The sequence below is a fragment of the Mycolicibacterium cosmeticum genome, assembly GCF_000613185.1.
GTDB lineage: Bacteria > Actinomycetota > Actinomycetes > Mycobacteriales > Mycobacteriaceae > Mycobacterium > Mycobacterium cosmeticum.
This window is the reverse complement of the sequence record NZ_CCBB010000001.1, coordinates 1,083,329-1,314,014: the sequence shown is the minus strand read 5'-3', so window position 1 is coordinate 1,314,014 and position 230,686 is coordinate 1,083,329. Positions and strand designations below refer to the sequence as shown.

The 230,686-nt window shown below is 68.5% G+C and carries 206 protein-coding genes, 2 tRNA genes and 3 rRNA genes (2 of these 211 cut by a window edge); 131 read left to right on the top strand and 80 right to left on the bottom strand.

Annotated elements, in window-relative coordinates; all coding sequences use genetic code 11:
* Nucleotides 1-62: the 5' end (the start) of a DUF3043 domain-containing protein gene (locus BN977_RS06260; RefSeq protein WP_036398541.1), read on the bottom strand. It extends 613 nt beyond the left edge of the window; the window shows 62 of its 675 coding nt (coding positions 1-62); its start codon is at nucleotides 60-62; its stop codon lies beyond the left edge, outside the window.
* Between the two features lie 70 nt (nucleotides 63-132).
* Here BN977_RS06260 and BN977_RS06255 point away from each other — a divergent pair, with 70 nt between their 5' ends.
* Both BN977_RS06255 and BN977_RS06250 read left to right on the top strand, forming a co-directional pair.
* Nucleotides 133-1,185 (top strand): glycerate kinase family protein, encoded by a 1,053-nt coding sequence (locus BN977_RS06255; protein ID WP_036396737.1) that lies wholly within the window; start codon nucleotides 133-135, stop codon nucleotides 1,183-1,185.
* Between the two features lie 73 nt (nucleotides 1,186-1,258).
* Nucleotides 1,259-1,615, top strand: coding sequence for a HesB/IscA family protein (locus BN977_RS06250; protein ID WP_036396735.1), 357 nt, complete (start codon nucleotides 1,259-1,261; stop codon nucleotides 1,613-1,615).
* Here BN977_RS06250 and BN977_RS06245 read toward each other — a convergent pair.
* Complete coding sequence (locus BN977_RS06245; protein WP_036396734.1) at nucleotides 1,608-2,201, bottom strand: Rv0361 family membrane protein; 594 nt, start codon at nucleotides 2,199-2,201, stop codon at nucleotides 1,608-1,610. The two genes, BN977_RS06250 and BN977_RS06245, sit on opposite strands and share 8 nt — an antisense overlap.
* 131 nt (nucleotides 2,202-2,332) lie before the next feature.
* Between BN977_RS06245 and BN977_RS06240 the strand changes: the two genes are divergently transcribed.
* Entirely contained in the window at nucleotides 2,333-3,316 is a 984-nt protein-coding gene (locus BN977_RS06240; RefSeq protein ID WP_036396733.1) for a carbohydrate kinase family protein, read from the top strand.
* Here the strand turns inward: BN977_RS06240 and asnB are convergent.
* Nucleotides 3,313-5,244, bottom strand: a complete 1,932-nt coding sequence (asnB, locus tag BN977_RS06235; protein WP_024454296.1) for an asparagine synthase (glutamine-hydrolyzing) — start codon at nucleotides 5,242-5,244, stop codon at nucleotides 3,313-3,315. The two genes, BN977_RS06240 and asnB, sit on opposite strands and share 4 nt — an antisense overlap.
* Before the next feature lie 78 nt (nucleotides 5,245-5,322).
* Between asnB and ctaC the strand changes: the two genes are divergently transcribed.
* The 4 genes from ctaC to BN977_RS06215 all read left to right on the top strand — a co-directional run bounded on the left by ctaC (nucleotide 5,323) and on the right by BN977_RS06215 (nucleotide 8,435).
* Nucleotides 5,323-6,426, top strand: coding sequence for an aa3-type cytochrome oxidase subunit II (gene ctaC, locus BN977_RS06230; protein ID WP_407661190.1), 1,104 nt, complete (start codon nucleotides 5,323-5,325; stop codon nucleotides 6,424-6,426).
* 9 nt (nucleotides 6,427-6,435) lie between these two features.
* Nucleotides 6,436-6,855 (top strand): cytochrome c oxidase subunit 4, encoded by a 420-nt coding sequence (locus BN977_RS06225; RefSeq protein ID WP_024454298.1) that lies wholly within the window; start codon nucleotides 6,436-6,438, stop codon nucleotides 6,853-6,855.
* 126 nt (nucleotides 6,856-6,981) lie between these two features.
* Nucleotides 6,982-7,809 carry an MmpS family transport accessory protein gene (locus BN977_RS06220; protein ID WP_036396732.1) on the top strand — a complete coding sequence of 276 codons (828 nt, stop codon included), beginning with the start codon at nucleotides 6,982-6,984 and terminating at the stop codon, nucleotides 7,807-7,809.
* On the top strand, nucleotides 7,809-8,435 hold the full coding sequence (locus BN977_RS06215; protein ID WP_051561103.1) for a DUF2561 family protein: 627 nt from the start codon (nucleotides 7,809-7,811) through the stop codon (nucleotides 8,433-8,435). The genes BN977_RS06220 and BN977_RS06215 overlap by 1 nt, the downstream gene beginning before the upstream one ends.
* 304 nt (nucleotides 8,436-8,739) lie before the next feature.
* On the opposite strand, the gene qcrB is transcribed toward BN977_RS06215, so the two are convergent.
* Genes qcrB through ctaE form a run of 4 tightly spaced genes read right to left on the bottom strand, consistent with a single transcriptional unit; the run spans nucleotide 8,740 to nucleotide 13,041 of the window.
* Nucleotides 8,740-10,368, bottom strand: coding sequence for a cytochrome bc1 complex cytochrome b subunit (gene qcrB / locus BN977_RS06210; RefSeq protein WP_024454301.1), 1,629 nt, complete (start codon nucleotides 10,366-10,368; stop codon nucleotides 8,740-8,742).
* Nucleotides 10,365-11,564 (bottom strand): cytochrome bc1 complex Rieske iron-sulfur subunit, encoded by a 1,200-nt coding sequence (gene qcrA / locus BN977_RS06205; RefSeq protein WP_036396730.1) that lies wholly within the window; start codon nucleotides 11,562-11,564, stop codon nucleotides 10,365-10,367. The genes qcrB and qcrA overlap by 4 nt, the downstream gene beginning before the upstream one ends.
* Nucleotides 11,561-12,373 carry a cytochrome bc1 complex diheme cytochrome c subunit gene (gene qcrC, locus BN977_RS06200; RefSeq protein WP_024454303.1) on the bottom strand — a complete coding sequence of 271 codons (813 nt, stop codon included), beginning with the start codon at nucleotides 12,371-12,373 and terminating at the stop codon, nucleotides 11,561-11,563. Before qcrC ends, qcrA begins: the two co-directional genes overlap by 4 nt.
* A gap of 56 nt (nucleotides 12,374-12,429) precedes the next feature.
* Complete coding sequence (gene ctaE / locus BN977_RS06195; RefSeq protein WP_081664496.1) at nucleotides 12,430-13,041, bottom strand: aa3-type cytochrome oxidase subunit III; 612 nt, start codon at nucleotides 13,039-13,041, stop codon at nucleotides 12,430-12,432.
* A gap of 136 nt (nucleotides 13,042-13,177) precedes the next feature.
* Between ctaE and trpD the strand changes: the two genes are divergently transcribed.
* Complete coding sequence (trpD, locus tag BN977_RS32275) at nucleotides 13,178-14,248, top strand: anthranilate phosphoribosyltransferase (protein ID WP_024454305.1); 1,071 nt, start codon at nucleotides 13,178-13,180, stop codon at nucleotides 14,246-14,248.
* Here the strand turns inward: trpD and BN977_RS32270 are convergent.
* Nucleotides 14,232-16,016 (bottom strand): DEDD exonuclease domain-containing protein, encoded by a 1,785-nt coding sequence (locus BN977_RS32270; RefSeq protein ID WP_109790083.1) that lies wholly within the window; start codon nucleotides 16,014-16,016, stop codon nucleotides 14,232-14,234. The two genes, trpD and BN977_RS32270, sit on opposite strands and share 17 nt — an antisense overlap.
* Nucleotides 16,017-16,109: 93 nt before the next feature.
* Here BN977_RS32270 and BN977_RS06185 point away from each other — a divergent pair, with 93 nt between their 5' ends.
* From BN977_RS06185 to BN977_RS06170, 4 genes are all read left to right on the top strand, one after another.
* The gene (locus BN977_RS06185) at nucleotides 16,110-16,385 is read left to right on the top strand and encodes a hypothetical protein (RefSeq protein WP_024454307.1); all 276 of its coding nucleotides are present in this window, start codon (nucleotides 16,110-16,112) and stop codon (nucleotides 16,383-16,385) included.
* A 150-nt stretch (nucleotides 16,386-16,535) separates the two neighbouring features.
* Nucleotides 16,536-17,693, top strand: coding sequence for a peptidoglycan hydrolase RipC (gene ripC, locus BN977_RS06180; RefSeq protein WP_036396728.1), 1,158 nt, complete (start codon nucleotides 16,536-16,538; stop codon nucleotides 17,691-17,693).
* Nucleotides 17,694-17,743: 50 nt separating this feature from the next.
* Nucleotides 17,744-18,520: a YajG family lipoprotein gene (locus BN977_RS06175; protein ID WP_036396727.1), complete on the top strand. Its 777-nt coding sequence runs from the start codon at nucleotides 17,744-17,746 to the stop codon at nucleotides 18,518-18,520.
* A gap of 10 nt (nucleotides 18,521-18,530) precedes the next feature.
* Nucleotides 18,531-19,676: a glycosyltransferase family 4 protein gene (locus tag BN977_RS06170; RefSeq protein WP_036396726.1), complete on the top strand. Its 1,146-nt coding sequence runs from the start codon at nucleotides 18,531-18,533 to the stop codon at nucleotides 19,674-19,676.
* Here the strand turns inward: BN977_RS06170 and BN977_RS06165 are convergent.
* Nucleotides 19,673-21,469 (bottom strand): AMP-dependent synthetase/ligase, encoded by a 1,797-nt coding sequence (locus BN977_RS06165; RefSeq protein WP_036396725.1) that lies wholly within the window; start codon nucleotides 21,467-21,469, stop codon nucleotides 19,673-19,675. The genes BN977_RS06170 and BN977_RS06165 overlap by 4 nt on opposite strands.
* A gap of 107 nt (nucleotides 21,470-21,576) precedes the next feature.
* Between BN977_RS06165 and BN977_RS06160 the strand changes: the two genes are divergently transcribed.
* The 5 genes from BN977_RS06160 to BN977_RS06140 all read left to right on the top strand — a co-directional run bounded on the left by BN977_RS06160 (nucleotide 21,577) and on the right by BN977_RS06140 (nucleotide 24,943).
* Nucleotides 21,577-21,966, top strand: coding sequence for a hypothetical protein (locus tag BN977_RS06160; protein WP_024455807.1), 390 nt, complete (start codon nucleotides 21,577-21,579; stop codon nucleotides 21,964-21,966).
* 41 nt (nucleotides 21,967-22,007) lie between these two features.
* Nucleotides 22,008-22,451 (top strand): SRPBCC family protein, encoded by a 444-nt coding sequence (locus BN977_RS06155; protein WP_024455808.1) that lies wholly within the window; start codon nucleotides 22,008-22,010, stop codon nucleotides 22,449-22,451.
* An 11-nt stretch (nucleotides 22,452-22,462) separates the two neighbouring features.
* Nucleotides 22,463-23,701 (top strand): ArsA family ATPase, encoded by a 1,239-nt coding sequence (locus BN977_RS06150; protein ID WP_036396724.1) that lies wholly within the window; start codon nucleotides 22,463-22,465, stop codon nucleotides 23,699-23,701.
* On the top strand, nucleotides 23,689-24,102 hold the full coding sequence (locus tag BN977_RS06145; RefSeq protein WP_051561100.1) for a hypothetical protein: 414 nt from the start codon (nucleotides 23,689-23,691) through the stop codon (nucleotides 24,100-24,102). The genes BN977_RS06150 and BN977_RS06145 overlap by 13 nt, the downstream gene beginning before the upstream one ends.
* A 169-nt stretch (nucleotides 24,103-24,271) precedes the next feature.
* On the top strand, nucleotides 24,272-24,943 hold the full coding sequence (locus BN977_RS06140) for a lysophospholipid acyltransferase family protein (protein ID WP_407661189.1): 672 nt from the start codon (nucleotides 24,272-24,274) through the stop codon (nucleotides 24,941-24,943).
* Here the strand turns inward: BN977_RS06140 and BN977_RS06135 are convergent.
* Nucleotides 24,940-26,214, bottom strand: a complete 1,275-nt coding sequence (locus BN977_RS06135) for a glycosyltransferase 87 family protein (RefSeq protein ID WP_036396722.1) — start codon at nucleotides 26,212-26,214, stop codon at nucleotides 24,940-24,942. The genes BN977_RS06140 and BN977_RS06135 overlap by 4 nt on opposite strands.
* A 95-nt stretch (nucleotides 26,215-26,309) precedes the next feature.
* On the opposite strand from BN977_RS06135, the gene BN977_RS06130 reads away from it, so the two are divergent.
* Genes BN977_RS06130 through BN977_RS06120 form a run of 3 tightly spaced genes read left to right on the top strand, consistent with a single transcriptional unit; the run spans nucleotide 26,310 to nucleotide 29,131 of the window.
* The gene (locus BN977_RS06130) at nucleotides 26,310-27,182 is read left to right on the top strand and encodes a hypothetical protein (RefSeq protein WP_024455813.1); all 873 of its coding nucleotides are present in this window, start codon (nucleotides 26,310-26,312) and stop codon (nucleotides 27,180-27,182) included.
* A 1-nt stretch (nucleotide 27,183) separates the two neighbouring features.
* Nucleotides 27,184-27,693, top strand: coding sequence for a polyadenylate-specific 3'-exoribonuclease AS (locus BN977_RS06125; protein ID WP_024455814.1), 510 nt, complete (start codon nucleotides 27,184-27,186; stop codon nucleotides 27,691-27,693).
* 52 nt (nucleotides 27,694-27,745) lie between these two features.
* Nucleotides 27,746-29,131 carry a class II 3-deoxy-7-phosphoheptulonate synthase gene (locus BN977_RS06120; protein ID WP_024455815.1) on the top strand — a complete coding sequence of 462 codons (1,386 nt, stop codon included), beginning with the start codon at nucleotides 27,746-27,748 and terminating at the stop codon, nucleotides 29,129-29,131.
* 9 nt (nucleotides 29,132-29,140) lie between these two features.
* Here the strand turns inward: BN977_RS06120 and BN977_RS06115 are convergent, their stop codons facing one another.
* Nucleotides 29,141-30,352: a protein kinase domain-containing protein gene (locus BN977_RS06115; protein ID WP_036396720.1), complete on the bottom strand. Its 1,212-nt coding sequence runs from the start codon at nucleotides 30,350-30,352 to the stop codon at nucleotides 29,141-29,143.
* A gap of 36 nt (nucleotides 30,353-30,388) precedes the next feature.
* Here BN977_RS06115 and BN977_RS06110 point away from each other — a divergent pair, with 36 nt between their 5' ends.
* A complete protein-coding gene (locus BN977_RS06110) occupies nucleotides 30,389-30,793 on the top strand; it encodes an Rv2175c family DNA-binding protein (RefSeq protein WP_024455817.1) in 405 nt (134 codons plus the stop codon).
* Nucleotides 30,794-30,811: 18 nt separating this feature from the next.
* Here BN977_RS06110 and BN977_RS06105 read toward each other — a convergent pair whose 3' ends face one another.
* The 4 genes from BN977_RS06105 to BN977_RS06090 form a co-directional block, all read right to left on the bottom strand.
* Nucleotides 30,812-32,359, bottom strand: coding sequence for an alpha-(1->6)-mannopyranosyltransferase A (locus BN977_RS06105; protein ID WP_051561098.1), 1,548 nt, complete (start codon nucleotides 32,357-32,359; stop codon nucleotides 30,812-30,814).
* A 4-nt stretch (nucleotides 32,360-32,363) separates the two neighbouring features.
* Complete coding sequence (gene idsA2 / locus BN977_RS06100) at nucleotides 32,364-33,458, bottom strand: bifunctional (2E,6E)-farnesyl/geranyl diphosphate synthase (RefSeq protein ID WP_036396719.1); 1,095 nt, start codon at nucleotides 33,456-33,458, stop codon at nucleotides 32,364-32,366.
* A 73-nt stretch (nucleotides 33,459-33,531) separates the two neighbouring features.
* Nucleotides 33,532-34,191, bottom strand: coding sequence for an LppM family (lipo)protein (locus BN977_RS06095; protein ID WP_165576294.1), 660 nt, complete (start codon nucleotides 34,189-34,191; stop codon nucleotides 33,532-33,534).
* 4 nt (nucleotides 34,192-34,195) lie between these two features.
* On the bottom strand, nucleotides 34,196-34,861 hold the full coding sequence (locus BN977_RS06090) for a GNAT family N-acetyltransferase (protein WP_036396718.1): 666 nt from the start codon (nucleotides 34,859-34,861) through the stop codon (nucleotides 34,196-34,198).
* 246 nt (nucleotides 34,862-35,107) lie between these two features.
* Between BN977_RS06090 and BN977_RS06085 the strand changes: the two genes are divergently transcribed.
* The 19 genes from BN977_RS06085 to BN977_RS05995 all read left to right on the top strand — a co-directional run bounded on the left by BN977_RS06085 (nucleotide 35,108) and on the right by BN977_RS05995 (nucleotide 55,084).
* The gene (locus BN977_RS06085) at nucleotides 35,108-35,509 is read left to right on the top strand and encodes an SCO2097 family morphological protein (protein WP_024455822.1); all 402 of its coding nucleotides are present in this window, start codon (nucleotides 35,108-35,110) and stop codon (nucleotides 35,507-35,509) included.
* 320 nt (nucleotides 35,510-35,829) lie between these two features.
* Nucleotides 35,830-36,264 carry a division/cell wall cluster transcriptional repressor MraZ gene (locus tag BN977_RS06080; RefSeq protein ID WP_024455823.1) on the top strand — a complete coding sequence of 145 codons (435 nt, stop codon included), beginning with the start codon at nucleotides 35,830-35,832 and terminating at the stop codon, nucleotides 36,262-36,264.
* Entirely contained in the window at nucleotides 36,239-37,369 is a 1,131-nt protein-coding gene (gene rsmH / locus BN977_RS06075) for a 16S rRNA (cytosine(1402)-N(4))-methyltransferase RsmH (RefSeq protein ID WP_084172422.1), read from the top strand. The genes BN977_RS06080 and rsmH overlap by 26 nt, the downstream gene beginning before the upstream one ends.
* The gene (locus BN977_RS06070; protein WP_036396715.1) at nucleotides 37,366-38,418 is read left to right on the top strand and encodes a cell division protein FtsL; all 1,053 of its coding nucleotides are present in this window, start codon (nucleotides 37,366-37,368) and stop codon (nucleotides 38,416-38,418) included. The genes rsmH and BN977_RS06070 overlap by 4 nt, the downstream gene beginning before the upstream one ends.
* Nucleotides 38,415-40,343 carry a peptidoglycan D,D-transpeptidase FtsI family protein gene (locus tag BN977_RS06065; protein ID WP_036396713.1) on the top strand — a complete coding sequence of 643 codons (1,929 nt, stop codon included), beginning with the start codon at nucleotides 38,415-38,417 and terminating at the stop codon, nucleotides 40,341-40,343. Before BN977_RS06070 ends, BN977_RS06065 begins: the two co-directional genes overlap by 4 nt.
* A gap of 54 nt (nucleotides 40,344-40,397) precedes the next feature.
* Entirely contained in the window at nucleotides 40,398-41,912 is a 1,515-nt protein-coding gene (locus BN977_RS06060) for a UDP-N-acetylmuramoyl-L-alanyl-D-glutamate--2,6-diaminopimelate ligase (protein WP_036396711.1), read from the top strand.
* Nucleotides 41,909-43,426, top strand: coding sequence for a UDP-N-acetylmuramoyl-tripeptide--D-alanyl-D-alanine ligase (locus BN977_RS06055; protein ID WP_024451977.1), 1,518 nt, complete (start codon nucleotides 41,909-41,911; stop codon nucleotides 43,424-43,426). The genes BN977_RS06060 and BN977_RS06055 overlap by 4 nt, the downstream gene beginning before the upstream one ends.
* Nucleotides 43,423-44,502 (top strand): phospho-N-acetylmuramoyl-pentapeptide-transferase, encoded by a 1,080-nt coding sequence (gene mraY, locus BN977_RS06050; protein ID WP_024451976.1) that lies wholly within the window; start codon nucleotides 43,423-43,425, stop codon nucleotides 44,500-44,502. Before BN977_RS06055 ends, mraY begins: the two co-directional genes overlap by 4 nt.
* Before the next feature lie 254 nt (nucleotides 44,503-44,756).
* The gene (gene ftsW / locus BN977_RS06045) at nucleotides 44,757-46,280 is read left to right on the top strand and encodes a putative lipid II flippase FtsW (protein ID WP_234709504.1); all 1,524 of its coding nucleotides are present in this window, start codon (nucleotides 44,757-44,759) and stop codon (nucleotides 46,278-46,280) included.
* Nucleotides 46,277-47,410, top strand: a complete 1,134-nt coding sequence (gene murG, locus BN977_RS06040; RefSeq protein WP_036396710.1) for an undecaprenyldiphospho-muramoylpentapeptide beta-N-acetylglucosaminyltransferase — start codon at nucleotides 46,277-46,279, stop codon at nucleotides 47,408-47,410. Before ftsW ends, murG begins: the two co-directional genes overlap by 4 nt.
* Before the next feature lie 32 nt (nucleotides 47,411-47,442).
* Nucleotides 47,443-48,840: a UDP-N-acetylmuramate--L-alanine ligase gene (murC, locus tag BN977_RS06035; protein ID WP_234709588.1), complete on the top strand. Its 1,398-nt coding sequence runs from the start codon at nucleotides 47,443-47,445 to the stop codon at nucleotides 48,838-48,840.
* Entirely contained in the window at nucleotides 48,840-49,784 is a 945-nt protein-coding gene (locus BN977_RS06030; protein WP_024451972.1) for a cell division protein FtsQ/DivIB, read from the top strand. The genes murC and BN977_RS06030 overlap by 1 nt, the downstream gene beginning before the upstream one ends.
* Nucleotides 49,785-49,940: 156 nt before the next feature.
* Nucleotides 49,941-51,092 carry a cell division protein FtsZ gene (gene ftsZ / locus BN977_RS06025; protein WP_024451971.1) on the top strand — a complete coding sequence of 384 codons (1,152 nt, stop codon included), beginning with the start codon at nucleotides 49,941-49,943 and terminating at the stop codon, nucleotides 51,090-51,092.
* A 5-nt stretch (nucleotides 51,093-51,097) separates the two neighbouring features.
* A complete protein-coding gene (gene pgeF, locus BN977_RS06020) occupies nucleotides 51,098-51,799 on the top strand; it encodes a peptidoglycan editing factor PgeF (RefSeq protein WP_036396707.1) in 702 nt (233 codons plus the stop codon).
* A complete protein-coding gene (locus tag BN977_RS06015) occupies nucleotides 51,796-52,542 on the top strand; it encodes a YggS family pyridoxal phosphate-dependent enzyme (protein ID WP_024451969.1) in 747 nt (248 codons plus the stop codon). The genes pgeF and BN977_RS06015 overlap by 4 nt, the downstream gene beginning before the upstream one ends.
* A 64-nt stretch (nucleotides 52,543-52,606) precedes the next feature.
* Nucleotides 52,607-53,266: a cell division protein SepF gene (locus tag BN977_RS06010; RefSeq protein ID WP_024451968.1), complete on the top strand. Its 660-nt coding sequence runs from the start codon at nucleotides 52,607-52,609 to the stop codon at nucleotides 53,264-53,266.
* A 123-nt stretch (nucleotides 53,267-53,389) separates the two neighbouring features.
* Nucleotides 53,390-53,692 carry a YggT family protein gene (locus BN977_RS06005; RefSeq protein WP_036396706.1) on the top strand — a complete coding sequence of 101 codons (303 nt, stop codon included), beginning with the start codon at nucleotides 53,390-53,392 and terminating at the stop codon, nucleotides 53,690-53,692.
* A 178-nt stretch (nucleotides 53,693-53,870) separates the two neighbouring features.
* The gene (wag31, locus tag BN977_RS06000) at nucleotides 53,871-54,689 is read left to right on the top strand and encodes a DivIVA-like cell division protein Wag31 (protein ID WP_036396705.1); all 819 of its coding nucleotides are present in this window, start codon (nucleotides 53,871-53,873) and stop codon (nucleotides 54,687-54,689) included.
* Between the two features lie 29 nt (nucleotides 54,690-54,718).
* Nucleotides 54,719-55,084 (top strand): hypothetical protein, encoded by a 366-nt coding sequence (locus BN977_RS05995; RefSeq protein ID WP_036396704.1) that lies wholly within the window; start codon nucleotides 54,719-54,721, stop codon nucleotides 55,082-55,084.
* Here the strand turns inward: BN977_RS05995 and BN977_RS05990 are convergent.
* The gene (locus tag BN977_RS05990; protein WP_036396702.1) at nucleotides 55,081-55,746 is read right to left on the bottom strand and encodes a phosphoribosyltransferase; all 666 of its coding nucleotides are present in this window, start codon (nucleotides 55,744-55,746) and stop codon (nucleotides 55,081-55,083) included. The two genes, BN977_RS05995 and BN977_RS05990, sit on opposite strands and share 4 nt — an antisense overlap.
* A gap of 69 nt (nucleotides 55,747-55,815) precedes the next feature.
* On the opposite strand from BN977_RS05990, the gene BN977_RS05985 reads away from it, so the two are divergent.
* Nucleotides 55,816-57,162, top strand: coding sequence for a TIGR01777 family oxidoreductase (locus BN977_RS05985; RefSeq protein ID WP_036396701.1), 1,347 nt, complete (start codon nucleotides 55,816-55,818; stop codon nucleotides 57,160-57,162).
* Here the strand turns inward: BN977_RS05985 and BN977_RS05980 are convergent.
* The 4 genes from BN977_RS05980 to BN977_RS05965 are packed head-to-tail and all read right to left on the bottom strand — an operon-like array spanning nucleotide 57,141 to nucleotide 61,384.
* The gene (locus BN977_RS05980) at nucleotides 57,141-57,866 is read right to left on the bottom strand and encodes a type 1 glutamine amidotransferase (RefSeq protein WP_036396700.1); all 726 of its coding nucleotides are present in this window, start codon (nucleotides 57,864-57,866) and stop codon (nucleotides 57,141-57,143) included. The genes BN977_RS05985 and BN977_RS05980 overlap by 22 nt on opposite strands.
* Before the next feature lie 7 nt (nucleotides 57,867-57,873).
* Complete coding sequence (locus BN977_RS05975; RefSeq protein WP_036396699.1) at nucleotides 57,874-59,088, bottom strand: serine hydrolase domain-containing protein; 1,215 nt, start codon at nucleotides 59,086-59,088, stop codon at nucleotides 57,874-57,876.
* A gap of 24 nt (nucleotides 59,089-59,112) precedes the next feature.
* Nucleotides 59,113-59,796, bottom strand: a complete 684-nt coding sequence (locus BN977_RS05970) for a response regulator (RefSeq protein WP_036398536.1) — start codon at nucleotides 59,794-59,796, stop codon at nucleotides 59,113-59,115.
* Complete coding sequence (locus BN977_RS05965; RefSeq protein WP_036398535.1) at nucleotides 59,789-61,384, bottom strand: sensor histidine kinase; 1,596 nt, start codon at nucleotides 61,382-61,384, stop codon at nucleotides 59,789-59,791. Before BN977_RS05965 ends, BN977_RS05970 begins: the two co-directional genes overlap by 8 nt.
* Before the next feature lie 79 nt (nucleotides 61,385-61,463).
* Between BN977_RS05965 and BN977_RS05960 the strand changes: the two genes are divergently transcribed.
* The 10 genes from BN977_RS05960 (at nucleotide 61,464) to BN977_RS05915 (ending at nucleotide 74,266) form a co-directional block, all read left to right on the top strand.
* The gene (locus BN977_RS05960) at nucleotides 61,464-62,444 is read left to right on the top strand and encodes a Bug family tripartite tricarboxylate transporter substrate binding protein (protein WP_036396698.1); all 981 of its coding nucleotides are present in this window, start codon (nucleotides 61,464-61,466) and stop codon (nucleotides 62,442-62,444) included.
* A gap of 38 nt (nucleotides 62,445-62,482) precedes the next feature.
* On the top strand, nucleotides 62,483-62,929 hold the full coding sequence (locus tag BN977_RS05955) for a tripartite tricarboxylate transporter TctB family protein (protein WP_081664348.1): 447 nt from the start codon (nucleotides 62,483-62,485) through the stop codon (nucleotides 62,927-62,929).
* Complete coding sequence (locus BN977_RS05950) at nucleotides 62,930-64,456, top strand: tripartite tricarboxylate transporter permease (RefSeq protein ID WP_051561094.1); 1,527 nt, start codon at nucleotides 62,930-62,932, stop codon at nucleotides 64,454-64,456.
* Nucleotides 64,453-64,845, top strand: a complete 393-nt coding sequence (locus BN977_RS05945) for a universal stress protein (protein ID WP_024451956.1) — start codon at nucleotides 64,453-64,455, stop codon at nucleotides 64,843-64,845. Before BN977_RS05950 ends, BN977_RS05945 begins: the two co-directional genes overlap by 4 nt.
* A 64-nt stretch (nucleotides 64,846-64,909) precedes the next feature.
* Nucleotides 64,910-65,341: an NINE protein gene (locus BN977_RS05940; RefSeq protein WP_036396695.1), complete on the top strand. Its 432-nt coding sequence runs from the start codon at nucleotides 64,910-64,912 to the stop codon at nucleotides 65,339-65,341.
* The gene (locus BN977_RS05935; protein WP_036396694.1) at nucleotides 65,331-65,735 is read left to right on the top strand and encodes a DUF2752 domain-containing protein; all 405 of its coding nucleotides are present in this window, start codon (nucleotides 65,331-65,333) and stop codon (nucleotides 65,733-65,735) included. The genes BN977_RS05940 and BN977_RS05935 overlap by 11 nt, the downstream gene beginning before the upstream one ends.
* 82 nt (nucleotides 65,736-65,817) lie before the next feature.
* Nucleotides 65,818-70,365 (top strand): glutamate synthase large subunit, encoded by a 4,548-nt coding sequence (gene gltB, locus BN977_RS05930; protein WP_036396693.1) that lies wholly within the window; start codon nucleotides 65,818-65,820, stop codon nucleotides 70,363-70,365.
* Nucleotides 70,358-71,860, top strand: coding sequence for a glutamate synthase subunit beta (locus tag BN977_RS05925; RefSeq protein WP_024451952.1), 1,503 nt, complete (start codon nucleotides 70,358-70,360; stop codon nucleotides 71,858-71,860). Before gltB ends, BN977_RS05925 begins: the two co-directional genes overlap by 8 nt.
* 88 nt (nucleotides 71,861-71,948) lie before the next feature.
* Nucleotides 71,949-73,370 carry a pyruvate kinase gene (gene pyk, locus BN977_RS05920; RefSeq protein ID WP_024451951.1) on the top strand — a complete coding sequence of 474 codons (1,422 nt, stop codon included), beginning with the start codon at nucleotides 71,949-71,951 and terminating at the stop codon, nucleotides 73,368-73,370.
* A 26-nt stretch (nucleotides 73,371-73,396) separates the two neighbouring features.
* The gene (locus BN977_RS05915) at nucleotides 73,397-74,266 is read left to right on the top strand and encodes an acyl-CoA thioesterase II (RefSeq protein WP_024451950.1); all 870 of its coding nucleotides are present in this window, start codon (nucleotides 73,397-73,399) and stop codon (nucleotides 74,264-74,266) included.
* Here the strand turns inward: BN977_RS05915 and BN977_RS05910 are convergent, their stop codons facing one another.
* From BN977_RS05910 to BN977_RS05870, 9 genes are all read right to left on the bottom strand, one after another.
* Nucleotides 74,267-74,755, bottom strand: coding sequence for a DUF4190 domain-containing protein (locus BN977_RS05910; RefSeq protein WP_024451949.1), 489 nt, complete (start codon nucleotides 74,753-74,755; stop codon nucleotides 74,267-74,269).
* On the bottom strand, nucleotides 74,752-76,269 hold the full coding sequence (locus tag BN977_RS05905) for an ATP-binding cassette domain-containing protein (protein WP_036398532.1): 1,518 nt from the start codon (nucleotides 76,267-76,269) through the stop codon (nucleotides 74,752-74,754). Before BN977_RS05905 ends, BN977_RS05910 begins: the two co-directional genes overlap by 4 nt.
* Nucleotides 76,256-77,854 (bottom strand): thiol reductant ABC exporter subunit CydD, encoded by a 1,599-nt coding sequence (gene cydD / locus BN977_RS05900; RefSeq protein WP_036396692.1) that lies wholly within the window; start codon nucleotides 77,852-77,854, stop codon nucleotides 76,256-76,258. Before cydD ends, BN977_RS05905 begins: the two co-directional genes overlap by 14 nt.
* 20 nt (nucleotides 77,855-77,874) lie before the next feature.
* Nucleotides 77,875-78,915, bottom strand: coding sequence for a cytochrome d ubiquinol oxidase subunit II (gene cydB / locus BN977_RS05895; protein WP_036396690.1), 1,041 nt, complete (start codon nucleotides 78,913-78,915; stop codon nucleotides 77,875-77,877).
* 10 nt (nucleotides 78,916-78,925) lie between these two features.
* Entirely contained in the window at nucleotides 78,926-80,374 is a 1,449-nt protein-coding gene (locus tag BN977_RS05890; RefSeq protein WP_036396689.1) for a cytochrome ubiquinol oxidase subunit I, read from the bottom strand.
* Nucleotides 80,375-80,477: 103 nt separating this feature from the next.
* Entirely contained in the window at nucleotides 80,478-81,089 is a 612-nt protein-coding gene (locus tag BN977_RS05885; RefSeq protein ID WP_407661188.1) for an HdeD family acid-resistance protein, read from the bottom strand.
* A gap of 379 nt (nucleotides 81,090-81,468) precedes the next feature.
* Nucleotides 81,469-81,870, bottom strand: a complete 402-nt coding sequence (locus tag BN977_RS31745; protein WP_036396685.1) for a DUF4145 domain-containing protein — start codon at nucleotides 81,868-81,870, stop codon at nucleotides 81,469-81,471.
* A 483-nt stretch (nucleotides 81,871-82,353) separates the two neighbouring features.
* Nucleotides 82,354-83,406, bottom strand: a complete 1,053-nt coding sequence (locus BN977_RS32610) for a hypothetical protein (protein ID WP_131590023.1) — start codon at nucleotides 83,404-83,406, stop codon at nucleotides 82,354-82,356.
* A 503-nt stretch (nucleotides 83,407-83,909) separates the two neighbouring features.
* A complete protein-coding gene (locus BN977_RS05870; RefSeq protein ID WP_036396683.1) occupies nucleotides 83,910-84,185 on the bottom strand; it encodes a hypothetical protein in 276 nt (91 codons plus the stop codon).
* Nucleotides 84,186-84,371: 186 nt separating this feature from the next.
* Here BN977_RS05870 and BN977_RS05865 point away from each other — a divergent pair, with 186 nt between their 5' ends.
* Genes BN977_RS05865 through BN977_RS05835 form a run of 7 tightly spaced genes read left to right on the top strand, consistent with a single transcriptional unit; the run spans nucleotide 84,372 to nucleotide 91,143 of the window.
* Complete coding sequence (locus BN977_RS05865) at nucleotides 84,372-85,328, top strand: ABC transporter substrate-binding protein (RefSeq protein ID WP_046872990.1); 957 nt, start codon at nucleotides 84,372-84,374, stop codon at nucleotides 85,326-85,328.
* Nucleotides 85,325-86,245, top strand: coding sequence for an amino acid ABC transporter permease (locus BN977_RS05860; RefSeq protein WP_024451942.1), 921 nt, complete (start codon nucleotides 85,325-85,327; stop codon nucleotides 86,243-86,245). Before BN977_RS05865 ends, BN977_RS05860 begins: the two co-directional genes overlap by 4 nt.
* 29 nt (nucleotides 86,246-86,274) lie before the next feature.
* Nucleotides 86,275-87,027: an amino acid ABC transporter ATP-binding protein gene (locus BN977_RS05855; protein ID WP_024451941.1), complete on the top strand. Its 753-nt coding sequence runs from the start codon at nucleotides 86,275-86,277 to the stop codon at nucleotides 87,025-87,027.
* Between the two features lie 5 nt (nucleotides 87,028-87,032).
* Nucleotides 87,033-88,178, top strand: a complete 1,146-nt coding sequence (macS, locus tag BN977_RS05850) for a MacS family sensor histidine kinase (RefSeq protein ID WP_024451940.1) — start codon at nucleotides 87,033-87,035, stop codon at nucleotides 88,176-88,178.
* Nucleotides 88,175-88,831, top strand: coding sequence for a response regulator (locus tag BN977_RS05845; protein ID WP_036398530.1), 657 nt, complete (start codon nucleotides 88,175-88,177; stop codon nucleotides 88,829-88,831). Before macS ends, BN977_RS05845 begins: the two co-directional genes overlap by 4 nt.
* A 45-nt stretch (nucleotides 88,832-88,876) precedes the next feature.
* Entirely contained in the window at nucleotides 88,877-90,610 is a 1,734-nt protein-coding gene (locus BN977_RS05840; protein ID WP_036398525.1) for a DUF2339 domain-containing protein, read from the top strand.
* A 41-nt stretch (nucleotides 90,611-90,651) separates the two neighbouring features.
* Nucleotides 90,652-91,143 (top strand): Dps family protein, encoded by a 492-nt coding sequence (locus tag BN977_RS05835; RefSeq protein WP_024451937.1) that lies wholly within the window; start codon nucleotides 90,652-90,654, stop codon nucleotides 91,141-91,143.
* Here BN977_RS05835 and BN977_RS05830 read toward each other — a convergent pair.
* Nucleotides 91,118-92,392 carry an adenylate/guanylate cyclase domain-containing protein gene (locus BN977_RS05830; RefSeq protein ID WP_024451936.1) on the bottom strand — a complete coding sequence of 425 codons (1,275 nt, stop codon included), beginning with the start codon at nucleotides 92,390-92,392 and terminating at the stop codon, nucleotides 91,118-91,120. The two genes, BN977_RS05835 and BN977_RS05830, sit on opposite strands and share 26 nt — an antisense overlap.
* A gap of 537 nt (nucleotides 92,393-92,929) precedes the next feature.
* Between BN977_RS05830 and BN977_RS31345 the strand changes: the two genes are divergently transcribed.
* Complete coding sequence (locus tag BN977_RS31345; protein ID WP_051561092.1) at nucleotides 92,930-95,017, top strand: cellulase family glycosylhydrolase; 2,088 nt, start codon at nucleotides 92,930-92,932, stop codon at nucleotides 95,015-95,017.
* 62 nt (nucleotides 95,018-95,079) lie between these two features.
* On the opposite strand, the gene BN977_RS05820 is transcribed toward BN977_RS31345, so the two are convergent.
* Nucleotides 95,080-95,153 (bottom strand) — tRNA-Leu (locus tag BN977_RS05820).
* A 129-nt stretch (nucleotides 95,154-95,282) separates the two neighbouring features.
* Between BN977_RS05820 and BN977_RS05815 the strand changes: the two genes are divergently transcribed.
* The 6 genes from BN977_RS05815 (at nucleotide 95,283) to BN977_RS05790 (ending at nucleotide 101,226) form a co-directional block, all read left to right on the top strand.
* A complete protein-coding gene (locus BN977_RS05815) occupies nucleotides 95,283-95,894 on the top strand; it encodes a two-component system response regulator PdtaR (RefSeq protein WP_191262636.1) in 612 nt (203 codons plus the stop codon).
* 198 nt (nucleotides 95,895-96,092) lie between these two features.
* Complete coding sequence (locus tag BN977_RS05810) at nucleotides 96,093-97,304, top strand: branched-chain amino acid ABC transporter substrate-binding protein (RefSeq protein WP_024451933.1); 1,212 nt, start codon at nucleotides 96,093-96,095, stop codon at nucleotides 97,302-97,304.
* A gap of 90 nt (nucleotides 97,305-97,394) precedes the next feature.
* Nucleotides 97,395-98,432: a branched-chain amino acid ABC transporter permease gene (locus tag BN977_RS05805; protein WP_024451932.1), complete on the top strand. Its 1,038-nt coding sequence runs from the start codon at nucleotides 97,395-97,397 to the stop codon at nucleotides 98,430-98,432.
* Nucleotides 98,429-99,619: a branched-chain amino acid ABC transporter permease gene (locus BN977_RS05800; protein ID WP_024451931.1), complete on the top strand. Its 1,191-nt coding sequence runs from the start codon at nucleotides 98,429-98,431 to the stop codon at nucleotides 99,617-99,619. The genes BN977_RS05805 and BN977_RS05800 overlap by 4 nt, the downstream gene beginning before the upstream one ends.
* A 91-nt stretch (nucleotides 99,620-99,710) precedes the next feature.
* The gene (locus tag BN977_RS05795) at nucleotides 99,711-100,499 is read left to right on the top strand and encodes an ABC transporter ATP-binding protein (protein ID WP_346413013.1); all 789 of its coding nucleotides are present in this window, start codon (nucleotides 99,711-99,713) and stop codon (nucleotides 100,497-100,499) included.
* Nucleotides 100,486-101,226, top strand: a complete 741-nt coding sequence (locus BN977_RS05790; protein WP_036396680.1) for an ABC transporter ATP-binding protein — start codon at nucleotides 100,486-100,488, stop codon at nucleotides 101,224-101,226. The genes BN977_RS05795 and BN977_RS05790 overlap by 14 nt, the downstream gene beginning before the upstream one ends.
* Nucleotides 101,227-101,714: 488 nt before the next feature.
* On the opposite strand, the gene BN977_RS05785 is transcribed toward BN977_RS05790, so the two are convergent.
* From BN977_RS05785 to BN977_RS32260, 4 genes are all read right to left on the bottom strand, one after another.
* Complete coding sequence (locus BN977_RS05785; protein ID WP_036396678.1) at nucleotides 101,715-101,936, bottom strand: DUF167 domain-containing protein; 222 nt, start codon at nucleotides 101,934-101,936, stop codon at nucleotides 101,715-101,717.
* Between the two features lie 862 nt (nucleotides 101,937-102,798).
* Nucleotides 102,799-103,995 (bottom strand): lipid-transfer protein, encoded by a 1,197-nt coding sequence (locus BN977_RS05775; protein ID WP_036396676.1) that lies wholly within the window; start codon nucleotides 103,993-103,995, stop codon nucleotides 102,799-102,801.
* Nucleotides 103,992-104,432, bottom strand: coding sequence for a Zn-ribbon domain-containing OB-fold protein (locus BN977_RS05770; protein WP_036396675.1), 441 nt, complete (start codon nucleotides 104,430-104,432; stop codon nucleotides 103,992-103,994). The genes BN977_RS05775 and BN977_RS05770 overlap by 4 nt, the downstream gene beginning before the upstream one ends.
* A 55-nt stretch (nucleotides 104,433-104,487) precedes the next feature.
* Nucleotides 104,488-106,077, bottom strand: coding sequence for a hypothetical protein (locus BN977_RS32260; RefSeq protein WP_036396673.1), 1,590 nt, complete (start codon nucleotides 106,075-106,077; stop codon nucleotides 104,488-104,490).
* A gap of 295 nt (nucleotides 106,078-106,372) precedes the next feature.
* Between BN977_RS32260 and BN977_RS05760 the strand changes: the two genes are divergently transcribed.
* Nucleotides 106,373-106,723, top strand: a complete 351-nt coding sequence (locus tag BN977_RS05760; protein ID WP_036396672.1) for a hypothetical protein — start codon at nucleotides 106,373-106,375, stop codon at nucleotides 106,721-106,723.
* Here the strand turns inward: BN977_RS05760 and BN977_RS05755 are convergent.
* Entirely contained in the window at nucleotides 106,717-107,388 is a 672-nt protein-coding gene (locus BN977_RS05755; protein WP_036396671.1) for an alpha/beta fold hydrolase, read from the bottom strand. The two genes, BN977_RS05760 and BN977_RS05755, sit on opposite strands and share 7 nt — an antisense overlap.
* On the bottom strand, nucleotides 107,385-108,506 hold the full coding sequence (locus BN977_RS05750; RefSeq protein ID WP_036396669.1) for an FAD-dependent monooxygenase: 1,122 nt from the start codon (nucleotides 108,504-108,506) through the stop codon (nucleotides 107,385-107,387). Before BN977_RS05750 ends, BN977_RS05755 begins: the two co-directional genes overlap by 4 nt.
* 71 nt (nucleotides 108,507-108,577) lie before the next feature.
* Between BN977_RS05750 and BN977_RS05745 the strand changes: the two genes are divergently transcribed.
* From BN977_RS05745 to BN977_RS05725, 5 genes are all read left to right on the top strand, one after another.
* Complete coding sequence (locus BN977_RS05745; RefSeq protein ID WP_036396668.1) at nucleotides 108,578-109,468, top strand: LysR family transcriptional regulator; 891 nt, start codon at nucleotides 108,578-108,580, stop codon at nucleotides 109,466-109,468.
* Nucleotides 109,461-112,184: a DNA polymerase I gene (gene polA, locus BN977_RS05740; protein WP_036396667.1), complete on the top strand. Its 2,724-nt coding sequence runs from the start codon at nucleotides 109,461-109,463 to the stop codon at nucleotides 112,182-112,184. The genes BN977_RS05745 and polA overlap by 8 nt, the downstream gene beginning before the upstream one ends.
* 133 nt (nucleotides 112,185-112,317) lie before the next feature.
* A complete protein-coding gene (locus BN977_RS05735) occupies nucleotides 112,318-112,788 on the top strand; it encodes a nuclear transport factor 2 family protein (RefSeq protein WP_036396666.1) in 471 nt (156 codons plus the stop codon).
* Nucleotides 112,785-113,642, top strand: coding sequence for an NAD(P)H-binding protein (locus BN977_RS05730; protein ID WP_036396665.1), 858 nt, complete (start codon nucleotides 112,785-112,787; stop codon nucleotides 113,640-113,642). The genes BN977_RS05735 and BN977_RS05730 overlap by 4 nt, the downstream gene beginning before the upstream one ends.
* The gene (locus BN977_RS05725; RefSeq protein ID WP_234709503.1) at nucleotides 113,630-114,226 is read left to right on the top strand and encodes a TetR/AcrR family transcriptional regulator; all 597 of its coding nucleotides are present in this window, start codon (nucleotides 113,630-113,632) and stop codon (nucleotides 114,224-114,226) included. Before BN977_RS05730 ends, BN977_RS05725 begins: the two co-directional genes overlap by 13 nt.
* Here BN977_RS05725 and BN977_RS05720 read toward each other — a convergent pair.
* Nucleotides 114,205-115,362, bottom strand: coding sequence for a PrsW family intramembrane metalloprotease (locus tag BN977_RS05720; RefSeq protein WP_046873007.1), 1,158 nt, complete (start codon nucleotides 115,360-115,362; stop codon nucleotides 114,205-114,207). The genes BN977_RS05725 and BN977_RS05720 overlap by 22 nt on opposite strands.
* Nucleotides 115,363-115,510: 148 nt before the next feature.
* On the opposite strand from BN977_RS05720, the gene rpsA reads away from it, so the two are divergent.
* The 3 genes from rpsA to coaE all read left to right on the top strand — a co-directional run bounded on the left by rpsA (nucleotide 115,511) and on the right by coaE (nucleotide 119,494).
* A complete protein-coding gene (gene rpsA, locus BN977_RS05715) occupies nucleotides 115,511-116,953 on the top strand; it encodes a 30S ribosomal protein S1 (RefSeq protein ID WP_024451918.1) in 1,443 nt (480 codons plus the stop codon).
* Between the two features lie 112 nt (nucleotides 116,954-117,065).
* Nucleotides 117,066-118,301 carry a zinc metallochaperone AztD gene (aztD, locus tag BN977_RS05710; RefSeq protein ID WP_036396663.1) on the top strand — a complete coding sequence of 412 codons (1,236 nt, stop codon included), beginning with the start codon at nucleotides 117,066-117,068 and terminating at the stop codon, nucleotides 118,299-118,301.
* Between the two features lie 29 nt (nucleotides 118,302-118,330).
* The gene (coaE, locus tag BN977_RS05705) at nucleotides 118,331-119,494 is read left to right on the top strand and encodes a dephospho-CoA kinase (protein WP_024451916.1); all 1,164 of its coding nucleotides are present in this window, start codon (nucleotides 118,331-118,333) and stop codon (nucleotides 119,492-119,494) included.
* Between the two features lie 4 nt (nucleotides 119,495-119,498).
* Here the strand turns inward: coaE and BN977_RS05700 are convergent, their stop codons facing one another.
* From BN977_RS05700 to BN977_RS05690, 3 genes are read right to left on the bottom strand one after another with little or no spacing between them, the layout of a single operon-like run.
* Nucleotides 119,499-120,020, bottom strand: coding sequence for a hypothetical protein (locus tag BN977_RS05700; protein WP_024451915.1), 522 nt, complete (start codon nucleotides 120,018-120,020; stop codon nucleotides 119,499-119,501).
* A gap of 11 nt (nucleotides 120,021-120,031) precedes the next feature.
* On the bottom strand, nucleotides 120,032-120,505 hold the full coding sequence (locus BN977_RS05695) for a ribonuclease FAU-1 family protein (protein WP_036398506.1): 474 nt from the start codon (nucleotides 120,503-120,505) through the stop codon (nucleotides 120,032-120,034).
* 32 nt (nucleotides 120,506-120,537) lie between these two features.
* The gene (locus tag BN977_RS05690; protein WP_036396662.1) at nucleotides 120,538-120,831 is read right to left on the bottom strand and encodes a hypothetical protein; all 294 of its coding nucleotides are present in this window, start codon (nucleotides 120,829-120,831) and stop codon (nucleotides 120,538-120,540) included.
* A 59-nt stretch (nucleotides 120,832-120,890) separates the two neighbouring features.
* Here BN977_RS05690 and uvrB point away from each other — a divergent pair, with 59 nt between their 5' ends.
* The gene (uvrB, locus tag BN977_RS05685; protein WP_024451913.1) at nucleotides 120,891-123,062 is read left to right on the top strand and encodes an excinuclease ABC subunit UvrB; all 2,172 of its coding nucleotides are present in this window, start codon (nucleotides 120,891-120,893) and stop codon (nucleotides 123,060-123,062) included.
* A gap of 44 nt (nucleotides 123,063-123,106) precedes the next feature.
* Nucleotides 123,107-124,540, top strand: coding sequence for an MFS transporter (locus BN977_RS05680; RefSeq protein WP_036396661.1), 1,434 nt, complete (start codon nucleotides 123,107-123,109; stop codon nucleotides 124,538-124,540).
* Here BN977_RS05680 and BN977_RS05675 read toward each other — a convergent pair.
* On the bottom strand, nucleotides 124,516-125,250 hold the full coding sequence (locus BN977_RS05675; protein WP_024451911.1) for an MgtC/SapB family protein: 735 nt from the start codon (nucleotides 125,248-125,250) through the stop codon (nucleotides 124,516-124,518). The genes BN977_RS05680 and BN977_RS05675 overlap by 25 nt on opposite strands.
* A 91-nt stretch (nucleotides 125,251-125,341) precedes the next feature.
* Between BN977_RS05675 and BN977_RS05670 the strand changes: the two genes are divergently transcribed.
* Together BN977_RS05670 and BN977_RS05665 are read left to right on the top strand one after the other, a co-directional pair.
* On the top strand, nucleotides 125,342-126,094 hold the full coding sequence (locus BN977_RS05670; protein ID WP_036396660.1) for a DUF899 domain-containing protein: 753 nt from the start codon (nucleotides 125,342-125,344) through the stop codon (nucleotides 126,092-126,094).
* Between the two features lie 60 nt (nucleotides 126,095-126,154).
* Nucleotides 126,155-126,228: transfer RNA gene (locus BN977_RS05665), tRNA-Cys, on the top strand.
* A 13-nt stretch (nucleotides 126,229-126,241) separates the two neighbouring features.
* Here BN977_RS05665 and BN977_RS05660 read toward each other — a convergent pair.
* Entirely contained in the window at nucleotides 126,242-127,510 is a 1,269-nt protein-coding gene (locus BN977_RS05660) for an MFS transporter (protein ID WP_051561088.1), read from the bottom strand.
* Between the two features lie 711 nt (nucleotides 127,511-128,221).
* On the opposite strand from BN977_RS05660, the gene BN977_RS05655 reads away from it, so the two are divergent.
* The 3 genes from BN977_RS05655 (at nucleotide 128,222) to BN977_RS05645 (ending at nucleotide 130,256) form a co-directional block, all read left to right on the top strand.
* Nucleotides 128,222-128,815, top strand: a complete 594-nt coding sequence (locus BN977_RS05655) for a TetR/AcrR family transcriptional regulator (protein WP_036396659.1) — start codon at nucleotides 128,222-128,224, stop codon at nucleotides 128,813-128,815.
* 139 nt (nucleotides 128,816-128,954) lie between these two features.
* Entirely contained in the window at nucleotides 128,955-129,539 is a 585-nt protein-coding gene (locus tag BN977_RS05650; protein ID WP_109790168.1) for a DUF308 domain-containing protein, read from the top strand.
* An 81-nt stretch (nucleotides 129,540-129,620) separates the two neighbouring features.
* Complete coding sequence (locus BN977_RS05645; RefSeq protein WP_036396656.1) at nucleotides 129,621-130,256, top strand: LysE family translocator; 636 nt, start codon at nucleotides 129,621-129,623, stop codon at nucleotides 130,254-130,256.
* A gap of 20 nt (nucleotides 130,257-130,276) precedes the next feature.
* Here BN977_RS05645 and BN977_RS05640 read toward each other — a convergent pair whose 3' ends face one another.
* Nucleotides 130,277-131,857 (bottom strand): Na+/H+ antiporter, encoded by a 1,581-nt coding sequence (locus BN977_RS05640; RefSeq protein WP_036396655.1) that lies wholly within the window; start codon nucleotides 131,855-131,857, stop codon nucleotides 130,277-130,279.
* Nucleotides 131,858-131,923: 66 nt separating this feature from the next.
* On the bottom strand, nucleotides 131,924-132,532 hold the full coding sequence (locus BN977_RS05635) for a hypothetical protein (RefSeq protein WP_131590021.1): 609 nt from the start codon (nucleotides 132,530-132,532) through the stop codon (nucleotides 131,924-131,926).
* 126 nt (nucleotides 132,533-132,658) lie between these two features.
* On the opposite strand from BN977_RS05635, the gene BN977_RS32810 reads away from it, so the two are divergent.
* Nucleotides 132,659-132,808 (top strand): hypothetical protein, encoded by a 150-nt coding sequence (locus BN977_RS32810; protein ID WP_165576293.1) that lies wholly within the window; start codon nucleotides 132,659-132,661, stop codon nucleotides 132,806-132,808.
* A gap of 138 nt (nucleotides 132,809-132,946) precedes the next feature.
* Here BN977_RS32810 and BN977_RS05630 read toward each other — a convergent pair whose 3' ends face one another.
* Genes BN977_RS05630 through BN977_RS05605 form a run of 6 tightly spaced genes read right to left on the bottom strand, consistent with a single transcriptional unit; the run spans nucleotide 132,947 to nucleotide 139,558 of the window.
* Nucleotides 132,947-134,035: an NADH:flavin oxidoreductase/NADH oxidase gene (locus BN977_RS05630; protein ID WP_036396651.1), complete on the bottom strand. Its 1,089-nt coding sequence runs from the start codon at nucleotides 134,033-134,035 to the stop codon at nucleotides 132,947-132,949.
* Complete coding sequence (locus tag BN977_RS05625) at nucleotides 134,032-135,012, bottom strand: amidohydrolase family protein (RefSeq protein ID WP_036396650.1); 981 nt, start codon at nucleotides 135,010-135,012, stop codon at nucleotides 134,032-134,034. The genes BN977_RS05630 and BN977_RS05625 overlap by 4 nt, the downstream gene beginning before the upstream one ends.
* Complete coding sequence (locus BN977_RS05620) at nucleotides 135,009-135,446, bottom strand: cupin domain-containing protein (RefSeq protein WP_036396649.1); 438 nt, start codon at nucleotides 135,444-135,446, stop codon at nucleotides 135,009-135,011. Before BN977_RS05620 ends, BN977_RS05625 begins: the two co-directional genes overlap by 4 nt.
* A gap of 27 nt (nucleotides 135,447-135,473) precedes the next feature.
* Nucleotides 135,474-136,673, bottom strand: coding sequence for an FAD binding domain-containing protein (locus tag BN977_RS05615; protein WP_036396648.1), 1,200 nt, complete (start codon nucleotides 136,671-136,673; stop codon nucleotides 135,474-135,476).
* Nucleotides 136,670-138,037: an MFS transporter gene (locus tag BN977_RS05610; RefSeq protein WP_024451898.1), complete on the bottom strand. Its 1,368-nt coding sequence runs from the start codon at nucleotides 138,035-138,037 to the stop codon at nucleotides 136,670-136,672. The genes BN977_RS05615 and BN977_RS05610 overlap by 4 nt, the downstream gene beginning before the upstream one ends.
* A gap of 30 nt (nucleotides 138,038-138,067) precedes the next feature.
* Nucleotides 138,068-139,558, bottom strand: a complete 1,491-nt coding sequence (locus BN977_RS05605; RefSeq protein ID WP_036396647.1) for an aldehyde dehydrogenase — start codon at nucleotides 139,556-139,558, stop codon at nucleotides 138,068-138,070.
* Nucleotides 139,559-139,664: 106 nt separating this feature from the next.
* Between BN977_RS05605 and BN977_RS05600 the strand changes: the two genes are divergently transcribed.
* The 3 genes from BN977_RS05600 (at nucleotide 139,665) to BN977_RS05590 (ending at nucleotide 142,585) form a co-directional block, all read left to right on the top strand.
* Entirely contained in the window at nucleotides 139,665-141,449 is a 1,785-nt protein-coding gene (locus BN977_RS05600; protein ID WP_109790080.1) for a helix-turn-helix domain-containing protein, read from the top strand.
* A gap of 51 nt (nucleotides 141,450-141,500) precedes the next feature.
* Complete coding sequence (locus BN977_RS05595; RefSeq protein WP_024451895.1) at nucleotides 141,501-142,124, top strand: flavin reductase family protein; 624 nt, start codon at nucleotides 141,501-141,503, stop codon at nucleotides 142,122-142,124.
* A 152-nt stretch (nucleotides 142,125-142,276) separates the two neighbouring features.
* Nucleotides 142,277-142,585, top strand: a complete 309-nt coding sequence (locus BN977_RS05590) for a hypothetical protein (protein WP_036396646.1) — start codon at nucleotides 142,277-142,279, stop codon at nucleotides 142,583-142,585.
* On the opposite strand, the gene speB is transcribed toward BN977_RS05590, so the two are convergent.
* Both speB and BN977_RS05580 read right to left on the bottom strand, forming a co-directional pair.
* Entirely contained in the window at nucleotides 142,546-143,499 is a 954-nt protein-coding gene (gene speB, locus BN977_RS05585) for an agmatinase (RefSeq protein WP_036396645.1), read from the bottom strand. The two genes, BN977_RS05590 and speB, sit on opposite strands and share 40 nt — an antisense overlap.
* Nucleotides 143,496-144,959 (bottom strand): purine-cytosine permease family protein, encoded by a 1,464-nt coding sequence (locus BN977_RS05580; protein ID WP_024451892.1) that lies wholly within the window; start codon nucleotides 144,957-144,959, stop codon nucleotides 143,496-143,498. Before BN977_RS05580 ends, speB begins: the two co-directional genes overlap by 4 nt.
* 119 nt (nucleotides 144,960-145,078) lie before the next feature.
* Between BN977_RS05580 and BN977_RS05575 the strand changes: the two genes are divergently transcribed.
* Complete coding sequence (locus BN977_RS05575; RefSeq protein WP_036396644.1) at nucleotides 145,079-146,542, top strand: PucR family transcriptional regulator; 1,464 nt, start codon at nucleotides 145,079-145,081, stop codon at nucleotides 146,540-146,542.
* Nucleotides 146,543-146,555: 13 nt separating this feature from the next.
* Nucleotides 146,556-147,353, top strand: coding sequence for a nitrilase-related carbon-nitrogen hydrolase (locus tag BN977_RS05570; RefSeq protein ID WP_036396642.1), 798 nt, complete (start codon nucleotides 146,556-146,558; stop codon nucleotides 147,351-147,353).
* A 4-nt stretch (nucleotides 147,354-147,357) separates the two neighbouring features.
* On the opposite strand, the gene BN977_RS05565 is transcribed toward BN977_RS05570, so the two are convergent.
* Nucleotides 147,358-148,881: a glycosyltransferase family 39 protein gene (locus BN977_RS05565; RefSeq protein ID WP_191262638.1), complete on the bottom strand. Its 1,524-nt coding sequence runs from the start codon at nucleotides 148,879-148,881 to the stop codon at nucleotides 147,358-147,360.
* Between the two features lie 433 nt (nucleotides 148,882-149,314).
* Here BN977_RS05565 and BN977_RS05560 point away from each other — a divergent pair, with 433 nt between their 5' ends.
* Together BN977_RS05560 and BN977_RS05555 are read left to right on the top strand one after the other, a co-directional pair.
* Nucleotides 149,315-149,758, top strand: a complete 444-nt coding sequence (locus BN977_RS05560) for a universal stress protein (RefSeq protein WP_024451889.1) — start codon at nucleotides 149,315-149,317, stop codon at nucleotides 149,756-149,758.
* A 243-nt stretch (nucleotides 149,759-150,001) separates the two neighbouring features.
* A complete protein-coding gene (locus BN977_RS05555) occupies nucleotides 150,002-151,300 on the top strand; it encodes a cytochrome P450 (protein WP_036396641.1) in 1,299 nt (432 codons plus the stop codon).
* Nucleotides 151,301-151,316: 16 nt separating this feature from the next.
* Here BN977_RS05555 and BN977_RS05550 read toward each other — a convergent pair whose 3' ends face one another.
* Nucleotides 151,317-152,003, bottom strand: coding sequence for an MBL fold metallo-hydrolase (locus BN977_RS05550; protein WP_036396640.1), 687 nt, complete (start codon nucleotides 152,001-152,003; stop codon nucleotides 151,317-151,319).
* Nucleotides 152,004-152,109: 106 nt separating this feature from the next.
* Here BN977_RS05550 and uvrA point away from each other — a divergent pair, with 106 nt between their 5' ends.
* Entirely contained in the window at nucleotides 152,110-155,022 is a 2,913-nt protein-coding gene (gene uvrA, locus BN977_RS05545) for an excinuclease ABC subunit UvrA (RefSeq protein WP_036396639.1), read from the top strand.
* 61 nt (nucleotides 155,023-155,083) lie between these two features.
* Here the strand turns inward: uvrA and BN977_RS05540 are convergent, their stop codons facing one another.
* On the bottom strand, nucleotides 155,084-156,253 hold the full coding sequence (locus BN977_RS05540; protein WP_036396638.1) for a winged helix DNA-binding domain-containing protein: 1,170 nt from the start codon (nucleotides 156,251-156,253) through the stop codon (nucleotides 155,084-155,086).
* A complete protein-coding gene (locus BN977_RS05535) occupies nucleotides 156,243-156,506 on the bottom strand; it encodes a hypothetical protein (RefSeq protein ID WP_024451884.1) in 264 nt (87 codons plus the stop codon). The genes BN977_RS05540 and BN977_RS05535 overlap by 11 nt, the downstream gene beginning before the upstream one ends.
* 111 nt (nucleotides 156,507-156,617) lie before the next feature.
* On the opposite strand from BN977_RS05535, the gene BN977_RS05530 reads away from it, so the two are divergent.
* From BN977_RS05530 to BN977_RS05520, 3 genes are all read left to right on the top strand, one after another.
* A complete protein-coding gene (locus BN977_RS05530; RefSeq protein WP_036396637.1) occupies nucleotides 156,618-157,109 on the top strand; it encodes a lipoprotein LpqH in 492 nt (163 codons plus the stop codon).
* Nucleotides 157,110-157,189: 80 nt separating this feature from the next.
* Nucleotides 157,190-158,809: a hypothetical protein gene (locus tag BN977_RS05525; RefSeq protein WP_036396636.1), complete on the top strand. Its 1,620-nt coding sequence runs from the start codon at nucleotides 157,190-157,192 to the stop codon at nucleotides 158,807-158,809.
* Nucleotides 158,791-160,158 carry a CHAT domain-containing protein gene (locus tag BN977_RS05520; protein ID WP_051561086.1) on the top strand — a complete coding sequence of 456 codons (1,368 nt, stop codon included), beginning with the start codon at nucleotides 158,791-158,793 and terminating at the stop codon, nucleotides 160,156-160,158. Before BN977_RS05525 ends, BN977_RS05520 begins: the two co-directional genes overlap by 19 nt.
* Here BN977_RS05520 and BN977_RS05515 read toward each other — a convergent pair.
* Nucleotides 160,107-160,577, bottom strand: coding sequence for a hypothetical protein (locus tag BN977_RS05515; protein WP_036398496.1), 471 nt, complete (start codon nucleotides 160,575-160,577; stop codon nucleotides 160,107-160,109). The two genes, BN977_RS05520 and BN977_RS05515, sit on opposite strands and share 52 nt — an antisense overlap.
* 69 nt (nucleotides 160,578-160,646) lie before the next feature.
* Here BN977_RS05515 and BN977_RS05510 point away from each other — a divergent pair, with 69 nt between their 5' ends.
* A complete protein-coding gene (locus tag BN977_RS05510; protein WP_051561081.1) occupies nucleotides 160,647-162,047 on the top strand; it encodes a hypothetical protein in 1,401 nt (466 codons plus the stop codon).
* Nucleotides 162,044-163,084, top strand: coding sequence for a hypothetical protein (locus tag BN977_RS05505; RefSeq protein ID WP_036396633.1), 1,041 nt, complete (start codon nucleotides 162,044-162,046; stop codon nucleotides 163,082-163,084). Before BN977_RS05510 ends, BN977_RS05505 begins: the two co-directional genes overlap by 4 nt.
* A gap of 4 nt (nucleotides 163,085-163,088) precedes the next feature.
* Here BN977_RS05505 and BN977_RS05500 read toward each other — a convergent pair whose 3' ends face one another.
* The 3 genes from BN977_RS05500 to BN977_RS05490 form a co-directional block, all read right to left on the bottom strand.
* Nucleotides 163,089-164,471 carry an alpha/beta hydrolase gene (locus tag BN977_RS05500; protein ID WP_051561080.1) on the bottom strand — a complete coding sequence of 461 codons (1,383 nt, stop codon included), beginning with the start codon at nucleotides 164,469-164,471 and terminating at the stop codon, nucleotides 163,089-163,091.
* A gap of 94 nt (nucleotides 164,472-164,565) precedes the next feature.
* Nucleotides 164,566-167,889, bottom strand: a complete 3,324-nt coding sequence (lysX, locus tag BN977_RS05495) for a bifunctional lysylphosphatidylglycerol synthetase/lysine--tRNA ligase LysX (protein WP_036396632.1) — start codon at nucleotides 167,887-167,889, stop codon at nucleotides 164,566-164,568.
* Nucleotides 167,890-167,934: 45 nt separating this feature from the next.
* Nucleotides 167,935-168,294, bottom strand: coding sequence for a DUF1844 domain-containing protein (locus tag BN977_RS05490; protein WP_024451875.1), 360 nt, complete (start codon nucleotides 168,292-168,294; stop codon nucleotides 167,935-167,937).
* A gap of 214 nt (nucleotides 168,295-168,508) precedes the next feature.
* On the opposite strand from BN977_RS05490, the gene infC reads away from it, so the two are divergent.
* From infC to BN977_RS05470, 4 genes are read left to right on the top strand one after another with little or no spacing between them, the layout of a single operon-like run.
* Nucleotides 168,509-169,186 carry a translation initiation factor IF-3 gene (infC, locus tag BN977_RS05485; protein WP_081664344.1) on the top strand — a complete coding sequence of 226 codons (678 nt, stop codon included), beginning with the start codon at nucleotides 168,509-168,511 and terminating at the stop codon, nucleotides 169,184-169,186.
* Between the two features lie 12 nt (nucleotides 169,187-169,198).
* Nucleotides 169,199-169,393: a 50S ribosomal protein L35 gene (gene rpmI / locus BN977_RS05480; RefSeq protein ID WP_024451873.1), complete on the top strand. Its 195-nt coding sequence runs from the start codon at nucleotides 169,199-169,201 to the stop codon at nucleotides 169,391-169,393.
* A 48-nt stretch (nucleotides 169,394-169,441) separates the two neighbouring features.
* Nucleotides 169,442-169,831, top strand: a complete 390-nt coding sequence (gene rplT / locus BN977_RS05475) for a 50S ribosomal protein L20 (protein ID WP_024451872.1) — start codon at nucleotides 169,442-169,444, stop codon at nucleotides 169,829-169,831.
* Nucleotides 169,832-169,842: 11 nt separating this feature from the next.
* A complete protein-coding gene (locus BN977_RS05470) occupies nucleotides 169,843-170,598 on the top strand; it encodes a TrmH family RNA methyltransferase (protein WP_036398489.1) in 756 nt (251 codons plus the stop codon).
* A gap of 189 nt (nucleotides 170,599-170,787) precedes the next feature.
* Here the strand turns inward: BN977_RS05470 and BN977_RS05465 are convergent, their stop codons facing one another.
* Both BN977_RS05465 and BN977_RS05460 read right to left on the bottom strand, forming a co-directional pair.
* Entirely contained in the window at nucleotides 170,788-172,032 is a 1,245-nt protein-coding gene (locus BN977_RS05465; RefSeq protein ID WP_036396631.1) for an acyl-CoA dehydrogenase family protein, read from the bottom strand.
* A 4-nt stretch (nucleotides 172,033-172,036) separates the two neighbouring features.
* Nucleotides 172,037-173,092 (bottom strand): oxygenase MpaB family protein, encoded by a 1,056-nt coding sequence (locus BN977_RS05460; protein ID WP_036396630.1) that lies wholly within the window; start codon nucleotides 173,090-173,092, stop codon nucleotides 172,037-172,039.
* A gap of 195 nt (nucleotides 173,093-173,287) precedes the next feature.
* Between BN977_RS05460 and BN977_RS05455 the strand changes: the two genes are divergently transcribed.
* The 15 genes from BN977_RS05455 to BN977_RS05385 all read left to right on the top strand — a co-directional run bounded on the left by BN977_RS05455 (nucleotide 173,288) and on the right by BN977_RS05385 (nucleotide 188,695).
* Nucleotides 173,288-174,193: an adenylate/guanylate cyclase domain-containing protein gene (locus BN977_RS05455; RefSeq protein WP_051561078.1), complete on the top strand. Its 906-nt coding sequence runs from the start codon at nucleotides 173,288-173,290 to the stop codon at nucleotides 174,191-174,193.
* Nucleotides 174,194-174,196: 3 nt separating this feature from the next.
* Nucleotides 174,197-174,991 carry a rhomboid-like protein gene (locus BN977_RS05450; protein ID WP_051561075.1) on the top strand — a complete coding sequence of 265 codons (795 nt, stop codon included), beginning with the start codon at nucleotides 174,197-174,199 and terminating at the stop codon, nucleotides 174,989-174,991.
* A complete protein-coding gene (gene pheS / locus BN977_RS05445) occupies nucleotides 174,934-176,025 on the top strand; it encodes a phenylalanine--tRNA ligase subunit alpha (protein WP_036396629.1) in 1,092 nt (363 codons plus the stop codon). The genes BN977_RS05450 and pheS overlap by 58 nt, the downstream gene beginning before the upstream one ends.
* Nucleotides 176,025-178,511 (top strand): phenylalanine--tRNA ligase subunit beta, encoded by a 2,487-nt coding sequence (gene pheT / locus BN977_RS05440; protein ID WP_036396628.1) that lies wholly within the window; start codon nucleotides 176,025-176,027, stop codon nucleotides 178,509-178,511. The genes pheS and pheT overlap by 1 nt, the downstream gene beginning before the upstream one ends.
* 125 nt (nucleotides 178,512-178,636) lie before the next feature.
* Complete coding sequence (gene argC / locus BN977_RS05435; RefSeq protein WP_024451863.1) at nucleotides 178,637-179,668, top strand: N-acetyl-gamma-glutamyl-phosphate reductase; 1,032 nt, start codon at nucleotides 178,637-178,639, stop codon at nucleotides 179,666-179,668.
* Nucleotides 179,665-180,879, top strand: coding sequence for a bifunctional glutamate N-acetyltransferase/amino-acid acetyltransferase ArgJ (argJ, locus tag BN977_RS05430; protein WP_024451862.1), 1,215 nt, complete (start codon nucleotides 179,665-179,667; stop codon nucleotides 180,877-180,879). The genes argC and argJ overlap by 4 nt, the downstream gene beginning before the upstream one ends.
* On the top strand, nucleotides 180,876-181,754 hold the full coding sequence (gene argB, locus BN977_RS05425) for an acetylglutamate kinase (protein ID WP_024451861.1): 879 nt from the start codon (nucleotides 180,876-180,878) through the stop codon (nucleotides 181,752-181,754). Before argJ ends, argB begins: the two co-directional genes overlap by 4 nt.
* The gene (locus BN977_RS05420) at nucleotides 181,751-182,911 is read left to right on the top strand and encodes an acetylornithine transaminase (protein ID WP_024451860.1); all 1,161 of its coding nucleotides are present in this window, start codon (nucleotides 181,751-181,753) and stop codon (nucleotides 182,909-182,911) included. The genes argB and BN977_RS05420 overlap by 4 nt, the downstream gene beginning before the upstream one ends.
* Nucleotides 182,908-183,831 carry an ornithine carbamoyltransferase gene (gene argF, locus BN977_RS05415; RefSeq protein WP_024451859.1) on the top strand — a complete coding sequence of 308 codons (924 nt, stop codon included), beginning with the start codon at nucleotides 182,908-182,910 and terminating at the stop codon, nucleotides 183,829-183,831. Before BN977_RS05420 ends, argF begins: the two co-directional genes overlap by 4 nt.
* A 3-nt stretch (nucleotides 183,832-183,834) precedes the next feature.
* Nucleotides 183,835-184,311: an arginine repressor gene (locus BN977_RS05410; RefSeq protein ID WP_024451858.1), complete on the top strand. Its 477-nt coding sequence runs from the start codon at nucleotides 183,835-183,837 to the stop codon at nucleotides 184,309-184,311.
* A 29-nt stretch (nucleotides 184,312-184,340) separates the two neighbouring features.
* Nucleotides 184,341-185,540: an argininosuccinate synthase gene (locus BN977_RS05405; RefSeq protein WP_024451857.1), complete on the top strand. Its 1,200-nt coding sequence runs from the start codon at nucleotides 184,341-184,343 to the stop codon at nucleotides 185,538-185,540.
* Nucleotides 185,541-185,628: 88 nt separating this feature from the next.
* Nucleotides 185,629-187,038 carry an argininosuccinate lyase gene (gene argH / locus BN977_RS05400; RefSeq protein WP_036396627.1) on the top strand — a complete coding sequence of 470 codons (1,410 nt, stop codon included), beginning with the start codon at nucleotides 185,629-185,631 and terminating at the stop codon, nucleotides 187,036-187,038.
* Nucleotides 187,039-187,053: 15 nt separating this feature from the next.
* Nucleotides 187,054-187,671 (top strand): hypothetical protein, encoded by a 618-nt coding sequence (locus BN977_RS05395; protein WP_036396626.1) that lies wholly within the window; start codon nucleotides 187,054-187,056, stop codon nucleotides 187,669-187,671.
* Nucleotides 187,668-188,234 (top strand): hypothetical protein, encoded by a 567-nt coding sequence (locus BN977_RS05390; RefSeq protein ID WP_036396625.1) that lies wholly within the window; start codon nucleotides 187,668-187,670, stop codon nucleotides 188,232-188,234. Before BN977_RS05395 ends, BN977_RS05390 begins: the two co-directional genes overlap by 4 nt.
* Nucleotides 188,231-188,695: a hypothetical protein gene (locus BN977_RS05385; protein WP_036396624.1), complete on the top strand. Its 465-nt coding sequence runs from the start codon at nucleotides 188,231-188,233 to the stop codon at nucleotides 188,693-188,695. Before BN977_RS05390 ends, BN977_RS05385 begins: the two co-directional genes overlap by 4 nt.
* Here BN977_RS05385 and BN977_RS05380 read toward each other — a convergent pair.
* Nucleotides 188,652-189,962: a hypothetical protein gene (locus BN977_RS05380; RefSeq protein ID WP_024451852.1), complete on the bottom strand. Its 1,311-nt coding sequence runs from the start codon at nucleotides 189,960-189,962 to the stop codon at nucleotides 188,652-188,654. The genes BN977_RS05385 and BN977_RS05380 overlap by 44 nt on opposite strands.
* A gap of 18 nt (nucleotides 189,963-189,980) precedes the next feature.
* Nucleotides 189,981-191,768 (bottom strand): ABC-F family ATP-binding cassette domain-containing protein, encoded by a 1,788-nt coding sequence (locus tag BN977_RS05375; protein ID WP_036396623.1) that lies wholly within the window; start codon nucleotides 191,766-191,768, stop codon nucleotides 189,981-189,983.
* Nucleotides 191,769-191,899: 131 nt separating this feature from the next.
* Here BN977_RS05375 and BN977_RS05370 point away from each other — a divergent pair, with 131 nt between their 5' ends.
* The 3 genes from BN977_RS05370 (at nucleotide 191,900) to BN977_RS05360 (ending at nucleotide 195,594) form a co-directional block, all read left to right on the top strand.
* Nucleotides 191,900-194,869 carry an acyl-CoA synthetase gene (locus BN977_RS05370; protein ID WP_024451850.1) on the top strand — a complete coding sequence of 990 codons (2,970 nt, stop codon included), beginning with the start codon at nucleotides 191,900-191,902 and terminating at the stop codon, nucleotides 194,867-194,869.
* A 62-nt stretch (nucleotides 194,870-194,931) separates the two neighbouring features.
* Nucleotides 194,932-195,369 carry a hypothetical protein gene (locus BN977_RS05365; protein WP_024451849.1) on the top strand — a complete coding sequence of 146 codons (438 nt, stop codon included), beginning with the start codon at nucleotides 194,932-194,934 and terminating at the stop codon, nucleotides 195,367-195,369.
* A 9-nt stretch (nucleotides 195,370-195,378) separates the two neighbouring features.
* Nucleotides 195,379-195,594 (top strand): Trm112 family protein, encoded by a 216-nt coding sequence (locus BN977_RS05360; RefSeq protein WP_024451848.1) that lies wholly within the window; start codon nucleotides 195,379-195,381, stop codon nucleotides 195,592-195,594.
* Here BN977_RS05360 and BN977_RS05355 read toward each other — a convergent pair.
* From BN977_RS05355 to BN977_RS05345, 3 genes are read right to left on the bottom strand one after another with little or no spacing between them, the layout of a single operon-like run.
* A complete protein-coding gene (locus tag BN977_RS05355; RefSeq protein ID WP_024451847.1) occupies nucleotides 195,566-196,183 on the bottom strand; it encodes a TetR/AcrR family transcriptional regulator in 618 nt (205 codons plus the stop codon). The two genes, BN977_RS05360 and BN977_RS05355, sit on opposite strands and share 29 nt — an antisense overlap.
* 7 nt (nucleotides 196,184-196,190) lie before the next feature.
* Nucleotides 196,191-197,027 (bottom strand): ABC transporter permease, encoded by an 837-nt coding sequence (locus BN977_RS05350; protein WP_084172413.1) that lies wholly within the window; start codon nucleotides 197,025-197,027, stop codon nucleotides 196,191-196,193.
* Complete coding sequence (locus tag BN977_RS05345; RefSeq protein ID WP_036396620.1) at nucleotides 196,970-197,725, bottom strand: ABC transporter ATP-binding protein; 756 nt, start codon at nucleotides 197,723-197,725, stop codon at nucleotides 196,970-196,972. Before BN977_RS05345 ends, BN977_RS05350 begins: the two co-directional genes overlap by 58 nt.
* A gap of 113 nt (nucleotides 197,726-197,838) precedes the next feature.
* Here BN977_RS05345 and BN977_RS05340 point away from each other — a divergent pair, with 113 nt between their 5' ends.
* From BN977_RS05340 to rrf, 5 genes are all read left to right on the top strand, one after another.
* Complete coding sequence (locus BN977_RS05340) at nucleotides 197,839-198,492, top strand: DNA-3-methyladenine glycosylase (protein WP_051561074.1); 654 nt, start codon at nucleotides 197,839-197,841, stop codon at nucleotides 198,490-198,492.
* Nucleotides 198,492-199,811, top strand: a complete 1,320-nt coding sequence (tyrS, locus tag BN977_RS05335) for a tyrosine--tRNA ligase (RefSeq protein ID WP_036396617.1) — start codon at nucleotides 198,492-198,494, stop codon at nucleotides 199,809-199,811. Before BN977_RS05340 ends, tyrS begins: the two co-directional genes overlap by 1 nt.
* A 378-nt stretch (nucleotides 199,812-200,189) precedes the next feature.
* A 16S ribosomal RNA gene (locus BN977_RS05330) occupies nucleotides 200,190-201,709 on the top strand.
* Nucleotides 201,710-202,104: 395 nt separating this feature from the next.
* A 23S ribosomal RNA gene (locus tag BN977_RS05325) occupies nucleotides 202,105-205,221 on the top strand.
* A 182-nt stretch (nucleotides 205,222-205,403) separates the two neighbouring features.
* Nucleotides 205,404-205,516: ribosomal RNA gene (rrf, locus tag BN977_RS05320) — 5S ribosomal RNA — on the top strand.
* Together the 16S, 23S and 5S rRNA genes form the textbook arrangement of a ribosomal RNA operon.
* A gap of 85 nt (nucleotides 205,517-205,601) precedes the next feature.
* On the opposite strand, the gene BN977_RS05315 is transcribed toward rrf, so the two are convergent.
* From BN977_RS05315 to BN977_RS05300, 4 genes are all read right to left on the bottom strand, one after another.
* Nucleotides 205,602-206,096, bottom strand: coding sequence for a methylated-DNA--[protein]-cysteine S-methyltransferase (locus tag BN977_RS05315; RefSeq protein ID WP_024452062.1), 495 nt, complete (start codon nucleotides 206,094-206,096; stop codon nucleotides 205,602-205,604).
* On the bottom strand, nucleotides 206,096-207,595 hold the full coding sequence (locus BN977_RS05310) for a DNA-3-methyladenine glycosylase 2 family protein (RefSeq protein ID WP_036396616.1): 1,500 nt from the start codon (nucleotides 207,593-207,595) through the stop codon (nucleotides 206,096-206,098). The genes BN977_RS05315 and BN977_RS05310 overlap by 1 nt, the downstream gene beginning before the upstream one ends.
* Nucleotides 207,596-207,870: 275 nt before the next feature.
* Complete coding sequence (locus BN977_RS05305) at nucleotides 207,871-208,641, bottom strand: alpha/beta hydrolase (RefSeq protein ID WP_051561073.1); 771 nt, start codon at nucleotides 208,639-208,641, stop codon at nucleotides 207,871-207,873.
* Nucleotides 208,642-208,731: 90 nt separating this feature from the next.
* Complete coding sequence (locus BN977_RS05300; RefSeq protein ID WP_024452066.1) at nucleotides 208,732-209,037, bottom strand: DoxX-related protein; 306 nt, start codon at nucleotides 209,035-209,037, stop codon at nucleotides 208,732-208,734.
* 302 nt (nucleotides 209,038-209,339) lie between these two features.
* Here BN977_RS05300 and BN977_RS05295 point away from each other — a divergent pair, with 302 nt between their 5' ends.
* Complete coding sequence (locus BN977_RS05295; protein WP_024452067.1) at nucleotides 209,340-210,725, top strand: ABC1 kinase family protein; 1,386 nt, start codon at nucleotides 209,340-209,342, stop codon at nucleotides 210,723-210,725.
* Here BN977_RS05295 and BN977_RS05290 read toward each other — a convergent pair.
* Together BN977_RS05290 and BN977_RS05285 are read right to left on the bottom strand one after the other, a co-directional pair.
* Entirely contained in the window at nucleotides 210,708-211,334 is a 627-nt protein-coding gene (locus BN977_RS05290; protein ID WP_024452068.1) for a TetR/AcrR family transcriptional regulator, read from the bottom strand. The two genes, BN977_RS05295 and BN977_RS05290, sit on opposite strands and share 18 nt — an antisense overlap.
* Nucleotides 211,331-212,008, bottom strand: a complete 678-nt coding sequence (locus tag BN977_RS05285; protein ID WP_024452069.1) for a TetR/AcrR family transcriptional regulator — start codon at nucleotides 212,006-212,008, stop codon at nucleotides 211,331-211,333. The genes BN977_RS05290 and BN977_RS05285 overlap by 4 nt, the downstream gene beginning before the upstream one ends.
* A gap of 337 nt (nucleotides 212,009-212,345) precedes the next feature.
* Between BN977_RS05285 and BN977_RS05280 the strand changes: the two genes are divergently transcribed.
* Nucleotides 212,346-214,205 (top strand): DUF1214 domain-containing protein, encoded by a 1,860-nt coding sequence (locus BN977_RS05280; RefSeq protein WP_036396615.1) that lies wholly within the window; start codon nucleotides 212,346-212,348, stop codon nucleotides 214,203-214,205.
* 3 nt (nucleotides 214,206-214,208) lie between these two features.
* Here the strand turns inward: BN977_RS05280 and BN977_RS05275 are convergent, their stop codons facing one another.
* Nucleotides 214,209-215,813 carry an adenylate/guanylate cyclase domain-containing protein gene (locus BN977_RS05275; protein WP_024452071.1) on the bottom strand — a complete coding sequence of 535 codons (1,605 nt, stop codon included), beginning with the start codon at nucleotides 215,811-215,813 and terminating at the stop codon, nucleotides 214,209-214,211.
* 47 nt (nucleotides 215,814-215,860) lie between these two features.
* Between BN977_RS05275 and nucS the strand changes: the two genes are divergently transcribed.
* Together nucS and BN977_RS05265 are read left to right on the top strand one after the other, a co-directional pair.
* The gene (gene nucS / locus BN977_RS05270) at nucleotides 215,861-216,547 is read left to right on the top strand and encodes an endonuclease NucS (RefSeq protein ID WP_036396614.1); all 687 of its coding nucleotides are present in this window, start codon (nucleotides 215,861-215,863) and stop codon (nucleotides 216,545-216,547) included.
* A 10-nt stretch (nucleotides 216,548-216,557) separates the two neighbouring features.
* Nucleotides 216,558-216,848: an Rv1322 family protein gene (locus BN977_RS05265; protein ID WP_036396613.1), complete on the top strand. Its 291-nt coding sequence runs from the start codon at nucleotides 216,558-216,560 to the stop codon at nucleotides 216,846-216,848.
* Here the strand turns inward: BN977_RS05265 and mce are convergent.
* A complete protein-coding gene (mce, locus tag BN977_RS05260; protein ID WP_024452074.1) occupies nucleotides 216,845-217,321 on the bottom strand; it encodes a methylmalonyl-CoA epimerase in 477 nt (158 codons plus the stop codon). The genes BN977_RS05265 and mce overlap by 4 nt on opposite strands.
* A 106-nt stretch (nucleotides 217,322-217,427) precedes the next feature.
* Here mce and BN977_RS05255 point away from each other — a divergent pair, with 106 nt between their 5' ends.
* From BN977_RS05255 to BN977_RS05245, 3 genes are read left to right on the top strand one after another with little or no spacing between them, the layout of a single operon-like run.
* Complete coding sequence (locus BN977_RS05255) at nucleotides 217,428-218,609, top strand: acetyl-CoA C-acetyltransferase (RefSeq protein WP_024452075.1); 1,182 nt, start codon at nucleotides 217,428-217,430, stop codon at nucleotides 218,607-218,609.
* A gap of 56 nt (nucleotides 218,610-218,665) precedes the next feature.
* Entirely contained in the window at nucleotides 218,666-219,031 is a 366-nt protein-coding gene (locus BN977_RS05250) for a DUF3817 domain-containing protein (RefSeq protein WP_109790078.1), read from the top strand.
* 13 nt (nucleotides 219,032-219,044) lie between these two features.
* Nucleotides 219,045-219,932 (top strand): tetratricopeptide repeat protein, encoded by an 888-nt coding sequence (locus tag BN977_RS05245; protein ID WP_036396611.1) that lies wholly within the window; start codon nucleotides 219,045-219,047, stop codon nucleotides 219,930-219,932.
* On the opposite strand, the gene glgB is transcribed toward BN977_RS05245, so the two are convergent.
* Together glgB and BN977_RS05235 are read right to left on the bottom strand one after the other, a co-directional pair.
* Entirely contained in the window at nucleotides 219,929-222,133 is a 2,205-nt protein-coding gene (glgB, locus tag BN977_RS05240; RefSeq protein WP_036396610.1) for a 1,4-alpha-glucan branching protein GlgB, read from the bottom strand. The genes BN977_RS05245 and glgB overlap by 4 nt on opposite strands.
* Nucleotides 222,134-222,137: 4 nt before the next feature.
* Nucleotides 222,138-224,207 (bottom strand): alpha-1,4-glucan--maltose-1-phosphate maltosyltransferase, encoded by a 2,070-nt coding sequence (locus tag BN977_RS05235; protein WP_036398469.1) that lies wholly within the window; start codon nucleotides 224,205-224,207, stop codon nucleotides 222,138-222,140.
* 167 nt (nucleotides 224,208-224,374) lie between these two features.
* Here BN977_RS05235 and glgP point away from each other — a divergent pair, with 167 nt between their 5' ends.
* A complete protein-coding gene (glgP, locus tag BN977_RS05230) occupies nucleotides 224,375-226,993 on the top strand; it encodes an alpha-glucan family phosphorylase (RefSeq protein WP_024452080.1) in 2,619 nt (872 codons plus the stop codon).
* Nucleotides 226,990-227,841: a Vgb family protein gene (locus BN977_RS05225; RefSeq protein WP_036396609.1), complete on the top strand. Its 852-nt coding sequence runs from the start codon at nucleotides 226,990-226,992 to the stop codon at nucleotides 227,839-227,841. The genes glgP and BN977_RS05225 overlap by 4 nt, the downstream gene beginning before the upstream one ends.
* 10 nt (nucleotides 227,842-227,851) lie before the next feature.
* Here the strand turns inward: BN977_RS05225 and BN977_RS05220 are convergent, their stop codons facing one another.
* Both BN977_RS05220 and BN977_RS05215 read right to left on the bottom strand, forming a co-directional pair.
* The gene (locus BN977_RS05220) at nucleotides 227,852-229,297 is read right to left on the bottom strand and encodes a neutral zinc metallopeptidase (RefSeq protein WP_024452082.1); all 1,446 of its coding nucleotides are present in this window, start codon (nucleotides 229,295-229,297) and stop codon (nucleotides 227,852-227,854) included.
* Between the two features lie 43 nt (nucleotides 229,298-229,340).
* Nucleotides 229,341-230,686, bottom strand: partial view of an ATP-dependent DNA helicase gene (locus BN977_RS05215; RefSeq protein ID WP_036396607.1) — the 3' portion only. It continues 637 nt past the right edge of the window; only the last 1,346 of its 1,983 coding nucleotides appear in the window; its start codon lies beyond the right edge, outside the window; it ends in the stop codon at nucleotides 229,341-229,343.

Sequence of the window (230,686 nt, the reverse complement as noted above, 5' to 3'; positions counted from 1 at the left end):
GGCGCCGAGGCGTCGGCGTCCTCGGGTTGCGGATTGTCCTTCTTACGGCCCAGCAGATTCACGCCCACAGGGTACTTCCGCTGCGGAATTCCTTGGAATGCGGCTCCGGATCGCACGCCCTACGCTGGCCGGATGCATGTGCTGGTGGCCCCGGACTGTTTCGGTGACAGCCTGACCGCGGTGCAGGCCGCCGAGGCCATCGCGACGGGCTGGGGCCGTGCGCGCGCCGGCGACACCGTCACCCTGGCGCCCCAGTCCGACGGCGGTCCGGGCTTCGTGGAGGTGCTGGCCAGCAGGCTGGGTGCCTTGCAGACCACCCGGGTCAGTGGGCCGCTGGACGAGGCGGTGACGGCGCACTGGGTGCTCGACGGCGAGACCGCCTATCTGGAATGCGCGCAGGCCTGTGGGCTGACCCTGCTGGGCGGACCACCGACCGTGCAGACGGCGCTGGCGGCGCACAGCGGGGGAGTCGGCGAGCTGATCGCCGCGGCGCTGGACGCCGGGGCCCGGCGGATCGCCGTCGGGCTGGGCGGCAGCAGCTGTACCGACGGCGGGCGGGGGCTCGTCGAGGCGCTCGCGAGCGGTGACCATCGGTCGAGCTTGGCGTCCGCACGCGAGCGGCTGGCCGGGGTCGACCTGATCGCCGCCAGTGATGTCGAGCACCCGCTGTTGGGGCCGATGGGTGCGGCGGCGGTGTTCGGCCCGCAGAAGGGCGCCGACCCGGAGACGGTGCAGGTGCTGGAACGCCGGCTCACCGACTGGGCGGCCGAACTCGGCCCCGGGATCGCCGATCGACCGGGAGCCGGCGCGGCCGGCGGCATCGGCGCGGCCCTGCTGGCGCTGGGCGGCCGCCGCGAGTCCGGGGCCGCCGTCATCGCCGAGCACACCCACCTGGCCGACGATATCGCCGCCGCCGACCTCGTCATCACCGGCGAGGGCAGGTTCGACGACCAGTCGCTGCACGGCAAGGTGGTCAGCGCCCTGGCCGCGGGTGCCCGGCACCGCGGCACACCGGTACTGGTGCTGGCGGGTCAGGTGACGCTTGGGCCCCACGCGCTGGCCGCGGCGGGTATCACCGCGGCCCATTCGATCACCGAGTACGCCGGGTCCGTGCAACGCGCCATCGACGATGCCGCCAACCAGCTGACCGGATTGGCCGAGCGCACCGCCCGGGGTTGGCCGTGAGAGTCGGGAATAGCGCCCGGACAAGGTACCGTTGATTACATCGCGATTGCGTGCCCAGTACTCAGGAGAAGCAATGACTGTTCAGGACGACACCACCACCGAAACCCACGGTGTGGTGCTGACCGAATCGGCCGCCGCCAAGGCCAAGGCGCTGCTCGACCAGGAGGGTCGCGATGACCTGGCGTTGCGCATCGCCGTCCAGCCGGGGGGTTGCGCCGGCCTGCGTTACAACCTGTTCTTCGACGACCGCACCCTCGACGGTGATCTGACCGCCGATTTCGGTGGCGTGGCGCTGACCGTCGACCGGATGAGCGCTCCCTACGTGCAGGGCGCCACCATCGACTTCGTCGACACCATCGAGAAGCAGGGTTTCACCATCGACAACCCGAACGCCACCGGCTCCTGCGCCTGCGGCGACTCGTTCAACTGATCTGATCGGTGCGCTGCACGTAGCTGCAGACCAGCACCTGGTTGTCCTGCGCGAGCACCTGAGCCACGGCCTGGCGCTCGCCATCCCCGGACGAGGAAGAGGGCATCCGCCCGGACGTGGCGGGTGTCCCCTTCATGCTGAACAGCACCTGCGCCTGGTTGGGTGACAGGTAGACGATCTTGTCGATCGACGTCACCTCGACGCGCTTGTACTGCTTGCGGAACGCGTCGCCGCTCATATCGGCCAGCGCCAGGTCGGCATCACGGTTTTTCACCGCGTCGTAGAGCCCGCACAGGGTGTGCCGGGCGATGGTCTGTTCGTCGCCGTCGGCCAGCGCATCGAGAAACTGCTGGATGGCCGGCTTCGCGGTCGCCGCGGTGATCGACTGCCGGACCTCGTCGCGGTCGGCGACCAGCACGATCCCCGCCACCGCGGCGATCACCAAGACGACGGCTGCGATCGCCGCGACCAGCGGCCAGCGCCTGCGCTTGGGATACTGCACCGGTGGCGGAAGCATCCCCGGGTACGCGGCAGAGACCTGGTGCGGGGGAAATTGTTGCGGTGGGCCCGGAGGCGGATAGGACATCGGCTACGTTTCGGTGTCTAGGCTTGGACTGGCCGGTGGACTTTCAGGCAGGCTAGCGCACCGGGACGGATATGCCCCTGGCGCACACCCGTACGCTACTTAGATTCATTAATGAAAATGAAGGGCGACTCGTGACCATTGCGGTGACCGGTTCCATTGCGACCGACCATCTGATGAAGTTTCCGGGCAAGTTCTCCGAGCAGCTGCTGCCCGAGCACCTGCAGAAGGTGTCGCTGAGCTTCCTGGTCGACGATCTGGTGATCCACCGCGGTGGGGTGGCCGGCAACATGGCTTTCGCTATCGGGGTGCTCGGCGGTAAGGCGGCCCTGGTCGGCGCGGCCGGCTCGGACTTCACCGACTACCGGCGGTGGCTCACCGACCACGGCGTCAACTGTGACAACGTGCTGATTTCCGAGCAGGCCTACACCGCCCGGTTCGTCTGCACCACCGATGAGGACATGGCCCAGATCGCCTCGTTCTACCCCGGTGCCATGTCCGAGGCGCGCAACATCAAGCTGGCCGACGTCGTAACCCGAACGGGCACACCGGAACTCGTGATCGTCGGCGCCAACGACCCGGACGCCATGTTCGCCCACACGCAGGAGTGCCGCAGCCTGGGCTTGGCGTTCGCCGCCGACCCGAGTCAACAGCTGGCCCGGCTGAACGGGGAGGAGATCCGCCGCCTCATCGACGGCGCCACCTACCTGTTCACCAACGACTACGAGTGGGACCTGCTGCTGCAGAAGTCCGGCCTGAGCGAAGCCCAGGTGATGGGCCAGATCGGCCTGCGGGTCACCACGCTGGGCGCCAAGGGGGTGGACCTGGTGTCCTCCGACGGCACCTTCGTGCACGTCGACGTCGTTCCCGAGACCCACCAGGCCGACCCGACCGGCATCGGCGACGCGTTCCGCGCCGGATTCCTCACCGGCCGCTCCGCCGGGCTGAGCCTGGAGCGGTCCGCTCAGCTGGCCTCGCTGGTGGCGGTGCTGGTGCTGGAGGCCACGGGTCCGCAGGAGTGGACGTGGGACCGCGAGACCGCGCTGGTGCGCCTCGGCGATGCCTACGGTGCCGACGCGGCCGCCGAGATCGGCGCGGCGATCAGCGCCTCCGGCTAGAGCTGGACCGGGTAGGTCGGCTCGGCGATCTGCGGTGTCACGCTGCCCTCCACGAAGATGGCGTGCCAGAGCATGAAGATCAGCACCGTCCACAACCGGCGGCTGTGATCGGCCTCGCCGGCCCGGTGCTGGTCGAGCATGGTGCGCACCGCGGCCAGGTCGATCAGCTCGCCGGTCTGCGAGGCGGCCACCGTCGCGTACGCCCAGTCCAGCAGTTCACCGGCCCGCAGCCAGTGCCGGATCGGCACCGGGAAGCCCAGCTTCGCGCGGTGCAGCACGTGCGCGGGCACGATCGGTTCCAGCGCGCGACGCAACGCGTACTTGGTGGTGGTGCGGGTGATCTTCTGCTCGTACGGCAGCCGGGACGCCACCGCGAACACCTCGGGGTCCAGGAACGGCACCCGCAGCTCCAGTGAATTGGCCATGGTCATCTTGTCGGCCTTGACCAGGATGTCGCCGCGCAACCAGGTGAACAGGTCGATGTGCTGCATGCGTGCCACCGGATCGGCGCCCTGCGAGGCGGCATAAAACGGCGCGGTGACGTCGGTGTGCGTCCAGCCGGGGTTGAACTTGGGCAGCACCGCACGCAACTGGTCGTCGGAGAAGCTGCGGGCGTTGCCGTAGTACCGCTCTTCCAGCGTGAGTGACCCGCGGTGCAGCAGGCTCTTGCCGCGCATGCCTTCCGGCAGCGGTTTGGCGGCCTTGCCCAGCGAGCGCCGCACCGGCCGGGGCAGATAGTCGAAAGGCTTGAGCGACAACGGCTCCCGGTAGATCGTGTAGCCGCCGAACAGTTCGTCGGCACCCTCGCCGGACAGCACCACCTTGACGTGTTTGCGGGCCTCGCGGGCGATGAAGAACAGCGGCACCAGCGCCGGGTCGGCCACCGGTTCGTCGAGATACCAGACGATCTCGGGCAGCGCGGCGACGAACTCCTCCTGGCTGACCACCTTGGTCACGTGCCGCGCACCGATGGCTTCGGCGGATGCGACGGCCACATCGACCTCGGAGAAGCCCTCCCGTTCGAACCCGGTGGTGAAGGTGATCAGCCGCGGGTTGTGCCGCATGGCCAGCGCGGCAATCGCCGTCGAATCGATACCGCCGGACAGGAACGCCCCGACGGTGACGTCGGCGCGCATGTGCTTGGCGACCGAATCCTCCAGCACGGCGGTGATCTCGTCGTAGCGGGCCTGCTCCTCGTTCGGGACGAACGGCACCGCGGCGAACCGGGGGACGAAATACCGGGTGATCTCCGGCGCCGAACCCGGGCGGATCCGGGCGTAGCTGCCCGATTCCAGCCGGCGCACGCCGCGCTGCAACGTCTCGGGCTCGGGCACGTACTGCAGCACCGTGTAGTGCTGCACGGCGCGCTCGTCGATGTCCAGGTCCAGACCCGCCGTCGGCGCCAGCTCCACCAGGCACTTCTTCTCGCTGCCCAGCACGGTGCCACCCGGGCCGCTGGCCAGGTACAGCGGTTTGATGCCGAACGGGTCGCGCGCGCAGATCAACTCGCGGGTCTGGGTATCCCACAGCGCGAAGGCGAACATGCCGCGCAGCCGGGACAGCACCTCGGTGCCCCAGTAGTGGAATCCGGCGACGATCGCCTCACCGTCGCCCTCGGTGTGGAACACCGCACCGAACTCGTCGCGCAATGCCGCGCGCAACTCCAGGTAGTTGTAGATCTCGCCGTTGAACACCAGCGCGTAGCGCTGGGGGGCGTCCTCGGGTCCCCAGCGCAGCGGTTGGTGACTGTGGGCGATGTCGATGATCGACAACCGGTTGAAGCCGAGCACCACGTCGTCGTCGGACCAGGTGCCCGGTTCGTCGGGACCTCGATGGCGCATCAGATGCGAGGCTCCGGACACCGCGTCGACCAGTGCCGGGGAGATCTCGACGGACGGGTCAGTCAGGTAGGCCAGCAGTCCGCACACCGGGCCAGTATGCCGAACAACCTGGGTCAAGCCCGAGTTGGCAGGTCGCTTCGCGGGTTCGCACACCGGTGGTCTACGCTGCGTAGTACATACAGAGCCGACCGACCGCACGGCGGTCCACCGACTTCTATAGGAGGCGCCAACGTGACCGCTCGCGGGTACAAGTTGGTGGCGTTGTCACTGGTCTTGGGCGGGCTGACGGTCCTGCTCAGTGGGTGCAGTTGGCAGGAGGTGTTCGGCCTCGGCTGGCCCACCGGAATCACGCCAGAGGGCAAGCTCAACCGCGATCTGTGGGTGTGGTCGGTGATCGCCTCGTTCGTCGTCGGCGCCATCGTGTGGGCCCTCATCTTCTGGGCCAGCGCCTTCCACCGGAAGAAGGCCACCGACACCGAGCTGCCGCGTCAGTTCGGCTACAACATGCCGCTGGAACTCGTGCTGACCGTGGTGCCGTTCCTGATCATCTCGGTGCTGTTCTACTTCACCGTCGTGGTCCAGGAGCGCATGCTGCACAAGGACCCCAACCCCGAGGTCGTCATCGACGTCACCGCCTTCCAGTGGAACTGGAAGTTCGGTTACCAGAAGATCGCCTTCGGCGACGGCACGTTCAGCTACGACGGCGCGGACCCCGAGAAGAAGGCCGCCATGACGTCCAAGCCCGAGGGCGTGGACGAGCACGGTGAGGAGCGCGTCGGCGCCATCCGCGGTCTCAACCCCGAGGACCGGACCTACCTGAACTTCGACAAGGTGGAGACCCTCGGCACGTCCACCGAGATCCCGGTCCTGGTGCTGCCCAAGGGCAAGCGCATCGAATTCCAGATCGCCTCGGCCGACGTGATCCACGGGTTCTGGGTGCCGGAGTTCCTGTTCAAGCGCGACGTGATGCCGGACCCGAAGGCCAACAATTCCGACAACGTCTTCCAGGTCAGTGAGATCCAGGAGACCGGCGCGTTCGTCGGCCGGTGCACCGAGATGTGCGGCACGTACCACTCGATGATGAACTTCGAGGTGCGCGTCGTGGAGCCCAACGACTTCAAGGCTTACCTCCAGCAGCGCATCGCCGGCAAGACCAATGCCGAAGCGCTGCAGGCGATCAACCAGGATCCGGTGGCGGTCACCACTCATCCGTTCGACACCCGGCGCGGCGAGCAGGTCGGCGTGCCGCCCGTCCAGGCGAGCAAGTAAGGACCACTCATGCATATCGAAGCGCGGTTGTTCGAGTTCCTGACGGCCTTCTTCGCCCTGGCCGCGGTGGTGTACGGCGTGCTCACCGCGTTGTTCGCCACCGGCGGCATCGAGTGGGCGGGCACGGTGGCGCTGGTGCTGACCACCGGGCTGACCCTGATCACCGGTACCTTCTTCCGGTTCGTCGCCCGGCGCCTGGACACCCGGCCCGAGGACTACGAGGACGCCGAGATCAGTGACGGCGCCGGCGAACTGGGCTTCTTCAGCCCGCACAGCTGGTGGCCCGTGCTGATCGCGCTGTCCTTCTCGACGGCGGCCGTCGGTGCCGCGCTGTGGTTGCCGTGGCTGATCGTCGCCGGTATCTGCTTCGTGCTGTTCACCGCCGGCGGCCTGGTGTTCGAGTACTACATCGGCCCCGAGAAGCACTGATCCCGCCCAGGTCACAACCATGCGTCAGTTCTCTGACGTGCCGCGTCGCCTGATCCACTCGCGCACCTGGTTGGGTAGTGTTGCCGAGGCAGCATTCGAGACGGATAGGCCGAGGGTTAGTTGGAGATGAGCGGGCCTTCAGGACCGGACAAACCCGGTGCGGGCGACGAGCCGGCACCGAGCACCGGTGAGACGGAGATCCATTCGCGGGCATATTCCGCACCGGAGTCCGAACAGTTCGTCAGCGCACCGTATGTTCCGCCGGATCCGGCGCTCTACGACTACGACAGCTACGATCCCGCGGTCGACGACACCGCCGACGCCCCGCCGCGCTGGCCCTGGGTGGTCGGCGTCGTCGCCATCATCGCGGCCGTCGCGCTGGTCGCCTCCGTCGCGGTTCTGGTGACCCGCACCGACAACACCAATCTGGCCACCCCGGCGACGAGCACCACCACGTCGGCGCCACCGGTGCAGGACGAGATCACCACCACCACACCGCCGCCCCCGCCACCGAGCCCTGAGCCGCCGCCCCCGACCACCGAGGCGCCGCCACCACCGCCGCCGGAGACGGTCACGGTGACGCAGGAGCCTCCGCCGCCACCACCGCCGGCGACCACCGAGGCGCCGCCACCCGCCACCACGACGGCACCACCGCCGCCCCCGACGAGCACCGCGCCCGCCGGTCCGCGTCAGGTGACCTACTCGGTGACCGGCACCAAGGCGCCCGGTGACATCATCACCGTCACCTATATCGACGCGTCCGGCCGCAGCCGCACCCAGCGCAACGTGTACATCCCGTGGTCGCTGACCGTCACGCCGATCTCGCAGTCCGAGGTCGGGTCGGTGCAAGCCTCCAGCCTGTTCCTGGTGAGCCGGCTGAACTGTTCCATCACGACCAGTGACGGCACGGTGTTGTCCTCCAACACCGGCAACGCCGCCCAGACGAGCTGCTGATGCGCGACGAGAGACGATTGTCCGGCCCGGAGAACCTGGACCGCGTCCTGCTGGGCGTCTGCGCCGGGGTCTGGCTGCTCGCGCTCGGCGCCGGGGTGGCGGCCACCGTCGCGCTGGTCGACTTGAGCAACGGGCGCGGTTCGGTGCGCGCCGAGCTGTCCGGCTCTGACACGCCGTGGGTGCTCTACACCGTGATCGGGGTGTCGGCCGCCGTCATCGCCGCCGCCATCCCGTTGCTCATCCGGGCCCGCCGGGACAGCAACCAACGGCCCCTGCGCGGGGTGGCCGGCAGCAGCGGCTCGGCCGCCGACGACATCGCCGCCATCGCCGCCCGGCCGGCTGGCCGGCGTCGTGCCGGCACGGTGTCGGCCACCACCGAGGGACGGCGTCCGGCGCTGCCCGCGATCGTCGACGACGTGTACGTGCGATGCACCACCGGCATCGGCTGTGCGGTGGGTGCCGGGGTGCTGGCCGTCGGTATCGGCACCTATCTGATGGCCACCGGCAGCGACACCGCAGCGTGGGCGGCGTACATCGTCGCGGGCCTGATCACGGTCGGGATGGCCGCGATCCCGTGGTTCTACCTGCGTGAGCTGCACGCCGTCACCGGGCCTGCGAGCGTCTAGCAGCGCGCCCCTTCTGGTCACCGCTCGCGCTACGGCCTACGGTCGCTTGGTGAGTGTGGGCCCTGTGCACGCTTTCTCGTGTCTCGACGTGCATAGCACCCACATTCGTCTGGTCCGGCGGAGCCGGGCAAGTGGCCACGCCCGCACCCGAGCGTGGGCCCTGTGCACGCCTTTTCGAGTCTTGGCGGGCACAGGGCCCACACTCGTCTGAACCTCGGTGCCGGGGCGCGCGGGGGAGGGGAGGGGACCGGCCAAAACGAAAGGGCCCGCACAGCTTTCGCTGTGCGGGCCCTTCCGATTCGAACTAGTGGTGCCCGTTGGAACCGTTGGTGTCCTGACGCTCCCGCAGGGCCGTCAGGGCCCTGTGCTCGGCGGCGTGGGCCGCCTCGGTCAGCGCCTCGTGCTGCTCGATCGGATCGGGCTTCAGGAAGCTACCGGTACCGGGTGCACCGCCGGAGCCCAGCTTGTTCATCCGCTTGGGCAGGGCCGCGCCCTGGTATTCCAGCGGAATCGGGTGGCCGTGCTCGTCCACCGGGCCGAGCGGCTGGTGCAGCTCGATGTAGGCACCCTGCGGCAGCCGCTTGATGATGCCCGTCTCGATACCGTGCTCCAGCACCGCCCGGTCGCTGCGCTGCAGGCTGATCGCCCAGCGGTACGCGATGTAGTAGACGATCGCGGGCAGCACCACCATGCCGATGCGGCCGATCCACGTCGTCGCGTTCAGCGAGATGTGGAACTTCAGCGCGATGATGTCGTTCATGGCCGCCAGCGTGAGCAGCATGTAGAACGAGACCGCCATCGCTCCGATGGCCGTGCGGACCGGTGCGTCACGCGGACGCTGCAGCAGGTTGTGGTGGGCGTCGTCCCCGGTGAACTTCTTCTCCAGGAACGGCCACGCGATGAGCAACCCGAAGACCAGACCCATGATCACCGCGACGCCGAATGCGGCGGGGATGGTGTGGCCGAACGGGTAGAACTCCCATGGCGGCCAGATGCGCGCCAGGCCTTCGGTCCACATCATGTAGAAGTCGGGCTGGCTACCGGCGGACACCTGTGAGGGCTTGTAGGGACCCAGCTGCCAGATCGGGTTGATCTGCAGCAGACCACCCATCAGGCCCAGGATGCCGGTGATGATGGCGAAGAACGCGCCGGACTTCACCGCGAACACCGGCATGACGCGCACGCCCACGACGTTGTTCTCGGTGCGGCCGGGGCCGGGGAACTGGGTGTGCTTCTGGAACCACAGGATCATCATGTGCGCCGCGATCAGCGCCAGGATGATCGCCGGGATCAACAGGATGTGCAGCGCGTACATGCGCGGGATGATGATGTGTCCCGGGAAGTCGCCGCCGAACAGGGCCCAGTGCATCCAGGTGCCGATGACGGGGATGCCCAGGGTGATCGAGCTCAGCGCGGCGCGCAGGCCGATGCCGGACAGCAGGTCGTCGGGCAGCGAGTAGCCGAAGTAGCCCTCGAACATCGCCAGGATCAGCAGCAGCGAGCCGATGACCCAGTTGGCTTCGCGCGGGCGGCGGAACGCACCGGTGAAGAAGATGCGCGCCAGGTGCACCATGATCGACGCCGCGAACAGCAGCGCCGCCCAGTGGTGGATCTGGCGGACGAACAGGCCGCCGCGCACCTCGAAGCTGATCTCCAGCGCCGATTCGTAGGCCCGCGACATCTGCACACCGCGCAGCGGCTGGTACACGCCGTTGTAGGTAACCTCGGCCATCGACGGGTCGAAGAACAGCGTCAGGTACACGCCGGTGATCAGCAGCACGATGAAGCTGTACAGCGCGATCTCACCCAGCAGGAACGACCAGTGGGTGGGGAACACCTTGTTCAGCTGGCGGCGGGCCGCCGCCGACGGGTGGAACCGAGAGTCAATCGCGTCGCCTTGGTGGGCGGCGAGCTTGGCAAGGTCAGGGCTCATGATTTGCGCTCCCAGAATGCCGGTCCGACAGGTTCGATGAAGTCGCCGTTGGCGACCAGGTAGCCGTCTTTGTCGATGGTGATCGGCAGCTGCGCCAGCGCACGTGCGGCCGGGCCGAAGATCGGGCGCGCGAAGTGCAGCGCGTCGAACTGCGACTGGTGGCACGGGCACAGGATGCGGTAGGTCTGCTGCTCGTACAGCGACGAGGGGCAACCCAGGTGCGAGCACACCTTGGTGAACGCGAACAGCTCACCGAAGTTGAAGCTCTCCTGGCCCTGACGCTTGACCACCCGGTGCATGTCGTTGGGCTTGATGCGGATGAGCATCACCGGGTTGCGCACGCCCAGGGCGATCTCGCCGAGCTTCTCGTGCGATTCCACCGTGGTGCCGTCGCCGTCGGACTCGCGCCACGGGAACACCGTCTCCATACCGCCGGCGTCGATGTCCTCCGGGCGCATCTTGACGAACGGCGACTCGCCCGGCAGGCCGGTCGCGCGGGCCAGGTAGATGGTCTCGCCCTGGAACCGGGGCGTCCAGCCCGAGGTCCACAGCACGGCCTTCTTGCCTTCGGCGGTCTGCACCACCGGCTTCCACGGGTTCTTGATCAGACCACCGAGGAAGGCGACCAGCGTGCCGAGCCCGAAGGCGCCGAGGCCGATACCCAGCGACAGCCCGATCAGCTTGCGCCGCTTGATCGTCGAGGAGTCCAGCGCGTCACCCAGCTGGGCCGCGATGGTCTTGCGGTGCAACTCCGGGGACCGGCCGTCGTGGCGGTCCTGGATGGAGATCTCCTCGGGGATGAACTTCTTCTGGTACAGCACCGCGCCGACGCCGATGGCCAGGATCGACAGGCCGAACGTCAGACCGTACAGCGGGGTGGCCAGCGAGTAGATCCACTCACCCTCGGCCCCGTAGGGCTTGTACTCCCAGGGCCAGAACAGGAAGATCAGCAGCAGCGCCAGACCGGCGAACCCGCCGAGCAGCAGCCAGTACGAGACGGTGCGCGAGGCCCGCTTCTCGGCCTTGGTGCCCTCGATGGGCCAGCGCGGCTCCTTGTAGACGATCTCGACACCGTCGAGCTTGCCGCCGAGTTCGAGCAGTTCCTCGCGCGACATGGTCGCCAGTTCGGCGTCGGTGGGCTGGCCGGGGACGCCGGTCTGCCCGGGGGTATCGGTGCCCTTGATGTCACCGCTCATGCACGTGCTCCGATCCACATCGCGATACCGATCGCGGCCACCATCCCGATGATCCAGGCAGCCATACCCTCAGGCGCCGGGCCGAACCCGCCCAGGCCGTAGCCGCCGGGGCTGGGGGTGGCCGCCGCTTCCCGCACGTAGCTGACGATGTCGACCTTCTCCTGCGGGGAGAGCTGACGGTCGGAGAACTTCGGCATGTTCTGCGGGCCGGTGAGCATGGCGGTGTACACCTGCGCGGGCACCTTGGACGCCTCACCGAGATCGGGCGCGTACTTACCGGAGGACAGCGCGCCGCCCTTGCCGGTGAAGTTGTGGCAGGACGCGCAGTTCAGCCGGAACAGGTCGCCACCGCGGGCCACGTCGCCGGACAGCAGTGACTCATCGGCGATGTGGCCGTTGGCATCTCGCGGGACGACGGGGCCGCCGCCGTTGGCCTGCACGTAGGCGCCGAGCGCGTCGATCTGGTGCTCGTCGAACACCGGATCCTTGCGCGGGGCTTGGGCCTCGCCGCGCATCGCCGGCATGCGTCCGGTGGACACCTGGAAGTAGACGGCCGCCTCGCCCGCGCCGATGAGGCTCGGGCCGCGGTCCGGCACACCCTGCAGGTTGGCGCCGTGGCAGCTGACACACGAGGTGTCGAACAGCTGCTTGCCGGTGCGCAGCAGCGCCGAGGACGACTCGTCGGCGACCGCCACCTGGGGGGTGGGCGTCAGCGTGGCCGCGACGGCGCCCGCGGCACCGAGCCCGATCAGCAGCAGCACCGCCGCTGACAGGCGCCGGTGCAACCGACGGCGAGACTTGGTGGTCATCGAACCCCTTCTCATCGACTGGATCACCGGACTGAACGGACGCATCGGCGAGCCGATCATCGGACAAAGTAGATGACGGCGAACAGGGCGATCCACACGATGTCGACGAAGTGCCAGTAATAGGAGACGACGATCGCTGCGGTGGCCTGGGCCGGCGTGAACTTGCTCATGCGGGTACGCGCGAGCAGGAAGACGAAGGCGACGAGACCGCCGATGACGTGCAACCCGTGGAAGCCGGTCGCCAGGTAGAAGACCGAACCATAGGCGCTGCCGGGGATGGTGGTGCCGTGCTCGACGAGGTGGATGTACTCGTAGCCCTGGCCGCCGACGAAGAACGCGCCCATCAAGAAGGTGATGACGTACCACCGGCGCAGGCCGAAGACGTCACCGCGCTCCGCGGCGAACACGCCCATCTGGCAGGTGAACGACGAGGCGATCAGCACGGCGGTCACCGGCACGGCCAGCCACAGGTTGAGCTCCGTGGGGGGCGGCGGCCAGACGCCGTGTGCTTGGGCTCGCGCGGTGAAGTACATCGCGAACAGCCCAGCGAAGAACATCAGTTCACTGGAAAGCCACACGATGGTGCCGACACTGACCATATTCGGCCTGTTCAGCGAATGTACGCGAGACGTGATCGCGGTTCCGGAAGTCCCTACAGCGCTCGTCACAGGTGCAAGTATGACGCTTTGTAGTTGATTAACTCCACCCGGGTTCCGATTTGATCGAGGTTGTGTCGCGATCGCGTGCCGATCCGGCCGTGATCGGCCCGTCGGGACGTCCCCGGCCAGGCGATAGCATCGGCTGGTGCCTCTTGCCGAACCCCACCCCGACGCATCCACCTGGCCGCACATCCTGGGCCTGCTGACCACACACCAGGATCTGCTGCGGGGGCAGGCCGGCTGGGCGATGGACCAGATCATGACCGGTGCGGCGACGCCCGCCCAGATCTCCGGTTTCGCCGTCGCGATGAAGATGAAGCGGCCCAACTCCGCCGAGGTGCGCGAGCTGGCCGACGCGATGCTCAAGCACGCCCGCCGGCTGCCCGCCGAGGCGGTCGGCAACGCCGCCGTCGACATCGTGGGCACCGGCGGTGACGGCTCCAACACGGTGAACCTGTCCACCATGGCCTCGATCGTGGTGGCCGCCGCGGGCGTGCCGGTGATCAAGCACGGCAACCGGGCGGCGTCCTCGCTGTCGGGTGGGGCCGACACCCTGGAAGCCCTCGGCGTGCGCATCGACCTGGGCCCCGAGGAGGTGGCCCGCAGCCTCGGCGAGGTCGGCATCGGCTTCGCGTTCGCCCCGCAGTTCCATCCGTCCTACCGGCACGCGTCGGTGGTGCGCCGCGAGATCGGCGTGCCGACCGTCTTCAATCTGCTTGGGCCGCTGACCAATCCGGCCGCACCGCGGGCCGGCTTGATCGGGTGCGCCTGGGGTGACCTGGCCGAGGTGATGGCCGGTGTGTTCGCCGCGCGGGGATCCAGCGTGCTGGTGGTGCACGGCGACGACGGCCTCGACGAACTGACCACGACGACCACCAGCACCATCTGGCGGGTGCAGGCCGGCACCGTGGAGCGGCTCACCCTGGACCCGGCCGCGTTCGGGTTCAAGCGCGCCGACCTGAGCGAGCTGATCGGTGGCGACGCCGAGGCCAACGCCGCATCGGTGCGCGCGGTGCTGGGCGGGGCCAAGGGCCCGGTGCGCGACGCGGTCGTGCTCAACGCGGCCGGTGCGATGGTGGCCCACGCCGGACTGTCCGGCGACGCCCAGTGGGTGCCGGCGTGGGAGTCCGGGCTGCGCCGCGCCACCGAGGCGATCGACTCCGGTGCCGCCGAGCAGCTGCTGGCCAAGTGGGTTCAGTTCACCCAGAAAGCCTAGGCGAGAAGGGCTTTCGGGCCGGCGGGTCGATGCCGAAACGGTCATCGGTGAAATCGGCGCCGTCGTGCTGTTGGGCGGCCAGCCGGGCCGAGCGGGCGTGCGCTGCCCAGCCGGCCCAGCGCGCGGCCGACCCGATCGGACTCGAGTAGCCGGGCTGGGCACGCACGATGCGCACACCGGGGCCGCCCAGCCACCGCACGATCAACCCGGTCTCCTCGACCAGCGCCCCGCCCAGCGGTGCGGATTCGGGCAGGATCGTCTGCGCCGCAGCGCAAATGGCGTCCACCACGGGCATGGGCGGCACCCCGCGGCGCGCACAGCCGGCCGAGGCCAACTGCCCGTGCCGGATGACCGCCAGCTCCCAGCCGCCGCGCCCGTCGGGGCGGGCCGCGACCAGTTCGTCGACGGCGGCCAGCGCCTGCAACCGTTGGCCGCGGCACACCACCTCCACCGTGTCGGCGGTGTGGTCGCGCAGCCGGGCGGCGCTCTCGTAGCGGTGCGTGGCGGCCAGCGCCTCGATCTGGTCCAGCACGGTGCCGAACGCCGAACTGTCCGCGCCGGCGATCAGCGCGGCGGCGGCCCGCGGGGCCGCGGCGTACCCGGCGGCGTCGGCCCCGCGCTCGGCCGGACAGGGCGCCAGTTCGTGGTGGTCGCAGGCGTGCCGCGCGGTGCGGGACAACCGGGCCGTGCAGGTGCGCACACCCGTTCCGCGGGCCAGGATCTCGGCGGCGGCGACGGCGTCGGCCCGCGCGCCGAACGGGCCCAGTGCCCTCGCGCTGCGCGGGGCCCGCACCACCGAGAACCGCGGGAACGCCTCGTCGGTCAGCACGATCCACCAATAGCGGCGCGGGAATCGGGAGCGCCGGTTGTACGGCGGGGCGTGCGCGGCCAGCAGGCGCAGCTCGCGCACCCCGGCCTCCAGCTCGTGCGCGCACTCGACGTGGTCGACCCGGGTGGCCAGGGCCACCATCTCCTTCATCCGGGTGCGTGGATCGGCGCCGGTGAAGTACTGGCTGACCCGGCGGTGCAGATCCACCGCGGTGCCGATGTAGAGCACCTCGTCGCCCGGCCCGCGGAACAGGTACACCCCGGGCCGGCCGGGGATGCCGGCGGCGAGGTGCCGCTTGCGGCGCTGCGGCGCGGTCTTGTCGGGGAGATAGGACCGCAGCTCGGGATAGGTGCGCACGCCCTGGTTGCCGACCCGTTCGATGAGGCCGTGCAGCACATCGACGGTGGCGCGGGCATCGTCGAGCGCGCGGTGGGTGGGTGTGGTGGCGGCACCGAACAGCTGCGCCAGCGCGGAGAGCCGGACGCTGGGCGCCTCGTCGCGGGTGAGCACCCGGCGGGCCAGCCGCACCGTGCACAGCACCGGCGGCCGCGGCCAGGTCAGCCCGAGCCGCTCGGCGGCGGCGCGCAGGAACCCGATATCGAACCCGGCGTTGTGGGCGACCAGCACCGCGCCGCGGGCGAACTCCAGGAAGGCCGGCAGCACGCTGTCGATCCGCGGCGCGTCGTGCACCATCGCCGAGGTGATGCCGGTGAGCGCGACGATCTGCGGCGGGATGGCCCGGCCCGGGTCCACCAGGGTGGCCAGCTCGCCGAGCACGACGCCGCCGCGCACCTTGACCGCGCCGATCTCGGTGATGGCGTCATGGCCGTCCCCGGCCGCCCGGCCACCGGTGGTCTCCAGGTCGACGACGACGAAGGTGGTGTCGGCCAGCGCGATGTCGGCGAGCGGCTCGACATCGGCGAAGCTCAGCTGCGACACGTCGGTGACGGTAACCCGCGCTACCGACAGCGCCGGGATCTGTCGGTGGCCCTCGTTACGGTGCGGGCACTGACAGATCAGAGAGGACCTGACGTGAAATCTGGACAACGGCGACAACGACCGGCCGATGACTCTCGGCACCCGGAGGCGGATACCGGCACGGTGGTGATCGACTGCGACGACTGCGCGGTGCGCGGACCCGGATGCCAGGACTGCGTGGTCAGCGTGCTCCTCGGCGTTCCGGAAACTTTGCTGGACGACGAGCGCCGGGCTTTGGAGGTGTTGGCCGACGCCGGACTGGCCCCGCGGCTGCGGTTGGTCCCGATCCGGCGAGCGGAGAACCGAGGTGGTACAACAGGTGTGGCGTGATGACACGCACACTTGCACGGAGGCAAAAATTAATCCGGTTCGGCTGTTAAATTTGCGTCTCCTGTTGGACAAGCCCGATGCCGTTTCGTAACCTATCTGAGACCTAATTGAGTTCGAGCCGGCTCGTATGCAGTTTAAGGACGCGAAACCTTGAGGCCTGATCGCAAAGACCGACCGAAGCGTGGCGTCAAGCGACCCCTGGTCGGTGCGATAGCAAGCATGGTGGTCCTCGGGAGCGCGTTGGCCGGCAGCGTGCACGCCGATCCGGCCGATGACGCTCTGGCAAAGCTCAACGAGCTGTCGCGGCAGGCCGAAGCGACCACCGAAGCCATGCATGCGGCCGAGTTGGATCTGGACAACAAGCTGGCAGCCCAGCGTGCCGCCGAAGCCAAGCACGCCGCCGACCTCGCCGACGCCGAGGCCGCCAAGGCGCAACTGGCAACCTTCCAGAGCTCGGTCAACAAGGTCGCCGCCGCCCAATATATGGGCGGCCGTACCGACGGTCTCGACGCCATGCTCACCGCCGCCTCGCCGCAGGGGCTGATCGATCAGCTCGCCGTGCAGCGGGTGATGGCCACCGAGATGTCGACACAGATGCAGAACTTCCGGACCACCAGCCTGCGCGCCGCGCAGGCCGAGACGGCCTCGGCCCAGTCCGCCGCCGACGCCAAGACCGCCGCCGAGCAGGCCGCCGCGGTGCGCGCCGATCTGCAGTCCAAGCAAAGCAAGCTGCAGGTGCAGATCGCCGTCGTCAAGTCGCAGTACCAGGTGCTGACCCCGGCCCAGCGCGAGGCGCTGGCCGCCATCCCGCCGGCGCCCGCCGCGCCCGCGCCGGCCGACGTGCCGCCGCCGGCGGCGTTGCCCGGACAGGATCCGGCGGTGCTCGCCGCGCCGCCGGAGGCCATCCCGCCCGGTGACGTCGCGCCGCCGCCCGACGGTGCCGTTCCGGCGCCCGGGGGGACCGGTGAAGGCATGGCCGCCGTGCAGGCCGCGCTCACCCGGATCGGCTCGCCGTACTCGTGGGGTGCCGAAGGGCCCGGCGCCTTCGACTGCTCCGGTCTGGTCAAGTGGGCGTTCCAGCAGGCCGGCATCTCACTGCCGCACTCCAGCTACGCGCAGGCCGCCGGCGGCCAACCGGTGTCCACCGATCAGATGCAGCCCGGCGACGTCATCTCGTACTACTCCGACGCCTCGCACGTCGGCATCTACATCGGTGACGGCATGATGGTGCACGCATCCACCTTCGGTGTGCCGGTGCGGATCGCGCCCGTCAACAACGCGCCGATCTACAATGTCCGCCGTTACTGAAGTGTCCGCCGTTACTGAAGTCCGCCGTTACTGATCTCACGCGGGTCGCGCTGACCCTGGTCGCGACGGCACTGCTGGCCGGCTGCCAGCAACCCAGCGTCGCGCCCACCCCCGCCACCGCGTCGACACCGGCCCCGGCCGAATCGGCGCAGACCCGCTCGCTGCCCCTGCCGGACGGCCGCACCGCACACCTGCGCGGCCTCGGCGGGGCGCGCACCCAGCCGCTGCTGGACCGGATCGCCGCCGAGCTCGGCGACGCCGCGGCGGCCGTCAGCGCGTTCTGGGGACCGGACTGGCCCCGGGACATCGTCGTGATCGCCACCGAGACCGACCAACAGTTCCGCGTGCTGGGTTTCGACGGTCCCGACATCGCGGCCGCCACCACCGCCGACGGCATCGTCTTCGCGCCGGGGGCGGCTGCCATGACCCCGGCTTCGCTGCGAATCGTGGTGCGCCACGAACTGTTCCACTACGCGGCGCGGGCGCACACCGCCGCCGATGCCCCGCGCTGGCTGGCCGAGGGGGTGGCCGACTTCGTGGGCCGGCCGCCGGCCCCGCTGCCCGGCCCCGCCGCCGCGGCGGGACTGGCGCGGCTGCCCACCGACGCCGACCTGGACAGTGTGGGCGAGCAGCGCTCGGCCGCCTACGACCGGGCCTGGTGGTTCAGCCGCTATGTCGCCGCCCGCTACGGGGCTGCCACGCTCAAGCGGCTGTATCTGCGGGCCAGCGAGCCCGGACACCCCGATGTGACGGACGCGGTCCGGGCCACCCTGGGTGCCGACCTGGACCGGGTACTGGCCGGCTGGCGGGACTGGATGAGCGGATAGCCTTGGCGTGATGACCCGGGTGCTGCTGGTAACCAACGACTTTCCGCCGCGCCGCGGCGGTATCCAGTCCTACCTGGAGGCCTTCGTCGGCCAGCTGCTGGCGACCGGCGGGCATGAGCTGACGGTCTACGCGCCGAAATGGAAGGGCGCCCCCGATTACGACCGCAGCGCCGGCTACCGGGTGGTGCGCCATCCGACCACCCTGATGCTGCCCGAACCCACCGTGGCCAACCGGATGCGCGCGCTGATCGCCGGTCACGGCATCGAGACCGTCTGGTTCGGTGCCGCGGCCCCGCTGGCGCTGCTGGCCCCGCTGGCCAGGGCCGCGGGCGCGTCGCGGGTGATGGCCAGCACGCACGGCCACGAGGTGGGCTGGTCCATGCTGCCGTTGGCCCGAAACGCCTTGCGGCGCATCGGGAACGAGACCGACGTCGTCACCTATGTCAGCAGCTACACCCGCGGCCGGTTCGCCTCGGCGTTCGGGCCGCGGGCCCGCCTGGAGCGGCTGTCACCCGGGGTCGACGTGGACCGGTTCACCCCGGACCCGGCCGCGCGCGCCGCACTGCGAACCCGGCACGGGCTGGGGGAGCGGCCGGTGGTGGTGTGCCTGTCGCGGCTGGTGCCGCGCAAGGGCCAGGACATGCTGATCCGCGCGCTGCCCGCCATCCGCGACGCGGTGCCGGGCACCGCCCTCGTCGTGGTCGGCGGCGGACCCTACCGCGACACGTTGCACAAGCTGGCCCACCAGGCCGGGGTGGCCGAGCACGTGGTGTTCACCGGCGGTGTTCCGGGTGACGAGCTGCCCGCCTATCACGCGATGGGCGACGTGTTCGCCATGCCGTGCCGCACCCGGGGTGCCGGCCTGGACGTGGAGGGTCTGGGCATCGTGTTCCTGGAGGCGTCGGCGTGCGGCGTGCCGGTGGTGGCCGGGCGCTCCGGAGGCGCACCGGAAACGGTGCGCGACGGGGAGACCGGCATCGTCGTCGACGGCACCGACGTCGGCGCGATCGCGGCCGCGGTCAGCGGTGTGTTGGCCGACCCGGACGCGGCCGCGGCGATGGGCGCGGCCGGCCGGCAGTGGACCGTGCAGAACTGGCAGTGGAGCGCCCAGGGGGCGCGGCTGCACCGGCTGCTCGGCGGCGCCGAACAGAGCTAGGCGTACAGCGCGTCGATATCGGCGGCGAACTTCTGCGCCACCACCTTGCGCTTCACCTTCAGCGTCGGGGTCAGCTCGCCGGTGTCCTCGGTGAAATCGACCGGCAGGATCCGGAACTTGCGGATCGCCTCGGCCTTGGACACCACCTGATTGGCGTCCTTGACCGCCAGTTCCACCTCGGCGAGCAGGTCCGGGTCGGTGGCCAGGTCGGCCACCGTGGCGGCGGCGTCCTTGCTGTTGCGCTGTTTCCAGCCGGGGAACGCCTCGGGGTCGATGGTGATCAGGGCGGCGATATAGGGCTGCTGGTCGCCGACGCACATGGCCTGGCTGATCAGCGGGTGCGCCCGCAGCCGGTCCTCCAGCACGGCCGGGGCGACGTTCTTGCCGCCGGCGGTGACGATGATTTCCTTCTTGCGCCCGACGATGGTCAGGAACCCGTCGTCGTCGATCGCGCCGAGATCACCGGTGTGGAACCAGCCGTCGGTGAAGGCTTCCTTGGTCGCCTCCTCGTTGTGCCAGTAGCCGCCGAACACCACGCCGCCCTTGACCAGCAGTTCGTCGTCGGGCCCGAGCCGCATGCTGTTGCCCGGCAACAACTTTCCGACCGAGCCGACCTTGAGGGCGCCGATCTGGTTGGCGGTGATGGCCGCGCTGGTCTCGGTGAGGCCGTAGCCCTCGTAGATGGTCAGGCCGACACCGCGATAGAAGTGGCCCAGCCGGGCACCCAGGGGAGCGCCGCCGGAGATGGCGGCGCGGCAGGCACCGCCGAGCGCGGCGCGCAGCTTGCCGTAGACCAGCCGGTCGAACACCGCGTGCTTGACCTTGAGCACCAGGCCGGGGCCCCCCTTGTCGAGTGCCTGGCTGTATTCGATCGCGGTGCCGGCGGCCAGGTCGAAGATCTTGCCCTTGCCGCCGTCGCGGGCATTCTGCTCGGCGGTGTTGTACACCTTCTCGAACACCCGCGGCACCGACACCACCAACGTCGGCTTGAACACCCCGAACGTCGGGACCAGGTTCTTGATGTCGCTGGTGAAGCCGAGGGTCACCTTGTTGGTGAAGGCGGCGACGGTCAGCGCCCGGGCCAGCACGTGGGCCAGGGGCAGGAACACCAGCAGCCGCTCACCTTTGACCAACAGATCGGGGAAGCTGGCCTTGGCGCCGTGGATCTCGGAGAGCAGGTTGGCGTGCGTCAGCTGGCAGCCCTTGGGCAATCCGGTGGTGCCCGACGTGTAGATGAGGGTGGCCGGGTCGGCCGACCGGATGCCGGAGCGTCGGGTTTCCAACTCGGCGGCGTCCACACCCTTGCCGGCCTCGGCCAGCGCATCCAGGGCCGCGGGACCGCTTCCCTCGATGCGCAGCACCTTGCGCACGTGCGGCACCTGTTCGCGCAGTTGTTCCACCCGGTCGGCGTGCGCATCGGTTTCGGCGATCACCAGCACGGCCGACGAATCGGCCAGCACGTGGCGGATCTGCTCGGCGGAGCTGGTCTCGTAGATCGGCACGGTCACCGCGCCGGTGGACAGGATGGCGAAGTCGATGATCGGCCACTCGTAGCGGGTCGCCGACAGGATGGCCACCCGGTCGCCGGGCTGGACGCCCTCGGCGATCAAACCCAGAGCCGTGGAACGGATCTGCTCGGCGGCCTGGGCACAGGTGACATCGGTCCAGCGGCCGTCGACCTGGCGCTGGAAGATGACGTGGTCGGGATCCTGGCGCTCGTGCGCGTATACGGCGTCGACGGCGGTGTCGGACTCACCGATCTGGAACGTTGCGGCAACGCTGTACTCACGCACGATTCTGGCCCCTCGTCAATGCTGGTGACGGATGTCTTGCGGCATCCGCCGGTCAGCCTAGTCGCCCGCCTCGGACCGGCGGTACCGCGTGTGTGATGCTGGCAGCCATGAACAGCGTGCAGATCTCCGACGAGACGTTCGTATGCGCGGATCCTGCCGATGTCGGGCGCGCGGTGAGCGACCCGGCGAGCTGGCGGCGGTGGTGGCCCGATCTGCGCCTGACCGTCGTCGAGGACCGCGGCCCGGCCGGGGTGCGCTGGACCGTCGCCGGCGCGCTGACCGGAACCATGGAGGTCTGGCTGGAGACCATGATGGACGGGGTCATCCTGCACTATTTCCTGCACGCCGAGCCGGCCGGTGCCAGCGCGCACGACCTGGCGCGGTTGGACCTGGCCAAGCTGAACCACACCCGTCGGGTGGCGGGCAAGCGGATGGCCTTCGAGGTCAAGACCCGTCTCGAGCAGCACCGGCCGGTCGGTGTGTCGCGGCTGTCCTGATAGCGCGCAGGGCGTTCGGCGGTGCGGGTACATTTCTGAGCGTGGCGGAGAAGACGGCGCAGACGATCTACATCGATGCCGATCCCTCGACGGTGATGGACGTGATCGCCGACATCGGCTCGTATCCGGAATGGGTGGCCGAGTACAAGGAAGCCGAGGTGCTCGACGCCGATGCCGCGGGCAACCCCAAGACGGCGCGCCTGGTGCTGGACGCGGCCGTGCTCAAGGACACCATGGTGTTGTCCTACCAGTGGCCGGCCGACCGTAAATCGGTGACCTGGACCCTGGTGTCGAGTTCGCTGCTGCGCGGCTTGGAGGGCGCATATCGGCTGTCGCCCAAGGGTTCTGGAACGGACGTCACCTACGAGTTGTCCGTCGACCTGCTCATCCCGATGATCGGCCTGCTCAAGCGCAAGGCCGAACGCCGGCTCACCGACACCGCGCTCAAAGACCTCAAGAAGCGAGTCGAGGTGGGTGTGAGCTGAATGGCGAGCAAGTGTCCGCACCCGCCCGCATCAGCCTGTTCGTCGGTAAGGGCGGGGTAGGCAAGTCGACGTTGGCGACCGCCACCGCGGTGCGTGCAGCACGCAGCGGCCAGCGGGTGCTGATCGTGTCGACCGACCAGGCGCACTCCACCGGCGACGTGCTCGGGGTGCCGGTCGCGCCGACCGGTACCAGGGCGCCGACCCGGGTGCTGGCCGATGTCGACACCGGCCACCTGGATGCGCTGGCGCTGGACACGCTGGCCGTGCTGGAGAACCGGTGGCGCGACGTGGCCGGGCCGCTGGCCGAGCGTTTCCCCGAGTCGGATCTGGGTGACGTTGCCCCGGAAGAACTTTCGGCCATGCCCGGCATCCAGGAGGTGCTCGGCCTGCACGAGGTGGGGGAGCTGGCCGACTCCGGCGACTGGGATCACGTGGTGGTCGACTGCGCGTCCACCGCCGACGCGTTGCGCATGCTCACCCTGCCCGCGACGTTCGGGCTGTACCTGGAGCGGATCTGGCCCCGGCACCGTCGGTTGTCCAGGCGCGGTGGCGATGCCGCATCGGAGGCGCTGGTCGCGCTGCTGGAACGGATCGCCGACGGTACCGACGCGCTTTCGGCGCTGCTCGCCGACGCCGAGCGGGTCAGCGCGCACCTGGTGCTCACCCCGGAGCGGGTGGTGGCGGCCGAGGCGATCCGCACCATCGGCTCGCTGACGCTGATGGGGGTGCGGGTGGCCGAGTTGCTGGTGAACCAGGTGCTGATCCAAGACGATTCGTACGAGTACACCAATCTGCCGGACCACCCCGCGTTCGACTGGTACACCGAGCGGATCGCCGAACAGCGCACCGTGCTCGACCAACTGGACGCCGCGATCGGCGATGTGCAGCTGGTGCTCGTGCCGCACCTGGCCGGCGAACCCATCGGGCCCAAGGCGCTGGCCGAGCTGCTCGCCCAGGCCCGGCGGCGCGACGGATCGCCCCCGCCCGGTCCGCTCAAGCCGGTGGTGGACCGCGAATCGGGAACTGGGCTCGAAGCGGTCTATCGGTTGCGGATACAGTTGCCGCAGGTGGACCCCGGCTCGTTGACACTGGGCCGGGTCGACGACGATCTGATCATCGGCTCCGGCGGAATGCGCCGCCGAGTCCGGTTGGCGTCGGTTTTGCGGCGCTGCATCGTGATGGACGCGCAATTGCGGGGTACCGAACTCACGGTGCGATTCCGCCCCGATCGAAAGGTATGGCCGCAGTGACAGGGGAAGGCCCAGATCCCGACGCCGCTCGGCGGCGGCATGCGGACGTGAGCCCCGAACTGCGGCAGTTGGCACAGGCCATCCTGGACCGGCTCGACCCCGCGGTGCGGTTGGCCGCCGCCCGGGCCGCCGCCGCCGGCGCCGGTGAGGGCAGGTGTCAGCAGGTCTGGTGCCCGGTGTGCGCGCTGGCGGCCCTGGTGGCCGGTGAACAGCATCCGCTGCTGTCGGTCATCGCCGAGCACAGCGTCGCGCTGCTGGCCATCGTGCGCGCCATGGTCGGCGAACCGGCGTCTGCCGGCCCACCGCCGCCGGATGGCACCCCGCCGCCACCGGCCGATGGTGAGCAGCCCCCCAAGGCGCCCGGCCGCTACGAATCGATCCGGGTCGACGTCGAGGACTGATCGGCCCCCGGGTCCATTCCCCGTCGCTGCGCTCGCCCCCGGGGGCCATTCCCCGTCAGACCTGCCATGTGGTCGTCGCAACAATGCGTGGGTAAAGTTGTCGCGGAACGCTGTCAAGGCGTGCGGCGCGGGAGGCAACGTGTTTTTCTGGTTCTACAAATACATCTTGATGGGCCCGCTGCTGCGTTTGCTCGGCAGGCCCAAAGTTCAAGGGCTGGAATACGTTCCGGACTCCGGCCCAGTCATCCTGGCCAGCAATCACCTGGCCGTCGCGGACAGCTTCTACCTGCCGCTGGTGGTGCGGCGCCGGATCACCTTCCTGGCCAAGGCCGAGTACTTCACCGGTACCGGGATCAAGGGCAAGCTCACCAAGTTCTTCTACTCGTCCACCGGCCAGGTCCCCATCGACCGCACCGATGCCGACTCGGCCCAGGCCGCCCTGCAGACCGCGCAGCGCATCCTTGCCCAGGGAAAGTTGCTCGGGATGTACCCGGAGGGCACCCGCTCGCCCGACGGCAGGCTTTACAAGGGCAAGACCGGGCTGGCGCGGATCGCGCTGGAAAGCGGCATCCCGGTGATTCCCGTCGCGATGATCGGAACCAACGTCGTCAACCCGCCGGGCGGCAAGATGTGGCATTTCGGCCGGGTCGAGGTGCGCTTCGGCAAGCCGATGGACTTCAGTCGGTTCGAGGGGCTGGCGGGTAACCGGTTCATCGAACGCGCCGTGATCGACGAGGTGATGTACGAACTGATGCGGCTGTCCGGTCAGGAGTACGTCGACCTGTACGCGGCCGACGTCAAAGAGGGCAAGACCCCGGCGCCGGTGGCCAAAGCGGGTTAACTCGCCGCGGCCGCGGGGGTATCCGAGGACTTGGGTGCCTTGGGCGCGTTACCGCCGACCGCGCCGCGCGCCGGTGCGGTGGCGCCGGCCACCGCGATGACGATCAGCGCCCACCACAGATAGGAACCGCCGGCCAGCTTGCGCCACAGCGAGGCCGCGGTCTCGTGGTGTTCGGGCAGCAGCGTGATCGGTGTCCACACCATCAGCGCCAGACCCGCCGCGCTGACGAGCAACAGTGCCAGTCGGCGCCGGCGGTACCCGACCACGGCGGTGACGATCACCGTCGGCAGCATCCACACCCAGTGGTGCGACCACGACACCGGCGAGACGACCAACCCGAACATGGCCACGCAGATCAGCGCCAGCACCGGCTCGCCACCGTCGGCCGCGTCGCCGCCGCGCTGCAGCAGCCGGTGCACCGCCCAGCCGGTCAGCGCCAGCACCACGCAGCAGGCCACCGCCCAGGGCAGGAAGCGCTGCTCCTCACCCAGGCCCAAGCGGGCCAGCGTGCCGGAGATGTTCTGGTTGGTGTTGAGCGTGGCCGTGCCGATGCGGTTGGTGTCGCGCAGCGTCTCGGTCCAGTACTCGCACGAATCCCGCCACGCCAGCGCGAAGCCCACCAGCGTCGCGGTGACCGCCGACAGCGCCGTCACCACCACCGCGCGCACATCGCGGCGGAGCACGAAGTACAGCAGGAACACCGCGGGGGTCAGTTTGACGGCGATGGCCAGGCCGAGCAGCAGGCCGCGCGGCCACGGTGTCCGCCTCGGCACGCAGTCGGCGATCACCAGCGTCATCAACACCACGTTGATCTGGCCGAACGCGAAGTTGGACCGGATCGGCTCCAGGTACACGACGGCGGGTGCCACCAGCGCCGCGGCCAGCCAGGCGCGCTGCTGCCAGGTGGCCGCGACCTGCAGCCGGGTCAACACGATGGCCACCGACGCGATCAGCAGCACCAGCGTGGTCGCGGTGATCGCCGCGCTGGCGGCGGGCAGGGTGAGCCAGGCGAACGGGGCGAACGCGATCGCCGCCAGCGGCGGGTAGGTGAACGGCAGGTCGAGGCCGGCCTGGGTCTGGAATTTGGTGCTGTCGGCGTACAGCGGGGTGCCGTCCAACCAGGCCCGCCCGCCCATCCGGTAGACGTCGATGTCGATGCGGTACGGCGCGTGGCCGAGCAACCGCCAGCCCGCCCAGGCCAGGCCCGCCAGGGTCAGCAGCTGGAACAACCGCCATGCCACGGTCGTCCGTAAACCCGCCTGAGTGCCCATTTCGCCGACCAGCCTATCGGTGTGGCCCGGCACGCCGACCGGCGCGGGACGCCTGGTGACGCGTTCGGGTTGCTGGTCGGCGTATGTTCTCGACCGTGCACCTGCGCGTCCAGTTCGACTTCGTCACCGGCGATCGCCTGCCGCTGCTGTGCTGCCTGATCGCATTCATCCTCACGTTCTTCCTGACCCGCCTCATCGTCCGGTACATCCGCAGCCATCCCGCCGGCGACGCGCCGCGCAAGTGGTGGCAACCGCGCAATCTCTCGGTCGGCGGTGGCGTCCACCTGCACCACGCGGTCATCGGAGTGATCCTGGTGATGGTTTCCGGAGTGTCCATGGTGACCCTTGCGGTAAACGGTGGTGTGCCGGAATTCACGGTGGCCGCGGTGTTCTTCGGGATCGGCGCGGCACTGGTGCTCGACGAGTTCGCGCTGATCCTGCACCTGCAGGACGTGTACTGGGCCGAGGACGGCCGCACCTCGGTGGACGCGGTGTTCGTCGCGATCGCGGTGGCCGGACTGCTGGTGCTGGGGTTCAACCCGCTGTCCTTCTTCGACATCGGCATCTGGCGGGCCGACGACACCTGGCAGGCGCGGTCCGTGGTGATCGCCGTGGCTGTGCTGACGCTGGCCCTTGCGGTGGTGGTGCTGCTCAAGGGCAAGGTGTGGACCGGTCTGGTCGGCATGTTCATCACGCCGCTGCTGTTCCTCGGCGCGATCCGGTTGTCCCGCCCGCACGCGCCGTGGGCGCGCTGGCGCTACACCAGCCGGCCGCGCAAGATGCACAAGGCGCTGGAGCGGGAGCGGCGGCTGCGCCGACCGGTGGTCCAGGCCAAGCTGTGGGTGCAGCACGTGGTCGCCGGTGAACCGCATTTCCCGGACGACGTGTTGGTCAACGAGGAACTGGATCGCGAGATCCATGCCGCGCCGGCGCCCGCCGCGCCGGGGGCAAGCAAGGGGGGCCGCTGAGTTGCGCTATTTCTACGACACCGAATTCATCGACAACGGCCGCACCATCGAGCTCATCTCGATCGGGGTGGTGGCCGAGGACGGTCGCGAGTATTACGCGATCTCAACGGAATTCGACCCGGACCGGGCCGGCAGCTGGGTACGCAAGAACGTGCTGCCCAAGCTGCCGTCGCCGTCGTCGAAGCTGTGGCGCTCGCGCCGGCAGATCCGGTCGGACCTGGAGGACTTCTTCGATATCGACGGTGACGAGCCCATCGAGCTGTGGGCCTGGGTGGGCGCCTACGACCACGTCGTGCTCTGTCAGCTGTGGGGCCCGATGACCGACCTGCCGCCGGCCATGCCGCGCTTCACCAGGGAGCTGCGCCAGCTCTGGGAGGACCGCGGCAACCCGCGGATGCCACCGCGGCCCACCGATTCGCACGACGCCCTGGTCGACGCGCGGCACAACCTGCGCCGCTACCGGTTGATGGCCGCCGACGATCGGGAGGGGGACTGGGCGGTACGGGCCTGAGCTGCGGGTATGGCCGGTCAAATCGGCCCGGTGGCGCGGTTACCATAGAGCGGTGAACTGGACCGTCGACGTACCCATCGACCAACTACCGGATCTGCCGCCGCTCCCCGAGGACCTGCGCCACCGGCTCGACGCCGCCCTGGCCAAGCCGGCGCTGCAGCAGCCCAGCTGGGACGCCGGCCAGGCCAAGGCGATGCGGACGGTGCTGGAGAGCGTGCCGCCGATCACCGTCCCGAGCGAGATCGAGAAGTTGAAGGTGCAGCTGGCGGCCGTCGCGCGCGGTGAGGCCTTCCTGCTGCAGGGCGGCGACTGCGCCGAGACGTTCGTCGACAACACCGAACCGCACATCCGCGCCAACATCCGCACCCTGCTGCAGATGGCGGTGGTGCTGACCTACGGGGCCAGCCTGCCGGTGGTGAAGGTCGCCCGGATCGCCGGCCAGTACGCCAAGCCGCGGTCCTCCGATATCGATGCGCTGGGGTTGAAGTCCTACCGCGGCGACATGATCAACGGTTTCGCCCCGGACGCCGCGGTGCGCGATCACGACCCGTCCCGACTGGTACGGGCGTACGCCAATGCCAGCGCCGCGATGAACCTGGTGCGGGCGCTGACCTCGTCGGGCATGGCGTCGCTGCAGAAGGTGCACGACTGGAACCGCGAGTTCGTCCGCACCTCGCCCGCCGGCGCGCGGTACGAGGCGCTGGCCGGCGAGATCGACCGCGGGCTGCGCTTCATGAGCGCCTGCGGCGTCGACGACCGCAACCTGCAGACCGCCGAGATCTTCGCCAGCCACGAGGCCCTGGTCCTCGACTACGAGCGCGCCCTGCTGCGGTTGTCCACCGAGTTCGACGAGCCGCGGCTGTACGACCTGTCCGCGCACTACGTCTGGATCGGGGAGCGGACCCGGCAACTGGACGGCGCGCACATCGCGTTCGTGGAGACCATCGCCAACCCGATCGGCATCAAGATCGGCCCCACCACGTCGCCCGAGCTGGCCGTCGAGTACGTCGAGCGCCTCGACCCGCACAACGAGGCGGGCCGGCTCACCCTGGTCAGCCGGATGGGCAACCAGAAGGTGCGCGACGCGCTGCCGCCGATCATCGAGAAGGTGCAGGCCTCCGGGCATCAGGTGATCTGGCAGTGCGATCCGATGCACGGCAACACCCACGAGTCCTCCACCGGGTACAAGACCCGGCACTTCGACCGCATCGTCGACGAGGTGCAGGGCTTCTTCGAGGTGCACCACGCGCTGGGCACCCACCCGGGCGGCATCCACGTGGAGATCACCGGTGAGAACGTCACCGAATGCCTCGGCGGCGCGCAGGACATCTCCGACGACGATCTGGCCGGCCGGTACGAGACGGCCTGCGACCCGCGGCTGAACACCCAGCAGTCACTGGAGTTGGCGTTCCTGGTCGCCGAAATGCTCCGCGGCTGACCCGCAGCGTCAGTGCAACAACCCCGGCAGGTTGTTGCCCAGCGTCCACGCACCGGCCGCGATCAACCCGGTCAGGGTGAGCAGCACCAGCACCCAGACCGCCAGCGTGCGCCTGGCCCGCTGCCGCGCCCAGTCGAACTCGTCGAAGTCGATTCCGGCGAATTGCTCTGGCACCGGCTGATATTCGGGCTCGGTCTCCGGCTCGGCCAATGCACCGTCGAGATCCTCGACGAAGTCGGCCCCGTACTCGCGAGTGGGATTGGGCACCCGCTCGGTGCGTACCCGGCTGTTGAACAGGGTGGCCGCCCGGTGCTGCGCCGACTGCCGGGGTGCGGGCACCCGGAACGGCGGCAGCCCGAGCTCGTCGATGGCGTCGGCCAGCGCGTCGGCCAGTTCACCGGCGTCGGCATACCGCCCGGCCGGGTCGCGGTCGGTGGCGCGGGCCACCAGGTCGTCGAATTGCCGCGGCACCCCGGCGATCCCGGCGCTCGGCGGCGGCACATCCTGATCCATCCGCTGATAGGCCACCGACAGCGCGGTGTCGCCGGTGAACGGCGTGCGCCCGGTCAGCAGTTCGTAGGCCAGCACCCCGACGGCGTACACGTCGCTGCGCGGGGTGGCCTCCCCGGTGCCGACCTGTTCGGGGGACAGGTACGCCGCGGTGCCCAGAATGACGCTGGTCGAGGTGATCCCGGCTTCGGCGACGGCACGCACCAGACCGAAATCGGCGATCTTGACCTCGCCGTCGTCGGAGATCAGGACGTTCTCCGGCTTGATGTCGCGGTGCACCAGCCCGGCGGCGTGCGCCACCGCCAGTCCGCTGCACAGCGGGGCGAGCACCGCGGCCACCGCGTGCGGCGGCATGGGACCGCGCTCGTTGAGCAGCTCACGCAGCGTGCCGCCCTCGATCAGTTCCATCACCAGAAACGGCGCCGGCTCCCCGAACCCGCCGCCGCCCTGGTCGTACACGGCGACCAGGGCCGGATGCTTCAGCCGTGCGACTGCCTTGGCCTCGCGCTCGAACCGGGTCAGGAACTGTTGGTCCCCGGCGTAGCGGGAATCCATCACCTTCAGCGCGACCGGCCGGTCCAGCCGGATGTCGAGGCCGCGGTACACCGTGGACATGCCACCGGAGGCGATCGGCGCGTCCACCCGGTAGCGGCGGTCCAGCAGAGTGCCGACGAGCGGGTCCGCGCGCTGGTAGGTGTCCACCGAACACATGGTACGAGAGGTGCTCGCAGCCTTAGACTCTGTGCGGTGAGCAGTATTCCGGCGGCCGACGACGTCTTGGACCCCGAAGAATCCGTTTATGACCTGGCCGCGGTGTCGGCCCTTCTCCGCATCCCGGTGACCAAGGTGCAGCAGCAGCTGCGCGACGGGCACCTGGTGGGTGTCCGGCGGAACGGGGCGGTGGTGGTGCCCAAGATCTTCTTCGACGACACCGGGCACGTCGTCAAACCGCTGCCCGGGCTGTTGGTGGTGCTGCAGGACGGCGGCTACCACGAGACCGAGATCGTGCGGTGGTTGTTCACACCGGATCCGTCGCTGACGATCAGCCGGGACGGCAGCACCGAACGGCAGACCAACGCCCGGCCGGTGGACGCCCTGCACTCACATCAGGCCCGCGAGGTCATCCGGCGGGCTCAGGCGATGGCTTACTGACGGCTCGGCCGTCGTGGCCTATTGACGGCTCGGCCGTCGTGGCCTACTGACGGCTCGGCCGTCGGGTGCCTTCGCCAGCAGATACCAGGCGCCCACCGCGCACGCGGTGGCCAGGCCCACGTGGATCCACGAGTACATGCCGTGTGAGCCATCGGGTTTGAAGATCACCATGATCCAGGTCGAGAAACCGGCGATCAGGGCGATCGCCGACCGCGACTGGGCCAGCGCCGACACCACCGCCAGCGGCCAGGTGTAGTACCAGGGCAGCGCCGCGGGCACGAACAGCACCACGACGAGCATCGCCAGCGCGATACCGGTGAGCGCCTCCCGGTCGTCGTGCCGGAAGCGCCACCACAGCAGCGGCAGGCTGATGGCGATCACCGCGACGCCGATGATCCGGGTGATGTCCAGCACGGCGTAGAAGTTCACCGTGCCGAACAGCCCACCGACGGTGTTGATGACGTTGGCGATCGCCGTCGGGACGGTCAGCCAGTTGATGATCTTCACCGACCCGGCCAGCGCGGTCAGCCAGCCCAGCCCCACCCCGGCCAGCCAGGACAGCACCGCGAACACCGCCACGAAGATCGCCGCCGAGGCGGCCGTCGCCATGGCGAACGCCTTCACCGGACCGTGGTGGTGCCGCTCGCGCAGCTGCCGGGTCCAGACCCACACCATGAACGGCAACGCGATTCCCGCGGTGGCCTTCACCGCCACCGCGATCGCGATCAGGCTCACACCCCACACCGGGCGGCCGCCGAAGGTCAGCGCGATGGCGGCCATCATCAGGCCGACCATCAGCATCTCGTTGTGCACCCCACCCATCAAATGGATGATCACCAGCGGGTTGAGCACGCAGATCCACAGGGCCACCGCGCCGTTGGCGCCGACATGGCGCGCCACCCGGGGAGCCGCCCAGATCAGCAGGGCCAGGCCCGGCAGCATGCACAACCGCAGTAGCATGGTGCCCTCGACGACGTGGTTGCCGACGATCATCGTGACGAATTTGGCGACCAGGATGAAGGCCGGCCCGTACGGCGCGGTGGTGGTGGTCCAGATGGGGGAGACGTTGTCCAGCAACGAGTTCGGGTTGTCGACGGGGCCGACGACGTACGGGTCGAAACCGTCGCGCAGCAGGGCGCCCTGGGCCAGATACGAATAGGTGTCGCGGCTGAACACCGGCACGCTCAGCAGCAGCGGGGTCAGCCAGAACGCCGTCGTGGCCAGCATCGTGTACTCCGACACGCCACCGGTCCGGTCTATCACCCGCCGGCCCAGGCCCAGCCAGGCGATGAGCATCAGCGCGACGCCACCCCACAGCAGCACCGACGACAGCACCAGGCCGTGACCGAACCGCAGCCAGGACAGGTGCAGCGATTCCAGCAGCGGGTCGTGCAGCCGGGTACTGCCGGCGCCGAGGCCCCCCGCGGTGATCATCACGGCGCCCAGAAAGCCCAGCCGGGCCGGGCCGCCCTCGGGCGAGGCCGCGAACGCCACCAGTCGGGCCAGCTGGCGGCGCAGCGCGTCGGCCGGGCCGCCGTGCGCCGGGATCGCCGTCGGGGTGGTCATGCTCCTAAGCGGACCGGTTGGAGGCCAGGCCCGCCAGTTCGGCCAGGCCGATCTTGGCGTGCGGGTCGATCGGTGCGGCGCCCAGCGCGTCGAGCGCCCGGCGGTTGAGGGTGTCGATGCGGTCCTCGACCGCGGCGAGCGCGCCGACCGCCTCGATGACCAGGCACAGTTCGCGCACCTGCGCGTCGGACAGTTCCGTCCCGATCGAGGTGCGCAGCAGTTTGGCGGCCACCGGATCGGATTTCTCGGCCAGCTCGACGGCCTCGGCCAGCAGCACGGTCCGTTTGCCGGACCGGAGGTCGTCGCCGGACGGCTTGCCGGTGACCGCGGGATCGCCGAACACCCCGAGCACGTCGTCGCGCAGCTGGAAGGCCACCCCCAGATCGGTGCCCACCTGGTGGAAGATGGCCTGCACGTCCGGGCGGTCGGCGGCGGCGGCCGCGCCCAGCTGCAGCGGCCGCGACACCGTGTACGAGGCGGTCTTGTAGGTGTTGACGGTCATCGCCGAGGCCACCGAGTCCGCCCCGCTGGATTCGGCCACGATGTCCAGGAACTGGCCGCCGAGCACTTCGGTGCGGATGTCCGACCACACCTTCTGCACCCGGGCGTGCGCCGGCACGGACAGGTCGGCGGTGGCGACGATGTCGTCGGCCCACACCAGCGACAGGTCGCCGAGCAGGATGGCGGCGGACAGCCCGAACTGTTCGCTGGAGCCGTGCCAGTCGTGGCTGCGGTGCAGCTCGGTGAAATGCCGGTGCACGGTCGGCAGGCCGCGCCTGGTCGCCGAGGCGTCGATGACGTCGTCGTGCACCAGCGCGCAGGCGTGCAGCAGTTCCAGCGCCGAGAACAGCCGCAGCGCCTTGGGATCGTCGACGTCGGGATCGCGGTCCTCGCCCGCCACCGCGCGCCAGCCCCAGTAGGCGAACAACGGTCTGATCCGTTTGCCGCCGCGCAGGACGAACTCCTCGAGTGCCGCGGTCAGCTCGGCGTATTCCGGGCCGATGTACGCGCAGGCCTGCCGCCGCTCGGACAGGTAGGTACGCAACTGGCCGAGAACGGCGTCGACCAGTTGAACTGCTGATGGTGCCGCTGTATCCACGGTCAGCGGGCGCCCCTTTCTCCTGCCCCGAATTCGGCCCCGACGGGCCCCAGCCTAAAGCGTAGGTAGCCGATCAGCTCGCATCGCCCACCTTGGGTGACTGGTCGCGGGCCATCCAGGCGACCGCGCCGATGATCCCGGCCACGATGAACGATCCGACGGTGAGCCAGATGGCCGCGCCGGTGAACGACCGGGCGCTCGGGTCGGTATAGCGGGCCTGGGCGTTCATGGTGGTCACCACGCCCGGCTTGAGCTTCCATTCGACGACATCGCTGGAGACCTGGTCGCCGTTGGTCGAGGTGACCTCGCCGGGGAACGACACGCTCATCGACACGTCGGCGTCGGGGTCGTTGAGCGTGGTCAGGTCGACCCGGCCCTCCAGGATCACCAGTTCCCCGGCGCGCCGCAGGGAGATGTCCACCCCGGCGGCGTCCCGGTTCATGTTGGCCAGCTGCGGCAGCTCGGCGAAGGTGAGATCGGAAAACACCGCCTGCGAGCCGACATAATCGCCGCGGTCGTACTCGGAGATGGCCACCTTGTTGCTGAACGGCAGCGTGTTGAGCAGCTGCGGACCCTTGTCGTCGGCGTTGCGGGCCTTGGCCGCGGCCACGATCTGTCCGGACACCCGGTCGTCGGGGGAGACCGTGATCGAGGTGCGCACCCGCACGCAGCCGACGGCCAGCGGCGTGAGGATCAGCAGCAGCAGGACCAGGGCTCGGAGGCGGCGCGGCACCCGGTCATCGTGCCAGATCGGGGCCGTCGAGCGGCAGTGACCGGCCCAGGATCGCGAACGCGCGGGGATCCCCCGCGAAGTGGTAGTCGCGGATGACATCGGTGAACCCGAGCCGACGGTAGAGCCGCCAGGCCCGGTTGGCCTCGCCGTTGATCTCGGGCGTGGACAGCAGCACGTGGGTCTCGGCCCGGCCCGACAGCAGCCGGCGCACCAGGGCTTCGCCCAGCCCGCGGCCCTGCGCGCGGGGGTGGATGTGCAGCTCGGTGAGCTCGAAATAGCTCGACATCAGGGCGGCGACGTGGGCCTGGTCGGTGCCGATCCGGCGCAGTCCCTGCACCACCTGCTGCTGCCACCACTGGTCGGGCGCACCGCAGTAGCCGTAGGCGACGCCGACGAGGTCGCCGGCGTCGAGGTCGGCGGTGCCGACGGTTTTACTGAGGTCCGCGGTGCGGACGGTTTTACCGGGGTCGGGGGTTTTGCCGAGGTCGGCGGTGGTGTCGATCACCGCGACACCCTTCCAGCCGGGGCGCCGGCTGTGCTCCAGCCACATCGAGGCGCGCTGGCCCTCGGTGCCGCGCGGATAGCGCATGGCGTCGACGTACACCGAGAGCGCCTCGTTCAGCCGCCGCTCCATCGCGGCAGGCGACAGATCCACCAGATACGTCGCCAACGGGTGCCCTTCGGGTATGCGTGCGTTCGGACCCTTTCATTATCGGATGTGGCCCCGCTTCGCCGGCCGGGAGGGCTTTCGTGGCAGACGTCATACAGTGGACGTCGGACAATCGTGGGCCAAGTAGGTGGTACGGGTCAGATCGACCTCGTATCATGGTTATTAAGCGTCCGTACTTGCGGACGTAAGACTTTGACGACACGGCCGCGGCTGCAACGACGCTGCATCGATCCTGAGGAGGGACGGATGCCACTCTCCGATCATGAGCAGCGCATGCTCGACCAGATCGAGAGTGCGCTGTATGCCGAAGACCCCAAGTTCGCTTCCAGCGTCCGGGGTGGCACGTTGCGCGCTCCGTCGACCCGTCGTCGCCTGCAGGGCGCGGCGCTGTTCGTGATCGGCCTGGCCCTGCTGGTGTCGGGTGTGGCGTTCAAGGCCACCATGATCGGCAGCTTCCCGGTCCTGTCGGTGATCGGCTTCATCGTGATGTTCGGCGGCGTGGTGTTCGCGGTCACCGGACCGCGGGTGGCCGGCCCCGTCGACAAGTCCGCTCCGTCCGGCGGCCCGGCCCGCGGCAAGCGCGGCCGCAGCGGCGGCTCGTTCACCACTCGGATGGAGGACCGCTTCCGGCGTCGCTTCGACGAGTGACACCCGTCCACCTGAGGGGCAGTTCCGCAAGGGACTGCCCCTTTTTTGTGCGCGTGTCGGCCGGGGTAGGGCCTGCCGTGTTCTGGTGCCCCACTTTGCCCCACCCGGCCACCATCTGCGCCGATCCGGGCTGACCTGCGTTTTTCAGGCGCTTTGTGCTGCCTCGGTGGTCCCATCGTGCCCATCTGGCGGCCGTTCGGCGGGGCACGGTGGGGCGCGCCACCAATTTTGTGGTAGCAAATGGCGCTTGGTGGGGGATTGTGGGGTAAAGTGGCTGACAACGGAGCGGCCGGGGCTCCGGAGTAGCGGGAGGTGGCGAGATGTTTCTCGGCACCTACACGCCCAAACTCGACGACAAGGGGCGACTGACGTTGCCCGCCAAATTCCGCGACGCACTGGCAGGAGGGTTGATGGTCACCAAGAGCCAAGACCGCAGCCTGGCTGTCTATCCACGCGCCGCATTCGAATCGATGATCATCGAGCTGGACGAAAAGGCCCGGCGCGGCAGCCCGCAGGAACGCGCCTACGTCCGCAACCTGGCAGCCGGCACCGATGAACAGCACCCCGACGCGCAGGGCCGGATCACCCTGTCCGCCGAACACCGGCGCTACGCCAACCTCTCCCGGGAGTGCGTGGTGACCGGTTCGATTCGCTTCCTGGAAATCTGGGACGCGCAAGCGTGGCAGGAATACCAGGACGCCCACGAAGAGACTTTCTCCGCGGCCAGCGATGACACTCTTCGCGACATTCTCTGATCAGGATGCCCGTGCAGCGTGGCCTCTGCCCGAACCGGCCCTGGCGTACTTCCCCGACGCCAGGTCCACTTCGGTCAGAGACCTCGCTGCAGGGGCCCGGCATCATCACCACAGGGGAGTCGCCTTGTCCGAGTACGGCCACGTCCCGGTCCTGATCGACCGCTGCGTCGAACTTCTGGCCCCGGCCCTGACCCGCAGGCACGCCGACGGCACCGGCGCCGTCTTGGTGGACGCCACCCTGGGCGCGGGCGGGCACTCCGAACGTTTCCTCACCGACTTCCCCGGCCTGCGCGTGATCGGGCTGGACCGCGATCCGAACGCGCTGGCGATCGCCACCGCGCGGCTCGCGCCGTTCGGTGACCGGATGACGTTCGTGCGCACCCGCTACGACGGGTACTGGGCCGACCGCGCCGAACCCACGGTGGACGCGGTGCTTTTCGACCTGGGCGTGTCGTCCATGCAGCTCGACCGCGCCGACCGCGGCTTCTCCTACGCCCAGGACGCCCCGTTGGACATGCGGATGGATCCCGATGCGGCGCTGACCGCGGCCGAGATCCTCAACACCTACGACGAGAAGGCGCTGGCCCGGATACTGCGGGAGTACGGCGAGGAGAAGTTCGCCGGCCGCATCGCCGGCCGGATCGTGCGGCGTCGGGAGCGGTCCCCGCTGCGCACCACCTCAGAACTCGTCGAGCTGTTGTACGAGGCCATCCCGGCGGCCACCCGGCGCACCGGCGGCCACCCGGCCAAGCGCACGTTCCAGGCGTTGCGGGTCGCCGTCAACGCCGAACTCGACTCGCTGAGCGCCGCGATACCGGCCGCGTTGGACGCGCTGGCCGGTGGCGGCCGGATCGCGGTGATGGCCTACCAGTCGCTGGAGGACCGCATCGTCAAACGCCTGTTCGCCGCGGCCACGGCGTCCCGGACACCGCCGGGACTGCCCGTCGAACTGCCCGGCTACGAGGCCGAATTCGTCGCGCTGACCCGCGGGGCGGAGCAGGCCGACGCCGCGGAGATCGAACGAAACCCACGCAGCGCGTCGGTGCGGTTGCGTGCCTTGGAGAAAAAGTCCGAGAAAAAGGTTGCCGGAAAGGATGACTCATGAAGGTCAAGCGATCCGCACCGGCGCCCGGCGCCGATGGGCGCCGGCGCGGCAACCCCGAGAAGAAGGTCAAGGGCGGTAAACGGCAGCCGGAGCCCGCTGCCCGTCGCCGCAGCCCCCGCCGACCGGCGGCCGAACCGCGCACCCACCGGCCGCAGCGGTCGGCACCCCAGACCAGCCCGATCCCGCGCAGCACGCCCGCGCCGACCATGGCCAAGAGCGCCAAGCAGGCCAAGGCCCGGGCCAAGGCGCGGAAGGCGAAGGCGCCCAAGATCGTTCGGCCCCCACTGCGCGAGCGGCTGATCACCCGGCTGGCCGCGATCGAGCTGAGCCCGCGCGCCATGGTGGCGCGGGTGCCGTTCGTGGTGCTGGTGATCGGGGCGCTGGGCATCGGTCTGGGCATGACGCTGTGGCTGTCGACCGACGCCGCCGAGCGGTCGTATCAGCTGGGGCATGCCCGTGAGCTGAATCAGGCGCTGCTGCAGCAGAAGGAAGCGCTCGAGCGCGACGTGCTGGAGGCCCAGGCCGCCCCGGCGCTGGCGGAGGCCGCGCGGAATCTGGGCATGATCCCGTCCCGGGACACCGCGCACCTGGTCCAGGACCCGACCGGCAACTGGATGGTGGTCGGCACGCCCAAACCGGCCGAGGGCGTACCCCCGCCGCCGCTGAACACCCCACTGCCCGACGACAATCCGGCGCCGGCGGCGGCAAACCCGGCGGCCGCGCCGGCGGCGCAGAATCCGCCCGCCGCGCCGGCCCCGCCCGGGCCGCGGGTGGTGGACCCGCGCGAGGTGGTGGTCCGGGTGCCCGCGCCGAGCACCACCGTGGCGCCTGCCGTCCCGCTCGCCGTCCCGCCGGCCGCCGTGCCGGTGCCCGGTGCGCCCGAAGCGGTGGCTCCCGTCCCCGTCGTCGCACCCATCGCCCCGGAGGCCGTGCCGCCGGCGGCGGTTGACGGCGCGCCGCACCTGCCGGCACCGCTTCCCGCGCAGCCGGGCCCGGTCGGCGGCGTCGAACAAGCCGCCCCCGTGGTCCCGTTGGGCGCCCCGGCATGATCGGCAAGAAGAAGAAGCCCGCCGCCCAACCGGTCAAGCGGCGCACGGCCGCCACCGGCGAACACTCGGCCACCGAGCGCCGGATCCGTCAGCCGCTCACCGGCGGTAACGACGCCGGTTCGCGCAGTTCGTCCTTCGTCTTCCGGCACCGGGTCGGCAACGTCGTCATCTTCCTGGTGCTGGTGGTGGCCGCGGCCCAGCTGTTCAACCTGCAGATCTCCAACGCCGCCGGCCTGCGCGCCGAGGCGCTCGGTCAGCTGAAGGTCACCGACGTGCAGAAAGCGGTGCGCGGCAGCATCATCGACCGCAACTTCGACAAGCTGGCCTTCACCATCGAGGCCCGAGCCCTGACCTTCCAGCCGGTCAAGGTGCGCAAGCAGCTGGAAGAGGCCAAGGCCGCCGACTCCGAGGCGCCGGACCCGGACCAGCGGCTGCGCGCCATCGCCACCGAGGTGGCCACTCGGCTCAACAACAAGCCCGACGCGGCCACGCTGCTGAGGAAGCTGTCCGGCAAGGACTCGTTCGTCTATCTGGCCCGCGCCGTGGACCCGGCCGTCGCCGACGCCATCACCACCAAGTTCCGCGAGGTGGGCACCGAACGGCAGGACATCCGGCAGTATCCGGGCGGATCGCTGGCGGCCAACATCGTCGGCGGCATCGACTGGGACGGGCACGGGTTGCTCGGCCTGGAGGATTCCTACGACGCCAAGCTCGCCGGCACCGACGGGTCGGTCACCTACGACCGCGGGTCCGACGGGGTGATGATCCCGGGCAGCATGCGCAACAAGCACGACGCCGTCAACGGCTCGACCGTGCAGCTCACGCTCGACGACGACATCCAGTTCTACGTCCAGCAGCAGGTCCAGCAGGCCAAGGAGGCCTCGGGCGCGGGCAACGTGTCGGCCGTCGTGCTGGACGCGAAAACCGGTGAGGTGCTGGCGATGTCGAACGACAACACGTTCGACCCGAGCCAGGACCTGGGCCGGCAGGGCAGCCGCCAGATGGGCAACCCGTCGGTGTCCTCGCCGTTCGAGCCCGGGTCGGTCAACAAGATCGTCACCGCCTCCACCGCGATCGAGCTCGGGCTGACCAATCCCGATGAGGTGCTGCAGGTTCCGGGGTCGATCGACATGGGCGGTGTCACCGTGCGCGACGCCTGGCCGCACGGCGTGATGCCGTACACCACCACCGGCGTGTTCGGGAAGTCCTCCAACGTCGGCACCCTGATGCTGGCCCAGCGGGTCGGGCCCGAGCGCTTCTACGACATGCTCGGCAAGTTCGGCCTGGGCCAGCGCACCAATGTGGGCCTGCCGGGGGAGAGTTCGGGTCTGGTCCCGCCCATCGACCAGTGGTCGGGCAGCTCGTTCGCGAACCTGCCCATCGGCCAGGGCCTTTCGATGACCCTGCTGCAGATGGCCGGCATGTATCAGGCGATCGCCAACGACGGCGTGCGCATCCCGCCGCGGATCATCAAGTCCGTCATCGCCGCCGACGGCAGCCGCGCCGACGAGCCGCGACCGGAAGGCATCCGGGTGGTCTCGGCGCAGACCGCGCAGACCGTGCGCAACATGTTGCGCGCCGTGGTGCAGAAGGACCCGCGCGGCATCCAACAGGGCACCGGCTCGGGCGCCGCGGTGGACGGTTATCAGATCGCCGGTAAGACCGGCACCGCCCAGCAGATCAACCCGGCCTGCGGCTGCTACTACGACGACCACTACTGGATCACCTTCGCCGGCATGGCACCGTCGGACGATCCGCGCTACGTCGTCGGGATCATGGCCGACAACCCGCACCGCACCGCCGACGGCCAGCCCGGAACCACGATGGCGCCGCTGTTCCATCACATCGCCGCGTGGCTGCTGCAGCGGGAGAACGTGCCGCTGTCACCGGATCCGGGACCGCCGCTGATCCTGCAGGCCGATTGAGCCCGGCTCACGCCTACCGCCGGCCATGACCCCGACCGGTACTGTGGCAAGGCCATGAAACTGCGTCCCTCGCATCCCACCGGCGAACTGCTCGCAACGCTGGCCGCGCACATCGGCGCCGGCGGCGCGCATTCCCCACAGACCCGGGTCACCGGTGTCACGCTGCGCAGCCAGGACGTCGCGCCGGGTGACCTGTTCGCCGCGCTGCCCGGCTCCCGGGTGCACGGCGCCCGGCATGCCGCCGACGCGATCGCCGCCGGCGCGGTGGCCGTCCTCACCGACCCGGCCGGGCTGGCGCTGCTGCCGGCCGGTCACACCGCCGACGTGCTGGTGCATCCGCACCCGCGGGGCGTGCTCGGGGAGGTGGCCGCCGCCGTGTACGGCGATCCCACCCGCAAGCTGCGCGTCATCGGGATCACCGGCACCTCCGGCAAGACCACCACCACGTTCCTGGTGGAGGCTGGGTTGCGCGCCGCAGGCCGGGTGGCCGGGCTCATCGGCACCGTCGGCATCCGGATCGACGGGCGGGATCAGCCCAGCAGCCTGACCACCCCGGAGGCGCCCGACCTGCAGGCGCTGTTCGCCGTCATGGTCGAGCAGGGGGTGGACACCGTCGTGATGGAGGTGTCCAGTCACGCGCTGGCCCAGGGCCGGGTGGACGGTGTGGCGTTCGAGGTGGGTGGTTTCACCAACCTGTCCCGCGATCACCTGGACTTCCACCCGACGATGGCCGACTACCTGAACGCCAAGGCCCGGTTGTTCGAGCCGAATTCACCCACCCACGCCGCCCGCGCCGTGGTGTGCGTCGACGACGAGTGGGGCCGGGAGATCGCGGCCCGTTCGGTGAACCCCGTCCGGGTCGCCACCTCCGGCGTCGACGCCGATTGGCGCATCGAGGAGGCGCAGTCGGTCGGCCAGGGTGCGCAGGAATTCGTCGTCGTCGACCCGGCCGGGGTGCACCACCGGCTGCGCATCGGGCTGCCCGGCCGCTACAACGTGGCCAACGCGCTGTTGGCGCTGGCGCTGCTGGACGCCGTCGGGGTGTCCCCGGAACAGGGCGCCCCCGGCCTGCGCGCCGCCGCGGTGCCGGGCCGGATGCAGGCCATCGACCGCGGCCAGGATTTCCTGGCGCTGGTGGACTACGCCCACAAGCCGGGCGCGCTGGAAGCGGTGCTGCAGACGCTGCGGCCGCAGACGGCGGGCCGGCTGGCGGTGGTGTTCGGCGCCGGCGGCAACCGTGACCCCGGCAAGCGCGAACCGATGGGGCGGGTGGCCGCCGAGCTGGCCGACCTGGTGGTGGTCACCGACGACAACCCGCGCGACGAGGATCCGGCCGCCATCCGGTCTGCCGTGCTGGTCGGGACGGTCGGGCTGCCCGCCGAGGTGGTGGAGATCGGTGACCGGCGGGCCGCCATCGAGCACGCGGTGGCCTGGGCCCGGCCCGGTGACATCGTCCTGATCGCGGGTAAGGGGCACGAGTCGGGACAGACGAGCGGCGGGCGCACCCGTCCGTTCGACGACCGCGAGGAGTTGGCGGCCGCGTTGGAGAAGTTGAGGCAGGACGCATGATTCCGCTGACCGTGGCGCAGATCGCCGACATCGTCGGCGGTGAGCTGTCCGGCATCAGCCGCGCCGATGCCGAGCACACCCGGGTCACCGGGACCGTCGAGTTCGATTCCCGGGCGGTGGCCGGCGGCGGGCTGTTCCTGGCGCTGCCCGGCGCGCGGAGCGACGGTCACGATTTCGCGGCGGCCGCCGTGGCCGCCGGGGCGGTGGCGGTGCTGGCCGCCCGCCCGGTCGGGGTGCCGGCCATCGTGGTGCCGCCCGCCGAGCACCCGGACAGCTCCTCCGGAGCCCTGGAACACGACACCGACGGGTCGGGCGCGGCGGTGCTGGCCGCGCTGGGCCGGCTGGCCGCCGCGGTGGCCGCCGAGCTGACCGCCGGCAAGCTGCGGATCATCGGGGTGACCGGGTCGTCGGGCAAGACCTCGACCAAGGACCTGCTCGCCGCGGTGCTGGCACCGCTTGGACGGGTGATCGCCCCGCCGGGTTCGTTCAACAACGAGTTGGGGCACCCCTGGACGGTGCTGCGCGCCACCGCCGACACCGACTTCCTCATCCTGGAGATGTCGGCGCGTCATCCCGGCAATATCGCCGCGCTGGCCGCCATCGCGACGCCGTCGATCGGCGTGGTGCTCAACGTGGGTACCGCGCATCTGGGCGAGTTCGGCTCGCGCGAGGTCATCGCGGCGACGAAATCGGAACTGCCGCAATCGGTTCCGGCCTCGGGGGTGGTGGTCCTGAACGCCGACGACCCCGCCGTGGCGGCGATGGCCGACGTGACCGCCGCGCGGGTGGTCCGGGTGTCGCGGGCCGCCGGCGCCGACGTCTGGGCCGGCCCGGTGACCCTGGACGAGGTGGCCCGGCCGCGGTTCACGCTGCACGCCGGCGGCCAAGAAGTCGATATCGCGCTCGCCGTACACGGCGAGCACCAGGTGTCCAACGCGCTGGCCGCGGCGGCGGTGGCGATCGAATGCGGCGCCACCCTGACCCAGGTGGCCGACGCGCTGGCCGGGGCCGCCCCGGTCTCGGCGCGGCGGATGCAGGTGAGCACCCGGGCCGACGGGGTCACGGTGATCAACGACGCCTACAACGCCAACCCCGACTCGATGGCCGCCGGGCTGAAGGCGCTGGCCTGGATGGCGCGTTCCGGCGGGCCGGAGCGCAGGCGTAGCTGGGCGGTGCTCGGCGAGATGGCAGAGCTCGGCGAGGACGCGATAACCGAACACGATCGCATCGGCCGGTTGGCGGTGCGCTTAGATGTCTCTCGACTGATAGTCGTCGGAACCGGGAGATCGATGAGCGCCATGCATCAGGGGGCGGTGATGGAGGGGTCATGGGGCAGCGAGTCCGTCCTGGTCCCCGACGCCGACGCCGCGCTGGCGTTGTTGCGCGCCGAGCTGGCCCCGGGTGACGTGGTGCTGGTGAAGGCCTCCAACTCGGCCGGGCTGGGCGCGCTCGCCGATGCCGTGGCCGCCGGTGAGCAGGAGCGTGCCGACACGGGTATCAGGCCCGAAGCATGAAACAGATCCTGATCGCGGTCGCCATCGCCCTCGCGGTGTCGATCATGCTGACCCCCGCGCTGATCCGGTTGTTCACCCGGCAGGGGTTCGGCCACGAGATCCGTGAAGACGGTCCGCCGAGCCATCACAAGAAGCGCGGCACCCCGTCGATGGGCGGTGTCGCCATCGTCGCGGGCATCTGGGCCGGGTATCTGGGCACCCACCTGGTGGGGCTGGCCTTCGGGGGCGAGGGGCCGTCGGCGTCCGGGCTGCTGGTGCTCGGGCTGGCCACCGCGCTGGGCGTGGTGGGTTTCATCGACGATCTGATCAAGATCCGCCGCTCCCGCAACCTGGGCCTGAACAAGACCGCCAAGACGGTGGGCCAGCTCGGGGCGGCCATCCTGTTCGGCGCGCTGGTGCTGCAGTTCCGCAACGGCGACGGGCTGACACCCGGCAGCGCCGGACTGTCCTATGTCCGTGAGATCGCCACGGTCACCCTGGCGCCGCTGGTGTTCGTGGTGTTCGTGGTGGTGATCGTCAGCGCCTGGTCGAACGCGGTCAACTTCACCGACGGGCTCGACGGGCTGGCGGCGGGCGCCATGGCGATGGTCAGCGCGGCCTACGTGCTGATCACCTTCTGGCAGTACCGCAACGCCTGCGCGACCAGTCCCGGGCTGGGCTGCTACAACGTGCGCGATCCGCTGGATCTGGCGCTGGTGGCGGCCGCCACCGCCGGTGCGTGTGTCGGATTCCTGTGGTGGAACGCCGCGCCGGCGAAGATCTTCATGGGTGACACCGGTTCGCTGGCGCTGGGCGGCATCATCGCGGGGCTGTCGGTGACCAGCCGCACCGAGATGCTGGCGGTGGTGCTGGGCGCCTTGTTCGTGGCCGAGGTCACCTCGGTGGTCGTGCAGATCCTGGCATTCCGCACGACGGGCCGCCGGGTGTTCCGGATGGCGCCGTTCCACCACCATTTCGAGCTGGTGGGGTGGGCGGAAACCACGGTGATCATCCGGTTCTGGCTGCTCACCGCGATCTCCTGCGGGTTGGGTGTGGCGCTGTTCTACGGCGAATGGCTCAGTGCCGTCGGCGCTTAGGCGCCGCGCAGGGTGTTCCGTCGGTGCTTAGGCGCCGCGCAGGGGGTTCCGTCGGGTTGGGCGTTTGCTGCCCGATCGTTACCGCGACACGCCACCGATGTCCCCGCCCGGCGGGGTGGGCCGGGGGAAGATCCTGGGGTGCAGGGGACTAGTGGGGCGGGTGTGACACCTGTGACTGTTGTGAATTGCCGGAGGGCGGCTTGCTGACCGCGGTGCGGTCACGGCTGCGGCGTTCCAGCAAAGCCGGCGAGAGCGTGAGCCCGGAGCCGGCCGACACCGCCAAAGCCACGCCCGTCAAGGGCGAGCCGCGGACCAGATTCGGGATGTGGCTGGGCCGGCCGATGACGTCGTTCCACCTGATCATCGCCGTCACGGGGCTGCTCATCACCCTCGGCCTGACGATGGTGCTGTCCGCCTCCGGCGTGCACTCCTACGACGAGGGCGGTTCGCCGTGGACCATCTTCGGCAAGCAGGTGCTGTGGACCTGCGTCGGCCTGGTCGCCTTCTATATCGCCTTGCGGATGCGGGTGGCCCTGATGCGCCGGCTGGCCCTGCCGGCCTTCGCCTTCACCGTCGTGCTCATCGCGCTGGTGCTGGTGCCGGGCATCGGCACCTACTCCAACGGTTCGCGCGGCTGGTTCGTCGTCGCCGGCTTCTCCATGCAGCCGTCGGAGCTGTGCAAGATCGCCTTCGCCATCTGGGGTGCGCATCTGCTGGCCGCGCGGCGCATGGAGCAGGCCTCACTGCGCGAGATGCTCGTCCCGCTGGTGCCTGCCGCGCTGCTGGCCGCCACCCTGATCGTGCTGCAGCCCGACCTCGGGCAGACGGTGTCGCTGGCCATCATCCTGCTCGGTCTGCTCTGGTACGCCGGCCTGCCGCTGCGCGTCTTCGTCAGTTCACTGGCCGCGGCCGTGGTCGCCGCCGCCGTGCTGGCCATGTCCCGCGGTTACCGGTCCGACCGGGTGCAGTCCTGGCTGAACCCGGGTGCCGACGCCATGGGCTCGGGTTACCAGTCCCGGCAGGCCCGCTATGCGCTGGCCAACGGCGGTGTGTTCGGTGACGGCCTCGGGCAGGGCACGGCCAAGTGGAACTATCTGCCGAACGCGCACAACGACTTCATCTTCGCCATCATCGGTGAGGAACTCGGCTATATCGGCGCCGCCGGGCTGCTGTGCCTGTTCGGGCTGTTCGCCTACACCGGCATGCGCATCGCCCGCCGGTCGGCCGACCCCTTCCTGCGGCTGCTGACCGCGACCGTGACGCTGTGGGTGCTGGGGCAGGCGTTCATCAACGTCGGCTACGTGATCGGCCTGCTGCCGGTCACCGGCCTGCAGTTGCCGCTCATCTCAGCCGGTGGGACATCAACGGCGACAACACTTTTCATTCTCGGCGTGATCACCAACGCGGCGCGGCACGAACCCGAGGCGGTGGCCGCGCTGCGGGCCGGCCGCGACGACCGGGTCAACCGGCTGCTGCGCCTGCCGCTGCCCGAGCCCTACGTGCCGCCCCGCATCGACATCGCCAGGGACCGGATGCGCGCCAAGACCGACAAGCCGGCCCGCAAAGCGCAGAAGGCCGCGCCCAAGGCCCCCGCCAAGGCGGCCATCGGCTCCGGGCGCAAAACCGACCATCCGGCCGATCGGTCGGGACGGCGCGCAGGGCATCATGGAGGCGGCCAGCGCTCCGGCCAGTCGGCCAAGTCCGGCCGTGCCGGCGCCGGTGCACAACGTCAGCAGGGCCGACGGGCCCGCGCATTGGAAGGTCAGCGTTACGGGTGAGCAGTTCGGGGATATCGGTCGTTCTCGCCGGTGGCGGGACGGCGGGGCACGTGGAACCCGCGATGGCCGTCGCCGATGCCCTGACCGAACTGGAGCCCGACGTCCGGATCACCGCGCTGGGCACGGCCCGCGGACTGGAGACGCGACTGGTTCCCGAGCGCGGCTATGACCTGCGGTTGATCACCCCGGTGCCGTTGCCGCGTAAACCGTCGGGGGACCTGGCCCGGTTGCCGTGGCGGGTGCGCACCGCCATCCGGCAGACTCGGGCGGTCTTCGACGAGACGGCCGCCGATGTCGTCATCGGGTTCGGCGGGTATGTCGCGTTGCCGGCGTACCTGGCCGCCCGGCCCGGATTGCGCCGGCACCGGGTGCCGGTGGTGATCCACGAGGCCAACGCCAGCGCTGGTCTGGCCAACCGGGTCGGCGCCCGCTCGGCCCGCCGGGTGCTCTCGGCGGTGCCCGACCCCGGCCTGCGCCATGTCGAGGTGGTCGGGGTGCCGGTGCGGGCCAGCATCACCGCGCTGGACCGCGCCGCCCTGCGCGCACAGGCCCGCGCCGCCTTCGGCTTCGGCGACGATGCCGTGGTGCTGCTGGTGTTCGGTGGATCCCAGGGTGCCCAGTCGATCAACCGCGCCGTCGTCGCGGCGGCCAAAGATCTTGTCGGCAAGGGTGTTTCGGTGCTGCACGCGCACGGGCCGAAGAACACCGTCGAGTTGCCCGAGCTGAGCGGGACGGGCCGGTACGTCGCCGTGCCGTACCTGGACCGGATGGACCTGGCCTACGCCGCCGCCGATCTGGCGATCTGCCGGTCCGGCGCGATGACGGTGGCCGAGGTCACCGCGGTCGGGTTGCCCGCCGTCTACGTCCCCCTGCCGATCGGCAACGGCGAGCAGCGCCTCAACGCGCTGCCGGTGGTGTCGGCCGGTGGCGGCCTGCTGGTCGACGACGCCGACCTGTCCGGCGGGTTCATCGCCGACCAGGTGCTCCCACTGCTCACCGACGCCGAGCGGCTGGGCCGGATGACGGCCGCCGCGGCGCTGGCCGGGCATCGCGACGCCGCCCGAAGCGTGGCCGAGGTGGCGCTGGAGGTGGCCCGGCAGGGCCGCGCCGGGCGGAAGGCCGTGCGGTGAAAGGCCTTCCACCCGAATTGGCCCGGGTGCACATGGTCGGCATCGGCGGCGCCGGCATGTCCGGGATCGCCAGGATCCTGCTGGACCGCGGGGGCCAGGTGTCGGGCTCGGACGCCAAAGAATCGAGGGGTGTCGCGGCCCTGCGTGCCCGCGGCGCCGAGATCCGGATCGGTCACGACGCGGCGGCGCTGGACATGCTCGAGGGCGGGCCCACCGCGGTGGTGACCACGCACGCGGCCATCCCGAAGACCAATCCCGAACTGGTCGAGGCCCGCCGCCGGGGTATCCCGATCATCCTGCGCCCGGTGGTGCTGGCCAAGCTGATGACCGGCGACAAGACGCTGATGGTCACCGGGACGGCCGGCAAGACCACCACCACGTCGATGCTCATCGTCGCGTTGCAGCACAGCGGCTTCGACCCGTCGTTCGCGGTCGGGGGTGAGCTGGGCGCCGCCGGCACCAACGCTCACCACGGCAGCGGCCCCTACTTCGTCGCCGAGGCCGACGAGAGCGACGGCTCGCTGGTCGAGTACCGGCCGGATATCGCGGTGGTGACCAACATCGAGGCCGACCACCTGGATTTCTTCGGCAGCGAGCAGGCCTACGTCGACGTGTTCGACGCGTTCATGGAGCGGCTGCAGCCGGGCGGCGCCGTGGTGGTCTGTGTCGACGATCCGGGTGCGGCGGCCTTCGCCGAACGCACTGCGGCGCTGGGCATCCGGGTGTTGCGTTACGGCAGCCGGGACGACGCGGCGCAGCGGCCGGAGCTGGCCGGTGAACTGCTGGACTGGGAACAGCACGGCACCACCGCGGTGGCCACCGTGCAGTTGGCGGGGGAGACCAACCCGCGCACCATGCGGCTTGCCGTGCCGGGACGGCATATGGCGCTCAACGCGCTGGCGGCACTGCTGGCGGCGATCGAGGCCGGCGCGCAACCGGATGTCGTGCTGGAAGCGTTGGCGGCGTTCGAGGGGGTGCGGCGGCGCTTCGAACTCGTCGGGACGGCGGCCGGGGTCCGGGTTTTCGACGATTACGCGCACCACCCGACGAAGGTGGCGGCCGCGCTGTCGGCGGTACGCACCCTGGCCCGGGAGTCGAAAGGCCGCGCCATCGTGGTGTTCCAGCCCCACCTGTATTCGCGGACACAGACTTTCGCGCGTGAGTTCGGTGTCGCGCTGAGCGCCGCTGACGAGGTGATCGTGCTGGACGTGTACGCCGCGCGCGAGCAGCCGATCGCGGGCGTGAGCGGGCGCAGCATCGTCGAGCACGTCACCTCGCCGGTGCACTACGTGCCGGACTTCTCGGCGGTCGCCGACCGGGTGGCGCAGGTGGCCGCACCCGGTGATGTGGTGGTGACCATGGGCGCGGGTGACGTCACACTGCTGGGGCGCGAGATCCTCGACGCATTGCAGCGCAGGCCGGTGTGGTGATGACCGGGCCGGAACACGAGACCGAAACCGCCGAGCCCGCGGCCGGTCAGCCGGACGCCGCGCCGGAGCCGCCGACCGCCGAAAGCGCCGACGCCGCACCGGACCCGGCGCAGGATTCGCCGCAGGACTTCGAGGGCCCGCGGCGGCGGGCCCGCCGGGAGCGCGAGGAGCGCCGCGCCGCGCAGGCCCGCGCCATGGCGATCGAACAAGCGCGCCGGGAGGCCAAACGCAAGGTCACCGGCCGGGCCGAGCCGCAACGGCCGGCGCCGGCCCGCCGGGTCATCCGGGGCCTGAAGTTGCTGATGTGGACCGCCTTGCTGGCGGTGGTCGTGGTGGGTCTCGGCCTGGTGCTGTACTTCACGCCGGTCATGTCGGTGCGGGAGACGGTCATCACCGGTCTGAGCGTGCTGACCGAGGACGAGGTCGGCGCTGCGGCAGCCGTTCCGGCGGGCACCCCGCTGCTCCAGGTCGACACCGACGCGGTGGCCGAACGGGTGGCCACGCTGCGCCGGGTGGCCAGCGCGCGGGTGCAGCGCGAGTACCCGTCCACGCTGCGCATCACCGTGGTGGAGCGGGTTCCGCTGGTGGTCAAGGACTTTCCGGACGGGCCGCACCTCTATGACAAGGACGGCGTCGATTTCGTCACCGGCCCGCCGCCGCCCGGACTGGCCTACCTGGACACCGACACCCCCGGCCCGAAGGATCCCGCCACCAAGGCGGCGCTGCAGGTGCTCACCTCGCTGCCGCCGGAGGTGGCCGGGCAGGTCAGCCGGATCGCCGCACCGTCGGTCGCGGCGATCACCCTGACCCTGACCGACGGCCGGACTGTGGTGTGGGGCACCAACGATCGCACCGAGGAGAAGGCGCTCAAGCTCGCCGCGCTGCTCACCCAGCCGGGCCGCACGTACGACGTGTCCAGCCCGGACCTGCCGACCGTGAAATAAAACCCGAGCGACACCCCGGCGCGCCTGACGCGCGATACGGCGTCGTCGCCCTACCGTTCTGTTTGCGCGGAACTACTTGACATAACTTTAAACCTATGGTTGAGGTTGAGGGTTTTTCGCACAGGACCCACGGACATTCTGGGAGGAAGGCAACCGATGACCCCCCCGCATAACTACCTCGCCGTCATCAAGGTGGTCGGCATCGGCGGCGGCGGCGTCAATGCCGTCAACCGGATGATCGAGCACGGCCTCAAGGGCGTGGAGTTCATCGCCATCAACACCGACGCGCAGGCGCTGTTGATGAGCGATGCGGACGTCAAGCTGGACGTCGGCCGGGACTCCACCCGTGGCCTGGGCGCCGGCGCGGACCCGGAGGTGGGCCGCAAGGCCGCCGAGGACGCCAAGGACGACATCGAGGAACTGCTGCGCGGCGCCGACATGGTGTTCGTCACCGCCGGTGAGGGCGGCGGCACCGGCACCGGCGGCGCGCCGGTGGTCGCGTCCATCGCCCGCAAGCTCGGCGCGCTCACCGTCGGCGTCGTCACCCGGCCGTTCTCCTTCGAGGGCAAGCGCCGCTCCAACCAGGCCGAATCCGGGATCCAGGCGCTGCGCGAGAGCTGCGACACCCTGATCGTCATCCCCAACGACCGCCTGCTGCAGATGGGCGACGCCGCCGTCTCGCTGATGGACGCCTTCCGCAGCGCCGACGAGGTGCTGCTCAACGGCGTGCAGGGCATCACCGACCTGATCACCACCCCGGGCCTGATCAACGTCGACTTCGCCGACGTCAAGGGCGTGATGAGTGGTGCGGGCACCGCGCTGATGGGTATCGGGTCGGCGCGCGGTGACGGTCGCGCGCTCAAGGCCGCCGAGATCGCCATCAACTCGCCGCTGCTGGAAGCCTCGATGGAAGGCGCCCAGGGCGTGCTGCTGTCGGTGGCCGGCGGCAGCGACCTGGGCCTGTTCGAGATCAACGAGGCCGCCTCGCTGGTGCAGGAGGCCGCCCACGCCGATGCCAACATCATCTTCGGCACCGTCATCGACGACTCGCTGGGCGACGAGGTGCGCGTCACCGTCATCGCCGCCGGGTTCGACAGCGTCACCCCGAGCCGCAAGCCGGTCACCGGTGGGGCGCAGAGCATCGCGCCCGGGGCGGCCGGCAATGTCCGGTCCTCGGTGTTCGAGCCGGCCGACGCGGTCAGTGTTCCCGCCGGGCACACCAACGGCGCCACGGTCCGAATCGGCGGTCCGGACGACGGCGGCATCTCTGATGACGACGTCGACGTGCCGCCCTTCATGCGCCACTAGACGCCGTGCCCGTACGGGTTCGGCGGGTCACCACCACCCGCGCGGGCGGTGTCTCGCGGCCGCCGTATGACTCCTTCAATCTCGGCGATCACGTCGGCGACGATCCGGCGGCGGTGGCGGCCAACCGCAAGCGGCTGGCCGAGGCCATCGGTGCCGACGCCGTCGTCTGGATGAACCAGGTCCATTCCGACCACGTCGTGGTGGTCGACGGCGATCCGGGCGCCACGGTCGACGACACCGACGCGCTGGTGACCACCGCGCCGCGGTTGGCGCTGGCGGTGCTGTCCGCCGACTGCGTCCCGGTGCTGCTGGCCGACGCGCGCGCCGGGGTCATCGGCGCCGCGCACGCCGGCCGGGTCGGCGCCCAACTGGGTATCGTCGCGCGCACCGTGGAGACCATGGTCGGCCTGGGTGCCACCGTCGCCGACATCTCGGTGCTGCTCGGCCCGGCGGTCAGCGGCCGCAACTACGAGGTGCCCGCCGCGATGGCCGACGAGGTCGAGGTCGCCCTGCCCGGCAGCCGCACCACCACCGCCAAGGGCACCCCCGGTCTGGACATCCGGGCCGGAATCGCCAGGCAACTCAGCACATTGGGGATCACCGCCATCGATATCGACCCGCGTTGCACCGTCGAGGACCGTCAGTTGTTCAGCCATCGGCGCGGGGCGCCCACCGGCCGGCTGGCGTCGTTGGTGTGGATGGAATGACCGGCCAGACGCACCGCGACGCGGAGTTGGCCGGATCGCTGGCCGCGGTCCGGGCCCGGCTGTCCGCCGCCGCCGAGGCGGCCGGCCGCGATGTCCGCGACATCGAGCTGCTGCCGATCACCAAGTTCTTCCCGGCCTCCGACGTGGTCATCCTGCATCGGCTGGGGTGCGCCGACTTCGGCGAATCGCGTGAGCAGGAGGCGGCCAAGAAGGTCGACGCCGTGGCCGCGCAGTTCCCCGGCGACCGGATCCGCTGGCACATGGTCGGCAGCATCCAGCGCAACAAGGCGCGCGCGGTGGCCCGGTGGGCTCATGCGGCCCATTCGGTGGACAGTGCCCGGCTGATCGCCGCGCTCGGCGGTGCCGCCGAACAGGAGATCGCCGCGGGCCGGCGCACTGAGCCGCTGCGGATCTACCTCCAGGTCAGCCTGGACGGTGATCCCGCCCGAGGCGGGGTGCCGGTCAGCGCGCCGGACCAGATCCTGGAACTGTGCGCCGCCGCCCATGCCATCGACGCCCTGGAATTCGCTGGGCTGATGGGGATTCCGCCGTTGGGCTGGGACGCCGACGACGCGTTTGCCCAACTGGCCGCCGAGCGCGACCGCGTGCAGCGGTCGTTCGCTCATCGGCTGGGCCTGTCGGCGGGCATGTCCGGCGATATGGAGATAGCTGTGCGACACGGATCCACGTGTGTGCGTGTCGGTACCGCGTTGATGGGGCAACGCCCGCTAACGTCACCCTGAGTAGTCACTCCAGTCACATCTTCATCACAGACAACACAGACATCAGCAGCAGAAGGGGCAGGCGATGAGCACACTGCACAAGGTCAAGGCCTACTTCGGTATGGCGCCGATGGACGACTACGAGGATGACTACTACGACGACGAGCGTCCGTCGCGCAGCTACGCCCGCCGTGGCGGCGAGGACCGCTTCGAGGACGAGGGTTACGGGCGGGAGCCGCGCGACAGTCGCGCGTTCGACGATCGCGGCCCGCGCGAGTACGAGCGCGACATGGACATGGCGCCGGGTGGCTACCGCGGCGGATACGACTCACCGCGATTCGAAGGCCGGCTGCGCGCGCCGCGCGAGTTCGACCGTCCCGCGCCACGGTTCGCCGCCGCCGCGACCCGGGGTGCGCTGGCGATGGAGCCGCGCCGGATGGCCGAACTGTTCGAGGCCGGCAGCCCGCTGGCCAAGATCACCACGCTGCGCCCCAAGGACTACAGCGAGGCCCGCACCATCGGTGAGCGGTTCCGCGACGGCACGCCGGTGATCATGGACCTGGTGTCGATGGACAACGCCGACGCCAAGCGCCTCGTCGATTTCGCCGCCGGGCTGGCCTTCGCCCTGCGTGGCTCGTTCGACAAGGTGGCCACCAAGGTCTTCCTGCTCTCGCCTGCCGATGTCGACGTGACGGCCGAGGAGCGGCGTCGCATCGCCGAGGCCGGCTTCTACTCCTACCAGTAGCGACGGGCGCCCGGGGTCCGCCGGGTAGGCTGACCACCGAGGGGCTTTCCAAAGGTTTTCTGAGGGTCCCGCTGGTCCCATCGGTTCGCAATCGTGTTCCCGCCGTAGTGAGGTCGGCTTCAGTTGGCGCTGTTCTTCGAGATCCTGGGTTTCGCGCTGTTCGTGTTCTGGCTCCTGCTGATCGCGCGCGTGGTCGTGGAGTTCATCCGGTCGTTCAGCCGGGACTGGCACCCCAAGGGGCTGACGGTGGTGATCCTCGAGGTGATCCTGTCCGTCACGGACCCGCCGGTGAAGCTGCTGCGCCGACTGATCCCGCAACTGACGATCGGTGCGGTGCGCTTCGACCTGTCCATCATGGTGCTGTTGCTGGTCGCGTTCATCGGCATGCAGCTGGCCTTCGGGGCCGCGGCCGGATCGGCCGGCTGACGCCCGTCCGCACGCCTGGGCCAGGCCCGCTACCAGCGGAGAAGATTGAAATTAGCTCTTAATTATCAACCTCCTCTGCAACCGCCGGGTCTGCTGTGACAGGATGGACGCCAGTTACTCGTACCGACGCTCTACACTTTGAAACCGGTTGACGGTCCAGACTTCAAGGGGGCAGACGATGCCGCTCACACCAGCCGACGTTCACAACGTCGCATTCAGTAAGCCGCCCATCGGTAAACGCGGCTACAACGAGGACGAGGTCGACGCGTTCCTCGACCTGGTGGAGAACGAGCTCACCAGGCTCATCGAGGAGAACGCCGACCTGCGTCAGCGGGTGTCCGAGCTGGACCAGGAGCTGGCCGGTGCCCGCGCCGGCGGTGCCCAGCCCACCCAGTCCATCCCCGCCTACCAGCCCGAGTCCGAGCCGGAGCCGGTGGTGCAGCCGGTCTACGAGGCGCCGCAGCCCGTCGTCCAGGCGCCGGCCGCTCCCGTCTCCGAAGACCACCACGTCCGGGCCGCCAAGGTGCTCAGCCTGGCCCAGGACACCGCCGACCGGCTCACCAGCTCGGCCAAGGCGGAGTCCGAGAAGCTGCTGTCCGACGCCCGCGCCCAGGCCGACGCCCTGGTCAGCGAGGCGCGCCACACCGCGGAGACCACCGTCGCCGACGCCCGTCAGCGCGCCGATGCGCTGTTGTCGGATGCCCAGACCCGGTCCGAGGCGCAGCTACGCCAGGCCCAGGAGAAGGCCGACGCCCTGCAGGCCGATGCCGAGCGCAAGCACTCCGAGATCATGGGCACCATCAACCAGCAGCGCACGGTCCTGGAAGGTCGCCTCGAGCAACTGCGCACCTTCGAGCGCGAGTACCGCACCCGTCTGAAGACGTACCTGGAATCGCAGCTCGAGGAGCTCGGCCAGCGCGGTTCGGCCGCACCGGTGGACACCGGCGCGACCAACGACTCCGGCGGCTTCAACCAGTTCAACCGCGGAAACAACTGACCGGTCCCCGAACCGGCTAAGTTCGATCAATGCTGATCATTGCGCTCGTCCTCGCCGTCATCGGCCTGGCTTCGCTGGTGGCCGCCGTCGTCACCAGCAACGAGCTGATCGCCTGGGTCTGTATCGGTGCCAGCGTGATCGGTGTGCTGTTGCTCATCGTCGATGCGCTGCGCGACCGGTCGCGGCGTAACGCCGACGAGGCCTCAGGGGAAGCCCCAGACTCCGAGACCGCGGTGGATTACCCCGACGAGGAGATCGCCGAGGCGCCCGACGTGCCGGAGGCTGCCGAAGCCGCTGACGTACCGGCCGCGGATGCCGAGCCGACCACCGAGCTGCCAGAAACCGCCGAGTCCGGTCCGGACGCCGAGAACAAGGACGCCGAGCCCAAGCGCTAGGTCGGGGTCGCCAGCAACCGGCGCACCTCGTCGTCGCCGGTCTGCCGGAAGTCGTCGTACATCTGGCCGACGGCGCTGAAATCCGCCGGCGTGCTCGCGCACAGCACCTCGTCCGCCTCGGTCCGCAACGCCCGGCAGGTCGATTCCGAGCCCACCGGCACCGCCACGACGACGGACCCGCATCCGGCCGCCCGCACGGCGCGCACGGCGGCGAACATGCTGGCTCCGGTCGCGATCCCGTCGTCCACCAGGATCACCGTGCGGCCCGCCGGGTCCGGCGGCGGCCGGTCGCCGCGGTAGGCGCGCTCCCGACGGTGCAGCTCGGCGGTCTCGGCCCGGATCGTCGCCTGCAGTTGCTCCTCGCTGACGTCGAGGCGGCGCATCACGTCCCTGTTGAGCACCAACCCACCGCCGGTGGCCAGCGCGCCCATCGCGAGCTCGGGCCAGTTCGGCACGCCCAGCTTGCGCACCAGGAACGCGTCGAACGGGGCGTGCAGGGCGGCGGCCACTTGCCAGCCCACCGGGACCCCGCCGCGGGCCAGGCCCAGCACCAGCAGATCGGTGCGTTCCCGGTAGGACGCGAGAAGTCCGGCCAGGATCCGGCCCGCATCGCTGCGATCGGCGAACCTGCCCGATCCGGTTCGGCGGAGAACTCTCTTCATCGCGGTAGCTTCGATAGGGACATCACCAGCGTAGGACCAGATACCCGGACATCGAAGGGTGCAATCACGATGGGCATCGAATACCACAGCGTGGTCGATCATCCGCTCGATGTCGTCTTCGACTGGCATACCCGCCCGGGTGCCATGCGGCGGCTGGTGCCGCCGTGGCAGCCCATGACGGTGGTGTCCGAGACATCGTCGCTTGCCGACGGGCGGGCGGTGCTGGGCCTGCCGGGCGGACTGCGCTGGGTGGCACGGCACGATCCGGCCGAGTACGACCCGCCGCACCGCTTCGTCGACGTACTGGACTCCGCCGGGCCGCGGTCCTGGCCGGCCCGGGCAATCGGGCAGTGGCGGCATACGCACGAATTCGCTTCTGCCGGACCGGGTTCGACGCGGATGTCGGACCGGGTGGACACCGTGGTGCCCGCCGCGGCGCTGCGGCCGATGTTCGTCTACCGGCACACCCAACTCGCCGACGACCTGGCGGCCCACCGTGATGCCGCCGCGGCGGGTCTGGGTTCGCTGACCGTCGCCGTCACCGGCGCCGGCGGCCTGGTCGGGTCGGCGCTGACGGCGTTCCTGTCCACCGGTGGTCACCGGGTGATCCGGCTGGTGCGGCACCGAGCGACCGGACCCCAAGAGCGGCAATGGAATCCGTCGGACCCGGATCCCGGCCTGCTGACGGGCGTGGACGCGGTGGTGCACCTGGCGGGCGCCTCCATCGCGGGTCGGTTCACCGCCGAGCACCGAAAGGCCATCCGGGACAGCCGGATCGAGCCGACGCGGGCATTGGCCGAATCGGCCGGCAATCAGGGTGTCGAGGTGTTCGTCAGCGCCTCGGCGGTCGGCTTCTACGGCTATGACCGTGGCGACGAGCCGCTCGACGAGACCAGCGGCCGGGGTGACGGTTTCCTGGCCGACGTGGTGGCCGACTGGGAGGCCGCGACCGCGCCGGCGGCCGCGGCCGGCCTGCGCGTGGTCAATGTCCGCACCGGCGTGGTGCAATCGGCCGCCGGCGGCACCCTGCGCCTGCTGCGGCCGTTGTTCGCCGCGGGGCTCGGCGGCCGGCTGGGCAGCGGCGCGCAGTGGTTGTCGTGGATCGGCCTGGACGACCTGCTCGACGTCTACCACCGCGCGCTCTACGACGAGCGGCTGACCGGACCGGTGAACGCCGTGGCGCCCGAACCGGTGACCAACGCCGAGTACACCGCGGCGCTGGGCCGGGTGCTGCACCGCCCGACGCTGCTGCCGGTGCCGTCGTTCGGCCCTCGGTTACTGCTGGGCGAACAGGGCGTGCGCGAACTCGCCGAGGCCGACCAGCGGGTGCGTCCCGCCGCGTTGCTCGGGCTGGGGCACCGGTTCCGCCGCCCGGCGCTCGAGGCGGCGCTGGCTCACGAACTGGGGCATGGCTGACGGGCCACCTGTGTGAGGAACCCGTCGACCAGGCCGCGTACCCGCCGCACCGTGTCGTCCTTCAAATCTGCTGTGCGGGACAGTATTTCGTCGTGGTCGAGGCCGTGTCCGATCACCTCGCCGTCGCGGTCGCCGGCCAGCCACAAGGCCAGCAGCCGGTGGTCGATCTCGGGGTGGAACTGCAGCGCCAGGGCGCGACCCAGCACGAATGCCTGTGATGCGCGGGCGGTCCTGGCGACCTCGACCGCGCCAGGGGGCAGGGTCCACCGGTCGAAATGCCATTCGAACCACGGCCCAGCCGGCACCAGATCGGGCCGGTCGGTGCTGATATCGGTCCAGCCGATCTCGGCCACCGGCGCCCGCGACACCGAGCCGCCGAAGGCCTGCGCGATCAACTGACCGCCGAAGCACACCCCGAGCACACCCACCCCGGCATCGGCGGCGTCGTGCAGCAACTGGGTCTCCGCGCCCACCCAGGTCCGGCGCAGCGCCTCGTCGTACACCGGCCACCGCGCCCCCAACGGCACGATGACGTCGTAGTCGGTCGCGGCGGGGAAACTCACCTCACCGGCTGGGTCGTCGATCCGCTCCGCCGGCACCACCTCGAAGGTGTGCACGTCGAAACCCTGCTCGGTGAACGCCTCACCGAGCAGGGCCTCCGAAGCCAGGTGTTCGTTGTAGAGGAAGAGAACCTTGGGCGCCACCGCGCCATTATTTCGCCGGTGGCACCGGCGGCGCATCCTCGGGTGCCAGTTCGGCACCGATCCTGCGGAACAGTGCCTCGGCTTCGTTGCGGTAGTCGCCCTGATCGTCGAACGCGTCGGGGGCGAAGGTGACCGCGACGGCGATGGCGATCTTGCGTGCCGGCAAGTACGCCTCGGTGGCCGCGTAGCCGGCGAACATCGGGTTCTGCATCAGCCAGTTCCCCGAGATCACCAGGCCCAGTCCGTAGGTGTAGCCGTCGTTCATCGCCGCGCACGTGGTGCAGCCCGGTTGGGCGTGGGTGGTGCCGCGCAGCGCGGTGGACACCATCGCCCGGTAGGAGTCGGCGGACAGCAGTCGACCCGAGCCGATCCCGACGGCGGTGGCCTCCAGGTCGTAGATGTTCGAGGTCTGGATGGCGCCGTGGGTGATGGTCCAGGACGGATCCCAGAAGGTGGTGTCCTCGTAGAACGGGGTGCCCGCGGGAATCTTGAGGGCCGCTCGGCGCTCGGAACTGAACGCGTGCAGCACCGGGGCCGGGATGGCCGGGGTGTCGGCGTCGGCGGTGCCGGTCAAACCCAGTGGGCGAAGCACTTTCTCGGACAACAGTGTCGGCATGTCCATCCCGGTGGCCTTCTCCAGTGCCAGCCCCAGCAACACGTAATTGGTGTGCGCGTAATTCCAGTTGGTGCCGGGCTCATAGAGCAGCGGCTGGTGAACCGAGAAATCCAGCAGTTCCCGGGTTGTCCAATGCCGGAACGGATTTGCGTACAGAGCTTCGTTCATGGCGGTGTTGCCGATGACGTAGTCGACGTAACCGGAGGTCATCTGGGCAAGCTGGCGCAGGGTGACGCGGTCGGCATGCGGGACATCCGGTAGCCAGGTGGACAGCTTGTCGTCGAGGCCGACTTTCTTCTCCTCGACAAGGATGAGCAGCAGTGTCGCCACATACGAGATCGCCACGGCGCCATTGCGGAAATGCATGGCAGGAGTGGCCGGGACACCGGTCATCGACTCGCCGACCGCCTGCGTGAGCACTTCCTTGCCGCCGACGGTCACCCGCACGATCACCGCTTTGAGGTGCGCCTCGGTCATCGTGTCGCGCACGATCCGCATGATGGCGTCGGCCTGCGCACCGCCGGCCCCGGGTGCGGCCGGTTGCATCGTGGGCGCGCAGCCGGCGACCACCAGCGCGAGGGCCAGCGCCAGACATCGCCGCACCATGCGGGGATCCTATCGGCGGCCGGGCTATCCGGGGTTCGATCGCTGATCGGCGATGCGGTAGCGGCGTTCGGGGCGGCCCGCGCCGTACTGCAGGCGCAGTTCCAGCAGGCCGGTGCTCAGATAATGCTCCAGATACCGGCGGGCGCTGACGCGGGAGATGCCCACCAGGTCGGCGCACTCGGCGGCGGACACCTCGTCGGCGGTGCGCACGGCGTCGAGCACCAGCTGTCCGGTTTCGGCGCCGAGGCCTTTCGGCAGCACGGCCGCCGGGGCCGGCGCGGCGCCACTGAACAACGCGTCGATCATCGATTGATCGGCCCCGCCGTCGGCGGCCAGCGCGTCGGCGCGGGCCGCGAACGCCCCGAGTTTGGCGCGCAGCTGCTCGAATTCGAACGGTTTGATCAGGTAGTCGGCCGCGCCGCCGTCCAACGCGCCGCGCACCGTGTCCAGCTCACGGGCGGCGGTGATCATGATGACGCCGACCCGGTTGCCCTCGGCGCGCAACCGGTGCAGCACCGCCAGCCCCGACATGTCGGGCAGGTACACGTCCAGCAGCATCAGATCCGGTTGCAGCTGCGCGGCGGAGCCCAGCGCCTCGGCTCCGGTGCGGGCCACCCCGACCGGCCGGAAACCGTCGATCCGTTCGACGAAACGGCGGTGGATCTCGGCGACCATGAAATCGTCGTCGACGATCAGTACGTCACGCACGGGCCAGCCGCACCACGAACGACGCGCCACCGCCGGGGGCATCGTCGATCTCGACGTGCCCGCCGTGCTGGGTGGTGACCAACCGGACCAGAGCCAGCCCGATACCCCGACCGCCGGGCACGTCGGGTTTGGACGTCACCCCGCGCGCGAACAGCGATTCGCGCAGATGCGGCGGCACACCGGGACCGGAATCGGTGACCGCGATGGTCAGCCCGTCGCCGTCGCGCACGGTGACGTGCACCTCGGCGCGCGGCGCGCCCACCGAGGCGTCCACGGCGTTGTCGATCAGGTTGCCCAGCAAGGTGATCACGTCGGTGGCCATGGCCGGTGACAGCGCCCGCAGCCGGCTGTCCGGGTCAAGGACCAGGGTGACGCCGTTCTCGGCGGCCAGTGAGGTCTTGGCGATCAGCAGCGCCGCGACCGCGGGATCGGAAACCCGTTGGGTGACGGCATCGTTGATCTCGGCGCGGCGGCGGGTCAAGGTGCCGACGAGTTCGTGCACGGCGTCGTACTCGCCGAGCTGCACCAGTCCGGAGATGGTGTGCAGCTGGTTGGCGAACTCGTGGGTCTGCGCGCGGAGGGTGTCGGTGACGCTGCGGTGCGACGACAACTGGGCCTGCAGCGCCGCCAATTCGGTGCTGTCGCGCATGGTGGTGACGGTACCGATGCGCCTGCCCTGGCTGCTGGCGGCCCGCCGGTTCAGCGCCAGCACATGGCTGCCGGTGGCGATGATGACGTCGTGGCCCTCCTCGCCGGACATCAGGAAGTCGACGACGGCGCGTTCCAGGCCCAGTTCGTCGACGCGCCGGCCCACCGCGCCGGCGTCCAGCCCGAGCAGTTCCTGGGCGCTGTCGTTGAGCACGGTGACCACGCCGTCGGGATTGACCGCCACCACGCCCTCACGGATGCTGTGCAGCAACGCTTCTCGATGATCGGCCAACCCCGCGATCTCGGTCACCTCCAGCCCCCGGGTGTGCCGTTTGATCCGGCGGGACAGCAACCACGACGCGGCCAGCCCCAGCACCGCGCCGAGCCCCAGATACAGCAGCAGGCGTTCCCCGGCGCCGCCGAGCAGCTCCCATACGGTGGGGTAGCGCTCGCTGACCGACACGATGCCCAGCACCGCGCCGCTGGCGGCCAGGATCGGCACCTGGCCGATCAGGTTACGCACACCGGCGATATCGCCGTCGCCGAACCAGGCCCGGCCCTCGTCGGCGCGGCTGGTGCTCAGGTCCACCCGGGCGCCGATCCGGTCGGGGTCCGAGGACACCCGCACCACACCGGCCGGGTCGAGGATCTCGGCCAGGCCCGCCCCGGACAGTGCCACGGCGCGGTCCACGTCGGGGGCCAGGATGCGCGCCGCGAACGGGTCGGCCTGCCGGTCCCGAACGATCGGGGTGGACGCCACGTTCTCGGCCACCGCGATCATCCGCTGGCCGCGGACATCGCGGAACTCCCGGATGGACTGCGCCACCGACACCGCGGCCACCGCGATCAGCACCACCGCCACCACCAGCAGCTGGAACAGCAGGAATTGGCCGGCCAGGCTTCTGCCCTTGAACGGTGGCTTCGTGAACTTAACGACCACAACTTCCTTTGCGTACTCATGCGTGACCCACGTCACCCGGTGGGTCCAGTATTGCCGAACATCACATCGACGATGGGGGATGACCGTGCGTTCCAGAGCGGGACTGGCCGTGCTGCTGGTGGCGGCGCTGCTGTTGACGGCGTGCGGGGTGACCCGCGGTGACCAGGCCACCGGGCTGCACCGGCTGCGGATGATGGTGCCCAACAGCCCCGGCGGTGGTTACGACCTGACCGCGCGCACCGCGGTGAAGATCATGGAGGACACCGACATCACCGGCCGGGTGGAGGTTTTCAACGTCATCGGCGCGGGCGGCACGGTGGCCATGGCCCGCCTGATGAACGAAAAGGGCAACGACGACCTCATGATGATGATGGGGCTCGGCGTGGTCGGCGCGACCTACACCAACGGCTCGACCGCGCGGGCCTCGGATGCCACCGCGCTGGCGAAGATGGTGGAGGAGCAGGAAGGCATTCTGGTCCCGGCCAATTCGCCGTATCGGACGATGGCCGACTTCGTGGCCGCCTGGAAGGCCGACCCGGCCCGGGTGACCGTGGGTGGCGGCTCCTCGCCGGGTGGACCCGATCACCTGTTCCCGATGGAGACCGCCCGTGCGGTCGGCGTCGACCCGAAACGGGTCAACTACATCACCTACGACGGCGGCGGCGACCTGTTGACGGCGCTGCTGGGCGGCAAGATCGCGGTTGGCACTTCGGGTTTGGGGGAGTACGTCGACCAGATCGAGGCCGGCCAGGTGCGGGTGCTCGCGGTGTCGGGCACCGAACGCGTCGAGGGCGTCGACGCCCCGACCCTCACCGAGGCCGGGATCGACCTGACCTTCACCAACTGGCGCGGCGTGCTGGCCCCGCCCGGAATTTCCGACGATGCCCGTGACGCCATGGTGCGGGCGCTGACCGATCTGCATGGCACCGACCAATGGAAGGAGGCGCTGGTGCGTAACGGCTGGAGTGACGCGTTCCTCACCGGCCCGGCATTCGACCAGTTCCTCGCCGACCAGGACCACCGGGTGTCGACGACGCTGACCGAGCTGGGTCTGCTGTGAAGACCGTCGACCGCTCGCAGTATCTGATCTGCGTCGTGATGGTGGCCGTCGGCGGGTTCCTGATCGTCGACGCGCTCCGACTGACCGCCGGTTTCGCCAAGGTGGATCCGGTGGGGCCGAAGTTCTTTCCGATCGTCATCGGCATCGGACTGATCCTGCTGGCCGTCGCGCTGGCGGTCGCGATCGAACGCGGATCGGTCGGGCAGATGGAGGGCGGCGAGGATGTCGACCCGGACAGCCCCGCCGACTGGCGCACCGTCGGCTTGTTGGTGGCGCTGTTCGTTGGCGTCATCGTCGCGGTCCAGCCGCTGGGCTGGGCGATCACCGGTGCCCTGCTGTTCGCCGGTGCGGCAACGATTCTGGGCAGCCGGCATTGGGTGCGCAACCTGGTGATCGGCACGGTGCTGTCGGTCGGCAGCTTCTACGCGTTCTACTCCGGGCTCGGAATCCCGCTGCCCGCAGGCATTCTGGACGGGATTCTGTAGATGGACAATTTCAGCTGGCTGCTGCAGGGGTTCGGCGAGGCGGCCACCCCGATGAATCTGCTGTACGCGGTGATCGGCGTGCTGCTGGGTACCGCCGTCGGGGTGCTGCCCGGCATCGGCCCGGCCATGACGGTGGCGCTGCTGCTGCCCATCACCTACAACGTGAGCCCCAGCGCGGCGTTCATCATGTTCGCCGGCATCTTCTACGGCGGCATGTACGGCGGGTCGACGACTTCCATCCTGCTCAACACCCCCGGTGAGTCGTCGTCGGTGATCACCGCGATCGAGGGCAACAAGATGGCCAAGGCCGGGCGGGCGGCGCAGGCGCTGGCCACCGCCGCCATCGGGTCGTTCGTCGCGGGCACCATCGGCACCGTCCTGCTGGCCGCGTTCGCCCCGGCGGTGTCCCGGTTCGCGGTGACCCTCGGTGCCCCGTCGTACCTGGCGATCATGCTGTTCGCCCTGGTCGCGGTGACCGCGGTGCTGGGTGAATCGAAGCTGCGCGGAGCCATCTCGCTGCTGCTCGGGCTGGCCATCGGGGTGATCGGTATCGACTTCCTGACGGGGCAACCGCGCGCCACCTTCGGGTTGCCGCTGCTGTCCGACGGGATCGACATCGTGGTCGTCGCGGTGGCCATCTTCGCGCTCGGCGAGGCGTTGTGGGTGTCCGCGCACCTGCGCCGCCGGCCCGCCGACGTGATCCCGGTGGGCCGGCCGTGGATGAGCCGGTCGGACTGGAAGCGGTCCTGGAAGCCGTGGCTGCGCGGCACCGCCTACGGGTTCCCGTTCGGCGCGCTGCCCGCCGGCGGTGCGGAACTGCCGACGTTCCTGTCCTACATCACCGAGAAGAAGCTGACCAAGCACCCCGAGGAGTTCGGCAAGGGCGCCATCGAAGGCGTCGCCGGACCGGAGGCGGCCAACAATGCTTCCGCCGCAGGCACTCTGGTGCCCATGCTGTCGCTCGGACTGCCCACCAACGCCACCGCCGCGGTGATGCTGACGGCCTTCGTGTCCTACGGCATCCAGCCGGGCCCCACGCTGTTCGAGAAGGAACCGCTGCTGATCTGGACGCTGATCGCCAGCCTGTTCATCGGCAACTTCCTGTTGCTGGTGCTCAACCTGCCGTTGGCCCCGCTGTGGGCGAAGCTGCTGCGCACGCCGCGGCCCTACCTGTACGCCGGCATCCTGTTCTTCGCCACACTCGGCGCGTTGGCGGTCAACGTGCAGCCGCTGGATCTGGCCCTGCTGCTGGTGTTCGGCCTGCTCGGGTTGATGATGCGCCGGTTCGGGCTGCCGGTGCTGCCGTTGATCATCGGGGTCATCCTGGGCCCGCGTATCGAGCGGCAGCTGCGCCAGAGCCTGCAGCTCGGTGGCGGTGACTGGGCCAACCTGTTCACCGAACCGGTGGCCATCGTGGTGTACGTGTGCATGGTGCTGTTGATCGCGCTGCCGGTGATCCTGCGCCTGGTCCGCCGCAAGCCGGCCGGTACCGCCGACCACGACCTGGAAGAGAAGGCCAACGCATGATCGTCATCGGTTACACCGCGGACCAATTCGGCCATGCCGCGCTGCAGCACGGCATCCGCGAGGCACGGTTGCGCGACACGGACGTGCTGGTGATCAACGCGACCAAGGGGGAGGCGCTGGCCGATCCCGCCTTCGCCCAATCCGGGGCACTGCACAACCTGGAGGAGCACCTCGATGCCGCGGGCGTGCGGTACCAGGTGTCGCAACCGGTCGGGGTGGACCCGGTCGACGAGCTGCTCGACGCCATGGACCGCCCGGAGGCCGAGCTGTTGGTGATCGGCATCCGGCATCGCAATCCGGTGGGAAAGCTGTTGCTCGGCAGCGTTTCTCAACAACTGCTGCTGGAGTGTCGCAAGCCGGTGCTGGCGGTGAAGCCCGCCGACTCCTGAGCCTGGCCATCACCCACCCGCACACTTCGACCCTTTCGCGGCCGAGTTCTGGCATCCTGAACCCATGACCGAGCAGCCGCCCTACGGTGTCGACCCGGGCAGCATCCCGCCGCCCCCACCCGGGGGAGCGCAGTACCCGCCGGGAGGGCAGTATCCGCCGGGGGGAGCGCCGTACACCCCGCCCTACCCGCCCCCGGCGTACCCGGGCGGGTCTTACGACCCGACGGCGCCCTACGGCCGGCACCCGCTGACCGGCGAGCCCTACTCGGACAAGTCCAAGGTGGTCGCCGGCCTGCTGCAGTTGCTCGGCCTGTTCGGATTGGTCGGCATCGGCCGCATCTACCTCGGTTACACCGGCCTGGGTATCGCCCAATTGCTGGTCGGCCTGGTCACCTGCGGGTTGGGTGCGGTCATCTGGGGCATCATCGACGCTGTCCTGCTGCTCACCGACAAGGTCCGCGACCCGCAGGGCCGCCCCCTTCGCGATGGAACTTAAGGTTCCGTCGGCATCGAAACCGGTCCTCATCGGCACCGGCGTGGCCGTGGCCGGCAGTCTGGCCTATATCGGTCTCGCCGACCCGCACAAGCCGGGCTTCCTGTTCCCGGGCTGCCCGTTCAAGCTGATGACCGGCCTGAACTGCCCGGCCTGCGGTGGCCTGCGGATGACCCATGACCTGCTCACCGGCAATATCGGTGCCGCGGTCGTCGACAACGTGTTCCTGCTGGTCGGCCTGCCCCTGTTACTGGCGTGGCTGCTGGTGCGGTGGCGACGGGGTCAGAAGTTGATGCCGGTCGCGGCCACCGTCACGGTCGTCGTGGCGGCCGCCGTCTGGACGGTGGTGCGTAACTGGCCGGGGTTCCCCCTGGTCCCCACCCTTTCGGCTGGGTAGCCGGGTGTCTGCGCTGATACACTGACTTTTCGGGCCGACGCAGTCCCTCGTCACCATCTCCAAGACTGCGGAGGTACTTCAGTTGCTGTTCTCGGCACTCCCCGACGCGCAGGGTCTGTACGACCCGGACAACGAATCCGATTCATGCGGCGTCGCCATGATCGCCGACATCCAGGGGCGGCGTTCGCACGCCCTGGTGACGGATGCGCTGGACGCGTTGGAGAACCTGGAGCACCGCGGTGCCGTCGGCGCCGAACCCAACACGGGTGACGGCACCGGTATCCTGCTCCAGCTGCCCGTCGAATTGCTCAGGGCCGTGGTCGATTTCGAACTTCCTGAGCCGAACGAGAGCGGTGAGAACACCTTCGCCGCCGGCATCTGCTTTCTGCCGCAGGACCCCGTCGAACGCTCGGCCGCCCGGGAACGTATCGAGGCGATCGCCGTCGAGGAGAACCTGGAAGTCCTTGGTTGGCGCGAGGTTCCGGTCGACCCGGCCGGTGCCGACGTCGGCGCGACCGCGGTCAGCTGCATGCCGTACATGGCGCAGCTGTTCGTCGCCGCGCCGGGTGCCCGCATCGGTGGCCTGGACCTGGACCGGCGGGTGTACCCGCTGCGCAAGCGGGCCGAAACCGGGCCGGTGTACTTCCCGACGCTGTCCAGCCGCACCATGGCCTACAAGGGCATGCTCACCGAAAAGCAGTTGCCGCTGTTCTTTCCCGATCTGCGCGACGAGCGCTGTAACAGCGCCATTGCCATCGTGCACAGCCGCTTTTCCACCAACACCTTCCCGTCGTGGCCCCTGGCGCACCCGTTCCGGTTCGTCGCGCACAACGGTGAGATCAACACCGTCCGCGGTAACCGCAACCGGATGCACGCCCGCGAGGCCAAGCTGGCCAGCTCGTTCATCCCCGGTGACCTGAGCCGGCTTTCACCCATCTGTGCCAGCGAGGGCTCGGACTCGGCCTCCTTCGACCAGGTGCTCGAGCTGCTGCACCTCGGCGGGCGCAGCCTGCCGCACGCCGTGCTGATGATGATCCCCGAGGCCTGGGAGAACAACACCACGATGAGCCCGCAGCGGCGGGCCTTCTGGCAGTTCCACGCCTCGCTGATGGAGCCGTGGGACGGGCCGGCCTGTGTCACCTTCACCGACGGCACCGTCGTCGGTGCGGTGCTGGACCGCAACGGTTTACGGCCCGGGCGCTGGTGGCGCACCATCGACGACCGCATCATCCTGGCCAGCGAGAGCGGCGTGCTCGACGTGCCCAGCGGCGAGGTGGTGGCCAAGGGCCGGCTGGAGCCAGGCAAGATGTTCCTGATCGACACGGCCGCCGGCCGCATCGTCTCCGACGACGAGATCAAGGATCAGCTCGCCGCCGCCGAGGCGTACGACGAATGGCTGCACGCCGGTCTGCTGGATCTCAAGACCCTGCCGGATCGGGTTCGGGTGCAACCGAATCACGAATCCGTGGTGCGCCGCCAGGTGTCCTTCGGCTACACCGAGGAAGAGCTGCGCCTGCTGCTCACCCCGATGGCCGCCGCCGGGGCCGAGCCGCTCGGTTCGATGGGCACCGACACCCCGACGGCCGTGCTGTCGCAGCGGTCCCGGTCGCTCTACGACTACTTCGTGGAACTGTTCGCTCAGGTCACCAACCCACCGCTGGACGCCATCCGGGAGTCGGTGGTGACCTCGATGGGTCGCGTCATGGGACCCGAGCAGAACCTGCTGGAGCCCAGCGCGGCGTCGGCGCGCCAGATCATGTTGAGCTGGCCGGTGCTCGACAACGACGAGCTGAACAAGATCGTGCACATCAACGACGACGGTGAGCAGCCCGGGTTGCGCACCGCGGTGCTGCGGGCGCTGTACGACGTGGAGCGCGGCGGGGAGGGCCTGGCCGAGGCGCTGGAGGACCTGCGCGCCCGGGCGTGTGACGCCATCGCGAAAGGTGCTCGCACCCTGGTGATCTCGGACCGCGACTCCGACCACCGCAAGGCGCCCATCCCGTCGCTGCTGGCGGTGTCGGCGGTGCACCATCACCTGGTCCGCACCAAGGAGCGCACCAGTGTGGCCCTGGTGGTGGAAAGCGGTGATGCCCGCGAGGTGCACCACATCGCCATGCTGATCGGTTTCGGTGCGGCGGCGGTCAACCCGTACCTGGCCTTCGAATCGATCGAGGACCTCATCCGCGAGGGTGAGCTCACCGGCATCGAACCGGCCGCGGCGGTGCGCAACTACCTCAAGGCGCTCGGTAAGGGCGTCATGAAGGTGATGAGCAAGATGGGCATCTCGACCGTCGCCTCGTACACCGGTGCCCAGGCCTTCGAGGCCATCGGCATCGATCGCGAGGTCATCGACGAATACTTCACCGGCACACCGATGCAGCTGGGCGGGGTCGGGCTGGATGTGCTGGCCGAAGAGGTGCGGTTCCGGCATCGCCGGGCCTACCCGGAGAACCCCACCGAGCGGGCGCACCGGCGGCTGTCGGTGGGCGGCGAGTACCAGTTCCGCCGCGACGGCGAATTGCACCTGTTCACCCCGGAAGTCGTCTTCCTGCTGCAGCATTCGACCCGGACCGGACGGCGGGACGTCTTCGCCAAGTACTCCGAGGAGGTGAACCGGCTCAACCGGGAGGGCGGCGCCCTGCGCGGGCTCTTCGAGTTCAAGAAGGGGGTCCGGCCGCCGGTCGCCCTGGAGGATGTCGAACCCGTCGACTCCATCCTGGCCCGGTTCAACACCGGCGCGATGAGCTACGGATCCATCTCGGCCGAGGCGCACGAGACCATGGCCATCGCCATGAACAACATCGGCGGGCGTTCGAACAGTGGCGAGGGCGGGGAAGATGTGGACCGGCTCTACGACCCGAAACGCCGCAGCGCCGTCAAGCAGGTGGCCTCTGGCCGGTTCGGCGTCACCAGCGACTATCTGGTGAACGCCACCGACATTCAGATCAAGATGGCCCAGGGCGCCAAACCGGGTGAGGGCGGCCAGCTTCCGGGTTACAAGGTGTACCCGAACATCGCCAAGACCCGGCACTCGACGCCGGGTGTCGGGCTCATCTCACCGCCACCGCACCACGACATCTACTCGATCGAGGACCTGGCGCAGCTGATCCACGACCTGAAGAACGCCAACGACCAGGCCCGCATCCATGTGAAGCTGGTCAGCTCGGTCGGTGTCGGCACCGTCGCCGCCGGGGTGTCCAAGGCGCACGCCGACGTGGTGCTGATCTCCGGCTACGACGGCGGAACCGGGGCGGCACCGCTGACCAGCCTCAAGCATGCGGGCGCACCGTGGGAGATCGGCCTGGCCGACACCCAGCAGACGTTGGTGCTCAACGGGTTACGCGACCGCATCACCGTGCAGTGCGACGGCGGCATGCGCACCGCCCGCGACGTGATGGTCGCCGCGCTGCTGGGCGCCGAGGAGTACGGGTTCGCCACCGCACCGCTGGTGGTGGCCGGCTGCATCATGATGCGGGTCTGTCACCTGGACACCTGCCCGGTGGGCGTGGCCACCCAGAACCCGGAACTTCGGGCCAGGTTCAACGGCAAGCCGGAATTCGTGGAGAACTTCTTCCGGTTCATCGCCGAGGACATCCGGACCTATCTGGCCGAGCTCGGCTTCCGCAGCCTCGACGAGGCGATCGGCCGCGTCGAGGTGCTCGACACCGCGGACGGTGTCGCGCACTGGAAGAGCCGCGGCCTGGACCTCAGCCCGATCTTCGCGCAGCCGACCGACGCGCACGGCGCCAAGCTGACGCAGCGGCGCCGGCTGCGCGATCAGGAGCACGGCCTGGAGCGGGCGCTGGACCAGACGCTGATCCAGCTGGCCGAGGGTGCGCTCGAAGACGCCCACCCGGTCCGGCTGGAACTGCCGGTGCGCAACGTCAACCGCACCGTCGGCACCCTGCTGGGCGCGGAGGTGACCCGTCGCTACGGCGCCGCCGGGCTGCCCGACGACACCATCCACGTCACCCTCACCGGGTCGGCGGGACAGTCCATCGGTGCCTTCCTGCCCCCTGGCATCACCCTGGAACTCATCGGCGACGCCAACGACTATGTGGGCAAGGGCCTTTCGGGTGGTCGGGTGATCGTCCGGCCCCCGGACGACGTGCTGTTCCTGCCGGAGGACAACGTCATCGCCGGCAATACGCTGGTGTTCGGGGCCACCTCCGGCGAGGTGTTCCTGCGCGGCCGGGCCGGCGAACGGTTCTGCGCCCGCAACTCCGGTGCGCTGGCGGTGGTGGAGGGCGTGGGTGACCACGCCTGCGAGTACATGACCGGCGGGCGCGTGGTGGTGCTGGGGGACACCGGCCGCAACATCGGGGCGGGCATGTCCGGCGGTATCGCCTTCGTGCTGGGGCTGGACCCGGCGAAGGTGAACACCGAGATGGTGGAGTTGCAGCGCCTCGAACCCGAGGACCTGACCTGGCTGCATGACGTCGTCGCGCGGCACGCGCAGTACACCGACAGCACCGTGGCCCGGTCCCTGCTCTCGGACTGGCCGCGGCGCAGCGCCCAGTTCACCAAGGTCATGCCGACCGATTACCAGCGTGTCCTGCAGGCCACCCGGATGGCGAAAGCCGAAGGGCGCGACGTGGACACCGCGATCATGGAGGCCAGCCGTGGCTGATCCCACCGGATTCCTGAAGGTTGTCAAGCGGGAGGCGGCCAAACGCCCCGTCGACGAGCGTGTCGGTGACTGGCGCGAGGTCTACGAGTCCCAGGAGCCGCGCAAACGGGCCGCTGAGGTGTCTCAGCAGGCGCGCCGCTGCATGGACTGCGGTATCCCGTTCTGCCACTCCGGCACCGCGGGCTGCCCGCTGGGCAACCTCATCCCGGAATGGAACGATCTGGTGCGCCGCGGCCGTTGGGACGCGGCCATCGACCGGCTGCACGCCACCAACAACTTCCCGGAGTTCACCGGCCGGTTGTGCCCGGCGCCCTGCGAGGCGGCCTGCGTGCTGTCCATCGCCGACGAGCAGACCGGCGGCAGCGTCACCATCAAACGGATCGAACAGACCATCGCCGACCAGGCCTGGCTGGACGGCAGCATCGAACCGCAACCCGCGGCCATCTCGACGGGCAAGAGCGTGGCCGTCGTCGGCTCGGGTCCCGCGGGACTCGCGGCGGCCCAACAGCTCACCCGGGCCGGCCATCACGTCACCGTCTACGAACGTGATGACCGGATCGGCGGGCTGATGCGGTACGGCATCCCGGAGTACAAGCTGGAGAAGTCGACGCTCAACCAGCGGCTCACCCAGATGCGGGCCGAGGGAACACGTTTCGTCACCGACTGCGAAGTGGGTGTGGACCTGTCGGTCGAGCGGCTGCGCGAGCAGTACGACGCGGTGGTGCTGGCCGTGGGTGCGCTGCGCGCCCGCGACAACGACGTCGAGGGCCGCCACCTCAACGGGGTGCACCTGGCGATGGAGCACCTGGTGCCGGCCAACAAGGAATGCGAGGGCGACGGCGCCTCCCAACTGTCCGCGGCCGGCAAGCACGTGGTGATCATCGGCGGCGGCGACACCGGCGCGGACTGCCTGGGCACCGCGCACCGGCAGGGGGCGCTGTCGGTGACCCAGCTGGACTACAACCCGGCACCGCCGGAACTGCGCGACGAGTCCCTGAGCCCGTGGCCCACCTGGCCGCTCGTGCTGCGCACCTCGCCCGCCCACGCCGAGGGCGGCGCCCGCCGCTTCGAGGTCGCCGTGCAGCGCTTCGTCGATGATGGGCGCGGCAACGTGCGTGCCATGGAGATCGCCGAGGTCAAGGTCGAACGCGACGCCACCGGGCGGCGGATCATCACCCCGGTCGGCGAGCCGATGGAGATCCCGTGCGATCTGGCCCTGCTGGCCATCGGCTTCGAGGGCGTCGAGCACATGGCGCTGCTGGGCGGCCTGGACCTGACGCTGACCAAACGCGGCACGCTGTCCTGCGGGTCGGACTGGCAGACCGATGCGCCAGGGGTGTTCGTGTGCGGGGATGCCCACCGCGGGGCGTCGCTGATCGTGTGGGCGATCGCCGAGGGGCGCAGTGCCGCGCATGCGGTCGACGCCTTTCTGATGGGGGAGTCGGACCTGCCGGCACCGGTCCGGCCGGGTACCCTCCCGCTCGCCGTCGTATAGCGCCGTCGGCGTCTCGAGTCACCCGGCCTGACCCCGGCGGATGCCGTCTGAATGGTCTTCTGAATCGATCATGACTATGCTCCGTGACGTGAATAGACGCGGAAAGATCGTCTGTACCCTCGGTCCCGCCACCGGCACCGACGAGATGGTGAAGGCCCTCGTCGAAGCCGGCATGGACGTCGCCCGGCTGAACTTCAGCCACGGCGAGCATTCCGACCACGAAGGCAACTACCGGCGCGTCCGGGCGGCATCGGATGCCGCCGGGCGCGCCGTCGGCATCCTCGCCGACCTGCAAGGACCCAAGATCCGGCTGGGCCGGTTCGCCACCGGCGCCACCCTGTGGCAGGCCGGTGAAACGATCCGGATCACCGTCGAGGACTTCATGGGCACCCACGACCGGGTGTCCACCACCTACAAGCAGCTGGCCAACGACGCCGCCCCGGGTGACCGCCTGCTGGTCGACGACGGCAACGTCGGACTCGTCGTCGAACACGTCGACGGCAACGACGTGGTGTGCACCGTCACCGAGGGCGGCCGGGTCAGCAACAACAAGGGCCTGTCGCTGCCGGGCATGAACGTCTCGGTGCCCGCTTTGAGCGAGAAGGACATCGCCGACCTGGAGTTCGCGCTGCACCTGGGCGTCGACCTGGTCGCGCTGTCCTTCGTGCGCTCCCCGGCCGACATCGAGCTGGTGCACGAGGTGATGGACCGGGTCGGCCGCCGGGTGCCGGTGATCGCCAAGCTGGAGAAGCCCGAGGCCGTCGATAATCTCGAGGCCATCGTGCTGGCCTTCGACGCCATCATGGTGGCCCGTGGTGACCTCGGCGTCGAGCTGCCGCTGGAAGAGGTTCCGCTGGTGCAGAAGCGGGCCATCCAGATGGCAAGGGAGAACGCCAAACCGGTCATCGTCGCCACCCAGATGCTGGAGTCGATGATCGAGCACTCCCGCCCCACGCGCGCCGAGGCGTCCGACGTCGCCAACGCCGTCCTCGACGGTGCCGACGCGGTGATGCTCTCGGGCGAGACCTCGGTGGGCAAGTACCCGTTGGAGACGGTGCGCACCATGGCGCGCATCGTCGCGGCCGTGGAGGACAACTCGACCGCGGTTCCGCAGCTGACCCACACCCCGCGCACCAAGCGCGGCGTCATCTCCTACGCCGCCCGCGATATCGGTGAACGACTGGACGCCAAGGCGCTGGTGGCGTTCACCCAGTCCGGTGACACCGTGCGCCGGCTGGCCCGGTTGCACACCCCGCTGCCGCTGCTGGCCTTCACCCCGCTGCCCGAGGTGCGCAGCCAGCTCGCGCTGACCTGGGGCACCGAGACGTTCATCGTCCCGCACATGCAGACCACCGACGGCATGATCCGGCAGGTCGACGAATCGCTGTTGTCGCTGGGCCGCTACAAGCGCGGTGACCTGGTGGTCATCGTCGCGGGTGCCCCACCCGGCACAGTAGGCTCGACCAACCTGATCCACGTGCACCGGATCGGGGAGGACGACCACGCGTAACACACGCGCAGACCAATGGGGGACTTTTGTCGGCAGAGCACCTGCAGGAACTGCTGACGGTCCTTGACCTCACCCCGGACGGGGCGGACCCGGACAGGTTCACCGGAACGCATCCGAGCATCAACCCGGTCCGCACCTTCGGCGGCCAGATGATGGCACAGGCGTTCGTCGCGGCGAGCCGCACCGTGCCCGCCGGGTTGCCGCCGACCACGCTGTCGATGCATTTCATCGCCGGCGGCGATCCGGCCAAAGACCTGGAATTCCGGGTGGTTCGGCTGCGTGATGAGCGCCGGTTCGCCAACCGCCGGGTGGATGTCACCCAGGACGGCGCCCTGCTGGGCACCGCGCTGGTGTCGCATCTGGCCGGCGGTCGCGGCCTGGAGCACAACGCCGAGTTCCCCGATGTCCCGCACCCGGACACCTTGCCCACCATCGACGACCTGCTGATCGGGTACGAGGAGACGGTGCCGCTGTTCGTCGCCGCGCTCAAACCCATCCAGTGGCGCTACACGAACGACCCGGCGTGGGTGATGCGCGACAAGGGCGGTCAGTTGGACCACAACCGGGTGTGGCTGACCGCCGACGGCCCGATGCCTGAGGACCCGGTGTTGCACGCCGCGGCGCTGGTGTATTCGTCGGACACCACGGTGCTGGACCCGATCATCACCAGGCACGGGCTGTCGTGGGGGTTCGACCGGATCTTCGCGGTGACGATGAACCACACCGTGTGGTTCCACCAGCCGGTGCGGTTCGACGAGTGGATGCTCTACTCGACGTCGTCACCGGTGGCGTCCGACTCCCGGGGCCTGAGCAACGGGCACTTCTTCCGCGGTGACGGTCAGATCGTGGCCACGGTGATGCAGGAAGGCATCATCAAATATTTCCCGCCCCGCTAGCTAGCGCGGCGTCGGTGCGATGGTCACGCCGTAGTCGTTCTCGACCTTGTCGCGGAAGCTGTTCTCGCACTGCAGCTGCGCGGCCCGGTCGTTGCCGGCCTGCTCCATGCAGCTCACGTAGTCACCGATGCCCAGCTGGGAGAAGAACCCGATCCAGATCGGGATGAACACCAGCCCCAGCACGATCGCCAACGCGCCCAACACGATTCCCGAGACGGCCAGGCCGCCGTTGGTGGCCTCGCCCCGCTTGACGCGGCCCCGCGCCAGGAAACCGATGATCAGCGCGACCAGGCCCAGGATGATCCCGCCGGCGATGGTCCAGGAGAACAACAGCCCCAGCACGGCGAGGATGAGCGCGGCGATACCGAGTCCGTTACGCGGCGTCAGTGGCGGCGGCGGATAACCGGCGTAGGGCTGCGGCGGTGGCGGCGGATACGGCCCCGGGTACTGCCCTGGGTATTGCTCGCCGTACGGCCCGTAGGAGCTCATGACTGGTCAGGGTACCCGCCGGCGGCTAACTGCACCGCCGGACAAGCGATGTCGTCGGGCAGATGGTGGGTTGCGACGACGACGGTGCGCTCGGGGCCGAACAGGTCGCCGGGGGTGAGCAGCCCGCGCAGCAGCCGGTCGCTGTCGGCTTCGTCGAGGTGCTCGGTCGGCTCGTCGAGCAGCACGACGGGGAACTCCGAGATCAGCGCGCGGGCCAGCAGCAGGCGCCGGCGCTGCCCGGCCGACACCGCCGCCGCGCCGCCGGTCAGGATGGTGCTCAGCCCGTCGGGCAGCCCGGTGAGCCAGTCGTGCAAGCCCACCCGGTCCAGCGCGGTGAGCAGTTCGTGATCGGTCGCATCACCGCGCGCCACCAGCAGGTTGTCCCGCACCGTGGTGTCGAAGAGGTGCGCATCCTCGGCGAAAAACGCTGCAGTCAGCGGATTTTCAGGATACTCATGGGCGATCTTCATCAACAAGGTGGTCTTGCCGCTGCCGCTGGGCCCCAGCACGGCCAGCCGTTCGCCAGAGCCGAGCACCACCTCGGGGGTGTGCGGCCGCCGCCGGTCATCCGGAACTGGTTCGGTGATGTCACCGATCCGCCGGGCGGCCATCCGGGCTCGCACCAGCGCCACCGCGGCGCCGGGCAGCGCCGTGGTCGCCTCGAATGCGGACAGCGGCACCAGCATCAGGATGGCCAGCGTGGTAGGCGCGGTGACCGGTGCCAGGCTGATCCCGATCACCGCCGCCGACAGCACGGCGGCCCCGACGGCGGCGGTGGACGCCGCGGCGGCCAACGCGCCGGGCGCCGCGGCCCGGTCCAACTGATGTCCCCAATCCCGTTGTTGGCATTCGGCTTCGGCGATCACCTCGGCAAGTCGCCCGCCCACCCGCAACTCGGCGGCATGCTCCAGCGCCAGCATCGCCGCGGTGTCCCTGGCGCTGTGATGCTGCGCGGCCAGTAACTCGGCCGACGTGCAGGCCCGGCCCGCCAACCACGGTGCCAGTACCCCGGCCACCAGCAGGCAACCGGCCAGCACCACCGCCGCCGCGGGAGCGATGAGCGCGATGATCGTCACGGCGGCGCCCGACAGCAGGATGGCCACGCAGGCGGGCAGCACCGCCCGCACCAGCACGTCGGCCAGTTCGTCCACCGAGCTGCCGACCCGCTCCACCAATTCACCGCTGTGCCAGCGCAGCGCGGTGTCCGGTGGTAGCTCGGTCAGCCGCCGGTACAGGCCGACGCGGGCCGCGCCGGCCGACCGCAGGGCGGTGTCGTGGATGGCCAGCCGTTCGCAGTAGCTGAACACCCCGCGCGAGATGCCCAGCGCGCGTACCGCGACCACCGCGACGGTGAGATCCAGCACCGGCGGCATCTGCCAGGCGCGGGTGATCAGCCAGGCCGACACCGTCGCCAGGGCCAGGGCACTGCCCAACGCCAGGGTGCCGAACAGCACCGCCAGCAGCAGTCGCGGCACACGCGGGCGCAGCAGGTGCGCCACGTCACGAGAGGACATGGGCGGCACCTCCCACGGTGATCACCCGGTCCGCGGCGGCCAGCACCGGCGCCCGGTGCCCGATCATCAGCACGGTCGCCCCCGCGTGCGCCCGCGCGCCGATCGCCGCCAGTACCCGGCGTTCGGTGCCGGCGTCCAGGTGTGCGGTCGGCTCGTCGAGCAGCAGCACGGGAGCGGCCGAGCCCAGCGCGCGGGCCAACCCCAGCCGCTGCCGCTGGCCCAGCGACAGGCCCACTCCGCCGCGTCCCAGCCGGGTGTCCAATCCGTCCGGCAGGGCGGCCAGCACCTCGTCGAAACCCGCGTCGCGGCAAGCTTTTTCCAGATCGGTCAGCGGCCCGAACAGTTCCAGGTTGGCGCGCACCGTGCCGGGCAGCAGCACGGGCCGCTGCGGCAGCCAGGAAACCTGTGCCCACCACGTGCTCGGGTCGACATCGGCGATGTCGGTGTCCCCGATGAGCACCCGGCCGGCGGTGGCCGGGGTCAGTCCGAGGATGACGTCGAAGGCGGTGGACTTGCCCGCGCCGTTGGGCCCGGTGAGCACCGTGACCTCGCCAGGGACCGCACGGGCGGTGAGCCGGTCCGGGGCCGGGCCGTCGCGGCCGACGACGGTGACCTCGTCCAAGGCGATGGTGCGGCCCTGCGGTGTCCTCGTCCCGGGATTGCGCACCGGTACCGTCTCCTGCAGCCGCCGCGCCGCGTCGGCCGCCGTCTTACCGTCCTGTGCGGCGTGGAACTGGACGCCCACCCGGCGCAACGGCCAGAACACCTCGGGCGCCAGCAGCAGCGCCGTCAGCCCGGCGGCCAGGGTCATCTCACCGAACACCAGGCGCAGCCCGACGCTCACCGCCACCAGGGCGACACCGAGGGTGGCCAGCAACTCCAGCACGGCGGCCGACAGGAAGGCGATCCGCAGGGTGGCCATCGCCGAACGGCGATGCGCTGCCGCCAGTTCGGCGATGCGGTGCGCGGGCCCGCCGGCCCGGCCCAGGGCACGCAGGGTCGGAATCCCGGCGACCAGGTCGAGCAGCCGGGATTGCAGCGTGGTCATGGCCGCCAGTGCCGCGGCCGACCGGTCGGCGGTGAGCCGCCCGATCAGGATCATGAACAGCGGAATGAGCGGCAACGCGACCGAAACGATCAGTGCCGCTTGCAGATCGGTCGCGGCGATCACCACCACGGTGAGTGGCGTCAGGATGCCTGCCAGCGCCACCGCCGGCAGGTAACCGGTGAAGTACGGCCGCAAACCGTCCAGGCCGCGAGTGAGGATCACCGCGGACTCGGCGCGCACCGTGACGAGGTCGTGCGGGCTCCGTTCGGTGACCGAGTGCAGCACACCGGCGCTGAGTTCACCGATCACCGCGGTGGCGGCGCGCTGGCTCAGGCGGGCCTGCAGCCACGACCCGGCGGCGCGAACGGTCCACAGCACCAACAGAATCCACAGTTGCCCCGACCAGTGCGCGACGTTCCGCGACGCGGGGTCGGTGATCACCCCGGCGACGATGTGGGCCAGCACCCACGCCGAGGCCACCGTCGCCGCGCTGATCAGCGCGCCGCAGGCCACCGATGCGGCGAGGTGACGCCGCATGGCGGGGGAGAGCCCGGGTATCACGGCAGCCGCGGTGAGAGCCCCGCGGGATCGGGAATCCGCTCGGCCGAGATGCGCTGCCGGAACACCCAATACGTCCAGGCTTGATAGGCGATCACCAGCGGCGTCACCAGGACCGCCGCCCAGCTCATGATGGTCAGGGTGTAGCCGGTGGACGACGCGTTGTGGATGGTCAGGCTCCAGGACGGATCCAGGGTGGAGGGAATCAGGTTCGGGTACAGGCAGCCGAACAGCAGCACCACCACCGCCGCGATCACCGTCGCGGTGGCCGCAAACGCCCAGCCGTCGCCGCCGCGGCTCCACACCAGCATCACCGCGCCCAGCTGCGCCACCACGGCGACCCCGAGCACCAGCCAGGTCCAGTCCTTACCGTGCGCCAGCTGGGTCCACACGCCGAACGCGGCGACCAGGACGGTCACCGGCATGGCCAGCCGGACACTGAACCTGACCGCGTCATCACGCACGGCGCCTGCGGTTTTCAGCGCCACGAACACCGCGCCGTGGAACAGGAACAGGCCACAGGTGGCCAGCCCGCCCAGCAGGGTGTAGGGATTCAGTACGTCACCGATCGACAACCGGATCTGGTGGTCGGCGTCGACCGGTAGTCCGCGTAGCAGCATCGCGAAGGCGACGCCCCACAGCACGGCGGGCACCCAGGAGCCCACGGCGATACCGATATCGGCCCAGCGCCGCCAGTTCGGATCGTCGATCTTGCCGCGCCATTCGATGGCGCAGATGCGCATGATCATCGACACCAGGATCGCCAGCAGCGGCAGGTAGAGGCCGGAGAACATGGTGGCGTACATGCCGGGGAAGGCCGCGAACATCGCACCGCCGGCGGTGATCAGCCACACCTCGTTGCCGTCCCACACGGGCCCGATGGTGTTGAGCACGGCGCGGCGGTGCTTCTCGCTCGCCCCGGATGAAGCACGCCCGAACACCGCCATCAGCATCCCCACGCCGAAGTCGAACCCCTCCAGCACCAGGAAGCCGAGGAACAGCGCGGCCAGGATGATGAACCAGAACGTCTGCAAGTCCATGGCACGCCTCCTAGTAGGCGAACGACAGCGGCGCGACTTCGTCCTCGCCGGGTGGGGTCGGGGGAACCGGTTCGGTGTCGTGCTCCAGCGGTCCTTCGACGACGTAGCGCCGGATCAGCCAGAACCAGATCACCGCCAGCACCGCGTAGAGGGCGGTGAACACGATCAGCGAAAGCCACACCGTGGCCGCCGAGTTGTGCGACACACCCTGTTGCACGGTGAGCCGCACCATCTGATCACCGGTCGGATTCGGGGCGACCACCCATGGCTGGCGCCCCATCTCGGTGAACACCCAGCCGGCACTGTTGGCCAGGAACGGGGTGGGCAGCGTGATGAGCGCGAACCATCCGAACCAGCGTTGCCGCGGTATCCGTCCACGCCTGGTCAGCCATAGCGCGGTGAGCGCGAAAAGCATTGGCACCGCCATGAACCCGATCATCGCCCGGAAGGACCAGTAGGTGACGAACAGGTTCGGCCGGTAGTCGCCGGGGCCGAACTTCTCCTGATACGAGGCCTGCAGATCCTTGACGCCCTGCAATTCGACGCCGGTGAACTTGCCCTCGGCCAGGAACGGCAGCACATAGGGCACTTCGATCAGGTGGATGACGCTGTCACAGTTGTTGTGCGTGCCCACCGTCAGCACCGAGAACATCGGGTCGGTTTCGGTGTGACACAACGATTCCGCGGACGCCATCTTCATCGGCTGCTGCTGGAACATCAGCTTGCCCTGGGCGTCACCGGTGAAGAACAGTCCCGCCGCGGCGACGAACGCGACCGCACAGCCCAGGATGGTCGCCGGACGGTGCATGGTCCGGGCATCGTCGCTGTCGGGGCGGCGCACCATCCACCAGGCGCACACCCCGGCCACGAAGGTGCCGGCCACCAGGAAGGAGCCGGTCACCGCGTGCGGGAACGCCGCCCACGCCGTGTTGTTGGTGAACAGTGCGCCGATGCTGGTCAATTCGGCGCGACCGGTCTCCGGGTTGTAGCGGGCGCCCACGGGGTGCTGCATGAACGAATTGGCGGCGATGATGAAGAACGCCGAGGCGTTCACCGCCAATGCCACGATCCAGATGCAGGCCAGGTGCACCAGTCGCGGCAGCCGGGTCCAGCCGAAGATCCACAGCCCCAGGAAGGTCGACTCGAAGAAGAAGGCGACCAATCCCTCCATGGCCAGTGGGGCGCCGAAGACGTCGCCGACGAACCGAGAGTATTCACTCCAGTTCATCCCGAACTGGAATTCCTGGACGATGCCGGTCGCCACGCCGATGGCGAAGTTGATCAGGAACAGCTTGCCGAAGAACCGGGTGAGTCGGTACCAGGCGGTATTGCCGGTGATCACCCAGACGGTCTGCATCACCGCGATGAGCGGGGCGAGCCCGATCGTGAGCGGTACGAAGATGAAGTGGTAGACGGTGGTGATTCCGAACTGCCACCGCGACACGTCCAGCGCGTCCATGTGCACCAACTCCCGGGCTGCGGGTCTTTCTACGGCTCTGTAGAACTACGACAAACTGTAGTAGACAAGTGGCCCGCATGCCCAGAAACGTGGCGCAGACAACTCATGACGTCGGTTGCGGCTCTGGACTCACGCCGCCGTCGGTCAGCTTCTTGGAGGCCGACCGGATGCCGAACGCGGTGGCGATCTCCATCAGGCCGATGACCACCAGCCAGATGCCGGCCACCAGGGCCAGCGTCGCGATCGACGCGAACGGCGAGGCGAGCACCACGATCCCGGCGATCAAGCTGATCACGCCGACGAAGATGTTCCAGCCGCGGCCCGGCAGGGTCGGGTCGCTGATCGCCGACACCGCGGTGGCCACCCCTCGGAAGATGAACCCCACGCCGATCCAGATGGCCAGCAGCAGCACGGCGTCATAGAGATGGCGGAACGAGAGCACCGCCAGGATGACCGACGCGGCACCGCTGATGAACAACAGCACCCGGCCGCCGGCCGACACGTGCAGGCTGAACGCGAACACGACCTGGGCGATACCGGTGATCAGCAGGTACGCCCCGAAGAAACTGGCCGCCACCACGATGGAGATCTTCGGCCAGGCCAGCACCGCGGCGCCGAGCGCGACCGCGAGAACACCTGACACCAGGGTGGATTTCCACAGGTGAGGCAGCAGACTGGGAGGAGCGACAGTTGTCATAGGCGCAGTCTCCCACAGCGTCAATAACCGGTGGACGATTACCGCACACCGTGATCCCAAGGTCGTTAATCTTCCGAGCCCGTCGATCCGGTGCGTATCGCCGCCGCCGTCCCCGGGTGCCATTTCCGACCGCTCAAGACCACCGAGAAGATGGACCTCGGCGACGTCGTGTCAGATCTGTGGAAAGCCACCTGTCCGCCCGTGCCGGCGGTCCTGGCCGCAAAAGCCAAGGATGAGGTTTGTCGTGGACGGCGTCACCTATCAGTTGGACGGGGCGGTGCAGGTCTTTGGTGACCTGGCAGGCGTGCCGTTCAAATGCACGGCCATCGCCAAGCGGGTCGGTGCGTGATCCGGTCTCGGCGTGGTCCGTCGAATTAGTTTGACGCTCGCCTTTTGGCTAGCCGTCTCGCCGCTCCACCTGCTGGCGCTTTGACTCTGGGAGGTCCGCATAGAGTTGCGCGATCCGCTGGGGTTCAACGATGAGCCGGTCAACGATGATATTCAAAAGATCGAACATGGCCGATGCTTCCTTCGCGCTGTCATCCAATTGCACCTCACGGGGATGGACGTAGTCATTGCCAGTGATCCTGAGTACGTCCATCGCCTGCTGAAGTTTGACGCTGAGCTGACGGTCTTTGACGAGGTTCCCGATTGCGTCGTTGAGGCTTACGCCGGATTGGCCAAGGTGGTTGCGCGTCAAAACCTCCAAGGCGGTGCGTAGGAGGGCGGCGGCACTGCGAGGAGACACGTCCGCGACGGAGCTGGCCTCTCGATACAGTTCTAGAACGTCATCGGGCATCCCATCTACCGGCTGCCTAGCACTCTTCGAGGTGAATGGGTAGACGAGATGGCCGTCTACCCACCATGACTCTTGAAGGCAAGCCATGCACCTGTTCCAATTCACGGCTTCGTGGCGTGAGGGTCCGCCTTCGTCATCGTCGTAGTCGATAAGGACGCCCCGCGAGTCCTGGGTACACAGGGTCTCGCAGTAGGGGCATGTGTAAAAGTTGAGTCCCGCTGTAGGCTCCACAAATTTTGCCAATCCACACCCCTTCCAGATGGTCGGTCTAACGGCATCGTCGCATCGCACACCGACAACCCGGAGATGCGGCGCGCCTGGTGAGGTGAGATATCATTGCCCATGACCCGGGGCGCTCGGTCGTAAAGGTTTTGCGCCAGCCGGCAACAGCTATAGGTTGCCCGACCCGTTTAGCGCTTCCGGTTGGCCGTCTGGACCACGGCACCAAAAAGCGCCAAAACTTAGTTCTAAAGCGCGGTGGTTCTACCTGCCGCTGCCTTGGTTCTTAGCCACCAAATCGAGAGCCTTCGTAAGTAAACCTGTGACGTCTTCTGGCAGGGCGCCGACTTTGCCTTTGTCTGCGCGCGCCAATCCGGGATCTGCAAATGCGCGATTTCCGAGGTTGACAATGAGGTGGCGGCGTTCTTCGTCATCTAATACAGCTGCGTAGGCTTGGACAGAGTCTATTTGCGTCACGAGTATCCGTAGATAGCGTTCCGTCTCGCGATGCTGCGATGAGATTCGCGCGAAGTATGCGGCCAGGGCAAGGAAAGGCAGCCCGATTATCGCCTTAATTGCAGTTCCCGCAATTGGATCGACCACAGATGAAAACACTATTTTTTCGGTCGTGAGTGCAGCCACTGGCAACGCTATTCCGAGAATTACCGTCAGGACAACGGCGGCGGTCCAGGCATAGGCACGCTTTGACTCAATATCCAGTTGGTCCGAAAAACCCTTCGCCAGGGTCTTAGCGCCCACCTTACCCGCCGCTGTGTCAATGTTGTCCAACGTTGATTCGGCAGAGCGTTCTATGCGCTTAAGGTTCTGCAGAGACTCATCCGCCAATTTTTCTCGAAGAAGATCGCTAATGACGAGTCGATATATGTCCGGTTCGTCAACGATAAAGTTCTGCAGTTCTTTGTAGGCGGTCACGAGAGTTTCGTCGGACCAATTTCGAATCGACATCGCCGCATGTCTTATCAAGTCCCACTTTTCGTCAGGTGGCGCATCCTGAAGGCCGCGAATGAGGGCTTCTATTTGCCGCCTCAGCTTGTTTAGGGCATCTTCCCGTATGCACTGGCCGAACCGAAAAGCAAACTTTTCGCCATGGGGTCTGTTGCTGACTTCGAGAACATCGACAAGAATTCGCGTAAGATCGTTGACTTCAAGTCGCATATCTTCGAGCACGGAGTAGTCGCGGCCATTCTCCGAAGCAGATCGATCGCCGAACCACCAGCCTTGTCCGGCGGTTGCAAGGTTCGCGAGATCGGTCAACACGGTATTGAGCGGCTGCTCATTGACGCCGTTCTCGCCCATCCAAACGATTCGAAGTAGAGGGACCTCGGTAACGTCCCCCGGCGGATGGTAAGCGTCTGTCGTGTCGGACATAACGGCTGATGGTAGTCGCCCTGATTTGCTCGTCTTTGATTCGACGCGCAACAAAGAACCACCCCCGGCCGTAGGGCTGCCGGGGGTGGTTGCCTGTTTGACCTTACGGGCTGTGCCAGTCGTCGTATAAATCCAACTCCAGGCCGTACGCGTAGACCCGACACTCTGGTGAGCCGTCATCAAGAGCGGCCCGTGCTATGTCGAGCCACACGGCCTTGGGCGCAATCCACGGGCCGTTGATTGGCTGGCATGGTCCGTCACCGACACCGGCGCACATATCCGCCATGTGGACGAGCGGTTCGTCTGCTGCGCTCCACGGTAGTTCGTCACTCACGCTGTGCACCCTATCGACAGGGGCAGACAGGTCAGCGGGACGAAGTAATGCAACACAGCGAAGATGGCCGCAGCCAGCAGGGCGGCGAACGTGGTCCTCATTGGTGGGCCAGGTTGGTCAGTGCAGCGATCACATCGCGTAGGCCGGCCAGAGGGATGGTCTCGTCACCGATGCGCACCCACTTGTGGATCTCGCCATCGAGGTACTCGATGCCGCCCAGGCCGATGGTCAGGCGACCCGTGGTCCATTCCTCCCCGCCATCGTTGGGGATGTCGATGACGTGCTGGTGCGTCGTGAACGTCCGCCACGTCCGCCCGACCGGATCATTGTCGACCCACTCGCGCGTGTCGAGGATTGCGGGGATACTACTCATGCGGATGCCTCTCCTGGCAGTGAAAGGGCGTTAGCAGAGTGTCGGATAACACACGGAATAGCGCTGAGATGCGAGCCGCAGCGATTCAGGCAACCATAACGTTCAGCCTGGCCTAATCTTCCGTTACCGGCACTGCGCGCTGGGGCCACTGTGGTTAACGTCTTCGGGTTGAAGCAGTAGTAGAAGATGTCGGTGGCACATGAGCCCGACGAGGAAAGAGGAACTGTGGCAGTTGGATGTAAGAGCCGCCGGATCGCGGTCTGGCGCGTTGCGGCGGTGTTCGCGGCAACCGGTGCGCTGGCCCTGTCGGGCTGTGCCAAGAACGAGGACAGCGCCGCGCCGTCCACCACGACGACGGCCGCCTCGGCCGAGAAGGTCGAGGCCATCGCCAACACCGTTCCCGAGGCCATCAAGTCCTCCGGCAAGCTCATCGTGGGCGTGAACATTCCCTACGCCCCCAACGAGTTCAAGGACGAGAGCGGCAAGATCGTCGGTTTCGACGTCGACCTGGTCAACGCGGTGGCCGCCACGCTGGGCCTCAAGGCCGAGTTCCGGGAGTCCGACTTCGCCAAGATCATCCCGTCGGTCCAAGGCGACACCTTCAACATCGGAATGTCCTCGTTCACCGACACCAAAGAGCGCGAGCAGTCCGTCGATTTCGTGACGTACTTCTCCGCCGGTATCCAGTGGGCCCAGCCCAAGGGCGGTTCGATCGACCCGAACAACGCCTGCGGTAAGAAGGTCGCCGTCCAGGCCACCACCACCGAGGAGACCGAGGAACTGCCCGCCAAGAGCAAGGCGTGCACCGATGCCGGTAAGCCGGCCATCGAGATCCTGAAGTTCGACAGCCAGGACGCGGCCACCAACGCGGTGGTGCTCGGTCAGGCCGACGCCATGTCGGCGGACTCCCCGGTGACCCTGTACGCCATCAAGCAGAGCAACGGCAAGCTGGAAACCGCAGGGGAGACCTTCGAATCCGCGCCGTACGGCTGGCCGGTGAAGAAGGGGTCGCCGTTGGCGCAGTCGCTGGTGCAGGCGCTGCAGCACCTGATCGACAACGGCACCTACAAGCAGATCGCCACCAACTGGGGTGTCGAGTCGGGGATGATCGACAAGCCGGTGATCAACGGAGCAATCAACTGAGCGAAACCGAAGTCTCTCAAGCTCCACCACCGATCGACGCGGTACCCCTGCGCCACCCGTGGCGGTGGGTGGGGGCCGCGCTGATCATCGCGGCGACCGCGCTGTTCCTCTACGGCGCGGCCACCAACGACGCCTACCGCTGGTCGGTGTACCGCAAGTACCTCTTCGATCAGCGGCTGCTGGAGGGCGCGTGGAACACCCTGCAGCTCACCATCTATTCGATGGTGTTGGCGATCCTGCTCGGCATCGTCCTGGCCGTGATGCGGTTGTCGCCCAACCCGGTGTTCCGGTCCGTGTCGTGGGTGTTCCTGTGGATCTTCCGCGGCACCCCGGTGTACGTGCAGTTGGTGTTCTGGGGCTTGTTCCCGACGATCTATAAGAACCTGCAGTTGGGTATCCCCTTCGGCCCGACCTTCTTCGAGCTGAATCTGCAGGCGTTGTCGATACCGTTCCTGCTGGCGGTCATCGGGCTCGGGCTCAACGAGGGCGCCTACATGGCCGAGATCATCCGCGCCGGCATCTCCTCGGTGCCCGAGGGGCAGTCCGAGGCGTCGACGGCACTGGGCATGTCCTGGGGGATGACCATGCGGCGCACGGTGTTGCCGCAGGCCATGCGGGTGATCATCCCGCCCACCGGCAACGAGATCATCAGCATGCTCAAGACCACCTCGCTGGTGACGGCGGTGCCCTATTCGTATGACCTGTACGGCATCGCGGTCCGCGATATCGGCGGCCGGATCTTCGAGCCGGTGCCGATGCTGATGGTGGCCGCCACCTGGTATCTGGTGGTGACGAGCGTGCTGATGGTCGGTCAGTTCTACCTGGAGCGGTACTTCTCCAGGGGCGCGTCGCGCAAGCTGACCACCAAACAGCTTGAGGCGCTGGCGAAAGCACAAGCCGGGACAGGTGGGATGTGACGGTAGAAGATTCGGTGCAGGCCGCGCCGATGGTCAAAGCCGAGCAGGTGTGCAAGAGCTTCGGCGCGCTGCACGTCCTCAAGGGCATCACGCTGGAGATCGGCCGGGGTGAGGTGCTGGTGCTGGTCGGGCCGTCCGGTTCGGGTAAGTCGACCTTCCTGCGCTGCATCAATCACCTGGAGGAGGTCACCGCCGGGCGGCTGTACGTGGACGGTGAACTCGTCGGGTACCGCGAGCGGGGCGGCAAGCTGCACGAGCTGAGCCCCAAGGACGCCGCCCGGCAACGCCGCGACGTCGGCATGGTGTTCCAGCACTTCAACCTGTTCCCACACCGCACCGCGCTGGAGAACATCATCGAGGCGCCGGTTCACGTCAAACGGGTCAAACGCGCTGCCGCGCTGGCCCGGGCCAGGGATCTGCTGGCCCAGGTGGGGTTGGCCGACAAGGCCGATGCCTACCCCGCGCAGTTGTCCGGTGGCCAGCAGCAGCGGGTGGCCATCGCCAGGGCCCTGGCCATGAGCCCCAAGCTGATGTTGTTCGACGAGCCGACCTCGGCGCTGGACCCGGAACTGGTCGGCGAGGTGCTGGGGGTCATGAAGAACCTGGCCCGCGAGGGCATGACGATGGTGGTGGTGACCCACGAGATGGGCTTCGCCCGTGAGGTCGCCGACAAGGTCGTCTTCATGGACGGCGGTGTCGTGGTGGAGAGCGGCGCACCGCGTGAGGTGCTGACCAATCCTCAGCACGAGCGGACGAAAGCCTTTCTGTCCAAGGTGATGTAGCGGCGGTGGCAAGCGTGTCCGACCCGGCGGCGCCGCTGTGGCGGGCCGCGCAGGTGTTCCGGTTGCTCAGCTGGGTGTACGCGCTGGTGTTCCAGCTGTCGAAGAATGCCGAGTTCGCCCGCCCGGTGCTGGGCTGGGTGTTGTTCGGTGCGTTGACCGGCTGGAGCCTGGCGTGTGCCGTGGGTTATCTGCGCGGGTTCGGCCGCCGCCGGGCCTGGGTGCTGGCCGAGGTGGCGGTGGTGGTCGCGCTGATGGCGTCCACGCCGCTGGTCGCCTCGGCATCGTGGACGCTGGCCAACCAGACCTGGCCGACCACCTTGTGGGCCACGAATGCCGTTGTCTCGGCGGCCGTCCTGGCCGGGCCGGTGGCCGGGATGCTGGCGGGGCTGATCGTCATGGGCACGGCCGCCGCCCTCAAGGGCTCGATCTCGGTGGATCTGGTGCGCACCCCGACCATCCTCATCGAACTGGCCGTCGGGCTGGCGGTCGGCATGGCGGCGTCCACGGCGCGTCGCGCGCACGACGAACTGGAACGGGCCACCCGGCTGGCGGCCGCCCTTGCCGAACGGGAACGACTGTCCCGCGAGGTGCACGACGGTGTCATGCAGGTGCTCGCCCTGGTGTCCCGGCGGGGCCGGGAAATCGGCGGTGCGGCAGTGCAATTGGCCGAGGCGGCCGGCGAGCAGGAGCGGGCGCTGCGCCGGCTGATCAGTGGCGCCGGCGCTGATTCGCAGACGATGTCGGCCGACGCCGATCTGGGTGCACTGGTGCGTAGATTCGAGTCCGACCAGGTGTCGGTGAGCCTGCCCGCCACAGCGGTTCTGCTGGACGCCCACCTGGCGACCGAGATCGTCGCGGCGGCAGAGAATGCGCTGACCAACGTCGAGCGGCACGCCGGTCCGGACGCGCACGCCTTCGTCCTGCTCGAGGATCTCGGTGACGCGGTGGTGGTCAGCATCCGCGACGACGGGCCGGGCATCGCCGCTGGCCGACTGGCCCAGGCCGAGGAGCAGGGGCGCGTCGGGGTGTCGAAGTCCATCGTGGGGCGGATGCGGGCACTCGGCGGTGAGGCGGTGCTGACGACATCGGAAGGCGGGGGGACGGAGTGGGAGTTGAGGGTGCCCAGAACGGTGCGGCGGCCGGCGCGATGACGACGGTCATGGTGGTCGACGATCATCCGATCTGGCGTGACGCCGTGGCGCGCGATCTGGCCGAGGATGGGTTCGAGGTGGTGGCCACCGCGGACGGGGTCGGATCGGCGCGCCGGCGGGCCGGGGCGGTCCAACCCGATGTGGTGGTGATGGACATGCGGCTGTCCGACGGCACCGGAGCCCAGGCCACCCTCGAGGTGCTGGCCGTCTCGCCGGCGTCGCGCATCCTGGTGCTGTCCGCCTCCGATGAGCGCGACGACGTGTTGGAGGCGGTGAAGGCCGGTGCCACCGGATACCTGGTGAAAAGCGCGTCCAAGGCCGAGCTGGGCGCGGCGGTTCGCGCGACCGCGCAAGGCAGGGCGGTGTTCACGCCGGGGTTGGCGGGTCTGGTGCTGGGGGAGTACCGGCGCATCGCGCAGCAGCCACCGGACGGTCCGGCCGGGCCCAGCCTCACCGACCGGGAGACCGAGATCCTGCGCTACGTCGCAAAGGGGTTGACGGCCAAGCAGATCGGTGAACGGTTGTCGCTCAGCCACCGCACCGTGGAGAACCACGTGCAGGCCACCTTCCGCAAGTTGCAGCTCGCCAACCGCGTCGAGTTGGCCCGCTACGCGATCGAGCACGGGTTGGACCGCGAACCCGAAGTCGAGTAGTCCTACTCATCCGGCGGGCCACGGTCCCGCGCGACGATGACGGACATGACCGAACCGCAACAGGCGCTCGCCCGGCTGGCCGCCGAGTTCTCGACCATCGCTGGCCAGTTGCACCGTGCCTCCGCCGAATTGCAGCAGTTGGCCGGTGCGCTCCACGCCCAGCCCGTCCAGCCGCCGGTGTACTGGCCCTATCCGCCGCAGCCGGTCCCGGCACCGCCGCCCCCGCCGGTGCCCGCGCCCCGGCCCGCGCCGTCGAACTGGATCGGCAAGGCGCTGGCGGTCGCCGGGGTTGCGGTGACGCTGATCGGGGTGGTCCTGCTGGTGGTGCTGGCCGCCCAAGCCGGATTGCTGGCCCCGCCGGTCCGGGTGGCCGGTGGCGCGGTGCTGGCCGTCGCCCTGGTGGGCGTCGCGTGCCGGCTGCAGGCCCGGCCCGGTGGCGGTCTGGGCGCAACGGCCCTGGCCGCCACCGGCATTGCCGCCGGCTATATCGACGTCTTGGCCGTCACCACGATCTACGACTGGTTGCCCGGGGCGGCCGGTCTGGTGCTGTCCGCTCTGGTGGCCGGTGGCGGCCTGGCGCTGGCCCGGCGGTGGGCGACCGAGCAGCTGGCGCTGCTGGTCCTGGTGCCGCTGATCGTGCTGGCGCCGATCGTGGCGGGCGGCATCACCCTGCTGCTGGTGGGTTTCATGCTGGCGCTGTCGGCGGCGACGCTGCCCGTCCAGCTCGGCCGCGACTGGGTGGGGATGTACGTGGCGCGGACGGTCGCCGGCAGCGTGCCGGTGCTGCTGGCGCTGGTCGGGGTGGCCTTCGGCGCCGGACGCGATCCGTGGCTGGCCGGGGCGTGCGCCATCGCGGCGGTGTTGTCGCTCGGCTCGGCGTTGATCCTGTTGCCGCACAGTGCACATCGCACCGCCGTGGCGTTGACCGGGGCGCTGGGCGCCCTGCCGGTGCTGGCCGTGTCGGCCGCGACGCCGCACGTGCCCGCGGCGCTGATGGCCGCCGCCCTGTCGGCGGCCACGCTGGCGATCGTCCTGGCCGCCAGCCGCATCCCCGGGGTGACGGCGCCGGTTCGCCATATCTGGACGGCGCTGGCCGCCGTGGCGGCGCTGGTTGCCGTCGGTGTCGGTTTCGCCGGACCGGTCGCCGGCCCGCTGTTGCTGGCCATGGCGGTGCTCACGGCGGTGGCCGGGCGGCACAGCGCGGCCGCGCAGTGGACGGCGGCCTTCTTCGGCACCGTCGGCGGGTTGGCGCTGATGTCGACTGCCGGGCCGGTGACGCTGGCCTCGGCGACGGTGCTCACCACACCGGATGCGGTCTCGGTGCTGATCTCGGCGGTGTTGCTGGGTGGCTATGCCACCGCGCAGTGCTGGTCGGTCCGGCAGCGGATCGAGGGTGATCTGCTGCGGCTGTTGTTGGGCGGGGCGGCGCTGGTGTTGGTGTACGCCGTGACCGTGTTCACCGTGACGGCCGGGGTGTTGATCGCCGGACTCAACGGCGGATTCCTGGCCGGGCATATGGTGGCGACGATCTGTTGGATCGCGTTGGCGGCGGCCCTGTTCGGTTATGCGGCGCGCCGTCCGCGCACGGACCGGTCGTTGCCCATCGGCGCCGGTATGACGTTGGTGGCGGCGGCGGTGGCGAAACTGTTCGTGTTCGACCTCGGCACGCTGGACGGGATGTTCCGGGTGGCGGTGTTCATGGTGGTGGGTTTGGTGCTGCTGGGCATGGGTGCCGGTTATGCCAGGTTGTTGAACCAGCAGGACCAGAACCGCACCTAGTTTTTTGGAATCATTCCAGAAAAGACGCCGTTGTTGATGACATGACCACTTCAACTCGACGCAATGAAACCGATATCCAGGGATTCCGGGCCTCAGCCCAGCTGAGTGCTGCGCTGCAGCAGGTCCTGGTCGACATGATCGAACTGCATCTGCAGGGCAAGCAGGCGCACTGGAACGTGGTGGGCACCAACTTCCGCGACCTGCACCTGCAGCTGGACGAGCTCGTCGACTTCGCCCGCGAGGCCAGTGACACCATCGCCGAGCGGATGCGTGCGCTGGACGCGGTCGCCGACGGACGGTCCGACACCGTCGCGGCCACCACGACGTTGCCCGCCTTCCCGGCCTATGAGCGCAGCACCGCCGACGTGGTGGACCTCATCGTGACGCGCATCTATGCCGCCGTGGCGACGCTGCGCGGTGTGCACGATGCGGTGGATGCGGAAGACCCGAGCACCGCCGACGTGCTGCATCAGCTGATCGACGGCCTGGAGAAGCTGGCCTGGCTGATCAAATCGGAGAACCGGAAGGTGTGAGCTCGTCCGGCAGCGCTTCGGCCGGTTTGCGCCCCACCAGGTACCAGGTGCGCATCAGGCCCTTGCCCTTGACCTCGACGTGGCCGCGTTCCTCGAACAGGTAACTGTCCTTGATGCGGTCGTAGACGTCATGGGGCACCTGGATCCGGCCGACTTCGTCGGTGCTCTCCATCCGCGAGGCGACGTTCACGGCGTCACCCCAGACGTCGTAGAAAAACTTGCGTGATCCCACCACGCCCGCGACCACCGGCCCGGCGGCGATGCCGATGCGCAACGGCACCGCACGGCCGCGGTGGTCACGCAGCCCGTCGACGGCGGCAGCCATGTCCAACGCGAGGCAGGCCAGCGCTTCGACGTAGTCGGGTCGTGGCTGCGGCACGCCGCTGACCACCATGTACGAGTCGCCGCTGGTCTTGATCTTCTCCAGGTGGTGCCGGTCGACCAGCCGGTCGAAATCGGTGTAGAGCCGGTTGAGGAACACCACCAGATCGGCGGGCGTGGTGTCGCTGGCCCGCTGGGTGTAGCCGGCGATATCGGCGAACAGAATGGCGGCGTCGTCGTACCCGTCGGCGATCACGCCGTCCTCGCGGTCTTTGAGCCGGGCGGCCACGCTGCTGGGGAAGATGTTCGCGAGCAGCGCCTCGGACTTGTCGTACTCCTGCTGTAGCGCTCGCTCGGCGCGGTCGATGCGCCGGATCGCCGAGTACACCACGGTCACCACCATGACGCTTGCTGTCGCAACGGTGATGGTGAAGCTGACCCGCATCTCCAGCGGCGACTGCAGGCCCGTGCTGCGCGGAACCAGCCACTCCAATGCCACCACCAACCCGGCCCCGATCGCCACGAGCACCGAGGCGAACACGATGTGCTCGGTGCCCACGATGAGCACCAACAGCGCGGCGGCGACCACGAAATAGAACTGCAGGCCCGAGCCGGTGCCCAGTTGGCTGCACAGATAGGCCGTGGAGAGGTAGGCGACCGCGACGAACGCCGACGCCGCGACCATGGCGCCGAACCGGTACAGCATCGGAACGGCCGTGAAAAACACTGCGGTGACGAGGTTTACCGCGGCGAGGTACCACAGCTCCCGGCCGAGGAACAGCTGGGCCACGCCGTAACCGCCGGTGATCGCGGTGGCGATGCGGCAACTGATGGTGAGCGCGGCGAAGCGCCGGCCGGACGCATCTTCGTACTGCTGCCGACCCGCCGGCAGATCCGGGAGGCAGCGCCCTTGGCCGCCGACAGCCACGTGCCGAAGGCTACTCCCACATGTCAGGATGGCGGGCCGAAACCGGTGAGCGTTCGATCGGTTCGGCAAACGTTGTCCAGGGGCCGTCGCCGGCCGGCCGTCGGCCGAACGTAGGACGGTTCGCTCGAATTTGCTGGACCATCACGAGATGGTGCGCGATCATGCTCCTGAGGCGGCGGTACACCGCTGGTGTTGGTGTGCAATATGTCCAGTACCTGGACACTTGCTGTGTTCGCCAGAAGGGGCCGCCCAGTGGAGGTCATTCGGAGCGCATTTGCCATAAGCGCGATTATGACCGGCCGAAATTGCAATTTGCGCACCGGTAAATTCTTTGCCGGTCGGATCGCGTTGCCGGCAAATTCTCTGACACTTTTTCTTACTCCTGAGTAAGTTTCGCAAATTGCCGCTACGTCGGTTAATTTCCTAGCAATGTCAGGCCCACGTCGACGACGTTGTGGCAAAAGAACAGAGGTGGTCAACATGTGGGGTTCTCGCCCTGGGCCGGTACGTGGTATTGCGGTCCGCTCGGTAATTGGTTTGACCACCGCAGCCATTGTTGCGGCGACCGGCAGCCATTTCGTCATGCCCGAGGTCCAGCACACGGCGACCTATAACGTGCAGAACACGGCCGCGATCGACGACTCCCCGTCGACGGTGGGGATTTCCGAGGGCTCGGACTTCTATATCGCGATCAACAACGCCCTCGCCGCGCCGGACGCCGACCCGGTGGCGATCCTTGCCGAGGTGAACGCTCGCCTCCAGCAGATGCAGGACCTGGGTGTCGAGAACGTCCGGCTGCTGGTGCCGTGGGCCGGCGTGCAGCCGGTGGATCCGGCGCTCGGCTCACCCGCGGGCGACCCGAATTGGGGCGCCCTCGATCTGATCGTCAACGCCGCCCACGACAAGGGCATGGGCATTCTCGGTGTGCTCAACTCGACGCCGTGGTGGGCTACGGAATCGACTCCCATCAACGGTCAGCCGGCCGACTTCAACGAATTCGCCGACTTCGCCAAACAGGTGGCTCTGCGCTACGGAGAGAAGATCGGCGCCTACGAGGTCTGGAACGAGCCGAATGCGGCGTTTTTCTGGAACCCGGTCGATCCGGTCGACTACACCAACATGTTGAAGGTCACCTATACCAAGCTCAAAGAGGCGTCCACTGAGCTCGGAGTGGATATCACGGTGATCGGTGCCGTCGTCGGCGCGGGGTTGACCAGGGGCGACTTGTCGATGAATCCGGTTGACTTCGTCCAGGCCATGTACAACGCCGGCGCCAACGGCTATTTCGACGCGCTTTCGTTCCACCCCTACAAGTACGACCTGAAATTCTCCGAGGGCGACACCGTGCCTTGGTACACCGACACACCGCTCTACCAGGCCCAGCAACTACGCGCTTTGATGGATTCCTATCTCGCGCCTGGTCAAGAGCAACTCAAGATGTGGATAAGCGAGTACGGACTGCCGACCAATGTGGTGTCCGAAGAACAGCAGCGCGATTACATCGTCGATTTTCTCAAATACTGGCAATCCTTCGCGGGTGCCGGGCCGGTGTTCCTCTACACCACCCAGGGCACGGCCAACCCTGGTGAAGACACCTACAACGACCAAGCGCATTTCGGGCTCTACAACGCCGATGGGTCGCCCAAGGCGATAGCGCTCATTCTCAAAGACTTGATCAAGTCTCTTCAACCGGAAACCCCGACGAATCCGGTGTCGTCCTTGCTGCAGATGCTCGGTCAGCTCATCAGTAATGTGCTGGCATTCGTCCCGAACCTCATCAGCGCGGTCGTGACCTCGGTGGTGAACGTCGTCAAACAGCTGGTCAGCGCCATCGGCGGGCTGCTGGGCGGTCAGACCGTGACGACGACCGCGCTGAGCGCGGCGCGGGCGGGCACCTCGATCGACGCGGCGATTGCCGAGGACGTCGCACAGGATGCGGCGGTGGACGAGACGGCCGCCGCTGCCGATGAAAAGACCAAGGGCAAGACCGAGGGGGTGAGCGCCGAGACGCAAGCCGCTGAGGGCACCGTCACCGAGGAGCCTGTCGTTACCGAGCCGGTGGTGACCGAGGCGGTCGCGGAGCCGGTGGTGACCGATCCCGCCGTGACGGAGCCGGTGGTGACGGAACCTGCTGTCACGCAGCCGGTGGTGACGGAACCTGCTGTCACGGAGCCCGTCGTGACCGAGCCTGTGGTGACCGAACCTGAAAAGCCCGCTGCCACCGAGGAATCCAGCACATCAACCGAATCCACCGAGCCCGAGCCCACGAAGCCGGAAGCCACGAAGCCCGAGACGACGACTCCCGAGACGAAACCGGAAACCTCGACGCCCGAGACGAAGCCGGAGGCGTCGAGTCCCGAGGCAACCAAGCCCGACACGACGAAACCCGACACGACCAAGCCGGACACGGCGAAACCCGACACGACGAAGCCGGACACCAAGCCGGATACCTCGTCGGTGAAGTCAGGCCATGGGACCACCGCGCAGACGGCTCCGAAGCCGAGTATCAGCGACAAGCCGCGTCATGGCGGAACGTCGACCCCGGCCGCGACCACCCCATCGCAGCGGGAGAACGATACGGCGAAGTCGGGTGCGGCATCGTCGGGAGCCGGCGGCTCCGAATAAGAGACGAGGGGAAATGAAGGGCCGCGGACCGCGCGGCCCTTCATTTTCGTGTCTGGATGGAGTGCCCTCGGTGAGATTCGAACTCACACTGCACGGGTTTTGAATCCGTTTCCTCTGCCAGTTGGGATACGAGGGCCGTACCGCTGCGGACTCCCACCATAGAGGATGCCGATTCCGGCGCCGGCCACCAGGGACCCCCGCGCCGCGACGCGCCCGATCAACCCCGAGGTCGCTGTCCGGCCGCTCTCACGCGACAATGTCTCACATGACCGACGCTCCCGCCCCACGCCGCGTCCTCGTCGCCGAGGACGAAGCCTTGATCCGACTCGACCTGGCCGAAATGCTGCGTGAGGAAGGCTATGAGGTCGTCGGGCAGGCCGGGGACGGCCAGGAAGCGGTGGATCTGGCCGAAAGCCTCAAGCCCGACCTGGTGATCATGGACGTCAAGATGCCGCGCCGCGACGGTATCGACGCCGCCTCCGAGATCGCCGCCAAGCGCATCGCGCCCATCGTGATCCTGACCGCCTTCTCGCAGCGCGAACTGGTCGAGCGGGCCCGCGACGCCGGCGCCATGGCCTATCTGGTCAAACCGTTCTCCATCACCGATCTGATCCCGGCCATCGAGGTCGCGGTCAGCCGGTTCAGTGAGATCAGTGCGCTGGAGAGCGAGGTCGCCAACCTGTCGGACCGCTTGGAGACGCGCAAGCTGGTCGAACGGGCCAAGGGTTTGCTGCAGGCCAACCAGGGGATGACCGAGCCCGAAGCGTTCAAGTGGATCCAGCGGGCGGCGATGGATCGGCGCACCACCATGAAGCGGGTTGCCGAGGTGGTGCTGGAAACCCTCGACACGCCCGGCGGCGAATCCTCGTCTGCCTGATCGCTGTGGCCGGGCTGGGTTAACACTGCGTTTCCGGTCTGGGGCTATCGCCTGCTCGCGCCATCGACGCGCCACGGCCAATCGTTCAACATCACGCAACGCGGCGACCGGTTGGCTAGTGTCTACCCGAAGCCTCAGCGACCGGCCGACCTGGCCGAATCGTTGATGCCGTCGGAATCCATGACTCGGAGGTGAAGCGTGCGCGGTCGCGTGGCACGGAATGCATTTGCGCTCGGTGGTGCTGGCCTGCTGGTACTCGGTATTGCCGGGTGCAACCAGTCCGCCCCCGAACAGGGCACGTCCAAGGCGGACCTGAAGATCGTCGAACAGGTCCAGATCGACGAGAACGGCGGGGAGGTCAAGGCCGCCAGCGGTGCCACCCCGGCCGATCCCGCCGGCGACGGCAAGGCCACCTGCCCGCCCGTGTCCATCGCGATGGCCGGTGCGCTCAACGGCCCGGACGCCGCGCTCGGCATCAACATCAAGAACGGTGTGCAGCTGGCGATCGACAAGCACAACGCCGCGAACCCGGGCTGCCAGGTGCAGCTCAAGCCGTTCGACACCGAGGGCGACCCGCAGAAGGCGACGGCCATCGCCCCGCAGATCGTCGACGACCAGTACACCATCGGTCTGGTCGGCCCGGCCTTCTCCGGCGAGACCAAGGCCACCGGCACGGTGTTCGACCAGGCCGGCCTGGTCGCCACCACCGCGTCGGCCACCAACCCGACGCTCAGCCAGAACGGCTGGAAGACCTTCTTCCGCGGCCTGGCCAACGACGCCGTGCAGGGCCCGTCGGTGGCCAACTATCTGAAGAACACGTTGGGCTTCAAGAAGATCTGCGTCATCGACGACAGCACCGACTACGGCCTGGGCCTGGCCACCGCGGTGCGCGACACCCTGGGCCCGGTCGCCGATCCCGGCTGCAACATCTCGGTGAAGAAGGGCGACAAGGACTTCTCCGCCGCGGTCACCCAGGTCAAGGGTGTCAGCCCGGATGCCATCTTCTACGGCGGCTACTACTCCGAGGCGGCCCCGCTGGTCCAGCAGCTGCGCGACGGCGGCTACACCGGCGTCTTCTCCTCGGCCGACGGCACCAAGGACCCGGAGTTCGTCAAGCAGGCCGGCGAGGCCTCGAAGGACGCCATCCTGGCCTGCCCGTGCGGCCCGGCCACCGGCACGTTCGCCGAGGAGTACAAGAAGAAGTTCAACACCGACGCGGGTACCTACAGTGCGGAGGGCTACGACCTCGGCACCATCCTGCTCAAGGGCATCGACTCGGGTGCCATCACCCGGCCGGCGCTGCTGGACTTCGTGAAGAAGTACAACGGCCAGGGCATCGCTCGTAACTACCAGTGGACCGACAAGGGTGAGCTCACCACCAACCTGATCTGGATCTTCAAGGTCCAGTAGGGACTTGCTGACGGAACGCGTCCGGGACCCCGGTTCCGGACGCGTTCTTGTTCCAGACAGCCACCCCAGCGATCAGGAGCCCGCCACCGGATGACCCCCGACTGCATCGGTCAGTACGTCTGCACCGCAGCCAATATCAACTTCAACGTCGACAACCTGGTGAACGGGTTCGGCCAGTTGACCATTGACGGACTGTCGTGGGGAGCGATCTACGCGCTCGTGGCGGTCGGCTACACCCTGGTGTTCGGGGTGCTGCGGTTGATCAACTTCGCCCATTCCGAGATCTTCATGCTCGGCATGTTCGGCGCCTACTTCGCGCTCGACATCATCCTGGGCTTCACCCCGAGTGGCACGCCTTACAACAAGGGCATCGCGCTGACGGTGCTGTATCTGGCGATCGCCATGGTGGTCGCCATGCTCGTCTCGGGTGCGGCCGCGGTCGGGCTGGAAGTGGTGGCCTACCGGCCGCTGCGTAAACGCAACGCCCGGGCGCTGACCTTCCTGATCACCGCGATCGGCATGTCGTTCGTGCTGCAGGAGTTCGTGCACTTCGTGTTGCCCAAGATCATCAAGGGCTACGGCGGCAGCAACGCCCAGCAGCCGATCATCCTGGTACAACCCAAGACTCAGTTCACCATCTTCGGGGCCACCGTCTCCAACGTGACCATCGTGATCGTCGTGGCGGCTCTGGTGTTGGCGGTGTTGACCGATATCGCGATCAACCGCACCAAGTTCGGCCGCGGTATCCGCGCGGTCGCTCAGGACCCCACCACCGCGACGTTGATGGGGGTGTCCCGGGAGCGGGTCATCATGACGACGTTCCTCATCGGCGGTCTGCTCGCCGGTGCGGCCGCGCTGCTCTACATCATGAAACTGCCGCAGGGCATCATCTACTCGGGCGGATTCCTGTTGGGTATCAAGGCATTCTCGGCCGCGGTGCTCGGCGGCATCGGGAACCTGCGCGGCGCCCTGCTCGGTGGTCTGATCCTCGGGATCATGGAGAACTACGGTCAGGCGCTGTTCGGCACGCAATGGCGCGACGTGGTCGCCTTCGTGCTGCTGGTTCTGGTGTTGCTCATCCGGCCGACGGGCATACTCGGTGAGAGCCTCGGGAAGGCACGCGCATGAGCCATCAGCAGACGACGGGGTGGCGTCGCAACGTCTTGGCCCCCGGAGATGGCCTGCGGCAGTGGTGGTCCGAGCTCAGCCGGCCGATGAAGTGGATCTTCGGTGCGCTGCTGTTCGTGATCGTCGGGCTGCTGCCGTTGTACACACCGGGTTTCCTGGACACCCCGGGCATCAGCTTCGGCGGCACCATGGCCCAGTTCGCCATGGTCGCCATCATCGCCATCGGCCTGAACGTGGTGGTGGGGCAGGCCGGCCTGCTCGACCTGGGGTATGTCGGCTTCTACGCCGTCGGCGCCTACACGGTGGCGCTGCTCACCAGCCCGGACAGCCCGTGGAACAAGGTCGGCCCGACCGGCTTCTTCAGCAAGGACTGGGCCTGGCTGTCCTGCGTGCCGATCGCGATGGCGGTGACAGCGCTGGCCGGTCTGATCCTCGGCACGCCGACGCTGCGGCTGCGGGGTGACTATCTGGCCATCGTCACGCTCGGTTTCGGTGAGATCATCCGGCTGCTCGCCGACAACCTCACCGACATCACCAACGGCCCGCGCGGGCTCAACGAGATCGCGTATCCGAGGCTGGGGGAGAACGAGCACCTGCCCAATGGTGTGTTCTCCAGCGGTAATTCCGGTGGTGACGCCAACTACGGCACCTGGTGGTTCTGGCTGGGCCTGGTGCTCATCGTCATCGTGCTGCTGCTGGTCGGCAATCTGGAACGCAGCCGGGTGGGCCGCGCCTGGGTGGCCATCCGCGAGGACGAGGACGCCGCCGAAGTCATGGGCGTCAACACCTTCAAGTTCAAACTGTGGGCCTTCGTCATCGGTGCGGCCATCGGCGGGTTGTCCGGCGCGCTGTACGCCGGGCAGGTGCAATACGTTGCGCCGCCGACGTTCAACATCATCAACTCGATGCTGTTCCTGTGTGCGGTGGTGCTCGGTGGGCAGGGCAACAAGCTGGGCGTCATCTTCGGTGCCTTCATCATCGTGTATCTGCCCAACCGCCTCCTCGGCGTGCACTTCCTGGGCATCAACCTGGGTGACCTGAAGTATCTGTTCTTCGGCCTGGCGCTGGTGGTGTTGATGATCTTCCGGCCGCAGGGCCTGTTCCCGGTGCGCCAACAGTTGTTGGCGTACGGCAAGTCCGCGCGCAATCTGCTCAGCAAGGCCGACGACTCGAAGGCGGCAGCATGACAGCCACGCGAGAAGCGAAGCGAGATCGCGCATGACACAGCCGGACATCGACGTCGAGATCGACGAGGACAAGGCCGCCCTGCACCGCGACATGAACGCGGCCGAGGGCGAGAAGCTGCTGGAGACAAAGGATCTCACCGTCAAGTTCGGCGGCCTCACCGCGCTGGATGCGGTGTCCTTCGATATCCGGCGCGGCGAGATCCTGGGTCTCATCGGCCCCAACGGGGCGGGAAAGACCACCTGCTTCAACGCCATCACCGGTGTCTACCGGCCCAGTTCGGGCAGCGTCACCTTCGACGGCGCCCCGCTGGGCAAGATCAAACGCCACCAGATCACCCGCCGCGGCATCGCCCGCACCTTCCAGAACATCCGGCTCTGGGGCGAGATGACCGCGCTGGAGAACGTGGTGGTCGGCACCGACGCCCGGCACAAGACCTCGGTGCCCGGCGCGCTGATCCGCACCCCGCGGCACCGGCGCGAGGAGAAGGACGCCATCGAGCGCGCTGCGGCGCTGCTGCAGTTCGTCGGCATCGCCCACCGCGGTGAGGAAAAGGCCAAGAACCTCTCCTACGGCGATCAGCGCCGCCTGGAGATCGCCCGCGCGCTGGCCACCGAACCGAAGTTGTTGTGCCTGGACGAGCCCGCGGCAGGGTTCAATCCCAGCGAGAAGGCCGCGCTCATCGACCTGATCCGGGCGATCCGCGACGACGGCTACACCGTGCTGCTGATCGAGCACGATATGCGGTTGGTCATGGGCGTCACCGATCGCATCGTGGTGCTGGAGTTCGGGCGCAAGATCGCCGACGGGCTGCCCGCCGAGATCCGCGAGGACCCGAAAGTCATTGCCGCCTACCTGGGAGTGCCCGATGACGAGCTCTGATCCGCGCCCGGTGCTGCTGGAGATCCGCGACGCCGTCGTGCACTACGGAAGAATTCAAGCGCTGCACGGTGTTTCGCTGGTGGTGCACGAGGGCGAGCTGGTCACCCTGCTGGGCTCCAACGGTGCCGGCAAGACCACCATGATGCGGGCCATCTCGGGCCTGCGGCCACTCACGTCGGGATCGGTGTGGTTCGACGGTCAGGACGTCTCCAAGGTGAAGGCACACCAGCGGGTGGCGCAAGGGCTGATCCAGGCGCCGGAGGGACGTGGGGTGTTCCCGGGTATGACCGTCGTCGAAAACCTCGAGATGGGTTGCTATGGACGGAAATTCCCGTCCAAGAAGGAGCACGACGAGCGGCTCGACTGGGTGATGACGACCTTCCCGCGGCTGGCCGAGCGGCGCAGCCAGGTCGGTGGCACGCTGTCCGGCGGCGAGCAGCAGATGCTGGCCATCGGCCGCGCGTTGATGGCCCGGCCCAAGGTGCTGCTGCTCGACGAACCGTCGATGGGGTTGGCGCCCATGGTGATTTCACAGATCTTCCGGATCATCTCCGAGATCAACAGTCAGGGCACCACGGTGCTGCTGGTCGAGCAAAACGCCCAGCAGGCGCTCAGTCGGTCCGATCGGGCCTATATCCTGGAGACCGGGGCCGTGACGCGCAGCGGCGACGCCCGCGAACTGCTCAAGGACGACAGCATCCGGGCGGCTTACCTCGGCGTGGCGTAAGCGTCCGGCGGCCTCGTCAGGGCTGGCGCTGAGTCGGCGGAGTCGGCGCAGAGGTTTGTCCTCCGGTCCCCGGCATCTTTCCGGGACCCATACCGCAGGCAGGTCCCGACGGCGATTGGGTGCGTGCGTATGGACTGCACCAGTATCCACCGGTGCTGTAGGCGCCGGCGTGGAAGCCCCTGAAGAAGATGACGACGACGATCAAAACGACGCCAGCGACGATGCCGACCCAGGCGGCCACGCGGAAGAGCGGGTTTGCCGCACCGACGGTGCTGTGGTGAATGATGTCGTCCGGGTGGAGGACTCGGGTGCGTCAGTCATGTCGATGTCTTCCTGGGTTGCATACGCGGTCTCGGTGCGGTCCGAATGCCGGCCACAACCCTCAGTTTCGGCTCCGGTGAACGGCTTGCGTTAGAGCCTTTTGTCCTCTCGTCTGCAGCCGAGGTGCAGGGTGAACCGAACGAAGGATCTCTCGGCCGGCCTGAGCGTCAGGGTGTGACGCGGAATCGTTTCACCCGGGCGGTGGCTCCCGACACCAATTCCAACCGGCTCTTGGGTACGCCGAGATGCGCGGCCAGCAGCTTCGTAACCGCCTCGTTGGCCTTGCCGTCGACGGCGCGCTCCGGCACATAAATGGTCAAGGTGCCATCGTCGTGCGTCTGCACCAGCGGGCCCTTCTTGCTGCCGGGCTTGACGTTGACGGTGATCACGGCCGCCGAGTCTAGTGAGCGACGATCACGTGGCGTGACCCGCACAGCTCCGGCACAGAAAGCTCCTATCCAGCCATAGCCTGCTCATGGCTCACGCTGATTTTCAACGACGAGAATCGATTTCGGTTGGGACTCAGTGAACGGAGCACATGAACCCATGAACGTAGGCATCAGGGTCGCGGCGAGTTCGGCAGTGGTGGCCGGTTTGACCGCCGGCGTGCTGTTCGGCGGCGCAGCTGTGGCGACCGCGGCGCCGCAGTGTCCACCGGGAGTGCAGAACTGCCAGGGTGGTGGGCCGGGCGGACCTGGCGGTCCTGGCAACGACGGTCCCGGCAGGCACGACGGCGGCCCCGGCGGCCCTGGTGGTCCCGCTGGTCCGGGCGGACCTGACAACGGACCCGGTGGTCCAGCCAACAACGGACCGGGCCGGGATGACAACGGTCCCGGCGGGCCGGGCGGTCCCGCTGGTCCGGGCGGACCTGATGGTGGTCCGGGTGGCCAGGGCTGGCATGACAACGGTCCCGGCGGCGGGCCGCAACACGACGGAACACCGGGTTGGCACCCCGATCGGCCCCCGGCGCTACCGCCCGGCCAGTTCGACCGTCCCGCACCGCCGGACGGCGACCCCGCATGGGGATGGGGTCCGGGCCAGGGCAACGTGCCGGTCTGGGCTCACGATCGGCCCGCGCCACCGTGGTGGGCGCCGTTTGCCCGTGTCTTCTGGTCTGACGTGCGCAACTCGTGGGGCTTCTGGTGGGGTCCGTTCTGGTTCCCCGCCTGATCGACCGACCGCCGAACGTGAACTCGTGCCTGTGAATCCGCGAGGATCTCTGGCTCGAGTTCACGCTCGGCGCAGAGATTGCTAGCGAGCGACGATCACCGAGGAGCCGTGCCCGAACAGGCCCTGGTTGGCGGTCACGCCGACCTTGGCGCCCTCGACCTGGCGGCCGGTGGCCTGGCCCTTGAGCTGCCAGCTGAGCTCGCACACCTGCGCGATGGCCTGCGCCGGAATGGCCTCCCCGAAACTGGCCAGCCCGCCCGAGGCGTTGACCGGCACCCGGCCGCCGATCGTGGTGGCTCCGCTGCGCAGCAGGCCTTCGGCCTCGCCCTTGGGGCACAGGCCCAGGTGTTCGTACCAGTCCAATTCCAGAGCGGTGGACAGGTCGTACACCTCGGCCAGGCTGACATCTTCGGGTCCGATCCCGGCCTCGGCGTAGGCGGCATCGAGGATCTGGTCCTTGAACACCCGGTCCGGACCAGGCACCACCGCGGTGGAATCGGTTGCGATATCGGGTAGTTCGGGCAGATGCTGGGGGTATTGCGGGCTTTGCAGGCTCACCGCGCGCACCGACGGGACGCCCTCGACCGATCCGAGGTGCTTCTCGGCGAAGGACTTGCTGGCCACGATCAGCGCGGCGGCACCGTCGGAGGTCGCGCAGATGTCCAGCAGCCGAAGCGGATCGGAGACCACCGGGCTGGCCAGCACGTCCTCGACGGTGGCTTCCTTGCGGTAGCGCGCATTGGGGTTGTTCAAGCCGTGCTTGGCGTTCTTGACCTTCACGTGGGCGAAGTCCTCGACGGTGGCGCCGTAAAGGTCCATCCGGCGCCGCGCCAGCAGCGCGAAGTACACCGTGTTGGTGGCGCCGATCAGATGGAAGCGCTGCCAGTCCGGATCGTTCTTGCGTTCCCCGCCCACCGGGGCGAAGAAGCCTTTGGGCGTGGTGTCGGCGCCGATCACCAGCGCGACATCGCAGAAACCCGCGAGGATCTGCGCACGTGCACTCTGCAGCGCCTGTGAACCGCTGGCGCATGCCGCGTAGCTGGAGGTGACGGGCACCCCGTTCCAGCCCAACTTCTGGGCGAACGTCGCGCCGGCGACGAATCCCGGGTAGCCGTTGCGGATGGTGTCGGCACCGGCGACCAACTGGACCTGGCGCCAGTCCAGGCCCGCTTCGGCCAGCGCGGCGCGGGCGGCGACCACGCCGTACTCGGTGAAATCGCGGCCCCATTTACCCCAGGGGTGCATGCCCGCGCCGAGGATGTACACGGGCTCACTCATTGCGCGATCCTCCAGGCGTGGGTGGTCCGGACGACGCCGTCGTCGTCGGTGTAGAGCGGCATCGTGGTCAGCTCCATCTCCATGCCGATCTTGAGGTCGGCCGCCAAGGTGCCCTCGACCACCTTGCCGAGCACGATCAGGCCTTCGTCGGCCAGTTGCACCGCGGCCACGGCGAACGGCTCGAACGGGTCGGGTGACGGGTACGGCGGCGGGGGTGCGTAGCGGTTCTCCGTGTAGCTCCACACGGTGCCGCGCCGAGACAACGGCACCTGTTCCAGCACGTCGCTGTCACATGCCGGGTTGGGGCAGTTGTTGGCCCGCGGCGGGAAGACGAACGTCGCGCACTCCGGGCACTTGGCCCCGATCAGATGGGTGGCGCCGGCGTCGTCGGTGGCGAACCACCCTTCGACGGCGGGCTGCGAGGATGCTGCTGGCACGAGGCTCAGCGTACCCAGTCCGAGCGCGAAACTGAAACGTGTTGCAGTTCGGTGGTCAGGTGCTGGTGGGTGGAACGACTGGACCGATGGGCACGCGGATGGAAGCTCCATTTATGGCCCAGGTCAACGCGTCGTAGGGCGGCCAGGAGTAGCTGTAGGAGGGGACGACGGCTCGCGCAAAATTGCCCAGCGTCGATTGCACGATGAAGTCCTGGATCTGCGGGAGGCCGTGGAAGTGGTCATTGGCGTTCAACTCGACCGCCGAGACGAAGAGCGAGAACGCCGAGTTCGGCGTCGTCAATGCGGCCTCCGACGGCACGAACGTGTAGGTGTAGGTGCCGTCGCCATGATCGGTGTAGGTGATGGTGCCGTTCCGCACCGGGGTCAGATTGACTTGTAGCGGGTCGCCGTCGATATCGGTCGCGGTGATCTGACCCGTATAGCTGCCGTCGGCGTTCTTGGTGGGTGCGCTGATGGTCACGGTGGGGAGGGTGTTGTTGAACGTCCGGTTGAACCATCCCTGCAAGCCGTAGACCAAGGTGGTCAGCGGGTCGGTGAATGCGGCAGCGGTGGGGACCGACGCGGCGGTCAGCTTCGCCGATACCTTCGCGCCGGCAGTCGGATCGGTGTTACCCCACGGCACGCCGGGGACGGTGGCGCGCGTGGTGGCGTAATCCGGTGCGCTGTACGGCGGATAGTGCAGCTGCCCGAATGCATTGTGCAGGGCGGTCTGCACCACCTGCCCGATGATCTGGCCGAAGCCGTGGTAGTGCTCGTCGGCGTTCGCCTCCACCACGGTGACGCCGATGGCGCCGCTGGTGGGGCGGGTCAGGGCGTAATCGGACGGGGTGATCGTGTAGTGGCCACTCTGGTCGATGGTCACGATGCTGCCGTCGTAGGGCCGGACCACCGAGTAGACCAGCGGGTCGCCGTCCTTGTCGGTCGCGATCACCTGTCCTGAGTAGGTGCCGTCGGAGTTCAGTGTCGGCGCGCTGACGCTGACGATCCTCGGTTTGTTGTTGAAGTACTGGACCTGGATGGCGTGGCCCCAGGATTGGACGGCGGCGATGAGGCCGGCGAGGGGATTGGCGGGCGCGGTGGTCGCGGCGGGCGCGGCCGCGGCCTTGGCCGTCGCCGCTACTTTCGGGGTGGTGGTCGTGGCTGCCGACTGCACCGCCGGAGTGGTGTCGGCCTTGGTGGCGTTCGCACGTTTGAGGGTGCCGTCCTGCTGTGTGCTGGTGGGGTTTTCGTCACCGGCGGACGTCGCGCTGGCATCGGTATCCGGCTTGGTGTCGGACTTGGAATCGGACTTGGAATCGGACTTGGTGTCAGGCCTGGAATCGGCCTTCGTGTCGGGTTTGGCGTCGGCCCGGTGCCGGGGCTTCTTCTTCGGTGCCGACGTGGTGTTCTGCGACGGCGTCGTGTTCGGTGACGTCGACGCGGTCTCGTGCGACGGGGCCGTCGAGGCCGAGTCATGGTTCGTGGCGCCGGACGAGTTGGACGCCGCGCCGGAGCCCTCCGCGTCGGCGTTGGCCACCGCCGCGCCGGTGGTGAGTGCGGCACCGATGCCCAGTGTGATCGCGCCGGCGCCCAGCCATGCCGTCACCGCGGGTTTGGCGCGCTCGGTGCGATGCCGTCCACCCATGTCAGATCCCTCCCCGAAAGACTGTTGCCTTAGCTAAATACCATCCGAGGCGGGTTGGAGCAACGATTTCATCCGATGTTCTCGTTACTATGCGACACCCGCCCGATTAGCACGCCTCCGGCGAATATCCGTGGTATTAGGGACTTTTCGATGGACGGCGTGTGATGGTCGTTGCGATGGCAAAGAGTTCGGGCGTTGCTCGGGGCGATTGCTTGTTGGGATCGGTAGCCACCGGACACCGGTGCACTCATGGTCGGACCGGGCCGATGGGGCGCCGGGGAAACGGAGCAGTGCCATGGGATTCTTCGACAAGGCCAAAGAGAAGGCCAGGGAAGCCGCTGCCGCCGCGCAGCAGGGTTTGCAGCAGCCGATCGACCCCGCGATCTTCGGCGGTCCGTCGAACCGGCCGGTGGCCGCCGACGATCCGATCTGGGCGCCGATCAACGGTTTTTCACTCGAGGATTACGCCGCCTTGGCGCGTGCCGCCCAGGCGCGCAGCATCACCGACGAGGCGGGCATGATCGCGCTCGCTCAGGAGCGGGGCTGGGATCCGGCCGATACCAAGGCGGCTCTGGACGGCTGGGTGCAACGCATGGGCCAGTCGATGGCCGTCGGCCAGAAGTTCCGCACGCTCTTGGGTTACTGAGCGGCCGCCTCGCAGAGGATGCGCACCAGATCGTCGTGGTTGTCCCGCATCAGATTGTGGGCGCCGTCCAGGGCATGGGTCACCCAGGTCGGGTCGGCGCGCAGCCGCTCGAAGGTGGGGGTGAACGGGGATGGTGTCGGCCACCCTTTGGCGTAGACGTAGTCGCGCCGGCGGAAGGTGGACAGGTTCCCCCGTAGACGCACCGGTTGCATCAACGCGGCCAACGGGTGGGCGGTCGCGCGTGGATCGAAGAACGGTAGTGGCGGTACCCCGTAGCCGGTCGCATCGACATTCGTATACCACTGGCGCTGTTCGTCATTGGTCAGCGTCCAGCACGAGTCGCCGTCCCGGGGTACGAACGCGTCCAGGTACACCAGTGAATCGATTTGTGCGCCGGCACGATCGGCCACCGCGGTGGTCACCATGCCGCCGTAACTGTGCCCGACGAGCACCGCGTCGGACACCCGGCGTGCCTCGAGTTCGGCCAGTACGTCGGCGATATGGGTCTCCAGGTTCACCCCGGCGTGCAGCAGGTGTGCCCGCTCGGCGACACCGGTGAGCGTCGGCGCAATCACCCGGTGGCCGCGGTCGCGCAGTGCGGCAGCCAGGTCGTCGAAACACCAGCCGCCGTGGCAGGCGCCGGGGATCAACACGAAGGTGGTCATCGAGAACTCCTGTCTGCGAACGTTTTCCGTCGGTAGTCGGCCGTCACCCGGGCCAGGTCCTCGGGTGCGCTGCGGTGCATCTCTCGGTTGGCGTGCACCACGGCGGTGGTCTCCGGGACGCGGCGCGCGTGGTAACCGGCAAGGCCGCGCCCGGATGCCAGCTCGTCGGCCAGTGCGCGGGCGTCGAGGATGGCCTGCGAGCCGCCGTTGGCGCCCACCGGATACATCGGGTGCGCTGCGTCGCCGAGCAGCGTCACCCGGCGGGTGCCCCAGTGCGACAACGGCTCCCGATCCACCATCGGATACTGGAACACCGCATCGGAGGTCGCGACCAGCCGCTCGGTGTCCAACCAGTCCAGGCGCCAGTCCGCCATCCGGGCACTCACCTCGGCCGGGTCCCCGGGGGTGTTCCAGCCGGCGTCGCCGGGCAGTGGTCCGGGCGCCGACTCGACGACCTGCAGCACCCAGTTCACCAGCCCGCCGCCGAGCGGATAGGTGACCAGCTCGACACCGTCGGGGCCTTTGACGATCGCCATGGTGCGCCCGTCCAGGAATGCCGGCATGTGTGCCGCGCCGCGGAACATCCGCACGCCGGACCACAGCAGGGGATCGGGGCCTCGGTGCAGCAGGGACCGGACCCGTGAATGGATGCCGTCCGCACCGACCAGGATGTCGGCGCGGACGTCCCCGGCCCGGGTGCCCACCATGACCCCGTCATCCGATTCGGTGACGTCGGTGACCGCGGCGCCGGTGCGCACGGCATCGCGGCCCAATCGGTCGAGCACCGCATCCAACAGCAGCATCTGCAGGCGCCCACGGTGCACCGAACACTGCGGGTAGCCGTACCCGCCCTCGATGCCGCGCGGTTCGCGGAACAGCAGGGTGCCGTCGTGGCGGTAGAAGTCGATCACGGCCGGGGCGGCCGCCATGGCCCGCAACTGCTCGCCCAAACCGAGTTCGTGTAGTTCGCGGACGGCGTGCGGCAGCAGGTTGATACCGACCCCGACGGCGCGAAGCTCGCGCGCGGACTCCAGAACGGTCGCTTCGATCCCGGCGGCGTGCAGCGTGAGCGCGGCGCTGAGGCCGCCGATGCCGGCTCCTGCGATGAGGATCTTCATCTCTCCAGGGTGCGCGGACCAGCTGTTATTCGTCCAATACCATCTGCGCACGGAAACTATAATCAATCGTTATGGAACTCCGGCAGCTCGAGTATTTCGTCGCCGTCGTCGAAGAGGCCAACTTCACCAGGGCCGCGCAGCGGATGCTGGTCGCCCAGCCGGCCGTCAGCACGCAGGTGGCCCGCCTGGAGCGCGAGCTGGGTCAGCCTCTGCTGGACCGGTCCCGCCGGGAGGTCCGGCTCACCGCCGCCGGGCAGGCGGTGCTGCCCTTTGCCCGGGCGGCGCTGCGCGCGGTCCGGCAGGCCCGCACCGCCGTCGACGAACTCACCCACCTGGTCCGTGGCGTCGTCACCATCGGCACGGTCACCTCGCACAACGTCGACATGCCGCGGCTGCTCGCCGACTTCCACCACGCCCACCCGGGCGTCGAGATCATGTTGTCCACCGACACCTCCGACGCCCTGATCGACGGGGTGCGCACCGGCCGCCTCGACGTTGCGATCGCCTCGGTGGGCGCCGGTGAGGTCCCCGACGGCCTGGCGGTGCTGCCCACCACCGAGCAGGTGATCGACGCCGTGGTCGGGCCGGACGACCCGTGGGCCCGGCGCCGCACGGTCGGTCTGGCGGCGTTGGCGGGCCGGCCGCTCATCTCGCTGCCGGTCGGCGGCGGTATCCGCCGCCAGTTCGACATCGCGTGCGCGTCCGCCGGGGTGTCCCCGCGGGTGGTGTTCGAGGCAGCCACCCCAGAGGCGCTGGCCGATCTGGCCGCGCGGGGACTGGGGGTGGCCATCGTGCCGCGTTCGGTGTCCAGGGCACGCCAGGACGTGCACGCCATCGCGATCGTGCCGGAGCTTCGCGGCCGGCTGGTGCTCGCGTGGCGGGCCGCCGGACCGGTCAGCCCGGCGGCCCGGGCGCTCGTGGAGATGGCCCGGGAACTGCTGGGCGTCGGTGGTGATGAATAGAGTGAGGGCCGTGAGTTCAACCGCGACGGACACGTCATCCTCGAAGCCGACCCTGATGCTGCTGGACGGCAACTCACTGGCATTCCGCGCGTTCTACGCGCTGCCGGCCGAGAACTTCAAGACGCAGGGCGGCTTGACCACCAACGCGGTGTACGGGTTCACGGCCATGCTGATCAACCTGCTGCGGGACGAACAACCCAGCCATGTGGCCGCAGCGTTCGACGTGTCGCGCAAGACCTTCCGCAAGGACAAGTACCCGGAGTACAAGGAGGGGCGCTCGGCCACCCCCGACGAGTTCCGCGGCCAGATCGACATCACCAAAGAGGTGCTCAACGCGCTCGGCATCACGGTGCTGGCCGAAGAGGGCTTCGAGGCCGACGACATCATCGCGACCCTGGCCACCCAGGCGCAGGACACCGGGTACCGGGTGCTCGTGGTCACCGGTGACCGGGATTCGCTGCAGTTGGTCAGTGAGGACGTCACCGTGCTGTACCCGGTCAAGGGCGTCAGCGAGCTGACCCGGTTCACCCCGGAAGCCGTCCAGGCCAAGTACGGACTCACGCCCACCCAGTACCCCGACTTCGCCGCACTGCGCGGCGACCCGAGCGACAACCTGCCCGGCATTCCCGGCGTGGGGGAGAAGACCGCCACCAAGTGGATCGTCGAACACGGCTCCCTGCAGGCGCTTGTCGACAATGTCGACCAGGTCAAGGGAAAAGTCGGGGATGCGTTGCGCGCCAACCTTTCCCACGTGGTGCTCAACCGTGAGCTGACCGAGCTGGTGAAGAACGTGCCGCTGGCGCAGACGCCGGACACGCTGCGCATGCTGCCCTGGGACCGCGACCACATCCATCGGTTGTTCGACGATCTGGAATTCCGGGTGCTGCGCGACCGGCTCTTCGACACGCTGAGCTCCGCCGATCCCGAGGTGGACGCCGGTTTCGAGGTGCGCGGCGGTGTGCTGCCGGCCGGGGAGCTGGCGGCCTGGCTCGCCGAGCACAGCAACGGTCGCCGGTTCGGCCTGGCGGTGGTGGGCACCCACAAGGCCTTCGATTCCGACGCCACGGCGCTGGCCATCGCCTCGGCCGACGGTGAAGGTTGCTATCTGGACACCGCCACGTTGAGCCCCGAGGACGAGGCGGCGCTGGCGTCCTGGCTGGCCGACCCCGGTCCGCCCAAGGCGGTGCACGAGGCCAAACTTGCCATGCACGACCTGGCCGGCCGCGGCTGGACGCTGCGCGGGGTCACCTCCGACACGGCGCTGGCGGCCTACCTGGTGCGCCCCGGGCAACGCAGCTTCTCCCTCGACGACCTGTCGCTGCGCTACCTCAAACGCGAACTGCGCGCCGAAGACACCGGACAGCAACAACTTTCGTTGCTCGACGACACCGACGGCGTCGATGAGCAGGCGGTGCAGACGCTGCTGCTGCGCGCCTCGGCGGTGGGTGACCTTGCCGACGCGCTCGACGAGGAACTGGCCCGCATCGACTCGTCGTCCCTGCTGGATCGGATGGAGCTGCCCGTCCAGCGGGTGCTGGCCGAGCTGGAAGCCACCGGCATCGCGGTGGACATCGCGCACCTGCAGGAGCTGCAGAGCGAGTTCGGCGACCAGATCCGCGACGCCGCGGAGGCCGCCTACGCCGTGATCGGCAAGCAGATCAATCTCGGCTCGCCCAAACAGCTGCAGGTGGTGCTGTTCGACGAACTGGAGATGCCCAAGACCAAGAAAACCAAGACCGGCTACACCACCGATGCCGATGCGCTGCAATCACTGTTCGACAAGACGGGCCACCCGTTCCTGCAGCACCTGCTGGCACATCGGGATGCCACGCGGCTGAAGGTCACCGTCGACGGTCTGCTGGCCTCGGTCGCCTCCGACGGTCGCATCCACACCACCTTCAACCAAACCATCGCGGCCACCGGCCGGCTGTCGTCCACCGAGCCGAACCTGCAGAACATCCCCATCCGCACCGAGGCCGGCCGGCGCATCCGGGACGGCTTCGTGGTCGGCGCCGGCTTCTCGGACCTGATGACCGCCGACTACAGCCAGATCGAGATGCGCATCATGGCGCACCTGTCCGGGGATGCGGGGCTCATCGAGGCCTTCAACACCGGCGAGGATCTGCACTCGTTCGTCGCGTCGCGGGCGTTCGACGTGCCGATCGACGAGGTCACCCCGGACCTGCGGCGCCGCGTCAAGGCGATGTCCTACGGTCTGGCCTACGGGCTGAGTGCCTACGGCCTGTCGGCCCAGCTGAAGATCAGCACCGAAGAGGCCAAACTCCAGATGGACCAGTACTTCGCGCGCTTCGGCGGCATCCGCGACTACCTGCGTGACGTCGTCGACCAGGCCCGCAAGGACGGTTACACCTCCACGGTGTTGGGCCGCCGGCGCTATCTGCCCGAGTTGGACAGCAGCAACCGCAATGTGCGGGAGGCCGCCGAACGGGCCGCGCTGAACGCGCCGATCCAGGGCAGCGCCGCCGACATCATCAAGGTGGCGATGATCAACGTCGACGCGGCGATCAAGTCGGCGGGCCTGAAATCCCGGATGTTGTTGCAAGTGCACGACGAATTGCTGTTCGAGGTGGCCGAGGGCGAGCGGGAGACGCTGGAGGCGCTGGTGCGTGAGCACATGGGCGGGGCCTATCCGCTGGACGTGCCGCTGGAGGTGTCGGTGGGATACGGCCGCAGCTGGGACACCGCGGCGCATTAGCGCCGCGCATCGATGGGGTGGGCGCATGAGCGCCGCGCCTAACGGACGGTTTCGACTCGGAATAAAAGGCTGGTTTCCTCTCGTTCTGACCTATTACGATACGATCTAGTTCCGTAATAGAAAGGTCAGGTTGATGGAGCAAGCGCTCAGTACCGACCAGCGACGCCGCCGCGCCCACGCAACCATGGACCGGTTGGTGGCGGCCCTGTTGGCGCACGACATGGACGCCTTCGCCGACGAGTGGGCCCCCGACGGGACCATGACATTCCCATTCGCCCCGCCCGGCTGGCCGCACCTGCGCGGCCGCGAGGACGTCCGCGCCTACCTTTCCGGATATCCCGAGGTCGTCGACATCCGCGGTATCACCCACCAGACCCGGCACGACACCACCGACCCCGACACCGTCGTCGTCGAGTGGGGAGTCACCGGCATCGCGCGCAAAACCGGCCGCAAGTACGACCTGGACTACGTCGCGTTCGTCACCGTGGGCGCCGAGGGCATCGTCGCCTACCGCGACTACTGGAACCCGCTGGCGGCGGGCACCGCGCTGGACGGCCTCGACGAGATGGCCGACGCCTTCACGAAATACGAGGGCAACGCATGACCGGCAGCGTCTTGGTTCTGGGAGCGAGTGGAAACACCGGTTCGGCCGTCGTCGACGCGCTCGCCGAGTATCCAGACGTGCGGGTGCGGACGGGCGCGCGGCGCCCCATCGGCCCCGCGACCGCCGAGCAACGCCGTTTCGACTGGACCGACCCCGAGACCCATCAGCGCGCTCTCGACGGTGTCGACCGCGTCTACCTCGTCGCTCCGGTGGGTGACCCCGACCCGGTGCGGCTGGTGGGCCCTTTCCTGCAACAAGCCGTCGCGATGGGGGTGCGCCGCGTCGTGCTGCTCAGCTCCTCGGCGGTCGCCGACGGCGATCCAGGCCTGGGCGTGGTCGCCACCGAAGTGCGGAAGCTGTTGCCGGAGTGGGAGATTCTGCGACCGTCGTGGTTCATGCAGAACTTCGTCGGACGCCATCCGCTGGCCGACAGCATCCGCGCGACGGGCGAGTTCGTCACGGCCACCGGGCACTGCCGGATACCGTTCATCGACGCCCGCGACATCGGCCGCTGCGCGGCCCGGCTACTCACCGCCGAGCGGGCCGGCAACGCCGAACACCACCTGACCGGCCCGCAGGCGCTGAGCTACGACGACGCGGCGGCGGTCATGGCGGCGGTCACCGGGCGCCCCGTCCGGCACCGTGCCGTGGACCCGGGCTCGTATATCGAAACCCTTGTCGCGTCCGGGTACGACCGAGCCTTCGCCTCGGCGCTCGCCGCGCTCGACGAGCAGATACGTGACGGTAGACAAGCGCATGTCACCGACACCGTGGAACGGCTCACCGGGCGGGCGCCCACGGCGTTCGCCGACTACCTGCGTGAGCACGCCGGGCTGGCGTCATGTCCGGTGTGACTGCAGGCAGGCCGCGCGACACCACGGTGACTGCAGCGATCCTGGAAGCCGCGATGGCAGAGCTGGCCGACAACGGGTTTCGCGGCCTCACAATGGACGGCGTGGCGCGGCGAGCCGGCGTCGGCAAGAGTGCCATCTACCGGAGGTGGCCGTCCAAGGTGGAGATGACCGCCGAGGCCATGCGCATGCTGAGTGTCGACGCCGGACCGCCGCCGGACACCGGCTCCTTCACCGACGACATCCTGGCCCTGCTCGACGAGGTCCGGACGTGGTTGAGCGACAGCCGGATTCGCCGGGTGTATCCGGATCTGCTGGCCGAGGCGCAACGTGATCCGGTGCTGGCCGAGGCCCTGATGGACCACGTCGGCCGCCCGCGACGGGCGCGGGCCCAAGCCGTGCTGGATCGTGCCGCCGGACGGGGCGACATCGCGGCGGGCGCGGACCAGGACCTGATGCTGGATGCGATGGGAGCGCTGGTGTTCTGGCGGCTCATCGCACTGGGGCGTCCGGTGAGCGACGAACACCTGCGCCGCCTGGCGCGCCTGATCGGCGCGATGGCGCGTCAGGACAGCGGCGCGCGGTAGTTGGTCAGCCAGCCCAGCGCCGGTGCCGACGCCCGGGCGCCGTGCACCCAGTAGGCCTCCTCGTTGAGCAGTGCCTGCACCCTGGCGTCCCCGAATCCGCGGTCGATCCGGTCCCGGACGAACGCCAGTTCCACCACCTGGGCGGCGAAATCGCGCACCGTGCGGCCGGCGGCCTTGCCGTGGTGGCGGGTGACCTCGGCGATCGCGTGCTTGCGGCCGCGCAGCGACCCGAGCCAGGTGGCCTCGTTGGCGGTGATCAGGCCGGCCGCCACCATCCCCGGCAGCTTCTCGGCCACCACCCGCTGTTCCCGCCGCCGGCTGTACACGCCGAGCGCGATCGCCAGCGCGAAGATCGGAACCATCCACAGCACGTACACTGCGAAGTAGGTCTCGATGCCCAGCAGCGACGACCCGTTCCACAGCATGTGCATCACCACCGCGGCGCCGTAGCCCAGGCCGATGCAGGCCACCTTGCCGCTGGTTCCGCGTTGTCGGAGCGCGAAGTAGACGCCGATCCCGGTGAAGGTGGTGAACAGCGAGTGCGCGAACGGGGCCATCACCAGGCGCAGCGCGGCGGTCAGCAGCGAGGTGGCCACCGATTCACCGTTCGCGATGTAGAGGATGTCCTCCAACCAGGCGAAACCGGCACCGACCAGGCCCGCGTACACCAGGCAGTCGGTCAGTGAGTTGAGCTCGTTGCGGCGCCGCCCGGTCATCATGACCAGTAGGAACAGGCCCTTGGCGGCTTCCTCGATGAGCGGGGCGCGGATCGCCGTGGATTCGAACCCCTCCGGCAGGCCGGCCACCGGGGTGACCGCCGCATCGGCCCACAGTTCGAAGATCAGCGAGACCACGATCGCCAGCGAGGCGCCCCAGATGAACGCCAGCTGCAGCAGCCGCGTCGGCTCCGGTTCCCAACGGTCCAGCCACAGATAGCTGAGCACCACGACGGTGATCGCCACCGTGGACAGCACGAAGCCGATCGCGGTGCCGACGGGATTGGCCAGCGTCAACAGGATGATCAGCAGCCCGGTGATCGTCCCGAGCCCGATCAGCACCGCCAACGGGGCGCCGACGGCGCGCGCCCGGCCAGGCCACGGCGGTATCGGCGGGTGCGGCAGATGGGGTGGGTGCACGTCAGCAGGTTAACCGGGTTTGGCCAGCGTGCACCCGGTCGAGTACGCTTTGGAAGTACCTGTGTGTCCGTCGGTTCGGTGGACGCCGCAGGAACACAAAAATCATCATCTGTCCCTACGATTGAACCTGTCCGGAGCAACCCACCACATGCCAAGTCCCTCCGTCACGTCCCCGCAGGTAGCCGTCAACGACATCGGCTCCGCGGAAGACTTCCTCGCCGCCATCGACAAGACCATCAAATACTTCAACGATGGCGACATCGTCGAAGGGACCATCGTCAAGGTGGACCGCGACGAGGTCTTGCTCGACATCGGCTACAAGACCGAAGGTGTCATTCCTTCCCGCGAACTTTCCATCAAGCACGACGTCGACCCCAATGAGGTCGTTTCCGTGGGCGATGAGGTCGAAGCCCTGGTCCTCACCAAGGAGGACAAGGAAGGCCGTCTGATCCTCTCCAAGAAGCGTGCGCAGTACGAGCGCGCCTGGGGCACCATCGAGGAGCTCAAGGAGAAGGACGAGGCCGTCAAGGGCACCGTCATCGAGGTCGTCAAGGGCGGCCTGATCCTCGACATCGGCCTGCGCGGCTTCCTGCCCGCCTCCCTGGTCGAGATGCGTCGTGTCCGCGATCTGCAGCCGTACATCGGCAAGGAGATCGAGGCCAAGATCATCGAGCTGGACAAGAACCGCAACAACGTGGTGCTGAGCCGCCGCGCCTGGCTGGAGCAGACCCAGTCCGAGGTGCGCAGCGAGTTCCTCAACCAGCTCACCAAGGGCGCCATCCGCAAGGGTGTGGTGTCCTCGATCGTCAACTTCGGCGCGTTCGTCGATCTCGGCGGCGTCGACGGCCTGGTGCACGTCTCCGAGCTGTCCTGGAAGCACATCGATCACCCGTCCGAGGTGGTTCAGGTGGGCGACGAGGTCACCGTCGAGGTGCTCGACGTCGACATGGACCGCGAGCGGGTTTCGCTGTCGCTCAAGGCGACTCAGGAAGACCCGTGGCGCCACTTCGCCCGCACCCACGCCATCGGCCAGATCGTGCCGGGCAAGGTCACCAAGCTGGTGCCGTTCGGTGCGTTCGTCCGCGTCGAAGAGGGCATCGAGGGCCTGGTGCACATCTCGGAGCTGTCCGAGCGCCACGTCGAGGTCCCGGACCAGGTGGTCCAGGTCGGCGACGACGCGATGGTCAAGGTCATCGACATCGACCTGGAGCGTCGCCGGATCTCGCTGAGCCTCAAGCAGGCCAACGAGGACTACACCGAGGAGTTCGACCCGTCGAAGTACGGCATGGCCGACAGCTACGACGAGCAGGGCAACTACATCTTCCCCGAGGGCTTCGACGCCGACACCAACGAGTGGCTCGAAGGCTTCGACAAGCAGCGCACCGAGTGGGAAGCCCGGTACGCCGAGGCCGAGCGTCGCCACAAGATGCACACCGCCCAGATGGAGAAGTTCGCCGCTGCGGAGGCCGAAGAGGCCGCCCGCCCGACGTCTTCGTCGTCGAACGGTCGCTCGGAAGAGTCCGCTGGTGGTTCGCTGGCCAGCGACGCCCAGCTCGCCGCGCTGCGCGAGAAGCTCGCGGGCAACGCGTAACAGTTCTGTACGAAGGACTCCCCGGCTGGTTTCAGCCGGGGAGTTTTTCGTTGCGGCACATGCACATATCGCTTTTTGACAATCATTTTCAACAACTGTTTGACTCGCCGTCATGTCGACGCCGATGCGAGTCCTTGCCGCGCTGTCCGTTTCGCTGATCGCCGCGGGCTGCGGTAAACCCGACGGTGACACCGCAGCCACCTCGCCGCAGCCGGCCGCGCCGTCCACGTCGGTCAAGCCCACCGAACAAGCTTCGCCCACACCACGTTTGGCGTTGAGCTACGACGGTGGAGTGCTCGTCCTCGACGCCGAAACCCTGCGCCAGGTGGCCGATATCCCGCTGGACGGGTTCGTGCGGCTCAACTCCGCCGCCAACGGCCGGCACGTCCTGGTGTCGCAGTCCGACGGTTTCGCGGTCCTGGACCTGGGCACCTGGACCGACCGGCACGGTGACCACGGCCACCACTACACGGCACCCCCGAAGCTGACCGATATCCGCTTCGGCGGCGCCGAACCCGGCCATGTGGTGGCACACGACGACATGCTCACCCTCTTCAGCGACGGCACCGGCGCCGTCGACGTGGTGGACCCGGCCAAACTCCTCAAGGGGGACACCGCCGTCCGCAGCACCACCGTGACCACGCCGCATCACGGTGTCGCCGTGGCCCGCGCCGACGGCACCACCGTCGTCAGCGTCGGCGACGAGGAGACCCGTTCCGGCGCGGTCATTCTCGACGGGACCGGCGTCCCCGTGGCCACCAACGAGAGCTGCCCGGGGCTGCACGGTGAGGCTGCCGCCGCAGGAGGAGTCCTGACCTTCGGCTGCCAGGACGGCATCCTCGTCGTGCGCGGCAACGACATCCGCAAAGTGGCCAGCCCCGACCCGTACGGCCGGATCGGCAACCAGGCCGGCAGCGACGCCTCCCCGGTGGTGCTCGGCGACTACAAGACCGACCCGGACGCCGAACTGGAGCGGCCCCGCCGGTTCACCCTCACCGACACCGCGACCGGGGCCCTGCGGGTGGTGCCCATCGACGCCAGCTACAGCTTCCGGTCCCTGGACCGCGGCCCCAAGGGTGAGGCGGTCATCCTGGGCACCGACGGCCACCTGCACGTCTTCGATCCGGTGACGGCCCAGCGCACCGCGCACATCCCGGTCATCGGCGCCTGGATGGAGCCCGACGTGTGGCAGTCGCCCATGCCCAACCTGCACATCCAGGACGGCATCGCCTATGTCAGCGACCCGGCCGCCCAGCGGCTGGTCGCGGTGAATCTGGCCGACGGCAAGACCGTCGCCCAGACGCAGCTGGCACACCCGACCGTCGAACTGACCGGCGTCGCCGGCTGAGCCGGGATCGGGCCTGACAGACTGGTGCGGTGCTGCGGATTGGGTTGACCGGTGGGATCGGTGCGGGCAAGTCGACGGTGTCCTCGACATTCAGTGAACTGGGCGGGATCGTCGTCGACGGTGACGTCATCTCCCGGGAGGTCGTCGAACCGGGAACCGAAGGCCTGGCCCGGCTGGTCGAGGCTTTCGGGGACGGCATTCTGCAGCCCGACGGCGCACTGAACCGGCCCGCGCTGGCGGCCGTCGCGTTCAGCGACGAGGAGAAGCGCCAGACCCTCAACGGGATCGTGCACCCGCTGGTCGCGCACCGGCGCTCCGAACTGATCGAAGCCGCAGGCACCGACGCCGTGATCGTGGAGGACATCCCGCTGCTGGTGGAATCCCACATGGCGCCGATGTTCCCGTTGGTGGTCGTGGTGCACGCGGACCCCGAGCTGCGCGTCAAGCGGCTCATCGAGTACCGCGGCTTCACCGAGGCCGACGCCCGGGCCCGCATCGCCGCCCAGGCCACCGAGGAACAACGCCGGGCGGTCGCCGATGTGTGGCTGGACAATTCGGGCTCGCCGGGCGAACTGGTGGAGAAGGCGCGCTGGTTGTGGCACGAGCGCATCCTGCCGTTCGCGCACAACCTCAAGGCCGGCGTTCCGGCCCGCCGGGAACCCTCCGTGGTGACCTACGACCCGGACTGGGCCGAACAGGCGCAGCGGATCATCGCCCGGCTCAACACCGCCTGTGGGCACCGTGCGGTGCGGATCGACCACATCGGCTCCACCGCGGTGCCGGGCATGGACGGCAAGGACGTCATCGACATCCAGATCACCGTGCCCGGCCTCGACGTGGCCGACGAACTCGCCGACGCGCTGCTGGCCGCCGGCTATCCGCGGGTCCCGGCGTTCACGATGGACTCCGTGCACGGCGACGATCCGGCCGTGTGGCACAAGCGGTTCCACGCCTCGGCGGATCCGGGCCGGCCCACCAACGTGCATCTCCGGGTGGACGGCTGGCCCAATCAGCGGTTCGCGCTGTTGTTCGTCGCGTGGCTGCGCGCCAATCCCGGTGTGCGCGCCGACTATCTGGCGGCCAAGCACGCGGCGCTGGCCGCCCCGGACTACGCCGTCGCCAAGGAGCCGTGGTTCCTGGACAACTATCGGCGCGCGCAGCTGTGGGCCGAGGGCACCGGCTGGCAGCCGTGAGCCGCTACTGCGCCGGCGGCGGGACGGGCTCCTGGCCGGGCACCGGGATGTTCAGCGGCGCACCGCATTGCAGCGTGCCGTACAGCGGGTCATCCTTCACGCGGAACACCCGCGGGGCGATGAACTGATCGGCCTGCGCCACGGTCTGGTCGTCCACCAGGATCTCGCAGTGCAGGTTGGAGCCGTAGGGCCACTGGATGGACAGCTCCATTCCGGCCAGCTTCGGATCCGCCATCACCGTGTTGATCTCGAACGTCTGCCCGGGCAGCAGCGTGGGTTGCTCGCTGTTGACGTTGTGGTCGTCGGCCTTGTAGGCCACCACCGCGCCGCGTGAGGTGCCGTCAGCCCTGGCCTTGTAGGTGACGTTGTGTAACAACGGGGCAGCCGGATCCGTGGCCGGTGGGGGCGGTGGTGCCGGTTCCGGGTCGGCCGTCGCGACCGCCGGGAACAACTGCCCCGCGCACAGCACCAAGACCGACAGGGCAGAACCGACCCCAGCCACTCCTGCGCGCCTGGTAACACTCATACCGCCAGACATTACGCCCGCCAGGTCAGCGGCATATCCCGACCTCGCAGCCAGCGCCCGAGGTCGTAGTCGTGGCGGGCCAGCGCGTCCACCGTGGCAACCGCGGTGTGGATGGCCCGTTGGGCGGTGTCCGCGCTCAGCAGGCCCGCCCCGGCGGCGGCGAGCAGCTCGTCGACGTCGGTCAGGCCGACGTCGCGGCCGGTGCGCACCACCAGGTCCAGGTAATGGTCTTCGGCCTGCCACCTGTCGGCGCCGGCGGTGTACCGGCCCACGTCCAGGTAGAAGTCCTGGTCCCGCTCGTACCCGGGGTTGAAGTGGAACACCGACGCGCGCAGATCCAGATCGGGCAGCAGCCAGGACTCCAGGTAGTGGAACTGTGCCCGGCCCGGGGTCGGGCGGGCCATGTACAACCCCCAGGGCCGCACCGTGTAGACGTCGACGGCGCGCACGATGCCCTTGGGATCGGTGTTGGTTGCCGCGCGCAGATCGAAGACCTCGCGTTTGGGCGGATGGACGCTCACCGCCACCTACGCAGATCCAGCACCAGCGGGCCTTTGCCCGCCGGCCGGGTCAACAGCCGCAGCACGAAGCCGATGACGATCGCCACCCAGCATCCGGTCCACACCAGATCGGCGGCCTCCAGCCAACTGCACTGGTGACTGACGCCGCTGTCGTCAGAGGCGCAGCTGGAGCCCAGGAACGCGGCGATCTGCGCTGGTCCGGGCCAGATCAGCAATACCGCGCAGGCCAGGCCGCCGAGCAACAACAGCAGGCCCAGCAGACGCAACGCGATGCGGGCGGGTTCGGGCACGGCGTCACCGTAACCCAGGGGGAATGAAGATGTCGGTGTCCGCGCTTAACCTGGTGACCATGGCTTTCGCTACCGAACATCCCGTGCTGGCGCACTCGGAGTACCGACCTGCCGCCGACGCCGTCGACGGCATCGTGCGTGCCGGCGGCCAGTTCACCGTGGTCAGCGAGTACCAGCCCGCCGGTGACCAGCCCGCCGCCATCGACGAACTGGAACGCCGCATCAGGGCGGGGGAGCGCGATGTGGTGCTGCTCGGCGCCACCGGCACCGGTAAATCCGCGACCACGGCGTGGCTCATCGAGCGGCTGCAGCGGCCCACCCTGGTGATGGCGCCGAACAAGACGCTGGCCGCGCAGCTGGCCAATGAGCTGCGGGAGATGTTGCCGCACAACGCCGTCGAGTACTTCGTCTCGTACTACGACTACTACCAGCCGGAAGCGTACATCGCGCAGACCGACACCTACATCGAGAAGGACAGCTCCATCAACGACGATGTCGAGCGGCTGCGGCACTCGGCCACGTCGAGCCTGCTGTCCCGGCGCGATGTCGTGGTGGTCGCCTCGGTGTCCTGCATCTACGGCCTCGGCACGCCGCAGTCCTACCTGGACCGGTCGGTGGAGCTCAAGGTCGGTGACGAGGTGCCCCGCGACGGGCTGCTGCGGCTGCTGGTCGACGTGCAGTACGACCGCAACGACGTGGCGTTCACCAGGGGATCGTTCCGGGTGCGCGGCGACACTGTCGAGATCATCCCGTCCTACGAGGAACTCGCCATCCGGATCGAGTTCTTCGGCGACGAGGTGGAGGCGCTGTACTACCTGCACCCGCTCACCGGCGACGTGGTGCGCCAGGTCGATTCGGTGCGGATCTTCCCGGCCACCCACTACGTCGCGGGTCCGGACCGGATGGCGCACGCCATCTCCACCATCGAGGCCGAGCTCGAGGAACGGCTCGCCGAGCTGGAGGGCCAGGGCAAGCTGCTGGAAGCGCAGCGGCTGCGGATGCGCACCAACTACGACGTCGAGATGATGAAGCAGGTCGGCTTCTGCTCGGGTATCGAGAACTACTCGCGGCATATCGACGGCCGCCCGGCCGGGTCGGCGCCGGCCACCCTGCTGGATTATTTTCCCGAGGACTTCCTGCTCGTCATCGACGAGTCGCACGTCACGGTGCCGCAGATCGGCGGCATGTACGAGGGCGACATGTCCCGCAAGCGCAACCTGGTCGATTTCGGGTTCCGCCTGCCGTCGGCCGTCGACAACCGGCCGCTGACGTGGGAGGAGTTCGCCGAACGGATCGGGCAGACGGTCTACCTGTCGGCGACGCCGGGCAACTACGAGATGGCCCAGGCCGGAGGCGAGTTCGTCGAGCAGGTGATCCGCCCGACCGGGCTGGTCGACCCGCTGGTGCGGGTCAAGCCGACCAAGGGACAGATCGACGATCTGATCGGCGAGATCCGGCTGCGCACCGAACGCGACGAGCGGGTGCTGGTGACCACGCTGACCAAGAAGATGGCCGAGGATCTCACCGACTACCTGCTCGAGATGGGCATCCGGGTGCGCTACCTGCACTCCGAGGTGGACACCCTGCGCCGGGTCGAGTTGCTGCGCCAGTTGCGCCTCGGCGAGTACGACGTGCTGGTCGGCATCAACCTGCTCCGCGAGGGCCTGGACCTGCCCGAGGTGTCGCTGGTGGCCATCCTCGACGCCGACAAGGAGGGCTTCCTGCGGTCACCGCGCAGCCTGATCCAGACCATCGGCCGTGCCGCGCGCAACGTGTCCGGTGAGGTGCACATGTATGCCGACAAGATCACCGACTCGATGAAGGAGGCGATCGACGAGACCGAGCGCCGCCGCGCCAAGCAGATCGCCTACAACGAGGCCAACGGCATCGACCCGCAGCCGCTGCGCAAGAAGATCGCCGACATCCTCGACCAGGTGTACCGGGAAGCCGACGATACCGAGAACGTCCAGGTCGGCGGCTCCGGCCGCAACGCCTCCCGCGGGCGCCGCGCGCAGGGCGAGCCGGGCCGCGCGGTCAGCGCCGGCATCATCGAGGGCCGCGACACCACCAACATGCCGCGCGCCGAGCTGGCGGACCTGATCAAGGACCTGACCGAGCAGATGATGACCGCGGCGCGCGATCTGCAGTTCGAGCTGGCGGCTCGGATCCGCGACGAGATCCAGGACCTGAAGAAGGAGCTGCGCGGGATGGACGCGGCCGGCCTGAAATGACGCACCTTGACCTCAACCGCGGTTGAGCCTCTAGCGTCGCCGTCGTGACCGAGACGCGCGCCGACACCGCGACCGCAGGCAGTTGGCGGGAGCTGCTGGGACCGAAACATCTTGGGGCATCGACGGTTCTGGCCGGTGGCGTCGCGTTGTATGCGACCAACGAGTTCCTCACCATCAGCCTGCTGCCCAGCGCGGTCGCCGAGATCGGCGGGCACCGGTTCTACGCCTGGGTCACCACGGTGTACCTGGTCGCCTCGGTGGTGGCGGCCACCACCGTCGGCGCGGTGCTGAGCCGGCTGGGGCCGCGCCGGGCGTATCTGGCCGGGCTCACGGTGTTCGGTGCGGGCAGCCTGTTGTGCGCCATCGCGCCCACGATGGAATTCCTGCTCCTCGGCCGGACGGTGCAGGGCGCGGCCGGTGGGCTGCTGGCCGGGCTGGGTTATGCGGTCATCAATGCGGCGCTGCCGCAATCGTTGTGGGTGCGGGCCTCGGCGCTGGTGTCGGCGATGTGGGGGGTGGGCACCCTGCTCGGGCCCGCCGGTGGCGGACTTTTTGCGCAATTCGGCTCGTGGCGTTGGGCTTTCGGGGTCCTGGTGATCCTCACCGCGGCCATGGCCGTGCTGGTGCCCGTCGCGCTGCCCGGTCGGGCGGCCACCGGCACCGAGGCGGCTGCGCTGCGGATCCCGGTCTGGTCCCTGTTGTTGTTGGGTGCGGCGGCGCTGGTCATCAGTGTGGCCGGCATCCCGCGCAACCCGGTCTTGACGGCGGTGCTGCTGGCCGGTGGGCTGGGTTTGATCGCGGCCTTCCTGGCGGTGGACCGGGTGCGGGCGGCTCAGGCGTTATCGGTGTTGCCGCCCAGCGCTTTCCGGCCCGGACCGCTGAAGTGGATGTACCTGACCCTGGGCCTGTTGATGGCCGCGACGATGGTGGACATGTACGTGCCGTTGTTCGGGCAGCGGCTGGCCCACCTCGAGCCGGTGGTGGCCGGGTTCCTCGGTGTCGCCCTCGCGGTCGGATGGACCAGCGGCGAACTGGTCAGCGCGTCGGTGGACCGGCGTCGGGCGGTGGTCCGGATCGTGGCCGTCGCGCCGCTGGTGATGGCGATCGGGTTGGGGTCGGCGGCCCTGAGCGTGCGCCCGGACGCCTCCGTCGGGGTGACCATCGGCTGGGCACTGGCCTTGCTGGTGACCGGAACCGGGATCGGGATGGCGTGGCCGCACCTGTCGGCGTGGGCGATGGGAACCGTGCAGGACCCGTCGACCGAAGGCGCCACCGCGGCCGCGGCGATCAACACCGTGCAGCTGATCTGCGGGGCGTTCGGCGCGGGCCTGGCCGGTGTGATCGTCAACGCGCAGCACGATGACGTGTCGGCGGCGCGGTGGATGTTCGCGGTGTTCAGCGCGCTGGCGGCGGTTACCGCGGTGGCCGCCTACCGGGCCACCCGGCCGGCACCTCAGTCCGGATCCTCGTCGAGCTGACGGATCGAGGTCACCCCGTCGATGCCGGCGAGCACCAACGGGGCCTGGGTGACGCCGTTGCCGGCCAGGGTGAGGATCGCCCCGGACAGATGGGCCGGGGCGTCGAGTGGTTTCCCGCCGGGGTCGGCGGCCAATTCGGTGAGCTGCCAGCGGCGCCGATCGCAGGCCGCCAGGAGCTGCGTCATGACGCCGCGGCCCTCCTCGTAGGTGACGTGCATGCGGACCGATCCGGACAACCGGGCCGCCAGCCGGCGTGCCACCGGCATGAACCCGACGATGATCAGGAAGTGGATTGCCGTCACCGTGACGGCCAGCAGCAGCAGTCCCGCGCCGGCGGCCATGCCGATGGCCGCCGATTCCCACACCGCCGCCGCGGTGGTCAGACCGTGCACCGCGCCGCGGCGGGTGATGATGATGCCCGCGCCGAGAAAGCCGATACCCGAGACGATCTGGGCCGCCACCCGGGACGGGTCGACCATGACCGTCCCGGCGACCAGCACGTCGGAGAATCCGTACTTGCTGATCAGCATGATCAACGCCGCGGCGGTGCCGACGATGGTCTGGGTGCGCAGCCCCGCGGCCTTGCCCTGGATCTCGCGTTCCAGTCCGATCAGCGCGGTCAAGCCGAAGGCGGCGAACAACTCGACGACCTGACGGGTGCCCTGGCCGGGACCGCCGAACAGTGGGGGATCGGCCAGCCACTCAATCATGCGAACAACCTAGACCGCGCGAGGTCCGCCGCGATGAATTTCCGCGGCGCGCCAGGTCTGCATCACGACCGGACTCGAAGGAGGTCGACCGATGTCGTTGAGCACCGCTTATCCCGATGTGGTGTCCCGTGAACAGTGGCTGGTGGCCCGGAAGCGGCTGTTGGCGCGGGAACGTGAAGTCACCCATCTGCGCGACGCCGTCAACGCCGAACGCCGGCGGTTGCCGATGGTGAAGGTGGACAAGGACTACCGGTTCGACGGGCCTGCCGGCGAAGTCGGCCTGGTCGACCTCTTCGAGGGACGCCAGCAGCTCTACATCCACCACTTCATGTGGCTCGACGATATCGACCAGGGGTGCCCCAGTTGCACGGCCGCCGCCGACCTCACGTTCACCGAATCGGACCGGGCCTTGCTGACGGCCAAAGGGGTCACCTTCGCCTGCGTGTCTCGCGCGCCCTACGCCAGCATCGCCCGGTATCGCGACGCGCACGGCTGGACGTTCCCGTGGTACTCGTCGCGGGACGGAGACTTCACCTATGACTTCGGCGTCACGCTCGACCCGGAACGGGCTGAGGTGCAATACAACTACAAGTCCCTCGACGAGTTGCACGCCGACGGCTGGTCGGATCGTGACCTGCGCGGGGACTGGCCGGGTGCCAGCGTCTTCCTGCGCCGCGGCGACGAGGTGTTCCACACCTACTCGGCGTATGCCCGCGGGCTGGACCACGCCGCCGTCGGCTATCCGTTCCTGGACCTCACGCCGTTCGGCAGGCAGGAACCATGGGAGGACTCCCCACCCGGCTGGCCGCAGCGGGGGGTCGCCGCGGGCTTGCCGCACGAATAGCGATCACGGCGAGCGCAACCGTTGGCACTGGTCGGCGGTGGTGGCAGTGTTCGTGGTGCTGCGGGTGTGGCTGAGTGGCTAGGCACCGGCCTGCAAAGCCGTTTACACGGGTTCGAGTCCCGTCACTCGCTCCAGCACCGACCGGCGTCAACCGGCCACGGTGGCCTCGCCTTCGGGCTGGTCATCGCGGGCCGGGGCGTCGGCGTCCCGGTTCAGGGTTTCCGGGACGCCGACCACCAGCACCACCAACGCCAGCACCGCGATGGCCGTCAACGTGAGCATGGCTGCGGCATAGCCGAATCCGGCGTACACCGCACCGGCCAACGTCGGGCTCAGTGCGCCGCCGATACCTTGCACCATGGTGGCCGCGCCCATCGCCACGTTGTAGCGACCGGTTCCCCTGGTCAGGTCGGCGACCATGACCGCGAACAACGGTCCTTGCAGACCGGCGCCCACGCCGTCGAGCAGTTGGATCGCGATCACCAGCGCCGGATTGCCGGCGCAGGCGAAGAGCAATCCACGCAAGGGGAGTACGGCGAACGCCAGCAGGAAGAGGGGTTTACGACCCCAGCGTTCTGTCGACCCGGTCAGCAGGGCCATCGGGATCATCACCACTTGGGCGACGATGATCAGCGCGGCCTGGTAGAGCGCCCCGGTGTGGCTGTGGCCCAGCGCCAGTTGTTGTCCGGCGATGGGCAGCATGGCCCCGTTGGCGAGTTGCCACAACCCGACGACGGCGGCGAGCATCAGCAGCGGCCGATTGCGCAGCAGCACACCGAATCCGGACGGTCGGTCGCCGGTTCCGTCGTCGCTGCGCAGGCCGCGGGCCCGCCGGTCATCGATCAGCGATCCCTTGACCATCATCGTGGTCAGCACCACGAGAATGCCGAACAGGCTGGCGATCCAGAAGCCCAACCGCAGGCTCACCAGGTAGCCGGCCAGGCCCGCGACGGTGGAACCCACCACATTCCCGGCGTGGTTGAACGCCGTCATCTGTCCCGTCTGCGCCGCATAGCGTTTCGGACCCACCAAGCCCAGCGCCATCGCCGCGAGCACCGGGCCGACGACCACACCACCGATCCCCGTCAGAAGTTGCGCCGCGGTCACCACCGCCAGCGTCGGCTCCAGCGTGACGATGAGGGTTCCCACCGAGGTCAAGGCGGCGGCGACGGCGAGCAAGGTGCGTTTGTGCGTCGACTTGTCGATCAACGCACCCGCCGGCGCGTTGAGGAACAACCCGATCGCGCCACCGAGGGTCAGCATCACGCCGATGCTCGCCGGGTTCCAGCCGTGCATGTTGATCAGGTACACCCCGAGGAAGGGGCCGAGTCCGGACTGCACGTCGGCGATGAAGAAGTTCACCGCGTTCAGGGCCCGCAGCGAGCGGCGCAAGTCGCTCGGCGTGCCGGGCGTCACGAGGTGCGCCGGGTGAGGGTCTCGTAGGCGAGGCGCCCTCTGGTGAATGTCGCGGCGTCACCGCCTTGGTCTGGATGATGCCGGGCGGCGTACCGACGCCACGCTCGCCGCACGTCTGCGGCGGTGAACACCTCGCCCAGTCCGAGTATCTTCCGTGGATCGCTGGGCGGCTCCGGCAACTGCGGTAACCCCATGGCGGGATCTCCGGGGGAAGGTCTTTTCGAGCCGCCCGGTGGTGGTGGGTTGCCCGAATTCGCCTTTTTGCCAGCAGCTTTCGCGCCGCCTGCCTTCTTTCCGGGGGCTTTCTTGCCGGGGACCTTCTTGCCAGGAGCTTTCTTGACCGCCTTTTTCGCCGGAGCCCTCTTCGCCGCCTTCTTGGCCGCCTTCTTGGCCGGCCGCGCGGAGTCACCTGCGTCCGATCGCCGTGCTGGGTGTCCCACGGGCGGCGCCCTTTCGGTACGAGCCGTCCGGCAGCAGAAAGGCTGCCTGCGACAGCAGAACAATGCCGCCCCTGCGGCGGCGATTCTTCATACCCGGCGACCGAATCGATCGAAACCGCTCACAGGAATGGCCAAGGAAGGACTCAGTATTCGTTACGCCAACGGGGTGTGGCCCTGCTCTCGGCGGGGGACGGGGCGTGCCACCCGCGGTCCGCACAACCCACTTGCCCATCTACCTATCAGAAGGTAGGTTGAGCGCACGACGAACGCCGTGTCCACCGCCGACGCGATTCTCCGGTGCGCGCGTTCCTCCATCATCGCCGGTGGCTACAACGGCTTCAGTTACGCCGATATCGCGGCGGTTGTCGGCATCCGTAAGGCGAGCATCCATCATCACTTCCCCACAAAGGTCGACCTCGTCCGAACCCTGGTGAAGCAGTATCGGGCGGAGGCCGAGGCGGGAATCGCTCATATCGAGCGCAACCATCCGGATCCGCTCGATCAACTCCGCGGCTATCTCGGCTTCTGGGAGTCGTGCATCGGCGAACCCGAAAGTAGCTACTGCCTTTGCGCATTGCTGGCAACACAAATCCCCGTGCTGCCCGACGAGATCGTGCACGAGGTGCGGTCCTACTTCCGACACCTGTCGGCCTGGCTGACCTCCGTGCTGGAACGCGGCGCTCGGCAGGGCACCTTCGCCTTGACGTATGACGCCCACACCGAAGCCGAAACGTTGATGGCCGCCGTTCACGGCGCCATGCTGTCGGCGCGTGCCTACGGCGACCCACACGCGTTCGCCGCGGTCACCCAGCCGGCCCTCGAGCGCCTGTGCGCACGCCCACCGAAAACAAACCGGTCGACCTAGACCAACCTACTGATAGGTAGAAGACCTACCGGAGCCCGTCAGCGGCTTCGGGTGACCCGCCGTGGGCGGGTTCGGCACGAACGCAGCGAGTCTGTTCCTCGCTGTCGAAGTTCGTGCGTCCTGAGATAGAGGAGAGATGATGACGGAAACCCTGGGTGAAGCGCGGCAGACCACCGGAGACGATGGCTGGCTGAAGCGGTATTACTTTGTCCGAGCCGCGTTTTCGATCGTGTGGGTCGGCGCCGCCGTCAGCCTGGCCGACAGTGCGATGGCCGTGGTTGCCGCGCTCCTGCTGATCTACCCGGCGTGGGATGCGGTTGCCAACGTGGTGGACGCCCGGCGCAATGGGGGCCTGAGGAGCAATCCGACCCAGACTTTCAACACCGTGGTGAGCTCGGTCACCACCATCGCCGTCGCCGTCGCGTTGACCTCGAGCATGAACGACGTACTGCGCGTATTCGGTCTGTGGGCTTCGCTGTCGGGTCTGCTCCAACTGGCCACCGCCGTGCGCCGGTGGAAGACCCACGGGGCGCAGTGGCCCATGATCATCAGCGGCATCCAGTCGACGGCAGCGGGGATCAGCTTCGTCATCAAAGCGAGCGCCCCCATGGCGCCTCAGGTGGACGCCATCGCACCCTATGCCGCCTTCGGTGCGTTCTACTTCCTGCTTTCGGCGATCTGGCTCACGGTCACCCAGGCCCGCCGTCGTCGCATCAATGGTTAGTGGGCGGCCTCGAACTCGGCTAGCGTCAAGAGGATCGGTCCCACACCGCGAACGCGGTGAACCGGAGAGGATCTGCTGCAGATGAATGCTGACGTGCTGTCCTTGTTGACCATCGCCGGGGCGATCGCGATCGGCGCGATGAGTCCTGGACCGAGCTTCGTGATGGTGGCACAGACCGCGCTGTCGACCACACCGCGCAACGGCCGCGTCGCCGCCGCCGGAATGGGTTGCGGTGGACTGATTTTCGCCACCGCCGCGACGACAGGTCTCGGTGCTGCGCTGATCTACGCCGGGCCGCTGTTCCTGGCGCTGAAGATCGCGGGCGGCATCTACCTGATCTATCTCGGTATCCGCCTGTGGCGCAGCGCCAACCGTGAGTCGACCACCCTTCAGATGCAGGGCGATGCGACCAGACGTACGTTCGTCACCGCGCTGTTGACACAGTTGAGCAATCCGAAGGCGATCGTCGTCTACGGCAGTGTCTTCGCCACCGCGCTCCCGCTACACCCGGCATCGTGGTTGTTGATCGCTCTGCCCATCACCGTGACGGCCGTCGAGGTGTGCTGGTATCTGATCGTCGCGACCGTGATGTCACGCCCCGGGCCGCGGCGAGCCTACCTGCGCGGCGCCAAGTCGATCGACCGGCTGGCGGGCGCGGCCATGGGCGGGCTCGGTGCGTTCTTCGCCATCGACGGGGTGCGGCGCGCGATCCAGTAGGTGCGGCGCACCACACGGGATCAACCCTCCAGCCGGGACTCCTCGAGGTCCAGGTCGCGCAGGACCCGGTTGAGCACCTCGTTGGACAGCCGGCCTTCCCGGCGCATGGTGAGCAGCGCCTGCCGCTGAGCCTGCAGTACCAAGCGGACCATCTGCTGGTAGGCGCCCGAGCGGTCCTCGTAACCGTCGTCCTCGATCTTGCCCAACCGCGCGGCGAAGCGCCGCATCCGGTACTCGTACAGCCCGCGCATCCGTTGCACGGTGTCGTCGCCCGCCCAATCCTCGTCGGCCAGCAGATCGATCTGCGCGATCGCCGCTTTGGAGGCCACCAGGCGGGCGCGCACCTCCTCGTCGGTGTCGGCTTCTTCGTCGACCGGATGCAGACGGCGGATGAGGGCCGGCAGCGTGAGCCCCTGCGCCACCAGCGTGAAGAAGATGACGGCGAAGGTGAGGAACAGGATCAAGTCGCGCAGTGGGAAGGGCCCGGAGTCGGTGGACAGGGGGATGGCCAGCGCGACGGCGAGGGAGACAGCGCCGCGCATACCGCTCCACGCGGTGATCAATTGCCATGGCGCAGAACGCGGTCCCACCCGCGGCGGGGGGCGTCGGGCCAGCAGGCCGGTGAGGGACGGGACGACGCAGAACCACAGCAGCCGCACCACGACGACGGTCCCGGCTGCGGCAAGTGCGTACAGCGCCAGCGCCGGCAGCGGATAGTCGTGCAGCGCGGCGATGATGGCGTGCAGCTGAAGCCCGGTGAGCGCGAAAAGCGTTGCGTTGATCAAGAAATCGACGATGTCCCAGACGAAATAGCCCTGCAGGCGCGGACGCGCGTCGAGCACTTCCGGGCTGCGGATGGCCATGAAGATGCCCGCGGTGACGGTGGCCAGCACCCCGGACGCGCCCAGCGCCTGGGCCGGCAGGAACGCGGCGTAGCCGGTGAGCAGTGAGATGGTCACGCTGATCTGGACATCGGTGATCCGTTCCCGGATCCACGCCGACATGCAGCCCACCGCCATCCCGACCGCGACCCCACCGATGACACCGAGGATGAAGTTCAGCCCCGCCTCGGCGAACGCGAAGCTCCCCGCGACCGTCGCAGCCACCGCCACGCGGTAGGCGACCAGCGCGGTGGCGTCGTTGAACAGCCCTTCCCCTTCGATATCGCTGACCAGCCGGCGGGGCACGTCGAGCCGATGCATGATCGCCGTGGCTGCCACCGGGTCGGTCGGCGACACGATGGCGCCCAGCACGAACGCGACCGGCCAGCTCATCCCGGGGATGACCAGATGCGCCGCGCAGGCCACGGCGGACATGGTGACCAGGACCAGCACCACCGAGTTCAGGGTCAGGCCACGGGCATTGCTGCGAAAGTCACCGAAATTGGCGTAGATCGACGACTTGTAGAGCAGCGGTGGCAGGAACAGGGCCAGCACCAGTTCCGGGTCGAGCCGGATGTCGGGCAGGCCGGGGATGAAGCCGAACGCGGCGCCGCCGAGCACCAGCATGATCGGGTACGGCACCGACAGTCTGCAGGCCAGCGCGCCGAGGATGGCGACGGCCGCCAGCAGTCCGGTGACCACGACGTCGAGGTGACTCACCCCACTACCTTGTGGGCTGTCAGGGGTGGACGCAACGGATGAGCCGCGCGAGCGCGGCGGCGGGCGTCAGATGCAGGGGCGGAAGAACGCGAACTTGACCGGCAGGCAGTTCTGGAACAGCTTGGGCATGCCGATCTTGGGCAGGCCCACCTTGGGCATGCCGACCTGGGGCAGACCGGGCGACGGCAGCGCCTGGGCCGCATTCGCCACTGCCGACAAGCCGCTGATCCCTGGGGGCGCGGCACCGCCGGTGCCGTTCAACAACAGGCCCGCGAAGTACAGCGCGTTGGCGGTGTCGGCCACACCGCCGGAAATGCTGGTGGGGATGTCGATGGCTGCGTTGACGATGCTGTTGACGTCGTTCAGCGTGCCCGGAATCCGGCGGACCTGGTCCAGCGTCCGCGCCGAGTTGGACCATTCCTCGGGGGTGACGTGGGCAATTGCGGGGGCCTCGGCCTTGCGCAGCGCCTCCACCAGACCGCTGCGGCACGCGCCGGTATCGGCGTCGCGGACCTGGCCCTTCTTGCACGTCACGGGCGCGCAGTTGCCGTTGAACTCGGTTTGGCCTTCGGCGCAGGACGCGGAGCTGGGCGCGGCGGTGATCACGGAGACGGCGGCCAACGGGGTGAACGCGGCCAGCGCGGCCGCGGCGTAGCGGCTTCTCGACATCTGCACGGTCGTCGTCCTCAATGTGGCGTAGCGAATGATCCCTAGTGAGTCTAGCCGAGCAACTGCGCTGGCGGTTGCCGCTATCGCAACGCACGCTATTGTTCGAACGCAACCGACGACAGGGGAGAGCCAGTGCCGGAACCAGAGCAGCAGCTGACGTTCGGACAGAAAGTCAAGCTGGGCGGCCAGGCCGCGGTGGCATTGGCCCGTAACCCGAAGGCCTTGGTCGCACTGGTCAAGTACAAGCTCGCCGAGCGGAAGTCCGCCAACGGGGCAAACTAGGCCGGCCGGCCCGGCGCCGCGAGCGCGGCGCCGGAACCGACATGCCGTCGAGCGCCGCGGCCGGCACACCCCAGCACAGCGCCTGGGCCAGGTTGGCCGGTAGCGCCGCCAGCCCGTCCGGACCGCTCATCAGCGGGGTCACGTGAACGCGCGGGTGTACTGCGGCGGGAACGGCAGGGCGACTCCGGCGCGTTGGGCGGCATCGCGCACCCAGTTGGGGTTGCGCAGCAGGCTGCGGCCCAGGAACACCGCATCGGCATCACCGCCGGAGATGATCGCTTCGGCCTGCTCGGCGTCGGTGATCAGACCCACGGACGTGGTCGGGATATCCGCCTCGGCGCGCACCCGCTTGGCGAACGGGACCTGGTAACCCGGTGCGACCGGGATCCTGGCATCGGGCACCGCACCGCCGGTGGACACGTCGATCAGGTCCACCCCGGCCGTCCTCAGCTCGGTGGCCAGCGCCACGGTGTCCGCGACGGTCCAGCCGGGACGTGGGTCGTCGGTGTCGCCGGCGAGCCAGTCCGTGGCCGACACCCGGAAGAACAGCGGCAGGTGGGCAGGCCACGCCTCCCGAACCGCGGCGACGACCTCTAATGCGAACCGCATCCGGTTGGCTCGCGATCCACCGTATTCGTCGGTGCGCGCATTGGATGCCGGCGACAGGAACTGGTGGATGAGATATCCATGGGCGCCGTGGATCTCCAGCACCCGGAAGCCGGCGGCGGCGGCCCGCCGGGCCGCATCGGCGAACCCCGCCACGACGCCGGCGATGTCCGCACGGCCCAGTTCGGCCGGAACGTCGTTGCGGCCGAACGGGATCGGGCTGGGCGCCACGGTCGTCCAGGATTCGGGTGCCCGGTCGGGATCCGGCCAGGGCCGGCCGGTGGATCCCTTGCGGCCGGCGTGCACGATCTGGATGCCCGGAACGGCGCCGTGATCGGCGATGAAACCCGCCAACCGCGCGAAACCGGGCACTTGGGCGTCGTCCCACAATCCCAGGTCGTAGACGCTGCTGCGGCCCACCGGGTGCACGGCGGTGGCCTCCACCATGGCCAGGGCCACGCCGCCGACCACGCGTGCCCCGAAATGCTGCAGATGCCAATCGCTGGGCGTGCCCGCCTCGGGGCCGTCGACGACCGCGGAGAACTGCATCATCGGCGACATCCAGGCCCGGTGGGCAAACGTCACGTCCCGCAACGTCAACGGGGTGAACAGATCAGTCATCGGTCCATCCCCAGAAATGCTCGCGCGGCCCGGGTCAAGGCCTCTTCGTCGGGCCCGTGCTTGACCGCGAACCGCACCGGATCCGCCTCGGCCATATCGAACGGGTAGTCGCTGCCGCACACGATCTTGTCCTTGCCGGCGATCTTGCCCAGCAGTTCCAACTGCGGTGCGTCGTGGGTGACCGTGTCGAAGTACAGGTCGGCGACCACCTCCGAGGGCAGCCGGGCGCAGCCGCCCCGCGCGTCGGCGCGGGCCCGCCAACCGTGATCCCAGCGGCCCAACAACCCGGGCGCGCAGCCACCGCCGTGCAGGAAGCAGATGCGCAGCGCGGGAAGCTCGTCCTTGAGACCGCTGAGCACCAGATTGGCCACCGCGGTGGCGGTCTCGACCGGGTTCCCGATGAGGTTGGCCAGGTAGTAGTCGGCCCATTCGGGGCGACCGATCTGCATGGGATGCACCAGGACCGCCAGGCCCAGGCGCGCGGCTTCGGTGACGATGTGCCGCAACACGCCCCGGTGCAGCGAGCCACCGTCGACCACCGGCGGAATCGCGACCCCGACCAGGCCGTCGGTGCCGGCGATCGCGGTGAGCTGATCGGTCACCGACTCCGGGGTGCTCAGGCTGACGATGCCCAGCCCCAACAGCTTTCCGTCGGCCCGGGTCACCACCTCGGCGAGTGCGGTATTGAATGCCAGCGCGTAGTCGACCCCGGCCGTGTCGGCCCCGAGCGGAAACGCGAACGGCGGTGCCGAGAGAACCCGGATGCCCACCCCGGCGCGGGCCATGTCCTCGATGATCGCGGCCTCGTCGCTCATCGCGTCGGTGGCGATCGACAACGGCAGGTCACCGAGATACAGCTGGCCGTCCCGGTCGTTCATCGGGCCGTAGGGTGCGCCGGGCGGCAACCCGAACAACGTGCGGGGCAGCCAGTGCGCGTGCACGTCGATGACGCCGTCGGCAGGGGTCGCGGCGGTCATCGGGCGATGTCCAGGGCGGTGTTGTCGCTGTCGAGGTGTTCCACGGTGGTGAAGACCAAGTCGGTGTCACCGATGTTCTCGATATCGTGCAGCAGGAATTCCCCTGGCCCGAAGTGGAAGTGCCGGGTCTCACCGGCCTGGTAGGAGACCTCGCGGACGGTGCCGTCGTGGGTGTGCTGGCGGCTGCGGCCGGCGTTGACGGCGGTCCAGAAGTAGTCCAGCACGTGCCGGTGCGCGTGCCAGCGCTCACCGGGCGCCAGCCGGATCTCCCAGACCCGCACCCGGGCATCCTCGCTCAGCAAGCGGGAGCCGACGTTGCCGTCGAACGCGTGCTCGGCGAACTCGGTCTTGAGCCATTCGGGCCAGCTCTCGAAATCGGTGGCCACCAATTCACCGGCCAGCGGCAGATCGGTCAGGTAGTTGTTGTCGGTCATGTCGAATCCTTTCGTAGGCAGGGTTTTTCAGAGTCCTGGGCCGTAGAGGCCGAACCGCAGGTCGGGATCACCGGGTGTCCAGGTGTTGCGGAACTGGGAGCGTTCGCCCATGTCGACGACCCGGCGCAGCAACGAGTCGCTGAGCTGGAGTTGTGCGGGCTCCCACTTGGCCAGGGCCGAGACGATATCCCCGGACGCGGTCGACAGGGCCTCGGCCAGCGCCCAGGCGTCGGCGGCGGCCTTGGCCGTCCCGGCGGCGGCGTGCGGCCGCGACGCGCACGCGGCGTCACCGATCAGCGCGGCCCGCCCGAGCGCCATCCGCGAGGACCGCACATCGGAAAGCACCTGGAGGTACGGCTGTTCGGTGGCGACCACGACATCGGCCACCGCGGGTGCCAGTTGCGCCCTGGCCGCCGCACGCAGTTCGTCGACGAAGCGGTCCTGCACCTGTCCCGGGTGCACGGAAACCGACCCGGTGAATCCCCTTTTGTCGGTGAGCAACTCGCTGAGCTGCGGACCGGCGGGCACATTGCGGTACCACACGTAGTTCATCAGCCGGTCCGCTTCGTCCAGGCTCTGCTCGCCGGGGATGGGGTACATGGTGATGTGCGAATGCGGGATCACCGTGTAGGTGATGGAGTCCCGCAACACCTCTTGTGTCGCCGGATCCAGGCTGCCCAGCGCGACGGTGCCGCGCCAGCCGACGTAGCCGGAGTAGGCGAGCTTCGCCTCCGGGTCGAAGTACTCCCGGGCGGGGGAGGTGATGCCGTCGGCGAAGACCACCAGGTCGGCCGAGGCGGTCCGGCCGCTGACGAACCGGACCGTGACGGAATCGGCGTCCTGGTCGAAGCCGCTGGCGAATTCGCCGTAGTGGTAGTGCTCGGTGCCGAAGTCGGCGAGCAGGGCCCGGTAGAACGTGCCCCACGAGGTGTAGGTCCACAGCGCCGGTTCACGGTGGACGACGGCGCCGCTGGGATCCAGATACTGCACGTAGGCGGTGGCGGTGTGCAGGTCGGCCAGGTCCTGGGAACTGCGCTCGGTGAACCACCGCACGGTGTCGGGCTGCAGCACGATGCCGCTGCCGCGGCCGTCCAGCGGTGACGCGGTGCGTTCGAAGACGTCGACGTGAAAGCCGAGGTCGCGCAACAGCAGTGCGGTGGTGAGGCCGCCGATGGATCCGCCGACGACGATCGCCGACGCGCTGGGGTAGGTGGACTGTCCGGTCATGACGGGCTCTTTTCGCTGAGTGGGACCGTGCGGTCCGAGGTGTGATCCGGCGTCTGGTCCAGGGGCATGGGCTCACCCTTGGTCTCCCTGGCGAACGCCAACCCGATGACGGCGATCAAGCCGACGGCCGACACCGACGCCGTGGCGATACCCAGATCACCGTCGAACCACGAGGAGGCGATGACGCCCGCGGTGAGGGGGCCCAGCGCGGTGACGTAGCGGCCGACGCTGTTGCACACCGCCAGGGCGGTGGCCCGGACGCTGGGCGGGAACAGTTCCGGGCCGTAGATGAAGGTGCCCGACAGCGCGCCGAACAGGCCGAAGCCCAGCAGTGGCATCGCGATGAGCACCTCGTCGAAACTGCGGTCCGGCGGGAACGTCCACACGACGGTGGCGGCGGACACCGCGAAGCTGATCAGGAAGGCCTTCTTGCGGCCGATGGCGTCGGCGATGAATCCCCAGGTGGCATAGCCGATGATGCCGCCGGCGTTGAACAGCATCGCGGCGACGGCCACCCGGTGGTCGGCGACGTCCTTGGGCAGCTGTTCGGCCGTTGTCATCTGCCGGATGATCTGCGGGTACCAGGTCGACACGCTCCAGAACGCGATGAGCGCTCCGGTGGCCAGTGCGGTGCACACCAGCATGGGGTGCAGCAGCGGCGGGCTGACCAGCCGGCGCAGCACGAACCGGTCGTGATCGGGCTTGCGTCCGAGCGCTTTACGTTCCTTGCGGGCCTCCAGGTGGGCGCCGATCTCGGGCGGTTCGGGGACGTAGCGGCGGATGAACCAGACCACCAGCGCCGGGATCCCGGCGAGCAGCATCATGGCGCGCCAACCGTGGTCGCCGAGCAGCGCGTAGGCCGCGGCGGCCATGAAGAAACCGGCGGCGTAGCCGGCCATCATCACCCCGCCGGCGCGGGCACGGAAGCGGTTACGCCAGGTCTCGGCGATCAGCGCCGCCCCCACGGGCGCCTCGACGCCGGAGCCGAGGCCGGCGATGAAGCGTAGCGCTCCCAGTTGCCACCAGGTTTCGGCGAAGACGGCCAGCGCGCTGAAGACGGCATAGGTGAGGATGCCGATCGACAGCACGCGGGTCCGACCGAAATAGTCGGCCAGCATGCCGAACAGGATTCCGCCGGTGGCCCAGCCGATGAGGAACAGGGCCACGGTCATGCCGCCGTAGAAGCCGATCGCGGCGCCGTCGGTGGCGATCCCGCTGTGCGGCAACAGTTCGGTCATGGCGGGGCCCAGCACCAGGACGTAGAGACTGCCGGCGAAGCCGTCGAGTCCCCAGCCCAGGGTGGTTCCGGCCAGGACGAGCCATTGTGTTCGGGTGATGTCGTGATACCAACGTCCGGGGGACATGCGAGAGCCTTTCGGTGTCGGGTCTGCGGATCAGTTCAGGCGCCGTTGCGGCTGGTCGCCGTACCAGTCGACGGGTTCGGCCGCGGTGCGCACGACGATCGTCTTGACCCAGGAGAAGTCGTCGAATGACTCTGTGCCGGCGTCCTTTCCGGAGCCGGACTCCTTGATGCCGCCCCACGGCAGCGACGGTTCCAGCCGGTGGTGGTCGTTGACCCACACCATGCCCGCGTCGATCTGTGCGGCCACGCGGTGGGCGCGGCTCACATCGGTGGTCCACACGCCGGCGCCCAGACCGTAGGGATTGTCGTTGGCCATCCGGATGGCGTCGCGCTCGTCGTCGAACGGGATGACCACCGCCACCGGGCCGAAGATCTCTTCGCGGGCCACCGTCATGTCCATGGTCGCGTCGGCGAGCACGGTGGGGGACAGGAAGAAGCCGTTGTCGAACGGGCTTGGCAGGGTGGGCTTTCCGCCGCCGGCGCGCAGGCTGGCGCCCTCGTCGAGCCCGGTCTGGATCAGGGCGGCCACCTTGTCGCGCTGGCGGGCGCTGATCAGCGGTCCCATCTGGGTGTCGGGCAGGGCCGGGTCGCCGAGCCGGATGGCGCGGGCGCGGGCACCGAGCGCGTCGACGAACTGGTCGTAGATCCCGCTCTGCACCAGGAACCGCGAGCCCGCCACGCAGGACTGGCCCGCGGCGACGAAGGCCGCGAATGCCGCACCCTCGGCGGCGATGCGCGGGTCGACGTCGTCGAACAGCAGCACCGGTGTCTTGCCGCCCAATTCGGCGGTGATCCGCGCGAACCGGGACGCCGTCGCGACGGCGGCGGAGCGGCCCGCTTCGGTGCCTCCGGTGAGCGTGATCTTGGCGACGTCGGGGTGGCCGGTGAGCCGTTGGCCCGCCTCACGCGCCCCGGTGACCACGTTCAGCACGCCGTCGGGCAATCCGGCGTGGGCCAGGATCTCGGCGAGCGCGAGGGTGGTCAGCGGTGTCAGCTCGGACGGTTTGACCACCACGGTGTTGCCGTTGGCCAGAGCGGCGGACAGGCTGCGGGCCAGGATCAGCATCGGGTGGTTGAACGGCGTGATGATGCCGCACACGCCGAGCGGCAACCGCTGCTGATAGGTCAGGTACGGGCCGTCACCGGGCAGCACGGCCTGGCGCTGCGCGGCCAGCAGACCGGCGTTGTACCGGAACCACTCCGGGACCCGGGACAGCTGTGCCCGGGTTTCGGTGATCGGCCGCCCGTTGTTGCGGGCCTCCAGTGTGTAGAGCCGCTCGCTGGCGTCCTCGATCGCGTCGGCGATCCGCAGCAACAGCCGGGCCCGGTCGCTGCGCACCATGGCCGGCCATGGTCCGTCCTCGAACGCGGCGCGCGCCCGCGCCACCGCGGCGTCGACGTCGCTCGCACCGTGTTCGGGAACGGCCGCGATCACCTCGCCGGTCGCTGGGTTGACGATGTCGCGGAACTCGCGGGGCAGCGGTCCCGTGTGTTGGGCGTCGGAGACGGTAGCGGAGGTCATGGCTATGAGTGTCGTCACAGCGTGAGCAACCTTCAATGTCCTCGCAGACATAGTTGATGCAGATATATGTGCACGGGAACACAGCTGCCTGGGGCACACTGAGTCGGTGACCACATCGACGGGCCAGGACCGGCCGGGTGCCGAGCTGGTGACGTGGCTGGCCGCCCTGCGCACCCTCAGTGCCGAGGCCAGTGCCGAGACCGACCTGCCCGAGGTGCTCTGTCTGGTCGCCGACACCGCCAGGACGCTGCTGGGCTTCGATTTCTGTGGCGTGCTCATCCCGAACACGGACCGGGACCGGCTGCTGGTGCAGGGCTGGAGCGGGCTGTCGGAGGAGTACGTCCGGCGGGTCAATTCGGACCGGGCCATCCGGCTCGACAGCGGTTCCCCGTCCAGCCAGGCCTTCCACCGCGGTGAGCCGGTGGCCATCCGGGATGTGCGGGTCGAACCCGAGTTCGCCCTGTGGGCCGGCGTCGCCCGCGACCAGGGGTATCGGGCCATCGTCGCCGTGCCGCTGGTGGCCGGCACCGAGGTGCTGGGCACCCTCAACGGCTACTACGCCTCGGTGCACACGTTCACCCGGTACGAGATCGAGCGGTTGATCCTGCTGGCCAACCACGCAGCGATCGCGGTCACCTCGGCGCGCCGCCTGGACGAGCTGCGCACCATGACCGGTTCACTGCGCGAACAGCGCGACGCACTGGCGCGCTCCGAACAGATCCACGAGCGCTTGCTGGCGGTCACCCTGCGCTCGGGTGGGATCGGCGGTATCGCCGCCGCGCTCAGCGATCTGATCGGCCGGGCCGTCCTGATCGACGACGCGCGCCAGGTCGAATTGGCCCGTGCCGGCGACGACATCGAATTTCCCTCGGCCGCAATCCGTTCCGGTATCCCGGATGACGACTCCACGGCGACCGTGGTGCCGGTGCGCGACGCCGAGGGCGCCGCGACGGGCTGGTTGGTGGCCAATGTGCGGCTGGGCCACGAGGTGGCTGCCCGGATCTGGTTCCCGGGTGCGGTGGGTGCCCTCGACGCGCTGCAGGTTCGGGCGGTGGAGCACGCATCCATCGTGGTGTCGGTCGAGTTGCTGCGCGAACAGACCGCGGCCGAGGTGGAGCGGCGGCTGCGCGGCGAACTGCTGGCCGATGTGCTGACCGGTGGTGCGTCGTTATCGCCACAACTACTGGAGCGGGCCCAGCGTTTGGGGCATGACCTCACGGTCGCCCACGTTGCGATCGTCGCCACCGTCACCGGGCCCGGTGAGGCGGCGCTGCGGCGGGCGTGGCAGCGTGCGCTGGCCGTGGTCACCCAGCTGGCATCGGCGTTTGCGCCCCGGCCGCTGGTGGCCACGCACGGCGGTGCCCTGGTGGTGCTGTGGCCCGACACCGCGGCGGCCGATGAGCCGCCCGGCGTGCTGGTGCATCGGGTGATGGCCCGGGTGGCGCCGGAGATCACCGCCACCGTCGCCGTCTCCGATTCGCAGCCCGCCGGCGGCGGTGAATCCTACCGAATCGCCAAGGGGGCGTTGGATATCGCGTTGCAGGCCGGCCGTACCGGCACGGTGGTGACGCTCGACGATCTCGGGATCGTCGGCCTGTTGCTGCAGCTGGACGATCCGGTCAAGCTCACGGCCTTCGCCGGGCGCACGCTGGGCCCGTTACTCGACTACGACGCCGACCACCGCACCGAGCTGATGTCAACGCTGCGAACGTATTTCGCCTGCAAGCAGGATCGCAGCGCGACGGCCGCGGCGCTGGTGGTCCATCCCAACACCGTCGCGCAGCGGCTGCGCCGCATCGAGCACCTGTGCGCTGTCGACCTCGCCGACCCCGGGGTCACCACCCAGTTCTCGGCGGCGCTCATGGTGCATGATATTGCGGCGCGGCGCTGACGGCCGCGCCCGCCCGCAAGCTGGGAACGACTGGGAAATGAGACATCAGACATGGCAGGCCAGAACGCCCACTTCTATCGTCCCGCCGAGGGAACCGGACTGCCACACGACCCGTTCAACGCGATCATCGGTCCGCGCCCCATCGGCTGGGTGGCCACCCAGGACCGCGACGGCGTGCGAAATCTGGCTCCGTACAGCTTCTTCAACGGCTTCAACTACCGTCCGCCGATCATCGGATTCTCGTCGATCGGCTGGAAGGACACCGTCGCCAATGTCGACGCCACGGGTGAATTCGTGTGGAACCTGGCCACTCGTGACCTTGCGGCCCAGATGAACGAGACCGCCGCCACCCTGCCCGCCGACCAGGACGAGTTCGAGCGAGGCGGGCTCACGCCGGTCCCGTCGGCGGTGGTCTCGGCACCCCGCGTGCTGGAGAGCCCGGTCAACTTCGAATGCCGGCTGACCCAACTGACGCGTCTGCAGGACGTCGGCGGGACCGCCCTGGACACCTGGTTGGTGCTGGGCGAGGTGGTCGCGGTGCACATCGACCGTGACCATCTGGTCGACGGGGTCTATCAGACCGCGGCGGCCCACCCGATCCTGCGGGCGGGCGGCCCGGCCGACTATGCCGAGATCGGCCCCGCCGCGATGTTCTCGATGGTGCGGCCGGCCTGAACCCCGCAACGCCGGCGCTCTCGGGGTTTGCCAGGTCGGCGCACCGGCGAGCAAAGTCACGGTGTGTGCCTGGTCCGGAATCCGGGCGGCGGTAGCGGTGATCGGCCACCCCCCGGCGCGCGTACCGACCGGATCGATGAGAGGATCCGCATGTGCGTGAAGTCCCGGAGGACCCGGCCGTGAGCCAGGCGCGGCAGTTCTTGGCCGCACTCTACGATCAGGTCGCCGACATCTCGCACAAGCTCGAGGTCGTCGACGCGCGTAACCGGCGAGCCCGGGCCCGGGGCACCGCTCGGGTGGATCCGCGGGCCGGTGATCTGCGCCGGGAACTGTACGAGGCGCATCGGCTGATCGACGGGTTGCATCGCCGCTACCCGGAAACCGCCCCGCCCACACGGTCTTTCGGTCGGCACGCCCGCGGTCAGGCGCGATTGGCGGCCAGCACGGAGAGCAGTTCGTAGCCGACGTGTGCGGCGGCGATGCCGGTGATCTCGGCATGGTCGTAGGCCGGTGCCACCTCGACGATGTCGGCGCCCACCACGTCCAGCCCGATCAGTCCGCGCAGCGTGTTGAGTAGTTCGCGCGAGGTCATGCCACCGGCTTCCGGGGTGCCCGTGCCCGGTGCGTGGGCGGGATCGAGCACGTCGATGTCGACCGACACGTAGACCGGGCCGCCGGACAGCCGCTTGCGCATCCGCTCCACGATCGAGGCCACCCCGTCGACCTCGTAGTCGTCGGAGCGGATCACCTGGAATCCGAGCACGGCGTCATCCTCGAGATCGTGTTTGCTGTACAGCGGGCCGCGGATGCCGATGTGCTGGGACCGTTCCATGTCGATCAGGCCCTCCTCGCTGGCCCGCCGGAACGGGGTGCCGTGGGTGAACGGTGCCCCGAAGTAGGTGTCCCAGGTGTCCAGGTGGGCGTCGAAGTGCAGTACACCGATGGGGCCGTGGTCGCGCGCCAGTGCGCGCAGGATGGGCAGGGCGATGGTGTGATCGCCGCCGATGGTGAGCACCTTCGCACCGTCCTTGCGCAGGTCGGTGACCGCGGCGTCGATGGTCTCGATCGCGTCGGCGATATCGAACGGGTTCACCGCGATATCGCCGCAGTCGGCCACCTGCTGAGCGGCGAACGGCTCGACGTCGACGGCGGGGTTGTACGGCCGCAACAACTTCGACGAGGCGCGCACGTGGCCCGGGCCGAAACGGGCGCCCGGGCGGTAGGACACCCCGCTGTCGAACGGGATGCCGACGATGCTCACATCGGCACGGCCGACCTGGTCGAGGCGCGGCAACCGGGCGAACGTGCCGGGCTCGGTGTAGCGCGGATGACGGGTGGCGTCGATCGGACCGATGGGGCCGCCGGGGTTACTCATTTTTCCTCCGCTTCAACGGTGTCGGCGATCGCGGCGGCGTCGGCGGGATCACTCAGGGAAGGGTCGGCGGCGATGCGGGCCAATTCGTCGGACACATCGAGGGACCGGGTGACGGCGATGTAGACCACGCCGGACACCAGCAGGCCCACCACGAACGCGATGTCGACGTCGCCCATCGCGGTGGCGACCGGCCCGGTGTAGAACGGCAGCACCACGAACGGGATCTCGGCGGCGATGCCGGCGGCGAACGCGACCAGCCCGCGCCACGACCAGGCGCCGTACACGCCCGCCGGGGTGAACAGGTCCGCGATCACATAATGCCCGCGGCGCACGAAGAAGAAGTCGGTGAGGTTCACCGCGGTCCACGGCACCAACAGGTACAGCATGATCAGCAGCGTGGTGTTCAGCGCCGCGGTCGCGTTCGACAGCAGCAGGCTCATCACCAGCCAGGCCGCCGCCAACGCCAGGATGGTGACCACCCGCAGCCGACGGGTGGGCCGCACCGAACGGACCGAGTCCAAACCGGTGACGACGGTGAGCATTCCGCTGTAAGCGTTCAGGCCCATGGTCGCCACCAGCACCAGGGTCGAGACCACCGCCAGGACGCTGCCCAGCATGGGCACGGTGGCGTTGCCGGTGGTGTTGATGCCCGCCAGTGCGTCGGAGGCGCCGAGATAGGTGGCCATCCAGCCGCCCAGCGGGATGAGCCACATCGGCGATGCCGTGGCGCCGACGAACACCGAGCTGATGATGGCCGAGGGCTTGGTGTCCCGCGGCAGGTACCGGCTGTAGTCGGAGACGTACGGGGCGTAGGTGATGTTGTACGACGCCGCCACCCCGAACTGCGCCAGGAAGGCCACCCAGGTGAAATCACCGGCGGCCGGCGTCGTCGCGTGGACGTCACCGGACAGCACGCCGTAGGTCAGGACCAGCCACAGCGGCAGCGAGATCCAGAACAGCACCCGGAAGGCCTTGTGCAGCAAGTCATGCCCGAAGATGGCCAGGCCGGCGGCGACGACGGTGATCACCACGGCCACCGCCACCGAGTTCCAGCCGAAGATCTCCTGCAGGCCGGATTTGATGATCACCACGTCGACGACGTTGAATCCGACGAAGGTGAACAGCGTGCCGATCAACGGCAGAAGCACACCGCGGTAACCGAACTGGGCCCGCGACTGGATCATCTGCGGCAGCCCGAGCACCGGGCCCTGGGTGGCGTGGAACGCCATGAACAACGTGCCGAAGGCGATGCCGGCGATCCCGGCGACGACGGTCCACCACAGGGACAGGCCGAGGCTGGGGCCCACGAACCCCAGCGCCAGGGTGAACGGCTGGAAGTTGCCGACGAACCAGAACGGCCCCTGGTGGCCGACTTTGCCGTGCCGTTCGTCGTCGGGCACGTAGTCGATCGAGCGGGTCTCGATCAAGGTCCCGGACCGGTCGGTGCTGGGGATGGTCATGCGTGTCTCCCTGTGTGGCGTTGGTCATACTGTCGCCGGAACGGCAGCCCGATGCCATAGCGATTTTGTTCAGTCCGCCCATTAGCATTGGACGATATGTACAACCGGCCGGTCCCGCGGTGATCACCGTCCGCGATGTCGCCACGGCGGCGTCACTGCAGCTCGCGGTGGTGGCCGGCGCGGCCGGGCTGGACCGCGAGGTCACCTCGGCGCACGTCTCGGAGCTGGTCTCCCCGGGTGACTGGTTGCAGGGCGGTGAGCTGTTGATGACGGTCGGCCTGCTGCTGCCGATGACCGACGAGGACTGCCGAGCCTACGTGTCCGCGTGCGCGGCGGCCGGGGTGGCGGCCCTGGCCCTGGGCGTCGGGCACGGCCTGCCGTACCGGGAGTGTCCGGAGCCGTTACGCGCGGCGGCCGAGCAGGCCGGCATCACCATGCTGGTGGTGCCGGACCAAACCCCGTTCATCGCCGTCACCAAGTGGGTGTTCGAGACGATCGCCCGGCAGGAGCGGCGCGACCTGCAACAGGCCATGGAGAACAATCGCCGGCTAACTGCGGTGGCGACCAGCTCCGCGCCGCTGCCCGCGCTGCTGTCGGCCTGGGCGACCACGAGCACCACACCGTGCGTGGTGTGTGACGGCGCGGGTGGCCTGGTGGCCGCGAGCCCCGGTGCTGCCCCGGACACCGTGGAGCGGGCGCGCACGAGCTGCGGGCAGATGGACGGCCGCAGCTGGGCGGTGGTGGACGGCTTCGAGGTGCACGCCATCGGCGCCCGGGTGCCGCTGGCCTATGTCGCGCTGGGCGCCGATATGGACGCCGCCACCCGGGCGTCGTCGACGGTGCTGGTCTCGCTGATCGCCGTGGACCGCGAGCGGCGTGAGCTCTCCGACGAGCCCGAGCGCCGGCGGCGCGAGCAGGTGTTCGGGCAGCTGCTGCGGGCCGGCGTCAAACGCGAACGCGCCCAACAACTGGCGGCCAGCGTGGGCCTGTCCGGCGAACACTGCCATGTTGCGGTGGTCGAGGGCGCCGGCGAGGAGTTGGCCTTCCGGCTGCGGTCCACTCTCGACGGTGCGCTGGTCCGGGTTAACGGGCCGACGGTCGAGATCGCCCACTGGGATCTGGCCGCGCTGACCGAGACTATGGCCACCCACGCCGCGGGCCTGCCCACCGGCGTCGGCGCCGCGACCAGTCCGGAGACGCTCGGGGTGTCCGCCGCCCAAGCCCGGTCCCTGGTTCCGGTCAGCCGGCGGCTGGGCCGCGTCGTCACCGCGGGTGAGGGCGAGACCGTGTCGCTGCTGTTGTCGCTGGGGGAGCCCGAGACGGTGCGCGGATTCGGCGACGCGGTGCTCGCACCGCTGGACCAACTCGAACCGGGAGAGCGGGTGGAGTTGCTGCGCACCCTCGACCAGTGGCTGCGGGTCAACGGGGCGTGGGATCCCGCCGCGGCCCGGTTGTCGGTGCACCGCAACACCGTTCGCAACCGTATCGAACGGATCGCCCAGCTGACCGGGCGGCGCCTGGACGACGGCGACGACCGCATGGAGCTGTGGCTGGCGCTGAAGGCCCGTACCGCCCTGCCGTGACTACACTGCGCTGATGACCCGGATCGCCTGTTGCCAGATCGCGCCCGTGTTCGGCGACCTGACGGCCAACACCGCCCTGATCGTCGAGCAGATCCGCGCCGCGGTCGCCGCCGGTGCCGATGTCGTCGTCCTACCCGAACTGGTGACCTCCGGGTACATGTTCGCCGACGCCGACGAGGCCCGGTCGCTCGCGCGGCCGGCCACCGCCGACACGTTCGCCGAGTGGATCGCCGCGGCCGGTGACGCCGTCGTGATCGGCGGATTCGCCGAGAGCGGTACCGACGGACTGCTCTACAACAGTGCGGTGATGCTCGACGGATCCGGGGTGCTGGGCTTCTATCGCAAATCGCATCTGTGGGACCGGGAGAAGTTGGTCTTCACGCCCGGCGCGGCGGTGCCGGAAGTGGTCGCCACCCGGCACGGCGCCATCGCGGTGATGGTGTGCTACGACCTGGAGTTCCCGGAACTGACCAGGCCGGTTGCGCTGGCCGGGGCGGAACTCATTGCCGCACCGGTCAATTGGCCACTGTTTCCCCGTCCGGATGGTGAACACCCCGGCGAGGTGATCAACGCGATGGCCACCGCCCGGGCCAGCAAGGTGGCCGTCGCCTGCTGCGATCGCACCGGGGTGGAACGCGGACAGGCGTGGACGGAGGGCAGCGCGGTGGTGTCCCCCGACGGTTGGGTGCTCTCTGCCGTCGGCTCCGGCCCTGGCATGGCGATCGCCGACGTCGACCTCAGCGTCACCCACGACAAGGCGCTCACCGAGCATGTGGACCTGTTCGGCGATCGGCGTCCCGAGTTGTATTGAGCTATCAGCGCATGGACTTCACCACCTGGGCGAAATTGAACTGCCAGCGCTCCACGATGTGGAAGCCCATCCGCTCGGGCACCTGGTAGGCCGGGGCGCGGCGCAACCGCGGTCCCGGATCCAGTGCGGCGCCGCTCTGCCGGTCCGGGACGGCCCGATCGCGTTGGGACACCGTCCACAGAACGGTGCACGCGCGAACCCGGTCGGCGACCCCCCAGATGCCCAGATGCGCGTCCCACAACCGGTTCCGATCGGCGGCGCGCATCCCGCGGCCGGGATCGATCAGCTTGGCGTAGGCCGCGGGTCGTGCCGCGGTCAGCGGCCGGATCGGGCCCGGCATCCAGTTGGTGGTGTTGTCCATGATCAGACAGTCGCCGGTGGCGGCGTGCGCGGTGATGACGTCGGCGACCTGGCTGAAGTCCATACCCTCCTTGGCATACGGGCCGCGCTGGACCATCAGGAAATTCGGTGTCGCGGCGACGGCGAGGACGGCCAGCACCGCGGTGGCGCGCTCCCGGGCCCGCACGATGCCGACGATGCTCACCCCGAGCAGCAACGCCATCGCGGGGGAGGTGTAGGTGAGATAGCGCGGATAATAAATCGGCTCGGCCACAATCGAATACAGCAGCAACATCGCGGTGGGCAGCACCGCCCAGGCCGCGCAGAGCCGAAGCAGCCGACGTGCCCCCGGTTCGGCCGGCCGCAGCCGCCGGAATGCCAACGGCAGCAGCAGGATAAATCCAGCGCACACCGCGAACGCCAGGCTGTCGTCGAAGTACTGCTCCTTGAGGATCTCGCCGACCGTGCGTGCCGACAGCGGGGAGATCCACCGCACCTGCGCTATCTGGGTGCGGCAGAACAACAACAACGGCGCGACGGTGAGCACCGCGGCGGCGGCGGCACCGGCCCACGCCGCGGTGGACCGGCGGTCGCGCAGCGTCGCGGCGAACACCGCGTGCGGCAGCACGAGCAGCACCATGAAGACGTTGAGCACGGCGGCCAGCACCAAACCGGCGCCATAGGCCACCCACAGGCGGGGCCGGCGGCACGCTGCGACCAGGAGCACCGTCAGCCACACCGCGGCGGCGGCCGTCAGGGCATACGACCGTGCCTCGATACCGGCCCACGTCACCCTCGGCAGGATCGCGAACACCACACCCGCGGTGACCGCGGCCGAGCGACCGACGAACCGCCTGCCCAGCGCCACCACACCGGCGGCGGCGAGCCCGACGGCCAGGCAACTGGAGAATCGGGACCAGAACTCGGTGGCCGGGAACACCGCGAACCAGCCGTGCATCAGCAGGTAGTACGCGCCGTGCACGGCGTCGATATTGCCGAGCAGGCGCACCAGCTCCGGGATGGTGCGCGTGCTCGCCGAGATGGTGGCCGCCTCGTCGAACCACAACGAGGGCCGCGCGGCTCCGGCCGCGCTCACGGCTATCGCGAAGACCGCCACCAGCACCCCGTCCAGGCGGCCGGAACGCAGCAGCGTAGCCGGTTCCCGCCGCGTGAGCAGGGACAGTTCCACCTGGTCGACCCCCGTTCAGGTTGTAGGGCGCAACCGTAATACCCCCACCCGTGCCGGTCCAGTCGATGCTGTGTCGGGTCATTACCGCTGGGGCACAGGACCTTCCGGTACCGGTGCGGCCGGCGTCACCGCCCGCACCGGTGCGGTGCCCAAACACCGGCGCGGCGAACGACATTGAGGGCCGCTGTGATGTCCGCACAACGGGTGCCGACGGTTTGACCTCGGTCACGTCCGCGGCCCGGTACGGGCATGTCCTGCGTCACCAAAATGCCTGATCCGGGCGGCGAGCCGATACCATCGGTACTCGAAAGGCGCCGCCGGGCCGGTGACCGGCGCGCCGGGTGTCGCGAATCGCGCCCCCGGTCGTCGAGCAAAGGGTTACTGTCTCGGGTGGCGTAGCTATGGAGAAGGTTCTGAGACTGGGAGGGCATGAATGAGCGCCTATCGGACCGTGGTCGTCGGCACGGACGGATCGGATTCGTCACTGCGAGCCGTGGAGCGCGCAGGAGAGATCGCGGCCAATGCCGGGGCCAAGCTGATCGTCGCGACGGCATACTTCCCGCAGAGTGAAGACCACCACGCCGCCGACGTCCTGAAGGACGAGGGCTACAAGATGACCGGCAACGCCCCCATCTACGCCATCCTCAAGGAGGCCAGCGACCGGGCCAAGGTGGCCGGAGCCACCGACATCGAGGAAAAGGCCATCGTCGGAGCGCCCGTCGACGCGCTGGTCGACCTGGCCAACGATTCCGGGGCCGACCTGCTGGTGGTCGGCAACGTCGGCCTGTCCACCATCGCCGGCCGGCTGCTGGGCTCGGTGCCGGCCAACGTGGCGCGCCGTTCCAAGGTCGACGTCCTCATCGTGCACACGTCCTGATACCGCCCGCGAAAGGCCCGGCGCTCGCGCGCCGGGCCTTTCGCAGCTCTACGCCACCTTTACAAACTCACGATCCCGAATTCGGCACGCCGGGAGTCGGTTTCGATGAGGAGGGCACTGGCGCCACGCCATCGACGCCATCGAGCCCGTTCGGTGAACAGGCGGTCGCCGAGCTCCGAGTCGGCGAATCGGCGACATCCCGATGCGCACGGTGTCACACTCGGCCATGAGGGAGGTCGAGCCATGACCGCAACACTCAGCCATACCGGTATCGCGCCCCGCCGGAACGGCGCACCGCCGCCCGAGGTGCCGTTGGCCGATATCGACCTCGGCTCGCTGGAGTTCTGGGAGTGGGACGACGACCACCGCGACGGCGCCTTCGCCACCCTGCGTCGTGAGTCGCCGATCACCTTCTTCTCGGTGCCGGAATTCGCCGGGTTCCCGTCCGGCGCCGGACACTGGGCGTTCACCACCTATGAGGATGTGCGCCACGCCAGCCGCCATCCGGAAATCTTCAGTTCCAGCCCGACGAGCACCTCGTTGTCCGATGTGCCGGCCGAGATCGCCGAATTCTTCGGGTCGATGATCACGCTCGACGACCCGCGACACCTGCGATTGCGGGGGATCGTCAATCGCGCGTTCACACCCAAGGTGGTGGCCCGCATCGAGGACAGCGTGCGCGAGCGGGCGCGGCGGCTGGTTGCGCAGATGATCGACCGGCACCCAGATGGCGAAGCGGACTTCGTGGCCGAGGTGGCCGGGCAGCTTCCCCTGCAGATCATCTGTGACCTGATGGGCATTCCCGAAGAGGACGAGGCCGACGTCTTCCACTGGACCACGGTGCTGCTCGGCGCCGGGGACGACGAAGTGTCCGGCGACTACGACGAAATCCTCAAGGTGTCAACGAGTTTGGCGACATATGGAATGGAATTGGCCGAGCTTCGGCGGGCTCGACCGGCAGAGGATCTGACCACCAACCTGGTGCAGGCCGAAGTCGACGGGGAACGGCTCAGCTCCGCCGAGATCGCCTCGTTCTTCATCCTGCTGTCGGCGGCCGGCAACGAGACCACCCGCAATGCGATCAGCCACGGCATGGTCGCGCTGACCCGCTATCCAGAACAGCGCCAGATCTGGTGGGACGACTTCGACACCGTCGCCCCGACCGCGGTCGAAGAGATCGTCCGGTGGGCATCGCCACTGATCTTCATGCGCCGCAACCTGACCGAGGACATCGAGATGCGCGGCATCTCGATGAAGGCCGGCGACAAGGTGTCCATGTGGTACGCGTCGGCCAATCGCGACGAGACGAAGTTTGCCGACCCCTACCGGTTCGACGTCACCAGGAATCCGAACCCGCAGATCGGCTACGGTGCGGGCGGCGCGCACTTCTGTCTGGGTGCCAATCTGGCCCGCCGCGAGATCCGGGTGCTCTTCGACGAACTGCGGTTACGGGTGCCCGAGATCGTCGCGATCGCCGAACCGGCCATCCTGCGGTCGGCGTTCATCCACGGCATCAAACGGTTGCCGGTCGCCTGGACATGACCCGAACGCAGCGCGTCTACCAGCCGCGCTGCTTCCACTCCTCAAGGTGCGGGCGTTCGGCGCCCAGCGTGGTGTCGTCGCCGTGGCCGGGATAGACCACCGTCGAGTCGGGATAGCGGTCGAACAGCTTGGTGCTGACGTCACCGAGCAGCCGTTCGAAGTCGCCGTCCTTCCAGGTCTTGCCCACCCCGCCGGGGAACAGGCAGTCCCCGGTGAAGAGGTGGGTCACGTCGGAGTCGGCACCGCGCAGCGCCAGTGCGACCGACCCCTCGGTGTGGCCTTGCAGGTGGATGACGTCGAAGGTGAGGTTCCCGATGGGGACGGTGTCGCCGTCGGACAGGATCCGGTACGGCCGCACCGGTAGCGGTTCGGCGTCCAGCGCGTGCGCGGCGGTCGGTGCCCCTGTGGCCTTCGCCACGGCTTCCAGTGCCTGCCAGTGGTCGGGATGCTGGTGACTGGTCACAATGAGAGAGATGTCGGGAGCGTGTGTCCTGATCAGCTCGACGAGCCGGTCGGCGTCATTCGCCGCGTCGATGAGCAGGGTTTTCCCGGTTTCGGAACAAGTGATCAGGTAGGCGTTGTTGTCCATCGGGCCGACCGAGGCCTTGATGATCGTGGCTGCGGGCAGGGTGCGCCGGGCAGCCGTCCCGGGGTCGAGGTGGCCGGTGTAGTCGTCACTGACGAGGCTGTGTGGACTGTTCACCCTGCCCACGCTATCCGGCCCGACCCCGGGTGGCTCCAGCTTGGCTACGTCTTGTCGGTGGGTACACCTAGCATGGCTGTGAATTCTGTCCTCAGGAGGAAAATCGGTGTCTGACCGTCTAGTCGTCAAGGGCGCGCGCGAACACAACCTGCGCGGCGTCGACCTTGACCTGCCCCGCGACGCGATGATCGTGTTCACCGGTTTGTCGGGATCGGGGAAGTCGTCGCTGGCGTTCGACACCATCTTCGCCGAGGGGCAGCGTCGCTACGTCGAGTCGCTGTCGGCCTACGCCCGGCAGTTCCTCGGCCAGATGGACAAGCCCGATGTCGACTTCATCGAGGGTCTGTCCCCGGCGGTGTCGATCGACCAGAAGTCCACCAACCGCAACCCGCGCTCGACCGTCGGCACCATCACCGAGGTGTACGACTACCTGCGCCTGCTCTACGCCAGGGCCGGGACCCCGCATTGCCCGGTCTGCGGTGAGCGCATCGCCCGGCAGACCCCGCAGCAGATCGTCGACCAGGTGCTCGCGATGGACGAGGGCCTGCGCTTCCAGGTGCTGGCCCCGGTGGTGCGCACCCGCAAGGGTGAGTTCGTCGACCTGTTCGACAAGCTCAACTCACAGGGCTACAGCCGGGTCCGGGTCGACGGTGTGGTGCACCCGCTGACCGACCCGCCCAAGCTGAAGAAGCAGGAGAAGCACGATATCGAGGTGGTGGTCGACCGCCTCACCGTGAAAGCCAGCAGCAAGCAACGGCTCACCGACTCGGTGGAGACCGCACTCGGCCTGGCCGACGGCATCGTCGTGCTCGAATTCGTCGACCGCGACGACGACCACCCGCACCGGGAACAGCGATTCTCGGAGAAGCTGGCCTGCCCCAACGGGCACCCGCTGGCCGTCGACGACCTGGAACCGCGGTCCTTCTCCTTCAACTCGCCCTACGGCGCCTGCCCCGAATGCACCGGCCTGGGCATCAAGAAGGAGGTCGACCCGGAACTCGTCGTCCCGGATCCGGAGCTGACGCTCGCCGAGGGTGCGGTGGCGCCCTGGTCCATGGGGCACACCTCGGAGTACTTCACCCGGATGATGGCCGGCCTCGGTGAGGAGCTGGGGTTCGACGTCAACACCCCGTGGAAGAAGCTCCCGGCCAAGGCGCGTAAGGCGATCCTGGAGGGCTCCGACCACCAGGTGCACGTCCGGTACAAGAACCGGTACGGGCGCACTCGGTCCTACTACGCCGACTTCGAAGGCGTGCTGGCCTTCCTGCAGCGGCGGATGGAGCAGACCGAGTCCGAGCAGATGAAGGAACGCTACGAGGGCTTCATGCGCGACATTCCGTGCCCGGAATGTGCGGGCACCCGGCTCAAGCCGGAGATCCTCGCGGTCACCCTCGCCGCCGGTACCTACGGGGCCAAGTCGATCGCCGAGGTCGCCGAACTGTCCATCGCCGACTGCGCGAACTTCCTCAACGCGTTGACCCTGGGCGCGCGCGAGCAGGCCATCGCCGGTCAGGTGCTCAAGGAGATCCAGTCCCGGCTGGGCTTCCTGCTCGACGTCGGACTGGAATACCTGTCGCTGTCCCGCGCGGCGGCCACCCTGTCCGGTGGCGAGGCGCAGCGCATCCGGCTGGCCACCCAGATTGGCTCCGGCCTGGTCGGCGTGCTGTATGTGCTCGACGAGCCCTCCATCGGGCTGCACCAGCGCGACAACCGCAAGCTCATCGACACCCTGGTCCGGCTGCGCAACCTGGGCAACACCCTCATCGTGGTGGAGCACGACCTGGACACCATCGCCCACGCCGACTGGGTGGTCGACATCGGTCCGGCCGCCGGCGAGCACGGCGGCCGGATCGTACACAGCGGCACTTATCAGGATCTGCTGAAGAACACCGAATCACTCACCGGCGCTTACCTTTCCGGCAAAGAGAGCATCGAGGTGCCAGCGATCCGCCGGCCGGTGGACCGCAAGCGCCAACTCACCGTGGTCGGCGCCCGCGAGCACAACCTCAAAGAGGTCGACGTGGCCTTCCCACTCGGGGTGCTCACCTCGGTGACGGGTGTCTCCGGGTCCGGTAAATCCACCCTGGTCAACGACATCCTGGCCACGGTGCTGGCCAACAAGCTCAACGGGGCCCGGCAGGTGCCGGGCCGGCACACCCGGATCAACGGCATCGACCAGCTGGACAAACTGGTCCGGGTCGACCAATCGCCGATCGGCCGCACGCCGCGGTCCAACCCGGCCACCTACACCGGCGTGTTCGACAAGATCCGCACGCTGTTCGCCGCCACCACCGAGGCCAAGGTGCGCGGGTACCAGCCGGGCCGGTTCTCGTTCAACGTCAAAGGTGGCCGCTGCGAAGCGTGTTCGGGTGACGGCACGTTGAAGATCGAGATGAACTTCCTGCCAGATGTCTACGTGCCGTGCGAGGTGTGCCACGGCGCCCGGTACAACCGGGAGACCCTGGAGGTGCACTACAAGGGCAAGACCATCTCCGAGGTGCTCGACATGCCCATCGAGGAGGCCACCGAGTTCTTCGAGCCGATCTCCTCGATCCACCGGTATCTCAAGACGCTGGTGGACGTCGGGCTGGGCTACGTCCGGCTGGGGCAGCCCGCGCCGACGCTGTCCGGCGGTGAGGCGCAACGCGTGAAGCTGGCCGCCGAACTGCAGAAGCGCTCCACCGGGCGCACGGTCTACATTCTCGACGAGCCCACCACCGGTCTGCATTTCGAGGACATCCGGAAACTGCTCAGGGTGATCAACGGCCTGGTGGACAAGGGCAATACGGTCATCGTCATCGAGCACAACCTGGACGTCATCAAGACCTCGGACTGGATCGTCGACATGGGTCCCGAGGGCGGTGCGGGCGGCGGCACCGTCGTTGCGCAGGGCACCCCGGAAGACGTGGCGGCGACGCCGGGCAGCTACACCGGGCAGTTCCTCGCCGAAATGCTGGACCCGCCGGCAGTGGCACCGGCACCCGCCCCGGCGCGTAAGCGGCGCAAGGTCAGCGCGTAGCACGCGTTGACATGGCGCTCATGGCGGGAATGTGCGAGTAGCTGCCGCCGTGAGCGCCATGTCAACTGCCCTTGGTCAGCGGGGACGGGAACCGGGGCTTGACCTGCACCCCGTCCAGCCATTCGGTCAACTCGTCGGCCTTGTGCTGCAACCCCTTCAGGGTGTCCTTGGTGACGTCGGCGGTGAGCCGCAGCTGCACCCGGCCGTCGGCGCCATGCACCCAGCCGCCGACCACCCGGCCGTCGGCCCACGCGGTGGGACCGGCATTGCCGTTGCGGTCGAACACCTGCTCGCGGTGGCCGTCCAGGTACCACTCCCGGTCGAACCAGCCCATCACGGTGACGTCCAGGCCCGGCAGCAGCGCGCACCACGGCTCGGCGGGTGGTTCGGGTTCCAGGTCGTCGGGCAGCGCCACCCCCGGGGTCCCGTGCAGGTCGACCTCGACGGCGCCGACGGCGGTCAGCGCCTTCCGTGTCCAGGTGAGGGTGTGGCCGAACCACCAGGCGACGTCGGCGACCGTGGCCGGGCCGAACGCCCGCAGCCACGTCTGCACCAACGCGGCGCTGGCCGCATCGGCGTCGGCGGTCGCGCCGGCACCCAGCCACGATGTGCGCGACGCCCAGCGCGGCCGGGACACCGTCCATGCGCCGGTGTTCGGACCGCGCACGATATCGCCGCGCACCGCCAGCACCGTCAACACCCGAGGGGACACCGGAGTCGCTCCGCCCCAAGACTTTCCGGGCGCCGGATCGTAGTTGCCCGCCAACTCGGGCAGCGCCGCGCGTAATTCGGCCGCACTGGTGGCCCCGTGTTCGTCCAGATACTCGAGCACCGCGGCGCACGCGGTGTCCAGCCAAGCCGCCCCGTCGGCGGCGATGCCGCCCTTCTCCACATCGGCGATCAGCTTGCGCCGCTCGTTGGCGGCCACCCGGTCGCTGGATGCCGCCTGCACGGTGTGCAGGTCCGCGGCACGCACCACCCACAGCGTCCGGCGCATCGCGAGGTGCTTGACCAGCGAACGACGTTCGTAGAGGGCGTCATCCAGTTCGGTGCGGGTGAATTCGGGCACCCGCGCCCACAACGACAGATACGGGGTGGCCGGATCGGTGGCGTGCAAGCCGACCAGGGCCGCCGTGACGGTCTCGGCGGTGCCGCCCTGCGGGGCCAGGAAGTGTCGGCGGGCCAGCCGGGCGCGCCGCTCCTCGACGCCGAACGTCCGCTCAGCCGTCACTGGGCTCTTCCGGACGGGCGTCCGGCTGTCCCATCGACTCCCTGATCTGGCGGAGCCGCTCGGCGGCCGCCTCCTGACGCCGTTCGTACTGCTCGGCCACCGACCGGCCCTCGGGAGTTTCCTCGGCCAGCTCGGCGGCGCCGATCGCGGTGCCGAACCGGGTCTCGATCTTCTCCCGAACGGCGTCGAAGGTCGGCACTCCGCCGGCGTCGTACTCCGGATCGGGCGGGGAAGGCTGCTGGTCATCGGCCATATCGTCACGATACCCACCGCAAAGTTTGGGATCGGTAGCAATCGCGGCCGCATCTACTTGCCTTACGCCGCGCCACCGGGGCGCAGGGCGAGACGAAGGGACTCAAGGGAAATGACGAAGAATCGCGTATTGGTCGCCGGCATCGGGATGATCGCGGCGGCCGCGGTCTTGGTCGGTTGCTCGGACGACAAGGGCAGCACTCCCGCGGCCAACGCGGGCAACGGCAACACCCAGGTCAGCACCGGTGGCAGCACCGAGGTGAAGGTCGAGGGCCAGGACCTGGCCGGCCTGGACGTCAAGACCGTGACGTGCGTGAAGCAGGGCGGCAAGATCAACATCGCCAGCGGTGCGATCGGCGGCCAGCAGGGTCTGGGGGTCGTGATGACCGATGAGGCCACCCCGAAGGTCGAATCGCTGGGCCTGGTGGTGGACGGTAATGCGCTGGCCGTGGCCGCGATGGGTGGTGCCAGCTCCGGTTCGGCCGACGTCAAGGTGGATGGCAACACCTACACCATCACCGGTGAGGCCACCGGCGCCGACCTGAAGAACCCCATGGCCGGGATGATCAGCAAGAAGTTCGAGATCAAGGTCTCCTGCAACTGACCGGGTACCGACGGGATCAACCCCGAAGGCGGCGGGCGCACTGCGCCCGCCGCCTTCGGCTGCCGCTTTATGATGGCGCGATGTCGATACCCGACGATTTGGAGCGGGCTCGTTCGTTGGCCTTCGCCTCCGATGAAGTCGGTGCCAAAGAGCTGCTGCTGTCGTTGATGGCACCCATCGAGGCGGCGGACAGGGATGACCTGATGCTCGAAGTTCTCGCCCAGCTCGGCGAGCTCTACCTGGTGCGGACGGCCTACGACGGGGTGGTCGAGGCGGTCAAGCGCATCGATGACTGCCTGCGGATCTATCGGGACATCCGGGCCGGCACGCGACCCGATCTCTCGGCGCAGACCACCATGACCGACACCGAGATCGACCACATGGTCTGCCGTTACACCCGGCGTACCCGGTTTCTGCAGACCGGATTGGCCGCCGCCCACGGTGAGCACGAGGCGGCGGCCGTGGCCCTGCAGTCACTGGTCGAAGATCCGGCGCCATTCGACGATCTGGCCGCCGAGCACGCCTATCTGGTGACCCATGCCCGCATCCTGTGCGCGGTCGCCCTGTGTGACGACGATCTGCACGTGCAGTCACTTCCGCTGTGGGAGAAGGTGTTCGATGCCCTCGACGGGCCAGGTGACGGCACCGAGTTCGACGACAGCCTGCGAGTCCTGGCCGCGACGGGCTACGGCCGGTTCTGTGTCGAGACGGGCCGGCTGACCGAAGCCGAGCCCTGGCTGCGCCGGGCCGGTGCCCGAGCGCAGGCGCGCGCATGGCACCTGGCCACGGCCAGAACGGAATTGGAGCGCGCCACCGCGGCGTGGGCGGCCGGGGATCGGGCTCGCGCGCAGGATCTGGTGCACGGCGCCTATCCGGTGATCGCCGAGCACGCCCGCGCCCACGACGTTTCGCGCAGTTGGCTGTACCTCGGGCTGATCAGCCTCTCGGTCGGAGCCCTCGACGACGCCGACGAACGGTTCGGCCATGCCGAGCGGCACTGGCGCGAGGTGGAGAAGCCGCTGCACATTCACCGAATCCTGTTGCAGCGCAGCTGGGTGGATATCCTTCGTGGTGACTTCGCGGCGGCCACCGACCGAGCCGACGCCGCGCGTGCGCTGCTCGACGGCTGGCCCCGGCACACCTGGTTGCAGTACGCACGGCTCGACGATCACCTGGGTTCGATCCTGCGTGCCGAGGCACTGGCCGACCCGGCGCACGCCGATCGGAAGTTCGCTCAGGCCGCCGAACTCAAACTGCCCGCCGCGTTGGCGGTCGACACGGTGCGGTACGCCATCGCCGACGCCGACGCACGGATGCGATGGGCGACCCACGTCTCGGCGCGGCTGCTGGCCGGGGCGTTCGCCGTGGCCTGGGAATGGGGTAACACCACGCTGGTCAGCGAACTCATCGAATACCATTGCGCCCGAGGAACACTCAGCGTGCCGGCGGCAATACACGCGGTGGACTGGGCGGACACCGCGACCGCGGCGGTGCCCGTCGACGAGGCGGACGACTACGCGTTGGTCGCGTCCGGACCCGTATCCGTGGCCGGCGGGTCGCTGACGCGGCTGGGCGCGCTGCCGCCGCTGCGCATGGATCCGACCACCGCGCCGGTGCTGGCGCACTACCGTGAACTCGCGCACCAGCGTTACGGGATCACCGTCACGTCGCTCGAAGCCGAATGGGCCACCTGGCCGTGACCGAACCGCTCACCCTGGTGTTGCGCTACGCCGACGTCGGTGTCGCCACTTATGCCAGCCTGCGCATCGTCGGACAGCCCGAGCGGACCGTCACCTGGGTGGTGGCCGAGCACATTCTCGTTGCCGCACTGGATGAACTCGCCGCGGCACTCCCGGACCCCCGCCACGACGAAACGCCGCTCGAGGGGTTGGCGCGCGCGCTTTCGGACGGCGCCTTCACCGCACCGTCGACAGAGCTGTCGCTGGCCTACCGCCTCGGCGTGCTGCTCATCGCCGAAAACGCCTGGCAGTTGCTGACCGAATGCGTGACCTCGCCGCGGGCCGAGCTCTTCGTCGCACCGAGTGCCCGCCTGGGCCGCGTGCCGTGGAGCCTGCTGGCCAAGCCGGCGTCGTTCCCGACGGCGGACGACGTACTGGCGGGCCGCACCGAGGCCGTCACCGCCGAACTCACCGAGGGTTACCGGCTGATGGAACTGGTCGACGTGCTGATGGCGGTACCCACGAATATCGCCGCATCGCGCCGCGCCACCGCGCCGACCGCGGGCGGTGATCCGCTGTTGATCCTCGATCCGCGGGTGCCCGGCCAGCGCCCGGACTCGACCCTGGGGTCGGTGCTGGGCCGTCCGGCCCCGGACACCCTGCTGGCCCGCCACTATGCGGGTGTTCTGGAGCGGCAACCGGTGCTGCCGCGCGTCGACACCGCGGTGGAACTGTTCCGGCGCACCGACGTCGACCGCGGCTGGCTGGCAGGCATGCTCGCGCAGCGTCCGGGACGGTTGGTGTTCGTCGGGCATGCCAGCGTCGCCGACGGCGATCTCGGGCATGCCGACCGGGCGGCCCTGCACCTGGCGTGCCGCGCGAGCATGCCGGGTCTGGCCGAGCCGATCGGGGACCACCGACCCCTCACCGCGGCGGACCTGATGGCCGCCGACCTGGTGATCCCGTGCCGGGTCGCCCTGCTGGCCTGTGCCTCCGGCGGCGACTACCGGTTCGACGAGGCCACCGGTTTGGTGGCCGCGATGGTGCTGGGTGGCGCCCAGATCGTCACGGCCACGTTGTGGTCGCTGCCCACCACCGCCGGTTACCGGCGGTTCGCGCACCCGGCCACTCCCGCCGATGACGCCGATCCGATGGGTGAGGTGATCGCCGCGGTCGACACCGCCCACCAGGAGGAGTCCGTCGCGGCGGCCGCCCGCGCGGTGAACCGCTGGCAACGCGCACAGATGCGCCGCTGGCGCGGCGGGGACATCTCGGCCAGTCCGGTGTACTGGGCCGCGCTGGCGACCTTCGCCCTGTCTCAGGCCGGTGGCACGCACACCGCGACCGCCGACTCGTCGCCGCGGCGGTAGTAGGCGTCGACGATGCTGCCAGGGCAGATGCGGTCCAGCGCGGTCACCGGAATCAAGGCCGTCTCATGAGCCGGGAATTGGCCGCCCTCGGGTTTGCGCACCATCAGATCGAGCACCACCTCGCGGTGGTCTTCGCGGGTGGTGCCGGTCGGCTGCGACGCGGTCACCACGCCGTGACTCCTGGTGCCGTGCCGGATGAGTTCCAGCTGGGTGTCGGTGACCAATCCCTTGTCGAGCAGCATTCGGTCGAACGTCGCTCGCGCCGCGGTGATCTCGTCGGGCCGAATGAGTCGTTCGGCGGCCGCGGGATCGGTTTCCGCTGCCGGTTCGGTGGCGCGACGCAGGAATGCCAGGGCCAGCAGTCCGGCCGCGGCGGCGCCGGCGACGATCAGCAGCACCAGCATCATGACTTCGAACATGCTGACCAGCATCGGGCTGCCCGCCTGCTACCGAACCCAAGTTTTGCCGGCGCACCCTATCCTGGGGCGATGGTGACCGGGGCGAGCGAAGCGACGGGGGTTGGCACCGGGGCGAGCGAAGCGACGGGAGTTGGCACCGGGGCGAGCGAAGCGACGGAGTATGCCGCCGCTGCCGTGGCGTCCGCGCCGCGCCGCGCCGTGATCGACCGGGCCTGGCGGGCGCTGGGCCCGGGTGTCGAGGTGCTGAGCGCCGAGGACGGCGGACCCCTCAGCCGGACCGTCAAGCGCATCCTGGATCCGCTGGTCTTGCGGCTGCGGTCCAATCCGCAGTACTCGACACCGGTGGTCACCGCCGAGGTGGCCGACGAGATGCACCAGCTGATCCTGGCCCACGCCGGCCGGCTGCGCGCAACCGCCGGGTGGTTCGCGGTACTCAAGGCGCACCGCCGGCGGCTGCGGTTGACCACCGGTAACGCCCAGGAGCTGTACTTCCCCGTGTGTTTCGAGCTGGCCGTCACCAATGGTGAACCGGGGCAAGGGGATGATGACCTGTCGGAGACCGCCGAGCGGGTGTTGCGCGGTGTGCACGGCGATCGGGACCGCACCGCCATCGAGGTTCTCAACCGCTACGTGACGGACGCCGGCGCGATGGCGGCGTTGTCGATGCAGTTGCAGCGCAGCTGGCGCGATGTGCGTCCGTCGGAAGCCATCACCGCGCCGTTTCTGGCCGGTCTGGCCACCGTTCTCGGTGACGCCGAAGGCCATTCGGCGCAGGCGGCCCGGCAGCGGGTGTGGACGGCGCTGGTGGCCGACGCCACGCCGTACAATCTCGGCGCGCGTGCACACGGCCCGGATCCGCAGCTGCCCTGGTCGATCGTCGACATCGGCCTGAGTTCGACTGTGCCGCAACCGCCGCCACCGGTGAACGGGGGGTCCGAGGGCGACCGTCCGCTCGACCGCAGTGTGGTGGACCGGGTCCGGGCCACGCTGCGGCGTGCGCTCGACCGCGACGAGTTGCCCGACGTGCCCACGCTGTGTGCGGAGGAGGTGGACCGGGCGTGTGCGCCGTGGGGTCTGCTGGCCGAGGACATGCAGGCCACCCTGGTGGCCGGGGTGGAGGTGGCCGTCGAACTGGCGCCGCTGAGCGAGGAGGCCGCGCCGCGCTACCGGCTGGCGGCACAGATCCAGGCCCGATTGCGCAAAGAGGCCTATGTGCTGCACGCGCGCCGCTACCTGACCGCCGATGCCGCGCTGCATCCGCGTCAGCAACAGGTCACCGACGAGCTGGCCGCCTTCGCCAGGCCCTACCTGAGCCGACTGTGGGCCCGCCTGCACGGCCGCGATGTGTGGCAGGAATCCTGCGCCGATGTCGACGACGTCCGTGCCCTGTTGGAAGGCGTGGCCCGCTCGGTCAGCCTGGATCACCGGCAGCGCATCAAGGCCATGCTGGAATTGGCGGCGGCGCAATGAGACTCGTTGCCGAACAGGGTTTGTGGACCACCGGCCGGCCGGCCGCCGCACCACCCGCGGTCGCCGTCCTCGAGGTCGCGGGCGCGGTGCTGGCCTGGACCGTCGACGACCCGCAGACGCCGGTTGCCGTCACGTTCACCGACGTGGCCGCCGCCGACTGGTTGTGGCGAGTGCTGGGCGAGACCGGCCATGTCAGCGTCGTCGAAGCACTCACCGGACGGCCGGCCCACACGGCGGCCGCGCTGGACCTCGTCGATGTGGAGTGGGCCGCCGCCGCGCTGGCTCCGCTGCGGCGACTGGCGCTGGGGCACTGGCTGCGCCGCTGGTGGCCGGCCAGTGTGCGCGACGGTATCGCCGGACTCGACGCGGCGCTGCTGGATGTCGAGATCGCCGCGCTCACCGCGGCGGCCGAGGAGTTCTTCGCCGGCGACACCTTCGATTCCGACGTGGCCGGCCTGCTCGAGCCGCATCGCCCGGCGCTGGCGGCCCTGCTGGCCGACGGCGACCCGCGGGTGGCGGCGCTCATCGCATCGGTGGCCGATTGGGTTGACCTGGACGAGATTCCGGCGCAGCGCAGGCAGCAGGATTATGCGCTGGCCGCCGGCGCGGCCGGGGCCCAGCGGCCGGGCACGGTCGCGTCGGGCACCGCGTCCATCCCGTGGAGCGCGGTACCGCCCGGCGTGTTCGACGCGGCCGAGGACACCGTGTCCTGGGCGGTGACCGCCACGGCGGGAGCGGTGCGTGTCGAGATGCGCGCCGAGCTGATCGGGCCGGCGAGCGGGATACCGGTGCGGTTCGACGGTGCCGACGGTGTGCTGGACGCGCAGGGGCGGGCGACCATCGCCCTCCCGATCACGGAATCTGCTGCCTGGGACCGGGATTGGTCGTCGGCCGTGATCGCCGTCGGCGATTCGGCCGGTCCCGGTGACAACCGCGAGGTCCGCAACCGCCTGCGCGCGTTCGCGCGGGCACGCCTCGCCGGTCCGGCCCCCGACGCTTTCCTGGCCGAGATCCTGGCCGCCGAATCGGATTACTGACGGCTCAGCGGGCCACCCCTGCTCCGGCGGCCTGCAAGGTCGGCGGGCCCGAGCGGGGGAGGGGGAGCCGCGGCACGCCCGGCGTGCCGATCTGCCCGGCCAGCCACGGCAGGGCCGACTCGAACGCCCGTGAGGCGAACGGCCAGTCGTGTTTACCGGGCTGGACGATCACCGCGCACTCGATGCCGGCGGTGCTCCCCAGCCCGCACAGCGACTGGGCGGCGACGGCCTGATCACTGGCCCGCGGATGGGTACCCGGCGGTGTGCCGGGGTCGTTGACGGCGAACCAGCCGGCGATGCCCGAATAGCGGCCGTGCCGGTTGATCACGGTGGTCGGGTCGAAGGAGGCGTACTGCGCGACGTTGCCGCCGAACAGCCGGTCGATGGTTTGCGCCTTGTTCCCCGAGTTGGGGCTGATGTCACCGGCGATGTCCTCGAACACCGAGAACATGTCCGGATGCATCACCGTCAGGTCGACCGCACACGTGCCGCCCATGGACCAGCCGACCGAGCCCCAGTTGGCGGGCGCGGCGCTCACCCCGAATTTCGAGATCATGGTGGGCACCACATCCTTGGTGAGATGGTCGGCGGCCTTGCCGCGCAACCCGTTCACACATTCGGTGTCGTTGTTGAACGCCCCTCCGGAGTCGACGAACACCAACACCGGCGCGTTGCCGTTGTGCGCGGCGGCGAACCGATCCACCACCCGGATCGCGTCACCGGCGCGCAACCAGTCGGCCGGGGTGTTGAATTCGCCGCCGATCATCATCAGGGTCGGCAGCTTCGGCGGGGGATCGGTGGCGTACCAGGCCGGCGGGAGGTACACGAGTTCGCCGCGGTGCTTGAAGCCGGACCCGGCGTCACCGGTGTCGACCGGGACCACGGTGCCGTTGGCGGGGATCATCCGTTGCTGCTGCATGGCAGTGACGGTGGCCATGTCGGTCTGGTCCGGCAGCGGTCCTTCGGTCAGTTGGTTCCAGGCGGTCTGCGCCGTCGGGAAGTACCCGACCCACAGGTTGAGCGCCAGCGCGGCGCACAGGACGCACAGCGGTACCGCCAGTGCGGTGGCGCCACGGCGCCACCAGCCGGTGCGCCGCCAACCGGTCACCAGCACCGCGGCCATGAAGCCGATCAGGCCCACCCAGATCCACAACGCATGCGGGGCGGGGTCACCGGCGAGCCCCTGGCTGTTGATGTACCAGTGCACGGCGGTAGCCACGGCCACCCCGGCAACCAGGGAAATCGGCAGCCCGAGTTGGTGCCAGCGCCTGCTGCGCCAACCGACGGCGGCGATCACAACGGCCGCGGCGACCAACTGCACGATCACCGGGAGCCAGCCGTGCATCAGCGAAATGTGCTGCAAGAAGTCATTATTGGCATCGGTCATCAAGGGTGCGGCGACCGTCGTCGTCGAAGGTGTCACGCCACCATCGTGGCCGCAGTTCCTTGGGGGTGGCTGTGAGTCGGCTTCCGACGTTTCGTCAGCGCGGTTTTGCCAGCGGGAACGGCAGCGTCTCGCGAATGCTGCGCCCGGTGATCAGCATGACCACGCGATCCACCCCGACGCCCAGGCCACCGGTCGGCGGCATCGCGTACTCCATCGCCTGCAGGAAGTCCTCGTCGAGCTCCATCGCCTCCGGGTCGCCGCCGGCGGCCAGCGTGGACTGTTCCTGCAGCCGCCTACGCTGCTCGACGGGGTCGGTGAGTTCGCTGTAGGCGGTACCGAGCTCGACTCCCCACGCCACCAGATCCCAGCGTTCGGCGACGCCGGCGATGCTGCGGTGCGGGCGGGTCAGCGGCGACACCGAGGTCGGGAAGTCCTTGTAGAACGTCGGGTGCTCGGTCTGCCCTTCGACCAGCCGTTCATAGAGTTCGAGCACCACCGCCCCGGCATCCCAGTGCTTCAGGTAGGGCACGCCCGCGCCGTCGCACAGCTCGCGCAACCGGGCCAGCCCGGTGTCCGGGCCGATTTCCTCGCCCAGGGCCTCCGAGACCGCGCCGTGCACCGTCTTCACCGGCCACACCCCGGAGATGTCCACCGGTTCCAGCGCTCCGTCGGCACCCGGCCGCATGACAACCTGCGCACCGTTGGCCGCCTGGGCGGCATTCTGGATCAGCTCGCGGCAGCCGTCGATCCAGACGTTGTAGTCGGCATGCGCCTGATAGGCCTCCAGCAGGGTGAACTCGGGATTGTGGCTGAAGTCCACGCCCTCGTTGCGGAATGCGCGGCCGAGTTCGAAGACCCGCTCGACGCCGCCCACGCACAGCCGCTTGAGGTACAGCTCCGGGGCGATGCGCAGATACAGATCCAGGTCGTAGGCGTTGATGTGGGTCTGGAACGGGCGCGCGTTCGCGCCGCCGTGGATCTGCTGCAGGATCGGTGTCTCGACCTCCAGGAAGCCCTTGCCCACCAGCGTCTCCCGGATGGCGTGCAGGATCGCGCTGCGCGCGGTGATCAGGTCACGCGCATCGGTGTTGATCGCCAGGTCGACGTAACGGGTGCGGACCCGCGCCTCGGGATCGGTGAGCCCCTTCCACTTGTCGGGCAACGGGCGCAGGCATTTCCCGATCATCCGCCAGTCGGTCACCAGCAACGACGGGGTGCCGTTGCGGCTGCGGCCCATGGTGCCGGTCACCTCGACCAGGTCGCCGAGATCGACCGACGCACCGAAATCCGGATAGTCCTGGGCGGCCGCGGGGCCGTCGAGCAGCAGTTGGACCTCACCGGACCAGTCCCGCAGCACGGCGAACAGCACGCCGCCGTAGTCACGGATCCGCAGGATCCGGCCGGCCACGGTGACGACGGTCGCCGGATCGGCGACGCCCAACGCGGCGGCGACGGTGTGGCTGGGCGCCTCACCCACCGGATAGGCGTCCACGCCCTGGTCCTGCAGACCCTTCAGCTTGGCCATCCGGACGCGGACCTGATCCGGCAATCGGTGCGTGTCGTCGTCCGGCAGATCGGCGCGCAGGCCGCTGATGTCCGGGGCGCTGCCGTCCTGGTGCAGCAGACCGCTGTCCACCAACCGCTGTGGGGCGGCGATGTGTTCGCCGGTGTGATCCTTGCGCCGCGAGAACGGCAGCACCAGAAAGCCTTCGGCGATCACCGAGGCGACGCCGACCCGCGGGATGAGCCGGGCATCCTCGTAGCAGGCGAACCGCGGCACCCATTCCGGCTGGTACTTCATGTTCGACCGGTACAGCGTCTCCAGCTGCCACCACCGGGAGAAGAACACCAGCAGGGCGCGCCAGAGCCGCGCGATCGGGCCGGCACCCAGCTGGGCACCCTGCTCGAACGCCGACCGGAACATTGCGAAATTCAGTGAGATACGGGCGATTCCGAGGTCCTCGGCCTGCAGGCAGAGCTCGCTGACCATCAATTCGATGGTGCCGTTGGGGGATTGGGGCGAGCGGCGCATCACGTCCAGCGACACCCCGTTGCTGCCCCACGGCACCAGCGACAGCAGCGCCACCACGTCGTCGGCTGCACCGTCGCCGCCGGCCTTGATCGCCTCGACCAACAGGCAGTCGCTGTCGGCCGGGTCGCCGAGCCGGCCCAGCGCCATCGAGAACCCGCGCTCGGTCTCGGTGTCGCGCCACTGGTCGGCACGGGCGATCACCTGGGCCATCTCGTCGGCGGTCAGCTCGCGGTGCCTGCGGATGCGCACCGTCAGCCCGGCCCGGCGGGCCCGGGTGACCGCCTGCCGGACCGGCTTCATGTCGGGACCGGACAACCGGAAGTTGTCGGGATGCAGGATCGCCTCGTCACCGAGCTCCAGCGCGTTCAGGCCGGCTTCGCGGAAGGCCTGTGCTCCCGCGGCGCTGGCCCCCATCACCCCGGGCGCCCACCCGTAGGTCTCGCACAGGTGCAGCCAGGCCTCGATGGCGGCCGGCCAGGCCCGCGGGTCGCCGACCGGGTCACCGCTGGCCAGACAGACGCCGACCTCGACGCGGTAGGTGATGGCGGCGCGGCCGTTGGGCGCGAACACCACCGACTTGTCCCGACGGGTGGCGAAGTAGCCCAGCGAATCGTTCTTGCCGAACAGTTCCAGCAGACCGCGGATGGCGGATTCGTCCTCGCCGGTCAGCGCGTTGGCGGCGCGCTGCGACTGGAACAGCACCACCGCGGCGACGATCAGCGCGAGCGCGCCGAACAGCCCGAGCAGCGCGTTGACCAGACCGTGCGGATGTCCGCTGAACGCGTCGGCGTCGGCACCGGCGAACGCGCTGACCCGGTTCAGCGCGTACCAGGGCCGGTCGGCCTGAGCCAGCGAACCGGGGAACAGTTCCAGCAGTCCCCAGCCCACGAGGGTGCCGACGGCCATGCCGGCGACCAGGGTGGCGGCGGCCTTGAACAGCGCCCCGCGGCGCACCTTGGCCCAGAACTGGGGCCGGGCCAGCACCAGCGCGCCGATGGACGCGACATGGAACACCAGGCCGATGACCTCGCCGACCTCTTCGGCCACCGTTTCGTCGCCGGTGGCCAGGTCGCCGAGATTCCAGCCGACCGCGGCCACCATGTAGAGCACCAGGATCCACCACGCGATGCGCTTGCGGGCGGCCAGCGCGGCGGCCAGCAGGGCCAGCACCACCGCCCAGGCGAAGCTGGTGTCGGGGAAGTTGAAGATGTAGTCGTTGACGAACTCCCGCGGTACCCGGATCAGGGTGCGCACCAGCGGCGAGACGCTGGCCAACAACGACAGCGTGGCGATGACGCCGACGATCCACCCGGCGACCGCGGGTACCCAGGTGAATCGGGACTGATGGCCGGTTCTCGACGGCTGCGGGGCGATTGTCGAGGTCATAGGCCGCGAGGATATGCCTTCGGCCATCGAATTTCGTGTGAGTGGCTACCAGACGGGGCCGGTGTATTTCTCGCCAGGCCCTTTACCGGGTTCTTCGGGGGCGGCGCTGGCTTCCCGGAAGGCCAACTGCAGGCTCTTCAAACCGTCCCGCAGCGGGCCGGCGTGCAGGCCGAGGAATTCCGCCGACGCGGTGACCAGGCCGGCCAACGCGGTGATCAGCCGGCGGGCTTCGTCGAGGTCGCGGTGCGGACTCTCGTCGGGATCCTCGGACGCCAGACCGAGCTTCTCGGCGGCCGCACTCATCAGCATCACGGCCGAACGGGTGATCACTTCGACCGCGGGGATCTCGGCGAGTTCCCTCACCTGCGGGTCTGCAGCGGCTGGAGTTTTCTGATCATCGGTCATGCCTGATAGACTGGCATGATCGACCGTCCCGGCGAACGCCAGGGACAGCAAGTGGAGTCCCGCTCCCACCGCTGACCATACCGGTCCAGCGGTCCGGTCGCAGGCATCTGCGGATGTCCTGTTCTGCGCACCGCGCAGACGGCGAAAGCCGTGATCGGTCGGCATCGGGCCCTGCTACGTGCAGGGCCTTTCTGTTCGGGAGAACAGAGTGCTGATGGTGTCGGACTCCCCGCTGGCCCCGTCGTCTCCCCACGGTCGTGGACGAGAAGACAACGTAGGAGGCCCCATCAGCACTGAGACCCGCATCAACGAGCGCATTCGCGTACCTGAAGTCCGCCTGATCGGACCGGGTGGTGAACAGGTAGGCATCGTGCGCATCGAAGATGCGCTCCGCGTCGCCGTCGACGCCGATCTCGACCTTGTCGAAGTAGCTCCGGACGCCAAACCGCCGGTTTGCAAGATCATGGACTACGGCAAGTTCAAGTACGAGACGGCACTCAAGGAGCGCGAGTCTCGCAAGAACCAGCAGCAGACCGTCGTCAAGGAACAGAAGCTGCGGCCGAAGATCGACGATCACGACTACCAGACGAAGAAGGGCCATGTGGTCCGCTTCCTGGAGGCCGGGTCCAAGGTCAAGGTCACGATCATGTTCCGCGGTCGTGAGCAGTCCCGCCCCGAACTGGGTTACCGACTGCTGCAGCGCCTGGGCGCCGACGTCGCCGATTACGGCTTCGTCGAGACGTCAGCCAAACAGGACGGCCGCAACATGACGATGGTGCTGGCGCCGCACCGCGGCGCGAAGACTCGCGCCAAGGCGGCCCATGACGCCGATGCGCCACCAGCCCAGCGCGGCACCGCCGAGTCCGGCGAGAACCAAGAACCATCGAGTTAGAACTGAGGACACATGCCCAAGGCAAAGACCCATAGCGGAGCTTCGAAGCGCTTCCGTAAGACCGGCACCGGCAAGATCGTGCGCCAGAAGGCGAACCGCCGCCACCTGCTGGAGCACAAGGCCACCAAGCGCACGCGTCGCCTCGACGGTCGCACCGTGGTCGCCGCCAGCGACGCCGGCCGTATCAACAAGCTGCTGAACGGCTAACAGCCGCTTCACCTTTGAACCTCCCCTCGCAAGAATAGGAACACTCCCATGGCACGCGTGAAGCGCGCACTCAATGCCCAGAAGAAGCGGCGCACAGTCCTCAAGGCGTCGAAGGGTTACCGCGGCCAGCGCTCGCGGCTCTACCGCAAGGCCAAGGAACAGCAGCTGCACTCCTTGACCTATGCCTACCGCGACCGTCGCGCCCGCAAGGGTGAGTTCCGCAAGTTGTGGATCTCGCGTATCAACGCCGCGGCCCGCGCCAACGACATCACCTACAACCGCCTCATCCAGGGCCTCAAGGCCGCCGGTGTCGAGGTGGACCGCAAGAACCTCGCCGAGATCGCCGTGAGCGACCCGGCCGCGTTCACCGCGCTGGTGGAGGTCGCCAAGGCCGCGCTGCCCGCCGATGTCAACGCTCCTTCCGACGAGGCCGCCTGAGCACCACCCCGCTGACCGAGCGGGCTGACCGCGTCGCCGCAGCAGTCAAGCTGCACCGCGCTGTCGCACGTCGCCGCGCCGCACGCTTTCTCGCCGAAGGTCCCAACCTTGTCGAGGCAGCGCTGCGGCGCGGTGTCGTTTCCGAGGTGTTCGCCACCGCGGCGGCGCTGGACCGCTTCGGCGACCTGCTCGGGGACGCCCCCGTGTACGAGGTGACCGAACGCGCGGCGAAGGCCTTGTCGGACACCGTGACCCCGGTGGGGCTGGTGGCGGTGTGCCGGCTGCCCGAGGTGTCCCTCGCCGAGGTGTTGGCCGGCGCGCGGCTGGTCGCGGTGGCGGTGGAGACCTCCGAACCGGGTAATGCCGGTACCCTCATCAGGCTGGCCGACGCCATGGGCGCCGACGCGGTGGTCCTGGCCGGTAACTCGGTCGACCCGTACAACGGCAAATGCCTGCGGTCGTCGGCGGGCAGCATCTTCGGGGTGCCGGTGGTGCAGGCCGAGGACACGCAGGCGCTCGTCGCCGCGATGCGCGGCGCCGGGTTGCAGGTGCTGGCCACCACGCTGGACGGTGAGACTCCTTTGCCTGCAGCCGATCTGTCCGTGCCGACGGCGTGGCTGTTCGGTTCCGAGGCCCATGGGCTCGCACCCGCCGTCGCCGCTGCCGCCGATGCCCGGGTGACCATTCCGATGCACGGCAGCGCCGAAAGCCTCAACGTCGCCGCCGCGGCGGCGATCTGTCTGTACGCCAGCGCGCAGGCTCTGTGATGCCGAATGTCGGGTTCAGGCACGCTTTTTCGCGTCATGTGTGACGCAATCGGACACTCGACGGCTCTCACACGTTGACGCGTCGATGATGGCGCCTTCTTCGGCCGGCGTGTATCGCCGTCGGACTTCGATGATGGTGCTGGGCATAGCGGATTTTCACACGCCTTACCGACCCCGGTCGCGTGAATTTCACGCGTCCCGCAACAACCCCTTGGCCACGTGCGTGATCTGCACCTCGTTGCTGCCGGCGTAGATCATCAGTGACTTCGCGTCGCGCGCCAGCTGTTCGACCCGGTACTCGGTCATGTAGCCGTTGCCGCCGAAGAGCTGCACCGCTTCCATCGCCACATCGGTGGCCGCCTGCGAGCAGTACCACTTGATCGCCGAGGCCTCCGCCAGCGAGATCGGCACCCCCTCCTTGGCCGACTCGATCACCCGGAACAGCATGTTGCGCACGTTCATCCGCGCCACCTCCATGCTTGCCAGCTTGAGCTGGATCAACTGGAACTGGGCGATCTCCTTACCCCACAGCACCCGGTTCTTGGCGTAGTCCACCGACAGCCGCAGGCACTCCTCGATGATGCCCAGGGCCATCGCGGCGACGCCGATGCGCTCGGCGGAGAAGCTGGAGCGTGCGCTGTCCCGGCCGTCCCCGGAGCTGTTGTACTCGGTCTCGCCCAACAGGCGGTCGCGGCCTAACCGCACGTTGTTGAAGAACAGCTCGCCCGTGCGCGACGAGTGGATCCCCATCTTGCGGAAGGGTTTCGACTGTACGAAGCCCTCCATCCCGCGATCCAGCACGAAGGTCAGTACCTTGCGGTCACGCTTGTCGGTCTGATCGCCCTCGTCCAGCTTGGCGTAGACCACCACGACGTCGGCATCGGGCCCGTTGGTGATGAACGTCTTCTGCCCGTTGAGGATGTAGTCGTCACCGTCGCGCACGACGTAGGACTTCATCCCACCGAACGCGTCCGACCCGGAATCGGGTTCGGTGATGGCCCAGGCGCCGATCTTCTCGTAGGTCACCAACCCGGGCAGCCAGCGCTCCTGCTGTGCCAGGGTGCCGCGGCTCTGGATGGTGGGCACGGTCAAACCGAGGCTGACACCCATGCCCGTCACCAAACCCATGGATACCCGGCACAATTCGCTGATCAAGACGAAACCCATGCCGGCCTGGTCGGGTCCGCCGCCGAACATGCTGCCCGACGACTTCCCGGCCTTGGCGGTTTCCCCGGTGCGCAGCCGGGACAGCCTGCGCTCCAACGCTTCCCGGGCCATCGTGTCGATACCGAAGGTGGCGAACAGCTTCCGGACGATCGGGTAGGGCTCCATATCGCCGTCTTCGAGGGCGTCGATATTCGGCCGGATCTCCTTGTCGATGAACTCGCGCACCGCATCGCGCACGGCGATGTCGACGTCGGACCAGTCCAGCATCGTGTCAGGCTGCCTTTCGTTTGGTCGCCGGCCTTCTGGGCGACGGGCGCCGGCCCAGTCCGGCCAGCGAGAAGGTGGTGTGCACCAGTGACCCTGCGCGATCCAGCAGCGTCTTGTGCGGCGGCTGGTAGTGCATGGGCAGCCCGCGGCGGTCCTTGGGCGGTGCCATGAAGGCCGGCGCCTCCACCAGCGGGGCATCCTCGGGCAGCTTGCCCGCGGCGCGCCGATAGGCGGCCACCGCGCGGGGATGCAGCCGGATCTCCTCGGGCACCGCGAGGAAGGCCAACTCGACCATCTTGCCCAGCAGCCGCAGCACCACCTCGTCGCCCGGGGTCCAGCGCATCCCGGCCTTCTCCCGCAGCGCGGGATCGAACAGCCCGGCGGCCACCCAGCGCTGCGCCCCGACCATCGGCTTGAACAACTGATCCCAGATCGGGGTCGGCATCAGCACGAACCACGGTTTGGGAATCCGGATGGTGAAGATGTCCATGGTGGCCCGGTTGATCTCGAGTTCCTCCCGGCACTTGTGATCCCAGTACTCGCAGAAGTCCTCCCAGGAGGCCGGGACCGGCCGCATGCTCATCCCGTACATCCGGTACCACTGCACGTGCTCGTCGAACAGTTGCCGTTTCTCGGCCTCGGTCAGCCCGCCGCAGAAGTACTCCGCGGTCTTGATGATGAGCATGAAGAAGGTGGCGTGCGCCCAGTAGAAGGTCTCCGGGTTGAGCGCGTGGTAGCGGCGGCCGGCACCGTCGACGCCCTTGATGTCGTGGTGGAAACCCTTGATCTGCTCACCGGTCTCGGCGGCGCGGTCACCGTCGTACACCACGCCCATGATCGGGTACACCGATCGGGCCACCCGCTGCAGAGGCTCGCGCAGCAGGATCGAGTGCTCCTCCACGGCGGCACCGAGTTGCGGGTACATGTTCTGGATCGAGCCGATCCACACCCCGAGCAAACCCGTCCGCAGATCGCCGAAGTACTTCCAGGTGAGCGAGTCGGGGCCGAGCGGGATGCCTGGCTGCGCATCGGTACCGGCGCGGGAGTGTGCTGTTGTCATGGCGTCCTCGCTGACGAAACCACGGTTGTCCGGCCAGCCTATTCTTGACAACGTACGTTGTCCATAACCGCGGCGGCGCCGTGACAGACCGGCGATCCGGCCGCCGCATGGCCGTGACCTGCCGATTTCGCTGTGTGAGCAAGGTCGTGTCGCGACCTGATTGCCGCTACCGGTGGTGCCACCTATCGTGGCGTCGTGGACGCTGAACGGTTGGACGAACCGGCCGGCGGCATAGAACAAGCGGTTGAGCTGCCCCGCCCCGTCGGGCCGCTGGGCGGACCGCTGGAATGGCTCAAGGACACGAACCACAATCCCGGGGTGATCGCGCTGATCCGCCGCGTGCGCCGGGCGCTACCCGGCGACCCGGACTTCGGCGATCCGCTGTCGGCCGCAGGGGACGGCGGTCCGCGCGCCGCCGCCCGCGCCGCCGATCGGCTACTCGAACGCGACGCCGCGTCGCGGGAGGCCAGCCTGGGCGCGCTGCAGGTGTGGCAGGCGCTCACCGAACGGGTCTCGGGCCGGCCGGCCAACCGCGAGGTCACCCTTGTCTTCACCGATCTGGTCGGCTTCTCGGACTGGTCGCTCCGCGCCGGTGACGACGCCACCCTGCGGCTGCTGCGCCGGGTCACCTCCGTCGTCGAGCCGCCCCTGCTGGCGGCCGGCGGTCGCATCGTGAAGCGGATGGGTGACGGTGCCATGGTGGTCTTCCGGGACCCGGTGCCCGCGGTGCGTGCGGTACTGACCGCGCTGGAGGCGGTGGGTGGCGTCGAGGTGGACGGCTACACGCCGAGGATGCGGGCCGGGATCCACACCGGCAGGCCTCAGCGCATCGGGTCGGATTGGCTGGGTGTCGACGTCAACATCGCCTCCCGGGTCATGGAACGGGCCACCAAGGGCGGCCTGGTGGTGTCGCAGCCGACGCTGGACGGCATCTCGGACGAGGATTTCGCGGCCATGCGCCTGCAGGCCAAGCGGGTGCGCAAACAGCTGTTCGGTGCGAAACCCAGCGGTGTCCCCGACGACCTGCAGATGTACTGGCTGCGCGCCCGCGCCGAGGCGGCCGGGGGCGACGCCGAGGACGACACCACCGCCGGCGGCTGACCCATGCCGGTGAGATGGGTCTGGGGCTTGCGGGTGACCATCGGCTACGCCGCCGCCCTGGTGATCGTCGCCGGGACCCTCGCCGCGCTGGGGCCCACGGTGCACGACCGAGTGATCCGGCACGCGAGTACCAATCTGCACAACCTGGCGCACGGCCGGATCGGCACCCTGCTCGGCAGCGCCTTCGTCGTCGACGTCGGCGCGATGGCGCTGTGGCTGCCCGGACTGGTGTGCCTGCTGGCCCTGGCCGAATTGCTGTGGCGCAGCCGCAAACTGCTGACCACCTTCCTGATCGCCCATATCGGCGCCACGCTGGTGATCGCGGCCGCGCTGGCCGTCGCCGTGCATCAGGGCTGGATGCCACGCTCGATCACCCGGGCCACCGACGTCGGGATGAGTTACGGCGCGATGGGCGTGCTCGGCATGCTGACGGCCGCCATCCCGCCACGCTGGCGCCCGGCCTGGCTGTGCTGGTGGATCACCCTCGGGGTGGCCGTGGTGGCGGCCAGCCGAGACTTCACCGACGCCGGTCATCTGGTCGCGTTGCTGCTCGGCATGCTGGTCTCGACCCGGCTGGGTGGGCCCGCCCGCTGGACCCGGCCCCGCCTGGGACTGCTGGCCGTCGGGTCGGTCTTCGGCTATCTGGTGGTCGTCGCCTACGCGCCTGCCGTGGTGACCGTCATTGCCGCCGCGGCAGCGCTGGCGGCGGGAGCGCGGCCGGCCGTCGCTATGATCGCCGGGTGGCTGTCCAGACTGAACGACAAGGCGAGCCCGCTGACCTCTCGGAAGAAGCCCTGACCGAGGCTGTCGACGCGGCCCGCGCGGCGTTCGACGCTGCCGCCGATCTGGACGCACTGGCCCGGGCCAAGACCGAACACCTCGGCGACCGTTCGCCGATCGCGTTGGCCCGGCAGGCCCTCGGCACCCTGCCCAAGACCGATCGCGCCGATGCGGGCAAGCGGGTGAACGTCGCCAGGACGCAAGCGCAGCAGGCCTTCGACGACCGGCTGGCCCAGCTGCGCGCCGAACGCGACGCCGCCGTACTCGTCGCCGAACGCATCGACGTGACCCTGCCGTCCACCCGGCAGCCGGTCGGCGCCCGGCACCCGATCACCCTGCTCACCGAGCGCATCGCCGACACCTTTGTCGCCATGGGTTGGGAACTGGCCGAGGGCCCCGAGGTCGAGACCGAGCAGTTCAACTTCGACGCGTTGAACTTCCCGCCGGATCACCCGGCCCGTAGCGAGCAGGACACCTTCCAGATCGCTGCGGTGTCTGATCCCGGCGCTCCGCTTGCCCAGGAAGGCTCCCGGCAGGTGCTGCGCACCCACACCTCCCCGGTGCAGATCCGCGCCCTGCTGGAGCGCGACCTGCCGGTGTACATCATCTCGTTGGGCCGCACCTTCCGTACCGATGAGCTGGACGCCACTCACACCCCGGTGTTCCATCAGGTGGAGGGGTTGGCGGTTGACAAGGGCCTGACCATGGCGCACCTGCGCGGCACGCTGGACGCGCTGGCCCGCGCCGAGTTCGGCCCGGCGGGCCGCACCCGGTTCCGGCCGCACTTCTTCCCGTTCACCGAACCCTCGGCCGAGGTCGACGTCTGGTTCGAGAACAAGAAGGGTGGCCCCGGCTGGGTGGAATGGGGCGGCTGCGGCATGGTGAACCCGAATGTGCTGCGCGCCTGCGGTATCGACCCGGCCGAGTACTCGGGCTTTGCCTTCGGAATGGGATTGGAGCGAACCCTGCAGTTCCGCAACGGGATTCCGGACATGCGCGACATGGTGGAGGGTGACGTGCGCTTCTCGCTGCCGTTCGGAGTGGGCGCCTGATGCGTATTCCGTACAGCTGGCTCCGCGACGTGATCCGGGCCGGCGCGCCGGGCTGGGATCTGGGTGTCGACGAGCTGGAGCAGACGCTGATCCGCATCGGCCACGAGGTCGAGGAGATCCTGCCGGTCGGTCCGGTCACCGGTCCGCTCACCGTGGGCCGGGTCGTCGACATCGAAGAGCTCACCGAGTTCAAGAAGCCGATCCGGGCCTGCAAGGTCGACGTGGGTGAAAGCGAACCCCGCGACATCGTTTGCGGGGCACGCAATTTCGTCGTCGGTGACCTGGTGGCGGTGGCGTTGCCGGGTACAACGCTTCCGGGTGACTTCACCATCGCCAAGCGTAAGACCTATGGCCGCACCTCCGACGGCATGATCTGCTCGGCCGCCGAGCTGAACTTGGGCGCCGACCAGTCCGGCATCATCGTGCTGCCGCCGGGCACCGCCGAACCGGGGGACTCGGGCATCGAGGTGCTGGGGCTCGACGACGTGGTGTTCAACCTCGCGATCACCCCGGACCGCGGTTACTGCTTGTCCATTCGCGGCATGGCCCGCGATATCGCCTGCGCGCTGGACCTCGACTTCGTCGACCCCGCCGACGTCCCTGCGTTGCCGGCGCAGGGTGAGGCCTGGCCGCTGACCATCCAGCCCGGCACCGGGGTGCAGCGGTTCGGGCTGCGGCCCGTCACCGGCATCGACCCGGCCGCGGTGTCGCCGTGGTGGTTGCAACGCCGGCTGCTGCTGTCCGGGATCCGGGCCATCTCGCCCGCGGTGGACGTCACCAACTACGTGATGCTCGAGATCGGGCATCCGATGCACGCCCACGACCGGTCGCTGATCACCGGCGGGTTCACCGTGCGTTTCGCCGAGCAGGGCGAGAAGGTGGTGACGCTCGACGACGTCACCCGCACCCTCAACGCCGGTGACGTGCTGATCGTCGACGACGTGGCCACCGCGGCCATCGGCGGTGTGATGGGCGCCGGCACCACCGAGGTGCGCGACACCACCACCGATGTGCTGCTGGAGGCCGCGGTGTGGGATCCGGCCGCGGTGTCGCGCACCCAGCGCCGCCTGCACCTGACCAGCGAGGCCGGCCGTCGTTACGAGCGCACCGTGGACCCGGCCATCTCGGTCGCGGCCCTGGACCGCTGCGCCAGCCTGCTGGCCGAGATCGCCGGTGGCACAGTCGAACCCACGCTGACCGATTGGCGCGGTGACCCGCCGCGCGCGGACTGGTCGCACCCGCCGGTGAGCATGCCGGTGGATCTGCCCGACCGCACCGCAGGCGTGACCTACGCCGAGGGTGTGACGCCGAAGCGGCTGCGCCAGATCGGCGCGCAGGTGTCGGTGGCCGACGGTGTGGTGACCGCGGTGCCGCCGAGCTGGCGCCCCGATCTGCGGGAACCCGCTGACCTGGTGGAGGAGGTGCTGCGCCTGGAAGGGCTGGACCTCATCCCGTCGGTGCTGCCGCACGCCCCGGCCGGGCGCGGGCTGACCCCGATCCAGAAACGCCGGCGCGCGGTGGGCAAGTCACTCGCCCTGACCGGTTTCGTGGAGGTGCTGCCGACGCCGTTCCTGCCCGCCGGGGTGTTCGACAGCTGGGGTCTGGACCCCGATGATCCGCGCCGGAACACCACCAAGGTGCTCAACCCGCTGGAGGCCGACCGGCCCGAGCTGGCGACGACGCTTCTTCCGGGTCTGCTGGAAGCGTTGGTGCGCAACGTCTCCCGCGGTGCGGTGGACGCCGCGCTGTTCGCCATCGCCGAGGTGGTGCTGCCGACGCCGCAGACCCGTGCGGTGGACCGCATCCCGACCGACCGGCGGCCTACCGACGACGAGATCGCCGCGCTGGACGCCTCGTTGCCGCGTCAGCCCGAACATGTCGGCGTGGTGCTCACCGGGCTGCGCGAGCCGGCCGGCCCGTGGGGGCCGGGCCGCAAGGTCGAGGCGGCCGACGCCTTCGAGGCGGTGCGGGTGATCGGCCGGGCCGTCGGGGTGGACCTCACCCTGCGCGCCGCCCAGGAATTGCCGTGGCATCCGGGCCGCTGCGCCGAAGTGTTCGCCGGAGAGGTGTCCGTCGGTTTCGCCGGGCAGCTGCACCCGGCCGTCGTCGAGCGCGCCGGCCTGCCCAAGGGCACCTGCGCGGTGGAGTTGGACCTGGACGCCATTCCGATCGTGGAACGGCTGCCCGCCCCGTCGGTGTCGCCGTTCCCGGCGGTGTTCCAGGACGTCAGCCTCATCGTCGCCGACGATGTCGCGGCCCAATCGGTCATCGACGTGGTCCGGGCCGGGGCCGGTGAGCTGCTGGAGGATGTCCGGCTGTTCGACGTCTACACCGGTCCGCAGATCGGGGAGGGGCGCAAGTCCCTGACGTTGGCGCTGCGGTTCCGCGCCGCCGACCGCACGCTGACCGAGGACGAGGCCAGCGCCGCCCGCGACGCCGCCGTGGCCGCCGCGGCGGCCCAACTCGGCGCCACCCAACGCGCCTGACTCCTCCCCGCCCAATTGCGCAAATGGGCGGAAAAGTGCGAGTGGAACCGGGCCAAACGTCGATGTCGGCGCGAGCCGATTTAATGAGTTTGCATATCGATGCATAACGATGCAAAGATCGGTGCATGACTTCGGTAGCCGTCGCCGGCGCCAGTGGATATGCCGGCGGTGAGATCCTGCGCCTGTTGCTCGGTCACCCCGCCTACGCCGACGGGCGCCTCACCATCGGAGCCCTGACCGCGGCCGCCAGCGCCGGCACCACCCTGGCCGAGCACCACCCGCACCTGCTGCCGCTGGCCGGCCGGGTGCTGGAAGCCACCGACGCCGATCTGCTGGCCCAGCACGACGTGGTGTTCCTCGGCCTGCCGCACGGGCATTCCGCGGCCCTGGCCGAACAACTCGGCGACACCGTCATCATCGACTGCGGCGCCGACTTCCGGCTCACCGACGCCGCCGACTGGGAGCGGTTCTACGGATCCGCGCACGCCGGCACCTGGCCCTACGGCCTGCCCGAACTGCCCGGCGCGCGGGACAAACTCCGGGGCGCCACCCGGATCGCGGTGCCCGGCTGCTATCCGACGGCCGCGCTGCTGGCGCTGCTGCCCGCCGTCGCCGCCGATCTGGTCGAACCGAACGTGACGGTCGTCGCCGTCAGCGGCGCCTCGGGGGCCGGCAGGTCCGCCAAGGTCGACCTCCTGGGCTCCGAGGTCATCGGATCGGCGCGGGCCTACAACGTCGGCGGCAAGCACCGACACACCCCGGAGATCGCCCAGGGGTTGCGCAGTGTCACCGAGAAAACGGTGACCGTATCTTTTACGCCGGTGCTCATTCCCACCGCCCGCGGCATCCTGGCCACCTGCACCGCCCGCACCGAGGCATCCGAGCAGGAGATCCGCGCCGCCTACGAAAAGGCTTACGGTGACGAACCGTTCGTCCACCTGCTGCCGGAGGGGCAGTTGCCCAAGACCGGGTCGGTGATCGGCAGCAACGCCGCGCAGCTGGCCGTCGCCGTCGATGCCGACGCCAAGACACTGGTCGCCATCAGTGCGATCGACAACCTGACCAAGGGCACCGGAGGTGCCGCCGTGCAATCGATGAACCTGGCCCTCGGCTGGCCCGAAACAGAAGGACTGTCCATCGTGGGAGTGGCACCGTGACATCACAGACGGCGACCGGCAACATCGTCCGGACCCAGGGCGTCACCGCCCCCGCCGGGTTCCGGGCCACCGGAATCTCGGCCGGTATCAAGGCATCCGGCGCACTCGACCTGGCGCTGGTGTTCAACGAGGGGCCGGACTACGGCGCCGCCGGGGTGTTCACCCGTAACCAGATCAAGGCCGCACCGGTGCAGTGGTCGCAGCAGGTGCTCACCACCGGCCGGCTGCGCGCGGTCATCCTCAACTCCGGTGGGGCCAATGCCTGCACCGGCGCACTGGGCTTCCAGGACACCCACGCCACCGCCGAGGCCGTCGCCGCCGCACTGAGCGACTGGGGCACCGAGACCGGCGCCATCGAGGTCGCGGTCTGCTCCACCGGGCTGATCGGCGATCGGCTGCCGATGGACAAGGTGCTGGCCGGTGTCACCGAGATCGTGCACGAGATGGCCGGCGGGCTCACCGGTGGTGAAGAGGCCGCGCGGGCCATCATGACCACCGACACCGTGCCCAAACAGGTGGCGCTGCACCACCCCGGCGATTGGACCGTCGGCGGCATGGCGAAGGGTGCGGGCATGCTGGCCCCGTCGCTGGCCACCATGTTGGTGGTGCTCACCACCGACGCCGTCGCGGACGCCGAGGCGCTGAACACCGCACTCAAGCGCGCCGCGGCCCGCACGTTCGACCGCCTCGATGTGGACGGCAGCTGCTCCACCAACGACACCGTGCTGTTGCTGGCCTCCGGTGCCAGCGAGATCGCGCCCAGCCAAGCCGAACTCGACGACGCCGTGTTCGCGGTGTGCGACGACCTGTGCGCCCAGCTGCAGGCCGACGCCGAAGGCGTCACCAAGCGGGTCACCATCACCGTGCAGGGCGCCGCCGGTGAGGACGACGCCCTGGTCGCCGCCCGCGCCGTGGCCCGCGACAGCCTGGTCAAGACCGCGCTGTTCGGCTCCGACCCGAACTGGGGTCGGGTGTTGGCCGCCGTCGGCATCGCCCCGGTGAAACTGGATCCGCAGCGGATCAGTGTGTCGTTCAACGGTTCTCCGGTCTGCATCGACGGCGCCGGCGCGCCGGGGGCGCGCGAGGTGGACCTGTCCGGCGCCGATATCGAGGTGGTCATCGACCTCGCGGTCGGCAACGACGCGGCCTCCATCAGGACCACCGATCTGTCGCACGGGTACGTCGAAGAGAACTCGGCTTACTCATCGTGACGCGCGAGGCGCCGGTGACCGCCGCAGGGGTTTTCGCGGCGGCGCTGCCGTGGCTCAAACAGCTCAACGGCAAGATCGTCGTCGTCAAGTACGGCGGCAACGCCATGACCGACGACACCCTCAAGGCCGCGTTCGCCGCCGACATGGTGTTCCTGCGCAACTGTGGTGTGCACCCGGTCGTGGTGCACGGCGGCGGCCCGCAGATCAGCGCCATGCTCAAGAAACTCGGCATCGACGGTGAGTTCAAGGGCGGATTCCGGGTCACCACCCCAGAAGTGCTCGACGTGGCGCGGATGGTGCTGTTCGGCCAGGTGGGTCGCGAACTGGTCGGCCTGATCAACGCCCACGGTCCGTACGCGGTGGGCATCACCGGTGAGGACGCCCGCCTGTTCACCGCGGTGCGGCGCAGCGTCCTGGTGGACGGCGTGCCCACCGATATCGGTCTGGTCGGTGACGTCGAGCATGTCAACACCGCGGCGGTGCTGGATCTCATTGCCGCCGGCCGGATTCCGGTGATCTCCACCATCGCCCCCGACAAGGACGGCGTGGTGCACAACATCAACGCCGACACCGCGGCGGCAGCCGTGGCCGAGGCGCTCGGCGCCGAGAAGCTGCTGATGCTCACCGATGTCGAAGGCCTCTACACCGACTGGCCGGACCGCGCGTCGCTGGTCAGCGAAATCGACACCGCCGCACTGACCCAGCTGCTGCCGAAACTCGAATCGGGCATGGTGCCCAAGATCGAGGCGTGCTTGCGGGCGGTGAACAACGGGGTCCCCAGCGCACACGTCATCGACGGCCGCGTCGAACATTGTGTCCTCGTCGAACTTCTCACCGACGAAGGCACCGGAACCAAGGTGGTGAAACCCTCGTGACACTTCAGCAGCGCTGGGAAGCGGTGATGATGAACAACTACGGCACGCCGCCGCTGGCCCTGGCCGGCGGGGACGGCGCGGTGGTCACCGACACCGACGGCAAGTCCTACCTGGACCTGCTCGGCGGGATCGCGGTCAACGTGCTGGGCCACCGCCACCCCGCGGTCATCGAGGCCGTCACCACCCAGCTCGACACCCTGGGCCACACCTCGAATCTCTATGCCACCGAACCCGGTATCGCGCTGGCCGAAAAGCTGGTCGGGCACCTCGGCCAGCCCGCGAGGGCCTTCTTCTGCAACTCCGGTACCGAGGCCAACGAGGTCGCGTTCAAGATCACCCGGCTCACCGGCCGCACCAAAGTCGTTGCGGCAGAGGGTGGATTCCACGGCCGGACGATGGGATCGCTGGCGCTGACCGGCCAGCCGGCCAAGCGCGCGCCGTTCGAACCGCTGCCCGGTGAGGTCACCTTCGTGCCCTACGGCGACGTCGACGCACTCGAACGCGTCGTCGACGACACCACCGCGGCGGTGTTCCTCGAACCGATCATGGGGGAGGGCGGCGTGGTCGTCCCGCCCCCCGGCTACCTGGTCAAGGCGCGCGAGATCACCGCGAAACACGGTGCGCTGCTGGTGCTCGACGAGGTGCAGACCGGCGTCGGGCGCACCGGTGCCTTCTACGCGCACCAGCACGACGGCATCACCCCCGATATCGTCACGCTGGCCAAGGGGCTGGGCGGTGGCCTGCCGATCGGTGCCTGCCTGGCCATCGGGGCAACCGGTGATCTGCTCACCCCCGGCCTGCACGGCAGCACCTTCGGCGGCAACCCGGTGTGCACCGCGGCCGCCCTGGGCGTGCTCAAGGCGCTCGCCGAGCACGACCTGATCGCCAAGGCCGGTGTGCTGGGCAAGACCCTGAGCCACGGCATCGAGGAACTCGGCCACCCGCTGGTCGCCCACGTCCGCGGCAAGGGCCTGCTGCAGGGCATCGTGCTGACCCAGCCCAACGCCAAGGCGGTCGAAACCAATGCCCGCGACGCCGGGTTCCTGGTGAACGCCGCCGCGCCCGACGTGGTGCGGCTGGCCCCGCCCCTGATCATCACCGAAGCGCAGATCGATCAGTTCCTCACCGCCCTTCCCGAGATACTGGATGCCTCATGACGCTGCGACACTTCCTCCGCGACGACGACCTGAGCCCGGCCGAGCAGGCCGAGGTGCTGGCCCTGGCCGCCGAATTGAAAAAGGAGCCGTTCAGCCGCCGGCCGCTGGAGGGCCCGCGCGGGGTGGCGGTGATCTTCGAGAAGAACTCCACCCGCACCCGGTTCTCGTTCGAGATGGGTATCGCGCAGCTGGGCGGGCACGCCATCGTCGTCGACGGACGCAGCACCCAGCTGGGACGCGAGGAAACGCTCGAGGACACCGGGGTGGTGCTGTCGCGGTACGTGGACGCCATCGTGTGGCGCACCTTCGCCCAGGAACGCCTGACCGCCATGGCCTCCGGTTCGACCGTGCCGATCGTCAACGCGCTGTCCGACGAATTCCACCCGTGCCAGGTGCTGGCCGATCTGCAGACCCTGGCCGAGCGCAAGGGTGAGCTGACGGGGCTGAAGATGACCTACTTCGGCGACGGCGCCAACAACATGGCGCACTCGCTGATGCTGGGCGGTGTGACCGCGGGCATCCACGTCACCATCGCCGCGCCCGCCGGCTTCGAACCGCATCCGCAGTTCGTCGACGCCGCCAGGCGCCGTGCCGCCGAAACCGGCGCCACCGTGACCGTCAGCAGCGATCCGAAGGTCGCCGCGGAAGGCGTCGACGTCCTGGTCACCGACACCTGGACGTCGATGGGCCAGGAGAACGACGGGCTGGACCGGGTGCGGCCGTTCCGGCCGTTCCAGGTCAACAGCGAGCTGCTCACCCTCGCCGACCCGGAAGCCGTTGTGCTGCACTGCCTTCCCGCGCACCGCGGACACGAGATCACCGACGAGGTGATGGACGGTCCGCAGAGCGCGGTGTTCGACGAGGCCGAGAACCGGTTGCACGCGCAGAAGGCGTTGCTGGTCTGGTTGCTGGAGCGATAACCCATGAGCACCCCGACCCGGGTCGGACGCCAGGCCCGCATCGTCGCGCTGTTGTCCGCGAACGCGGTGAGCAGTCAGAGCGAGCTGGCCGCGATGCTCGCCGAGGAGGGAATCGAGGTCACCCAGGCGACGCTGTCGCGTGACCTGGAGGAGCTCGGTGCGGTGAAACTCCGCGGCGCCGACGGCGGGGTGGGCGTGTACGTGGTGCCCGAGGACGGCAGCCCGGTGCGCGGGGTGTCCGGCGGCACCGAACGGGTGACCAAGCTGCTGGGTGAGCTGCTGGTGTCCACCGACGCCAGCGCCAACCTGGCCGTGCTGCGTACCCCGCCGGGGGCGGCGCACTACCTGGCCAGCGCCATCGACCGGGCATCGTTGCCCCAGGTGGTGGGAACGGTCGCCGGTGATGACACCATCTTCGTGATAGCGCGCGAGCCGATGACCGGCGCCGAGCTCGCGACCATGTTCGAGAACTTGAAATAGCAGTACAGAGAAATAAGGGAGATCAACGAATGTCCGAACGCGTCATCCTGGCGTATTCCGGCGGTCTGGACACCTCGGTCGCGATCAGCTGGATCGGCAAGGAGACCGGGCGCGAGGTGGTGGCCGTGGCCATCGACCTGGGCCAGGGCGGCGAGGATATGGAGGTCGTGCGGCAGCGTGCGCTGGACTGCGGCGCCGTCGAGGCCGTCGTCGTCGACGCCCGGGACGAGTTCGCCGACGAGTACTGCCTGCCGACCATCCAGTCCAACGCGCTGTACATGGACCGGTACCCGCTGGTGTCGGCCATCAGCCGGCCGCTGATCGTCAAGCACCTGGTCAAGGCCGCCCGCGAGCACGGCGGCGGCACCGTCGCCCACGGTTGCACCGGTAAGGGCAACGACCAGGTGCGCTTCGAGGTCGGATTCGCTTCGCTGGCACCGGATCTGCAGGTGCTGGCTCCCGTCCGGGATTACGCCTGGACCCGGGAGAAGGCCATCGCCTTCGCCGAGGAGAACGACATCCCGATCAACGTCACCAAGCGCTCGCCGTTCTCGATCGACCAGAACGTGTGGGGCCGTGCGGTGGAAACCGGCTTCCTGGAACACCTCTGGAACGCCCCGACCAAGGACGTCTACGACTACACCGAGGACCCGACGCTCAACTGGAGCACCCCCGACGAGGTGATCGTCGGCTTCGAGCGCGGTGTGCCGGTCTCCATCGACGGCCGCCCGGTCACGGTCCTGCAGGCCATCGAGGAGCTCAACCGGCGGGCCGGAGCCCAGGGCGTGGGCCGGCTCGACGTGGTGGAGGACCGCCTGGTCGGCATCAAGAGCCGCGAGATCTACGAGGCGCCCGGCGCCATGGTGCTGATCACCGCGCACACCGAGCTGGAGCACGTCACCCTGGAGCGCGAACTAGGTCGCTACAAGCGCGGCACCGACCAGAAGTGGGGCGAGCTGGTCTACGACGGCCTCTGGTACTCACCGCTCAAGCGCGCCCTGGAGGCGTTCGTCGCGCACACCCAGGAGCACGTCACCGGCGAGATCCGGCTGGTGCTGCACGGCGGGCACATCGCCGTCAACGGCCGGCGCAGCCCGACCTCGCTGTACGACTTCAACCTGGCCACCTACGACGAGGGCGACAGCTTCGACCAGTCGTCGGCCAAGGGCTTCGTGCACGTGCACGGTCTGTCGTCCAAGATCTCGGCCAAGCGCGACCTGGGCTTGTGACCTTCATTCCGCGAGCGGCCGTGTTTGCACAGCGACACGCCGCATTGGGTGTACAAATGGGGCCGCTCGCGGACGGGATAGGACAGAAATGAGCACCAACGAAGGTTCCCTGTGGGGCGGCCGGTTCGCCGACGGGCCATCCGTTGCCCTTGCCGCACTGAGTAAATCGACGCATTTCGACTGGGTGCTGGCCCCGTACGACGTCACCGCCTCCAAGGCGCACGCCCGGGTGCTGCACCGCGCCGGGTTGCTCACCGACGAGCAGCGCGACGGGTTGCTCGCCGGTCTGGACAGCCTGGGCTCCGACGTCGCCGACGGCAGTTTCGGTCCGCTGCCCACCGACGAGGACGTGCACGGGGCGCTGGAACGCGGTCTCATCGACCGGGTCGGCCCCGAGCTGGGCGGCCGGCTGCGGGCCGGCCGGTCACGCAATGACCAGGTCGCCACCCTGTTCCGGATGTGGCTGCGCGACGCGATCAAGACCGTCGGCGCCGGCGTGCTCGACGTGGCCGCCGCGCTGGCCACCCAGGCCGCCGCCCACCCGACGGCGATCATGCCGGGCAAGACACACCTGCAGTCGGCGCAGCCGGTGCTGCTGGCGCATCATCTGCTGGCCCACGCCCACCCGCTGCTGCGCGACGCCGACCGGCTGATCGACCTGGACAAGCGGGCGGCGGTGTCCCCGTACGGATCCGGCGCGCTGGCCGGGTCCTCGCTGGGCCTGGACCCCGACGCCATCGCCGACGAACTCGGATTCGCCACGGCCGCGGACAATTCCATCGACGCCACCGCGGCACGGGATTTCGCCGCCGAGGCGGCGTTCGTGTTCGCGATGATCGCGGTGGATCTGTCCCGGCTGGCCGAGGACGTCATCCTTTGGAGCACCACCGAATTCGGCTACGTGAAACTGCACGACGCCTGGTCGACCGGCAGCTCGATCATGCCGCAGAAGAAGAACCCGGACATCGCCGAACTTGCCCGCGGCAAGTCCGGCCGGCTGATCGGAAATCTCGCCGGGCTGCTGGCCACGCTGAAGGCGCAACCGCTGGCCTACAACCGGGACCTGCAGGAGGACAAGGAGCCGGTCTTCGACTCGGTGGCGCAGCTGAACCTGTTGTTGCCCGCGATGGCCGGGCTGGTCGGCACCCTCACCTTCGACACCGACCGGATGGCGCAGTTGGCGCCGCTGGGCTACACGCTGGCCACCGACATCGCCGAATGGATGGTGCGCCAAGGTATTCCGTTCCGCGTCGCGCACGAAGCCGCCGGAGCGGCGGTCAAGGCCGCCGAATCGCGCGGTGTCGGGCTGGAGGAACTCGCCGACGACGAACTCGCCGGCATCCATCCCGGCCTGACCGCGCAGGTGCGCGAGGTGCTCACCATCGCGGGCTCGGTCGATTCCCGGGACGCCAGGGGCGGCACCGCGCCGGTCCAGGTGGCCCGCCAACTCGGCATCGTGCGGGACACGTTGGATCGCCTGCGGATCGGACTGCGCTAGGTACTATCGGCAGCCATGGAGCCCGGGGGGAGCGCCGCCACACCGACCGTGGGTGTCCGGCAGCGTCTTTGGCGCTGGGTCTCGGGATGGGGTCTCAAGGAGTGGCGCCGGGTGGCGTTGGTGGCCGTGCTTGCCGGCACCGCGGCCTTCGGGGGCCTGGACACCGTCAACGACCACATCACCGATATCGCGCCCGGCGAGGCGTTCGACACCGGTGAGTTCGAGCTGACCGTGCACCGGGCCACCCTGGTCAGCGAGGTGCGCGCCGGTCCGCGCGTGCTCTACCGGCAGGAGCCGGGCAGCCGCTACCTCGGCCTGGTGGTCACCGCCCGCAATATCGGCACGTTGCCCGGTGTGGTGGACAAGCCGATCCGGCTGGTCGACCAGCTGGCCGCCCAGGTGCTGGCCGCCATGCGGCTGGCCGACGGAACGATCGCCGGACGGCTGGGTCCCGGCCTCACCGACGACATCGTGCTGCTGTGGCGGCTGCCCGAGGACGCGCTCGCCGTCGGGGCGCAGTTGCCGGTCCGGGTCTACAAGGAGGTCCGCAAGGCGAATATCACCGCCGGTCAGGCGTGGGTGCGCGGTGACGACTATGCCCGGTTGACCGTTCCCGTGCGGGGCCGACCGTGAGGCGGGCGCTGTATGCGCTGGCCAGCACCGTGGTGATCGCGGCGGCGGCGTGGATGTGGCACAACCTGCCCACACCCGACCAGGTGTACGGCTCCTTCGACGTACATGCCGGCATGGGCCAGCGGGCCACCGGCGACGCGATCACGGCCCAAGTCACCGGTGTACGCATCGGCCCACGGATCCTCAAGAAGCAGTACCGGCCCGCCCTCGTCGACGCCCTCGGCACCTGGGTCGCCATCGACGGGGAGGCCATGACCACCCGGGCCGACGATGTGCCCACCGTCGACCTGCTGGTCGGCCCGAACACGTACGTACCGACCAACCGGCTCGGCTTCACCGCCCTCACCGGCAATCTGAGTCCCGGTATCGCCGTGCGGAGTTCGTGGATCTTCGATGTGCCGCCGGAACTCGTCGCGCCCGGCGCGCAGACCATCACCCTGCGGGTCTGGGTGGACGACTGGCGTCAGGACTCCCGACTGGTCATCGCGATCCCGCTCGACGATCCGCGGGTAGGGCGCACCGACGTCATCGACTTCGGACCCGCCACGCAGGTCGGCACATGACCGTCCGGCTCTGGCAGCGCAACCTCATCGGCACCGCGGTCGCCGCGGCGGCGCTCGCGGTGATCGTGGTGACCACCGTGGCACCGGCGTGGCGGAACTACGAGCGCACCGTGCAACCCGCCCATATCGCCGCGCCCCACCGGTCGATCGACGTCGACGGGCAGACCTGGTCGATCCGCACCGTCAGCCGCTCGACGCGGGCGGCCGGGTCCGGCGCGGCGTTGCCCGAGGGCACCGTCCTGATGAACGTCGTCGTCGAACGGTCGGGAGCGCCGGCGGACGGCTTCGGCTGCACCGGCTACCTGATCCAGGGCGACCGGTCCTGGCGGGCGTCGGCCGGCCCGCCCTGCGGTGCGGCGGTGACGATGCCGTGGAGCTTCCTCATCCCGGCGAGCGCGGAACCCGACGCGGTAGACGTCACGAAATCGGATGGCTCGATTCTGATTCGACTGCGGTTGTAGCCGGTGCCGACGCCGGGGTGCGCTGCAGGCACCACGCCAGCGCGGTCGCGATGAGGCAGATCCGCAACGGTTCGATGATCGAATGCGACACCAGCGCCAGCGCATCCCAGGTGCCGTACCAGAACGTGACGTCGTGTGGCCCCAGCAACCAGGCCATCCCGCGCAGCAGATAGCCCGAACCCAGCTGTGCGCGGTAGAAGCTGCCCGACATGTCCAGCCAGGCCAACCCCAGATAACCCAGCACGTACAGCGCCAGCGCGAGTACGCCCGCGGCCGCGATGACGTGCGCCGAGTCGGTGATCGGCTTGAACTTGCCGATCTGACCGGTCAGCTGGTCGTACACCTCGGTGCGGACCTTGCCCGGAATGCGTTTCCAGCCGGTGCTCAGCCGCGTGCGGGTGGTCTGGGATCGGTCGATCCAGCGGCCCAACCGATCGCCGCCGACCCGGCGCGCCGCGGCCTGCCAATCGGTTTTCGCCGTCGCGCCGTACACGATGCACGCCACCGCAAGCCAGATCAGCGGGACCGCGGCCCCGCCGAACGCGGTCTTGACCGCCCACACCGCGCCGTCCCACAGTGATTCCAGCGGCGCGAAATGCGAGAAGACGCTTTCCCGAGTGTGGTTGAACCACACGACGATCCGGCGTTCGGACAGCCACGCAGACGGATTGATCAGCAGCGTCAGACCGTGACTGGCCGACACCGTCAGCACCAGGAACACCCACAGCGCGTCCAGGTACACCCGGATGGGCAGCAGCCAGGCCGGCGCACGGTCCTTGAGCCGGCCGAGGACCAGCCGGGCCACCAAGGCGACGACGATGACGACGACGGTGACCGTGCTGACCGGCAGCATGTCCGGTTCCAGCTCGGTGGGTGCGTCGGACGTGAACACCTCGTCGAGTTGATAGTCACCGGCGCGGTAGACGAAGGTCAGCCAGTCCTCCCGGAACATCTGCCAGGCCAGGTAGATCGCGAAGAACGGCACGATGATGGTGGCGAAGATGTCGATCTGGCGTGCCGAGCGCCGCGGCAGACCGGCCAGCACCGGGATGCCCGGCCGGATCACCAGGAACATCGCGACGTAGGACCCGAGCCGGGCCATGCCGGCCAGCGGCATGATCAGCGACGCCCACAGGTAGTTGTCGTACCCGGCCCACGCCGCCCACTCGATGGCGCCGATCCGGCCGAGGTAGCCGAGCAGGTAGCACGCCACCAACTGCGGGAAATAACGCACGCACAGCGTCACCGGCATCAGCAGATAGCGCACCGCCTCATGGTAGCGAGGTCAGCCCAGCTGTTCGGTGAGCTCCAGCCACTTCTCCTCGAGCTGTTCGACCTCGGCTTCCAGCTCACGCAGCTCACCGGTAAGCCGTTGCAGCCCTTCGTAATCGCCCTGATCGTGCTCGGCAAGCCGGTGGTGGGCGGTGTCGATCAGACCGGTCAGCTTCTCCAACCGGCGCTCGATCGAGGCGATCTCCTTCTGCGCGGCCCGCAGATCGGCGCCCGACAACCCTTCCCGAGCCTCGGTTTTCGCCGGCGCGGCACCGGTCTGGGCGGCGTGCGCGGCCCGCAGCCGCAGATACTCGTCCACGCCGCCGGGCAGGTGGCGCAGCCGGCCGCCGAGGATGCCGTACTGCTGATCGGTGACCCGCTCCAGGAAATACCGATCATGGCTCACCACGATCAAGGTTCCCGGCCAGGAATCCAGCAGGTCTTCCATCGCCGCCAGCATGTCGGTGTCCAGGTCGTTGGTCGGCTCGTCGAGGATCAGCACGTTGGGCTGCTCGAGCAGGATGAGCAGCAGCTGCAGCCGGCGCTGCTGACCACCGGAGAGGTCCTTGACCGGGGTGGACAGCTGCGCACTGGCGAATCCGAGCCGCTCCAGCAGCTGGCTGGGGGTCAGCTCCTGGGCCTTGGAACCCGCCCCGAACGTGTAGGTGGTGGCCAGCCGGGCCAGCACCACCCGCACCGGCTCGTCCAGATGCTCGGCGAGCTTGTCCACACTCTGGGTCAGCGCCGCCACCTTCACCGTCTTGCCGCGTTTCACCCGGCCCGCGGTCGGCTGCACCGTGCCGTCGATCAGGCCCAGCAGCGTGGATTTACCCGCACCGTTGACGCCCAGGATGCCGGTGCGCTCGCCGGGGGCGATGCGCCATTCGACCTCGTGCAGCACCTCGCGGCCGTCGTAGCTCACCGACGCGTCGAGCAGATCGACGACCTGCTTGCCCAGTCGGGTGACCGCCAGCGATTGCAGTGCCACCTTGTCCCGGATCTCCGGAACGTCGGCGATCAGGGCGTTGGCCGCGTCGATGCGGAACTTCGGCTTGGAGGTCCGCGCCGGGGCGCCGCGGCGCAGCCAGGCCAGTTCCTTGCGGGCCAGGTTCTGCCGGCGCGCCTCCACCGCGGCGGCCTGCCGGTCCCGCTCCACGCGCTGCAGGATGTATGCGGCGTAGCCGCCCTCGAACGGTTCGACGATGCGGTCGTGCACCTCCCAGGTGGTCGTGCAGATCTCGTCGAGGAACCAGCGGTCGTGCGTCACCACCAGCAGCCCGCCGGCGTTGGCGCTCCACCTTCGCTTCAGATGGTCGGCCAGCCAGGTGATGGCCTCCACGTCGAGATGGTTGGTGGGTTCGTCGAGCGCCAGCACGTCATGATCGCCGGCCAGCAACCGCGCCAGCGCGACGCGCCGGCGCTGCCCACCCGACAGGGTGCCCAGCACCGCCTGCCAGTCCAGGTCGCCGAGCAGCCCGGCGATGACGTCGCGCCCGCGCGGGTCGCCCGCCCACTCGTGCTCGGGAACATCGCCGACCACCGCGTGCCCGACGGTGTCGGTCGGGTCCAGCGTGTCGGCCTGGTCGAGGACGCCGATGCGCACCCCGCCCCGCACGGTGACCCGGCCGCCGTCGGGGCGCACCCGTCCGGCCAGCATGCCGAGCAGGCTGGATTTGCCGTCGCCGTTGCGACCGACGATGCCGATGCGGTCACCTTCGTTCACGCCCAGGGAGACGGAGTCGAAGACGACCTTGGTGGGGTATTCCAGATGAAGGGCCTCGGCCCCGAGAAGATGCGCCATGTCCCCACCAGGCTAGGCGGGCGCCGGGCCGGACATTCACCCACCATATTCGCGGTGGCCGCCCGGTGCCGCTATGCCATGATGGCCGGGGCATCGGGGGAATGGACTATGAGGCGTTAGGGGAGCGGGCGTTGGTCGATTTCTCACTGATCACCGGACCGGTCGGCCGTCTTCTGGCCACCGCGCAGAACGGGATCGAGGTGCTCCGCTACGGCGGGCTGGAGACCGGCGCGGTGCCCTCACCGTTCCAGATCATCGAGAGCGTCCCGATGTACAAGCTGCGCCGCTACTTTCCGCCGGACAGTCGGCCCGGCGCGGCGACACCCGGCCCGCCGGTGCTCATGGTGCACCCGATGATGATGTCGGCCGACATGTGGGACGTGACCCGGGCCGACGGCGCGGCGGGCATCCTGCACAACGCCGGTCTGGACCCATGGGTCATCGATTTCGGGTCACCCGATCAGATCGAGGGCGGGATGCAGCGCAATCTCGCCGATCACGTGGTGGCCCTCAGCGAGGCCATCGACACCGTCAAGAAGGTCACCGAACGCGACGTCCATCTGGCCGGCTATTCGCAGGGGGGCATGTTCTGCTATCAGACGGCGGCCTACCGGCGGGCGCAGGACCTGGCGAGCATCATCACCTTCGGTTCCCCGGTCGACACGTTGGCCGCGCTGCCGATGGGTATCCCGCCCAATATGGGTGCGGTGGCGGCGAACTTCATGGCCGACCACGTATTTTCGCGTATCGACATCCCGGGTTGGTTGGCGCGCACCGGTTTTCAGATGCTCGACCCGCTCAAGACCGCGCAGGCCCGGCTGGACTTCCTGCGGCAGTTGCACGATCGTGAGGCGTTGCTGCCGCGCGAACAGCAGCGTCGCTTCCTGGACTCGGAGGGCTGGATCGCGTGGTCCGGGCCCGCGATCTCGGAACTGCTCAAGCAGTTCATCGCCCACAACCGGATGATGTCCGGCGGATTCTCCATCCGCGGTGATCTGGTGACCCTCGCCGATATCGACTGCCCGATCCTGGCGGTGGTGGGCGAGGTCGACGACATCGGCCAGCCGGCCGCGGTGCGCGGCATCAAAGGCGCGGCGCCCAAGGCCGATGTGTACGAATATCTGATCAGGGCAGGGCATTTCGGCCTGGTTGTCGGTTCGAAGGCCGCAACCCAGACCTGGCCGACGGTCGCCGCGTGGGTCAAGTGGCGCAACGGCGAAGGGCCGTTGCCCGAGGATGTCGTCCCGATGGCGCACCGCCCGGCGACCGCGGCCACCGAAAGCGGTGTCCCACTGGCCTCCCGGGTGGCGGCGGGCACCGCGGCGGCCACCGAGGTGGCGTTCGGTCTGGCCCGCACAGCGGCGGATGCCGTTGTGGCAGCGCAGAAGTCGGCGCGGACGCTGGCGGTGGAGACCGCCCGCACGCTGCCCAGGCTGGCGCGCCTCGGGCAGATCAACGATCACACCCGGATCTCGCTGGGCCGCATCATGTCCGAACAGGCCGAGAACAACCCGGACGGCGAGTTCCTGCTCTTCGACGGACGGGTGCACACCTACGAGGCGGTGGACCGCCGGGTCAACAACGTGGTGCGCGGCCTGATCGGGGTGGGCATCCGGCAAGGCGTCCGCGTCGGTGTGCTGATGGAAACCCGCCCCAGTGCGCTGGTGGCCATCGCCGCGCTGTCCCGGCTCGGTGCGGTGGCGGTGCTGATCCCGCCGGACGCCGACCTGACCGAGGTGGTCCGGATCGCCGGGATCGCCGACGTGCTCGCCGATCCCGGCAACCTGGAGGTGGCCCGCGGCCTGGGCATCCGGGTGTTGGTGCTCGGTGGCGGTGAATCGCGTGACCTGCATCTGCCGAGTGACGCGGACGACGTGGTGGACATGGAGCAGATCGACCCGGACAAGGTCATCCTGCCCGGCTGGTACAAGCCGAACCCGGGATTCGCCCGCGATCTGGCCTACGTCGCGTTCGCGAGTGCGGGCGGCCAGTTGGTGGCCCGCCAGATCACCAACTTCCGGTGGGCGCTCTCGGCGTTCGGCACGGCCTCGGCCGCCAACCTGAGCAACCGTGACACGGTCTACTGCCTGACCCCGCTGCACCATCAGTCGGGTCTGTTGGTCAGTCTCGGCGGCGCCGTCGTCGGCGGGGCCCGCATCGCGCTGTCCCGGGGGCTGTCCCCGGACCGTTTCCTGCACGAGATCCGGCAGTACGGGGTGACGGTGGTGTCCTACACCTGGGCGATGCTCGGTGAGGTGATCGACGATCCGGCGTTCCGGCTGTCCGGGAGCCACCCGGTGCGGTTGTTCATCGGGTCCGGTATGCCGACGGGGCTGTGGCGCCGGGTGGTCGAGGTGTTCGATCCGGCGCACGTGGTGGAGTTCTTCGCCACCACCGACGGGCAGGCGGTGCTGGCCAACGTGTCCGGCGCGAAGTTCGGCAGCAAGGGCCGGCCGCTGCCCGGCGGTGGCCGGGTGCAGCTGGCGGCCTACGACGCCGATGACGATCTGATCCTGGAGGACGACCACGGTTTCGTGCGGCTGGCGCAGGCCAACGAGGTGGGCGTGCTGCTCGCGCAGCCGCGCGGCCCGGTCGATCCGACGGCCTCGGTCAAGCGGGGCGTTTTCGCCGCCGCGGATACCTGGGTGTCCACCGAGTCGCTGTTCCGCCGCGACGAGGACGGTGACTATTGGTTCGTCGACAACCGCAGCGCCGTGATCCGCACCCCGCGCGGTCCGGTCTTCACCGCCGCGGTCAACGACGCCGTCAGCCAGGTGGAGTCGGTCGACCTGGCCGTCACCTACAGCCTCGACCTGCCGCAGCGCTGCCTGGCGGTGACGGCGGTGGCGCTGCGGCCGGGTGGCAGTGTGCCCAGCGCCGAGCTCAACGACGCGCTGGCGGCGCTGCCCGTCGGCGCCGGCCCGGACATCGTGTACGTGACACCGCGCATGACGCTCAGTGCGTCCTACCGGCCGATGGTCGGCCCGCTGCGGGCGGCTGGCGTCCCCAAGGCGTCGCGTAACGCCTGGTATTTCGACGCCGATACGAGTCAGTACAAGCGCCTGACGGCGGCGGTCCGTGCCGAGCTCGGGGATCTTTGACGGTGCCCGGCCCCCACGACGCTGTTAGGCTCCCCGTGACGACGCAACGCAATGGAGGATCTATGGCACCGGAGTCAACGCGGGCGACCGGCTGGCGGCGCGCGATCGCAGGTGTCGCGGTGGCGACCGGCTTGATGGCCGCTTTCGGATCCGGGATCGCCAGCGCCGACGTGCTCGACGATATTGCCGCCGAGTACGACACCGGCGCCGGTGGCGGTCAGATCTCCAATCTGATCCACGATGCGCTCAAGCTGCGGGCGCTCGGCTTCATGCCGTCCAAGGGCAACTACGCCGACCTCAAGGACGGCTTGGACAAGCGGCCGAACCAGGTTCCGTTGATCAACGCGCTCAAGGCGACGGTGGATTTCCAGCGCAAGACGCAGGCGCGCACGGTCCAGCCGTCCAACCCGACCACGATCGGGATCAACACCTACAACCCGGACAACGACAGCGTTTTCGGCAACTTCACCGTCAGCGGCCCACCGCTGGGTGGCGGATAACCTGCGGTCGTGGTCGATTCCAAACTGCTGAGCATCCTGGTCTGCCCGCAGGATCACGGACCGCTGCTGTACGTCGCCGGCGAGTGCCTGTACAACCCGAGGTTGCGGCGCTCATATCCGATCGTCGACGACATCCCGGTGCTGCTGATCGACGAAGCCGTCGCGGTGACCGACGAGGCCGAGCACGACCGCCTGGTCAGCTCAGGCTCGGCAGTTCCCCGGTGAGATAACGCTGCAGGTTGGGCGCGATCGTCTTGGCGATCGCCTCGGGCGGCAGCGACGCGAACGGCTCCAGCTCCAGGATGTAGCGGGCCACCACCACGCCGACCAACTGGGATGCCACGAATTGCACCCGGATCGGCCCCGAGCCCGGCGGGTTGTCCACCCGGGAGCCGACCTCGACGGCGATCACCTCCTGCAGGAACGAGCGCACCAGGCTCACGTCGGCGCCGCCGAGAATCGAGCGCAGTGTCGCGATGAGACCCTTGCCGATCTCCGAATCCCACAGCGGCAGCAGCAGCGACGGCAGCATCAGGCCGATCTCGTCCACCGGGGTCTCACGCAGCGGTCCGATCACCTGCATCGGGTCGATCGGGATCTGGATGGCGGCGGCGAACAGTTGCTGTTTGGTGCCGTAGTAGTGGTGCACCAGGGCGCCGTCCACGCCGGCGGCCGTCGCGATCGCACGGATCGAGGTCTTGTCGAAACCGTTGCGGGCGAACAACTCCCGGGCACTTGCCAGGATGCGCTCGCGGGTGTCGGACGCCCCGGGCGGGCGCCCGGGGCGTTTGGGTTCGGTCTTGTGGGCGGTCACGTTCTCCTCATGGGGTACGGCGCCGAAGTGTCGCCGCTGCCAGCGCCAGGGCCATGATCGCGAACCCGATGACCACAGCGATATCGCGGACCGCGATTGCCGTGGGTTCGCTGTACGCGCCGACCTGTTGCAGTGCTTCCAGAGCGTAGCTGGCCGGCAGCACATTGCTGATCCACTGCAGCCATTCGGGCAGCACCTCGCGTGGCACGATGATGCCGCACAGCAGCAGCTGCGGGGCGATGACCACGGGCATGAACTGCACGGCCTGGAACTCGGTGCGGGCGAACGCGCTGCACAACAGGCCCAGGCCCACCCCGAGGACCGCGTTGACGATGGCGATGAGGAACACCAGCGCCGGGCTGCCCGCGGTGTCGAAACCCAGCAGCCAGAACGCCACCACACAGGCCAGCGTGGCCTGGACGGCCGCGGCGATGGAGAACGCCGTGCCGTAGGCGGCGAGCAGGTCGAACCGGCGCAGCGGCGTGGTCAGGATCCGTTCGAGCGTGCCCGACACCCGTTCGCGCTGCATGGTGATCGAGGTGATCAGGAACATCACGATCAGCGGGAAGACGCCGAGCATGATCAGGCAGGCGTTGTTGAACGGCGACGGCGTGCCAGGAAGGTGCGGACCGCGGGAAACTCTGTCGAACATGAAGTACATCAGCGTGATGATCAGCGTGGGCACCACGACGATCATCGCCACGCTGCGGTGGTCGCCGGCCAGTTGGTGCAGGATCCGGCCGGTGGTGGCCAGGTACGCCCGCGGGCTCAGCCTGCTCGGCCTTTTCAGGCTGCGGTGCTGTGCCGGATGACGGACAGGAACGCTTCCTCCAGTGACGAACATCCTGTGTCCTCTCGCAATCGGGTGGGGGTGGTGTGGGCGAGCAGCCGGCCTTCTCGCATGAGCAGCAGGTCGCCGCAGTGGTCGGCCTCGTCCATGACATGGCTGGAGACCAGCAGGGTGGTTCCGGCTCGGGCCAGCTGATGGAACTGCACCCAGAGATCGACGCGCAGCACCGGGTCCAGTCCGACGGTCGGCTCGTCGAGCACCAGCAGGTCCGGATGCGACACCAATGCGCAGGCCAGTGACACCCGGGTGCGCTGACCGCCGGAGAGGTTGTCGCACAGGGCATTTCGATGATCGGTCAGGCCTACCGCGGCGATCGCGTCCTCGGCGGCCTGTGCGTCGGTGCCGTACAGGGCGGCGAAGTAGCGGGCGTTGTCGATGACCCGCAGGTCGCGGTAGATGGTGGCGTCCTGGGTGACATAGCCGACCCGGTGGCGTAATTCGGGGGAGCCGGCGGGATGGCCCAGCACCGTCACCGATCCCGACGCGACGATCTGGGTGCCGACGATGGCCCGCATCAGGGTGGTCTTCCCGCAGCCCGAGGGCCCCAGCAGCCCGGTGATGGTGCCGCGCGAAATCTGCACGGACAGGTCCCGCACGGCGTGGCGCTTACCGCGGGTCACCTGGAGTTTCTCGATGCGGACCGCCGGCTCGGCGTCCCGTCCGGAAAATTCATCATTCGATGAAGTCATCATGTGATGAATACTGCGCCCGCTGTGCGTCGGTGTCAAGGGGCCGGGCACAATGCGGAGTCGTGGGGCGAGCGGAGCGAGGGGGGATGGGCGCAGGGCGAGCGGAGCGACGGGGGATGGGCGCAGGGCGAGCGGAGCGAGGGGACTCGGTCGACAGGGCGTTGGCCGATGCGCTGGCGGTGGACCCGGTGACCGCGGCACGGTTGTTGCTGGGCGCGCAACTGAGCAGTCGCGGCGTGGTCGCCACGATCGTCGAGGTCGAGGCCTACGGCGGGCCGGTGGACGAGCCCTGGCCGGACCCTGCGGCGCACTCCTATCGCGGCCCACGGCCACGCAACCTCGTGATGTTCGGGCCCGCCGGCCGGATGTACACCTACCGCAGCCACGGGATCCATGTGTGCGCCAATGTCGTGTGCGGGCCTGAGGGTTTCGCGGCCGCCGTGCTCTTGCGGGCGGCGGTGGTGACCGACGGTGAGGACGTGGCCCGCACCCGTAGGGGAGTGGCCGTCCCCACCCCTGCGCTCGCGCGCGGGCCGGGGAACCTGTGCTCGGCATTGGGAATTCTCATGGAGGACAACGGCATTGACCTCGATGACGACTCCGGTCCGGTGCAACTCAGGCTGAATCCGGTCACCGGTGCCGTGCCCGGCCCGCGGGTCGGCGTGAGTACGGCCGCGGACCGGCCGTGGCGGTTCTGGCTGGTGGGCTATCCGGAGGTGTCGGCCTATCGGCGCAGTCCGCGGGCGCCGATGCCGGGCAGCAGCGACTGATGCAGGAAGATGGCACCGTGAGCACGGGCATCCTCGAAGAGCTGGAATGGCGCGGCTTGATCGCGCAGTCGACCGACCGCGACGCACTGGCGTCCGACCTGGCCACCGGCCCCATGACGGTCTATTCGGGTTTCGACCCCACCGCGCCGAGCCTGCATGCCGGTCATCTCGTCCCGCTTCTCACGCTGCGCCGCTTCCAGCAGGCCGGACATCGCCCCATCGTGCTCGCCGGGGGAGCGACCGGGATGATCGGTGACCCGCGCGACACCGGGGAACGGACCCTGAACACCGCCGATACCGTCGCCGACTGGGCTGATCGGATACGTGGCCAGTTGGAGCGGTTCGTCGAGTTCGATGCGTCGCCGACCGGTGCCATCGTCGAGAACAACCTGTCCTGGACAGGCCCGCTGTCGGCCATCGAGTTCCTGCGGGATATCGGCAAGTACTTCTCGGTCAACGTGATGCTCGACCGCGACACGGTTCGGCGCCGGCTTGAGGGCGAGGGCATCTCGTATACCGAGTTCAGCTACATGTTGCTGCAGGCCAATGACTTCGTGGAGTTGCATCGCCGGCATGGCTGCGCGCTGCAGATCGGCGGCTCCGACCAGTGGGGCAACATCGTCGCCGGTGCCCGTCTCGTGCGGCAGAAGTCCGGGGCGAGCGTGCACGCGCTGACGACCCCGCTGGTCACCGACTCCGAGGGCAAGAAGTTCGGCAAGTCCACCGGTGGCGGCAATCTGTGGCTGGACCCGGAGCTGACCTCGCCGTATGCCTGGTACCAGTACTTCGTCAACACCGGCGACGCGGACGTCATCGGTTATCTGCGGTGGTTCACCTTCCTGGACGCCGAGGAACTGGGGGCCTTGCAGACGGCGACCGAGGAGCGCCCTCATGAGCGGGCGGCGCAGCGCCGGCTGGCCAGGGAGCTCACCACGCTGGTGCACGGGCAGGCCGCCACCGACGCGGTGGAACTGGCCAGTCAGGCTCTCTTCGGGCGTGCTGAGCTCGCCGACCTCGATGAACCGACCCTGGCGGCGGCGCTCAGCGAGGCCGGTAATGGGGACGTTGCCGAACTGACTCCGGGCGGCCCGGACGGCATCACCGACCTGCTGGTCACGACGGGACTGTCGAAGAGTCGCGGTGAGGCCAAGCGTGCCGTTGCCGAGGGCGGCGTCTACGTGAACAACGCGCGGGTGGAAAGCGCCGAATGGCTACCACAGCCGACGGACTTTCTGCATGACCGTTGGCTGGTGTTGCGCCGTGGCAAGCGCCACATCGCGGGCGTCCGCCGAGTGACCGCCTCTGACCAGCAAAAATAGGGCGCTGACCTGGGGATTTGACTCGCTGTTAGCCCTGACGTAACTTATTCCAGGTCAGAGCGACACGGCCCCGGCCGGAGAGCGAAGACCAAATCCGAGAGAGACTCCCTTAAAGAGAGGAGTTCCTCACTGCCCGCACTACGGATCGCGGCTTTTAGCCGCGGGATTGTTGCGCGGTCAGCTCGGGCGTGTTGTTTGAGAACTCAATAGTGTGTTTGGTGGTTTTTGTTTGTTGTTTTTTGCCATCTTGGTGGGGGACTCCCCGTCTTCCTGCCACATGAGATGGTTTGTTTTTTGATGCCAGTTTTTGGTGTCTTTTGTTTGTGATCGGATTTTTCTGATTCGAATTCTGCCCTGGCCTGTGGGTTGGGGGGTTTTTGTTTGGAGAGTTTGATCCTGGCTCAGGACGAACGCTGGCGGCGTGCTTAACACATGCAAGTCGAACGGAAAGGCCCTTCGGGGTGCTCGAGTGGCGAACGGGTGAGTAACACGTGGGTGATCTGCCCTGCACTTTGGGATAAGCCTGGGAAACTGGGTCTAATACCGAATAGGACTCCAGCCTTCATGGGTTGGGGTGGAAAGCTTTTGCGGTGTGGGATGGGCCCGCGGCCTATCAGCTTGTTGGTGGGGTAATGGCCTACCAAGGCGACGACGGGTAGCCGGCCTGAGAGGGTGACCGGCCACACTGGGACTGAGATACGGCCCAGACTCCTACGGGAGGCAGCAGTGGGGAATATTGCACAATGGGCGCAAGCCTGATGCAGCGACGCCGCGTGAGGGATGACGGCCTTCGGGTTGTAAACCTCTTTCAGCACAGACGAAGCGCAAGTGACGGTATGTGCAGAAGAAGGACCGGCCAACTACGTGCCAGCAGCCGCGGTAATACGTAGGGTCCGAGCGTTGTCCGGAATTACTGGGCGTAAAGAGCTCGTAGGTGGTTTGTCGCGTTGTTCGTGAAAACTCACAGCTTAACTGTGGGCGTGCGGGCGATACGGGCAGACTGGAGTACTGCAGGGGAGACTGGAATTCCTGGTGTAGCGGTGGAATGCGCAGATATCAGGAGGAACACCGGTGGCGAAGGCGGGTCTCTGGGCAGTAACTGACGCTGAGGAGCGAAAGCGTGGGGAGCGAACAGGATTAGATACCCTGGTAGTCCACGCCGTAAACGGTGGGTACTAGGTGTGGGTTTCCTTCCTTGGGATCCGTGCCGTAGCTAACGCATTAAGTACCCCGCCTGGGGAGTACGGCCGCAAGGCTAAAACTCAAAGGAATTGACGGGGGCCCGCACAAGCGGCGGAGCATGTGGATTAATTCGATGCAACGCGAAGAACCTTACCTGGGTTTGACATGCACAGGACGCTGGTAGAGATATCAGTTCCCTTGTGGCCTGTGTGCAGGTGGTGCATGGCTGTCGTCAGCTCGTGTCGTGAGATGTTGGGTTAAGTCCCGCAACGAGCGCAACCCTTGTCCTATGTTGCCAGCGGGTTATGCCGGGGACTCGTAGGAGACTGCCGGGGTCAACTCGGAGGAAGGTGGGGATGACGTCAAGTCATCATGCCCCTTATGTCCAGGGCTTCACACATGCTACAATGGCCGGTACAAAGGGCTGCGATGCCGTGAGGTGGAGCGAATCCTTGTAAAGCCGGTCTCAGTTCGGATCGGGGTCTGCAACTCGACCCCGTGAAGTCGGAGTCGCTAGTAATCGCAGATCAGCAACGCTGCGGTGAATACGTTCCCGGGCCTTGTACACACCGCCCGTCACGTCATGAAAGTCGGTAACACCCGAAGCCGGTGGCCTAACCCCTTGTGGGAGGGAGCCGTCGAAGGTGGGATCGGCGATTGGGACGAAGTCGTAACAAGGTAGCCGTACCGGAAGGTGCGGCTGGATCACCTCCTTTCTAAGGAGCACCACGAGACCTGCGTCGGCCCCGTAAATTGCGGGATCAGCTGAGCGTCAGGCGATTCGTTGGATGGCTCGACCTCTGTAGTGGAGGCGGGTCTGGTGCAGCAACAAACTTTGATGAAACCGCCAGGCACACTATTGGGCTTTGAGACAACAGGCCCAGCGGGACCCTCGCTCTACGGAGATTGGGGTTGCCGGCCGTGCGTGTCCCGTTGGGGGCCAGGCGGTTGCTGTTGTCGCCCTGCTTTGGTGGTGGGGTGTGGTGTTTGATTTGTGGATAGTGGTTGCGAGCATCTCGCATACAGGAAGACTCCGGTCTCGTGAGAGGTTGGGGTGTTGTTGTGTGTGTTTGATGTGCAATTTCTTTTTTTCTTTTTCTGGTTTTTTGTGTTGTAAGTGTTTAAGGGCGCATGGTGGATGCCTTGGCATTAGGAGCCGATGAAGGACGTTGGAGGCTGCGATATGCCTCGGGGAGCTGCCAACCGAGCGTGGATCCGAGGATGTCCGAATGGGGAAACCCAGCACGAGTGATGTCGTGTTACCCAACGCTGAATATATAGGCGTTGGGGGGGAACGCGGGGAAGTGAAACATCTCAGTACCCGTAGGAAGAGAAAACAATTGTGATTCCGTGAGTAGTGGCGAGCGAAAGCGGAGGATGGCTAAACCGTATGCATGTGATACCCGGCGGGGGTTGTGTGTGCGGGGTTGTGGGGCGTTTCTTCTCAGCACCGCCGTGCTGGGCAGCAGTGATAAAGGTGTGTGTTAGTCGAAGTGGTCTTGGGATGGCCTGCCGTAGAGGGTGAGAGCCCCGTAGGTGAAAACATGCACTCTGTTGTGGAACTGTCCCCGAGTAGCAGCGGGCCCGTGAAATCTGCTGTGAATCTGCCGGGACCACCCGGTAAGCCTGAATACTTCCTGATGACCGATAGCGGATTAGTACCGTGAGGGAATGGTGAAAAGTACCCCGGGAGGGGAGTGAAATAGTACCTGAAACCGTGTGCCTACAATCCGTCAGAGCCCTCCTTTGTGGTGGGGTGATGGCGTGCCTTTTGAAGAATGAGCCTGCGAGTCAGGGACATGTCGCGAGGTTAACCCGGGTGGGGTAGCCGTAGCGAAAGCGAGTCTGAATAGGGCGTATCCAGTCAACAGTGGCTGGTGTAGTGGTGTGTTCTGGACCCGAAGCGGAGTGATCTACCCATGGCCAGGGTGAAGCGCGGGTAAGACCGCGTGGAGGCCCGAACCCACTTAGGTTGAAGACTGAGGGGATGAGTTGTGGGTAGGGGTGAAAGGCCAATCAAACTCCGTGATAGCTGGTTCTCCCCGAAATGCATTTAGGTGCAGCGTTGCGTGTTTCTTGCCGGAGGTAGAGCTACTGGATGGCCGATGGGCCCTACTAGGTTACTGACGTCAGCCAAACTCCGAATGCCGGTAAGGGTAAGCGTGGCAGTGAGACGGCGGGGGATAAGCTCCGTGCGTCGAGAGGGAAACAGCCCAGATCGCCGGCTAAGGCCCCTAAGCGTGTGCTAAGTGGAAAAGGATGTGCAGTCGCGAAGACAACCAGGAGGTTGGCTTAGAAGCAGCCACCCTTGAAAGAGTGCGTAATAGCTCACTGGTCAAGTGATTGTGCGCCGATAATGTAGCGGGGCTCAAGCACACCGCCGAAGCCGCGGCAATACGTAAGTATTGGGTAGGGGAGCGTCCTGCACCCAGTGAAGCAGCCTGGTAATGGAGCTGTGGAGGGTGTGGGAGTGAGAATGCAGGCATGAGTAGCGATAAGGCAAGTGAGAACCTTGCCCGCCGAAAGACCAAGGGTTCCTGGGGCAGGCCAGTCCGCCCAGGGTGAGTCGGGACCTAAGGCGAGGCCGACAGGCGTAGTCGATGGACAACGGGTTGATATTCCCGTACCCGTGTGTGCGCGCCCATGATGAATCAGAGGTACTAACCACCCAAATGGTGGCCTATCCAATCCTTCGGGAGCGGAAAGTCGCCGGCTGCGTGGGACCTTCTCTGGTAGTAGTCAAGCGATGGGGTGACGCAGGAAGGTAGCCATACCAGTCAGTGGTAATACTGGGGCAAGCCTGTAGGGAGTTGGATAGGTAAATCCGTCCAACACGTATCCTGAGAGGTGATGCATAGCCGAGTGAGGCGAATTTGGTGATCCTATGCTGCCGAGAAAAGCCTCTAGCGAGCTCACACACGGCCCGTACCCCAAACCAACACAGGTGGTCAGGTAGAGAATACTAAGGCGTACGAGTGAACTATGGTTAAGGAACTCGGCAAAATGCCCCCGTAACTTCGGGAGAAGGGGGACCTCCTACTGTCAACACCCTTGCGGTGGGTAGCGGTGGGGGGTGGCACAAACCAGTGAGAAGCGACTGTTTACTAAAAACACAGGTCCGTGCGAAGTCGCAAGACGATGTATACGGACTGACGCCTGCCCGGTGCTGGAAGGTTAAGAGGACCCGTTAACCCTTCGGGGTGAAGCGGAGAATTTAAGCCCCAGTAAACGGCGGTGGTAACTATAACCATCCTAAGGTAGCGAAATTCCTTGTCGGGTAAGTTCCGACCTGCACGAATGGCGTAACGACTTCTCAACTGTCTCAACCATAGACTCGGCGAAATTGCACTACGAGTAAAGATGCTCGTTACGCGCGGCAGGACGAAAAGACCCCGGGACCTTCACTACAACTTGGTATTGGTGCTCGGTTCGGTTTGTGTAGGATAGGTGGGAGACTGTGAAGCGGCCACGCCAGTGGTTGTGGAGTCGTTGTTGAAATACCACTCTGACCGTATTGGGCCTCTAACCTCGAACCGTCTATCCGGTTCAGGAACAGTGCCTGGTGGGTAGTTTAACTGGGGCGGTTGCCTCCTAAAATGTAACGGAGGCGCCCAAAGGTTCCCTCAACCTGGATGGCAATCAGGTGTTGAGTGTAAGTGCACAAGGGAGCTTGACTGCGAGACGGACATGTCGAGCAGGGACGAAAGTCGGGACTAGTGATCCGGCACCTCTGAGTGGAAGGGGTGTCGCTCAACGGATAAAAGGTACCCCGGGGATAACAGGCTGATCTTCCCCAAGAGTCCATATCGACGGGATGGTTTGGCACCTCGATGTCGGCTCGTCGCATCCTGGGGCTGGAGCAGGTCCCAAGGGTTGGGCTGTTCGCCCATTAAAGCGGCACGCGAGCTGGGTTTAGAACGTCGTGAGACAGTTCGGTCTCTATCCGCCGCGCGCGTCAGAAGCTTGAGGAAACCTGTCCCTAGTACGAGAGGACCGGGACGGACGAACCTCTGGTTTACCAGTTGTCCCACCAGGGGCACGGCTGGATAGCCACGTTCGGACAGGATAACCGCTGAAAGCATCTAAGCGGGAAACCTCTTCCAAGACCAGGCTTCTCACCCTCTAGGAGGGATAAGGCCCCCCGCAGACCACGGGATTGATAGACCAGACCTACACACCTAGTAATAGGTTCAGGGAACTGGCACTAACCGGCCGAAAACTTACACACACCCACCCACGGGCGGGTAACAAAAAATGTGTAAGAAAACAAAGAAATGACGCACACCGCGCTCGCAACCACATCCACATGTTTGGACACGTGAAACCAGCAATGGTTTCCCACCCCACCACCAAAACACAAAGATTTCCCCCTCACAACAACATGGGGGTCACTGAAAAAGTGAATAGAGTTACGGCGGCCATAGCGGCAGGGAAACGCCCGGTCCCATCCCGAACCCGGAAGCTAAGCCTACCAGCGCCGATGATACTACCCACACGGGTGGAAAAGTAGGACACCGCCGAACACAATTTAAGTCCTCGGCCCTCCAATTTCGATTGGAGGGCCGAGGCATTTTGTGTTTCAGGACCAAAATGTCGCCGTTCCCGGATTCAAAACAATGCCGGCGCATTTCGGCTCTTCTCCATTTCCAGGAGAATTTTCTTCTTGTCCAAGCCACCGCCGTAACCGGTGAGGCTGCCATTCGCCCCGATCACGCGGTGGCACGGCACGATGATGCCGATCGGATTGTGGCCGTTGGCCAGGCCCACGGCCCGATATGCGGTCGGCGACCCGACTTGTTCGGCAATCTCTCCGTACGAGCGTGTCTCGCCGTAGGGAATGGTCAACAACGCCTCCCACACCCTGCGCTGGAAGGCGGTCCCCACCAACTCCAGCTCCAGGTCGAAGTCGGTGCATTCACCGGCGAAATACGCCCGCAGCTGCGCGACGGCCTCGGGGAACGCATCGTCGTCGGGTTGCCAATCACTGCGGTTGGGTTCGTACATCTGATCCACCATCCGCAGGTGCATCAAGCGCCCGTCGACCCCGGCCAGCGTCAGGAGCCCGACCGGGCTGTCGATCGTCCGATACTTCACGTCTGCCATCACTTCTCCTGCTGCGCTGTCTTGGGCGGCCAGTCGTTCACGGCGTGGTCCAATGCCGTCCACAGATGTTGGGTGGCGTAGGCACGCCATGGCCGCCAGCGTCTGCTGTGGGTTTCCAGCGCGGCTCTGTCGGTCGGCAATCCGATCGCGGCGGCCGCCGCTTGCACCCCGAGATCCGCGACGGGAAACGCATCGGGATCGCCGAGGCCGCGCATCGCGATGACCTCCGCGGTCCACGGACCGATACCGGGCAGGGCGAGCAGCTGGGCTCTGGCCCGATCCCAGTCGGCGCCGGCGTCCAGTTCGACCTGACCTCCGGCCAATGCCGCCACCAGGGCGACGACGGTTCGCCGCCGGCTGGCCGGCATGGACAGCCGGTCGGGATCCAGCTCGGCGAGTTGTTCCACCGAGGGAAAGGTATGCGTCAACGTGCCGTCCGGATCGGCGATCGGCGTGCCGTACTCCGCCGCCAGCCGGCCGGCATGCGTGCGGGCCGCCTTGATCGACACCTGTTGTCCGAGCACCACCCGGATGGACAGTTCGCTCTCGTCCACGGTGCGGGGGATGCGCTGCCCCGGGGCCTTGCCCACCAGCGGAGCCAGCTGCGGATCGGCGCACAGCGCGTCGACCACGGCGGCCGGATCGGCGTCCAGGTCGAGCAGGCGCCGGCACCGGGCGATCGCGGCGGACAGGTCACGGAAGTCGTCGACGCGCAAGCGGCAGCGGACGTGGTCGGGATGCGGCGTCAGACCGACCACCCCGGAACCGCTGGCCAGCCGCAACGTCCGGCGGTATGCGCCGTCACGGACTTCCTCCACGCCGGGGACCGCACTGGCGGCCAGATGGCCGAACAGTCCTTCGTAGGCGAAGGGCATGCGCACCGGAAGGCGCAGGGACAGTGTGTCCGCTCCGACATGGTCGTCGCGACCGAACCTGGCGCGTGCCCGTTTGCGCAATTCGGTGGGCGTCAGTGCGCAGACCTCGCGGATCGTGTCGTTGAACTGGCGAATACTCGCGAAGCCGGCCGCGAACGCGACGTCGCCGAACGGGACATCGGTGGTTTCGATGAGCACCCTGGCGGTCTGGGTCCGCTGGGCCCGGGCCAGCGCCAGCGGGTTCGCGCCCACTTCCGCCTGCAGTAGCCGCTCCAGCTGGCGGGTGGTGTAACCCAGGTGGGCTGCCAATCCGGTGACACCGGAGCGATCCACCAGGCCGTCGGCGATGAGCCGCATGGCCCGGGCCACCACATCGCCCCGGACATTCCATTCCGGTGACCCGGGGGAGGCATCCGGCCTGCAGCGCTTGCACGCCCGGAAGCCCATCCGCTGCGCGGCCGCGGCGGTCGGATAGAAGCGGACGTTGCGCGCCAGCGGTGGGCGAACGGGACAGCTGGGGCGGCAATAGATGCCGGTGGTGAGCACCGCGGTGACGAACCAGCCGTCGAAGCGGGCGTCCTTGGACTGGACGGCCCGGTAACAGCGGTCGAAATCGTCGTGCACCCGTTCACCTTTACATGTACCCACCGACAGAACTGGCGGAAAAACGACATCGAGGTGGGCGGTGCGCGCTCAACGAAAGACGAGTGGGGAGGCCGGCAGGCACCCGCTCGAGGTGGCGTGTTCCAGGGCGTCCAAGACGGCGAGACCGTGCAGGCGGCGTTCGCGTCCGACCCAGCCGCAGGTACAGATGCCGTAACGCGGCCGGCTGACGGCCAACACCCGGACCACCCCTCGGCCGGCGACAACCGGCGACGCCGCTACCACCACGCGCGAGGTCATCGGTTGTCGCTCACCGGGCTGCCGACGACCCGCATCCGCCTCGCGCGGCCGGGCTGGACGACCCGGACCCGCAGATGAAGCGCGTCGACCCAGCGTCGAATGCGTTCGGCGGCCGCCATCCAACCGGGTCCCAGCATCATGTCGTGCCGCATGCCGGGTAACAGCTCGGCCCGCGTGTGGTACTCGCCGGCCAGCGCGTGTGCCACCGACGGATCCCAGGAATCGTCGGTGCCGTCCATGACCAGCAGCCGTGGCAGCGTGTCGCCCGGCCTGATCAATCGCAGTTTCGGTGCCTGCGCCGTCTCCGGGTCCGTGCACAATGACCGCAGGGCGGCGTCGTCCTTGAGGGTGTAGCACGTTTCGACGAGGGATTCGGGCGTGCCCGCGCCGAAGATCAGATCGCGCAGCGGCGAGCGGCGCATCATCGACCGCAGATGGTCGGGGGACGGCGACGACGCGACCAGCGCGGCTGCCGGAACGCGGTGTGTGCGCAGATAGTGCTGGACGATGAACCCGCCGGTGGCGTGCCCGACGAGGATGGGCGCGGACGGCAGCTCGGTGGCGACGGTGTGGACGCGCTCGACGTGATCGGCGATCGACGCTGCGGGCCCTGCCCCGTGCAGATCCACCGCGATCGCGCGGTAGCCGCGGTCGGCGAAGTAGTCCAGGAAGTGCTCGTCCCAGCAATCAGCGGAGTGCCCGGCGCCGTGGACGAACAACAGCGGAGAGCGGGCCGAACGGCCCAGGCCCTTGTCGAGGTACTGCAATGGTCGAGTCCTTTGTGCATGTCTGGACGCGCTTGTGCTGATCCGGCCGATGGCAGGCAGGCGTCCAATACTGGTGTGTGACTTAAGGATTCATGCTGGGCGCCGAGCAACCAACCGGGCCCGGCGGCCCAGGGCTCGGGCGGCGTTGCCGACCAGGTACACGCCGTACGCGATCAGGGCCACCACGCCGGCCCCGCGGGTGTGCGCTCGGCTGAGCAACAGCCCGATCGCCGTCTCCAGGCCACCGTTGACGTACACGTAGGTCTGGGTGTTACGCGGGAAGGCGACCCTGGTCATGACCATGAAGCTGCGCGGGTCGATGAAGTGCGCCAACCCGATACCGGCAACGATCAGGCCCAGCAGTCTTGCCGTGCGCGAACTACCCGTCGAACTCATCGTCCCCCCTGTGGTGGCGCTGCCGCCGGTCCTCCCAAACCGGCGACTGCGATGAAAGCCATACTGACATGTCAGTCGACTAAATGCCAGAACGAGTCTCCGGTCGGGTTCGACGGGTCGGCCGGACAAACTTGCGGGCCGGAAAATTCTGTGTCACCGTCGCAGCGTCTTGAGTGTGCGAATTCGCCAAGTTACGGCCGGTGGAGGGTGGACGAAGTGGTCCCAGCTGCTAGTTGTCGCGCTGTTGCGGTGGTCGGCTCCGTGCGGCAACCGCAACATGATTGCTGTGCCGACGTGCGGGCATGAGCACGCCCGACGATCGCCAGGCCCGCGACCGCGTCACCCGTGGCGCGCGGCTGAGCAGGGTGGCGGTCAACCACGCATCGCGAGCGGCGCTGCGCCGGGTGCGCGAACCGTTGATGTCCGACGAGGAGAAGGCCGCCGCGCGCGACGCCGAAGTGCTCCGGTTGGCCGACGACCTGGTGTCGGCGCTGGGCACCATGAAGGGTGCCGCCATGAAACTCGGCCAGGCGCTCTCGCTGCTCAATTTCGGGCTCAGTTCGGCCGCCGCGCGTGACGAGTTCACCCGGCGGCTCGCCCCGCTGTACCGCCGAGCCCCCGCGGTCCCCAATGCGGTGATGCTCGACGTGCTCGACCGTGAGCTCGGGAGCCGGCGCGGCGAGTTGGCGTCCATCGAACCGGAGCCGCTGGCGTCGGCATCCTTGGGCCAGGTGTATCGCGGTGAACTCGCCGACGGCAGGGCGGTGGCCGTCAAGGTGCAATACCCGTCGGCTCAGTCCTCGGTGCGTGCCGACCTGAAGAACCTGGCGCTGCTGGTGCGTTTGCGATCCCGCGACTTCCCGAACCTGGGCCTGGACGAGTTGGTCGGCGAAATCAGCCATCAGATCCGGCTGGAATTGGACTACGAACGCGAGTTCCAGAACCATCGCCGGGTCTACCAGGATTATCTCGGTCACCCGGTGTTCCGGATCCCGAGCCCGATCGAAAGCCTCTGCACCCCAAGGGTGCTGACCACCGAGTTCCTCGCCGGTACCACGCTCGACCAGCTGGGTGCGGCGCCGGCCGAGGTGGCCGATCACCTGGGTGAGGCCGTTTACCGGTTCTATTGTGGCGGTGTGCACACGCTCGGTCGGTTCTGTGCCGATCCGCACCCGGGCAACATCATCGCCCTTGCCGACGGTTCCGTCGGATTCGTCGATTTCGGTCTGTATGTGGACATGGATTCCGCGCAACGCGAATTGGAGCGCGCCGTTCTCGGCGCGGTGCTCGCCGGCGACGCCCGGACGACATACGAGTTGGCCCGCGCGGGCGGATTCATCGTCGACGAAACGGCGATGCCGGAAGCGATGGTGATGGACTACCTCACGACCGTGGCCGCTTGGCATCTGACGCCGGGCGTGGTGACGGTCACCCCGGAGGTCGCGCACCGGTCGCTGTCGCAAGCGATGTTGCCCCGATCGACCTTCCGCAAAGGCATGTACCGCCAACGGGTTCCGCGTGAGCACCTGTTCTCGCGCCGAACCGAGATGAGCGTGTGTGCGCTGCTCGGGGATCTGGGGGCCAGTGGCCCGTGGCGGGCCATTTCGGAAGAGTGGATCCTGGGCGCCGAACCGGCCACCGCCATGGGGCGGCGCATCGCGCAGTGGGAGTCAGCGAGGATCGGCTAGGCCGCGCATCCCGTTGAGCAGGTACTTCGCGCACAACGCCGTGGCTTCCTCGACGTCCACATTGTCGGCGCCGTCGACCAGGGCCGGCAGCACCGAGGTGATGATCGCCGACACGGTGGCCTGTCCGGCCACATCGAGATCCAGATCGGGATGCACCCAGCCGTGCTCGCGGCCGTGCTCGAACAGCCGGGTGAACCGCTCGGCGGCGCGCTGGTGGGTGGTCAGGGTGGCCGCGAGCGCGTCGTCGTCGACACCGGCGGCGGTCAGCGTGACGAACGCCATGAACTCCGCGTTCTCGACGAAATAGGCAATGGCGCAAGCGATCCGGTCCCGTACCTGGTCGACGAACTCGTCACGGGTCGACGGCGGTGGCACGCCATCGGGCGCACTGACCGCGGCGATGATCTGCGCTTCGGTGGTGGCCTGGATCGCGGTGAGCACGTCGCGCTTGTTGCGGAAGTAGTTGTAGAACGTGCCGTGGCTGGCACCTGCGGCCGCCGCGATCTCGGCGACGTCGACGTCCCGATAGCCGTTGGCCATGAACAGGTCGACCGCTGCGGTGTACAACTGGGTCGCGCGGTCGGAGCCGGGGGACGCCGGTGCCGTCATTCGTCCGGGTCCTGTTCGGGCGGGGGAGCCAGGACTCCGCGATCCACCATCGCCTGCGCCGTCTGCAGGAAGCCGGACCGCTTGGTGTCGTCGGAATCGCCGAGCAGCGTCATCACCAGGCCCGGACCGATCATGCCCATCGCGAGACGGGCCATCCTGGTCCATTCGCCGTCGTCGGTCTCGGGGGCCAGATGTTGCAGGCCACGCGACAGTTCGTTGTTCAGGATGGCGTAGAGGCCGGTGACGCGGTCCCGCAACTCCGCGTCGATCGCACTGCACTGCACCGTGAGCAGCTTGAGCAGGCCGGGTTCCTGGTCCACCAGATCGAAGAGGCGGGTGCCGATGGTCTGGATCAGCGTCAGGGCTTGTTCGCGGTCGGTCGGGGCTTCGGTGAGCGCGTCGACGGCCAGTGCGCGCATCGTCTTCTCCACCGCGAAGTCGAAGACGTGATCGAGCAGTTCACGTTTGCTGCTGAAGTACCGATATACGGTTCCGTGTCCGATGCCGGCGTGCTTGGCGATATCACCGATGGAGGTGTCGTCGTAACCCTTCTGGGTGAACACCTCGAAAGCCGCCGCGACGATGGCGTTGCGGCGGGCTTCTTGTAGTCCTGCGGTCTTGGGGCGGCCGCGTCGCGGTTTGGCGCCGTCAACGGCGGCATCCGACCCTTGCACCCGGCGAGTGTACAGCGATCCTGCCTTGAACTAGTGCTGCAGCCACGGCCGCGCCGCGATGCAGATCGGACTTCACGAGGGTGGCCGGTCGCATCGCGCCCGACCACCGTCGCGCCCCCTCGAACACTGATGTGGTTGCCACGGCAACGATCGCACCGCCGTCGGTGACCACGTCAGGATAGCTAGATTGACATACCAGTCACATATTTGCAAGTTTGCTGTCCGGTGAGGTGCGGGAGCGCGGCCGGATCCGCTCCGTGTCGGCATCCGCCGTTCGGATATCGCGCGGGCCACGCGCTGCTATACAGAATGTGATCCGTGTCATAGAGGGGTGCAGATGTCCGGCAGTGCAGCATTCATCGGCCGGATCGGCGGATTGGCCGTAGCGCTGGGAGTGGGTGCCGCGATTGCCAACAGTCCCGGCGTCGCCGCCGCCGACGCGACGGACGCGGCGGACGCGCCCTCGTCGAGTACCGAATCCGCGTCGGACAGCGGCCCGGCCGGGGCCGCGCCGAGCCCGGCGGCCACTCCGGTCGGCCATAAGACGACGGGTAAACCGCCGCGCCGTCCCGTGGTGCAAGCCCAGCGCACGGTGTCCCAGGTGAGCGCGCGCAAGGCCGCCGAGGCCGATGACGAGCCCGATCACGATGTGTCCGATCATCCGAAGACGCCGGCCGACAACCCGGCCGCCGCCGCACTGGCGGGTGCCGCACGACGCGAGATCGGCCACGACCGCGACACCCCGGCCACCGGCATCGCCGCCGCGGCGGTATCCGCGACGACGAGCAGCACCCAGCGCGTGACGGCGACAACCAGCCCGCTCGGCACCGCCGACCAGCTGGCAGCCGAAAAGCTCGCCGAGCGCACCGTCGACACGCTGCCGGTCCGGCTGATGAAAGTCGTTCTGCGCACCGGGTTCCTGTCGGCGGCCAAGCAACAGTTCGATCGGGTCGGTGGGCCCGACCGGGGAAACGTCGACCGGCTCGATGCCGCGGTCGACGCGTACGCCATGGCTTCGGCGTTCCAGCAGCAGCTGCTCGACTCCAACAAGCCCACCGTCGTCATGCAGGTGGCACCGCCGCACACCTGGGCCGGGCAGGACGACGGGACCGTGCCCGCCTCCCGCATCCTGTACGACAACCCGGACACCGTCTACCGCTTCATGGGAGTCAACGGGGCGTCGAAGTACGTGATCACCGGTCGCTTCGACGATCCGGAGCACATGCCCGCCGACACCACGTTCAGCGTGCTGACCGGTCTCACCGGGAACACCACCGCGGTGCTCACCCGGGACAAGCTGGTACTGAACTCCGATGGGTCGTTCACCATCACCGCCGACGCGACACCGGCCGACGGGCGCGACAATCACCTGCAGCTGCCGGCCGACGCCACCCTGATCGCCACCCGGAATACGTTGTCGGACTGGGGGATCGAGGCCCCCATGAGCCTGCAGATCACCCGCGTCGCAGGCCCACCCGACAGCCTGTTCAGTCAGCTCGGCGGCTTCGCCATCCCCGGTCTCGGGCCGACGGTGGTGCGCAGCCCGCTGCTGACGATGCTGGTTTCCCTGGTGCCGCCGTTACCTTCGGTGCCGCCGCTGGTGCGCGGTACCGTGACGGCGATCATCATGGCGCTGGGCATCCAGCGGGAAGCCACGTACATGTCGGTGGCCACCACGGATCCGGCCACCGGGCAGCGCCAGCACCCCAACCTGCTGCGCGATCCGGCCCGAAACGCGGAATTCCTTGCCACCCAACTACAGAGCGCCGGCTACTTCCAGCTGGACGACGACCAAGCGCTGGTGTTGACGGTCGATCCCGACGGTGCCGGTTACTTCGTCGTCCCGGTGACCGACGACTGGACCGTCACGAAGGACTACCGGAACGAGCAGACCAGCCTCAACAACGCGCAGGCCGTGGCCAACGACGACGGGACGTACACGATCGTGGTGTCACCGACCGACCCCGGCGTGGCGAACTGGGTGTCCACCGGCGGCCTGCACCAGGGCACCATCTCGATCCGCTTCCAGGTGCTCGCCGACGGTGCGTCGCCGACGGTGCGCACCCAGCTGGTCTCGCTCGCGGATCTCGCCGGCACGCTGCCGGCGGGCACCCGATACGTCACGGCCGACGGCCGGGCCGCCCAGATCGCCGCACGAAAAGCCGGATTCGACAGCAGGTTTGCGCCCTACGCGTAGCGACTAAACGGGCACGGCCAACCTGGTCGGCTCCTCGAGGCCGCGCAACGCGACGGTCTCACCCAGCCGCCAATGCGCCCTTTCGGTTTCGGTTGCCCCGGCGACGGTGTCGGAGGAGGCCACCAGATGGCCCGGTACCGATTTCGCGAACTCGCACAGTCGGGCCGCCTCGTTCACCGGTTCACCGATCACGGTGTACTCGAAACGCGCCTTGGCGCCGACGTTGCCGGCCACCACCTGACCCGCGGCCACACCGATGCCCGCGTTCAATTCCGGCACCTCCACGCGTAACCGGGTGGCGATCGTGCGGGCCGCGGCCAGCGCCTCGTCCTCGGCGTTGGGCAGTGCGACGGGCGCACCGAACACCGCCAGCACGGCGTCGCCCTCGAACTTGTTGACCAGGCCGGCATGCCGGTCCACCTCGTCGACAATGACGGCGAAGAACCGGTTCAGCAGTGCCACCACCTCCACCGCCGGTCGGCTGGTGACCAGGGCGGTCGAGCCGATGACATCGACGAAAATGACTGCGGCGTGGCGCTCTTCGCCACCCAGCTCGGGCTTCTGTTGCTCGGCCAATGCCGCGACTTCGCGGCCGACATGGCGGCCGAACAGGTCGCGCACCCGTTCGCGTTCGCGCAGACCGTCGACCATCGCGTTGAAACCCCGCTGCAACTGCCCCAATTCGGTGCCGTCGAACACCACCAGGTTGGTGTTCAGGTTGCCCTTCTCGACACGGTTGAGAGCGGCGCGCACCACCCGGATCGGGGTGGCGGTCAGCCAGGACAGGATCCACATCAGCACGAAGCCGAACACCAGGGCGAAGGCGGCCAGGATCATCACCGCGACGGTGAACTGGGTGGGGGTGACGTTGCCCAGCATCAGCGTGATGATCGCGGCGAGCAGGATGCCCAGCACCGGGACGCCGGAGCCCAGCGCCCATACGGTGAGCGTGCGGCCCATGATGCCGGGGGCGAACCGGCGCGGCGGGGGACCCACCTCGAGGGCCTGCGCGGCCACCGGGCGCAGCGCGAACTCGGTGAACAGGTAGCAACTGGCCGAGACCACGATGCCGGGAAAACTGATGCCGAGCAGCACCTTGGGGATGAAGTTGGTGTCCTGCAGCCCGTAGAGGATCGTCAGCAGCGCCGTGCCGGCACCCCACAACACGAGCAACACCCGCGTGAGCCGCCACGGTGCGAAGAACGTGTTGCGTTGATCCTGTGGCGTGGGCTCGCGCTCCTCGATCGCCCAGCGCACGTTGTTGATGACCCGGTTGGTGGCCCACACCACGCCGACGAGGAAGGCCAGCGCGATATAGGCGGGCGCGACGGCCGCGGTGATCCACAGGACGTTCGGTGCGAACACATTCGGCACCGGGAACGTGACGGTGATGACCAGCAGCGCCACGCCCACTCCGATGAGGTTGGCGCCCACGACGAAGGCGGTGAGGATCAACTGGATGCGGACGCGGCGGCGCCGCTGGGTCTCGGAGACCCGGCCCAGGATCCACGACCCGTATTCCGGGGTGGCGGGCATGCGGCCGCTCTGACGGGTCACCTTCTCCAGGACGCGGCCCAGCCGCTGCGCCACGGTCTTTTCCGGAGTCATCGTGGCGCCAGCCTAGTGACTGCGCGGAGGCAATCTATGGTGGTTCGGTGCGCCTCGTCATCGCCCAATGCACCGTCGATTACGTCGGACGCCTCACCGCCCACCTACCGTCGGCCCGGCGCCTGCTGTTGTTCAAGGCCGACGGCTCGGTGAGCGTGCACGCCGACGACCGTGCGTACAAGCCGCTGAACTGGATGAGCCCGCCGTGCTGGGTGACCGAATCCGTGCCGGAGGTGCCGGCCGACGGCGCGGAGTTGCTGTGGGTCGTGGAGAACAAGACCGGCGAGCAGTTGTGCATCACCGTCGAGAACATCGAGCACGACTCCAGCCATGAACTGGGGGTGGATCCCGGGCTGGTGAAGGACGGCGTCGAGGCACACCTGCAGGCGCTGCTCGCCGAACACGTGGAACTGCTCGGTGCGGGGTTCACCCTGGTGCGCCGCGAATACATGACGGCGATCGGTCCGGTGGATCTGATGTGCCGCGACGAGACGGGGCGCTCGGTCGCCGTCGAGATCAAACGCCGCGGCGAGATCGACGGCGTCGAGCAGCTGACCCGCTACCTGGAACTGCTCAATCGCGACACCGTGCTGGCCCCGGTGAGTGGCATCTTTGCCGCCCAGCAGATCAAACCGCAGGCCCGCACGCTGGCCGAGGACCGCGGGATCCGTTGCGTGGTCCTCGATTACGACAAGATGCGCGGCATGGACAACGACGAGTTCCGCTTGTTCTGATGGATGCCGTATGAGACACCGCCGCCCCGTCCGCAGGCGGGCCGAACCGATGCGGCCGTTGCCGTCACCGCCGCGGGTGGAAGTGGGGCCGGACGGATACGACTACCAGGTCCGGCCGGTGGGGGCGGCGCGCGCCGCGAAGACCTACCGCTGCCCGGGCTGCGATCACGAGATCAAGCCGGGAACGGCGCATGTGCTGGTCTGGCCGGCGCACGGCCCCGACATGGAGGACCGGCGGCACTGGCACACGCCGTGCTGGGCCAATCGGGGGAACCGGGCACCGACCCGGCGATGGAGCTAGTGGTCTTCGGTCGCGGCGGGCTCGACGAGTTCGATCAGCACGCCGCCGGCATCCTTGGGATGGATGAAATTGATCCGGGAGTCCGCGGTGCCCCGGCGGGGTGCGTCGTAGAGCAGCCGGACGCCGTCGGCGCGCAGCCGCTCGGACAGGGCATCGATATCGCTGGTGCGGTAGGCCAGCTGCTGCAGGCCGGGGCCGCGGGTGCCGATGAACTTGGCGATGGTCGACTTCTCGTCCAGGGGAGACAGCAGTTGGATCTGCGCGCTGCCCTTGGCCGCGCCGCGCACCGAGAGCATCGCCTCGCGGACACCCTGGTCCTCGTTGACCTCTTCGTGCAGCACGATCATGCCGAGATGGTCGTGGTACCACTTGATGGCTGCGTCGAGGTCCGGCACGGCGATGCCGACGTGGTCGATCGCGGTCACCAATGCGCTGGCAAGGGCCGGACGGGCGTCGACGTGCTCGGTGGTCATAGACTCAAAGTAACCTGACATGCTGACTTTTATGCCTGTGTGATAGGCCACACTACGGCCGTGCGGAGCTGTGCCGCCGGCTTTACAGAACCTTTGGAGGATGGAAATGACGACCTCGGTGATCGTGGCGGGTGCCCGGACCCCGGTGGGCAAGCTGATGGGCTCGCTCAAGGACTTCTCGGGCAGCGATCTGGGGGCCATCGCCATCAAGGGTGCGCTGGAGAAGGCGGGCGTGGCGGCGTCGCTCGTCGACTACGTGATCATGGGCCAGGTGCTGACCGCCGGCGCCGGCCAGATGCCGGCGCGCCAGGCCGCCGTCGCCGCCGGGATCGGCTGGGACGTGCCCGCCCTGACCATCAACAAGATGTGCCTGTCCGGCATCGACGCCATCGCCCTGGCCGATCAGTTGATCCGCGCCGGGGAGTTCGAGGTCGTCGTGGCCGGCGGCCAGGAGTCGATGAGCCAGGCGCCGCACCTGTTGCCCAAGAGCCGGGAGGGCTACAAGTACGGCGATGTGACCGTGCTGGATCACATGGCCTATGACGGTCTGCACGACGTGTTCACCGACCAGCCGATGGGCGCGCTCACCGAGCAGCGCAACGACGTCGACCGGTTCACCCGCGCCGAGCAGGACGAGCTGGCCGCCCAGTCGCACCAGAAGGCCGCGGCAGCGTGGAAGGACGGCGTCTTCACCGACGAGGTTGTGCCCGTGTCGATTCCGCAGCGCAAGGGCGACCCGATCGAGTTCGCCGAGGACGAGGGCATCCGGGCCAACACCACCGCCGAGTCCCTCGGCGGCCTGAAGCCGGCGTTCCGCAAGGACGGCACCATCACGGCCGGGTCGGCTTCGCAGATCTCCGATGGTGCCGCGGCCGTCGTGGTGATGAGCAAGGCCAAGGCGCAGGAGCTGGGCCTGGAGTGGTTGGTGGAGATCGGCGCGCACGGTGTGGTGGCCGGCCCGGACTCCACGCTGCAGAGCCAGCCCGCCAACGCCATCAAGAAGGCCATCGCTCGCGAGGGCATCACGGTGGACCAGTTGGACGTCATCGAGATCAACGAAGCGTTCGCCGCGGTGTCGCTGGCCTCGACCAAGGAGCTGGGCGTCGACCCGGCCAAGGTCAACGTCAGTGGTGGGGCCATCGCGATCGGGCACCCGATCGGGGCGTCCGGCGCCCGGATCACCCTGCACGCCGCGCTGGAGTTGGCGCGCAAGGGCTCGGGCTACGCGGTCGCTGCGCTGTGTGGTGCCGGCGGCCAGGGTGATGCGCTGATCCTGCGCCGTCCCTGAGCGCCCTCTCAACGTTCAACGACAGCGCGTAGTAGCCAGCCGGGCCTTCGGGCACAATGGCGCCCATGGCACTGCTCGTCAATGGTCACCGCGCCGCAGGCTGGTTCCGGCTGGTCGCCGCGGCCGAAGCGCTCAGCTGGGTCGGTCTGCTGGTGGGGATGTACTTCAAGTACCTGGGCACACCCCGCACCGAGATCGGCGTCAAGGTCTTCGGGCCCATCCACGGTGGCATCTTCATCGCCTTCGTGGTGCTGGCGGTGCTGGTCGGAGTGGCGTTCAAATGGTCGCTGACCACCTGGATATCGGCGTTGCTGGCCAGCATCGTGCCGTTGGCCAGTGTGATCTTCCTCATCTGGGCCGAGCGCACCGGTCGCCTCGGCAGGAGTGCCCGCCCGGCCGAGGCCGCCGCGTCGGGGACGTGACAGACTTGTCGATGTGACACGACCCCGCTCTTCTCTCGGCCCCGCGCTGGCTGGCGCGGTCGATCTCTCCGCCCTGAAACAACCTCCGGCCTCGGCCCGGGCGGCCTCGGCGCCGCCGGCCGGCGCCGTCGAGGTCACCGAGGCCAACCTCGAAGCCGAGGTGCTGGTCCGCTCCGGCGAGGTGCCCGTCGTGGTGCTGTTGTGGACGCCGCGCAGCGAGGCCAGCGCCGCCCTCGGTGACATCCTGGCCGAGTTGGCCTCGGCCGACGCCGGCAAGTGGTCGCTGGCGCTGGTCAACGTCGACACCACGCCACGCGTGGCGCAGATGTTCGGCGTGCAGGCCGTGCCCACCGTGGTGGCACTGGCCGGCGGGCAGCCGATCGCCAGTTTCCAGGGACCGCAGCCGCCCGAGCAGCTGCGGCGGTGGATCGACTCGCTGCTGCAGGCCACCGCAGGCAAGCTCAGCGGCCGGGGCGACGAACCCGAGCAGGCCGACCCGGAGCTGGAGGCCGCCCGCGCGCACCTCGACAACGGCGATTTCGACGCGGCCCTGGCCGCCTACCAAGGCATCCTGGCGAGCAAGCCCAACGACCCGGAGGCCACCGGAGCCGTCCGGCAGATCACCTTCCTGCAGCGGGCCACCACCCGTCCTCAGGACGCCGTCGCGGTGGCCGATGCGGCACCCGATGATCTCGAGGCCGCGTTCGCCGCCGCCGACGTCGAAATCCTGCAGCAGAACGTCGCCGCCGCGTTCAACCGGCTCATCGCCCTGGTGAAGCGGACCGCCGGTGACGACCGGACGAAGGTGCGTACCCGGCTGATCGAGCTGTTCGAGCTGTTCGACGCCGCCGACCCGGATGTCATCGCCGGGCGGCGCAATCTGGCCAACGCGCTCTACTAGACCGCCGGATCGGGTTCGAACCAGAGCGCGGCCAGCGGCGGCAGCGACATGACCGCCGAGGCGGGCCTGCCGTGCCACGGCTCGGAGGTGGCCTCGACCGCGCCGAAATTGCCCAGGCCTGCACCGTTGTAGATGGTGGCGTCGGTGTTGAGCACCTCACGCCAGCGCCCGGCGTGCGGCAGTCCCAGCCGGTACTGCGCATGCTCGGAACCGGAGAAGTTGAACACGCAGGCCAGCACGGACCCGTCGTCCCCGAACCGCAGGAAGCTGAGCACGTTGTTGGCCGAGTCGTTGGCGTCGATCCAGGAGTAGCCGTCGGGCACGGTGTCGCGGGACCACAGCGCGCGACGGCTGCGGTACAGCTCGTTGATGTCGGCGACCAGGCGCTGGATCCCGGTGGAGAAGCTCTGCTCGCCCAGTTGGTACCAGTCCAGTCCGCGTTCCTCGGACCACTCGGCGCGCTGACCGAACTCCTGGCCCATGAACAGCAGCTGCTTGCCCGGATGGGCCCACTGATAGGCGAGCAGTCCGCGCACCCCGGCGGCCTTGGTGTGGTCGTTGCCCGGCATCCGGCCCCACAGGGTGCCCTTGCCGTGCACCACCTCGTCATGGCTGATCGGGAGCACGTAATTCTCGCTGAACGCGTACAGCATCGAGAAGGTCATCTCGTGGTGGTGAAAGCTGCGATGGATCGGGTCCCTGGCGATGTAGGCCAGCGTGTCGTTCATCCAGCCCATGTTCCACTTCATCGAGAAGCCAAGGCCGCCAAGGTTGGTCGGGCGGGTGACACCCGGCCACGAGGTGGACTCCTCGGCGATGGTGACGATGCCGGGGTGCACCTTGTGCACCGTGGCGTTCATCTCCTGGAGGAACTGCACAGCCTCCAGATTCTCCCGGCCGCCGTACTTGTTGGGCGTCCAGCCGCCCGCCGGTCGTGAATAATCCAGGTAGAGCATCGAGGCCACCGCGTCCACCCGCAGGCCGTCGATGTGGAACTCCTGCAGCCAGTACAGCGCGTTGGCCACCAGGAAATTGCGCACCTCGGCCCGGCCGAAGTCGAAAACATAGGTGCCCCAGTCGAGTTGCTCACCGCGGCGGGGGTCGGCGTGCTCGTAGAGTGCGGTGCCGTCGAACCGGCCCAGCGCCCACGCGTCCTTGGGGAAGTGCGCGGGCACCCAGTCGACGATCACCCCGATGCCGGCCTGGTGCAGCGTGTCCACCAGGTAGCGGAAGTCGTCGGGGGTGCCCAATCGCGAGGTCGGCGCGTAGTAGGACGTCACCTGGTAACCCCACGACCCGCCGAACGGGTGCTCGGCCACCGGGAGCAGCTCGACGTGCGTGAAACCTTGGGACACCACGTATTCGGTGAGCTCGGTGGCCAGCTGGCGATAACTCAACCCCGGCCGCCACGACATCAGGTGCACCTCGTAGGTGCTCATCGGCTCGAACACCGGATTGCGCAGCACCCGCCCGGCCATCCAGTCGCCGTCGTTCCACTCGTAATCGCTGCGCGTGACCCGGGAGGCGGTGTGCGGCGGGACCTCGGTCGCGAACGCCATCGGGTCGGCCCGCTCGGTGACCACCCCGTCGGCGCCGTGCACGCGGAACTTGTACAGCCCGCCGACGGGGAAGTCGGGCCAGAACACCTCCCACACGCCCGAGGAGCCGAGGCTGCGCATCGGTGCCTCGTTGCCGACCCAATGGTTGAACTCGCCGATCAGGCTGACGCCCTTGGCATTCGGCGCCCAAACCGCAAAGGAGACACCCTCCACCTGGCCGTCGGGGGTGGTGAAGGTGCGTGGATGTGCGCCCAGCGCCTCCCACAGCCGTTCGTGGCGGCCCTCGGCGAACAGGTGCAGATCCATCTCGCCGAGGGTGGGCAGGAAGCGGTACGGGTCGGCCACGGTGAGCACCGGGGCACCCGGATAACCGATCTCCAGCCGGTAGTCGATCAACCCGGTGATCGGGACCGCCACCGCGAACAGGCCGCCGTCGATGTGGCTGGCCTCGTAGCGCACGCCGCCGATCACCGCGGCCACCGTCTCGGCGTGCGGACGCAGCGTACGGATGACGGTGTGGTCGCCGTATTCGTGGGCGCCCAGGACCGAGTGCGGGTCGTGATGCTGCCCGGACAGCAGCCGGTGCAGCTCCGTGTCGGGGGGACGCAGGTGCGTGCTGGTGATGGGGTTGATCCGGGTCATCGGTTCACTCCCTTCGCAGAAGGTTCAGTCGGGCGTCGTGCGGGATCAACGGCATGTTGATCACATGGGCGATTGTCTTGACGGGGTCCAGGCGCACGTAATTGGACTGGCCCCACTGGTATTCCTCGCCGGTGATCTCATCGCGCACCCAGAACCGCTCGTAGGGCTCCATGCCGAGAGCGCCCATGTCCAGCCAGAGCGTGCCTTCCTCCGGGCCGAACGCGTTGAGCGTCACCACCACCAGGACGCAATCGCCGCTGACCGGGTCGAACTTGCTGTAGGCCAGCAGCGCGTCGTTGTCGATGTGGTGGAACGTGATGGTGCGCAGCTGCGCCAATGCGGGGTGCAGTCGCCGAATCTCGTTGAGCCTGGCCAGGAACGGTTCAAGGGACCGGCCGGCGGCCAGCGCTGCCTCGAAATCACGGGGCCGCAGTTCGTACTTCTCGGAGTTGAGGTACTCCTCGCTCCCGGGCTTCACCGCTTCGTGCTCGAAGAGCTCGTAACCGGAGTACACACCCCACGCCGAACTCAGGGTGGCGGCCAGCGCCGCCCTGATGGCGAACATGCCCGGCCCGCCGTGCTGCAGCGACTCGTGCAGGATGTCGGGCGTGTTGACGAACAGGTTGGGGCGGGCGCAGTCGGCGTACTTCGCGATCTCCTCGCCGAATTCGGTGATCTCCCATTTGGCGGTGCGCCAGGTGAAGTACGAATACGACTGCGTGAAGCCGAGTTTGGCCAAACCGTACAACCGGGCCGGGCGGGTGAACGCCTCGGACAGGAACAGCACGTCCGGGTGCTCGTCCTTGACCTTGCCGATCAGCCAGGCCCAGAAGTTGGGCGGCTTGGTGTGCGGGTTGTCGACGCGGAAGACCTTGACGCCATGCGATATCCAGTGCCGCACCACCCGCAGCACTTCCTCGTACAGGCCGGCCGGGTCGTTGTCGAAGTTCAGCGGATAGATGTCCTGGTACTTCTTCGGCGGATTCTCCGCGTAGGCGATGGTCCCGTCGGGCAATACGGTGAACCATTCCGGGTGCGCCTTGGCCCACGGATGGTCCGGGGCGCACTGCAGGGCCAGGTCCAGCGCCACCTCCAGTCCCTGATCGGTTGCGGCAGCGACGAAATCGTCGAACGCCTCGATACCGCCCAGGTCGGGATGCACGGCATCATGGCCGCCCTCGTCACTGCCGATCGCCCACGGCGAGCCGACATCGTCGGGTTCGGCGGTCACCGAGTTGTTGCGGCCCTTGCGGTGCACCTTGCCGATCGGATGGATCGGGGGCAGGTAGACCACGTCGAAGCCCATCCGGGCGATGCGCGGCAGATCCTTGGCCGCGGTGGCGAAGGTGCCGTGCACCGGTTTCCCGTCGGCGTCCCAGCCTCCGGTCGACCGCGGAAACAGCTCGTACCACGCCGAGAACCGGGCCAGCGGGCGGTCCACCCAGACGCCGTATTGATCACCGCGGGTGAGCAATTCGCGCAGCGGATACTTGTGCAGCAGCTCGCCGACCGCGGGGGACAGGGCGGCCGCGGCGCGGGTCAGTGGATCCCCCGGTGTGCGCAGGGCCGCGGCCGCGGCCAGCAGCGGCTCCCGGTGTTCGCGCGGAACGCCGGTCGACGCGCGCTCCAGCAGCTGGGCACCGACCAGCAGATCATTGGACAGTTCGGTCTCGCCCTGACCCGCGTCGAGTTTGGCGGTGACCGCCTTACGCCAGGTGCTGATCGGGTCACCCCAGCCGTCTACCCGGTACGTCCACAATCCAACCCTGTCCGGGGTGAACTGGCCGTGGAACACATCGGGGGTGCGTCCCAGTTCCATCGGCAGGGCCTGCGGTTTGATGCGCGGTGGCGTGACCGGGCGCCGCGGTTCGGACGACAGGCCCGGCGGATCCTCGACCAACTGCGGATATGCCGAGCCGTGGTAACGCACCACCAGCGTCGCGGCCACCGCGTCGTGGCCTTCCCGCCACACCGCCGCGCTCACGGGTACCACTTCGCCGACCACGGCCTTGGCCGGGAAACGGCCGCCGGACAGTACGGGCGCGACGTCATCGATCTCGATACGACCGGGCACCCATCCCACTCCCTTTTGCGGGCGCGGCTCTTTCACCGCGCGTTGCCAACCACCGTAGTGCTCCCTCGGCCCCAGAGTGCCCGATGAGGTCACTCTGTAATCCACCCGTCGGCTCACGTTATGAGACGCCCTGCTACGCCGCGACGGAGTCAGTAAGGTGAAGTCACGTGAAAGCTCTTCGTCGGTTCACTGTCCGAGCACACCTGCCCGACCGCCTCGGCGCGCTGGAGCGCCTGTCCGTCAACCTGCGGTGGTCATGGCACAAACCGACCCAGGACCTGTTCGCGGCCATCGACCCCGACCTGTGGCAGCAGGTCGGCCAGGATCCCGTGGCGCTGCTGGGCGGCGTCAGCCCCCAGCGTCTGGACGAGCTCGCGGTCGACGGCGGTTTCCTGGACCGCGTCGACCGGTTGGCCGCGGACCTGGACGACTACCTGGCCCGTCCGCTCTGGTATCAGGAGAAGCAGGCCGCCGGGGACGCCCTGCCCAGCGGGATCGCTTATTTCTCCATGGAGTTCGGCGTCGCCGAGGTGTTGCCCAACTACTCGGGTGGCTTGGGCATCCTCGCCGGTGACCACCTGAAATCGGCGTCGGACCTCGGCCTGCCGCTGATCGGTGTCGGCCTGTACTACCGGTCCGGTTATTTCCGCCAGTCGCTGACCGCCGACGGTTGGCAGCACGAGAACTATCCGTCGCTCGATCCGCAGGGCCTGCCGCTGCGCCTGCTGACCCGGGCCGACGGGGAGCCGGTGCTCATCGAGCTTGCGCTGCCCGACGATGCGACACTGTTCGCCCATGTCTGGGTGGCCCAGGTGGGTCGAATCCCATTGCTGCTGCTCGATTCCGACATCGGTGAGAACGAGCACGACCTGCGCACCGTCACCGACCGGCTCTACGGCGGGGATCAGGAACACCGCATCAAACAGGAGATCCTGGCCGGCGTCGGCGGGGTGCGTGCCATCCGCGCGTACACCGAGATCGAAGGCCGCCCCGCGCCCGAGGTGTTCCACATGAACGAGGGGCACGCCGGCTTCCTCGGTGCCGAGCGGATCCGTGAGCTCATCGATGCCGGTCTGGATTTCGACACCGCGCTCACCGTGGTGCGCTCGTCGACGGTGTTCACCACCCACACCCCGGTGCCCGCCGGTATCGACCGGTTCCCCGTCGAGTTGGTCAAACGCTACTTCGGTGCCGGGGCCGACGCGAATTCGGCTCTGCTGCCCGGTGTTCCGTTGGACCGGATCATCGCCTTCGGCGCCGAGGACGATCCATCCAAGTTCAATATGGCGCATATGGGGCTGCGGCTGGCCCAGCGCGCCAACGGGGTGTCGCTGCTGCACGGCCGGGTCAGCCGGGAGATGTTCAGCGAGCTGTGGCCCGGGTTCGACGCCACCGAGGTGCCGATCGGTTCGATCACCAACGGGGTGCACGCGCCGACGTGGGCCGCCCCGCAGTGGATCGAACTCGCGCGCGAACTGGTCGGCGACGACCTGGGTTCACTCAACGAGGCGCAGACCTGGCAGCGACTGCAGCAGGTCGACCCCGGCCACCTGTGGTGGATCCGGTCCCAGCTGCGCGCCCTGCTGGTCGACGACGTCCGGGCCCGGCTGCGCCGGTCCTGGCTGGAGCGCGGCGCCTCGGAAGCCGAGCTGGGCTGGATCGCCACCGCGTTCGACCCGGAGGTGCTGACCGTCGGGTTCGCGCGGCGGGTGCCGACCTACAAGCGGTTGACCCTGATGCTGCGTGATCCGGACCGGCTGGAGAAGCTGCTGCTCGACGAGAAGCGGCCGGTGCAGTTGATCGTGGCCGGTAAATCGCACCCCGCCGACGACGGTGGCAAGGCACTGATCCAGCAGATCGTGCGCTTCGCCGACCGCCCCGAGGTGCGGCACCGCATCGCGTTCCTGCCGGACTACGACATGTCGATGGCCCGGCTGCTGTACTGGGGCTGCGACGTCTGGCTGAACAACCCGCTGCGCCCACTGGAGGCCTGCGGGACCTCGGGCATGAAGAGCGCGCTCAACGGCGGCCTGAACCTGTCCATCCGCGACGGCTGGTGGGACGAGTGGTACGACGGCGAGAACGGGTGGGAGATCCCGACCGCCGACGGCCTGGCCGACGAGGGCCGTCGCGACGACATCGAGGCCGGTGCGCTGTACGACCTGCTGGAATCCTCGGTCACGCCCAAGTTCTACGAACGCAACGAACACGGCGTGCCGACCCGGTGGGTCGAGATGGTGCGCCACACCCTGCAGGTGCTCGGCCCCAAGGTGCTGGCGTCGCGGATGGTGCGGGACTACACCGAGAAGTACTACGCACCCGCGGCGCAATCGCTGCGGGCCACCCTGGAATCCGGTGAAGGACCCGACGGCGATTCGTCCAGTGATCCCTTCGGTGCCGCCCGGCAGCTGGCGGACTACCGGCGGCGGGTCACCGAGGCCTGGCCGAAGATCCAGATCACGGACGTGGACAGCTACGGGTTGCCCGACACTCCGCTGCTGGGCAGCGAGCTGACCCTGACCGCCACGGTGGACCTGGCCGGACTGGCGCCCGACGAGGTGGTGGTGCAGGCCGTGGTCGGCGGTGTCGATGCCGCCGATGTGCTGCAGAACCCGGTGACCGTGCCGATGGCGCACATCAGCACCGCCGACGGCGGCAAGCACATCTTCTCCACCAGCACGCCGCTGCCCGTCGCCGGCTCGGTCGGCTACACGGTGCGGGTACTGCCGCATCACCGGCTGCTGGCCGGCGCCAACGAGCTCGGTCTCGTCACGCTCGCGTCGTGAGCCGGGCCCTCGACGTCGCCGTGCCCGGCGGGCCGTACGCCCTGGCCGCCGGACCCGACGGGGCCGTGTGGGCGACGCTCGTGCACAGCGGCGAGATCGCGCGCATCGCCGCCGACGGCCGGCTCGACGTCTATCCGGTGCATCCGCAGAGCAAGCCGTCCATCATCACCGTCGGCCCCGACGGGGCGCTCTGGTTCACCCGCAGTGGGGATGACCGGATCGGCCGCATCGAGCGCGACGGCACCCACACCAGTATCGAATTACCGCATGGCAGTGTGCCTTTCGGGCTCTGCGTGGGCCCGGACGATGCGCTGTGGTTCACCGCGATGGGCTCGGGTGCGGTGGGGCGGGTCGACCCCGATGGCGACGTCGACGTGGTGGCGGTGCCCGGCGGCACCCCGTCGATGATCACCGCCGGACCCGACGGCGCGGTGTGGTTCACCCTCAACACCGCCAGTGCGATCGGCCGGGTGGACATGAAGGGCACAGTCAGCATCCGGCAGACCCCGACGCCGTCGGCCGGGCCGGTGGGCATCACCGCGACCCATGACGACGCGGTGTGGTTCACCGCCATCGGCGCCGACAAACTCGGCCGCATCCCGATGAACGAGGCCATCCAGGAACTCGACCTGCCCGGCAAGCCGCACGCGGTGGTGGCCGACGCGGCCGACGGCGTGTGGGTCAGCCTGTGGGGCGCCGACCAGCTGGCGCGGGTCGGCGCCGACGGCGAGGTGGCCACCATCGACCTGCCGGCGGGTAGCGAGCCGCACGGGCTGGCGGTGGCCCCCGACGGTGCGCTGTGGGTCGCCCTGGAGGCGGGCTACGTGCTGCGGCTTCCGGTCGGGTGAGCCGGGCCGCTCACGGGAACCGTTTGAAGCAGCGGTCCTGGTCGCCGAGCACGCCGACCCGGAACGCGTCGATCCGCGAGAACCCCGAGGGCACCGATTCGCCGTTGACGTCGCTGGCGGCCAGCCCGTTGATGAGGATGCCGGAGACGGCTTCGTCGACATCGCCGGCGGTGAGCTGAATCGTGTTGCCGTCCGGTGTGTTCACCTCGTCGGTCATCTTCACCGTCGCGACGCCGGTCAGGCAGGCGGTGCGCAGCGCGGCCGCGGCGCTGTCGAGCGCCACCCCGCCGCGCTGGTGCTGGATCGACTGCATGTAGCGGGACACCAGCACCGAGTACGCGGTGTTGTCCCCGGTCGTCAGGCCGGTCCCGTCGTCGTCGGACTGCGCGCCCATCGCTTCCAGCGCCGGCAGGTCCACCGCGATGGTGTTGTCGGCCGGGCAGAAGGTCACCGCGGCGTCGGAGTGCGCATCGGGGCAGTCCGTGCGGTCGAAGCGCAGCTGCGGCGGGTTGGGCGGGGCGAACAGGATGCCCATCGCGTCGACGATCGAACGCACCGACGATTCGGTGATCTGCAGTTCGCCGGACTGATCCTCGGGCAGCAAGACCGGCAGGTCGCCGCGGCGCTGCTTGATCTCGGCCGGGTCGATCGACGCACACGACGCCGCACCCTCGGTGAAACCGAACTGGAAGGCCGACACCCGCTCGAACGCCGAACCGTGTTCGTCCTCGCCGACCGCCGCATCGCCCTCGTTGAGCAGCGGATCGCGGAACGAGATCATCGCCGCCAGAATGTTGTTCAGGCCGTCGCCGGTGGACAGGGTGAAGCGTTTGGAGTGCCCTTCGGCGACCCAGCGCAGGTACACCCCGGCCAGGCAGTCGGCCTGTTGCTCGGACACCAGGGTGGGGGTGGATCGGCCGGCCAGTCCGGCCTGCTTCTGCACCGCGTGCCCGTACTCGTGGGCCAGCACCATGGTGACGGCCATGTCACCGTTGGCCTTGCGCAGCGAGGGCAGCAGCACCCCGCGATCCCAGCCGATGGTGTTGTCGTCGTGGCAGAACGCGGCGTTGACCAGGTTGTAGGTGTCCGAGTCGCAGAACACACCGTCGAATCCGTCGGCGTCCCACGAGATCAACTCGTCGACGGGGGCAAAGTCACCGTCGAACGCCTCCGGGTACGCCTGCTGCCAGAACTCCTCGATATCGCTGACCGAACTCGCGGCCAGATGGTCGATCTCGCCGCCGTCGGTGTCGCGCACCTCGCGGGTCGGGTCCGCGGCGTCGTCGCGCAGCCCCGTCGGGCCGTCGGTGGCGGGCATCCCGGCCACCCGGAACGGGTCGGCGAACACCGATACCGCGTGGCCCTGCAGGGTGTTTGCGCAGGACGTGAGCAGCAGCAGTGCGCACGCGGCGAACACCCCGCCCATTCGGATGCCCGCCAGCCTCCGCCGATTCATGACCGAAAGGATAGGTGACCTGGCGCTGTGCGGGGCCGGTTGATCAATCGCCGCGTAACCGCCGCAGCGCCGCGAGCACCCGTTCGGTGTCGGTGGTCGCCCAGAACGGCGGCAGCGAGGAGCGCAGGTATCCGCCGTAGCGGGCCGTCGCCATCCGCGAATCCAGGATGGCGACCACGCCGCGGTCGTCGACCCGGCGCAACAGCCGGCCGGCGCCCTGGGCCAGCAGCAGGGCGGCATGGCTGGCGGCCACCGCCATGAACCCGTTGCCGCCGCGCGCGGCGATGGCACGTTGCCGCGCGGTGAGCAGCGGGTCGTCGGGCCGGGGGAACGGGATCCGGTCGATGATCACCAGGGACAGCGACGGACCCGGCACGTCGACGCCCTGCCACAGCGACAGCGTGCCGAACAGCGAGGTCTCGGCGTCGTCGGCGAACCGCTGCACCAGGGTGGCCGTGGAATCCTCGCCCTGGCACAGCACCGGGGTGTCCAGCCGGGTCGACATCACCTCGGCGGTGGCCTTGGCCGCGCGCATCGAGGAGAACAATCCGAGGGTGCGCCCGCCCGCGGCGGTGATGAGGGCGGCGATCTCGTCGAGTTGCTGCTGCGAGCCGACACCGTCGCGGCCCGGCGCGGGCAGGTGTTTGGCGACGTACAGGATCCCGGACTTGGCATGTTCGAACGGTGACCCGACATCGATTCCGCGCCAAGCGGTTCCGGTGTCCTCACCGCCGAGACCCCAGCCGGCGGCCATCGCGTCGAAGTTGCCGCCCAGGGTCAGGGTGGCCGATGTCAGCACCACGGTGGACCGCGCAAAGATCCTGGTGCGCAACAGACCCGACACCGTCAGCGGGGCCACGCGCAGCGTCGCGCGCTTACCGGAACTCTTGGTCTCCTCGTGGTCCAGCCACACCACGTCGAGCCGATCGGGGATGGCCGGCACGAAGGAATCCAGCATGCGGGCGGCGATATCGCCGATCTCGGTCACCGCCGTCATCGCCTCGGTCCGCACCGCGGCGGCCTGCGGATCGGTGGGTGCGGTGTCGATGGCGGAGCGCACGGTGTGGGCGGCATCGCGCAGCGCGGTCAGGTAGGTCGCCAGCTCGTCGTCGAGATAGTCGATGCGGCCCGGTTCGCCGTCGTGGATGGCCGCGGCCAGGGTGGCGCCTGCGGCGTCCAGCCGGTCGACGAGTTCGGGGGCGACCAGGCGGCCGACCCGGCGCTGCGCCGCTCCGAGCACCGCGGCCGACAGTTCGCCGGTGGCCACCGCGGTGACCCGGTCGACGAGCTCGTGGGCCTCGTCGACGACCAGCAGGTCGTGTTCGGGTAGCACCGAGGCGTCGGCGATGGCGTCGATGGCCAGCAGCGCGTGGTTGGTGACGACGATGT

Coding starts and splice junctions, on each gene's coding strand:
- BN977_RS06255 (WP_036396737.1), top strand. CDS start 133: ATGCATGTGCTGGTGGCCCCGGACTGTTTCGGTGACAGCCTGACCGCG.
- BN977_RS06250 (WP_036396735.1), top strand. CDS start 1,259: ATGACTGTTCAGGACGACACCACCACCGAAACCCACGGTGTGGTGCTG.
- BN977_RS06245 (WP_036396734.1), bottom strand. CDS start 2,201: ATGTCCTATCCGCCTCCGGGCCCACCGCAACAATTTCCCCCGCACCAG.
- BN977_RS06225 (WP_024454298.1), top strand. CDS start 6,436: ATGCATATCGAAGCGCGGTTGTTCGAGTTCCTGACGGCCTTCTTCGCC.
- BN977_RS06220 (WP_036396732.1), top strand. CDS start 6,982: ATGAGCGGGCCTTCAGGACCGGACAAACCCGGTGCGGGCGACGAGCCG.
- BN977_RS06215 (WP_051561103.1), top strand. CDS start 7,809: ATGCGCGACGAGAGACGATTGTCCGGCCCGGAGAACCTGGACCGCGTC.
- qcrB (WP_024454301.1), bottom strand. CDS start 10,368: ATGAGCCCTGACCTTGCCAAGCTCGCCGCCCACCAAGGCGACGCGATT.
- qcrA (WP_036396730.1), bottom strand. CDS start 11,564: ATGAGCGGTGACATCAAGGGCACCGATACCCCCGGGCAGACCGGCGTC.
- qcrC (WP_024454303.1), bottom strand. CDS start 12,373: ATGACCACCAAGTCTCGCCGTCGGTTGCACCGGCGCCTGTCAGCGGCG.
- BN977_RS06170 (WP_036396726.1), top strand. CDS start 18,531: ATGACCCGGGTGCTGCTGGTAACCAACGACTTTCCGCCGCGCCGCGGC.
- BN977_RS06160 (WP_024455807.1), top strand. CDS start 21,577: ATGAACAGCGTGCAGATCTCCGACGAGACGTTCGTATGCGCGGATCCT.
- BN977_RS06145 (WP_051561100.1), top strand. CDS start 23,689: ATGGCCGCAGTGACAGGGGAAGGCCCAGATCCCGACGCCGCTCGGCGG.
- BN977_RS06140 (WP_407661189.1), top strand. CDS start 24,272: ATGGGCCCGCTGCTGCGTTTGCTCGGCAGGCCCAAAGTTCAAGGGCTG.
- BN977_RS06135 (WP_036396722.1), bottom strand. CDS start 26,214: ATGGGCACTCAGGCGGGTTTACGGACGACCGTGGCATGGCGGTTGTTC.
- BN977_RS06115 (WP_036396720.1), bottom strand. CDS start 30,352: ATGTGTTCGGTGGACACCTACCAGCGCGCGGACCCGCTCGTCGGCACT.
- BN977_RS06105 (WP_051561098.1), bottom strand. CDS start 32,359: ATGACCACCCCGACGGCGATCCCGGCGCACGGCGGCCCGGCCGACGCG.
- BN977_RS06085 (WP_024455822.1), top strand. CDS start 35,108: ATGCCACTCTCCGATCATGAGCAGCGCATGCTCGACCAGATCGAGAGT.
- BN977_RS06080 (WP_024455823.1), top strand. CDS start 35,830: ATGTTTCTCGGCACCTACACGCCCAAACTCGACGACAAGGGGCGACTG.
- rsmH (WP_084172422.1), top strand. CDS start 36,239: ATGACACTCTTCGCGACATTCTCTGATCAGGATGCCCGTGCAGCGTGG.
- BN977_RS06070 (WP_036396715.1), top strand. CDS start 37,366: ATGAAGGTCAAGCGATCCGCACCGGCGCCCGGCGCCGATGGGCGCCGG.
- BN977_RS06065 (WP_036396713.1), top strand. CDS start 38,415: ATGATCGGCAAGAAGAAGAAGCCCGCCGCCCAACCGGTCAAGCGGCGC.
- BN977_RS06060 (WP_036396711.1), top strand. CDS start 40,398: ATGAAACTGCGTCCCTCGCATCCCACCGGCGAACTGCTCGCAACGCTG.
- BN977_RS06055 (WP_024451977.1), top strand. CDS start 41,909: ATGATTCCGCTGACCGTGGCGCAGATCGCCGACATCGTCGGCGGTGAG.
- mraY (WP_024451976.1), top strand. CDS start 43,423: ATGAAACAGATCCTGATCGCGGTCGCCATCGCCCTCGCGGTGTCGATC.
- murC (WP_234709588.1), top strand. CDS start 47,443: ATGGTCGGCATCGGCGGCGCCGGCATGTCCGGGATCGCCAGGATCCTG.
- BN977_RS06030 (WP_024451972.1), top strand. CDS start 48,840: ATGACCGGGCCGGAACACGAGACCGAAACCGCCGAGCCCGCGGCCGGT.
- ftsZ (WP_024451971.1), top strand. CDS start 49,941: ATGACCCCCCCGCATAACTACCTCGCCGTCATCAAGGTGGTCGGCATC.
- BN977_RS06015 (WP_024451969.1), top strand. CDS start 51,796: ATGACCGGCCAGACGCACCGCGACGCGGAGTTGGCCGGATCGCTGGCC.
- BN977_RS06010 (WP_024451968.1), top strand. CDS start 52,607: ATGAGCACACTGCACAAGGTCAAGGCCTACTTCGGTATGGCGCCGATG.
- wag31 (WP_036396705.1), top strand. CDS start 53,871: ATGCCGCTCACACCAGCCGACGTTCACAACGTCGCATTCAGTAAGCCG.
- BN977_RS05995 (WP_036396704.1), top strand. CDS start 54,719: ATGCTGATCATTGCGCTCGTCCTCGCCGTCATCGGCCTGGCTTCGCTG.
- BN977_RS05990 (WP_036396702.1), bottom strand. CDS start 55,746: ATGAAGAGAGTTCTCCGCCGAACCGGATCGGGCAGGTTCGCCGATCGC.
- BN977_RS05985 (WP_036396701.1), top strand. CDS start 55,816: ATGGGCATCGAATACCACAGCGTGGTCGATCATCCGCTCGATGTCGTC.
- BN977_RS05975 (WP_036396699.1), bottom strand. CDS start 59,088: ATGGTGCGGCGATGTCTGGCGCTGGCCCTCGCGCTGGTGGTCGCCGGC.
- BN977_RS05960 (WP_036396698.1), top strand. CDS start 61,464: ATGACCGTGCGTTCCAGAGCGGGACTGGCCGTGCTGCTGGTGGCGGCG.
- BN977_RS05955 (WP_081664348.1), top strand. CDS start 62,483: ATGGTGGCCGTCGGCGGGTTCCTGATCGTCGACGCGCTCCGACTGACC.
- BN977_RS05950 (WP_051561094.1), top strand. CDS start 62,930: ATGGACAATTTCAGCTGGCTGCTGCAGGGGTTCGGCGAGGCGGCCACC.
- BN977_RS05945 (WP_024451956.1), top strand. CDS start 64,453: ATGATCGTCATCGGTTACACCGCGGACCAATTCGGCCATGCCGCGCTG.
- BN977_RS05940 (WP_036396695.1), top strand. CDS start 64,910: ATGACCGAGCAGCCGCCCTACGGTGTCGACCCGGGCAGCATCCCGCCG.
- BN977_RS05935 (WP_036396694.1), top strand. CDS start 65,331: ATGGAACTTAAGGTTCCGTCGGCATCGAAACCGGTCCTCATCGGCACC.
- BN977_RS05910 (WP_024451949.1), bottom strand. CDS start 74,755: ATGAGCTCCTACGGGCCGTACGGCGAGCAATACCCAGGGCAGTACCCG.
- BN977_RS05905 (WP_036398532.1), bottom strand. CDS start 76,269: ATGTCCTCTCGTGACGTGGCGCACCTGCTGCGCCCGCGTGTGCCGCGA.
- cydD (WP_036396692.1), bottom strand. CDS start 77,854: ATGCGGCGTCACCTCGCCGCATCGGTGGCCTGCGGCGCGCTGATCAGC.
- cydB (WP_036396690.1), bottom strand. CDS start 78,915: ATGGACTTGCAGACGTTCTGGTTCATCATCCTGGCCGCGCTGTTCCTC.
- BN977_RS05890 (WP_036396689.1), bottom strand. CDS start 80,374: ATGGACGCGCTGGACGTGTCGCGGTGGCAGTTCGGAATCACCACCGTC.
- BN977_RS31745 (WP_036396685.1), bottom strand. CDS start 81,870: ATGCCCGATGACGTTCTAGAACTGTATCGAGAGGCCAGCTCCGTCGCG.
- BN977_RS32610 (WP_131590023.1), bottom strand. CDS start 83,406: ATGGGCGAGAACGGCGTCAATGAGCAGCCGCTCAATACCGTGTTGACC.
- BN977_RS05870 (WP_036396683.1), bottom strand. CDS start 84,185: ATGAGTAGTATCCCCGCAATCCTCGACACGCGCGAGTGGGTCGACAAT.
- BN977_RS05865 (WP_046872990.1), top strand. CDS start 84,372: ATGTCGGTGGCACATGAGCCCGACGAGGAAAGAGGAACTGTGGCAGTT.
- BN977_RS05855 (WP_024451941.1), top strand. CDS start 86,275: ATGGTCAAAGCCGAGCAGGTGTGCAAGAGCTTCGGCGCGCTGCACGTC.
- BN977_RS05845 (WP_036398530.1), top strand. CDS start 88,175: ATGACGACGGTCATGGTGGTCGACGATCATCCGATCTGGCGTGACGCC.
- BN977_RS05840 (WP_036398525.1), top strand. CDS start 88,877: ATGACCGAACCGCAACAGGCGCTCGCCCGGCTGGCCGCCGAGTTCTCG.
- BN977_RS05835 (WP_024451937.1), top strand. CDS start 90,652: ATGACCACTTCAACTCGACGCAATGAAACCGATATCCAGGGATTCCGG.
- BN977_RS05815 (WP_191262636.1), top strand. CDS start 95,283: ATGACCGACGCTCCCGCCCCACGCCGCGTCCTCGTCGCCGAGGACGAA.
- BN977_RS05805 (WP_024451932.1), top strand. CDS start 97,395: ATGACCCCCGACTGCATCGGTCAGTACGTCTGCACCGCAGCCAATATC.
- BN977_RS05800 (WP_024451931.1), top strand. CDS start 98,429: ATGAGCCATCAGCAGACGACGGGGTGGCGTCGCAACGTCTTGGCCCCC.
- BN977_RS05795 (WP_346413013.1), top strand. CDS start 99,711: ATGAACGCGGCCGAGGGCGAGAAGCTGCTGGAGACAAAGGATCTCACC.
- BN977_RS05790 (WP_036396680.1), top strand. CDS start 100,486: ATGACGAGCTCTGATCCGCGCCCGGTGCTGCTGGAGATCCGCGACGCC.
- BN977_RS05775 (WP_036396676.1), bottom strand. CDS start 103,995: ATGAGTGAGCCCGTGTACATCCTCGGCGCGGGCATGCACCCCTGGGGT.
- BN977_RS32260 (WP_036396673.1), bottom strand. CDS start 106,077: ATGGGTGGACGGCATCGCACCGAGCGCGCCAAACCCGCGGTGACGGCA.
- BN977_RS05760 (WP_036396672.1), top strand. CDS start 106,373: ATGGGATTCTTCGACAAGGCCAAAGAGAAGGCCAGGGAAGCCGCTGCC.
- BN977_RS05755 (WP_036396671.1), bottom strand. CDS start 107,388: ATGACCACCTTCGTGTTGATCCCCGGCGCCTGCCACGGCGGCTGGTGT.
- BN977_RS05750 (WP_036396669.1), bottom strand. CDS start 108,506: ATGAAGATCCTCATCGCAGGAGCCGGCATCGGCGGCCTCAGCGCCGCG.
- BN977_RS05745 (WP_036396668.1), top strand. CDS start 108,578: ATGGAACTCCGGCAGCTCGAGTATTTCGTCGCCGTCGTCGAAGAGGCC.
- polA (WP_036396667.1), top strand. CDS start 109,461: ATGAATAGAGTGAGGGCCGTGAGTTCAACCGCGACGGACACGTCATCC.
- BN977_RS05735 (WP_036396666.1), top strand. CDS start 112,318: ATGGAGCAAGCGCTCAGTACCGACCAGCGACGCCGCCGCGCCCACGCA.
- BN977_RS05730 (WP_036396665.1), top strand. CDS start 112,785: ATGACCGGCAGCGTCTTGGTTCTGGGAGCGAGTGGAAACACCGGTTCG.
- BN977_RS05725 (WP_234709503.1), top strand. CDS start 113,630: ATGTCCGGTGTGACTGCAGGCAGGCCGCGCGACACCACGGTGACTGCA.
- rpsA (WP_024451918.1), top strand. CDS start 115,511: ATGCCAAGTCCCTCCGTCACGTCCCCGCAGGTAGCCGTCAACGACATC.
- aztD (WP_036396663.1), top strand. CDS start 117,066: ATGTCGACGCCGATGCGAGTCCTTGCCGCGCTGTCCGTTTCGCTGATC.
- BN977_RS05700 (WP_024451915.1), bottom strand. CDS start 120,020: ATGAGTGTTACCAGGCGCGCAGGAGTGGCTGGGGTCGGTTCTGCCCTG.
- uvrB (WP_024451913.1), top strand. CDS start 120,891: ATGGCTTTCGCTACCGAACATCCCGTGCTGGCGCACTCGGAGTACCGA.
- BN977_RS05675 (WP_024451911.1), bottom strand. CDS start 125,250: ATGATTGAGTGGCTGGCCGATCCCCCACTGTTCGGCGGTCCCGGCCAG.
- BN977_RS05670 (WP_036396660.1), top strand. CDS start 125,342: ATGTCGTTGAGCACCGCTTATCCCGATGTGGTGTCCCGTGAACAGTGG.
- BN977_RS05650 (WP_109790168.1), top strand. CDS start 128,955: ATGACGGAAACCCTGGGTGAAGCGCGGCAGACCACCGGAGACGATGGC.
- BN977_RS05645 (WP_036396656.1), top strand. CDS start 129,621: ATGAATGCTGACGTGCTGTCCTTGTTGACCATCGCCGGGGCGATCGCG.
- BN977_RS05630 (WP_036396651.1), bottom strand. CDS start 134,035: ATGACTGATCTGTTCACCCCGTTGACGTTGCGGGACGTGACGTTTGCC.
- BN977_RS05625 (WP_036396650.1), bottom strand. CDS start 135,012: ATGACCGCCGCGACCCCTGCCGACGGCGTCATCGACGTGCACGCGCAC.
- BN977_RS05620 (WP_036396649.1), bottom strand. CDS start 135,446: ATGACCGACAACAACTACCTGACCGATCTGCCGCTGGCCGGTGAATTG.
- BN977_RS05615 (WP_036396648.1), bottom strand. CDS start 136,673: ATGACCGGACAGTCCACCTACCCCAGCGCGTCGGCGATCGTCGTCGGC.
- BN977_RS05610 (WP_024451898.1), bottom strand. CDS start 138,037: ATGTCCCCCGGACGTTGGTATCACGACATCACCCGAACACAATGGCTC.
- BN977_RS05605 (WP_036396647.1), bottom strand. CDS start 139,558: ATGACCTCCGCTACCGTCTCCGACGCCCAACACACGGGACCGCTGCCC.
- BN977_RS05595 (WP_024451895.1), top strand. CDS start 141,501: ATGGCAGGCCAGAACGCCCACTTCTATCGTCCCGCCGAGGGAACCGGA.
- speB (WP_036396645.1), bottom strand. CDS start 143,499: ATGAGTAACCCCGGCGGCCCCATCGGTCCGATCGACGCCACCCGTCAT.
- BN977_RS05580 (WP_024451892.1), bottom strand. CDS start 144,959: ATGACCATCCCCAGCACCGACCGGTCCGGGACCTTGATCGAGACCCGC.
- BN977_RS05570 (WP_036396642.1), top strand. CDS start 146,556: ATGACCCGGATCGCCTGTTGCCAGATCGCGCCCGTGTTCGGCGACCTG.
- BN977_RS05560 (WP_024451889.1), top strand. CDS start 149,315: ATGAGCGCCTATCGGACCGTGGTCGTCGGCACGGACGGATCGGATTCG.
- BN977_RS05555 (WP_036396641.1), top strand. CDS start 150,002: ATGACCGCAACACTCAGCCATACCGGTATCGCGCCCCGCCGGAACGGC.
- BN977_RS05535 (WP_024451884.1), bottom strand. CDS start 156,506: ATGGCCGATGACCAGCAGCCTTCCCCGCCCGATCCGGAGTACGACGCC.
- BN977_RS05530 (WP_036396637.1), top strand. CDS start 156,618: ATGACGAAGAATCGCGTATTGGTCGCCGGCATCGGGATGATCGCGGCG.
- BN977_RS05525 (WP_036396636.1), top strand. CDS start 157,190: ATGTCGATACCCGACGATTTGGAGCGGGCTCGTTCGTTGGCCTTCGCC.
- BN977_RS05520 (WP_051561086.1), top strand. CDS start 158,791: ATGGGCCACCTGGCCGTGACCGAACCGCTCACCCTGGTGTTGCGCTAC.
- BN977_RS05515 (WP_036398496.1), bottom strand. CDS start 160,577: ATGTTCGAAGTCATGATGCTGGTGCTGCTGATCGTCGCCGGCGCCGCC.
- BN977_RS05510 (WP_051561081.1), top strand. CDS start 160,647: ATGGTGACCGGGGCGAGCGAAGCGACGGGGGTTGGCACCGGGGCGAGC.
- BN977_RS05505 (WP_036396633.1), top strand. CDS start 162,044: ATGAGACTCGTTGCCGAACAGGGTTTGTGGACCACCGGCCGGCCGGCC.
- BN977_RS05500 (WP_051561080.1), bottom strand. CDS start 164,471: ATGACCGATGCCAATAATGACTTCTTGCAGCACATTTCGCTGATGCAC.
- lysX (WP_036396632.1), bottom strand. CDS start 167,889: ATGACCTCGACAATCGCCCCGCAGCCGTCGAGAACCGGCCATCAGTCC.
- BN977_RS05490 (WP_024451875.1), bottom strand. CDS start 168,294: ATGACCGATGATCAGAAAACTCCAGCCGCTGCAGACCCGCAGGTGAGG.
- infC (WP_081664344.1), top strand. CDS start 168,509: ATGGTGTCGGACTCCCCGCTGGCCCCGTCGTCTCCCCACGGTCGTGGA.
- rpmI (WP_024451873.1), top strand. CDS start 169,199: ATGCCCAAGGCAAAGACCCATAGCGGAGCTTCGAAGCGCTTCCGTAAG.
- rplT (WP_024451872.1), top strand. CDS start 169,442: ATGGCACGCGTGAAGCGCGCACTCAATGCCCAGAAGAAGCGGCGCACA.
- BN977_RS05465 (WP_036396631.1), bottom strand. CDS start 172,032: ATGCTGGACTGGTCCGACGTCGACATCGCCGTGCGCGATGCGGTGCGC.
- BN977_RS05460 (WP_036396630.1), bottom strand. CDS start 173,092: ATGACAACAGCACACTCCCGCGCCGGTACCGATGCGCAGCCAGGCATC.
- BN977_RS05450 (WP_051561075.1), top strand. CDS start 174,197: ATGCCGGTGAGATGGGTCTGGGGCTTGCGGGTGACCATCGGCTACGCC.
- pheT (WP_036396628.1), top strand. CDS start 176,025: ATGCGTATTCCGTACAGCTGGCTCCGCGACGTGATCCGGGCCGGCGCG.
- argC (WP_024451863.1), top strand. CDS start 178,637: ATGACTTCGGTAGCCGTCGCCGGCGCCAGTGGATATGCCGGCGGTGAG.
- argF (WP_024451859.1), top strand. CDS start 182,908: ATGACGCTGCGACACTTCCTCCGCGACGACGACCTGAGCCCGGCCGAG.
- BN977_RS05410 (WP_024451858.1), top strand. CDS start 183,835: ATGAGCACCCCGACCCGGGTCGGACGCCAGGCCCGCATCGTCGCGCTG.
- BN977_RS05405 (WP_024451857.1), top strand. CDS start 184,341: ATGTCCGAACGCGTCATCCTGGCGTATTCCGGCGGTCTGGACACCTCG.
- argH (WP_036396627.1), top strand. CDS start 185,629: ATGAGCACCAACGAAGGTTCCCTGTGGGGCGGCCGGTTCGCCGACGGG.
- BN977_RS05395 (WP_036396626.1), top strand. CDS start 187,054: ATGGAGCCCGGGGGGAGCGCCGCCACACCGACCGTGGGTGTCCGGCAG.
- BN977_RS05385 (WP_036396624.1), top strand. CDS start 188,231: ATGACCGTCCGGCTCTGGCAGCGCAACCTCATCGGCACCGCGGTCGCC.
- BN977_RS05375 (WP_036396623.1), bottom strand. CDS start 191,768: ATGGCGCATCTTCTCGGGGCCGAGGCCCTTCATCTGGAATACCCCACC.
- BN977_RS05365 (WP_024451849.1), top strand. CDS start 194,932: ATGGCACCGGAGTCAACGCGGGCGACCGGCTGGCGGCGCGCGATCGCA.
- BN977_RS05350 (WP_084172413.1), bottom strand. CDS start 197,027: ATGTTCGTCACTGGAGGAAGCGTTCCTGTCCGTCATCCGGCACAGCAC.
- BN977_RS05345 (WP_036396620.1), bottom strand. CDS start 197,725: ATGATGACTTCATCGAATGATGAATTTTCCGGACGGGACGCCGAGCCG.
- BN977_RS05340 (WP_051561074.1), top strand. CDS start 197,839: ATGGGCGCAGGGCGAGCGGAGCGAGGGGACTCGGTCGACAGGGCGTTG.
- tyrS (WP_036396617.1), top strand. CDS start 198,492: ATGCAGGAAGATGGCACCGTGAGCACGGGCATCCTCGAAGAGCTGGAA.
- BN977_RS05315 (WP_024452062.1), bottom strand. CDS start 206,096: ATGGCAGACGTGAAGTATCGGACGATCGACAGCCCGGTCGGGCTCCTG.
- BN977_RS05300 (WP_024452066.1), bottom strand. CDS start 209,037: ATGAGTTCGACGGGTAGTTCGCGCACGGCAAGACTGCTGGGCCTGATC.
- BN977_RS05295 (WP_024452067.1), top strand. CDS start 209,340: ATGAGCACGCCCGACGATCGCCAGGCCCGCGACCGCGTCACCCGTGGC.
- BN977_RS05290 (WP_024452068.1), bottom strand. CDS start 211,334: ATGACGGCACCGGCGTCCCCCGGCTCCGACCGCGCGACCCAGTTGTAC.
- BN977_RS05280 (WP_036396615.1), top strand. CDS start 212,346: ATGTCCGGCAGTGCAGCATTCATCGGCCGGATCGGCGGATTGGCCGTA.
- BN977_RS05275 (WP_024452071.1), bottom strand. CDS start 215,813: ATGACTCCGGAAAAGACCGTGGCGCAGCGGCTGGGCCGCGTCCTGGAG.
- BN977_RS05265 (WP_036396613.1), top strand. CDS start 216,558: ATGAGACACCGCCGCCCCGTCCGCAGGCGGGCCGAACCGATGCGGCCG.
- mce (WP_024452074.1), bottom strand. CDS start 217,321: ATGACCACCGAGCACGTCGACGCCCGTCCGGCCCTTGCCAGCGCATTG.
- BN977_RS05255 (WP_024452075.1), top strand. CDS start 217,428: ATGACGACCTCGGTGATCGTGGCGGGTGCCCGGACCCCGGTGGGCAAG.
- BN977_RS05250 (WP_109790078.1), top strand. CDS start 218,666: ATGGCGCCCATGGCACTGCTCGTCAATGGTCACCGCGCCGCAGGCTGG.
- glgB (WP_036396610.1), bottom strand. CDS start 222,133: ATGACCCGGATCAACCCCATCACCAGCACGCACCTGCGTCCCCCCGAC.
- BN977_RS05220 (WP_024452082.1), bottom strand. CDS start 229,297: ATGAATCGGCGGAGGCTGGCGGGCATCCGAATGGGCGGGGTGTTCGCC.